Consider the following 225,769-nt stretch of genomic DNA (forward strand, 5'->3'; position numbering starts at 1 on the left):
TGGCAGCCCGTAGGGGAATCGAACCCCTCTTTCCAGGTTGAAAACCTGGCGTCCTAACCGATAGACGAACGGGCCACTTGGTCCAGTCAAGCACAAATGGCAGCCCGTAGGGGAATCGAACCCCTCTTTCCAGGTTGAAAACCTGGCGTCCTAACCGATAGACGAACGGGCCACGCTGGCTTGTGGAGGGCCTTTTACGGTTTACCTCCCACCCCCGCAAGCCGAAAAACGCAGGGATGTGAAACTTTTTTGGCGGTGCTTTAAGGGTCAGGAAACAGCCTTCAATTTACCTCGGCAGCATCCTCAAGCCGAAGCTGAACGTTTTGACGTCCGCCCCATGTGTTGACCTCAAGTCGGCCCGCGAAATGAAAGCGGGCTCCTCCGTGATTCAACAGCTTCTCGCCCATGGGGCCGTCGAACGCACCAAATGCAATGGCGTCCAGACCGCCGTTCAGCCCATCGGACAATGAAAGCTTGAGGTGCGTCTCTCCAACGCGTTTGGCAAACCGCACCTGAAGCTCAGGCAGGGCATAACGCGGGGCAGGGGCGCTGGCGCCGAACGGACCGGCCTTTTCAATCTGTTCGATCAGTTCGACCGAGGCCGCTCCGGGCATCAACGCACCGTCCAGCTTCAGATCCGCCGGGCCGCCCTGACCGGCCCCCTGTTTGGCCAGCAATTCACTCAACCGTTCCATCGCCGCGTCCAGTTTATCGCGCATGACCGTCAGACCCGCCGCCATCTTGTGGCCACCGCCCTTGACCAGCAGACCCTCGGCGGCAAGCTTCTGGATCGAAGCACCCAGATCGATGCCCGATATGGATCGACCAGAACCCTTGCCCTCATCCCCGTCAAAGCCGATGACAATGGCCGGGCGGTTCGCCATTTCCTTAAGGCGAGAGGCGACGATACCTACGACGCCGGGGTGCCAGCCTTCACCCGCTGCCCAGACCAGCGGCGCATCCAGTCCGCGTTCTTCCGCCTGATCAAGCGCAGCGGCACGCACCGCGTTTTCAATATCACGCCGTTCGGTGTTCAACTCATCCAACCGCTGCGACAAGGCCTCGGCCTCTGCTGTCGATTCCGTGCTCAGCAGGCGGGCACCCAGATCGGCCTGACCAATGCGACCACCGGCGTTGACCCGAGGCCCAAGCAGAAAACCAAGATGATAGGAATTGGGTGCCGCGTCCATGCGGGACACATCCGACAATGCAACAAGCCCGGGGCGTTGACGTCTGGCCATGACCTTGAGTCCCTGACGAACAAGGGCCCGGTTGGCACCGATCAAAGGTGCTACATCCGCAACCGTCGCCAGGGCGACCAGATCCAGCATCGACATCAGGTCCGGACCTTTGATACCGGCGTCGCGCAATTGCCGCCCGGCCTCGACCAGCATCAGGAAAACGACACCCGCCGCGCAAAGATACCCCAGATCGCCACTTTCATCCTGCCGGTTCGGGTTCACGATCGCGGCGCAGTCGGGCAGGGTCTCTCCGCCAAGGTGGTGGTCCAGAACGATCACATCCGCGCCGTTGGCTGCCGCGATGGGCTCATGGCTCAGCGTTCCGCAATCGACACAAATGATCAGGTCGTGTTCAGCAGCCAGCGTCTGCATGGCAGGAACATTTGGCCCGTAGCCTTCGTCGATGCGGTCCGGGACATAAAGCGTGGCGCTGATCCCCATCTGTCGCAGCCAGACCAGCAACAATGCGGCCGAGCTTCCGCCGTCCACATCGTAATCCGCGAACACGGCGATCCGTTGCCGCGCCCTGACGGCCTGTAGGAACCGCGTTGCTGCCTTCTCCATATCCAGCATCGAACGCGGGTCCGGCAGCAGTTCTTTCAGCTTGGGCTCAAGAAATCCTGCTGCTTCCATCGCTGGCACGCCGCGCCGTGCCAGCACCTGACAGACAGCGCGGGGCAACCCGGCCTGCTGCACCAGCATTTCTGTTGCCCGCTCGATGTCCGGCGTAGGTCCGATCCAGCGGCGTCCGGTCAATGACTGCTCGACCCCAAGAAAGCTCATACCATGCCCCTTATGCGCCAAGGCCGGACCCTCGCGGACCCGGCCTCTTCATCTTTTTACAAATACTCCCGCCGGAGGCAGCGGCGCAAGCCGCTATGCGTCGCTATGTGGCCACATCGGTGTACGATAGGACATACGCCGCACCGAACCGGTTTTCGACCGCATCAGCAAAGTGGTCGTTTCAACCCAGCCCGGCTCGCGTTTGATACGCGGTAGCAGTGAGCCGCCGGTTACGCCGGTCGCAGCAAAAATCACGTCCGCTGTCACCATTTCGTCTCGCGCATAGACGCGATCCAAATCGGTAATACCTGCCTTGGCGGCGCGGCCACGCTCGTCATCGTTGCGGAACAGCAGGCGGCCAAAGATCTGCCCGCCCATGCATTTCAGCGCAGCTGCAGCCAGAACGCCCTCGGGTGCGCCGCCCTGGCCCATATACATATCGATGCCGGTTTCTTCGCTTTCTGCGCAGTGCATGACACCGGCCACATCACCGTCAGTGATCAGCCGGATCGAGGCTCCGGTGTCACGAACTTCGGCAATCATGGCCTCATGACGCGGGCGCTCCAGAATACAGACGGTGATGTCCGCCGGATCACAGCCTTTGGCCTTTGCCAGCGCTTCGACGCGTTCCCGCGGGCTCATGTCCAGATTGACGACGCCTTCCGGGAACCCTGGGCCAATGGCCAGCTTATCCATGTATACGTCCGGGGCATGCAGCATCGACCCGCGCGGGCCCATTGCGATCACGGTCAGCGCGTTCGGCATGTCCTTGGCGGTCAGGGTCGTGCCCTCAAGCGGGTCCAGCGCAATGTCGACGCCGGGGCCGTTTCCAGTGCCGACTTCTTCGCCGATAAAAAGCATCGGCGCTTCGTCACGCTCACCTTCGCCGATCACGACGACACCTGCGATGTCCAACAGATTCAACTGCTCACGCATTGCGTTGACGGCGGCCTGATCGGCAGCCTTCTCATCGCCTCGTCCGACAAGCGAGGCGGATGCAAGCGCGGCCTGTTCAGCCACACGGGCAAGGCCCAAAGAAAGCATTCGGTCGTTGAAATCGGTCTTGGCAGCGTTCATGTGTCGGTATCCTTGGGTCAATAAAGGCGTTCTGTCCGGCATAGCCTGCGTCTGGCACAGGCCGCAAGGGTCAAACCTCTTCGATGCGCAGCGCGACAGGTTCCCCCGAAACCACGTCAGTGGACCTGAACCCCTCCAGCGCCACATCAAGTGTCGCGCGCGTGGTCTTGTGAGTTACAATCAGGACGGGTGCCGTGTTTTCAGAATGGGCATACTGGCGCATCCGGTCGATGGAAACTCCGGCATCACCCAGAATGGCCGCAACTTTCGCCAGCGCACCGGGTTTGTCCAACAGGGCAAGGCGAAGGTAATAGGGCGCGGGCAATCCGGTTCGCGCAGGCGTAGCCTCTTGCAGCGTCGAGGCCGGTCGGCCGAATGTCGGAATATGCAATCCGCGTGCCAGATCACAAACGTCACCCATGACAGCGCTGGCGGTTGGGCCTTCACCGGCACCGGGTCCGCGCAGAACAACTTGCTCGATCGAGTCACCCTCGATCACCACCATGTTGGTGCCGCCTTCCAGTTGCCCCAGAGGTGAGCCGCTTGGCACCAGGCAGGGCTGCATGCGCTGTTCCAGTCCGCGCCGGGTACGCTGTGCCACGCCCAGCAGCTTGATCCGGTATCCCATGTCGTCCGCCTGATGAATGTCATCCAGGCTGATATGCTGAATACCCTCGATTTCGATCCCGTCGAAATTCGGCTTGGTTCCAAAGGCAATCGAGGACAGAAGCGCCAGTTTATGGGCCGCGTCAATGCCACCCACATCCAGATTAGGGTCAGCTTCCAGATACCCCAGTTGGGCGCATTCTTCGAACAGCGCGTTGTATCCAAGTTCCTGGGACTGCATCCGGGTCAGAATGTAATTGCAGGTTCCGTTCATCACGCCCATGACACGGGTGATGTCGTTCCCGGCAAGCCCTTCGGTCAGGGACTTGATCACAGGAATGCCACCCGCGACGGCCGCCTCGAACCGGATGACACGGCCTGCGGCTTCGGCCTGCTCCGCCAGTTTCTGACCATGGACGGCCAGCAGCGCCTTGTTGGCGGTTACCACGTCTTTACCGGTCTCCAGCGCCGCCTCGACCGAGGCCAGAGCCGGGCCGTTCTCGCCCCCCATAAGCTCGACATAAACGTCAATGTCGTCTCGGCGGGCCAGCGCGTCAGGATCACTTTCCCAAGCGTAGTCGGACAGGTTGACACCGCGATCCTTGCCGGAGTCCCGGGCGGAAACGGCCACGATTTCAATTGGTCTGCCGGTCCGGGCCTGCAACAGATCCGCATGTTTGCGGACGATCCGGATCACACCCACGCCGACGGTCCCCAAGCCAGCAATTCCCAGCCGCAGCGCCTGTGTCATTCGGTGGATTCCTTTCCGCTCGTATTCGCCAGTCTGGATTTTTCATCCGTCAGGCGCTGCCTTAGCGGGTTCATGGGGTCGGTGCAATGCGTCAGAGGACAGCGCGGCCAATGAAATCCGGCAATCAGTCGATTTCTGCGTTCTGAAGTGCCTGCGCTTTATTCGCCAGCGCTTCGGCACGCGCATTCAGGTCCTCTTCGACCTCGGCCGCTTCGCTTACGGGATCAACCGGTGGGCCCAACGCTTCGCTCAGTGGGATCAAGCGGGGAAACGTGGACTTGCGCACGGTTGGCGACTCGCTGCCTTCCAGCTCAGGAATGTCCGCGCAGGCGGCGAAGACAAGCATCAAAAACAGCAGGGGCAGGGGTTTCATGACAAGCCGGTTGTTGTTGCAGTCGCCATTGTGATGCACCTTTTGCCCGTTCGGTTCAAGCGGGGTTCTATTTGAACAAACGTTCAGATACTGTCGGCCTATGGCTCGTACCCAAGGTTCACACTCTGACATAACCGGCCCGCGGATCCGCAAGGCAGCGTTGGCTTTGTTCGCCCGACATGGGTATGCGGCGGTTTCAATGCGCCAGATCGCGTCCGAGGTCGGTGTGCAGGCCGGTGCTTTGTATAACTACACCCCAGATAAGCAAAGTCTGCTTTTCCGTCTGATGCGCGACCATATGCAGGAGCTTCTGTCGGCGTATGAGGCACAGGACAAATCCGAAGATCCACGCGATGCCTTGCGCCGCTTTGTCGGATTTCACATTCGCTTTCACCTGGAACGCCCGGACGAGGTGTTCATAGCGTATATGGAGTTGCGAAACCTGACGCCCGAGAATTTCACGGAAATCGAAGATCTGCGCCGCAGGTACGAGGATTCACTGGAAGGTATTCTGCGTGACGGTCATGTCGCCGGCCTGTTCAAAGTACCCGACACCAGGATCGCAAGCTTTGCTGTGATCGCAATGCTGAATGGTGTGATGACCTGGTATCGGGCAGGCGGGAGGTTGTCACTGGATCAGGTCGAGCAGATCTACTGGGACATGGTCTGTCGCGCCGTTGCGACGTGATCTGCCCGCCCGTCCTTAGTGTGCTGGCCGGATGAAGGTTCCGTTTCGAAGCTCTTCAAAGGCTTGTTTCAGCTCGGCCCGGGTGTTCATGACGATTGGCCCGTGCCAGGCGACCGGTTCGTTGATCGGCGCACCGGAGATCAGCAGGAACCGAACTCCTTGCGGCCCCGCCTGAACCGTAATTTCGTCGCCAGACCCAAAGCGGACCAGCGTCCGGTTGCCTGACATGTCGCGAATGTTGACCTCTTGCCCCGCCACCTCTTTTTCCAGCAGAACGCCGGTGGGTTGTGACGCGTCGGCAAACGCGGCCTGACCATCGAAAACATAAGCGAAGGCCCGGCGATAAGTGTCTATGGGAAAAGTTTTTTTGACGCCTGCCGGGATGCGGATATCCAGGTATTGCGGATCAGCCGCAATGCCGTCGACAGGGCCGGTTTTCCCCCAGAACGTACCCACGATCACACGAACCGTGGTGCCGTCATCATCCGTGATCTCGGGGATTTCCCGGCTTTGAACGTCCTGATACCGGGGTGCAGTCATCTTCTGGTCAGAGGGCAGGTTTCCCCACAACTGGAACCCATGCATCTGACCACTGGCGTTTCCATGTGGCATTTCCTGATGCAATATCCCCGAACCTGCCGTCATCCACTGCACGTCACCGGCGCCAAGCGTTCCGGTGTTGCCCAGTGAATCCGAGTGTTCGACGGTCCCGGACAGAACATAAGTAATGGTCTCAATTCCGCGATGCGGATGCCACGGAAATCCTGCTTGGTAGTCCTGCGGGTTCTCATTCCTGAAATCGTCGAAAAGAAGAAATGGGTCGAGTTCGGACGGGTCCTGAAACCCGAAGGCACGATGCAAATGCACACCGGCGCCTTCCCGTGTTGGAACGGATTGTCTGGTTTCCAAAGTAGGCCTGAGGGACATTTTTGCCTCCTGATTTACATGACAACCATGTAATTTGTGCGCCTGCGCGGTCAATTGACAAAAACGCGCGCGCAATGTGCGACGCCGCGCAGGTCGGGACCCCCTGTCCATTATTTCGCAAAGCAGGTAAGGGAAGTCGAGGCAAAGAAAGAGGGCCCCATGCAGGACGAAGTGCTGGCAACAGTTCAGGCATCATCACCCAGACGATGGGCAGGTGTAGGAATGCTGGGCACAGTTGGAGCGTTGGTACTTTACGTCGCCTTGGCGGCACCACCTGCCTTGGGATGGCAGGTTTTCCTTTTCGTGATCGCGGGCGGGGCGTTCTGGCTGGCACATCGCATGTGGCACGCCACAACAGACCGTATCGAACTGACTCGAGCTGAGTTGCGCACCGGAGCGGGGCAGGTCATTGCCAATGTCGAAGATATTGAAACTGTTGATCGCGGCGTGTTTGCCTTCAAACCATCAAACGGGTTTCTTGTTCGCACGACCGGCAAGGGAAAAAACACCTGGGCGCCAGGCCTTTGGTGGCGATTGGGTCATCGTGTGGGGGTCGGCGGCATGACTGCCGCCGCCGAGACCAAGTTCATGTCCGAAATGTTGTCCGCACTTCTGGCTGAAATGGATTGACCTAGACCGAGGCCGCAATTTCGTTGGTAAAACGCGGGCGAGTAAAGACAAAGTTTTCGAAAGTAACTCCGGTTGCGAATTTAAATCCCGTGTAAAAAATCGGAACGTATTCATTTGACGTTTCAACCAGAATCAAAGTGTCTTGGTTGGGCATCGGCGGAAGCTGGGACCGAATTTCGTGAATGCTGTCATCTGTCCACTTGACGTCATAGCCGCGAGTCGACGACCACCGCACATAGTGGCGATCATCTTCTTCATCGAAAACAATCAGCGAAACACGCAAATTCATTTGCGAATTATTGTTGACCATCTTCTCCATCAATTCGTGCAGAGAATCTATGTAAACATCTGTAATAGTTTGAGTTTCACGAGAGATAAGATCGCTTACGGTAAATGCGGCCTTCAGATTTGACGCGCTTTGACGGAAGCCTTCGAACGCGACGAAGGTCATCGATACCGTCCAGAACAGTAGTGGAAAGACCATGATGGCCTCTACGGTAATAATACCACGTTCATCCCGCCGAAACGATTTCAGACACTTTGCCATTTTTGTCATGATCGACGTCATCTTACAAAGGTTCCTGTACGAAGGCTGTCGTAGCCGTTAGCGCATATTGACCGGTTTCATCCACGAGGGTTTTGCCGATTGTCGAGGTCGGAAACACCGGATCAATCCGCGCGCATGCCCGCAGGATCATCAATTCATTGGATTGACCATTGGTGAAGTTCAGAACAGGATCTACCTGTTCGGAGTTGTCCGTGCAGTCAGGTGTATCGGACAGCACGACCCCGGTGAAGGCACTCTGACGGATCATCTCTAGCCGAAGGTTGGAGGAGCAGTTTTTGATGAACTGAGCCCGTGAACAAATGGTGTCTTTTAGTTCGTCGTGCTGCGGATTATTCCCTGTTCCAAGTCGAATGTCGCGAACGGTCTGGTCAACAGCACGTTCCAACATACCCTGCTGTGTCGTCAATAATGTCAGTTCTGCGCCTGCTAGGATGAAAAACATGAACGCCGGAAAGATAATAGCGAATTCAATCGTGGCGTTTCCATCTTCAGACCCAAATAACCGGTGCATCAGCGGCAAAATACTCTGAGTCATTGTGTCAACCTCAGTTTGCGGATCGATGATGCGATCGAAGAAAAGGCGTCTTCAAGCGACAGTCCGCTCACGTCGTAGACATGGCTGTGCGAGCTAGCGCAGTCCCGAAGAACCCCATAGCCACTTCTTGGTGCTTCGAAGGCGATACCATATACGATAATGCCCTCGTCTTTTGCTGCGTCACAGATGTGTTTGGTGTGCTGGTTCTTGGCAGCGGTTTCTACTTTGGAGAACGCTGCAGAGTACCACTCAGCCCAGGCACTGGACTGCCAGTAGTAGTTGTAATTGGCGTTCCAAGCCAAAGACACACGGTTGAACAGTTGCGGGTATGTCAGGCGGAAAGCCGTACCCACCTCTTCGTTGTCGGCAGTTTCGGGCTCAGGGTTGCCGAACGGATGGTCTGCCCACTGGTCTTGCTGAGGCCAGAAAAAGTTCGGCTGTCCCTGCGAGTGATAAACGGTGTATTCTTCTGCTTCGGGGTTGTACCATACGTCCGACATACCTTCCCTCAGTGACGGATTCAGCATGTACTGATCGGTGTTCTTTCCATCGGTCATAACGATCACAATTTTCAGAACGTCCGAGTCATAGTTTGTCGGACGATTCGCAAACTTGGAAGGGACTATTGTCTTCGGCGCATATGCCGCATCCGTTTCAAGGGACAGATCGGAGACAATACCGCTCATGCCGGGATCAAGAAGCGCAACGCCCCATTTCATTCCAACATCAATCGACGTGTTTCCGCCGGGTGAAAGAAGTGCGATCTGGTCAAGCAATTTGCCCAGGTCATCCGTGACAGGTGTGATCGCGCTGCCGGCGCGGACAGGGCAAACAGGCAGAGTGATCGAACCCTCAGAATAAGTGAACGGGTCAAAATGCGCTGTCCGTTCCAGCCTGTCACCCCGCAGGAGATCGGAATCACTGTATTGCTCAGGGATAAAATTCACGCAGTGCGAATAGCTATGCTCCTGCGTGACATTCGTGAATTGGTCCAGCAGGGGAGCGCCCGCATTAACCTGCGTCGCATAGGGTATAAGCGAGATCGATATCTGGCTTTCACCTGGTTTGTCGAGCATCAGTTTAACGAAATCAGATGCTGCTTCTTTCAGAACATCGATTTTGCTGATCCCCGGGGTGGCCGAATTTTCGGACATTGAACCCGAAATATCGAGAACCAGCGAAATTTCAACGGCTCCGATTGATTCTTCAGCGGCGCTGGCTGCGGTCGCGGTCAAAGTTTTGATACCTGACAGGGCCATGAAATTTGTCGGTATCACTGCTTCGGCCGTCGCATAAACTCTTCGCGTACCAAAACTGTCTTGTACGTCGACGGTCTTGAGATTTTCCAAAAGCCCTGCCTTGTCGAGATAGGACTCAACAACGGTCTTCGGGCTTTCTTTCTGATCCAAATCGGCTGCGGCGAGAACGGCGCGGTCCAGAGTGGCCTGTAGTTTGGCTCTGTCGCGTTCATGGTTCATTAAATCGACGCCGACACCCGCTGCGGCCAACATTCCCAAAAAAACAAACAGCACAAAATATGAAAATGTGCCGTCTTCATTTTCGACGAACTGCCGCAACGTGGAAGATTTGCGTTTCTGCAAAATGCTACCGGCAATAGGCGAGAACTTTTTCATTTTGATGCCTCCGCTTCGCACATAACGTGTGCGACATAGGAAAATAAAATTGGGTTAAAGCTAGCTTTGAAACATGGCGTCAATTGGGCAAAAAAGGCCTGGTTTTGACCTTTTCGCCACTCAAGTGAGGATAATATAGGTATGCTAAAGGGTCTGTTTGTGTTTTGGCGACAATCTCCTGCAACTCGGCCAAACCAAACGACTCAGTAACAGTTGCGCATACGCCTTGAGGGCATTCTTATTAAAAAAGTGCAGTTGGGCGTTGCGGCTTTCCATGAAGGGTGCGACAAAAAGTCGTGACATATGTCAGTTTCCGGTACGGAGGAATTTATGACCGGCATTATTGAACCCAGCTTTCGTAAAAGTGTTGACCTGATGTTCAACAGGGCCGCGTCCCTGATGGATCTGCCGCCGGGACTTGAAGAGAAGATCCGGGTGTGCAACGCCACATATACCGTCCGTTTCGGTGTGCGCCTGCGCGGTGATATCCATACATTTACCGGATACAGGTCGGTCCATTCCGAACACATGGAGCCGGTCAAAGGCGGTATTCGCTATGCCATGGAAGTCAATCAGGACGAGGTCGAGGCGCTGGCTGCCTTGATGACGTACAAGTGCGCGCTGGTAGAGACGCCGTTCGGGGGCTCCAAAGGCGGCTTGTGTATTGACCCGCGTCAGTATGAGGAACACGAACTGGAACAGATCACCCGACGGTTTGCCTATGAACTGGCAAAACGCGACCTGATCAACCCATCGCAGAACGTGCCCGCCCCGGACATGGGAACTGGCGAGCGTGAGATGGCCTGGATGGCCGACCAATACGCGCGCATGAATACGACGGATATCAATGCGCGTGCTTGTGTGACGGGCAAGCCTCTCAACGCGGGTGGTATCGCGGGGCGCGTCGAGGCAACCGGTCGCGGAATTCAGTATGCGCTGCGTGAATTCTTCCGGCACCCGGACGACATTGAGAAGGCCGGCTTGTCCGGAAGTCTGGATGGCAAGCGCGTGATTGTTCAGGGGCTTGGAAACGTGGGCTATCACGCCGCAAAGTTCCTGAGCGAGGAAGATGGCGCGCGCGTTATCGGGATCATTGAGCGGGACGGTGCCCTGCACAATCCGGATGGCATCGACGTTGAATCGGTGCGGAACTGGATTGTGAAGCATGGCGGCGTCAGCGGCTATCCGGATGCGGCGCATACCGCAGAGGGCGCTGCCGTCCTTGAGGCCGAATGTGACATTCTGATCCCGGCGGCACTGGAAGGTGTCATCAACCTTTCCAACGCAGAAAGGATCAAGGCGCCGTTGATTATCGAGGCCGCGAATGGTCCGGTGACGGCCGGTGCGGACGATATCCTTCGGAAAAAGGGCGTCGTTATCATTCCGGACATGTACGCCAACGCGGGCGGTGTGACCGTTTCGTATTTCGAATGGGTCAAGAACCTGAGCCATATCCGGTTTGGACGGATGCAGCGCCGTCAGGAGGAAGCCCGCCACGAACTGATTGTCAGCGAACTTGAGCGGCTGGACAGATATCTGGGCGACGCTTGGTCAATGTCCCCGAACTTCAAGTCCAAGTACCTCAGAGGCGCGGACGAACTGGAACTGGTGCGCTCGGGGTTGGATGACACGATGCGTATCGCCTATCAGTCGATGCGCGAGGTCTGGCACAGCCGCGATGATGTCGAAGACCTGCGGACTGCGGCGTATATCGTTGCCATCGACAGAGTCGCCAAAAGCTATCGGGCCAAGGGCCTTTGATGCATTGGGGCGATCCGGGTGCAATGTATCCCGGGTCGCCTCCGATCAATTCAACGAATTCGGGAAATCGGTTGTGGCAGGCGCTTTGGCGCACAGGTAAGTTGTCGCGAGTGAAACGAATCCCGGGGGACTATCAATGTTGCGCATCGCCATCGCCGCCATTCTTTTGGCAACGCCTCTGGCCGCGGCTGAGACCAAAGAACAAAGCTGCAAGTATCAGGCCGACGTGGTGGCCGCTATTCAGAACGCCCGCCTGGACCGCGTCAAGGAACGCGATGTTGCGAAGGCGGTCGCTGACAGCGGCCCGGCCTGGCCAGAAAACTACAATGCCGCGATTCCGTTGATCACCCCTTGGGTGTATGAGCAAAAGATGCGCGACGTTCGCAAAAAGGATCTGGGCGCGGCCTGGCTGGAGCTATGTCTTCAGCAATAATCCACAGCTGGCTATTTTCCTTGTGGATAAGCGCGCCATCCTCTTGGCGCGCGTTTTCATTTCTGGCAGGTTCGACACATGTCATTGCCCCCCGGTTTCCTGGATGATTTGCGCACCCGGCTAAGCCTGTCTCAGGTCGTCGGCCGCAAGGTCATGTGGGATCAGCGCAAGTCCAATCAGGGCAAGGGGGACATGTGGGCGCCGTGCCCGTTCCATCATGAAAAGACGGCGTCGTTCCATGTCGATGACCAGAAGGGGTTCTATTACTGCTTCGGATGCCATGCCAAAGGCGACGCGATCAGCTTTGTGAAAGAGACCGAGAATGTCTCGTTCATCGAAGCAGTCGAGATTCTGGCGCGCGAGGCGGGTATGCCCATGCCGCAACGCGACCCGAAAGCACAGGAAAAACAGGACCGCCGGGCGCAACTTGCTGATGTGATGGAGAAGGCCGCCCAGTTCTTTCGCCTGCAACTCAAGACCGGGGCAGGTGGGGCCGCGCGGGATTATCTGACGCGTCGCGGGCTTGACGAACAGGCTTTGGACCGGTGGGAAATCGGCTTTGCCCCGGATGGCTGGCAAGCGCTGTCGGATCATCTGCGGGGCAAGAACGTGGCCGAGGATCTGATCCTCGGGGCCGGGCTGGCCAAACCCTCGAACAAGGGCAAGAAGCCCTATGACACATTCCGCAACCGGATCATGTACCCGATCCGTGATCCGCGCGGGCGCTGCATTGCGTTTGGTGGCCGCGCGATGGACCCCAATGACAACGCCAAGTACCTGAACTCGCCCGAGACGGAGTTGTTCGACAAAGGGCGTAGCCTTTACAATCAAGGCCCCGCGCGGCAGGCGGCCGGGAAGGGGCAGCCGCTGATCGTGGCCGAAGGCTACATGGATGTGATCGCGCTGGCCGAGGCTGGTTTTGAGGCGGCAGTTGCGCCGCTGGGAACCGCGATTACCGAACACCAGCTGCAACTGCTGTGGCGTATTTCGGATGAACCGATTATTGCATTGGATGGCGACACGGCAGGCCTGCGGGCGGCGATGCGGGCCGTCGATCTGGCTTTGCCGCTTCTGGAAGCCGGAAAATCCCTGCGCTTTGCACTGATGCCCCAAGGCAAAGACCCCGACGATCTTTTGCGCGCCGAAGGGCCTGCGGCTGTGCAGGCCGTGTTGGAAGGTGCCATGCCCATGGTCAAGCTGCTGTGGCAGCGTGAGACCGAGGGAATAGTTTTCGACAGCCCGGAGCGTAGAGCGGCTTTGGAGCGTGCTCTGAAGGACAAGACGGCGTTGATCCGAGATGCATCAATACGCTCTCATTATGAACGGGAAGTCAAAGACCTGTGTTGGCAGCTTTTCCGTCCGCAACGCCAACCGCAAAACCGCCAATGGCAGTCGGGCGGCAAATGGAAGCCACAAAAACAGCCTGCTTCGCCGGGCGCGCGCGCCTCGTTTCTGGCCTCGTCCGAGAATGCAGATATCCAGATGCGCGAAGCGGTCATTCTGGCCATCGCCATTCTGAACCCCAAGGTTGTCGTGCAGTTCGAACACCAGTTGGAGGAGATGGACTGCCACGATCCAGACCACTCGGCGCTGCGCGAGGTCATCCTGCGCCACGCAATTGATGACCCGGACAATCTGAAAGATCTCATAGTGGGAACTTTGGGGGCCGAACCCCTTGAAAACCTTCTGGCCCTTCGCCATGTCGCAGTCATTCCCTGCGTGCACAAACCGGGCGACGTTGAAAAGGCCGAAATGACGCTGGCCGAGGAACTCGCAAAAATCAAAGCGCTCCGGGGGTTGGATGCTGAGATTGCCGAAGCTGCGGAGGAACTGTCCGAACTGGCAGATGAGGCGCTGACCTATCGGCTGGCGCAAGCCGCCGAAGAGCGCAACCGTACAAGCCGCAGCCAGAATGAGGACAGGGCCGTTTTTGACATCGCCGACAACGGCGCGCGGATCAACCGCGACGAGAAAGACGCGTTCGAGGCCATCATGTCCGGCATCAAATTCGAACGGAAACGCCGCTAAAGTGATGTTTTCGTAAGGCACTGGAAAAGAAAAACGGGTAAACGGGTGGCCGAATCACTTCTACGCGCTAATGATTCGGTTCAAACGAATCACCCATCCCTGCAGGAGCATTGAATGGCCGCCAAAGACACGTCCGAAGATCGCAAATCAGACGAGCAGGAACAGGAAATCTCGCTGGACATGAGCCAGGCCCAGGTCAAGAAGATGATCGCCGAGGCCCGCGAGAAGGGCTACATCACCTACGACCAGCTCAATCAGGTTCTGCCGCCTGATCAGGTCAGTTCGGAACAGATCGAAGACGTTATGTCGATGCTGTCCGAGATGGGCATCAACATCATCGAAGATGAAGAGGCCGAAGAAGAAGAGAACAAAGGCTCGACCGAACTGACCACAACGGAAAGCAACCGTGAGGTTGCGTTGTCGGGTGCCGCCACCGAGAAACTGGATCGCACCGACGACCCCGTGCGCATGTATCTGCGCGAGATGGGCAGCGTCGAGCTGCTAAGCCGGGAAGGTGAGATTGCAATCGCCAAGCGGATCGAAGCCGGCCGCAACACGATGATCGCCGGTCTGTGTGAAAGCCCGTTGACCTTCCAGGCCATCACGATCTGGCATGACGAACTTTTGTCCGAAGACATTCTGCTGCGCGACGTTATCGATCTGGAAACCACGTTCGGCAACCAGATGGACGAGGACGGCGATGTCGAGGAGCCGGTGGTGGACACTTCAGCGGTTCAGGCTGCCAAACCCGCCAAAGACACCGGGCCCGAGCTGGACGCGGATGGCAACCCAATCGCCACCGACGACGACGACGATGAAGACGAACAGGCCAACATGTCGCTGGCCGCGATGGAGACAGCGCTTAAAGAGCAGGTTCTGACCACGCTCGAGCGGATTTCGTCTGATTTCGCGATGCTATCCGAAATGCAGGACAGCCGTATTTCGGCAACGTTGAATGAAGATGGATCTTTCACCGCCAAGGATGAGGAGACCTATCAGAAACTGCGGGCCGAGATCGTAGAGCTTGTGAATGGCCTGCACCTGCACAATAACCGGATCGATGCGCTGATCGACCAGCTTTACGGCATCAACCGCCGCGTCATGTCGCTGGACAGTTCGATGGTGAAGCTGGCGGATCAGGCGCGTATCAACCGCCGTGAGTTTATTGATGAGTATCGTGGTCGCGAACTGGATCCGAACTGGCTGGCCGAGATGGCCGAAAAACCGGGCCGCGGCTGGCAGATGTTCATCGAACGCTCGACCGACAAGGTCGAGGAACTGCGCAACGATATGGCTCAGGTCGGGCAATATGTCGGTCTGGACATCAGCGAATTCCGCCGCATTGTTCAGCAGGTTCAAAAGGGCGAGAAAGAGGCACGTCAGGCCAAGAAAGAAATGGTCGAGGCCAACCTGCGCTTGGTGATCTCGATTGCCAAGAAGTACACGAACCGTGGCCTGCAATTCCTTGATCTTATTCAGGAAGGGAATATCGGCCTGATGAAGGCGGTCGACAAGTTCGAATACCGTCGCGGCTACAAGTTCTCGACCTATGCGACCTGGTGGATCCGTCAGGCGATCACGCGCTCGATCGCGGATCAGGCCCGCACCATCCGTATTCCGGTCCACATGATCGAAACGATCAACAAACTGGTTCGGACCGGTCGTCAGATGCTGCACGAAATCGGACGCGAGCCGACGCCGGAAGAATTGGCCGAAAAGCTGCAGATGCCGCTGGAAAAGGTTCGCAAGGTGATGAAGATCGCCAAGGAACCGATCAGCCTCGAGACGCCGATCGGCGACGAGGAAGACAGCCAGTTGGGCGATTTCATCGAGGACAAGAATGCCGTGTTGCCGCTGGACAGCGCCATTCAGGAAAACCTCAAGGAAACAACTACCCGGGTTCTGGCTTCGCTTACCCCGCGTGAGGAACGCGTTCTGCGGATGCGCTTTGGCATCGGTATGAACACAGACCACACGCTGGAGGAGGTTGGCCAGCAGTTCAGCGTGACGCGCGAACGGATCCGACAGATCGAGGCGAAAGCGCTGCGCAAACTGAAGCATCCCAGCCGGTCAAGAAAACTGCGGTCCTTCCTAGATCAGTAAATACAAAGGCGCCCCGATCGAGGCGCCTTTTTCTTTTCCCGGGGCGTTCACATCTTGTTGTCCTGTCTGAAAGTCAAATTGGCGAGAACTCACAAGAAGAGGGACTGCGGGATTTCTATATCCGTCTGGTCCACTCATGGGACGGGCCGGGGCGAGATGGTCTCATCGATGACCCCCGGCTACGCTCAAACGCGGTTCAGCGGGCGATCGACGCGGCCGCGAAATGTGGTCGGAGGCTGGCCGGTCCAACGTTTGAACGCCGTCGAAAACGCGGCCTGATCGGCATACCCCAGAGAATAAGAAATCTCGGACAGGTTCATCCCGTTTCGCAGAAAGGTCTGCGCAAGATCACATCGCAGGTCTTCAACGATGTTGCGATAGCTGGTCCCTTCATCGGCCAGCCTGCGGGCCAGTGTGCGAGGGCTAAGACCCAAATCGGCAGCTGCCTGATCTGCCTGGATAATGTTTCCGGGCAGGGACCGGGTGATCAGCCCTTCGACCCTTGCGCGTGTTTTTTGCCTTGGTGATTGCCGGTCGGCCAGCAGACGCTCGGCATAATCAAGCAGATGGGCGCGCAGTGTAGGGTCGTAAGTTGGAATTGGAAGATCAAGCGAGGACAGAGACAGGACGATGCACATCCGTTCGGCGCCGAAAACTACTGGAAACCCTCCTATTTTCTCATATTCCGGCGCGCGTTGACCGATTTCGTGCTGAAAGCGCATCTCGACGGGGTGAAAATCTGACTGGGTCAGGGAGCGCAGTCGGGCTATGGCCGCAAATAGCAGGAACTCGGTGCGTCTGTGGTAGCGGGAATAACTGGCGTCCTTCCAGTCGATTTCAAACACTGCCGAGTCGTCTGAAAGGCGCAGATTGAAAATCAGCGCAGGATCAATCATCCAGTGAAAGTAACACGTGTTCTCAATGGCTTGGCGCAAGTTCCTGGAGTATTTACTGATATAGGCCGTAAGAGTAGATGACTCATCAAATCGGATGCCTGCCCGGGCGGCGAAAGTGATGTCATTGACCGCATCGCAGGCATACCGGACAAACTGGGCTTCTTTTTTGGCATGGTAAGTGGTTGCCGGCGGGGCAATTCCAGCCCGACTGAGTCCGCTTTGCCGCAGGACGTGATCCGTGAGCGCAGTTTGTCCAGTTTCTTCGTCCAGCGTCTTTGCCAATCGCTGAATGCGGTAAATATCAACTTCCATGGCTCGGCGTAATCCATTCTCAAATCTGAAGCTGATCTTAATACCAAAGATCCGGCGCGCACCAACTTTTGTGGCGGAAGCCGAGTGCTGAGGGGCGGCTTTCGGTGCGATTGGCAAATTCACACAAGGATTTGACTGGTGTGCACATGACCGAGTTTTGACAATTCTTATGTACATATTGCTGTCGGGTCCGCGCCTTTTGGGGAAGAGGCCAGAGCCCAGAGAGCCGGACTACCACCCCGGTTCAAAGGGTTCCCCGACACGCTGCTCCCACAAGATCGTTTTCTTTTTATTGAGTTTTCTGGCTTGGCCGGAATATGCTTGGGCAGGTCCGGGGGCACCGGTTCACAGATTTTGGCTGAGCGTCTGAATAGATCGTGAGGACCACTGTTCCGCCGATTCTGGCATACTAGTCTATGCGGCAGTCAGAAACAGGAAAGGTCGAAAATGATGAAACGGGTCATGACTTCAATGGTTCTTGCCACTGTGGCGATCTCCGCTCCGATGACAGCCGGGGCCGCGCCCAACGGGTTTCAGACGGTTGCCGTCAACAATTCGGTTTTTGAGGTGATCCCAAGAGCACGCCAGGATGTAGACGGTTATTGGTGCGCCGCGGCCGATTTCGCGCGCCGGACGCTTGGCGCCGGTTGGCAGCAACGGGTGTATGTTGTCCGGGGTTATGGCCCAAGCGAGGCGACAGGTCGCCGAACGGCTGTTCAGTTTTCCCTGACACCACCGAAAAACGCACCTCAGCAAAGCAGTGTGTCGCTTGGCTTTCAGGTTGGTGAAAGCATGTCGGTACAGGGCGCAAATGGACGGTGTAACCGCCGGCAGTTCATAAACTAGGTAATGGTAAGCAGAGCTTTGCAGATCGAATTCACCATCTCAACACGCGGCGCCGGTCTCTATGAATTTACAGGCGACGTTTGTCGATGGATGAGTTCGGTTGCAGGCGACGGTTTGCTTACGCTGTTCGTCAGGCATACATCCTGCTCTCTGCTTATTCAGGAAAACGCGGATCCCGAGGTTCAGAGTGATCTGCATGCGTTCTTTGAACGGCTCGTGCCTCCGTCAGATCATCCTTCGATGGCGTATTTGAGGCACACTTACGAAGGCCCTGACGATATGCCGGCACATATCAAAGCGGCCCTTATGCCAGTTTCACTTTCCATACCTGTTGCGGCGGGGCGGCCTGTGCTTGGGACGTGGCAGGGGATCTATCTGTTCGAACACCGCACCGCACCGCATGTACGTCGAGTCGCTGCACATTTTGCATGACCCCTTTATATTGCGGTGAAAAATTCCGACTACCCAAATCCTAGCGGCTGCCCTATAGTTGTGGATAAGTAAGCCGCAGCGCTTACAAAAAGAGGCGGAACAAGGGACGAGGAGACGGCGGATGCGCTGCCCGTTTTGCGGAAATATCGATACTCAGGTCAAGGATTCACGCCCGGCAGAGGATCACGTCGCGATCCGCAGGCGGCGGTTCTGTCCGGCCTGTGGCGGACGCTTTACCACCTATGAACGGGTGCAGTTGCGCGATCTTGTGGTGATCAAGACCAACGGCAAGCGCGAGGATTTTGACCGGGATAAACTGGAGCGTTCGATCCGGATCTCGATGCAGAAACGCCCCATCGATCCGGACAGGATCGATCAGATGATCTCGGGTATCGTGCGGCGCCTGGAAAGCATGGGCGACACGGATATCCCGTCCAACAAAATCGGTGAAATCGTCATGGAAGCGCTGGCCCGGATTGATACGGTGGCGTATGTTCGCTTTGCGAGCGTTTACAAGAATTTCCAGGCGGCCGATGATTTCGAGGAGTTTGTCCACGAACTGCGCCCGCCGCAGCCTTCGACGGACGAGTGAGCGAAACAGATAAGCGATATATGGCGCTGGCTTTATCCTTGGGTCAGCGCGGGCAAGGCACGTGTTGGCCCAACCCTTCCGTAGGGTGTGTCATCGTGCGTGATGGCCGGATCGTCGGTCGCGGGTGGACGCAGCCGGGCGGGCGCCCTCATGCCGAGACCGAAGCTCTGAAACAGGCCGGAGATGCCGCGCATGGCGCAACCGCCTATGTTTCGCTAGAACCTTGTGCCCATCATGGCAAAACGCCTCCTTGCGCGCAGGCCCTGATTGACGCCGGCGTGGGGCGGGTCGTTTCAGCCATCGAAGACAGCGACCCGCGTGTGGCCGGGCAGGGCCTGGCCATGCTGCGTGAGGCCGGTATCAAAGTGACAACCGGCGTGCTGGATGAACATGCGGCCAAGGCCCATGCGGGTTTTTTTCTGAAGACCGAACAGGGCCGCCCATTTGTAACTTTGAAACTGGCCAGCAGTTTTGACGGGCGGATTGCAACGTCCAGCGGTCATAGCCAGTGGATTACTGGACCCGAAGCGCGGCGTCTGGTCCACGCCATGCGGGCGCATCACGACGCGGTACTGATCGGCGCGGGCACCGCGCGTGCGGATGACCCATCCCTGACAGTGCGTGATCTGGGCATTGCGTCACAGCCGGTTCGGGTCGTTGTATCGCGCCATCTGGACCTGCCGCTGATGGGGCAGCTTGCGCGCACAGCCTCTGACGTTCCTGTCTGGATATGTCACGGCCCGCATCCGGATCCGGATCGTGCCAATGCCTGGCAGGGCATGGGTGCGCGCCTGATCCCGTGTGCATTGCAGGAACACCACATTGATCCGGCGGACCTGTTGCAGCAGCTTGGACATGCCGGCCTGACACGTATCTTTTGCGAAGGCGGTTCCGCTCTGGCCGCATCGTTACTGGCGGCGGATCTGGTCGATGAACTGGTCGGGTTCAGTGCCGGGCTGACCATCGGTGCGGAAGGCCTGTCTGCGATTGGGGCGTTGGGTCTTGATAAACTGAACGAAGCGCCCCGGTTCGACCTGATCGAAACACGCGCTGTTAGCGGTGATATTTTGCATCGCTGGTCGCGGGCCTTGCGCTAGCGCCCGCGCCACAGGTGAGCATGGGTTGCGAATGCACCCTGAAGCTTTGACAGCAGACGATTCAAAGGCCCGTGTGGAGCATCATACCCCTCGGCCAGTCGTTGCAGTACGACCTCAACCGGGCAGGGCAGGCCTGTTTTCGGATCCAGATAGCGGGGGTAGTCGATAAGGACGGCATGAACCAGACCCGACAGGCTGGGTCGCGCGCCTCGCCGGGCGGGAACTGTACCCAGATCCTGCGTCAAACCCCATCCAGCATAGAATGGCGCGCCAAGCGTTGTCACCGGGACACCACGCAAAAGGGCCTCGAACCCCATGAGTGACGTCATGGTCCAGACCTCATGTACCTGTGGCAACAGAATGCCCGGGTTTGTGTGCGGAACAATGATATCTGCCAGACCTTCGGCTTCGATTGCGCCTTCCCGAAGACCCGCCTCGACATCTGGATGAGGTTTGTAGATCAGGATCGCGTCCGGGTTTGCTTCACGCGCAGCCCTTAGCAGGTCCAAATTCGAGCGCACGGTTCCACAGCCCAGCAGGATGGAGGCGTCGTCCTTGACCTGACCCGGGATCAGGATGCGGTGCCCGACCGGCAATTCGGGCGGGTGGGTGCCGGTATTGTATTTGCTCAGACTGTTCGAGATGATTTGGGTAACCAGCCGCTCGGCCCGGAGCGCCTGATCGGGTCGCAGGTTTTCCCGGGCCGTGATCAGGTTTTCCAGTTGGCTGGGGCGCGTCGGGTCATAGTAAATTCCCAGATCGTCCGTCACCAGCGACAGCGGAGGCACAAGATTGGCGCCCAGCCCCCGTGATCGTAAAAACCCGTCTTCAACCCTGGTAACGCCGTCCAGATCCCGCGCCTGATTGGCCCACACCATATGAGGCCGTTGCGAAGCGCCAGGAGGATCGGCAGTGAAACGAATTTTGCGCTGTCGGCCGAACATCCGCTGCAGGTGCGGTCGTTTCCACAGTCGCATGCCCGATGCGGTCCAGCCGCCATGATCCTGCCGCCAGGCGCGTGACTGTGCCTCGAGCGTGTTTAACAGGGTCTCAAGCTCGCACAACTGGTCGCGGTACGGATCGTACCATGTTGGATAAAGCAGCATCGCAGCGGCGAACAATTGCGCGCGGGTCAGGTTTCTCTGGCGTCTTGCAAGAGGTGTTTCATCCTGAGTGAGCCCCCATCCGGCGTAGAAGGGCTGCCCGAACACCCGGGGCTTGTGGCCGGCGAGAATGGCTTCGAACCCCAGTTGTGAAGACAGTGTGTAGACACCAATCGCGCCTTCCAGCAGGGTCCAGGGGCTGACCGGATCATTGAAAAACCGCACCCTGCCAGACAGGTCCTGATCGGTAAAGTGGCCGGGCCGGTGCCCTGACTGCGTTTCCGGATGTGTCTTTATCAGGATTTCGGCACCCGGGTTTTCCTCTTGCGCGATGACCAGCATCTCGCGGAAGCGGGCCGTGTCCCCCTTGCTGGCAGTTACGGCGGCGTCGCCCATGGTCTGGTCGACAACCAGAACATAGCCGGGGTCCGGGGCTTGGACGTCTGGATCAAAGGCTGAATACTTGCTCAGGTGCAGTTCCTGCATTCGCGCCATCGCGCCGCGCGCACGGTCCAGCAGGGCCGTGTCGTCCAGCGGATGTCTGGCCAGCAGGGTTTCCAGATCCGACGGTTGATCAGGGTCGAAGTGCAGACCTGAACGGTCCAGCAGCAAACCCAGCGGCGGTTCGCCTGAGCGCCCCGGGTGCAAGGACCGAAGAAAGGCATCCTCGACCCGCAATGCCGGTGTCTGGTGCTTCGACGCGATCTTCAGCCCGCGATGCGCGGTTGGGCTGTTGCCCCAGACACCAACCAGATCACCGGGCTTCGGCAGGCCCAGACGAATATCAAACCCGGCCAGAGACAGTATCCGCCAGATGCGCCGTGATGTGAGAAACCCGCCGTTGTAGGCAAACAGCCGGGTGCGTTCAGCCCCGGCTGCGGTGTCCTCTTGCGGCAACATACATCAGTAGCCGGTCAGTGTTGCGACATTGGCGATCGGGGTCAGGCCACCCGCAATCAACGAAATAGACTTACTCCATTGCGCATAGGGCGCTTCGGTCACGTAAATCGTGTCATCGTCGCGGATCACGAAGTCCCGCGCAATGAACAGGCCGTTCGGAGCCGTCAGATTAAGCAGATAGATCAACCTTTGATCCCCTTGCAGATCTGCCCGGCCCATCACATTGCGCGCCACATCCTGACGTTCTTTGCGAAGAACGAAGATGCCGGTAGGGTCCGACGACAGCGACTGAAGACCGCCAACCTGCGCCAGGGCTTCCAGCGCGGACAGGTCCTGACTGTCAAATGCAACGCGGGATTGCCCTCCGGTTGCACCCAGCGCGATATAGGAGCGGCTGTCTTCTTCAACCAGAATGCGGTCGCCACCGCGCAGGGCGACGTCCAGCTTGGGGTTGCGGAACAGATCATCGTACCAGATGGTCCCGCGCTGATCGCCACGGATCAACGTGACCAGCGCAATGTCGGACGAGACGGTGACGCCTCCGGCCTGCGCCAGCATCCCGGATAATGAGCGGGTCGGGCGCTGGATCGCGTAGATCCCCGGTGCACCAATGGTTCCGGTCAGGGACACGGTCGAGCCGTCACCGGCAGCACGACGAACTTCGACCTGCGGATCCGGGGTCTGGTCCTGCAGTTTGCTGGTGATCAGGGTGCGCAACTCTTCCGGTGTGTTGCCGGCAGCCCGCAAACGACCGGCGTAGGGAACAAAGATGAAGCCTTCGCTGTCGACCTGAACTTCGTCGAGTGTCGTGGCCGGTCCCGTCTCGCTGGCCAACAAGCCGTCATCCACGTTTTCCCAGATTGTCAGCCCCAGAACATCGCCGGGGCGAACGGTGTCTGCGGTCAGGTTCGGGGCAGTGCTGAAGGCGGCCGAGAAGCCGTATTGGGGCACGGCAGATGTTGCCTTGGCGACGCGGTCATCTACTTCCACGACAAATGCATTCCCGCCATTCTGCACAGAACCTGCAAGGATTTCAGATTTGTTCGGGCCGGATTTGGGAAGCTGGCACGCAGCCAGAAAGCCGCAAGCCGCCACGAGAGTTACCCCCCGTATCCACCGGATTGGAAAGCGCTTCACTGCCGATATACCTCAATTGTCTTTCTTTCTGCGCAGGCTACCCGCAATGTGGTGTGACTTCCAGAAACAACCGTCCAGATTCACTGAACGATTCTCAACTGTGGCGTCAGCGCCGCTTTGCCTGACAGAACTGTCTGATATGGATCTTGCGGCCGCAACATCATGTCGACAGCCCGTCGCAACAATTGCCGCCGCCCCCGGCGTGAATAGAACCCACCGGGCACCTGGCTGGTTTCCAGAAGAAACCGGCGATAGATCCGATAGGCGCCGCTGTCAGGGGCGACCGGGTTCGCGAAGAAAGCAGTCAGGGCCTGCCCGGACACGAATTCGGGTTTGTCATAGACGGACTTGCCGAAAATTCGCAGGGGAATGCCGCGCCATAACACTTGCTGGCCGGCGGTCGAATTGATCGTGACCGCAGAATTCGCATCATCCAGAAGTCCGGCAAGCTTGCCACCAGGAACATAGTAGACGCGATCGTCAATCCCGTACCGGGCCGACAGTTCACGTACGCGTCGCCGCAATGGTTCGCGATGATTTTCCAGCGGATGTTCCTTGATCACCAGCCGATGATGTCTTGGCGCGCCCTTTGCGAAACCTTCGAGAATTTGATCCAGAAAATCGCTCATGCAGGAATACCCGGAATGCGCCTGAACCGAGCTGTCATGACCCAGTTGCAGCAGGACCATGTGATAGGGGTGACCGCCCAGCCGAACGCGGGTCGTTGCCCAGATCCGCTGTAGCCGGTGAAATGGCATAAGGGACAAACGCTTGAAGTACAGTCGAAACTCCTTCGATACCGGCAGGTCCCGATGAGGTCTGAAATTGCGATAGCGGCGGTTCAGGAAGAGTACAAACCAGTGATACAGGGCACCGTAAAAGATATGTTGCCTCATATCGCCCCAATGGGACGGTGGTGGTGATTGCGTATCTGACTGGGCCAGGGCCTGCTGCATCTGGTCAACGTTCAGGTCCATCAGCCGGGAATTTCCGTTCGAGCCCGTGCGTTCATATGTGACCCACCAGGGGCGCAGATAGCCTTCTTCGAACACGTGGACGGTGATGCCCCTTTCCCTTGCGATTTCGACTGCCTGAGCATGGATCGGACGCGTGTCGCCATAGAGTACGATGTCTGTGATATCGAGGTCGTTGATCAACCCGGTCAGGGTTTCCGGCCAATGCTCTGGTTTGTCCAGGAACGGAATGTAGGTTGTGCGATCAAACCAGAACGCGTGGTCGCCGGCATTGAAGCCGACGCGCCAGACCTGGGCGCCGGATGCGCGCAACATGCGCCCAAGGGCGTTGAAAAACGGGCCATGAGGTCCCTGCAGAAACAGGAACACACGGCGATCCGGGGCATGGGGCAGGTGGGTCATCGGGACTGCTGTATTCGTATTAATTGTCAAAACTATGCCCGTTTGGCGATTTCCCGGCAAGCCGGGGCTTGCCCGGGAAGCCGCTTGGGCTTACCTCGGCTGTGGAAGCGAGACACAGGTTAGGAACTGAGGGTTAACAGAATGTTCACAGGGATCGTCACCGATGTTGGCACTGTCACCGAATTGGAACAGCAAGGCGATCTGCGGGCCCGGATCAGCACCGGCTATGATACTGCGAGCATCGATCTTGGCGCCTCGATTGCCAGCGACGGGGTCTGCCTGACCGTTATCGCGCTGGGCGACGACTGGTACGATGTCCAGATCAGTGCTGAAACCGTGTCAAAAACCAACCTCGACGCCTGGCAGGTTGGCAAGCGTGTCAACCTTGAACGCGCCTTGAAGGTCGGAGACGAACTGGGCGGGCATATCGTCTCGGGCCACGTGGACGGGGTCGCTGAGGTGGTTGGCATTGAAGACGAGGGCGACAGCACCCGTGTCACACTGCGCGCACCCGAGCATTTGGCCAAGTTCATTGCGCCCAAGGGATCGGTTGCTCTGAACGGCACCTCGCTGACTGTCAACGCGGTGGAAGGTTGCGACTTTGGGATCAACTTCATCCCGCACACCAAGGAGGTCACGACCTGGTGTGATGTTCGAATGGGCGACCGCGTCAATCTCGAGATCGACACGTTGGCCCGATATGTTGCGCGGCTGGCGGAAATGTCCTGAACTTTAAGGCCCAACAACGCCGCGTTCTAGTCCGCTGACGCCGCATGTGGTCTGGCCTTTGGGCGAATGGTGGTCTATCCAGCCGCTCATACGTGCTCTTGCGAAAGGCTGCCCCATGAGCTTTGAAACCCCCGGCCCGGTCGAGGCCCAGTTGCGTGACGCGATAAGTCCGATCGAAGAAATCATCGATGAGGCGCGCAAAGGCCGGATGTATATTCTGGTCGATCACGAAGATCGCGAGAACGAAGGCGATCTGGTCATCGCCGCCGAATTCGCGGATGCCGAGGCAATCAATTTCATGGCCACCCACGGGCGCGGCCTGATCTGCCTGCCGATGACCGCCGAACGGGTCGACGCGCTGGGCCTGCCGATGATGGCGGTGAACAACTCGTCCCGGCATGAAACCGCCTTCACCGTGTCGATCGAGGCGCGTGAAGGTGTATCAACCGGTATTTCCGCAGCTGACCGCGCACTAACTGTGTCGACCGCAATCAATGAGCAGAACACGATGGCGCAAATCGCCACTCCCGGTCACATCTTCCCGCTGCGGGCCAAGCGGGGCGGGGTGCTGGTGCGTGCCGGTCATACCGAGGCTGCCGTGGACATTTCGCGTCTGGCGGGGCTGAACCCCTCGGGCGTGATCTGCGAGATCATGAAACCGGACGGCACCATGGCACGCCTGCCTGATCTAGTCGCCTTTGCTAAAGAGCACAACATGAAGATCGGTACGATCAGCGATCTGATCGCGTACCGGTCACGCAATGACAACCTGGTGGTCGAAACCTCACGCGAAATGGTGATGTCGGAATATGGCGGCGAGTGGGAGATGCGCCTGTTCACGGACCAGACCCACGGTATTGAACATGTGGTCATGACCAAGGGCGACATTACCACGCCCGAGCCTGTCCTGACCCGAACCCACGCCCTGCACGAAGCGCCGGACATCCTGGGCCTAGGTCCGAAATCGTCGCGGGAACTGCCCCGCGCGATGGAAAAAATCGCCGAGGAAGGGCGTGGGGTCGTGTGCCTGTTCCGCCAGCCGCGCAACTCGCTGTATGCGGCCGAGGACGAAGGCCCGCGCACCATCAAGCAAACCGGTCTGGGCGCTCAGATTCTGTCCAAAATGGGCGTTCAGCAACTGGTGTTGCTGACGGACTCGCCGGAAACCGTTTATCTGGGGCTCGATGCGTTTGGCCTGTCCATCGTCGGCACCCGCTCCATACTCAAGGATGACTGATCGTGGCTGAACAAGACAAACATGGCGTTCTGCCGACGCCGACATTCGATGAACCGGTGAAACTGCTGATCGTGGCCGCGCCTTTCTATCGCGCGATTGCCGACAACCTGATCGCCGGAGCCAAGGCCGAGATCAAAGCGGCAGGTGGCACTTGCGAGGTTGTCGAGGTGCCCGGTGCGCTGGAAATCCCAACCGCCATCGCCATGGCCGATCGTCAGTGCAATTATGACGGCTATGTCGCGCTGGGCTGTGTTATCCGCGGTGAGACCACGCATTACGAAACGGTATGCAACGATTCCAGCCGGGCCATTCAGCTCATGGGCTTGCAGGGCCTGTGCATCGGTAACGGTATCCTGACTGTCGAGAATGACGATCAGGCAGAAGTCCGCGCAAACCCTGAAAAGATGAATAAAGGTGGCGGAGCGGCCGCTGCGGCCTTGCATCTGATCGCGCTCAGCCGTAAGTGGGGCTCTTCCAAAAAGGGCGTCGGCTTCAAGCCTCCGTCCGAGTCCATCCTTGTGGCGGGCGACAGCAACGGACCCACGACAGCATGACCCAGACAGACGCGCCGAAACCGGCCAACCAGAAACGCCTGATGAAATCCGCAGCCCGGCTTTATGCCGTGCAGGCGTTGTTCCAGATGGAGCAGTCGGGACAAACGACCGAACAGGTTGTTAATGAGTTTCTGGATCACCGGTTTGGCGCAGTTTACGAGGGCGAAGAAATGCTGGATGGCGACATCAGCGTTTTTCGAAAGCTCGTGGATGATGCCGTGAACTATCAGGCGCCGATCGACCAGATGACCGATCGCGCATTGGTCGCGAAATGGCCCATCGCGCGCATCGACCCAACTTTGCGTGCAACCTTCCGCGCCGCAGGGGCCGAACTGACCCAAAGCGATACGCCGCCCAAAGTGGTCATCACCGAATTCGTCGATGTCGCTCGGGCTTTTTTCCCGGAAGGCAAGGAGCCGAAATTCGTCAACGCCGTTTTGGATCACATGGCGCGCGAGGCCAAGCCCGAGGCGTTCTGACGCCTTTACCGGCGACCGACAAGCGCTAGACTGAATTTCAGAGCGCAAGGAGGCCCGCCATGCCCAAATTGATACGGTTGTACATCACTCAGGTTGCCTGGGGATTTGTCATCTCGGCGGCTTTCGTTGCGGTGCTTTTGGTTTTCAACGTCGCCAATCTGCGCAGTCTGATCACCGGGTCGGAACTTGGCCTGATTGCGCTGCTGATGATCTGGTTCATGAATGGAATCGTTTTTGCCGGGGTGCAATTTGCCTATGCCGTTATGAGCATGGCGGAAAAGCCGCAGGGGCCACGCCGGGGAACCCCGGTTGTCCACAAGTTTGAACCCGCTTTGGTGAAGCAGGAAGCTGGCGCAGAGCGCTGATTTTTTAGCGGAAAATGTGGCGGGACCACCAGTCAACCGTGCGGTGTGATTCCCGAGGACCTGTATGTACAGGTGGGCGCCGGGTAATCAGGCCAGGACCTGAACAGAGCCAGCCCCCTCGGAATTGCTTAAGGCCACCAGAATGCTACCAGTCACAAGAAGGGCAGAACCCGCCACGCGCCTAAGTAGGGGTTGCAGCGGGTTTGCACAAGGGGTCAGGCATCAACTGTTTCGTGCAATGCGGTGCGCATCTTGCCGAAATGTTCATCCCAACCGTTATCCAGCGCCAGGATCAGGCCGTAGGCCTCGGCGCCCTGTGGCAGGCCTTCGTGCAGCAGGCCAAGCTTCGTGCCCCCGGCAACGGGTTCCAGGGTCCATTTTACTATACTGACGGCGTCTCCCATCGGCTTCACGGTGAACGTGTATTCAAGGTATTCGAAAGGGCGTGCCTTTTTGACTTCACCCCAGATCAGCAGATCGCCGCTGGTGGTTCCAAACATCTCCAGCTTGCCGCCCTCGGTCAGGGGGTGTTTGGGTTTGTGAAACCACTCTGCCAAGCGGTCAGGATCTGTCAGATAGGCCCAAACCGTTTCAGGTTCGGCACGCAGGAAGATTGTCTTTTGCAAAACAGCATTGGTCATTTCTTTTTCCCTTCAATAGCTTCCTTCAGATTGTTCAGACGGTCATCCCAGAACTGATCAAAATAGCTGAACCAGTCCAGAACGGGTGCCATGCCTTGGGGTTCCAGGCGGTTGATGCGCTCTCGCCCGCGCGCCTCGACCGTAATCAGACCGCCATCGGACAGAACGGTCAGGTGTTTCTTGACGGCAGCTCGGGTCATGTCGAACCGGTCCGTCAACTGGCCTATCGTCAGATCCTCCGATGCCAGCATTCTTACAATGTCTCTGCGGGTAGGGTCGGCCAGCGCCCGGAATGCAAATTGTGTTTGTGTGTTCATTGGTCACCTCAAAGAGATACCGATTGGTATCACGTTTTTATGATACTTAATGGTATCATGTCAACATGTTTGAGGGGCTTGATATTTGTTCATGAATTGTTCACATATTTTGAATGACACTGGAAATGCAGCCCGGCCAGAAACTGGCCCGCGGGGTTTCACGCCACCTTCTGACCCACGGGTATGTTTCAATTGAAGAATTTGTTCCCGCGCGTGGATTGCGGGTGGACGTGATGGGGCTTGGCCCCAAGGGCGAGCTTTGGGTTGTGGAATGCAAATCCAGTTGGGTGGACTATCAGTCAGATTCCAAGTGGCACGGCTACCTGGAGTGGTGCGACCGGTTCTTTTGGGCCGTCGATACCGAATTCCCGACCGAAATGCTGCCGCCGGAAACCGGCCTGATCATTGCCGATGCCTATGATGCAGAAATCGTCCGAATGGCGCCAGAAGACAAAGTTGCCCCGGCGCGGAGAAAGAAGATGATCCAGAAATTTGCCATGGACAGCGCCCGCAGGCTGCACGCTTTTCGCGACCCCAGGCTGTAAAGGCTCAGCCCTGAACCGCGCGGGCAGCCTGTGCTGCGGCGAGAATTTCTTCCGCGATTTCTTCAGCTTCTTCCGGGTCAAAATCCATCGGAATCTCGACGCCATCGGCTTCGATGAACAGGCGGACCATGCCGTGATCGGTCGGACCGATCTGCAGGTTAGCCTGAATGTCGCGTTCGGTATTGATGCCCATAAGTGCCTCCGGGACTGAACATTTGTGCTAGCGCGCAAAGGGTTGAGAATCAAGTCGCCTTTGCGGTCAGATGGCATATGGAAAATGCGCTTCTCAGACCGTTTCGTTGCGACGATGCATCGTGGCTGGTTGACCAGCACGACCGTCTCTACACGCGCGACGAAGGCTTTGACCACACATTTGCGCCGCTTGTTGCCAGTATTCTGGACGCATTTACCGCATCGCATGATCCGGCCAGGGAACGCGGCTGGATTGTTGAACAGGCGGGCGAAAGGCTGGGAAGTATTTTCTGCGTGTCGCTGGACCGTGACACGGCAAAGCTGCGGCTGTTTCTGCTTGTGCCGCAGGCAAGAGGGCAGGGGCTGGGCAAACGGCTACTGGACACCTGCATGAGCTTTGCGCGCACTGCCGGTTACAAGGAAATGGTCTTATGGACGCATGAAAGCCACAAGGCCGCGTGCGCGCTTTACAAGGCGCACGGTTGGCAACTGACGGGCAGCAAACCGGTGCATTCATTCGGCGTCGATCTGGTTGAACAAAGCTGGAGAATTCAGCTTTAATCCTCTTGCAATCCCGCTGCGCGTTCGGTACATCGCCCCTCACGAGTGCCGCCTTAGCTCAGTTGGTTAGAGCGCTGGATTGTGGATCCAGAGGTCCCCTGTTCAAGCCAGGGAGGCGGTACCACTTCTCCCTATTTTCTCAGGTACGGATTTTCGCAACCTAACCCGCATCGGGCTAGGGCAAATAGACGTTCGGGCCTAGTTGTCCAGACCCGGTCATTGATTCAAAAGCGTTTGTTAACGCGCCAGATTCAGGCGAAGCCGCATTTTGGACCGTTTGGCCTGCGGCAGGTGCCGGTTCAGGTGCTTGTTCACCCTGCCGAAACCCCAGACGATCACCAGTGTCAGCAGGATGAAATAAAAGGCCAGAATCGGATAGGGGACAAATGGGTTGAACGTTTTGTCAGCAAAATAGCTGGCGTAGTACAACGCGTCTCCGCGTTGTTGCCAGGCCGGAAAGGCCGAGAAGAACACGAGCGTGGTTGCGTGGAACAAAAAGATCGCTTCGTTTGTATAGGCCGGCCATGCAAGGCGTAGCATTGTCGGCCAGACAACGCGGCGGAAACGGGACCACCCGGTCAGACCGTAAGCGTCGGCCGCCTCGATATCGCCCTTTGGGATCGAGCGCAGGGCGCCATAGAAGATTTCGCCCGTATAGGCGGCTGTGTTCAGGAACAGAACGATCAGCGCCCCAAGCCATGCCGAGGTCAAGGCATCAAACATAGGGTAGGATTTCTTCAGGGACAGGAAGAAGAAATAGGCAAAGAAGAACTGGATGAACAGCGGCGATCCCCGGAAGATGAAGATGAACCACTCAGACGGTTTGCGCAGCCATTTGTTGGTGGACGACTTGCCGACGGCCAGTGCGGTGGCCAGAAAGAACCCGGTCGCCAGCGCCATCAGGCCGAAATAGACGTTCCAGATCATCCCCGATCCGATCAGGGTGAACTGTTCGCACAAGGTAAAATCGTTGCGCGGCAGCAGGCGCTCGCCGAGGCCGATGGAACGCAGGGCATAGTCCTGGATGGTTTGCAGGCAGCTCATGCGGTGGTCTCCTTGCGCAGCAATTCTCCGCCGGATGTTGCCTGACCGTGCGACAGTCGCCGCATCAGTCGTTCAAGCCCGATTTCGGATACTCGGGTCATGCCCAGATAGAAAAGCAGGAGGAACAGGAAATACCACATGCGCCAGTCACCATGCGGGTATTGCGTGAATTTCGACGTCTTGGTGCCGCCCAGTTCGCGCGCCCAGTAGACGATATCCTCAATCCCCAGCAGGAACAGCAGGGGCGTAGCCTTGATCAGCACCATCCACAGGTTCGACAAGCCAGGCAGGGCATAGACCCACATTTGCGGAACAAGGACGCGCCAGAAGGTCTGGCGGCGGGTCATGCCATAGGCCTCGGCGGTCTCAAGCTGGGCGTGCGGCACGGCGCGCATCCCCCCAAACAGAACGTTGGCGGCAAATGCACCGAATACGATCGAGAATGTGATGATGGCCAGAAAAAACCCATAGGTTTCATGCACCCATTCCGGCGAAGTGCCCAACGGCAGCTTGGCAGCCTGACAGACGATGAAATCGTTGCCCTGTCGAATCGGATCGGTCCAGTCGGGGCAGAAGACCTTGTGGCGGGTCCATTCGAATGCCTGATCCAGTGCAATCACGAAGAACAGGAAAAACGCGATGTCGGGTACGCCCCGAACGATGGCGATATACCCCTTGCCCAGCCAGCTGAGCGGTGGGAAATGTGACCGGGCGGCCATGGCTCCAGCGAAACCAAAGCTCAGCGCGACAGGGGCGGTTACGGCCAAAAGGGCCAGTACCTTGACGAACGAAAGATAAAACGACCAATGCACGCCATTGGTCAGATAGCAGGAAAACCAGCGGAAAGTGCCGAGCGTGTCGGGATCGGTACAGTAGGAGAACATAAGGCGTCTTTCGAACGTCGGATCCGGCGCGGGGCCAAGACAGGTTCGGCGCCAAGAGGCGCCGAACCATCAGACAGAGTTTTTAGTTGGTAACGACCGAGCCGTCCGCGTTGTACGTCGGAACGCCTTCGCCGAACCACTTGATGATCAGCTCGTTCAGGCTGCCATCCGCCTTCATCGAAGTAATGGCTTCGTCGAACTTGCCGCGCAGCTCGCCGTCGGATTCACGGATACCGAGACCGATGCCGCCGCCAAGGGGAACATCGTCGCCGACAAATACCAGTTCACCGCTGGATTCTTCGACGATCGGCACCAGGAAGTCCTTGTCTGCAAATACCGCGTCAGCCTCGCCGTTGCGAACCGCAGCGATGGTTTCTTCAGGGGTTGCAAACTCGACGAGGGTTGCGCCGGACTCGGCCACGTGGCCGGCCTGGATCGTTGCGGTTTGTGCCGCAACGATGCCGCTGCTTACGTCAACACCTTCGGATGCCCCGACATAAGCCGATGCCGCCGGAGGGAAGTAGTTCTGGGTGAAGTCGATAACCTCATCACGCTCATCGGTGATCGACATGCCCGCGATGATGGTGTCGTAGTTGCCCGAAACCAGGTTCGGAATGATCGAATCCCAGTCGTTCTTGACCCATTCGCATTCCAGACCGGCGCGCTTACACAGTTCATCGCCGACTTCGCGCTCGAACCCGTCGATCTCGCCGGAGTCATTGATGAAGTTATACGGAGGGTAGGCGCCCTCGGTCCCCATGCGGACGGTGTCGGCCATTGCCATGCCTGCGGTCAGCGCCAGTGCTGCAGTGGTCAGAATCAGGTTTTTCATTGGTTACTCCCCATTAGTGATTCTATCGATCAGTTAAGCCGCCTTGGTGGCGGAGAGAAAGCCCCGAAGCCGTTCGGATTCCGGGGTGGTAAAGATATCTTCGGGCAGGCCTTCTTCTTCGATAAGGCCCTGATGAAGAAAGACAACGTGGCTGGAGATGTCAGCAGCCATCTTCATGTCGTGGGTTACGATGATCATGGTGCGGCCCTCGGCGGCCAGATCCTTGATCACCTTGATGACTTCCTGCTCCAATTCGGGGTCCAATGCCGAAGTGGGTTCGTCAAACAGCAGCGCCTCGGGTTCCATGCACAGTCCGCGCGCGATAGCTGCGCGCTGTTGCTGACCGCCCGACAGTTGCGCCGGATAGACGTCACATTTGTCGCCGATACCCACTTTTTCCAGGTATTTGCGCGCGCTGTCTTCAACCTCGGCCTTGTCGCGGCCCAGAACGGTTACGGGTGCTTCCATCACGTTTTGCAGAATGGTCATGTGGGACCAAAGGTTGAATTGCTGGAATACCATCGACAGGTTGGTCCGGATGCGCAGGACCTGTTTGGGGTCTGCAGGCCGGCGATGATGGCTGTCGCCACTCCAGCGAACCGGCTCACCCTTGAACAGGATTTCGCCCTCCTGACTGTCTTCCAGGAGGTTGCAGCACCGCAGCAGGGTCGACTTTCCGGAACCGGAGGATCCGATGAGCGAAACAACATCCCCGCGCCTGGCTGTAATATCCACCCCCTTCAGCACCTCCAGATGCCCGAAGCTTTTGTGAAGGTTCTTGATCTCGATAACGGGAGTGGAATCTGTCACGGGTCGTCCAGTTGTTGTGAGTGTTAGTGCGGTAATAGGGCGCAAAATGTTGAGCAATGCAATGCGCAAATAACATGTTCCCATCGGGAAACGACCAAATTGAACAATTCAGCTGTTCAATTTGTTCAGTCGTGCGACCCGAACGCTTGCGGGGCCGGGGGCGTGGAAACCGCCAGGTAGCGCTCGGCCGGGATGTCGACCAAACCGTTGATGTGTAGTGCCTGGCGGTCGGCATCCGACAAACGGTTAATGGCCGTTCTGACAGCCCCGGCGATGCGGCCGGCGTCTTGCCCAAGGGCAGTTATGTAGGGCAGCGTCGGTGTCGGTTCCGTTCTTGCAACCTCGCGCAGTTGCGATCCCAGTTCTGTGTGTTCCCTGACCAGCGTCCAGGTCAGCAGGTCGAGAGAAGCATAGTCGGCCCGTCCGTCCGCGACCGCGTTTGCGGAGCGCGCGTGGCCGCCGGTTTCAAGCAACTTACCCGGGCGCAGGCCCAAAGCGGATAGATGAGTAACAGGTGCGGACCACCCAGATTGGGACAACGCCTCGTTATAGGCGAAGATGCCGGTCGCCAATTCGGACAAGGGGCGTGTGTCATCGGTGCGGGCCACAAACACGGAGCAGTAATAGCCGGTTGGGCAGTCGGGCAAGCCATAATCGGGCGTGCCGACCAGTTGCACTTTTCCGTGCAGGCTTGTGCGGTAGGGCATTCCGCAGGTTTGCGACAAAACCAGATCGGGGTCTTGCCAGACCTCCCAGAAATCCTGGTCTCGGGTCAGGTGCGTCGGGCCGAACCCAAGTTCCGCACGAATCAAGCTCCAGAACCGGTCATTGGCCGCGTGAAGCGCGGGCATGTCGTACATGCCCAACATCGCCGTCACGATTTGGCAGCCTTTTGTCTGGCTAGCGCGGAGTCCACGTCGCTGACACCCAGAAGACTGACCACTAATCGCAGAAGCGAATCCTCTTCTCCCGAGCGCTGCCCATCGGCAAGAGCCACGGACCACATTGCCTGAACGACGGCCAGTCGGTCGTCATAGGCGACGGCTTCCTTGATGGCGCGGGTAAAGCGCACGGTGTCGGGTGCCTCGCTTTCAAGGTCTTCCGCGCGGGCACGAAGACCGGCGGCCTCGAAAGGGGACAGGCCGTAGCGTTCCGCCGAAATCCGGTCGATCCGGGCCATTTCAGAGTCTGCATAGTCGTTGTCGGACCGCGCGATACGAACCAGCAAGGCGGTCAGCGCCAATCGGGCATCGTCTTCGGCAAGCGGGTCGGGCTGAGGCTGGGAAAGCCGTGACAGAAAATCCTTGAACATGAGAGAGATATAGATCCGGTTTATTCAGCTTCCAAGCGTGACAGCACCCGTTCGCGGGCAATCTGGCTGTCCTTGAAGCTAAGGCCCATGGCAATCCGGGCCTCTTCCACGATTTTCATTTCACCTTCGTCAGAGTTGCCATCGGCCAGCACGATCTCCCACAAGGCATCCAAAGCCGCCAACCGTTCTTTCAGGTCTGTTGTTTCGCGGATCAGCTTGCCGAATGTGTCGGTGTCGGGGGCTGCGGCATGCAGCTTTTCGCAAGTTGCCCGCACTTTTGCAGCCTCGATCGCGTTGTGCTGGTAGAGGCGGGCCAAAATCCTGTCGATCAGGCTGATTTCTTCAAGCTTATAATCCCGATCCGCCTGTGCCACCCGCACCATCAGGGCCCCAAGAGCCAGTTCGGCATCCGGGTCGGGCAGGGTCGTCTGCTGGGGTGGGCGAAAGGCCTGAAAAAGCTTTTTTAGCATGAGCGCAGCTTATCCCATATTTTGTAGGTCGCCAAGCGTGGACTACCCGTCATAGCCCTGAACAATCACCAGATCGCTGGTCGCGACCGGGTCACGCAAAGCCTTGGCACGTTGATAGGCGTCGCTATCATAACAGGCCAGCGCGTCCTCATAACTTGGAAATTCAATCACGACCGTACGCGACCGCGAGGTGCCTTCCTTGATTTCGTATTCACCACCGCGGACCATGAACTTTGCCCCATAGGCGTGAAAAGGTTCGGCGATTGCCGCAATGTAGTTTTTGTAGGTTTCAATGTCGTCCACATCGACGTGAGCAATCCAGTATCCTTTGGTCATAACTTGCCCTCTGATTCACGCTAAACGTGGCCTGATTGTGTGGCACATGGCAATCCCGCAAATGACGAAAACCACCCTTCGGAGTTTATTTGCCGGATTTGCCCGATTTGCGGAAATCGTGTATGCATAATGATGCATTAGACAAAGCAATTTTCGCCTCACGTATTCAGCGGAGCGTTGCTACGATTAAGTCTCTTTTTGAGAAACTGGCGCGGGCCGGACACGCTTTGATGTTGTGAGATGCGGTATTTCAGGAGGTCAGAAATGGTTAAGCCCAAGAAAGTTGTCGACATACCGAAAAAGATCAACAAAGGGCTAAGCTCTGCCAAGCGGTCCACAATGTTGGCTATCCTTGGCATGCCGCGGCCTGTGCTGGACAACAAGTGCCGAGGGATTGCAGGAAACGACAAGCTCAAATCGCTGATGGTCACAGACGACGTGGGGCCGTTCAAAGCGACCGGCCTGAAACCCGCTATTGCTTCGCTGCGCGGCGTTATGGCGGATGTGAAAGATGCTCATCCAGAAGTGTTCAAAACCCTCGGGAGTTCGGGGATGCTGTGTGTCCGAAAAATCAAGAACAGCAACAATCCGTCCAATCATTCATGGGGTTGCGCAATCGACATCAATATCGAAGGTGCATTGGATGGTATCGGTGTCAAAGGGGGAACCGCTGGTAAGGACGGCAAGACACTGGCGGGCCTTGCCGCGATGGCACCGTTTTTCAACGCGGCTGGCTGGTTCTGGGGCGTGGGTTTCAGCAGTTTCGAAGATGGAATGCACTTCGAGATTGCGGACGAGACCATACGCAAGTGGCACAAGGACGGAGTTTTGGGAGAGGCGATTTCAAACCGGACCGTCCCCAACGCAAACCTTTCCATTGGCGATATCGGGGCCGAAGTTCAGGAACTGCAAAAGCGGCTGGCTGAGTTGGGTTACGACATTATTGCGGATGGTGAATTCGGCCAGATCACGCATGCAATTGTGATTGATTTCCAGGCAGAAAACGGTCTGGAACCGGACGGGATCGTCGGGCCCAAGACTCGCAAAGCACTGAAGCTCTGAATGGTGCAGTAGCCGGGCGCTGTTCAGCGCCCGGTCAGTCTGTTGTGTCAGACCAGGCGCGACGTTTCCTTGGCCGCGCGCACGAAATCGCGGAACAGCGGATGCGGGTCAAACGGCTTAGATTTGAGTTCTGGGTGGTATTGCACCCCGATGAACCACGGGTGATCCGACCATTCGACAATTTCCGGAAGACGGCCGTCAGGTGACATGCCCGAGAAGTTCAGGCCCGCCTTTTCAAGCTTGTCCCGGTACTTGATGTCCACTTCATAGCGGTGACGGTGGCGTTCCTCGATATTGGTGTTGCCGTAGACCTCGGCCACTTTCGATCCTTCGGCCAGCACTGCGTTGTATGCGCCCAGACGCATGGTGCCGCCTTTGTCGTCACCGACTTTGCGTTCGATCTTGTGGTTGCCCTGCACCCACTCTTTCAGATGGTAAACCACGGGTTCAAAACGTTTCTTCCCGGCCTCGTGGTCGAACTCCTCAGAGCCCGCCTCGGTGATGCCGGCGGCGTTCCGCGCCGCTTCGATGACGGCCATCTGCATGCCCAGACAAATACCCAGATAGGGCACCTTGTGCTCGCGGGCATATTGCGCGGCCTTGATCTTGCCTTCTGTCCCGCGCTCTCCAAATCCGCCGGGGACAAGGATGGCATGGTAGCCTTCCAGATAGGGCGCGGCATCCTCGGTGTCGAAGATTTCCGCATCAACCCATTCAATCTTCACCTTCACCCGGTTCGCCATTCCGCCATGGGTTAATGCTTCGGCGATGGACTTATAGGCATCTTCCAACTGAGTGTACTTGCCGACGATGGCAACCTTCACTTCGCCTTCGGCGTTGTGGATGCGATCGCTGACATCTTCCCATTTCGCGAGATCCGGTTTGGGGGCCGGGCTGATCTGGAACGCATCCAAAACGGCCTGATCCAGCCCTTCATGGTGATAGGCCAATGGCGCGTCGTAGATCGTGGACAGGTCTTGCGCCGCGATCACGCTGTCCGGGCGCACGTTGCAGAACAGGGCGAGCTTCTCTCGCTCTTTCTGCGGAATCGGACCTTCGGAGCGGCAGACCAGAATGTCGGGGGCCAGCCCAATGGAACGCAGTTCTTTCACCGAGTGCTGGGTTGGCTTTGTTTTCAGCTCACCGGAGGCCTTTATATAGGGCAGCAGCGTCAGGTGCATGAAGATGCACTGGCCGCGTGGTTTGTCCTGGCTGAACTGGCGGATGGCTTCGAAAAAGGGCAGGCCTTCGATGTCACCAACAGTGCCGCCGATCTCGCACAGCATGAAATCGACCTCATCCTCGCCGATGGCGATGAAATCCTTGATTTCGTTGGTAACGTGCGGGATCACCTGAATGGTCTTGCCAAGGTAGTCGCCACGGCGCTCTCTCTCGAGCACATTGGAATAAATTCGCCCCGAACTGACCGAGTCGGTTTTTCGGGCGGCAACACCGGTGAAACGCTCATAGTGACCAAGATCCAGATCGGTTTCGGCCCCGTCATCGGTGACGAAAACTTCGCCATGTTCAAACGGCGACATCGTGCCGGGATCGACGTTCAGATAGGGATCCAGCTTGCGCAGACGCACCGAATATCCCCGGGCCTGCAACAGCGCGCCCAAGGCCGCCGACGCCAGTCCTTTGCCCAAGGACGAAACCACACCACCAGTGATGAAAATAAATCGCGCCATGTTTTTTCGGCTGCTCCCGTGAGACGTCAAAATCAGCTGCCCGGCGGTTCCGAAAAACCGCTGCATCACGGGACTTCACGTATAAAGGATTCGCGCCAATAGCGCAAGAGAACCGCAAGATGCTGTTGCAGTTCTCTTTCAGGTTTCTAGGTCTAGTGAATCAGTCGGCTTGCGGAATCAGCGGCGCGTTGTCGCCCTGCGCCGGCGGCAGAAGATCATCCGCCGACGGAACCGCTGGTGTGCTGTCTTCTGTTGCGGCCGGTGCCGGAACGCCCAGACGATCGATCACCGAACTGCCCGAGGATTTCTGAGCCGCCAGAATGGTCAGCGTGATCGAGGTTACGATAAAGCATGCCGCCAGGATCCATGTCAGCTTGCCCAGTGCGGTTGCAGCCGCACGACCGGTCATGGCGCCACCACCACCCCCGCCCATGCCAAGGCCGCCGCCTTCGGACCGCTGCATCAGGACGACGGCGATCAGGCCCAGAGCCAAAAGAAGATGGATGATGAGAACGACGTTTTCCATGGTGGTCCTGTACAGCGTGGCGTGTATCGCGTGGTATCTATGCAAGTTTGATGCTGGGGGCAAGGGAGGAGTTGGCATCAAGAACCCTGATGCTTCAGATCACGTCAAAGGGACTGGACAGCAGGGCTTTTCCTCGCGCAGGCTGCGGCCATGCCACATGATGATCACGATCACCCGCACGCCCTTTTGCCGCCTGAACCCGCGCTTCGCGTTAAGGCACTTGAGACGATTCTGACACGCAAGGGTCTGATCGACCCGGCCGCGCTGGATGAGATAATAGATACGTATCAGAACAGGATCGGCCCTCAGAATGGTGCCCGCGTTGTCGCCAAGGCGTGGAGCGATCCGGCTTTCAAGGCCGCGTTGCTGGAAGATGCCACGCCGGTTGTGGCCGAACTGGGATACTACGGACGGCAGGGTGAACATATGGTGGTGGTGGAAAACTCGCACGATCAGCACAATATGGTCGTCTGTACATTGTGCAGCTGTTACCCTTGGCCGCTGCTTGGAATACCGCCGGGCTGGTACAAGTCGGATGCCTACCGGGCGCGTGCAGTGCGAGAACCTCGCAAGGTACTGGCAGATTTTGGCGTGACGCTGCCCGATAACACATCGGTCCGGGTTTGGGATTCCACGGCCGAGGTTCGATACCTTGTACTGCCGATGCGTCCGCAGGGAACGGAGGGGTTAGGCGAAGACGAACTCGCCACGCTTGTCACGCGGGACAGTATGATCGGGACCGGATTGCCGAAGGTGCCGGCATGACTCGCGTGCACGACATGGGTGGACGTTTCGGCGACGGACCGGTTCGCCCCGAGCCCGAGGACGGCCCTGTATTTCCCGAAGACTGGCACGCCCGGGCGCTGGCGCTGACCCTGGCAGCCGGATCACTGGGACAGTGGAACATCGACATTTCCCGCCACGCACGGGAACGCCTGTCGCCCAAGGATTACACCCGGTTCTCGTACTATGAAAAGTGGATCTCCGCCCTTGCCGATTTGTTGGTGGAGCGCGGCATCCTGACGCCTGATGACCTGCAGGGGAACCCGTCTGAAAGCCCACATCCGTTGGCAGGCAAGGCCATGAAGGCCGAAGCAGTGGCCCGTGTACTATCCAGTGGTGGTCCCGCCGATCGTCCGTCGGATATTCCGGCCAGGTTCGTGGCAGGCCAGGACGTCGTTACCTCGCATCTGGCGGCCAATCGTCTTGTGGACGGCGGTCACACGCGTCTGCCCATCTATGCCGCCGGTGCAAAGGGGCGCATTCTGAGACTGCACGGAACGCATGTTTTTCCCGATTCAAACGCACACGGTCTGGGAGAAGCCCCTGAACCGCTTTACGCAGTGGTCTTCCCCGCATCTGAACTCTGGGCCAACCCGGAACACCCGAGGGATGAGGTGGTTTTGGACGTCTGGCAGAGCCATCTGGAACCCGCATGAGCACCTGTCTGACACATTCGGCACCTCAGCCCGTTTTTGACCAGCCATGGCACGCACAGGTCTTTGCGATAACCATGGCCCTGAACGAAACCGGTCGGTTCGGTTGGTCAGATTGGGTCGCCAGGTTTTCGGCGACCTTAAGAAAACATGGGCTGAGCAAAGAGTTGGATGGCGGAGATGATTATTTTCACGCCTGGCTCGAAACGCTGGAGGCGCTGTTGGCAGAGCATGGTGATGCTGCCCCGGATGAACTCCTGTTGCTGCGACACGCTTGGGAAGACGCCTATCTGACGACGCCTCATGGTGAGCCCGTTTGCCTCAGGTAAGGGTGAGGGGGCGCTGCCCCCGCCGCCCACCGGGCGACTCCCCCGGGATATTTCGGGCCAGAAGAACAAGGGATCCGGACTTCATCTGGCCCAAAAAAAATCCCCGCCGGAGGCATCGCGCGCAGCGCGATTTGCGGATGCGTCGAATTACCTGTTTCCCTGCTGCTGTCACCTCGCTATACGAGCCGGGTTTGATAAATCAGCACAAAAGGACCTGGTATGGCCAATGTGGTTGTTGTCGGAGCCCAGTGGGGCGACGAGGGAAAAGGCAAGATCGTCGACTGGCTCAGCGAACGGGCGGACGTGATCGCGCGTTTTCAGGGCGGGCATAACGCCGGTCATACTTTGGTTATCGATGGCGAAGTCTACAAGCTTCATGCGCTGCCATCCGGTGTTGTGCGCGGCGGCAAGCTGAGTGTCATCGGCAATGGCGTGGTTCTGGATCCGTGGCATCTGGTCAAAGAGATCGAAACGGTCCGGGCACAGGGTGTCGATATCACGCCCGATACACTGATGATCGCAGAAAACACACCGCTGATCCTGCCGATCCATGGTGAGCTGGACCGTGCGCGCGAAGAGGCTGCAAGCAAGGGTACCAAGATCGGCACAACCGGGCGCGGTATCGGGCCGGCATATGAAGACAAGGTCGGTCGCCGTTCGGTCCGTGTTGCGGACCTGGCGGATGAGGCAACACTTGAAGCCCGAGTTGACCGGGCGTTGCAGCATCACGACCCGCTGCGCAAAGGCTTAGGGATCGAACCGGTCGATCGCGACGGTCTGATCGCGCAGCTCAAGGAGATTGCGTCGCAGATTCTGCCGTTTGCCGCCCCGGTCTGGAAGGTGCTGAATGAAAAGCGCAAGGCGGGCAAACGTATTCTGTTCGAAGGGGCGCAGGGCGCCTTGCTGGACATTGATTTCGGAACCTATCCCTTTGTGACCTCGTCCAACGTGATCGCAGGGCAGGCTGCAACCGGGGTCGGCATCGGCCCGGGGTCCATCGATTTTGTGCTGGGTATCGTCAAAGCTTATACGACGCGCGTGGGCGAGGGGCCGTTCCCGACGGAACTGGAGGATGATGACGGTCAGCGCCTTGGTGAGCGTGGCCACGAATTCGGCACGACCACCGGCCGTAAGCGCCGGTGCGGTTGGTTTGACGCTTGCCTGGTGCGCCAGACCTGCGCGACCAGCGGTGTGAACGGTATTTCGCTGACCAAGCTGGATGTTCTGGATGGTTTCGAGACGCTCAAGATTTGCGTGGGTTACGAACTGGATGGCGAGCGCCTGGATTATCTGCCCACGGCGGCAGATCAGCAGGCGCGCTGCAAGCCGATTTATGAGGAAATGCAGGGCTGGAGTGAATCGACCGAAGGAGCGCGCAGTTGGGCGGACTTGCCAGCCAATGCGATCAAATACGTTCGCCGTGTCGAAGAACTGATCGAATGCCCTGTCGCCCTGTTGTCCACCAGCCCGGAGCGGGAAGACACCATTCTGGTGACAGACCCGTTTGCCGACTGATGAGCGACGAACACAAAACCGGCCTGAGCTACAAAGCGCGCCGCCGCTGGTCTCTGATTATTCTGCTGGTTGGCTTGCCTGTTTATGTTGTTGCCGTGGTGACGGTTGTGAACTGGCTAGATCGTCCGCCAATCTGGCTGGAACTGCTGGTTTACATCGTGCTTGGCATCTTGTGGGCATTGCCGTTCAAGTTCGTTTTCCGTGGTGTTGGCAAAGAAGACCCTGACCAGGGATCACGTTAGCCACGCTGGCTAAAGCGGGCGTGTTGGAACGACGCAAGCGTACGCGTCTTCCGGTTCATTCCCAGATACGCAAACAGAAAAAGGCCGGAGGTGTCCTCCGGCCTTTTTCTGACTAAACCTTTTGCGGATCAGCCCGCTGCGCGCTCGTCGCTGGGGCGAAAACCGATCTGGTTCGAGGCGGCAAAGCGGCCTCCGCCAGCCTTTTCGATTTTTCCATCCCGCAACAATTGACCGAACGAACGCAGGCTTTCTTCGCGGTTGAATTCGTCCTGCTTGAGGGACCGGACCTTGTTCATCAATTGCGGGCGCGAGAACTGTTCCTGACCCTCGATAAAGGACAGGTATGCAGCGGCGGCTTCCAGCAAATCAGGTAATGACTGAGCGCCCTGTTCCTGGGCGAACGTTGCGAAACCACCTTCGTCAGCAGACTTTTCTTCTTGCGGGGTGGTGACGCGGCGGGGCGTGACAGGGCCAGATTCGTTTTGCTGATTGTCGATGCGCTGTTCCGCCACCAGTTTGAGCGGTGCAGCGGCATCGGATTCCGGACGCATGCTGGTGACCTGAATTTCCGGGCGGCGCGGGCTGACGACCGACGCCAGATCACCCCGGTATTCCTGATCCGGAGCTTTCTCGGCCGAGTCGCCCTTTTCTTTACGCTCGGCTTCGGTGGCCGCAACTGCGGTGCGCAGGTGCGAATATGTCTCGCGCTGATCATTTGCAGCCGGGTCATCAAGTTGTTCGTCGGCTTTGTCCATCAGGCGGGACACGTCCAGATCGAGGCTCAAATGATCATTCGGTTTTTGGTCTTCGGCCCGCTGCGCCAGTTCTGCCTCGACGGCCGAGATCTCGTCCAGCAGTGCAACTTCATCTTCGGCAGTCAGGAGAAGCTTGTTGTCTTCCGCTGTTTCCTCTTGCGCCTCGGCTGCTTCGGATTCCTCTTCCTGCTCTGCCACGTCTTCTTCGCTGAGGATGTTTACGATCTCGTCTTCTTCGGCTTCTGCTTCCGGCTGTTCGTCTTCCGTCAGATCATCAAGGTCCGAAAACAGTGCGTCCGCTGCCGGAGCTTCAGCCTCGTCTTCAAACTCTTCGGATACAATAGGCTCCGGTGCGGGAACAGGTTCTGGAGCGGCGGGTGGGGTTGCCGCTTCGGGTGCAGGCATCGAGACGGGGGTCACGGGCTCGATGTCTGCCGGGTTCAGCGCACCCGCCTCAAAGGCTGCGGCCACGGCGTCAACCGGGGCGGCACCACCTTTCAGCAAGGTGCTGTCTTCGTCTTCCGAGTATTCGACAGGATTGTCAGTCGAGTGCGAAACCACCGCGCGGATCCGCTGAAGTTTGGCGGCGATGCTGTCAGCAGGGGGGGCTGGCGCAGCATCGAAGGGTTCGGCAGTGGCAACGGGTTGCGCTGGTTGCGGTGTATTGACGACGTTGAGATCGGGGGCACTGATGGTTGGTTCCTGTGCTGGCGGCGTTGCGGGCGTGGCGATCGTGGCTGAACTTTCGGTTGCGCGCAGCAGCAGGCCAGTGTCGCTCTGTCTGGCTTCCACACGTTTCGAGGCGTCCCGCTGTGCGATCCGGGTCAGCATTTCGGCGTCAGGCTGTGGCGGTTCCGAGCCGAAGTATCGATCATCTGCTGCAAGGTCGCGAAAGTACTCGGCAATCGCTTTCATCGTTTCAAACGAATCGTCAAAGCCTTCTAATGTGCAGGAGAAGGTTCCATAAGAAACGGTCAATACCTTGTTATTCTGTACCATCAGACGCACGTCCTTTACAAACTACCTGAACCAATTCGCCCGGAATCAGGCACACGTATTGGTTCGAAACTCTCTATATGAACCTATCATTTTGTGGTCTGAATGTGTCCAAATCCGGGAAAAATGATCAATCTTAGAAAAAATGCGCCGATTGTGCGGTCGTCCGAGCCAATCTTACTGGTTGGTGGAGGGCAAATCGGGCCCGATGATCTGAATCTGGCGCTGAATCGCGCCAATTTGGCCGTTGCAGCGGATGGTGGTGCGACGGTTCTCAGGGAATCGGGGCGTATTCCGGATGCCGTCATCGGTGATTTCGATTCGCTTTCCGCATCAGACCTTGAAGAGATACCGGCGGACCGCCTGTTTCCCATACCTGAACAGAACAGCACGGATTTCGACAAGGCGCTGCGCAATATCGAAGCCCCGGTGGTCTTGGGCGTTGGCTTTCTGGGCGGGCGTCTGGATCACCAATTGGCGGTCCTCAGCGTACTGATCAAGCGTCAGGACCAATCTTGCATCCTGCTGGGAGAGCACGAGGTCGTGTTTCACGCGCCGCCCAAGGTTTCCCTGAACTTGCCGAAGGGGAGCGTGGTATCCCTGTTTCCCTTGCAAAGAGTGACAGGACGCTCGCAAGGGCTGGAGTGGCCGATCGATGATCTGGTTCTGGAGCCGGACGGTCAGATCGGCACGTCCAACCGGGCGGTATCCGAAGTCACGTTGCAGATGAATGGCCCGGGTCTGGTTGCAATGGTTCCCCGCGGCGCGCTGGATCAGGTCATGCAGGCGTTTCTGTCGGAGCAGACCGGGCGCTGGCCCGCTCGCGCAGAATGACGTAAAGACCTGCCGCCATCGTGATGCCGATCCCCAATGCGGCGATGCCGTTGGGCAGGTCGTGAAAGATCAGCCAGCCGAACACGGTCGCAACCGGGATTTCCAGATACTGCATTGGCGCCAGTGTTGCTGATGGGGCATAGCGTAACGACCAGGTCATCAACAGGTGGGCGACGGTGCCCAGAACACCGATACCCAAAAGCAGCCAAACCGCGTCTTTGTCAGGCAGGCTGAACTTCAGTTCCGGAACGTCAATGGCGCTTCCTAGGGTCAGCACAGGCAGCAGGATCAGCGTTGCCATCGCGCCCGAGACAGCCTGGAGCGAAACCGGATCGGTTTCCTTGGCGATCTGCCGCGTGACAAGCATGAACAGCGCAAACACCACGGCCACGATCAGCGGCAGCAGGGCAGGTGCTCCGACCTGAGCGAAGCTGGGCTGAATGACGAGAAGCGTACCGGCAAACCCAACGACACAGGCCAACAATCGCCTTATGCCAACCTCTTCATCCAGAACGAACCTGCCCAGAAGCAGCATGATGAAGGGCATAACGAAGGCGATAGCGATGGCATCGGCCAGCGGCAGGAATTGCAAGGCACTGAACATCGCTGTGATGCCAAGGATGTGCAGACCGGTCCGGATCACGGTCAGTTTCAGAATACGCCCCCGCAGACGCCAAGGACGACCTGTGAGGGCGACCAGAGGGATCAGGATCAGTGCCTGCACGGCAAACCGGGTGAAGACCAGTATGCCGATCGGAGTTGTCTCACCCAACAGTTTGGCCATGGCATCACCCAGCGGGGCGAGCATGCAAAAGCCAAGCATCAGAATGATGCCGAGTACGGGTCGGTCCTGAGTCATGTTCGCGACGCTAACGATTTGCTGCGGACGGGGAAAGGTCAGCTTTCCGGAAGCGGTTGGTATTTGGTGTAATCGGGTCCGATGCAGCAGGGCAGGCCGTCATTCAGCTTGAGCCAGCTGAGTTTCTCTTCATGGGCGACGTGCAGGGTAGGCCGCAAAGCCTCGGGATCCTCAAGTGCGGCGACGTACATATGCATCACGTCGGACATAGACTGCGAGCGAAAGGACATTGGTGTGCCGCAATGCGGGCAAAAGCTGCGTTCCACGCCCGGAGAGGAATGAAACGTCTTTGGTGTTTCACCTGTCCAGCGCCATTGGCTGTCCCGGATGCCGAAATAGGCGGTCATCGGGGCCGAGCATTGCCTGCGGCAGCTTTCGCAGTGGCAGGTGACACAGGACAAAACAGGTGGACTGACTTCAAAGCCGACCTTTCCGCAAAGACAACGTCCACGCATGAAACACCTTCCTTTCAGGAACAGATTTGCACCGCTTTTGGTGCAAATCCATCCAGAAAACGCGGAAATACGGACGCGTTGCGACGTCGCCCGTTTGCCTCAGCAGTTTGGAACATTGACGGCCAGGCCGCCCAGAGACGTTTCCTTGTAGCGTTCGTGCATGTCGTGCCCGGTCTGGCGCATGGTTTCAATGACCGAATCCAGGGGGACGAAATGTTTACCATCGCCGCGCAGCGCCAGCGAGGCCGCTGAAACCGCCTTAATCGCACCCAGACCGTTCCGTTCGATACAAGGCACCTGAACAAGTCCGGCAACCGGGTCGCATGTCATTCCCAGGTGATGCTCCAGCGCGATCTCAGCAGCGTTTTCGACCTGTTCGGGCGTGCCGCCCATCACTGCGCACAAACCGGCGGCCGCCATCGCCGAGGCGCTGCCAACCTCGGCCTGGCATCCGGCTTCCGCGCCCGAGATCGAAGCATTGAATTTGACTAGCCCGCCAATCGCGGCCGCCGTCAAAAGGAAATCTTCCACATGGCTTTCGGACGCGCCGGGTACGTGATCCAGATAGTACCGCAAAACGGCAGGCAGAACGCCTGCGGCCCCATTGGTGGGTGCCGTGACCACCTGGCCCCCGGCAGCGTTCTCTTCGTTGACGGCCATGGCGTAAACGCTCATCCAGTCGTTGATCGTGTGCGGAGCGTTCAGATTCATGCCACGCTCGGCCACCAGTGCGTCATGGATGCCTTTGGCACGGCGGCGAACCTTGAGGCCACCGGGCAGAATGCCATCTGTGACCAGTCCACGTTCGATACAGTCATTCATCACCTGCCACAGGCGCGCGGTGCCCTTGGCAAAACTGTCCGCGCATCCACGCGCGATTTCATTCGCGCGTTTCATGTCCGCGATGCTTTTGCCGCTGGAACTGGCCATCTCGAGCATCTCGACCGCAGTTTTGAAAGGAAACGGCACCGGATCACCTTCATCCGTTGCCTTGCCCTCGGCCAGTTCTTCTTCGGTCAGGACAAACCCGCCGCCGATCGAGTAGTAGACCTGCCTGAGGATCACATCGCCCTGCGCGTCTGTGGCCATCAGGATCATACCATTGGCGTGGCCTGGCAGGTTGTTTTCATAGTCGAACACCAGATCCGATTTGGGATCGAACTTCAGCGTCGGAAGCCCTTCCGGCGTGACAGTATTCGAGTCGGATATGGCGGCCAGCGCTTCTTCGGCCTTGTTGTTGTCATAGGTGTCCGGAACAAACCCGGCCAGCCCGAGGATCGTAGCGCGGTCGGTCGCGTGGCCTACACCTGTGAATGCCAGTGAGCCATGCAATGACCCCCGAAGCCCCGAGAATTCGAACGGCGAGGCGCGCATCAGGTCCAGAAAGCGGGCCGCGGCAACCATTGGTCCCATGGTGTGGGACGAGGACGGGCCGATGCCCACTTTGAACATATCGAAGACAGATAGAAACATATCAGGTAGCAGAGCCTTCTGGTGGTGTAGCGTATGATGGTGCAGTAAACGGTGCAACTCCCAGCCCTTCCGCTGCGATTGCTGCGCGCGTTGCGGGGCGGGCTTCCAGTTGCAGCAAAAGCTGCCTCAGATGAGGAGTGTTAGTCAGTTGAAACCAGCTGCGATCGGCCTCGGCCGGATACAACGCCATCCATCGCATCATGCAGGCGATGTAGTATGACAGGGCTGACGGTTGGTCTGATCCAAACCAGCCCGGCGTGTCCTTCGCCTGCTTTTCGAGGATTGAAAGATGTCGTTTCAGGCGGGTCCGGATACCAGCCCGCAGCGCTTCTGTCTGCGCCGCCTCGATGTACTTCTCGGCATAGAACAAAATGCGCAGGTCGGCGTGCAGCGTGTTCGACGCAAAAAAAAGCCATTTCAGATACGCCGCGCGGTCCGGATGTTGCGGAGCTGGCGCGAGTTGCCCGTGTGTATCGGTCAGCCACAGCAAAATGGCTGCAGTTTCAAAGATCGGTCCCTGCGGCGTCTCCAAAACAGGGATAAGGCCGTTGGGGTTCAGTTGCTTATAGGCAGCACTGTTTTGTGCATCACGGGTCCGATCGACCAATGCGGTCTCATAAGGCAAACCCATCTCCTCCAACGCCAGTCGGATCACCAGCGAGGCGTTGTCGGGGGCGTAATGCAGGCGGTAGCGCGGTTCCATAATGCATATCTATTACGCACCTTTCCCGCAGGACGCGCCGATTGCGACGTTTCCAATAGGAAACGCGTATTTTCGCGACAAGGCGCCCTGGTGAATTGGCGTTTTGGGTCTCGAAGTTGAGTGTGGCATTTCGTATAAGGCCCGCAGCAACTTGGGGGAAAGCTGCCATGACAGGGGATCTGTCGCCCATCGACAAGGCGAAATATGTAGCCGCGCACCGTGCCGCGGAAATGGTTCAGGACGGCATGCGTGTCGGATTGGGAACCGGATCAACGGCCGCCTGGCTTGTGCGTCGGCTCGGCGAACGGGTGCAAGAGGAAGGGTTGCGGATCAAGGGCGTGCCCACTTCAACCCGCACGGCACAGCTGGCACGTGAAGTCGGGATCGAAGTCGTCTCTCTGGATCAGGCGGGGTGGCTGGACCTGACCATAGACGGCGCAGATGAATTTGACGGCGAATTGAACCTGATCAAGGGCGGCGGCGGTGCGCATCTTCAGGAAAAGATCGTGGCAACGGCCAGCGATCAGATGGTGGTCATCGCCGATGCAGGCAAAGAGGTTGAAACCCTGGGGGCATTTCCATTGCCGGTCGAGGTGATCCCATTTGGCTGGCAAACCACGCGAACCCTGATCGAGGAAGCGCTGGATACGATGGATGTGCTTGGTACCTCGGCTGCGCTGCGAATGAACGGCCAGGCCCCTTTTGTCACTGATGAGGGCAACCACATTCTGGATCTGCATCTGCAACGCATCGGAAATGCCCGTCAGTTGGCGCTGGTGCTGAACCAGGTTCCCGGAGTGGTCGAGAACGGGTTGTTCATCGATATTTGCGACAAGGTCGTAATTGGCCACGGTGACGGGCGGGTTGAACTGCGCGACATCAACGAAGGAACCCTGGAACTGGACCAGTTGGCCGATGGCGACAGGGACAATCTGTTTTCGGACCTCTCTGATTGAAAATTGCGGCTGGATTTTTTTGCAAATGGCGAGAGAGAAACCCGAATTCCTGATCCTTAGGGGTTGGCAGACGATTTTCCGCGCCCAGATATCCAGAACCCTTCAGGCAAACTGAACAAAGGAACCCGGTATGAGCTTTGACTATGATCTTTTCGTTATCGGTGGCGGCTCGGGCGGGGTCCGTGCAGCACGCGTGGCCGCTGGTGAGACCGGCGCCAAGGTGGCGCTGGCGGAAGAGGATCGGTATGGCGGAACCTGTGTGATCCGGGGCTGTGTTCCAAAAAAGCTGATGGTTTTCGCCAGCGAGTTTTCCGGCATGGTAGACGATGCGCAGGCCTATGGATGGGATGTTCAGCCGGGTGCGCTAGACTGGAATACATTCCATGGCAAACTGGTGGCGGAACTGGACCGGCTGGAAGGTATCTATCGCAACATTCTGAAAAACAACGGTGTCGAAAGCTTTGACCAGCGCGCCACTGTGGTCGATTCCCACACGGTTGAGCTGGCGGATGGGACACGCAAGACGGCCAAGCACATCCTGATCGCCACCGGCGGACGCCCTGTGGTGCCCGAATTTCCGGGCTCTGACCTAGCGATCACATCAAACGAAATTTTCCACCTCGACAAGCTGCCCGAATCCATCCTGATCGTTGGTGGCGGCTATATCGCCAGCGAGTTTGCCGGGATCATGAACGGGATGGGGGTCAAGACCACCCAGTTCTATCGCGGTGCGCAAATCCTGCGTGGCTTCGATGAAGAAGCGCGTGGTTTGATCTGCGAAGAGATGCGCCAGAACGGCATCGATGTGCGCCTTGGCACCAACGTGCTGGAGATGACCAAGGAAGATGACAAGATCCGGGTAAAGGCCACTGACGGCACTGAAGATCGGTTCGATGTTGTCATGTACGCGACTGGCCGGGCTCCGAATGCGGATAATCTGGGGCTTGAGGCACTGGGCGTCGAACGGGGTCGCAAGGGCGAGATTGTGGTGGATGAGTACAGTCAGACCGGCGTGCCCTCGATCTATGCCATCGGTGATGTAACTGATCGCGTGAACCTTACGCCGGTCGCCATTCGCGAGGGCATGGCCTTTGTGGAAACTGTGTTCAAAGGCAACCCGACCCCGGTTGATCATGAACTGATCCCGACGGCGATCTTCACGCAACCGGAATTCGGAACCGTCGGACTAAGCGAGGAAGAGGCTGCGGCACAGGAGCCGGTCGAAGTTTACGCGACATCCTTCAAGCCGATGCAGAAAGCCTTCGCCGGCGGCACGCAGCGGGTATTGATGAAACTGATCGTCAGCCAGGCGACCCGCAAGGTGCTGGGCTGTCACATCGTAGCACCAGGTGCGGGCGAGATGATTCAACTGGCCGGGATCGCCGTCAAAATGGGCGCGACCAAAGAAGATTTCGACCGTACGGTTGCGGTTCATCCGGTAATGGCGGAAGAACTTGTTACAATGCGGCAACCTGTGCGCACTGCTTGATTTGCAACCGCGCGCACACAAGTTACAAGGGACCCCGTGATCACACGGGCCTAAACGAAGGAATAGACACATATGGCGGGCAACAGCGGCGGCCCCTGGGGGGGCGGAGGCTCCTCGGGCGGCGGAGGAAATCGGGGTAACAACGGTGATGGGCGCAAGCCCCCCGAAGGAGATGGCCCGCAGATCCCCGAGATCGACGAGCTGATGAAGAAAGGCCAGGAGCAGCTGCGCGTGCTGATGGGTGGTCGTGGCGGCGGTGGCCGTGGCGGCAACGGTCAGGGCGCAGGTGGCGGTGGCCCGGTCTTCACCAAAGGCACGGTGGTTATTGGCGCTCTGGTCGCAGTAGGCCTTTGGGCGGCTGCCAGCTTCTATACCGTAAAACCGGAAGAACAGTCGGTTGAGTTGTTCCTGGGTGAATTCTCGGCCGTTGGGAATCCGGGTCTGAACTTTGCACCCTGGCCGGTTGTGACCGCCGAGGTTATTCCGGTTACCCGCGAACAGACCGAGGATATGGGCGGCACGCGCGGCAGTGATGATGGTCTGATGCTGACCGGCGACGAAAACGTGGTGGATATCGACTATCAGGTCGTTTGGAACATCAACGATCCCGCCAAATTCCTGTTCAACCTGCGCGATCCACGCCAGACAATTCGCGCGGTGTCGGAATCGGCGATGCGGGAAATCATCGCGCAAAGCGAACTGGCCCCGATCCTGAACCGCGACCGGGGTATCATCGCTGATCGTTTGCAAGAATTGATCCAGGCGACGATGGACAGCTACGACTCGGGCGTGAACATCATTCGTGTGAACTTCGACAAGGCCGACCCGCCGCAGGACGTGATTGCTTCGTTCCGCGACGTTCAGGCGGCCGCGCAAGAGCGTGACCGCCTTCAGAACGTCGCCGACGCCTATGCGAACCGCGTACTCGCCGAGGCGCGCGGTGAAGCCGCACAGGTTCTGGAAGAAGCCGAAGCCTACCGAGCCCAGCAGATCAACAGTGCGATGGGTGAAGCCAGCCGCTTCAGCGCGGTTCTGGAAGAGTATTCCAAAGCCCCGGATGTAACCCGCAAACGTCTGTACCTTGAACGGATGGAACAGGTTCTGGGTGACGTGGACAAGATCATTCTGGACGAGAACTCGACCGGGCAGGGGCAGGGCGTTGTGCCGTATCTGCCGCTGAACGAGCTGCGCCGTAATCAGGCCGAGGGGAGCAACTGATGCGTAAGTCACCCATTATTCTGATCGTTCTCGTCATCCTGGTCGTTGCCGGACTGTCGTCGATCTTTATCGTCGACGAACGTGAACGCGCCCTTGTTCTACGTTTTGGACGGGTCGTAAACGTCAAGGAAGAGCCAGGCCTTGCGTTCAAGCTGCCGGTTTTCGACGAAGTGGTGCGTTATGACGACCGCATCCTTTCGATCGACGTGCAGCCGCTTGAGGTGACACCATTGGACGATCGCCGCCTTGTGGTCGATGCTTTCGCCCGTTATCGGATTGCCGATCTGAACCAGTTCCGTCAGGCCGTTGGTGTCGGTGGCGTTCCAGTGGCCGAGGATCGTCTGGACCGTATCCTGCGCGCTGAAACACGCGAAGTTCTGGGTTCGGTTTCGTCGCGCGACATCCTGAGTTCGGACCGTGCTGCCCTGATGCTGCGCATCCGCAACAGCGCGATTGCCGAAGCGCAGGCGCTGGGCGTTAACGTGATCGACGTGCGCCTAAAGGCCACCGATCTGCCGCAGGCGAACCTTGAGGCTACGTTCGACCGGATGAAAGCCGAGCGGGAGCGTGAAGCCACTGACGAACGCGCCCGTGGTAACGAAGCGGCCCAGCGTGTACGCGCGCAGGCTGACCGGACCGTGGTCGAACTGGTCTCGGACGCCAACCGTGAAGCCGAGATCATTCGTGGTGAAGCTGACGCTGAACGCAACGCGATTTTCGCCGAAGCCTTTGGCAAGGATCCGGAGTTTTTCGAGTTCTATCGCTCGCTTTCCGCATATGAGCGCGCGCTGGGCGGCGGCAACAGTTCAATGGTGCTGAGCCCGGACTCGGATTTCTTTAATTACCTGAAATCGCCTACAGGTCAGGGCGGCCGGTAATGGGTATGATCCTTCTGGCCTTCGGGCTGGTGCTGATTGTCGAGGGGCTGGCCTATGCGCTGGCCCCTTCGCTTATCGAACGGATGCTGGAAACCCTGCGGACCCTGCCCGAGCAGGCACGGCGAATTACGGGTCTTTTGTGCGTGATCAGCGGGCTGATCCTTCTGTGGGGTGCCTATCAGCTGGGCTTTTGAGCAGGACATCTCACTTGCCGGTGATTTCCACGCGATCCTGAGTTGCGGGACAGGTCAAACTGACTACATTAGTCCGTAAGAAGGGCCGCGCGAGAGTGGCCACCTGAATAATTCGACAAGGAGACCCCAGGTGCAGGCAAAAGCACGCAGTATTTCCCTCGGGCGTGAAGACGCGGTTTTTATGGTGCGGTGGATGTGGTTGGCCTTTGCCGCAATGGTGTTGGTTCTGGCCCAGACCGTTGCCGTTCAGGCCCGGGGCGAAAGCCTTGCGCCGCTGGCAGAAAAGATCAGCCCCGCGGTTGTCAACATCACGACCAGCACGCTGATCGAGGGACAGACCGGTCCGCGCGGGATCGTGCCCGAAGGGTCACCGTTCGAAGACTTCTTTCGCGAGTTTCAGGACCGTAACGGTGACGGCGATGAGAACCTCCCACGCCGCAGCAATGCGCTGGGTTCCGGGTTTGTGATTTCCGAAGACGGGTTCATTGTAACCAACAACCACGTCATCGCCGAAGCGGACGAAATCCTTGTCGAATTCTTTCCCGGTGACGGGCAACCCGTAAAGGAGTTGCCGGCCAAGGTGATCGGCACGGACGAAAAGACCGACATCGCACTGCTTAAGGTCGAAGCGACCGGTCCGCTCAAATATGTAAAGTTTGGTGACAGCGACACGGCGCGCGTTGGTGACTGGGTGATTGCCATGGGCAATCCGCTGGGGCAGGGATTCTCGGTCTCGGCCGGTATCGTATCGGCGCGCAACCGCGCGCTCAGCGGCTCTTACGACGACTACATTCAGACTGATGCAGCTATTAACCGGGGCAACTCGGGTGGGCCGCTGTTCAATATGGATGGTCAGGTCATTGGTGTGAACACCGCGATCCTGTCACCCAATGGCGGGTCCATCGGTATTGGCTTTTCCATGGCCTCGAATGTGGTGGTCAAGGTTGTCGATCAACTGCGCGAATTCGGCGAGACACGTCGCGGTTGGCTGGGTGTGCGCATTCAGGACGTGACCGAAGACATGGCCGAAGCCATGGGGCTGGAGAAGCCCGGTGGCGCCCTGATCAGCGACGTGCCCGAGGGGCCGGCAAAAGAAGCCGGGCTGAAGGCGGGTGACGTGATCCTGAGTTTTGATGGCGTCGAAGTGGAAGACACGCGCGGGTTGGTGCGTCAGGTGGGGGAAACAACGGTCGGCAAGTCCGTTCGCGTCGTTGTCCATCGCGACGGCGGTACACAGACCGTACTGGTCACTCTGGGTCGTCGCGAGGATGCTGAACGGGTGGAAAACGGAGATGAGCCCGCGCAAACGGACGATGAGGACGAAAACTCCGAGATCCTGGGGCTGACTATTTCCCCGCTGACCGACAAGCTGCGGGAAGACCTTGGTCTGGACGCCGAAGCCGACGGGTTGGTCGTCAGCGAAGTTGATGAGGCGTCTGAAGCCTATGCCAAGGGATTGCGGGCCGGTGATCTGATTACCGAGGCCGGTCAGCAAAAAGTGACATCCGTCAGTGACCTCGAAACACGGATGGAAGAAGCACGAGAGGCCGGGCGCAAGTCCCTGCTGCTGTTGGTGCGCCGCGGAGGTGAACCCCGGTTCGTCGCACTCAGCCTTGGTGAGTGACCCAAGGCGCAAAAAGGTAATCGGGCCGGAGTGTAAACTCCGGCCCTTTTTTATCTGAAATTGCTGATGGAAAAGGTGAGCCATACGCCTGAGAAGGACGTATGGCTCTGGTACAGGGAGAGGTCAGTGGACAGATATCGGGGATGATTCTCTGACCTCCTACGGTAACAGTTATTAATTTAGTGTTAACGTCGCCGCATGTATGTGAAGCAGGTCACAGGCGTCAGATCAGGTCGGATTCGGCCAGTTCCTGCAATGCATCGAAGTCCTGGATCAGCAACCCACCCCGTGACGCCTGAACGATATTGTCACGTTTCCAGGTGGATATGGTCTTGGACACCGCTTCGCGCGTGGCGCCCACGAATTCGGCAAGTTCGCTTTGCGACAGGGTTATCCTGTCTGCCGGATTGTCCTGAAGCTCCGAAAGGTGAAGCAGTTTGCGGGCCAGCCGGATCGGCATCGGCAGAAAGACCTGCTCGTTCAGCTGCGAGCCCATCCAGCGCATGCGCAGACCTGCCAGACGGATCATGTCCTCGGCCAGATCGGGGTGCTGTCGTATTTGACGCAGCACATCGTTGCGCAGCACGCGCAGGACACGCGAGGGTTCGGCAGCGGAAATGGTGGCGGTACGCGGGCCGTTATCAAACAGGGCGATTTCGCCGAAGATCTCACCCGGACGCATCAGCGTCAGCGTGAGCTTTCGGCCGCTCATCGCCAAAAAGGACACTTCGAGTGTGCCTTCCAGAATGGCATAGAGCGCGTTGCCCTCGTCACCCTGTTCGAAAAGGGTATCTCCGTCGTTCAGTGAAATTTCGGTAGCCTGCGCGGTAAGCATGGCTTTCAGGCGGTCAGATGCTTCGGCAAGAAAGCCGCTGTTTGGGAAGGCCGTCATAAGTGTACGGGGCTCCGGATGGGGGTGGTGAGTGGTTACCCCATTCTTCACAGCTTTGGCGCTTAGCCAAGCTGTTTGTGGGTAATTGCCGGATTTCAGACAGAATACTTGGCGCCAATGCGGGCATGTTCACGGTTTTGTGATGTCCGCTGTCGGAACCTATTGATGATCCGGGTCGTCCATATAGCTTTGCAGCAGGTTGAATTGCAGCATCAGAAAGACCATCAGGGCAATCGGAAACCCGAAGGTTTCGATTTTGACCCAGAGATCGGTCGACAAGGTTCGCCAGACAACTTCGTTGGCGATTGCCAAAAGGGCGAAGCAGCCACAGAGGCGACGTGTCAAAATCATCCAGCCCTGATGGCGCATGGGCAGCATCTCGTCCAGCACATAGGCGAGATAGGATTTCCCCTGCAAAAGACCGATGCCCAGGATGACCGAGAAGAAGCCGTAGACCAGCGTGGTTTTCATCTTGAAAAACCGCTCATCATTGAACCAGGCCGTCAGACCGCCGAAAAAGATCACCATGAAGGCCGTGAAGATCTGCATCCGGCTGAGTTTTCCGGTCAGAAACCACAATATGCCCATGGCACCCAGCATCAGCGGTACAAAGATGATCGTCGCTATGATGAAGCCGGAATATTCGATGCCGCCGATCAGGAAACTGTCGTCACGCAGGCGCAGATAGATGAAGAAGAAGGCCAGAGGCGGGCCCAGTTCCAGCACCTGTTTCAGAAACGGGTTGATTTCTTTGTTACCTGTCATGATTCTGTCCTGCTGCTTACCCGCCCATTTCAACTATTACTGCACCCAATGCAATCAAGGCCATCAGGGCAATACGCCGGGGGCCGACGGTCTCTTTCAGCACCAGCCATCCGATCAGGGCCGCGAACACGGTCGAGGTTTCGCGAAGCACCGCGGCCTCGCCCACTTTGTCCAGCCGTGTGGCGAGCATGATGGCCCCGAAGGACAATGGGGCGATGATACCGCCCGCGAGCCCGCGCAGCATCAGTGGGCCAATCGCAGGGCGATGGATCATGGCCCGCCATCTGAGGAAGGCATAAATCGGCATTGCCGCCCCGTCGATCATGAAAAACCAGGCCAGGAATGTGAACGGATCGGCGGTCGCACGAATGCCATAGGCGTCATAGGTTGTATAAAGCGCTACGAACAGCCCGGTTACGACGGCCAGAAACAAGGCGATACCCAGCGTTTCGCGGTTCGTCTCGAGATAGCGCAGGTTGTATCCGGCCAATCCGAAGATACCGGCCAGTAACACCGCGACGCCGAACCACTGCGTGGTCGAAAATGTCTCGCCGAACAGCAGGTAGGCACCAATAACGGTGAACAGGGGGCCGGTGCCGCGCACCACCGGGTAGACCACGGTGTAGGAGCCTTTGGTGTAGGCCAGCGCCTGCAAGGTCTTGTAGGCGATGTGGATCAGCCAGACGACTGCGAAGATGGGCCACATATAAGGTTCGGGCCAGGGCACGACGAAAAAGGCAAAGGGCGCGGCCATCAGGCAGTAGCAGATGTCAATCGCGCCACGTGACAGCCAGGGGTCGTGACGCCCTTTCTGCAATGCTCCGAAGACCGCGTGCAGGAATGCCGCCATAAGCGCCAGTCCCAGCGCAAGTTGGTGGCCCGCTTCGGTGCCTTCGAGGGAAATCAGCCAGTCGCTCAACTTTCGGCCTTTTGCTGGGTGGAAAGGGTTGGGGGGCTGTCTGCCCCCCACACCCCCCGAGGATATTTTCAGCCAGATGAAGGGGCGGATCAGCCCTTGTCGAGGCCAGTGAGGGCGGCGGCGAATTCTTCCGGGTCGAATGGGGCCAGGTCGTCGATCTGTTCGCCGACACCAATGGCGTGGATGGGCAGACCGAACTTGTCAGCGAGCGCCACAAGAACACCACCCTTGGCCGTGCCGTCCAGCTTGGTCATCACAAGGCCGGAGACATCGGCCAGTTTACGGAAGGTTTCAACCTGGCTTAGCGCGTTCTGGCCGGTGGTGGCGTCGAGGACCAGAAGGGTGTTGTGCGGGGCGGTGTCATCGACCTTGCGGATGACGCGGACGATCTTGGCCAGTTCCTCCATCAGGTCGGCACGGTTTTGCAGGCGGCCTGCTGTATCGATCATCAGAAGGTCCGCCCCTTCATTCTGCGCACGGGTCAGGGCGTCGAAAGCCAGCGAAGCCGGGTCCGAGCCTTCGGGCGCGGTCAGGACGGGCACGCCAGCGCGGTCGCCCCAGACCTGAAGCTGTTCGACCGCGGCGGCGCGGAAGGTGTCGCCTGCGGCGATGACCACTTTCTTACCTGCGGACTTGAACTGGCTTGCCAGCTTGCCGATGGTTGTGGTTTTGCCGGATCCGTTGACGCCAACAACCAGAACCACCTGTGGGCGCTTGGGGTAGATGGGCAGCGGCTTTGCAACAGGTTCCATCACACGGGTGACTTCCTGCGCCAGAAGTTGCTTGATCTCCTGGGTCGACAATTTGCGGCCAAAACGACCTTCGGCCATGTTGGCGGTGACACGCAGTGCGGTATCCACCCCCATGTCCGAGGCGATCAGCAACTCTTCAAGCTGTTCAAGCATGTCATCGTCAAGCGTGCGTCGTACCACGACCTGAGTGTCGCCCCGATTGAACAGCCGTCCCAGAACACCCTTGCGCTGCGCCGGGGTTGCTTCGGGCGGCGGCGGAGCCGGCGTAGGGTCCGCCGGAGAAGGTGTTTCGACCGGTTGCGGGGCGGGGGCCGGTTCAGGGGCGGGGACCGGTTCGGGGGTCGGGGCCGGTTCGGGAACCTCGGGGACGGGCTGAGGCTCAGGCTCTGGTTCGGGGATGACCGGATCGGGGGCGGTCGTTTCTTCGCCGCCATCTTCGACAATCGCATCAAGCCCCTGTTCCAGCCGGGACGAGGATTTGAACAGCCGATCCTTGAGCTTTGAGAAAAACGCCATCTTTGGTCTCCGCAGGTGTTCTCTTCACCTAATGCGGATTTGCGGCAGTTGCAAAGGGTCAGAGAAACGCAAGCAGCAATGCAGCTTGTGCGCCCCAGTAAAGCGGCCAGACCAGATATGGGGTCAGGGCCATTGCGGGATGCCGGGGCGGAAGCAGGAACTTTTCTGTGGCCAGGATCAGGTCGGATGCGATGAAGGCCAGCGCTCCGGGAAGGGCCCAGCGTAATGCTCCGGTCTCGGGCAGGCTCAGAACCGTGATCCCCATGCCCAGAATGATCGGGATATAGCAAAGCACCGGGATTTTCAGATCACCAGTTCGTGGTGCCAGAAGTGTCGCCGCGACAATGCCCGGCAGAACCAGCGACCAGACCAATCCCGGCCGGTCCAGGATCAGCGCCGGATCGCTGCTGGCGTGGGTCAGAAACAGGGCAATATAAGCCAGATGCCCGGCGGCAAAAGCACCGACCCCGGCGATGAAAGTCGCCTCGGTCTCTTGCGACAGCAAAGCATCCCCGACGGCACACAACACCAGGGCCAGGATCAGCAGGGAAGGGGCGCCGGCAACCGCTGCGATCAGCGCCAGGATGGCAACCGATCCGGTCTTGAATGCCGTTCGCACTAGGCTGGCCGGTTTTGGAGACATCGGAAGGTAGGCGACTGCAAACAATGCGGCGATCCAGAACAGCGTTGTTGTCATCCCTTACTCTCCTGCCAGTGTCGGCTGTTGGTTCTGATGCAGTGTCAGCCTGATGTGCCGGGCAACTCAACCGGTAACGTCAAGGAAACCGGTCGCAGAATGCTGGTTGGCGTCGGATTGCGGCATCTGACAATATGAAACCATGTTGAGGCATTTGGTGATTCTTCTGATTGCGTCCGCGCAGGCCGCAACCGCGCAGACTGCGCTATCGGCTGCAGAGTTCGACGAATACACACGCGGCAAGACCCTGTTTTATGGGTTCCAGGGGCAGGTATATGGGGTGGAACGCTATCTGCCCGGGCGCAGGGTCATCTGGTCGTTTCTGGATGGCGATTGCAAGGAAGGTGTCTGGTACGAGCAAAATCAACAGATATGTTTCGTCTATGAAGACCGACCGGATCCTCAATGCTGGTTGTTCACCAGATCGGGTGGAAGGCTGATTGCGCAGTTCGAGGGCGACCCTCAGGAGACTGAACTGTACGAGGCTGATGACCGTGGCGAAGAAATGGTGTGCTATGGCCCGGAAATCGGAGTTTGAGACTTTGATTAACGCGCACGCAGGCTTTCGTAGTTAATCATGACGTGATCGCGATAGGCCGGTCTGGCCGACAGGGTTTCATAGTATCGCCGTAGGTGCCTGAACGGTGCGCGCGGGATGTCGATGTCAAAATACCTGTACAAAATGTGGCCCAACTGGATGTCGGCCAGCGTGAAACTGGTCCCTGCGATATAAGCGCTATGCGACAATTGTTGGTTGGCAATGGCCAGCTTGTCTTCCAGCACATGCAGGGCAGCGGTGATCGCTGTTTCATCCCGGACGGAGGGCGCCGTTCTAACGACTCGCCAGAAGACCGGCACGGTAAAATTCATGGCGACGTTCAGCTTGGCCCATTCCGCCCATCTATCGACCGTTGCACGTCGCACCGGGTCGTCGGGCCAGAAACTGTCATCAGCATAGCGTGCAGCGAGGTATCGAAGGATCGCGCCCGTTTTCCAAATTGTTGTGTCGTCGTTGTCCTGTACCACCGGAATTGTCCGGTTTGGGTTGAGGGCCGCGAAGGCATCGCTGTCCAGCCCGCCAAATTCATGTCCGACGTCATGGCGGCGAAACGGCAGGCCCAGTTCGCCGACACACCACATCAGCGCCTGAACGTTGGATGATGTTTTGCGACCCCAGATTGTCAGCATGAGTCAGAAAAGCGATCCCTGATCCGGGGCGTCGGGTTTGGTTTTTTTGGAGGCAGGTTTGGCCGATCCGCCGGTTGTCAGACGACCATCAGAAAATTCGATCTCAAGAACAGGATGCCCGGCTGCCTGCGACTTGGTGGTGACAACCGCACCTTCTGCGCGAACCACAGCGTACCCTCGTTCCAGCGTCGCTTTGTAACTGAGCGTTTCGCGCAGCCGGTCGGTCGCGTCCAATTGTTGACGCAGCCTGTCCAGCCGGGATTTGTGCGCTGTATTCAGACGCTCTGACAATCGGTTCAGGTTTTCGGTGCGGTTTTTCAGTTCCTGTCTGATCGGACGCAGAGACAGGCGTGAAGTCAGGTTGCGCCATCGGTCGCGGCGGGTTTCGACAATCCCGCGAAGGGTTGACGGGCGCAAATGTGCGGATGTGTCCAGCAATTTGACGCGCCGGTTCTGAACACCGCGGATCAGGGCGTTGGGCAGGCGGTCCGAGACCTGATCCAGGCGTTGCCTTGGCGTGTCGAGCAGGCTGTCAGCCCTTGGCAGCGCGCGTGACAAATCCCTTAAGCGCTGCGAACGGCGTTGCACGGCATCCGTTGCCGCCCGCGACAAACGCGCGCCTTGTTCGCCGGTCCAGGCCAACAATTCCAGCCGCACAGGTACCGCCAATTCGGCGGCGGCGGTGGGCGTAGGGGCCCGACGATCCGAGACGAAGTCGATCAGGGTCGTGTCCGTTTCATGCCCCACGGCTGAAATCAGTGGAATCGCGGATGCAGCGGCAGCCCGCGCGACGATTTCTTCGTTAAATCCCCAAAGGTCTTCGATCGAGCCGCCACCGCGCGCAACAATGATCAGATCAGGGCGTGGCAAAGCGCCGCCGGGCGTCAGCCGATTGAACCCTTCGATTGCCCGCGCGACCTCGGGCGCGCAGTTGGCGCCCTGAACTGCAACCGGCCAGATCAGTACCTTTCGCGGGAACCGGTCGCGCAGCCGGTGCAGGATGTCGCGGATCACCGCGCCGGAAGGAGAGGTCACAACGCCGATGATCTGGGGCAGGTAAGGCAGGTGAGTCTTGCGTTCGGGCGCAAACAGGCCTTCCGACTCAAGCTGTTTCTTGCGTTTTTCCAGCAACGCCATCAGCGCGCCTTGTCCGGCAACCGCAACTTCGTCGACGTTCAGATTGTATTTTGATTGCGCGCCAAAGGCGGTCAGCCGTCCGGTGACGACAACTTCAAGACCTTCTTCGGGCACAACGGAGAGGCCGGAAACCTGACCTTTCCAGGTTGTGCAAGCCAGGACGTTCCGGTCATCCTTTATGTCATAGTACAAATGCCCCGAACGTGCTTTGAAGACGCGACCGACCTCGCCGCGCACACGGATTCGGCCAAACGCTCCTTCGAGGGTCCGTTTCACTTCGCCCGAGATGTCCGAAACGGTGTATTCAGGGGTATTCTGGCCGGGAATTGGGTCGTCTAGCAGGTCGGACATTTCAGCGCCTTGTTTCAAATGCTCACCCAGCTTAGAACGCCGCGCAGGCAAGGCCAAGCAGATCGGAGAGCATTCATGAACATCCTTATTCTCGGCAGCGGCGGGCGTGAGCACAGTCTGGCCTGGGCGGTGCTGCAGAACCCCAAATGCGACCGTCTGATCGTGGCACCCGGAAATGCCGGGATCGAGCAGATCGCCGATTGCGCGGCGCTGGATATCGAAAACGGTGGCGCGGTTGTCAGCTTTGCCGAAGAAAACGCGATAGATTTCGTGATCGTTGGGCCCGAAGCCCCTTTGGCGGCAGGTGTTGCCGACCGGTTGCGGGAAGCGGGGGTTCTGGTATTTGGACCGTCGGCCGGTGCCGCACAACTTGAGGCGTCAAAGAGCTTTACCAAGGAAATTTGCGATGCCGCGGGTGCCCCGACAGCGGCTTATGCCCGGTTCGCCGAGGCCGGTCCAGCCAAGGACTACATCCGGACCCAGGGTGCGCCCATTGTCGTCAAGGCGGATGGTCTGGCTGCGGGCAAGGGCGTGATCGTGGCAATGGACGAGGACACCGCGCTGGCGGCCATCGACGACATGTTCGGCGGCGCTTTTGGCGGTGCCGGAGCCGAGGTCGTGATTGAAGAGTTCATGGAGGGCGAAGAGGCCTCGCTTTTCGTGCTTTGTGACGGTGAAGATATCCTGTCCATTGGCACTGCGCAGGACCACAAAAGGGTTGGAGAGGGCGATACTGGGCTGAACACCGGCGGCATGGGCGCATACTCTCCCGCACCGGTTTTGAACGCCGAAGTCGAAGCGCGTGCGATGGAAGAGATTGTGCGCCCGACCATGGCCGAGATGAAGCGTCGCGGGATGCCGTTTCAGGGCGTGCTTTATGCCGGGTTGATGATCCGGGATGGGCAGCCGAGGTTGGTCGAATACAATGTTCGTTTCGGCGATCCGGAATGCCAGGTTCTGATGATGCGACTTGGCGCGCAGGCGATGGACCTGATGCACGCAGCCGCCGAGGGGCGTTTGCGCGATACACAAGTGAATTGGGCAGATGATCATGCGATAACGGTTGTCCTGGCTGCAGAGGGATATCCGGGGACCTATGAAAAAGGTTCGGTGATCCGGGGGTTGGATGACCTGCCGGAAGACAGCAAGAACATGGTGTTCCATGCCGGAACCAAGTCTTTTGAAGGGCGGATTGCGGCGTCGGGCGGGCGGGTTCTGAATGTCACGACACGTGGCGGGTCGTTGCAGGACGCGCGTGACAGGGCTTATGCGATGATTGATGCGATAGACTGGCCGGAGGGTTTCTGTCGGCGGGATATCGGCTGGCGGGCACTGTAAGCTCTGGCAGAGGTCTCGTGGCGGGCTGCGCCCGTCACGGGTTCTTGATCAGGGGGCTTTGCCCCCTCGGCCTGCGGCCTCACCCCCAGGATATTTTTGGCCAGATGAAGGGGCGGATCAGCAGTTAAGGGCTTGGGAAATGCTGTCGCGGCCCCGGAACGGTCCCAGATCTGTTGATTGCCAGCCCTTGTCATACGTGACGCTGACAATACGAGACCAGTTGCCGTCGGCCAGTATCAGCGAGGGAGTGTCCCCGCAGAAGCGCAGGCCGCCAGAGATGAAATCTTCGCCGATGCGATGGTTCGTCAGATTGGGAATTGTTGCGATCTCGGTCAGTTGGTTGTTCTCGAAACGCCAGATCCGTAGCGTTTTCGCAAGATGAGGGCGATCGACATAGGCGATTTCGACATGGCCGTCGTTGTCCAGGTCCGCAGCGCCGACCGGTGCGAGCCAGCGGAAACGGGTGCCGATGTAGGGCGTGGCCGCGATCAGGCCGCCGCCGTTGTAGATTGCAAGCCGGGCACCCTTGTCGCGATGGCTTTCGACGACAAGGGCTTCGCGACGGCCGTCGTTGTCAACGTCGACCAGGCGCGGCCGGATGTCTTCGAAAACACGTTCTTCTGGCAGCCGTATAGTATACTGCGTCGATCCGGGTGCGTATTGCAGGACCAGCGCGCCGTATTCAATCTGATCACCCAGAACACCATGGGGGTATCGCGCCGTGGGTTCGGAGTATTCGGCCGAGCCCAGTGGTTCATATTGCCACGGTTGCTGCGATTGTGCCGTGACCGGACATACACCGAGTGCGATTGCGACGGCGACGACCGGTCTGGCTGGCATCAGATCTGTTTTTCCGGCATCTGCACGACCAGACCGTCCAGAGCATCCGTGACCTTGATCTGGCAGGTCAGTCGCGAGCGGGCCGGATCGGGTTCATAGGCAAAGTCCAGCATGTCTTCTTCCATGTCGTCCTTGGCCGGGATTTTCTCGACCCAGTCGGGGTGAATGTAGACATGGCAGGTCGAGCAGGCGCAGGCGCCGCCGCAATCGGCCTCGATGCCGGGAATGTTGTTGTCACGGGCCCCTTCCATGACGGTCAGTCCGTTGGCGACCTCGACAGTGTGTTCGGTACCGCCATGCTCGACATAGGTGATCTTTGCCATTGCGTGCGTCTTCCTTTTGCGATGTTCGAAACCTTCCTTAGTCAAGGCATTTAGCTCTTTCCAGCCTCATTTGCGACTCGGCGTGCCGCGACTGGACTTTCTTGTCATTTGTTCTATTTTTGTTCTCATGCTTGTTGTCCCTGTTCGCCCCACAGATCAAAACAGCGATTGGCCGCGCCCGCCCGCGTGCCTGCCCGCCTGCCAACTGAACGCCCCGCCCGAAGGTGCACGCGTGACGGTGGCGGGGCTGGTGATCTTGCGGCAGAGACCGGGGACGGCCAAGGGGGTGATATTCGTCACGCTTGAGGATGAGACCGGCATCGTCAACGTGGTGGTCTGGCGCAAGATCTACGAACAATTCCGCCGCGCGGTGATCTCGGGGCGGTTGTTGAGGGTAACGGGCCGGATGCAGCGGGCGCATTCGGTGACCCATGTGATCGCGGAAGAGATCGAGGATATCTCGGGGATGCTGGATGTGCTGGTGCGGGGGGAGGGATAGGTCTGCCATACGGACAAAGTGGACGCTTGCCGGTTGCAAGACTTGCGGTCCGGCGCTGATGGATACGTGCATTATGATCCATATGTGAGTATGAGGCGCTTTTCCGCCGCTTTGACGCCGGTTGGTCGACTCTCCGATGCCGGAAGGGTACTTGCAAGCATCTTTGCGCGTCGGCCTTTGTCAGAGCCTGGGCTTGACCGCGCACCACTCAACGTCTTCTCGAAGTCAGTCCGGATGCCCAACGTAACAAAAAATGGATCGCTCAAAAAAAATGTCCGACCGGATGAGAGCCAGATCCACGATCGTCTTGTCGAACTTTCAGAGTTCACGCGATCAAAAGGATATGTACACACCGCCAGAATGATCGAGGAGGCACTGAATGCATATTCCTTCGAACGCAGGCACCTTGGGATTGCAACAACGTACCTCTCAGAATTGCAGCAGCAGAAGGGCGTTGAGTTGTCACGGTCGGAGGAAGAAACAGATCGGAAACAGCATTCGGTTCCAAACTTCCGCTCTGCGCGGTCGAAAAAACCGATTGGCGTGCATCTCAAAAAGACAGAGCGTTCCGTCGGCCCAGCTCAAACAACAGAGACAGGGCATGCGGCTTTTGTCCTGACCGCCCGGATGCGTACGGACGGCAGCAATGCTGCGCAAATGCACAAGGGTCTCCGGAAAAACAAGCTGATGCCTTTGCCGGCGGAGCCTGAATTCCTGTTTCGCTAGCGGTCTTTGGTATGGCCAAGGCAAAAACAGAAGATGATCATTGAGAACCCAAAACGACTTCCGAAAACCATCACCGCTTGAATAGCACCCCTTGCGACTGCTTGTCCCGGTGATCCCCGCGCAAATCGGCATGCAGCGCGCGCCCGGCCTGCACGCCGGGGCGGGCGCTGACGGTTTCCAGCCAGCGCGCAAAATGGGGCTTGTCCTCAAGCACTTGCTGCTGACCTTCCCACAGGCTGGCCCAGCCCCAGATCGACATGTCGGCGATGGAATAGAAGTCGCCCGCGACGTACTCGTTTTCGGCTAGCCGTCGATCCAGCACGCCATACAGACGTCCAACCTCTGCCCGGTAGCGGTCCTTGGGATAGGGGTGGTCCTGCGGCGGATCCATGTTCGGGGCGTATTTCAGGAAGTGGTGCGCCTGACCGGCCATGGGGCCGACGCCGCCCATTTGCCACATCAGCCATTCTTCGACGGCAATGCGATCACGCTCGGTTTCGCCATAGAACCGGCCCGTCTTGCGGGCCAGATACATCAGGATCGCGCCGCTTTCGAAGACCGAAACCGGGGCGCCGCCCGGGCCGTCGGGGTCGACAATTGCGGGCATGCGGTTGTTCGGCGAAATCTTCAGAAATTCGGGGTCGAACTGATCACCCTTGCCGATATTGATCAGATGGGTTGTGTAGGGCAGGCCCATCTCTTCCAGGGCAATGGAAACCTTCCAGCCATTCGGCGTTGGCCAGAAATACAGATCGATTGGGTTGGTCATGGCTCCTCCGTGTATCGGCGATCATGCGGCTTTCTGCCGGTTCGGCAAGAGGCGGTTACGAAAGCGTGACAGAACCAAGCGCAGCCTTGACGAATAGCGGCACGAGGCGTATGGCAGCAAAGAGCTACGTGGCGATTTGTTACCGGATTGCGGGCCACGCTAAACAACACCGCTAAAAGGTCAGGATGAAAGACCCCTTTCGCTTGGCCGCGTCTGGGGTTTTTTGTTTGCCTCCCGCGCCGGGGGCGGAAAGGAAAAAGATGAGCGAGACCTGGAACAAACGCACTCAAGCCGTTCATAGCGGTATTCGCCGCAGCCAGTATAACGAGGTCAGCGAAGCGATCTTTCTGACGCAGGGTTTCGTCTATGACACTGCCGAGCAGGCCGAGGCACGATTCATCGAATCCGGCCCGGATGAGTTCATCTATGCCCGCTATGGCAACCCAACTGTGGCGATGTTTGAACAGCGCATCGCCGCTTTGGAAGGCGGTGAAGATGCGTTTGCCACCGCTTCCGGCATGGCGGCCGTGAACGGCGCGCTGACGTCGATGCTGCAGGCCGGTGACCATGTTGTTTCGGCCAAGGCGTTGTTTGGCTCCTGTCTGTATATTCTTGAAAACATCCTGACGCGGTATGGCGTTGAGGTGACGTTTGTGGACGGAACCGATCTGGCCGCATGGGAGGCTGCGATCCGGCCGGACACCAAGGCTGTTTTCTTTGAATCCATGTCGAACCCCACGCTTGAGGTCATTGATATTGCCGCAGTGTCCCGGCTTGCTCATGCGGTCGGTGCCGTGGTTGTCGTCGACAATGTGTTCTCGACCCCGGTCTTCTCGCGCGCGATCGAGCAAGGTGCCGACGTGGTTGTGTATTCAGCCACCAAACACATAGACGGGCAGGGGCGTGCTCTGGGTGGTGTGATCATCGGCACTAAGGAATTTATCCGTGGCACGGTCGAGCCGTATCTCAAGCATACAGGCGGCGCGCTGAGCCCGTTCAACGCCTGGATCATGCTGAAAGGGCTGGAAACGATGTCCTTGCGCGTAAACGCGCAGGCCGAGACGGCGCAGACAGTTGCGGAAGCGCTTGAAGGGCATCCTGCTCTGGTTCGCACGTTGTATCCGGGGCTGAAAACCCATGCGCAAAACGCGCTTGTTCAGGATCAGTTGGGCGGCAAGGGCGGAACGGTTCTGTCTTTGGATATCAAAGGCGGAAAAGAAGCAGCCTTTGCATTCCTGAATGCCATGACCATTCCGGTGATCTCGAACAATCTGGGTGATGCGAAGTCGATCGCGACACACCCCGCCACAACCACGCACCAGCGCCTGAGTGAGAAGCAGCGGGATGAGTTGGGCATCACGCCGGGCCTGATCCGCCTTTCAATCGGGCTGGAAGACCCGACAGATCTTCTGGCGGACATTCAACAGGCACTTGCGGCATCGCAAAAGTAGACAGATGCACCCTGTGGCTTGCAGTCGCCGCAGGGTGCACGTGCCTCAGGCCCGTCCGTAGAAACCCATCCGCTCGGTATCCGAAAACGTGACACCGGGATTTTCGTAATAGGAAAACACGGCAATTATTCGTGGCTTGCTTCCTGCTACGGGTGTCACCCGATGGGCGGTGTTCTTGCCCTTGAACACGTTCAGGGTTCCGGGGCTCAGGGAAATAACCCGACTGTTTTCATCGTTGCCGCTCAGCAGTTTTGCAACGCCGTCATAGTTCGGGTCGGTTTCACTGCGCAGGTCTTTCCGGTACTCAAAAGCGCCACCCTGATCCGGTGCCTGCAACAGCATCGTTGTGGTGAACTCTGACCGGTCAAAATGCCAGTTCAGGGCCTGACCCTCACGATAGGACATGACGTTCACCCGGGCCAGAGGGTCGTCCATCACGTGCAGTACCGACTTGTTCATCGTTGCGGCCAGAAAATGCGCGAATTCTGGCCATTCGTACAGCCTTAGCAGGGCGGTACCCTGAATCTGATCGGCGCAAAGCGTCCGGTTGGACGTATCGAATTCCTGCAGCGCGGGGTGATCTTCGGGCAATTCCTCAATCTTCTTGAAATAGATATTGTGGCGGCGCTGATGCAGGAAGGCGTCGGTATCAAAGCGTGGTATCATTTCTGACACTGTGAACTCGGCGACCTCCGGGCGCAGCAATCCTTCGAGATTGAACAACCCTTGCTGTGCAAGCTCCTGACTACAGGTCTCGACAAGGCTTTGCCACGCTTCGCTGCCGGGCTGGTCCAGCGGGAATCGCTCCAGATCGAGTATGTCGCGCATAACGGCCTCGTTCATCAGTGGTCTTGGACGTTTTTACGGACAACCTGTGACTTCGCCACTCGCAATGCTATCCTGTTTGCGACAGGCCCCTGCGGCCGAGCAAGGGGCAAGTTGTCCAAAACGAGGCATCAAATCCTCGCCGCGTTTCGCTGAATATAGACGGTTTCACGCAGATTTATTCAATCCGGTCTGGTATCCGGTGAGTATTAGAGGGGACTGGAAATGAACAGAAACCTGCTATATTCCTGCGTCGACACAAGGAAACCCTGCGTATGAACGTATATCCCCGTGACCTGGACAATACTCCCGACCGTGACGAAGCCGAGGCGGCCTTTAACGTCTTGCGGCGATGGGCGTCATCCGCGACCGAAGCGGAAATCAGCCAGCTTGACCCGTCGATTGCACGTCTGATCCCGGGGCTTGTGCCGGTCAATTATCCGTCTCTTTCGCGGGAATACCCCGAGGATTTCAAGGTTTGTGAGGCGTACAAAGCCTCTCTGCCCGATCTGCAGAACGGTCCGTCCAGCCTGATCCGGGGTGCCAAACAGCGGATTCAGCATGTGGGAATCTCGAATTTCCGCCTGCCGATTCGCTTTCATCGCAAGAAGGGTCAGGACCTGACGCTAGAGACATCGGTGACAGGTTCGGTAAGCCTTGAGGCCGAGAAAAAGGGCATCAACATGTCCCGGATCATGCGGTCATTCTACAAATACGCCGAGAGCACGTTCAGCTTTGAGGTGATGGAAGCCGCGCTCAACGACTATATGACCGATTTGGACAGTCTGGATGCGCGCATCCAGATGCGGTTTTCATATCCGGTTATTGTGGAAAGCCTGCGTTCGGGCCTGTCCGGCTACCAGTATTATGACATCGCGCTGGAACTGGTTGATCGGGGCGGGGAACGCCTAAAGATCATGCATCTTGACTACGTCTATTCCTCGACCTGCCCATGTTCGCTGGAATTGAGCGAGCACGCCCGGTCCACGCGCGGACAACTGGCGACACCGCATTCGCAGCGGTCTGTCGCTCGCATTTCAGTTGTCGTCGATTGTGACGCGGATTGCCTGTGGTTCGAGGATCTGATCACCCTGTGCCGCCGCGCGGTTCCGACCGAGACGCAGGTCATGGTCAAGCGCGAAGATGAGCAGGCGTTTGCCGAACTGAACGCCGCCAACCCGATTTTTGTCGAGGACGCCGCTCGGTTGTTCTGTGCCGAACTGCTTGCGGACCATCACATCGGTGATTTCCGGGTAGTTGCCAGCCATCAGGAAAGCCTGCACAGCCACGACGCGGTGTCCATTCTGACAGAAGGGCCGACCTTTGCGGCGGCCAGTCTGGATCCCCGGCTGTTCACCACATTGTTCCACGTCGGTTGATCTGCCTGATTTAAGGGCAGTTTTCCGAAAATAGGGTGCGTCTTGGCGATTTATTGCCGCACCGCAGCAAAAATTCTGCACAAGCACAAATATTTGGGTAGTCTGCAAGACAATGCAGATGCAGCATGATCGCACCAGGTGGTGCGACACCTTAAAGGATGCCGGGACGTGCAACGCCTTGGATTGCAAATTCGGTCTGCCGCCCAAAGGGCCCGAACCGGGGAACCCCCTTTGCTTTGTCTCTGCCTGCATCGCTTTCAGAGGAGAATTAGTAGATGAACCCGATTTCCGGACCATTGGAACTTCAGGCTGCGGCCGTGCGTGTGGCTGGCTATGCCATGGTCAATCAGATGAAGATCATGCAAATCATGACCCGCTCTGCGATCGAGTTGCCTTTAGTACCCTTGCAGGCACTACGTGCGGCAGCGTCTGAGTCCTCTGCGGTGGAACCTGCTAAGGAAGCAGTCCGCGCAAAGCCAGCGGTAAAACCCAAGATCCGGGCAAAACGTAAAGCGCAGGTAACGCCAAAGGCACCTGTTGTCAGAGCGTCGTCTGTCACGCCCAAACCGGTGGCAAAGAAAGTGGAACCTAAAACAGCGCCGGTCGCCAACGCTGCCACGCCGAAACCGGCCAGTGCAAAACCGTCCGCTACTGTGGCCAAGGCGCCGACGCCCAAAAAGCCAGCGGTCAAGCCGGAAGCGGCAGCAAAGCCTGAAACCGTCAAAGTGGCGGCACCCAAGTCTCAGGCAGGCAAGACGGCCGAAATAGTGACAACCAAACTGCCGGACGACAAGCCAAAGCCTGTCGCGCGTCAAGCAAGCAAGGCATCCGAGGCACCAGCGGCGGCAAAACCTAAAACCGCCGCCGAACAGCCGGTGCGGCGCACCCGGGCACCTTCCAAACCGCCCGCGATGCCAGTTCAGGCACCAAAATCGGACAGTTGATCCCGACATCCGCTTGACACAGTCGTGCAGGCGCGCCAACGCTGCGCCTCATGACGGATATGCGCCCGGTTGGATATGTGATTGGCCTGTTGGTCGCCATTCTAGGGGCGACCATGCTGCTGCCGTTGCTTGCTGACCTGATCGAAGGGCGGGGCGAATGGAATGTGTTTCTGGAAAGCGCCGTCATTACCGTTATGACCGGCGTGGTCCTGGCCATGAGCTGTTCGAACGGTGTGGGCGAGGGGCTGACAATCCGCCAGACCTTTCTGCTGACAACCGGCGTGTGGGTTGCCCTGCCGGTGTTTGGCGCCATTCCGTTCATGTTCGGCGAAACCGAACTGCGTTTCGTTGACGCCTATTTCGAGGCCATGTCCGGCCTGACAACGACAGGGTCCACGGTTCTATCGGGTCTGGACGGCATGCCCACTGGATTGCTGCTGTGGCGCGGAATCCTGCAATGGTTGGGCGGGATCGGAATCATCGTGGTTGCGATGGTGTTCCTGCCCGAACTGCGCGTCGGGGGGATGCAGATCTTCCGCTCGGAAGGCTTTGAGACCATGGGAAAGATTCTGCCGCGCGCGCAAGAGATCGCCGGGCAGATTTCCATGATCTATGTTGTACTGACTCTGATTTGTGCCCTGGTCTATGCAGCCTTCGGGATGAGTTTTTTCGACGCCGCCGTGCATTCGATGACGACCATCGCGACCGGAGGATTTGCCAACTATGACAGCTCATTCGCCGTATTCTCGGGTCCGACGGAGTATGCCGCTGCCGTTTTCATGATCCTGGCTGCACTGCCATTCGTGCGGTATGTGCAACTGGCCAATGGCAACACCGGTTCGCTTTGGCAAGACAGCCAGATTCGCGCCTTTCTGGCGACCATTGCGGTGTTGGTTGTTGTCATGACCGTCTTTCTGACGACTGTGTTCCCGCACCATTGGGAAAGAGCCTTGCGGGAATCGCTGTTCAACATAACCTCGATCATTTCCGGCACGGGTTATGCCAGCGTAGACTACATGGGTTGGGGCAACTTTCCGATTATGCTGTTCTTTCTGATCGGTCTGATCGGTGGCTGCGCGGGCTCTACGGCCTGTTCGATCAAGGTATTCCGGTATCAGCTTTTGTTCGCGTCGATCAAAACCCAGATCAGCCGCATTCGTTCGCCACACGGCGTGTTCACACCGCAATATGACGGCCGCCCCATCAGCCGAGATGTTTTGACCTCGGTCATGAGCTTCTTCATGTTCTTCGTGCTGACGATGGGTGTGCTGTCCTGGGCGCTGGCTCTGACCGGGTTGGATTTCATTACATCCGTGTCCGGTGCTGCAACCGCACTTGCCAATGTCGGACCCGGCCTCGGCAATCAGATCGGACCGGCCGGCAATTTCGCGGGGTTGAGCGATACGGCGAAATGGCTGCTGATCACGGGTATGCTGGTCGGTCGGCTTGAACTGCTGGCGGTTTACGCGATCTTCACCGTTCAATTCTGGAGAAGTTGATGAAAAGAACCCTTGGTGCGCAGATCTCGCATATGCTCAGGGACCATGGCGTAGATGTGATCTTTGGCATTCCGGGCGTACATAACCAGGAAATGTATCGCGGTATCGAAGAGGCGGGCATCAAGCACGTGCTGGCGCGGCACGAGCAGGGGGCGGGCTTTATGGCCGACGGCTATGCTCGTGCTACCGGGAAACCGGGCGTGGCTTATGTGATTTCCGGACCAGGGTTGTGCAATATCATGACACCGATGGGGCAGGCTTATTCCGATTCCGTCCCGATGCTGGTCCTGTCCTCCTGTCTGGATGAGGTAAATGCCCAGCGGGGCCAGCTGCATCAAATGAAGGATCAGCGGGCCGCCGCAGAAACCGTGGCGGATTGGTCCTGCCTGGCCAACACCGCCGACGCGGCCTTTGGCCTGGTCGAACGCGCGTTCGAAGAGTTTGAGCTGAAGCGCCCCCGCCCCAAACACATTCAGGTGCCGATCGCACAGCTTGAGGCTGAGGCTGACCCGGCGCCGTTCCCGAATCAGCCCGGGCTCAGAACAAAAGTGCTGCCACCTGATATCGCGCCGGTCCTGTCGATGCTGTATATCTCGCGCCGCCCCCTGTTCATTCTGGGCGGAGGGGCGCATTCAAATCTGTGGCGGCAGATATTGACGCAACTGGGGGCGGCATGCTTCACAACTTTTGCGGGGCGGGGCATGGCTGGCACCGGTTACGCTCTGGATTTCGGGGCGATGCTGACACGACCGGGCAGCGCCGATGTGATTGCGTCAGCGGATCTGGTTGTCGCCGTTGGGGCGGAACTGGGGGAAGTAGATCTCTGGCGCGACAAACTTGGGCACACATCGCAACTGATCCGCGTCGATCTGGACCCCGAGGTTCTGTCAGACCGGCATCGTGCAGCGATCAAGCTGCAGGCGGATGGTGAAAGCTTTGCGAAAACGCTTTGGGCGGTGTTGGATAAGGTGAAACCGGCAACTGGTTGGACTGCCGAGGAGGTGGCCAGTGCCCGTACCAAGTGGCGGGCCGAAATCGACGCCGAACGCCCCGGGATCGCCGTAGCGATTGATGTGATGCGCGCGGCTTTGCCTGCAGACACGATGATTTACTCGGATATGACGCAGTTTGCCTATGTCGCAAAGGAACTCTGGGACATGGCCTATCCGTATCACTGGCATCACCCGACCGGGTTCGGCACGTTGGGATATGCGTTGCCTGCGGGCATTGGCGGCGCGATTGCCCGACGCGGCAAGCCCACGGCCGTGATCGCCGGGGACTATGGGGTCCAGTACACGATGCAGGAATTGGGCGTGGCGGTCGAACTGGGTTTGTCCCTGCCAATCATTCTGTGGGACAATGGCAAGCTGAAGGAAATTGAAGACAGCATGGTGCGCAGCCAGATTGCGCCGAATGCCGTTGAGGCTCGCAATCCAGATTTCTGCAAGCTGGCCGAAGCATTTGGCGCGTTGTCGTCCCAACCCAACTCGGGGGTCGGCCTGCAATCCGCCATCCGTGCGGCGTTTGATGTGCCGGTACCCACGCTGATCCGCGTCACACCGGACATATTCTGAAGCTTCGGAAAACAGATATGGCGCCGCCTGGTCTGGCGACGCCATTAGTGGAACCTAACGGTTTCTTAGTCCCAGCAGTGAACCAGAACAGTCATTCCGGTTGCGCGGCGGTTCAACTCGTTTGGTGAAATTTCACCGACTGCCTGCCCAGGCTGACCTGCAACACCGGCTTTATCCAGGACTGTACGCAGTCGATCAACCGAGGCGGCAAGACTGACCGAGTCGGGCAGGGTGCGACCGTCAGAGGCCTTAGGCAGAAGCATCCCGACCACGTTTCCGCTGTCGTCGAACACCGGACCGCCTGCATCGCCGGGCTGTGCGACCAGTGTAAGACGTTTTATTCCATCTTCGCCATTCAGGCCCCGCACATCGGCGACTTGACCGAAAGTCAGTGTTGGTGCACCCAATGCGCCCAGATAGGAAAAGCCAGATACGGCCACTTCGGATCGGATACGAGGCTCATCTGCGCTGAATTCGGCCACGCTCATGGGGGCAAGTGCCCGGCTTGGGCGCAACACGGCCACGCCTAGATCGGCATCGTCCCACGCCACCTGAACCTCCTGATCGTCGTCCAGGGTCATACGGGTGCAGTTGTTTGCCACTTCCGAAACCGTCAGAACCGTACCGTTGGCAGCGGCGAAGAAGCCCGAGCGGGACAAGCGCGGTTTACGCACCTGCAAGCCTGAAACCAGGTCGATCCGCTGTTCCGCATCCGCGCCGGCACCGGCGTCAAGGACCGCATCCCTTGTGGTAAAGCTGGCGTTGATGGAGGCCAGTACGCGTGCACGGCGCGCCTCGTCCCCTTCCGGCCAGACCAGGGTGAAGCCCTTGATCTTGCCATCCTTCAATGCGGCCTGCGTGTAGGATACAATCCCTTTCCCGCGGCCTTCCAGCGTGAAGCGATCGCCCCGCAGGGTGCGCGGGCCGTTCAGCGGAACAATTTCCAACGACTGCATCACCTCGTACAAAGCGCGCAACGTCGCTTTGTCACCTTCCTGGCTGATCAACAGCACCTGTGCATTTAGATCTGAGGTCGCATTGAAATGCGCAAACGGTGCTTCGTAGCGGTCAAAGGCCACAACACCCAGCGGCAAGTCCAGTTCAATACCGGCCTGCGGGTCTGCATAACGCTTCATGCCAACGCTGATCAGCGGTGCATTGTAGTCATCCATCAAGGCCTTGCGCTGCAGCGTCGTCAGAACGCCGGTGGTTTCAAACCCATTGAAGCGCTGCCATTCGGCCATGGAACGGCGTGTACCCTGACCAAATGCCCCGTCGATCGTCGAGTTATAGAAACCCTCCGACTGCAATGCTGACTGCAGGTCTTTGCGTTCCTGCGCAGTCAGCAGACGTTCGCCCTGCAGAGCTTGCGATCGGGTTTCATCGGCATCTTGCGGAACCGCTGCAGCTTGCGGCTGTTCTGTTTGCGCCTGGGTTTGAACCGGCGGCGTTACCGCGCCCCGATCCAGAACGTTCGCACCAACTGGCCAGAATTGCGGCCCCAGTGCGTTCGAAAAGGCAATGAAACTGTCCGACGGGATTTGACCCTCAGCCCGGTAAACCTGCAGAACCTGATCCGCATCTGATCGTAAATAGGGTCCTATTACAATGGCATACCAGCCGCTGTTAAGGCGAAACCCATTCACGTCGGGCAGGGTGTTTGCATAGATCTGCGCCCGATCCTGCGCCTCCTGCAAGGTCGGTTGTGCCTCGATCTGGACCCAGACACCCGTATCCTGTTGCGCAAAAACGGCGCGCACGCCAAGTAGAAAAAGAAATGCAATAGAATTGAATATGCGTGCCATTGTCCGCCTGTGTTTCGCAGAGTTTTTTCAGCCCAGAGAATACGCCAAATCGGCCTCGGAACGCCATGGCCAGATTACGGGGAATTTCCAGTGTGGCCGCACAGAGACATGACGAGCCCACTGGCCCGTTGACGCCCCCGGACCCCTTGCATAGGAAGGGCAAAACCGACCGGAAACGGACGCCGCGGCGTCCAGGGGAAATGTCATGACCGAACCGTCCAGCGCTCCACGTTCATTTCAGGAGATCATCCTGAGGCTTCAGACCTACTGGGCCACCAAAGGATGCGCCATTCTGCAGCCCTATGACATGGAAGTCGGAGCTGGCACGTTTCATCCTGCCACGACGCTCCGCTCGCTGGGGTCCAAACCCTGGGCTTCGGCCTATGTGCAGCCCTCGCGCCGTCCCACTGATGGTCGCTATGGCGAAAACCCGAACCGATTGCAGCACTATTATCAGTATCAAGTGCTGATCAAACCCAGCCCGCCCGATCTGCAGGAGTTGTATCTGGGCAGCCTCGAGGCGATCGGCATCGACATGGATTTGCACGACATCCGCTTTGTCGAAGATGACTGGGAAAGCCCAACTCTGGGCGCATGGGGTCTTGGCTGGGAAGTCTGGTGCGACGGGATGGAAGTCAGCCAGTTCACCTATTTCCAGCAGGTCGGCGGGCATGATTGCGTGCCGGTCTCGGGTGAACTGACCTATGGGCTCGAGCGTCTGGCGATGTATGTCCTGGGCATTGATCACGTGATGGACATGCCGTTCAATGACCCGCAATCGCCCAGCCCTTTGACCTATGGCGATATCTTCAAACAGACCGAAGAGGAATACGCCCGCTGGAACTTCGATGTGGCCAATACCGAGGTATTACTGCGTCACTTCGAAGAGGCCGAGGCAGAATGCGCCGCCATTCTGGCGCAGGAGCATGACGATCCCAAGACCGGGAAGCGTATCATCATGGCGCACCCTGCCTATGACCAGTGCATCAAGGCCTCGCACATCTTCAACCTGCTTGATGCCCGTGGCGTGATCTCGGTGACGGAGCGTCAGGCGTATATCGGGCGTGTGCGGGCGCTGGCCAAACAATGTGCGGATGCGTTTGTTCTGACCGGGGCCGCCGGTCACGCGGGCTGATGGGCCGGTCAGGCCAAACCGGGAAGCAATGCCTTCAGGCCATCCGCGATCATGCCGATTGCGATGGCCGACAGGATCATGCCCATGAACCGGCTCATGATCACGCGCGCGTTGTCAGACAGCCGCTTTGCCAGGGCCGTGGCGTTCCAGAACGTGATCAGAAGCAACAGCACGACCGCAAGAAAAACACATGTGTACACAATGGCTTCGGTCGGGCTTTTGATGCGATGAGCATACAGGATCAGGGTTGTAATCGTTCCGGGACCAACGAGAATGGGAAATGCAAGCGGGTAAAAAGCGACCGCTTCAAGCGTCGCATAGGATTGCTTTTCATCCTGCGTGCCGTGGTGCGAACTGCTTTCGTTACCGTTCAGCATGTTCAGCCCGAACATCAGAACAACAAGGCCCCCGGCAACGCGCAGGTCGTCGACGCTGATTCCAAAAAGACCCAAAACCTGACTGCCGATGACGGCAAACCCTCCACCCAGGATCAGGCAATAGACAGCAGTCTTGATCGCAACTTTTCGCTGGTCGGCGACGGACAGGCTCTGTGTGACGCTCAGGAACACCGGCAGGTTGGTGACCGGGTTCATGATCGCGAAAAGCGCGCCAAAAAAGCCGATGGCAAGGGTCGTTTCCATTCAGGGTGCCTCGATCAGTTCTGCAATCTGCGCGAGGTTGTCCTATTTTCAACGATGAATGAAGGGGCAGCATGAGCGAAAAAAGAAAAAGTTCGACCGGAAAGGTCCTTGTTGTCATTCTGTTGATGTGCGCGGCCATCGCGGGCATCAGCATGTATTATTTGCAGATTTACGGGTTCTACTATGATGTCGAAGCGAAACCGGGCAAGGATGTCGTTCTGACGGAAGTCAAAACGAACCAGCCGGTTGCTATCAAATACAGCGCATTTGAGGCGATTGACGCGGATAGTTCACCGATCCGATATCGCGCTTGTTTCGAAACAGAGCTGACATTGGAAGATTTGTCCGCAGCCTTCATGCCTGCCGACGATCCCGAACCGCTAACCGCGCCCGGTTGGTTTGACTGCTATGATGCCGTGGCCGTCGCCGATGCGCTGAAAACCGGACATGCGCGGGCGTATGTCGCCATTAAAAACGTCCATTTCGGGGTCGATCGCATTGTGGCCGTGACCGATGGCGGGCAGGGCTATGTCTGGCACAGGCTGAACAATTGCGGCGAGAAGGCTTATGACGGGACAGTTGTGGGCGAAGAATGTCCGCAGCGGCCACAGGAGTAAGAGGTTCATTTTGGTTGATACGGTCCAGATCCCCGATTTCCTGACAGCGACGCTGGGATTTGCGGTTTACCTGATCGGTGCCGAGATCAACGCCCGGGTCGCAACTCTGCGTCAGTTCAACATCCCCGAACCGGTAACAGGGGGGCTGCTGGCATCGCTCGTTGTGTTGCTGCTGTATTTGGTGGCGGGTCTTGAACTGTCCTTTGGTTTGGCGGCGCGGGACTTCCTTCTGGTGCTGTTCTTTGCCGGGATCGGATTGAATGCCCGATTGTCGGATCTGATTGCAGGCGGCAAGCCTTTGTTTTTGCTTCTTGTCCTAACTCTGATCACAATTGTCGCGCAAAACGCCATTGGCGCGGCTGGGGCTGTCGTGTTCGGCTACCCTATGCAATCCGGAGTATTGTTTGGCTCTGCGGCGCTGATCGGCGGTCACGGTACTGCAATCGCATGGGCCCCGGAAGTGGGCCGGGCCACCGGTCTGGAAGGCGCGACTGAACTTGGTGTGGCCGTGGCCACGCTGGGTCTTGTTTTAGCTGCGCTTGTTGGCGGCCCCGTCGCTCGGTTTCTGATCGAAGGGCGCAAGCTTAGCCCGGATCGGCCGGAAGAAGAGCATACCGTCGGTCTGCCGGACAATCCGGATGAAGCGAGCGCCGGAATAGATCACCTGACCGTAATGCGCGTTTTGCTTCATCTGAATCTGGCCATTATTCTTGGTTATGCACTCAGCGAAGTCATCACGGCAGCCGGGCTTAAACTGCCATTGTTCGTGCCCTGCCTGATCATGGGCATCGTGATCGCCAACGTCCGTTCAGCCATCGCGCCCTCAGCCCCCCCGGTTGCGCGAACGCCGTCGCTGGCGCTGATCTCCGAGTTCGCGTTGGGTGCCTTTTTGGCCATGTCACTGATGAGCCTGCAATTGTGGACCATTGCGGAACTTGGAATTGCCATCGCCGTAATAATGACCGCGCAAACCCTGTTTGCGGTGGTATTCGTTATCTGGGTGCTGTTTCCGATTATGGGTTCGAATTACCGCGCTGCGGTGCTGGCTGCCGGGTTCGGAGGTTTTGCGCTGGGTGCCACTCCGACCGCCATCGCAAATATGACCGCCGTGACCAAGCGATATGGGCCGTCGCCTATTGCCTTTATCGTGCTGCCCCTTGTATCCGCATTCTTTGTGGATGTCGCCAACGCCATCGTCATCCAGACGATCGTGAATTTCTAAGGACCGAAAATGCCCGACCTGCTGATCGAACTGTTTTCCGAGGAAATCCCCGCACGCATGCAGCGCCGTGCGGGTGAGGATCTGAAAAAGAAGGTGACAGATGGTCTGGTCGAGGCCGGTCTGACGTATGCCGGGGCCGCAGCAATGACAACTCCGCGCCGTCTGACACTGGCGGTCGAGGGGCTGCTGGCCGAAAGCCCCACTATCCGGGAAGAGCGTAAAGGCCCCAAGGTCGGCGCACCGGACAAAGCCATCGAAGGGTTTTTGCGCGGCGCTGGCCTGACCCGCGATCAGTTGGAAGAACGGGAAACGCCCAAAGGGGCGGTTTATTTCGCAACCATCAAAAAGTCGGGTCGCCCGGCTGCCGATATCGTGTCCGAGGTGCTTGAGGCCACCATCCGCAATTTCCCTTGGCCCAAATCGATGCGCTGGGGCAGTGGCCCGATGCGCTGGGTACGCCCTTTGCACTCGATCCTGTGTATCCTGACCGACGAGGCCGGAGCGCAGGTGGTTCCGCTTGAGGTCGAGGGGATCACCGCCGGGGACAGAACCGCCGGTCATCGCTTCATGGCGCCGGATCGTTTCTCGGTTTCGTCTTTCGAGGACTATTCGGCCAAGTTGAAGCGAGCCTTTGTTGTATTGTCTCCCGAGGAGCGCGCCGAACATATCTGGAATGACGCCCAGAACCTTGCCTTCGCTGCCGGTCTTGAAGTGGTCGAGGATAACGGGCTACTGGCCGAGGTCGCCGGTCTGGTCGAATGGCCGGTCGTTCTGATGGGCAAGATTGACAGTGAATTCCTGGATTTGCCACCCGAGGTTCTGCAAACCTCGATGAAGGAACACCAGAAGTTCTTTTCGGTCCGCAATCCCAAAACGGGTCGGATCGAACAGTTCATTACCGTTGCAAACCGTGAAACCGCTGACAACGGGGCAACCATTCTGGCCGGGAACCAGAAGGTTCTGTCGGCGCGTCTGGCAGACGCCAAGTTTTTCTGGGAGAACGACCTGCGCGTTGCCAAGTCGGACATCGCCCAGTGGACCCGTGCGCTGGAGAATGTGACCTTCCACAACAAACTGGGCACGCAGGCCGAACGGATCGACCGCATCGCAGCGCTGGCCCGCGAACTGGCCCCGGTGGCGGGGGCGGATGCGGATCAGGCCGAGAAAGCCGCGCGTCTGGCCAAGGCCGATCTGAATTCCGAGATGGTCTATGAATTCCCCGAACTTCAGGGGCTTATGGGCCGCTACTACGTCGCGGCCGCAGGCGAAGACGCGACCGTGGCCGCCGTGGCACAGGAGCACTACTCGCCGCTGGGTCCGTCGGATGACGTGCCGACCGCGCCGCTGTCGGTGACCGTAGCGCTTGCCGACAAGCTGGACACACTGACCGGGTTCTGGGCGATTGATGAAAAGCCGACCGGATCGAAAGACCCATTTGCCCTTCGCCGCGCGGCGTTGGGCGTTATTCGGCTGGTGCTGGATAACAATCTGCGTGTTCGGATGGACCGTTTCTTCGACAGCCAATTGGTTCGAGCGGAAAGTGCTATCAACGACGCGCTGCCGGAAGCGAATACACGCGTTCTATTGGAAAAAATCGCCGAGCACGGCGTATTTGGTGCGGCCTTTCAGACAGTCAAAGAAGGGCTTGAAGGATCACCAGCGGCGGCGTTTCTTGAGCTGGAGAAAAAGGTTCCAGACGCATCTGACGACCTCCTCTCCTTCTTCCATGACCGCCTCAAAGTCTTCCTGCGTGACGAGGGTATCCGCCACGACATCATCGACGCCTGTATCGCGATGGACGGCAATGACGACCTCAACCTGCTGGTCAAACGCGCCCGCGCGCTGAATGCGGTGATTGCGACCGAGGATGGAGAGAACCTCGTGCAGGGGTTCAAACGCGCCAACAACATCCTGACACAGGCCGAGGAGAAGGATGGCGTCGAATACTCCTATGGCGCCGACATAAAATTTGCGGAGACCGACAGCGAAAGGGCGCTGTTTGCTGCGCTGGATCAGGCGCAGGCCGAAATCGAACCTGCGCTGAAGGCCGAGGACTTTCCAAAGGCGATGGCTACCATGGCCGCGTTGCGCGGCCCGGTCGATGCGTTCTTTGACGAGGTTCAGGTGAATACCGACAATGATATTCTCCGCCGCAACCGTCTGAACCTGCTCAGCCAGATCCGCCGGGTTTGTCTGGGCGTCGCCGACCTCAGCAAGATCGAAGGCTGACCCAGAACTCACTTGCGCCAACAGTGTTTGCGCTTATGCTGCGGTGAAATCAAAAGGTGCCGCAGTGCAGAATAACCCGCATACAACGCTGATCACATCCGACGCGCCCGTCGCCGCCCATACCCATGGCGGCCGGGCGAAATGCCTGCAACGTCTGGTCCGGCTTGACCTGCCGGTCCCGCGCACGGTCGCCTTGTCATTCGATGCGGTCCACCGGATCGCCGAAGGTCATATCCCCGACATCGCCGCCATTCTGGAACAGTTCGAACCGACTGCATTGCTGTGTGTGCGTCCCAGCTCCGAGGACCCCGACTGGGGCGGGCCGGGCGCGGTTCTGAACATCGGCATGAACGACGCCCGCTTTGTTGACCTGTCCGACAAGATGGGAGCTGAAGCAGCGGCCGCACTGTATCTGCGTTTTGTCCAGAGTTATGCCATCCATGTCGCCCGGCTGGACCCTGACCTGTTTGATGATATCGATCTCACCGGTCGCGAGGGGTTGCGCCAGTCCTTGCGCGCTTACGAAGATGAAGCCGAAGAGGCCTTTCCGCAGGATCGGGGCGAGCAACTAATCGGTGTTCTGCGTTCGATGGCCCGAGCCTGGGATGGCACTTCCGCGCGTTTGCTGCGTCAGGCCAAGGGCGCGCCGGCCGATGCCGGCCTTGGCCTTGTCATTCAGGAAATGATACCGGGCGTCGGGCAGGGGGAATGCGGTTCCGGAGTTCTGCAGCTTGTGGATTCCACGACCGGGCTGCCGCAGATCACGGGCCGTTACCTGAGTCAAAGCCAGGGTCGGGACGCTTTGGGCGAAGACGTGGCGGCGCTGTATCTCGAAAAAGATCCGCGCGGACTGTCACTGGAGGAGCTGGCCCCCGATGCATTTAACGACCTGAAATCTCATGCCGCGCTGATGCGCGAAAAGCTGCGTGAGGAAATGCAGGTCGAATTCGTTATCGAAAACGGACACGTGCATATTCTGGACGGGGTACGCGTTCAGCGCAGTGCCCGCGCCGCGATGCGGATAGCCGTGCGTCTGGCCGAAGACGGTATTGTGCCGCCGCAGGACGCGGTGATGCGCGTTGATCCGCACTCATTGAACGAGCTGCTGCACCGGCAGGTACACCCCAAGGCAGAGCGGGACATCCTGACCACCGGGATCGCCGCCAGCCCGGGTGCGGCAACAGGCAAGATTGTTTTTACCTCCGCCGAGGCACAGGCCAGCGCCGCGCGGGGCGAGCCTTGCATTCTGGTACGGCGCGAAACTGCGCCCGAGGATGTGCGCGGCATGCATGCCGCAGTGGCCGTGCTGACGGAAAAGGGCGGCATGACCAGCCACGCAGCGGTGATCGGGCGTGGTCTGGGCCTGCCGTGTATCGTTGGCGCTTCGGAGATGCGGTTCCAGACAAAAAAGAAGCTGCTGACCGCTCCGGACGGGCGTGTTTTCCAAACCGGTGACGAACTGACAATTGATGGCAGTTCGGGTCAAGTTCTGGCCGGTCGGCCCGCAATGCTTGAGGCCGCGCTGGACGATTGTTTCCAGACACTGATGGGTTGGGCCGACGCCGAGCGCGATATTGCAATCCGCGCCAACGCAGACACGCCGGCGGACGCACAGACCGCGCGGAATTTCCAGGCGCAGGGCATCGGTTTGTGTCGGACCGAGCATATGTTCTTCGATCCCGGCCGGCTTATTGTCATGCGCGAGATGATATTTGCGCAGACCTCGTCGGGTCGTGCGGCTGTGCTGGAACGTTTGCTGCCGATGCAACGCGAAGATTTCGTACAGCTTTTCCGGATCATGGAAGGGCAACCTGTCTGCATCCGCCTGTTCGACCCGCCATTGCACGAGTTCCTTCCAACCACTCGTACAGGGCAACGTGAACTGGCCGAAGCACTTGATCTGCCGGTGTCGGATGTCGAGCGGCAGGTCAATGCGATGACTGAATACAACCCGATGCTGGGCTTGCGTGGCGTGCGTCTGGGGGTTACGGTGCCTGAAATCTATGACATGCAGGCGCGGGCCATCTTCGAGGCCACGATCGAAGCCAGTATGGATGGTGCGGCCGTCGTGCCCGAAGTCATGATTCCGCTGGTTTCCGCCCGGCGCGAGGTCGAGCTGGTGAAGTCCCGTATCGACTCCGTGGCTGCGGCTGTCGCCTCGGAAAAGGGGCAGGAATTCGAATACAGACTGGGCGTCATGGTGGAAACACCGCGTGCGTGCCTGCGTGCGGATGAGATCGCGCCACAGACCTCGTTCCTCAGCTTCGGAACAAACGACCTGACCCAGATGACCTATGGGCTGTCACGCGACGACGCGGGAAGGTTCATGTCCGCCTATGTGCGCCAGGGCGTGTTTGTCGAAGATCCGTTTCATGTACTGGACCGCGACGGCGTCGGCGAGCTGCTGAAACTCGGGGCTGAACGCGGGCGTGCCGCGCAGCCGGATGTCACGCTTTCGGTCTGCGGCGAACATGGCGGAAACCCCGAATCAATCTCGATTTGCCGCGATCTGGGTTTTGACTATGTGTCCTGTTCGCCCTTCCGGGTGCCTGTCGCTCGGCTGGCTGCCGCTCAACTGGCGATTTCGTCCAGACTTGGGGGTTGACAAGGGTCGCAAGCCCTAGGAATAGTGGTTTTGGAAGGACCTGTGGTCGAAAAAACTCGACCCCGCAGGCAATTTTCCTCTTGCATTTTTTTCAGATGTAGACCTTTCGCCCTCAGTGCGTTATGAGCCTCATCGCGCCCGCCGGGGGAGGGTATGGCGCGAGAAGTGCCTGTGCGAGGTTATCTGATGCTACGTTACATAATGGCTGTTGCCACTGTGGCAGCAACCGTGCTGCCGACTGTATCCTTCGCCGAGAAGGAAGAGACTCATTCCGCCAAGGCTGAGCTGGTGACTCGGAGTGAACTGCCGGGTCAGGTTTTTCGTGATTACCTGAAGCTATTTACGCCCCGAAAAGAAGCCAAACCGCTGGACGTATCCTATTCCAAGGAATGGTTGGACCAGCAGCCCAAGGCAACCGGCGATGAGCATTGGAAGTGTCTGGCCGAAGCGCTGTACTTCGAGGCACGCGGCGAAAGCGTCCGTGGTCAGTTTGCGGTGGCCGAGGTTATCTTGAACCGGGTTGAAAGCAGCCGCTTTCCGGATGATCTGTGCGGTGTCATCCAGCAGGGAACGGGCAAGAAGTACCAGTGTCAGTTCACCTACACCTGCGATGGCCGCAAAGAGGTCATTCACGAAAAGAAAGCCTATGAGCGTGTCGCTAAAGTTGCCCGCACGTCCATTGATGGGATTGCAGATCAACTGACCGAAGGGGCAACGCATTATCACACCAAAGCCGTACGCCCGTCTTGGTCGCGGGTGTACAAGGAAACCGCCCGGATCGGTGTGCACATCTTCTATCGTCACAATTACCGTACCGCGAGCAACTGACCTGCTTCCGATTGGTGACTAAGCACCGCGAATGCTGAACCGGCATTCGCACGCTCGGGTTTCGCAAGTTCTCGCCGGTGCAAATGGCCCAAGTGGCGCTTTAGGCGGTTGGAATGGCGTTTGTATGAATGTTATAGGCCTGCGCACCGCCTATGATAGGCAACCTGCACTGCCCGAGCCCGAAAAGGCCATACCCATGAGTTCTGAAATCCGCCTTGCCTTTGCGCACCCGTCCGAACGCTCGGAAGCGACAGCGTCCCGGGGTCCTCTGGACCGTATTTCACTGCGCGATCACATCGTCGAAGTGGAAATCGGCGCATTTCAGGCCGAGCGGGGAACAACGCAGCGCATCTGTTTCAACATCGTGGTCGAAGTGCGCCCGATCAGCGATCCGATTGATGATGATGTCGACCGGATTCTGTCCTACGACCGCGTCACAGAAGCCATTGCATTTGAACTGGCTGCTGAGCGGTTGAACCTTCTGGAAACTTTGGCGGACCGGATCGCCGAGCGTATCTTGCTTGAACCTCAGGCTGTAAGGGCTTTTGTCAGAATAGAAAAGCTGGACCGGGGTCCAGGTGCTTTGGGCGTCGAGATCGTTCGCGGCAAGGACACGGTCCATCATGACCTGATTGAAGAAGAGCGGCCGCATCCACGTCTGGTTTATTTGTCGAACGAGGCGATGCAGTCGAAAAATCTGACCGGTTGGATCGATCAGCTTGAAAGCCGTCAGCGCCCTCTGATCCTGTGTGTCGGGGCATCGGACCTGACAGTTCCGAAAACCGGTCATGCAATGACACAACGTCGGATCGACCTGTTGGCCATTGAACAAAATGCATGGGTATTGGCAGCGCGCGATCACCGGTGCGTGGTGGTTTCAACGCGGACAGAGCTGGATTGGGCCATGAAGAACGGCCAGATTTGTGTCTGGGCGCCGTCCAAGATCGTTCTGGATGCGGTGGATGGCCCGTCAGCGGCGCCGTCCGATTCGGTTGCGTTGGCAGCGTGGTTCGCGGCAACATTCGAAGCCAGCGAGATGTTGGTCATAGGCGGCGATCTTCCTGAGGCTCCCAAAACTCCCCTACGGGCGGTGCCGGTGGATCAGGCCAAACTGTGACTGCGTATTTTCGCCCTCTTGTACAGCACGGACCGACGCGCCCGGCCCATGCGGTGTCTCTGGCGGGGCAGGACCTGTGGTTTACCCATGCGGAAAAATTGACACGCGACGGCGACCCGATCTTGGTCGCCGTGAACGACATCCCGGAAGAAGTGATCAGCCACCTGACCCGCAAAAGGGCGGCAGTTGCAGGTCTGGACATGTCGGTCCCGCAGATAATGGGCATTTTGAACGCAACGCCCGACAGCTTCTCGGATGGAGGTCTGCTCAATTCGGTCGAAGCCGCTGTGACCGCAGCTAAATCCATGGTCACGCATGGCGCCAGCATTCTGGACATCGGTGGGGAATCCACCCGCCCGGGTGCCGCATATGTTCCGGAAGCTGAAGAGATCGAGCGGACGCGCCCGCTGATTTCCGCAATTTGCGCGGAAACGGATGCTTTGGTTTCAATCGATACGCGCAAAGCCAGCGTCGCCGAAGCCGCCTGGGCAGCCGGGGCAGGGCTGATCAACGACGTGTCAGGGTTTACCTTTGATCCGGATCTGGCCCCGTTTTGTGCTGGCGTCGCTGCCCCGGTTTGCGTCATGCACATGCAGGGTGATCCCGCGACGATGCAGGATGACCCGCAATATGATGACGTCCTGCTGGACGTATACGATTTCCTCAATGGACAGATCGAACATCTTGAGGGCCTTGGCCTGAACCGGAACCAGATCATTGCCGATCCGGGCATTGGGTTCGGTAAAACCGAAGCTCAGAACTTGACCCTGTTGCGGAACCTCAGCCTGTTTCACGGGTTGGGCTGCCCGATCCTGTTAGGCGTGTCGCGCAAGGGATTCATCGGTCAGATCGGCAAGGAACCGCGCAAGGATGCGCGTGCGCCAGGATCAATTGCTGTTGCGTTGGCCGGATTGTCGCAAGGTGTGCAGATCATTCGGGTCCATGATGTGGCCGAGACGGCTCAGGCCTTGCGCTTGTGGACTGCCGTCCGGTAATCCGGTCCCAAAGCTGGAATTTTGGAGAAAACGCCGATGCGCAAATTGTTCGGAACCGACGGGGTGCGGGGCACTGCCAACACGCATCCGATGACGGCGGAAATGGCTTTGCGCATTGGTGCGGCAGTCGGGCGATATTTCCGGCGCGACGCCTCCGGCGTGCACCGCGTGGTCATCGGCAAGGATACGCGCCTTTCGGGCTATATGCTGGAAAACGCGCTGACGGCAGGTTTGACTTCGACCGGTATGAACGTGTTGCTGCTGGGCCCGGTGCCAACGCCTGCGGTGGGTCTGATGACCCGGTCAATGCGCGCTGATCTGGGCGTGATGATTTCTGCCAGCCACAACCCGGCTGAAGACAATGGGATCAAGTTTTTTGGCCCCGACGGCTTCAAGCTGTCGGATCAGGCCGAAATGGATATCGAAGACCTGATTGAACAAGGCGTCCACCCCGCAAAGGCCCAGAATATTGGCAGGGCGCGTCGCGTGGATGATGCGCGGTTCCGCTATGGAGAGCGTGTGAAATCCTCGTTGCCACGTGAATTGCGGCTCGATGGTCTGAAAGTTGTGATCGACTGCGCCAATGGCGCTGCGCACCGCACCGCCCCGGAGGTTCTGTGGGAGTTAGGTGCCGAGGTCATTCCGATTGGCATCGCGCCCAACGGCAAGAACATCAACCTGAACTGCGGGTCGACCAAACCGCAAATGGCGGCGGAAACCGTAGTGGCCCACGGTGCCGATGTAGGGATTTGCCTGGACGGTGACGCAGACCGGGTCGTGATTGTCGATGAACAGGGGCAGGTCGCCGATGGCGATCAGTTGATGGCGCTGCTGGCCAGCAGCTGGGCCCGTGCTGATCGGCTGACCGGCGGGGCGTTGGTGGCAACGGTCATGTCCAACCTCGGGCTCGAGCGTCACCTGGCTGCGCGGGGGCTGCGACTAGAACGCACAGCGGTAGGCGACCGCTATGTTGTCGAACGCATGCGCGAAGGCGGATTCAATCTGGGCGGCGAGCAGTCGGGTCATATCGTGATGACAGACTACGCAACCACCGGGGACGGGCTGATGGCAGGGCTGCATTTCCTGGCGGAAATGGTTCGGGCTGGCCGCAGCGCCTCCGAGATCTCGCAGCAGTTTGAGAAAGTTCCGCAATTGCTGAAAAACGTCCGTTACAAAGTTGGCCAGCATCCCCTGGAAGCTCAGAACGTCAAGACGGCGATTGCCGATGCCGAAGCGCGATTGAACGGACAGGGGCGTTTGTTGATTCGCATGTCCGGGACTGAGCCGCTGATCCGTGTCATGGCCGAATGCGAAGATGATACCCTGTTGAATCAAGTCGTTGACGGCATCGTCTCCGAGGTCGAGGCGGCGGCAGGCTAGCGGCTGAAAAGCAGTTTCTGCAGGCTGAACCATTGGCTGATGGCCAGCCCCGTCAGGATCATTGCCAGCGCCAGATAGAACCGGAAAGGCAGCGCCTCGGACAGGATCCAGGCGCCAAACACCATTGACCAGATTGGAACCTGATAGTTCACCAGGGTCAGAAAAACGGATCCGGCGCTGCGTATGATGGAAACCCGCAGGAGCGTTGCAAAGGCAGTGGGGAACAGGCCCAGCACGATGATGGCAAGGCCGGGTCGGGTGCCTTCCCAGCGGGGTACACCTTCGTAAACCAACATGATCGGCAGCAACAGCACAGCACCGACCACAAGCGTCAGGGCGGCCAGGACAACCGGATCAACGGGCGGGCAGCGGCGGGTGAAGATCGAGGCCAGGGCGTAGGACAATGCCGCACCGACGCAGGCCAGTTGAGCCATGGGTTCAGCCCCCGACCCCAATTGTGCAAGACCTGGGCCGATCAGTATCAGTGCGCCGGTGAACCCAAGGGTTACACCGAAGAGTCCGCGCGCGTTCATCGGTTCATCGGAAAAGAAATGGGCAAGCGGCAATACCATCAACGGGATTGCGGCCATGGAAAGCCCGGCAAAGGCTGACGGAACAAATTGCTGTCCCCAGCTTAGCAGGACAAAGGGCAGGGCCGTCGACAGGATGCCGATGATTATGATCGACCACCAGAGTGCCGGGTTGCTAGTGGGAATTTTTCGGCCCGTCGCTGCCATCATCAACAGCAAAGTCAGTGCACCCAGTGTGGTTCGGGCGGTTGCCACGGTGATCGGGCCGTAACCTTCCAGGGCCATGGCAACGACCATGAAAGTGCCGCCCCAGATCAGGCCAAGCGTTACAACACCGCTCCAGTCGCGTGAATTGGGGCTCTCTATCATGGCTTCCCCTTATCTTGCGCATCAGGGGATGTCACGCCGCCATATTTGACAATCAGTAAGTTTTCACTTACGGTAAGTGATGGCTAACCAATATGTATTCTCTGCTTTAAGTGATCCCACCCGGCGACAATTGTTCGAAGCGATTGCAATCAAGCCGCAGGCAGTTGGGGAATTGGCTGAAAACATGTCTGTCAGTCGTCCTGCCGTGTCCCAGCATCTTCGGGTTCTAACCGATGCGGGCCTCGTGGTGTGCCGTGCCGAAGGGACCCGGCGGATATATGCTGCCCGCCCCGAGGGGCTTGCCGAGTTGCGGGATTGGCTGGATCGGTATTGGTCCGAAGTGCTGGAAGGTTATGCGGCCGAATTTAATGAGAAGGGACAGAACCATGACTGATCCCATCGTCAAAACGGTGATTGTAAATGCGACGCGTGAACAGGCATTTGATGTTTTTGTGAACCGGATTGCAAAATGGTGGCCGCTGCATGGCCATGCCGTGTCCGCCGCACACGGTAAACTGGCACTTGCTGTCTAGATCGAGCCGTTTGTAGGTGGCGCGATTTACGAAACCATGTTTGACGGCACACGTTCGGACTGGGGAGAGGTTCTGTCGTTTGCGCCCGGGCAAAAGGTGGAGTTTACCTGGCATCCCGGAACAGACGAAAAGCGTTCCACCCTGGTGACAGTCGAATTTGAAGGCCACGGGCCGGGGCAAACAAAGGTAGTCCTTACCCATTCCGGCTGGCAGGACTGGGCAACCGAAGCACCGGACAAACGCGGCAGTTACGACGGTGGCTGGGATTACGTTCTGGGCGAGTGCTATCGAAATGCGGTTGCAAACTGAAAAGGGCGGCCACCGGGCCGCCCTTGTGCTGACAGAAGCTAGGCTCAGTTCTTTTCCTGATCGACCAGTTTGCCGGCCGAGATCCAGGGCATCATGTCGCGCAGTTTCTTACCGACCTGCTCGATCTGATGTTCATCGTTGTGACGGCGGGCCGCTTTGATGGTCGGTTGGCCAACAGCGTTTTCCAGCATGAAATCACGCACGAACTTACCGGTCTGGATATCCGACAGGGTCTCTTTCATCGCCTTCTTGGTCTGCTCATAGGGCAGGATCCGCGGGCCGGTGACATATTGGCCATACTCGGCGGTGTTCGAGATCGAGTAATCCATGTTCGCGATGCCGCCTTCATAGATCAGGTCAACGATCAGCTTGGTTTCGTGCAGACACTCGAAATAGGCCATTTCCGGTGCATAACCTGCCTCGACCAGCGTCTCGAAGCCGCAGCGGATCAGTTCGACGATGCCGCCGCACAGAACGGCCTGCTCGCCGAACAGGTCGGTTTCGCACTCTTCGCGGAAGTTGGTCTCGATGATGCCCGAGCGGCCGCCACCGATGGCCGAGCAATAGGACAGTCCAATTTCCAGCGCCTTGCCGGTGGCGTCGTTGTTCACGGCGACCAGACAGGGCACGCCGCCGCCTTTGACATATTCGCCACGCACGGTGTGTCCGGGGCCTTTGGGGGCCATCATGATGACGTCGACGCCTTCTTTCGGCTCGATCAGGCCAAAGTGGACGTTCAGACCATGGGCAAAGGCAATGGCCGCGCCGGGCTTGATGTTGTCATGCACATATTTCTTGTAGGTTTCGGCCTGCAGCTCGTCGGGCATGGTGAACATGATGACGTCGCACCATGCGGCGGCTTCGGCAATGCCCATCACCTGCAGACCTTCGGCTTCGGCTTTCTTAGCCGAGGGCGAGCCTTCGCGCAGGGCGATGACCAGGTTCTTGGCACCCGAGTCGCGCAGGTTCAGCGCGTGTGCGTGTCCCTGGCTGCCATAGCCCAGGATGGCCACTTTCTTGTCTTTGATCAGGTTGATGTCGCAATCGCGATCGTAATAGACACGCATTTTGCCGGTCCTTTCAGTTTCGATTGCGGTGGTTCTATCTGCCCGTCGGCGCAATGGCGATAGTAATGGGGTTGAGTATTTGAAAAAAAGATGAAGAATAATTCGCAAAACATCTATATTGTGAAAAAATCATGCTTGACGATACTGACCGTCGCATCCTGCGTCATTTCCAGGCCGATCCGAGCCTGACCACAGCCGAACTCGCCGAGCGGTGCAGGATCAGTGCAGGGGTGTGCTGGCGGCGGATTGAAAAGATGCAGGCCGCAGGAATCATTCAGGGGCAGGAGGCCGTGATCGACTGGGTCGCGCTTGGGTATGCGGTTGAGGTTTCGCTGCGGATTACGCTGGACAAGACACAGCCACGTGCCTTTGACGAGTTCACCGCAGCTGCGCGCAAAGTGGCCGAAGTGATCGAGATTCAGACCTTCCTTGGGCGGGTCGACGTGCGCTTGTCCGTTTTGGCGCGGGATATGTCCCACTACCAGCAAGTATATCGTGACCGCATTCTGACGTTGCCGCACATCGCTGACATCGAAGCGCTGATGCATATTGCCCGGGTGAAACGGGACGAGGTGCTGCCGGTATGACGGAACTGGACGAAACCGACCGCAAGATATTGCGTGCGTTGGCGCAAGACGCGGCGCAAAGCGCGGGCGCGCTGGGGCGACGGTTTGGCCTTTCGCAACCGGCAACCTGGCGGCGTATCCGCAGGCTTGAGGAGGAAGGTATCATCAAGGGGCGCCGGTTACGGTTGAACGCCGAGGCGTTGGGGTTTGGGGTGACGGTGTTTCTGGGTGTGAAACTGGCGCGCAAAGGGCAGGTCAGCCTTGAGGATTTCGAACGTGCCGTAAGCGCCATTCCCGAGGTTCAGACGGTCGAGCATGTGCTGGGTCTTTATGACTACCGACTTCGGGTCGTTGCGCGGGATCTGTCGGACTTTGAACGCGTCCTGCGGCGGCGCATCATGACATTGCCTGGGGCCGGTGACGTCGAGGCCAATGTGCTGCTGAGTGAAGAGCGTCTTCCGGGCCCGATCGGATAAGTCAGTACTTTGAGCGGATGCAGAAACCCGGGTGATGCGTCATGCGGGCAAACGCCATCGGCTCTCCGTCTTTCCAGGTCGTGCGCTCAAGCTGAATCATTGAGGTGCCGGTCGTAGTCCCCATGAATTCGGCCAGTCGCCCGTCAGCGGAAACGGCACAGAACGCGATTTCGGCTTCGGTAAAGGGTGCAGTCTTCAGCAACCATTCATGCGGCCCGTTTTGGTTCAGATCGGCGTGTTCGACATCCGGAACGGCCTCGATATTGATCCAGCGTTCTTCTAGCTGAAAGGGGCGGTTGTCCGCGTAGTGCATGCAGATGATATGAAGGACGCGCGCGTCCGGTGAAACGCTCAGTTGCGATGCCAGCCAGCCAGGGCTGGGTACGACGTTTCGTTCGACCAAAGCGTAGCGATAGGTGGCATTCTGGTTTTCCACTGTCTGGCGCGCGAGCGAGATTTCCAGCTTGGCATGTTTGCTGGGTTCTTTTTTGACCCGTGTCCCGCTTTTCCGCTTTCTTTCGACATAGCCTTGTTCGGCCAGTTCCCGAAGGGCCCGGTTTACGGTCGCGCGGGCGCAATTGAACTCTTCGGCCAGCTGTGTCTCGGTCGGCAGCAAAGATCCCTGCGGCCAGATACGGGCTTCGATCCTTCTTTTGACTTCGTCGCGAACTACCTGAAAACTTATCCGTTTTTGCCCTGTCACCTGCAAAATTACCTTTCTTGTACAAAGTGTATGTATCTGGTCAGAAACACGTCAAAGTGTAAAGTAGGGGTGACCCTAATTGGCGTCATTTGTGCCTTGATCGGGCCGTGCGAGACGCAAAAAACAATCTGAAGAGAAAGGTTCCGTTGCGTCAACATGTGACGTGCGTAAGGTGCTTTACGAAATTCGCCAAAAGGTTCAGAACTTCATGAACCTCTCAGGAAAGGAACAATCATGCCCGCGTTGCTGGACAGTGTTGACCCAAACGGTCTCGAAGAATTCTCGGTGGTTTTTACGGACCGGTCCCTAAATCACATGTCGGCATCCTTTCAGCAGGTGATGCGCGATATCTCGGATATGTTGAAACAGGTCTACAACGCTGACGGTGTTGCGGTGATCCCTGGGGGCGGAACCTATGCGATGGAGGCCGTTGCCCGCCAGTTTGCACAGAACGCCAATGTTCTGGTGGTTCGCAATGGTTGGTTTTCGTACCGCTGGAGCCAGATCATCGAAACCGGTGGATTGACGGCTTCGGCCACTGTGATGAAGGCACGCCAGACCGGAAACACCAGCCCGTCGCCCTTTGCACCGGCCCCGATTGACGAGGTCGTATTGGCCATTCGTGAACAACGTCCGGATGTCGTGTTCGCGCCGCATGTGGAAACCGCTGCAGGTGTGATTCTGCCTGACGACTATGTGGCGGCCATGGCTGCAGCCGCGCACGAAGTCGGCGCGCTGATGGTGTTGGACTGCATCGCTTCGGGGTGCGCTTGGGTCGACATGAAGGCAACCGGTGTTGATGTCCTGATTTCCGCGCCACAGAAGGGATGGAGCGCGTCGCCCTGCGCCGGTTTGGTCATGTTGTCCGAACAGGCCGAAGCGCGACTTGAGCAAACGACGTCGGACAGTTTTGCTATCGATCTGAAAAAGTGGCGCCAGATCATGCAGGCTTACGAAAATGGCGGTCACGCCTATCACGCCACGATGCCAACGGATGCGCTTCGTGCGTTTCGTGAAACAATGATTGAAACCCGAGATTATGGTTTCGAAAAGCTGCGCGACGCGCAATGGGCGCTGGGGAATGGTGTGCGGGCGATTCTGAAGGACAAAGGAATTGTCTCAGTGGCCGCCGACGGATTTGGCGCGCCCGGTGTTGTCGTCAGTTATACATCGGATCCCGATGTTCAGAACGGCAAGAAATTCGCAGCGCTGGGTATGCAGATCGCGGCTGGCGTGCCGCTGCAATGCGACGAACCTGAAGGCTTCAGCACGTTCCGCCTTGGTCTGTTTGGGCTGGACAAGCTGTATGACGTGGACGGCACCATCCAACGTCTGAAACGGGTTCTGGATCAGGTGATTTGAGCCGGCAATCGGGCCTCAGCGCATGCCGAGGCCCATTTGCATAAGCGTTTTGCGCACCGGCGCCAGTGAATAAAGGGCATTCAGGCTCATGGCGCGGGCGTCACGCAATGGGCGCGCTTCGATCATTGAGGCGCGGTTCAGCAGGTCGATTCCTTTGACACGCAATTCGATCTCGGTGTGGCGCGCTTTGTGGTAGGCCGCCAGCATCTGGGAATCACCCAGCCCGTCCGGTCGCGCCTGCGCCAGATCCAGCAGGCACCGCAGATCCCCCAGCGACATGTTCAGACCTTGCGCCCCGATCGGCGGAACCACATGTGCGGCCTCGGCCATCAGGGCGAGTCTTTCACCGGACAGATGCTCGGTCGATTGACTGATGATCGGCCAGATCGTGCGGCGCGACGCTAGCTTGAGCGGTCCGAAGAGTTCGCAGGATCGACGGGTCATGGCTGCCTCGAAATCCGGGGCGTCGAGGTTCATGAGCTCGACCGCACGAGGACCACGTTCCATCCAGACAATCGCAGAGGACGGCTGACCCTGCCAGTCGGGCAACGGAACCAAAGTGAATGGCCCGCCGGAGCGGTGGATTTCGGTTGATACGTTTTCGTGCGGGATTGGGTGCGTGACCGCAAAAGCCAGCGCTTTCTGACCATAGCGTGTTGTCCGGACGCCGATACCAGCAGCTTCGCGCATGGGTGAATTGCGCCCGTCTGCTGCGATCACAAGACGGCAGCGAACTCGGGCGCCGTCACTAAGCCCGACGCGGGCTTCGGCGGTGCGGGTAAACAGACTGGTGGTGCCGGTTCCGGGCCTGAAATCCACATTGGGCAACTCGGCCAGCCGCGCCACCATTTCCCGGCGCAGCAGCCAGTTGGGAAGGTTCCAGCCGAAAGGCTGGTCGGAAATGTCCGAGGCATCAAAGTCGCGAACGACACGCGGTTCAGGAACGTCACCGCCGGCATCCACGATGCGCATGATCTGCAAAGGGGCGGCGTGCGCATCCAGGCGTTGCCACAGCCCGCATTGTTCCAGCAAAACCCGAGCGGGTTGCAGAAACGCCGTTGTTCGAAGATCTGACCCTTCAACGTCGCGCTCGGTCACGGGCGGGGCAGGGTCGACGCAGATTACGTCAAATCCGGCTGCCCCAAAGGCAGCGGCGGCGGTCAGACCGGCGATACCGCCACCTGATATCAGGATGTCACAACTGTCAGTCATCGCGAAATTCTCCGTTGTCCGCAGACCCTAGTGGTGTTGCGGCCCGGGCGCCAAGTGACATCCTGTCCCGGTTCCTAACCCCGCGAAATCAGCAACAGGATCAGGAACATCACCGGCACCATCGCAAGTGCGGGCAGATAAAGGCCGGGAAGACCGAACAGAAGGATGGAACATCCCCACATGCTGACGATGGCGGCGGCGGTATAGCCCAGATCCTCGGGCGCGCCGTCTTTCACATCGCGGGCCATCCATCCAAACAAGGGAATGGCAAACAACAGGCGCTGCCACACAGGCAGGCGCGGGGACATTTCGATCGCGCTCATTGGAGATCTCCGTTCTGTTCGTCGCTAAGGCGGATATAGGAACGATGATGCAGGTGCAGAATGAGCAGATCGTCGCAGGTTGCCCTGTCAGACCAGGCGTCCGAGAAACTGGGTCAGATCGTCTGTATGGTGGTGGATATGCTCCGCAGTGTGCGGTTCAGGTGCCACATGGACCGTGCGCATTCCCATCTCGTGCGGGGCTGCCAGATTGCGCGGGTCGTCCTCGAACATCGCGGCCTGTTCGGCGCGAATGCCGTCTCGCGCGAAAATCGCCTCGAACGCGGCTTTTTCCGGTTTTGGGCGGTATCCGGCGTGTTCGACGCCATAGACCGCATCAAACAACCCGCTCAGACCGCGTGCCGCCAGAACGCGTTCCGCATAGGGCGCACTGCCATTGGTATAGACGATGCGGCGACCGGGTAGAGAGCGGATATGGGCGGCCAGTTCCGCGTCCGGATCCATATGACTCATGTCCACCTGATGGACCGCATGCAGATATGGATCAGGGTCCAGGTCGTGCTCGGCCATCAACCCGGCCAGCGTAGTGCCGTACCGGCGCCAGTATTCTGACCGCAAACGATCCGCCTCGGCCTGGTCCACACCCAGAGTGCGCACGACATAATCCGTCATCAGCACCTCGATCTGATCGAACAGGCGCATATGGGGCGGATACAGCGTATTGTCGAGATCGAACACCCACTGGGTGACATGAGCAAATGCAGGTTTGACCATGGTTATGGTTTAGGGTCCGGTGCTGCGGATTTCAATGCTTCACTTGATTGGAAGGCCAAGTGGCGGATAGACATGACCGAACGAGGAGACGAAAGACAAAATGAGCCAGACCCGCCTACCCAACAAAGATGCCTACAGCCTGATTCTCGAAGCCATTGATGTTGGCGTGTACAAGCCCGGCGATCGGCTTGTCGAAAGCGAACTGGCGGAACGTTTTGGCGTATCGCGCACCCCGATTCGCGAAGCGTTGCAGCGACTGGAAACACAATCCCTGCTGGAAAGGGACGGGCGATCACTTATCGTGGCATCGTTGGATCACAACCAGATGGCTGAATTGTACGTCGTGCGCCGCGAACTCGAGGCGTTGGCAGCCCGTCTAGCCGCCAAACACGCAACGGAAGAGGAAATCAAAGTTCTTCAGGACATGGTTCTGGCAGATGACGAACTGGTCGATGATCCGACGGCCCTGTCGCGTGCCAACCGGCGGTTTCACGAACAGATTCATTTGGCGTCGCACAACCGATATCTGGTTCAGCAACTGGATCTGGTGCATCGCACGATGGCCCTGATGGCCACGACATCGCTTGCCGTGCAGGGCCGGGGTGAAATCGCCCAGAATGAACACAAAGGAATTGTCGAAGCGATCGCGGCACGTGATGAAGATGCTGCAAGTCAGGCGTTGCGGGAACACATCTCGATCGCGTTCATGACCCGCCTCAAACAGGATGCGGTCCGGCGCGAGTCCTGAACTCAGGAGGGCAGCTGTTCCTCGGCCGCTTGTCCGTGTTGGGTCTTGTCCCAAAAAAATGGGTTCCAGATCAGCTCCCATAGCGCTTTGTAGGCTGCCAGAACGCCCAACGAGTAATACAGGATCATCGTCGGCACCCAAGGCAGCAGGAAACGCCTTTCCCTTGCTGCGACGGCGACAAGTCCGACCATGACGTTGGTCAGTTCGGCTGCAAGAAACAGGCTGAAAAGGGCTGTGACACCTTCTTGCGTCAGCCCCTGCGGCAGCGGTACGGATATACCCATCGCCAACAGCCAGAACACCCAAAGGACAGGGGCAAGAAGGAATTGCCCCAAAGTTCCCAGAAAAAACGCCTGAACGCCCAAAAAGCGAAGCAATCCCAGATCCCGCAACAAACCAACCGGTGTGCGCATGTGGACCAGATAGGTCACCATGAAACCCTTGAGCCAGCGAGAGCGTTGTTTGACCCAGGGCCAGGTCCGAAAGTTCGCCTCTTCAAAGGTTGTTGTGTCCACCATCTCGGTCCGATACCCGGCGCGGTACAACCGGACACCCAGATCGGCGTCTTCGGTGACATTGTGCGCGTCCCAGGCGCCCAACTCCTCCAATTTGTCCCGGCGAAAAAAGAAGGTGGTGCCGCCCAGCGGGACCACAAGGCCCAATCGGGCAATACCGGGCAGGATTACCCTGAACCAGCTGTTGTATTCGATTGTAAAGCACCGTGATCTCCAACTGGTGCGCGGGTTGTAGTAATCCAGCACGCCCTGCAGACACACGACATCGGGCGGCGCATGTTCAAAGTGATCGACTACTCGTTCGATCTGATCCGGTTGCGGCGCATCCTCGGCATCCCAAACCCCGATCAAATCGCCGCGGCAGAAATCTAGGGCGTAGTTCATCGCGCGGGGTTTGGTGGTTAAACCGTTCAGTTTCGGGACTTCCACTGTGCGCATCCAACTGGGCAGATCAACGTGTGACAGTGTTTCGCGGGTAACGGCGTCGTCTTCTTCGAGCACCAGAATAACGTCCAACAGTGCCTTGGGGTATGTCAGCCGCCGCAGTCGTTGGATCAGCGCGTCGGCAATCTCGGTTTCTTTGTATAAAGGCACCATGATCGACACATAGGGCTGGCGAGTTCGTGAGACCCTGGGTCCTTCCTGTTCCGATGTCCGAGCTGTCTTTGACGTCAAGAAGGCCAGCAACCCGGACAATCTCAGGACCCAGAACAGGAACAACGTGCAGACCGCCGCAAACACCAGAACGGACCAACCGATCGTCGGGATTGCGATCATTGTCGCCAACAGGGCGATTGCGCCTGCGACTGGTCCGGTGCGTGCCCGGGCTGTCCAGGTGCGGCAACTGTGCAGCGGGTCCACACGGGTTTCGGCCGCCCGGGCCAGATCTCGTGAGAATAGTCGGGATATCGCCGTGCCAATCTGATCTGGTGCCGCCAGAACGGGAATCACTGTATATCGGCTTGCCTCAAATTCTGCTGCAATGGCATCGAAATGGTCTGGCCGGGCAGTGGCAACCAGAAGGATCGGACCCAGTCTGACCCACGGTATGACATGGTTCTTAAGCCAGAAGGACGCAGGTTTCAGATCGACCAGATCAGGGGATGGCGGCGTTTCTTCCAGATCCGCGATTTGCAGGCCTGTTTGTTTGGACAAGGCCAGCAAGACATCCTGCCGGCTGACGCAGCCCTCGCTCACCAATATCTCGCCCAAGGGGGCCTGCTGTCGTGATTGGAGCAGCAATGCGTGATCCAGTTGCGCGCGGGTGATCAGGCCGCGTTCCATCAAATAGAGGCCGAGAGGTTTGCGCAGCCCCAGTGCCGGTACCGGTTCTGCCGGGGCAAGTTGCTGTAAGTTCAGTTCGACCATTAATAAACCCTGACGCGATTACGCACGTCAGGGTTGCTTCAACATAGTTAATGGCCGGTTAATCCGGCAAAGGCAGGCGGCTAAGCCTTTTCTTTTCGCGCGGTCATTGCATCCGCAAAGCGTTCGAACAGGTAGAAACTGTCCTGCGGCCCCGGCGATGCTTCGGGGTGATGCTGCACTGAATAGACCGGGCGGTCCGTCATGCGAATACCGCAGTTCGATCCGTCAAACAGCGACCGGTGGGTTTCAATGACGCCATCTGGCAGGGATTGAGCGTCAACGGCGAAACCGTGGTTCATCGAGGTGATTTCGACCTTGCCGGTTTCCATGTCCTTGACCGGGTGGTTTGCGCCATGATGACCGTGGTTCATCTTGACGGTTTGGCCGCCAAGCGCCAGCGCCAGCATCTGATGGCCCAGACAAATGCCAAAGATGGGCAGGTCCGTGGTCTCGAGTACCTCTTTGATCATGGGAACAGCATATTCGCCGGTGGCGGCGGGATCGCCCGGACCGTTGGACAAGAATACGCCGTCCGGATCGTGTGCAAGAACCTCGGCAGCGGTTGCCGTCGCGGGCAGAACGGTCACGTCACATCCGGCCGAAGCCAGACAGCGCAGGATGTTTCGCTTGGCGCCATAGTCCAGCGCCACGACTTTGTGCAAAGGGGCCGTCTGCCGGGTGTAGCCGTCAGGCCAGGCCCAACGCATTTCGTCCCAGCGATAGCTTTGCGCGCAGGTCACGTCCTTGGCCAGGTCCATGCCCTCCAGACCGGCAAATCCACGGGCTGCGGCGACCAGAGCCTCGATATCGAAATTACCGTCCGGATCGTGGGCCAGCGCCACATGAGGCGCACCTTGCTGCCGAATGGCACGGGTCAGTCGCCGGGTGTCAATGCCGCCAATCGCAATTCGCCCGCGTTGCGTCAGCCAGGTTTTCAGTTCGTCCGCGGCACGCCAGTTCGAAGGCTCGGTCGGGTCCCATTTGACCACCATTCCCGCCGCAACCGGATCGCCGGTCTCGTCATCCTCGGGGTTCACACCTACATTCCCAATATGAGGGAATGTGAAGGTCACGATCTGTCCCGCGTATGAGGGGTCGGTCATGATTTCCTGATAACCGGTCATGGCGGTGTTAAAACACAGCTCGGCTTCGGTCTGGCCGGTGGCGCCAAAGCCTGTGCCGTAGAACAGTGTTCCGTCGGCCAATGCCAGACATGCGGTGGGCTTGGACGGGGCGTTCTGGGCCATGGCGCGACTCTCCTGCAGGGTAAATCGGCGCATTCCTAAGGGGGTTGGGCCGCTGGGTCAAGCCTGTTCAATTTTTGGGCAATCATTTAATATCAATGGCTTAGATATATTCGCCCCCGGTTGTGTCGCGCTTTTTGTTTCGATATGGTCGGGGTTCCTTCATCTTGGGGATGGATTGAGCAGATGGATATGCGATCAAGGGTGAATGCAGCCCTGAAGCAAGCAATGAAAGACAAGGAGGCCGAGCGTCTATCGACGCTGCGGCTGATCAACGCGGCGATCAAGGACCGCGACATCGCAACTCGGGGATCGGACAACGAAGAAGCAAAAGGTTGCGGTGATGCCGAGGTACTTGAAATCCTTGGTAAAATGACCAAGCAGCGCAAGGAAAGCGCACGCGCCTATGAAGAGGGCGGGCGCTTGGATCTGGCAGAACGCGAGCTGCGCGAAGTTGATGTGATCGAGGAATTTCTTCCAAAGCAGCTGGATGATGACGAGGTGAACCAGGCCATTCTGACCGCAATCACCGCGACAGGCGCCGGTTCGATCCGTGATATGGGCAAGGTGATGGGCGAACTCAAAACCCGCTATACCGGCCAGATGGATTTCGGCAAGGTCGGACCGATGGTCAAGGATCAGCTTTGCGCGGCCAGCAACAGCTGACCTGTCACTTCGACGTTTACTGCGCCAATTGCTGCGCGACAGGTTCGCGCAGTTTTTGTATCAGCTCGTCATAAAGCGCGATGCGCTCTTCCTCGGACAGAAATGAGCCGATTTCCACCTGGCGGCCGTCGCCGGTCAGGGTGACGTAATGTGGAACAGGCCCGCCGCGTTGGTGCATTTCAGGCCGGGCCCAATATCGGTTGCACTTCCATTCCTGACGACCGGTTCGGGGGTGGTGGTGCACCAGCCGGGCCTGGCTGCCGCTCAGCGTCAGAACCTCAAAGACGCTGCGGGCGCGGTAGTTTGTCTGAATGGCCAGCCACAGGCCCAGAACGCTGAGTAGCATGAAAGGAAGCAGCCCCCACAGCAGCACCGACCCCAACACCGCCAGCATCGGGATAAGCCCGAAGGCAAACACCAACAGGATGAACCGCATCGCCCATCGGGGCGGCAGCGAATTATGCGGCCAAAGGCGCAATTCCTGCTCTGTGTCTGATGTCTGCGTCCATTGATAAGGCATGGTGAAAAAATAGCGCATCGACACCCGGAGTCGATGGCCAAAAGATCAGATCACGTGACCGACACGCGCCCACGACAATGCATCATCCAGCCGGTCATCGCCCCAGAACACCTCACCGCGCACGACAAGGCTCGGCGCGCCAAATACGCCTAGCTGGGTGGCGTTCTTGGTCTCGGATTCCAGCGCCTCCGAGATTTCCGGGCTGCGCGCACGGGACAGTGCAAGGCGCGGATCCTGCTGACATCTGAACAGGGCCTCGGACAGGGCAGTTTCGCTGCCTGCTTCGACGCCATCTTCAAACCAGATGCGATAGAGGTTCTGGGTAAAGTCCTTGCCCCAGCCCTCGCGCATACCCAGAAGGGCGACCTGATTGGCAAGGGCAAGATCGGAAATCGGATAAGGGGCGGGCAGCTTGGCATGAAGCCGGTACTTTGCCGCGCGCCGTCCGATATCCCGCCACATGTAAGCTGACTTTGTGGGTTTGCCGGCAAAAGGAATGTTTTGTTGTTCGGACATGATGGTTCGCACGTTGAACGGTTTCCAATGCACTGTCGCATCATGTTCTGCACACCATTCATCCAGACGCATCACCGTCAGAAAACTGTATGTGCTACCTATTGAGAACCAGAAATCAATCTCGGGCATTGCGTACCTCCGGATTGCCGGATGACCAACCGCAAACAGAATAGCCGATTTTTGGCCTTCTGGCGATATTCCCGAAATGTCCGAAGGTTTCAAAAGAAAAGCCCCGCCGAAATTGGCGGGGCTTCTAAGTCGTGCTTTCAGGGATTAGTGGGCGTGGCCCTTGTCCCAGACTTCCTGCTTGGGCAGCTGCTCGAACGTGTGCTCGGGCGGCGGCGTCGGCAGGGTCCATTCCAGCGTATCCGCGTATTCGTTCCACGGGTTCGGACGTGTCTCTTTCGCGCCACGTAGCAGGGCGTAGATGACAATGCCGAAGAACAGCAGGAACGAGGCGAACGAGATGAACGCGCCAATCGACGATACGAAGTTCCACTGGGCAAATGCCTCGGGGTAGTCGATGTAGCGGCGCGGCATGCCTTGACGGCCCAGGAAGTGCTGCGGGAAGAAGGTCAGGTTGGCGCCAATGAAGAACATCCAGAAGTGAACCTTACCCCAGAACTCGGAGTACTGACGGCCCGTCATCTTGCTGAAGTAGAAGTAGACACCGGCAAAGATCGCGAACACGGCACCCAGCGACATCACATAGTGGAAGTGCGCCACAACGTAGTAGGTGTCGTGATAGGCACGGTCCACACCCGCCTGTGACAGTACAACGCCGGTCACACCGCCGACGGTGAACAGGAACAGAAAGCCGAAGGCGAACAGCATCGGTGTCTTGAACTCGATGGAACCGCCCCACATCGTCGCAATCCACGAGAAGACCTTAACGCCTGTCGGAACCGCGATGACCATCGTGGCAAGCATGAAGTAGGCCTGCTGACGCAGCGACATGCCAACGGTGTACATGTGGTGCGCCCAAACGACGAAACCCAGAACACCAATCGCGATGATCGCCCAAACCATCGGCAGGTAGCCGAAGATCGGTTTGCGCGAGAAGGTCGCAATGACATGACTGATGATGCCAAAACCAGGCAGGATCACGATGTACACTTCCGGGTGTCCAAAGAACCACAGGATGTGCTGATACAGGATCGGGTCACCGCCACCGGCCGGATCAAAGAAGGTGAAGCCAAAGTTGCGGTCCATCAACAACATGGTGATCGCGCCTGCCAGAACCGGCAGCGACAGCAGAATCAGCCATGCAGTGACGAAAATCGACCAGCTGAACAGCGGCACCTTGAACAGGGTCATGCCCGGGGCGCGCATGTTCAGGAAGGTGGTGATCATGTTGATCGCGCCGAGGATCGAGGAGGCGCCCGATACGTGCACGGCGAAGATCGCAAGGTCCATGGACATGCCGCCCTCGGTCGTCGACAGCGGCGGATACAGAACCCAGCCCACGCCCGAACCGGCCTGATCGTTGCCGCCCGGAGCCAGAAGCGAAGCCACACCGAGCGAGGTACCCGCGACGTACAGCCAGAAGGACAGGTTGTTCATCCGCGGGAAGGCCATGTCCGGTGCACCGATCTGCAACGGCATGAAATAGTTGCCAAATCCGCCAAACAGGGCGGGGATGACCACGAAGAACATCATCAGAACACCGTGATAGGTGATCATCACGTTCCATAGGTGTCCGTTGGGTGTGCACGGGTCGGCCATGAAGCCTTCCAGGCACATGTACTGAACACCGGGGTGCATCAGTTCAAGCCGCATGTAGACGGTCATCAGAACCGAGATCAGACCGGCCAGGGCCGAAACGATCAGGTAGAGAATCCCGATGTCCTTGTGGTTGGTCGACATGAACCAGCGGGTAAAGAAACCGCGATTGTCTTCATGCTCGTGACCATGAATGGCTGCGTCTGCCATTTAGGTGCCTCCTGTTACAACACTACCGCGCAGTCGGACCTCTCCAACGCGCGGGATTCCTGCTGGTTTTAGATTGCGAGGGGACGACCTTCAATGGTCGAGTTTGATCTGGATCAAGATTAATTGTCGCGGGCAGGAGGCTTCCACGACATTTTTGACCCGGTGGTGCCTGCTATTTGGCCATTGCAGTACGGTTTTCAAGAGGTACGCCCAGTTCCCGTTTCCGTGCTTGACCCCCGGCGGGTTGGGTCGCAGAACGGGTAGCAGCACCAAATCGGGAGAAATGCCATGACGGGCTACGACAATGACAACATCTTCGCCAAGATCCTGCGTGGTGAAATCCCAGCGACCCGTGTTTACGAAGACGATGACACGCTTGCCTTCATGGATATTATGCCACGCTCGGACGGTCATCTTCTGGTCATACCCAAAACACCGTGCCGAAACGTTCTGGATGCCTCACCCAAGCAACTGGCTGCTGCAATGGCGACCGTGCAGAAAATGGCGAGGGCGGTAAAGGCGGCCTTTGACGCGGACGGCGTCACCATTCAGCAGTTCAACGAAGCCGCAGGCGGACAGGAGGTTTTCCACCTGCATTTCCATGTCCTGCCTCGGCACGAGGGCGTTTCGATGCGCCCGCCGGGAAATATGGGTGATTTCGGCCTCATCGCCCAACATGCCGAGAAAATTCGCGCATCTCTGACCTGACTCTAATGCGCCCCATCGCAGGTGTCATGATCCCCGAATGCATGCAGAACGGCACAGACATGATCATGATGCCCGTCACATGCTTTGGTGATGCGGGCCAGTTCTTTTTCCAGCCGGGCCAGACGTGCGATCCGGTCGCGGATGTCAGCCAGTTGACGCTCGGCGATGTCATGCGCGCGGTTCAGGTCATCCCTTTGCGCGCCTTCCAGGGTCAGTAGAGCTTCGACTTCGGCAAGGGGCAGCCCAAGATCGCGCGTGTGGCGGATGAACTGCAAGCGCCGCAGCGCAGCCGCATCATACCGCCGCTGGTTCCCGGCTGTGCGCGCAGGTTTGGGCAACAGCCCTTTTTCTTCGTAAAATCGGATGGTGGGAACCTTGACCCCAGTATGGCGGGACAAATCACCGATTGAGTACATTTTATTGGCCTGCCACTTGAACCTCTAGTTACTAGAGGAATTACATTGCTTTAAGAACCGAAACAACAGGCGCTCTTTGCATGGCGCATCAGCACTCGCACTCTGGTCACAGCCACCATCATCACATCGACCCAAAGGCCGGAGATGCCCGTGTCGCCTGGGCAATCGCCGTCAATTTGTTCCTTACACTGGCGCAGATTGTCGGCGGCATTCTGTCTGGCTCGCTCGCGCTGATCGCCGATGCGCTGCACAACCTGTCGGATGCCGCAGCGCTGGTCATCGCCTTTTTCGCCCGCAAGATCGCACGGCGACCCGCCGACCCGCGCATGAGTTTCGGGTATGGCCGGGCCGAGGTCGTGGCAGCGCTGATCAACTACACAACGTTGATCGTGCTGTCCGTCTACCTGATGTATGAAGGTGTCACGCGGTTCATCCAGCCGGAACCGGTCAATGGCTGGATTGTCGTCTGGATTGCCGGGATTGCTTTGGTCGTCGACCTCATCACTGCGGCACTGACCTACTCAATGGCCAAGGAGAGTATGAATATCCGGGCGGCCTTCCTGCACAACGTGGCAGACGCGCTGGGGTCTGTTGCCGTGATTATCGTCGGAACAGCGGTCATTGTGTTTGATTGGACATGGGTCGATCCCGCAGTCACAATCATGATCTCGGTCTACATCCTTTGGCATGTCAAAGGCGAGATCGGTGAAACGATCCGGGTTCTCATGCTGGGGGCGCCCCCCGATCTGGAGCCGGAACAGGTTGCCACCGCCATCGAAGAGGCCGAGGGCGTAACCGGCGTACACCACGTGCATATCTGGAGCATGCAGGAGCGCGAACCAGCGTTGACCGCACATGTCATCATTGACCAGTCGTCCTGGTCCGACGCCGGGGCCATCAGATCAAGGATCAGGCAGAGCCTGAAAGACCGATTTGGAATTGCACACGCAACGCTGGAGTTGGAGCGGACTGACCAATCCTGTCCCGCATCTTCCCGCTTTGGACATCAGTGAATTATGGGTTTCATGAGAATTGCCGTTCCGATTTGGGGTCGGAACGGCAGACTCGTAACCAAACACATATTCGGATTCTCCGGGCAAGCCCGTGATCACCGGTTAACATACCACTCACTTTAGAACGGTGAACTCATACTACTCGTTAACGTCTTCTTTGTATCGGCCAGAATTAAACTTTGCATAAATATCACCGGAAATGTGGGTAATAATAGTTAATGAACCCACTGACCGGGAAACAGATGCCAGCGGAGTCGGTGATTGTTACTGCATGTTGGGCAATAGGCGCCTTGCCACCGGCCGATCGGTCAGGAATCACCCGCAGAAAAAGCGTCGTCAAAGGTTCTCTTGAGGGCAGAATCCACATCCGCCAGTGTCACCGGCAGCCCCAGATCGACAAGGGATGTCACCCCATATTCGGTGATCCCGCACGGTACGATGCCCGTAAAATGATCAAGATCAGGTTCGACATTGATCGAAATTCCATGAAAGCTGACCCATTTCCGCAGGCGTAGCCCAATGGCCGCGATCTTGTCTTCGGCAGGCTGGCCCGTAACGGTAAGCGGCTTGTCATCCCGCCGCACCCAGACGCCGACACGACCGTCGCGGATCTCTCCGCGGACGTTGAATTCGGCCAGTGCTGAAATCACCCAGTTTTCCAGCTGTTTCACAAACCTGCGCACATCCCGGCCACGCTTGTTGAGATCCAGCATGACATAGGCCACACGCTGGCCTGGTCCGTGATAGGTGTATTCGCCGCCGCGTTTGCTTTGGTAAACAGGAAACCGTTCCGGATCGGTCAGATCCTCAATACGCGCGGATGTCCCCGCCGTGTAAAGCGGGGGATGTTCCAGCAGCCAGATACACTCCTGCGCGTCGCCCGAGGCGATCGCGGCCACGCGCGCCTCCATGAAGGCAACGGCGTCTTCGTATTCGGTCAGCCCTTCGGTGATCTTCCATTCCATACCGGCCTCTTATCCTGCGCAGAGGTCAGGGAAAAGGGGTCAGGCGGCTTCGGACAGGCATCGCTGCAACACCTGAGCATACGTGTCCTGACCCTGAGCACCGGTCAGCAGGTACTTGCCCCCAAACACCATAGCCGGAACACCTGAAATACCCCGGCTTGTCCAGAATTGCTGTTTTTCCCGCACGGCAGCCGCGTGGGTGCCGCCAGCCAGTGCGTCCCGTGCCGCGTCAGGGGGCAAACCTGCCTCTCGGACGACCTGCATCAATACATCAATGTCCGAGACATCCTGCTGTCGTGTGAAATAGGCATCAAACAGAGCCAGTTTCAGCGGATGCTGACGCCCCTCATGTTCTGCCCAATCCAGCAATTGGTGTGCGGCAAAGGTATTCACGATCCGGCTGTCATCGTTGAAGTTGAAGGTAAACCCAAGCTCAGCCCCCAGCGCTGTCAGCCGTTCGCGTACCTGCTGGCTTTGTTCACGTGTCGAGCCGTATTTTTCGACAATATGCTCTCCCAGGTTCTGACCTTCCGGCGGCATGGCGGGGTTCAGCTCAAACGGATGCCACCGAAGACGGGCAAGCACACCTGTTTGTTGCAAAGCAAGATCAAGCTGACGAAATCCCACAATACACCATGGGCATACCACATCCGAAATGATGTCGATCTGAACAATGGGACGGGGATCGGATGTTGTCATCGAGAGCTCCTGCGCGGGAATCCTGTAGTCGGTTTGGTTGATTAGATAAGCAGAGGGCGGGGGATTTCAAACAGGTGTCTTTTGCCTCTTCACAACGTCTTCATCAGCGTCTATACGCCCCCTACCAAGTCACTGGCAGTGCGGTCGTGGCGGAATTGGTAGACGCGCAGCGTTGAGGTCGCTGTGGGGTAACTCCCGTGGAAGTTCGAGTCTTCTCGACCGCACCAGAACTAGCTTGATCAGTTAGTTTTTGACCTTATAAACAAGGGCATTCAGCATTTCCCGAGTGTGTCGCATAACGCAAACAGCACACACGGACAGCACACAATGGCCTTTGAATTGACTATCAAATACGTAGGCCAAATCAGTGACACTCAGTGGCGTTTCCGCAGAAGGTGGCCCAAGAGGGTGCGCGAAATTCTTGGTGTGGACGCTTACCAGAAGCACATTAAGGCTCGTGATGGGGCGGCTTTTCAGCGCGAGTACCAGTTTCACCTGAGAAATTTTGACGCCATTGTTGAGGATACCCTTAGGCGGCACCCTGAGGTTGATAACAGGTCCGCAACTCAGAAATTCATAGACGCCCACCTTCTAGGGTCAGGACCCATTGATTTTCAGCGGTCGGCATGATTCACGGCTGAAAAACGAGCGGTGAACATGTCTGATCTTTTCTGGTTGACCGACGCGCAGATGGCGCGTCTTGAGCCCTTCTTTCCCAAGTCTCACGGTAAGCCGCGTGTCGATGACCGGCGTGTGTTGAGCGGGATAATCTTTATCAACCGCAATGGTTTGCGATGGCGCGATGCTCCCGCTGTCTATGGTCCTCACAAGACGCTCTACAATCGCTGGAAGCGATGGAGCGACAAGGGCGTTTTTGCCCGGATGATGGCCGGTCTCGCTGCCGGGCACGGCGAGAAGAAGACCGTGATGATCCCCTCTCATCGAAACTGTGTTTCGACTGCCGGGCAGTGGACGCGACTTATCTCAAAGCCCACCGGGCAGCGACCAGCATGGGCGTCAAAAAGGGGGGCGTGGACGCCTGATTGGTCGGACGAAAGGCGGCATGAATACCAAGCTGCATGCCATCTGCGATAGCCAGGGCCGGCCGCTCAACCTGTTCGTCACCGCCGGTCAGGTCAGCGACTACATCGGCGCACGGGCATTGCTGAGCAGTCTGCCGAATGTCGACTGGCTGCTCGGAGACCGTGGCTATGACGCCGACTGGTTCAGAGAAGCCTTGAAAGACAAAGGGATACGGGCCTGCATCCCTGGCAGGAAACAGCGGAAGAAGCCGGTGAAGTACGACAAGCGCCGCTACAAACGCCGCAACCGCATCGAGATCATGTTCGGCAGGCTCAAGGATTGGAGGCGTGTGGCGACCAGATACGACAGATGCCCGAAGGTCTTCCTCTCCGCCATCGCCCTCGCCGCAACCGTCATTTATTGGTTATGAGTCCTGACCCTAGTGGGCTTCGGCTAAAGTTGCTTGGATTGCACTGCGCAGGTTATTGAGGTGTGCTCGGCTCCGGCGGAACCTACCTCGTGCCCGCTTATCGCGGGAAACATAACAAAGAACTCTGTGCCTTCACCAAGTTTGCTTCTGTAGTCTATTGTTCCGCCAAAATGCTCAACAATTTCCTTTGAAATGTGCATCCCGAGTCCGGTACCGCCTGCGTGACGTTCATCGGAGGAGTCTATCTGGGAAAAGCGATCGAAAACTTTGTCATGGAACCCCTCAGGTATCCCGATGCCATGGTCTTTGACAAAGAGGCGAATATTCCCGCCGACTTTCTCGCATCCGACGGTTATCTCGCCTCCATCAAAGGAGAATTTAGCTGCGTTGGAGATAATGTTGGCCAACACCTGAAGAAGGCGGGAAGCATCACCTTTAACGTACAGATCATTGTTTCCCCTTAAGTCTTCTACAATTTCAACGTTGTGAGCACTGGTGTATCCCATGTTACAGGCAATCGCTTCCTGAATTAGCGCATGTACATCAACAGTTCCTTCACGGTAGTTCATCTCGCCCGCTTCCATTTTTTGAATGTCCAGCACATCATTGATTAGGGATGCGAGCCGTTCGCAGTTTTTACCTGCTAAATGAATGAGGCTTTGCATTGAATCTGGAGCTTCACCCAATGCGCCTGTGTTGATTAGGTCAAGTGATCCCTTGATCGAAGTGAGAGGCGTGCGCAGTTCATGGCTAACTGTCGATATGAACTGAGTTTTCGCAATGTAGGCCGCTTTTGTTCTTTCGTGCTCTGCTTTGAGCTTTTCGAGTTGTTCCAAATTCCTGCGGTAGAGCTTCAGGAACACCATCGAACAGTCAATCAGAAAGTACATTACAAAGATAACGGTGAAGAAGTGCAGCCAGAGTTCAGATGAAAGCTCGGGGCGTTCGGTCCAGATATCCTTGACGACAATCAACATGAACGATACGCCGTACATGGTCAGACGGACAATCATTGCCCACAGAAACTGATGGTTGTTCATTGCTGCAAACAACGCCGCAGCGAACAAGAAGAACATTGGAGTAAAGTGACCACCGGCGGGCTGTGCGAATGCAACTGAAACAGCATACAGGCAGATTGCAGATGAACTGAGGATCGTGTTCAACAGAATCCAAACAACCATCATACCAATTGCTTTGTGCTGATCTGGCTTTAAGCGCGGTACGCGTTTGGCCAGCAATAAATCTTGCGCTTCGCAAATGAGAATTGTCCCATAGAACAGCATGGCGTTAACGGGATCGAAGAAGAACGCAGTCAAAATGGTCGTGGCCAGATAAATAGCCTGCCGCTGCCACAGAAGCGCAAAGCTCATGGCAGTATAATCTATGATGTTTTGCAGAAGCCGGTTTTCCGTTTCACCGGAGTCCCGGTCCGGTAGATTGGCGTCGATGGCTGTCATCTAAATGTCTTCGTTTTTTGCGCTTGGACAGTACCATTAGCGGCACAATGAGGACTTAGTTGGTCTGAATTGGGTTCACAGTTTGGCGCTAATCCTTTGAAGGCCACCGTGATTGTTGGCGTTTCACGCAAGATTCTGGTGTGAGAGGTTGAAAAACTTTTGTTGCGCAAATGCAGTGTGGGGCGCCCAAAATTGACGATCTCGTTGCTAAGTGCGTTTTTTTTTATCTTAATGTGCCAGAAAGAAGGAGAAAATCTTAAAGGGTTGGGGTTTGACTGCTGTTGAATTTACGAAGTTGGGGCAGGGCGCTGCCGCTCCTGTTTCGGCTAGGCTTGCAAAAAAGCCGGTGACACTGCTTCAGTTTGCAAGGTCCGCTGGTCGAAACATGTTTGAAGTCATCCCGGCCGAAACTCTACGTGAAACTTATGTTCGTGGGCCTTTGAACATACACTATATCTGTGATCCTGAAATAATAACCGAGTTACTTGTCGGGCAGGGCCGTTCTTTTCCCAAAGCCAAGTTCACTAAAGACATTATTGGATCGGCTGTAGGCAACGGGTTGATACTCTCTGAAGGGGAAAAATGGCGTCAGCAGCGGCGTAGGTATTCTCCACTATTCGCCGCCAGGAACCTCCCGGTTTTGGCCCGGCATTTTGCAGAGACTGGTGTCGAGATTGCGGATTCATTGGCGGAACACGAAGGCCCTGTAGATATTGCACAAATTGCGCCTGCATCAACGTTGACGAATATTTCTAGGGTAATTTTTTCGGGTAACAAGAAAGTCAGTTCAGAGCAGATACGCATGGGGCTGATCAAGTATTTTGAGTACATTTCTGATTTGTCTCTTTTCGATTTAATGGGTTTGCCAAAGTGGGTGCCGCGCAAGAATTGGCTACGCAGCCTGGCCCCGGTCACCAATATGCGGAACCTCGCCGGACAGGTCATTGATCAGCGTCGCGCCGAAAGCCGCAGCGAGCCACAGGACTTCCTTGATTTTATGATTGAGGCGTTGAAAACAGATTTCGAGGATGAAGCGACAACCGTTGACAACCTTTTAACCTTTGTCGTCGCTGGCCATGAAACTTCCGCCAACGCTCTGGCCTGGGGGTATTATCTGCTGGCGTTGCACCAAGATATGCAAGCTAAGGTTAGACAAGAAATTCGGTCGGTTCGCCCAAAAGGTCCAATGGAGTTTTCTGACCTGGAAGCAATGCCACTCCTGCGCGCCCATGTAAAAGAGACGCTGCGGCTTTACCCTTCTGCCGCGTTCTTTGCTAGAGACGCATCTGCCGACCTTGAAATCAAAGGGGTAAAGATTGCAAATGGTGACGCGCTGTTCTTCCCAGTTTACTCTTTGCACAGAAACGAAAAACTATGGGATGCTCCTGACCACTATCGACCCGAACGGTTCTTGGGATCTACACTACCTCGAGGTCAGTACATTCCATTTGGAGATGGTCCCAGAATCTGCATTGGTGCTCAGTACGCTGAAACTGAAATCATGGTACTTATGGCTTCGGTGCTCCGTCGAATAAATTTTTCGATTACAGAGTCTGAATTGCCGGAACCAGTTTTGACATTCACCATGCGTACCAGTGGCCCACTCATCCTCAACGCCGAACGGGTTCGCGAATAAAGTTGATATCTAAACTCCAGTGCCTGACCTTTGATCGACGTCAGGCCTGGCGATAGAATTCGCTTACTGCCGGCGAGTGAGGTAAGTGTTATCGCCGTACAGCTCACGCAAGACTACATCAAACAGTCTATCGTTGACCATTTCTTTGCGATGCGGTGTGGGCTCAGAAAATGTGGAAGAGGTTGTAACCAGGCCCTTTCTGAGATTGGCCTCACGATGATTTACGTTTTTGATAGCCATGTCCAAAGAGGCGAATGCTCCAACCTTCGTAAAAGAACGAAGCGATACCGGTGTACCTTTCACCACTTTAAGATGGACAGATGCGCAGCGGTTGCTGAGAACAGTCCCTAGTTCTTGGTTTAGGAAAGCTTCGGTCGGAATATTCTGGGTGCATTCCCGCCCATGTGTAACAATGAGAAATGCGCCACTCCCGCGATAGGAATAGATTCCTCCAGCAGCCTGTGTTGTTCTTTCAATGCAGAATCCAATGTCGGAAACAGATCGCCGAAAATCACCAAAATTCTTCAGATCAAAGTGATACTCGGCGTCACGAAATTTGATTGCGGTGACCCAGGTGTCAAATCGACGCCTCCGTGAAAGCTGCTCGACATAGTTGTCGAATTCGACATACCCCAAGCAGTGTTCTTGCTCGTCGATAGACAAAGGATCCTTGAAATTGAATTTCTGGTTGAAATCCAATTCACTGCGAAGATTTTCTATCGACGCCGATGAGGATTGGGTTTTCTTTCTCTCCATCATCAGAAGGTGAGCGGCGTTCATACGGCTGCGCAATTCAAAGAAGTCGAAGGGTTTAGTTACATAATCAAACGCGCCTTCTAAAAATGCCTTCTCGATGTTCTGCCTGTCATCCAGTGCAGTCAGCATTATGACAGGTGTTTCCAGATTTTCCGGCAGGTTTCGGATTTGTGAAAGCAACTCTATCCCCGAGGTTCCAGGCATCTGAATGTCAACAAGCAGACAGTCGAACGGGGATTCTGCTGCTTCTATCATCCCAAGCGCTTCATCAGCTGAACTGGCAGCAGCCACATTGCAGTTTTCGAGTTCAGGAAGTGCTGACTGGAGCAATTTCAAGATGTCAGGATCATCATCAACCGCCAGTACAGTAAGTGCGGTCTTTCTTTGTGCTCGATGCTCTAGATTTCTTTGGAACCGATCGCTGCCAAATGTGGAATGTCTCATAACTGGTGAACCGTCGATATCCTCATAACGGGGTAAACTTATGAGGAGAGTGGGTCGAAACAGCGGCAAAAATGGAGAAAGTCTTCGTAGAAAGGGGCTTTTTCTTGACCTTTATTTGGCGCCAACGGCCTCAACAACGAATTGCCAGTTATTGTTGTGAACTAGCGTCGCTTTCTCGTAACGTTATTATTTCGGCAATCTGTTGGCGCCAAAGGGCAGTATACGATTGCAAAACTACGGAATTGAACAACGGTTAGAAGTCCAAGCATCGACTCTGGAAACCCCACGAAAATGCAATACAGCCGAGTTTTCCCAATAGTCTTAAAATCAACCTTAGTTGCAATGAAATATGCGTCGGGCGTCCAAGAGTAAATAAGACAATCTAGTGGGTGAGGTGTTCCATTTACTTGTGGATGTTGAATAAAACCGACTGACTGATGGTGCCATCGATGGAAAACTTTGCGCCGACAGGCGAGGCATTGATGCCCAGTCGCCGTGACCACCGTGCCCAGACTGAGGGGACGATGCCCAGGATGCTGGTTGCACCACCTTCCATCGCGACAGTAGTCATCTGGTGAAACAACTCCTGTTGAACCGGAAGCCTGCGTGACGATGCAACATCCTTTGCCACGAAGAAACGGGATGCTTCCCAAACAGAGCGCTTTACCGGGGCGTCAATAAATAGAACGTCAGATGGTATTCCTTTAAGGATACCTCTTTGCGCGTCGCGCAGCATATAACTATATATCCCGCACTCTGCAGTCGTGGGCAGAAGTCGCACACCTCCTAAGACCTCACCGAATTCATGCAACACAACCCATCGACAGGCTGGTGTGTCGTATTGGTCAAATTCCATCCCGTCAGCTTCACCAACTTGCCACTTTAACTGGTCAATGAAAATTGATTTTCTGGTTTCAAGGTATTTTGCCAGAAGGGTGCCATGCTCGTAAATATTGCGAAAATTAAGTGTAGTCGCGCGAATATGGCCAATGTTGCCACGTGGCTTTGGCGGCTTGCTATTGACAGCAAAAATTTGTAGGCGCGCCAAAGTATTTGGTGCGCCTGAAGTGCCGTTAGCAGGTGTCAGTTCCGGAAGCCCCTCCGGGACCGGGTATGTCTGCTTATACCTGAGTGGTTGGTCCATATTTTACTCATATTTCCGACACACTTATGGCAAGATTCAACTCAGCAAGTCCACAACCCTATGCGGTAGTTGCCCGAATAGATGGATAGGTGTGTCTAAATCTCCTCCCTTCCTTTGGTTACCTTCGCCGCCTGACCAAAAACTTTAGAAAGTTCTTGGCTTCTATTTTTTCCCGCAGGTTCCAATTATTTCCCCATGTCTGGCAACACACTGAAAAATATATATTCTTTTATGTATTCCTTTCAAGTTTTTGATGGATCAGGCGCGGTTTCGCTATCCGATAGTATTTCGAGGCAGTCGTGACGGTTGATAGAAGCAAAGTTATAATGGCATCAATAATTGGAGGGATTTGCTTTTCAGTATGCGCTCTCGCACGGGAAGAATTGTACAAGGTAAAAATAATGCACAGACATAAGGAAGCCCACCTTATGTCACCGTTTTGCCGCCTTCGTAAGAGAGGATGAGAACACCCTGAGTGTATCATGCGCCAGCCAACCGTTGCCTGAAGTCTGCAATGCCCAACGGTTGGCGAGGCGTAAAAGGTTGGTGAAAAGTTATGCGTATACTTGCTGTAGACGACGATCCTAGCATCCTGGAGTTGCTAGATAGAGTTCTAGACGCGTTCGGTTATAAAGACGTCGTCACCGCCAGAAGTGGGCCAGAGGCCATTGAAATACTGTCACGACCTAACGAAGCGTTCGACTGCTTGTTACTGGATGTGCAGATGCCGCAAATGAACGGCATAACTCTTTGCGAAGAAGTGCGAAAATTACCAGAATACAAGTACACGCCCATTATCATGGTGACCGCCATGGTGCAAAAAGAGTACATCGACGAAGCATTCGGAGTTGGGGCAACGGACTACGTTACAAAGCCTTTTGAGTTCTCTGACCTGAAGCAGAGGTTGTCTGACGCCTATAGAATGGCAGCGGAACGAAGAGCCGCAATCGAAGTGCTGGAAGCTGAAGCGGATTTTGAGTTGTGTTTTGGCAATAGTCCGGACGTTCGCTTAATTGATCCGCAATGTTTCGGAGATTTGCCCGGTTTCATTGGGTTAGCTGAATTTGAGAACTACGTAATTCAGCTTTCAACGATGCACTCCATGGCTGCAAAGCTTGTGGCGGTGAAATGCATAGGCGCCGAACAAATCTATGAGACGAGCACGGTCAGTGAATTCCGTAGTGCCATGACTTTAGCTGGTACAGCGGTTCTGTCAGCTAGTCAGGAAGGGCGTAAAGTGGCGACCTATTGGGGAAATGGCGTGTTCTTGGTGATCTACGACAATCAAATTAATTTGAGCGTGGACCAGTTAGGAGCTCCGCTTCCCGAGGCATTGAAAGAAATTTCCGGTGACACCACTTCAGGTCGGCCAATTGGCTTCCAAGTTAGCGAAGAAGTTATGCTTAAAGCCAAAACCAAGATGGAGGCGTTGTTCTTGATAGACAAGGCCGTCGAAATGGCTGAAATGTCGGAGGGTCGAGCGGCGAATATCGCTTGAAAAACTGCATATATGGATGGTGATTAGGGTCAGGACTCATAGCCAATAGATAACGAGTGCTGCGAGGGCGATTGCTGACAGGAAGACCTTCGGGCACCTGTCATAGCGGGTTGCCACACGCCGTCAATCCTTCAACCTGCCGAACATGATCTCGATCCGGTTGCGCCGTCTGTAACGACGCTTGTCGTACTTAATCGGTTTCTTCCGCTGCTTCCGGCCAGGGATGCAGGCGCGTATCCCCTTGTCTTTCAACGCTTCCCGGAACCAATCGGCGTAATAGCCACGATCCCCGAGCAGCCAATCAACATCCGGCAGGCCGCTCAGCCGTGCCCGCGCACCAATTTAATCGCTGAAGGTCACCGGAGCATATCCGAATTCTGGATGTGGCTAAAGTCACCACGGAATGACCGCTTAGTCGAAGATCTCATTACCACCAGCTTTGCATCACCCAAACATGTTCACCCAGCGGATCAGCATTGGCGCAAGGCAAATCAACAACAAAACGGGCATCATGCACATGGCCATAACGGCGGACATTTGCACTGGAAGGCGGTTTGCCTTTTCCTGAGCACGTAGTTCGCGATCAAGCCTCATGTCAGTCGCAAACCTGCGCAACGATGCGGAAATGCTGGTGCCATACTGGCTGGATTGCAAAAACGCGTTGGCAAATGAACTCAACTCGTCGATTCCGACCCGGTCGGCCATGTCAAGAAAGGCGGCCTGTCGTTCCTTGCCCGCCTGCAATTCCAGCTGAAGAATTGAGAACTCCTGCGAAATCTCGGGCGCCGCACTTGCCATCTCATGTGACACACGGATCATCGCTGCATCAAAACCCAGACCGGCTTCAATTGCCACCTGCAGCAGATCGAGTGCGTTTGGCAGGCTGTGTTCAATTGCCTGGCGGCGTTTCTTTATGCGATAGCGCAACCAGATTGCGGGCCCATAGAAGCCGGATACCATCAACACCGTTACAATCTGCAATGTGTTCATCCATGTAACACCCTGCAATATTCCGGCGATCCCCAATTGAACCTGGGTTTCTATTGGCAGCGCCATGGCTGCGACAAACGTGGCCGGCAGGACAAATCCCAAAATCACTCGACAGCTGTAGTATGTGCGAATGGCGTGCTTTCGTTGAATGCCAGCCTGTCTTAGGAGCTTGCCAATCTTGGAACGTTCGTTCTTCGACGACGGAACGAACGCCTTGAGAAGCCCGTGCGGATCACTGTTGTCGCCTTGAATGAGGTCAAAATCCTGACCGTGCCCACTTGAAACTGACCCTCCACGCATGCGCTGTGCCGCCGTGTTGTCGGCCTCGGTTAACCCGGACAGGCCCATGACAACAAAGAACACGCTAAGGGCAACTCCGACGAGCAAAAAGAACTGCGGCGAGAGGCTTTGCTCACTCAGAAACTCTTGAATAATATCCATATCATCAGCCCTTTTTTTAGAACTTGAACTTAACCAAGCGGTTCAAGATGAGCCCCTGAGCAATTGTCAGGCCTACAATCACGCAGGCGAAATAGGGAAACAGTGGGTCATTGCGAACGTCGCCGTAGAAGGTAGGCGTGGAAATTTCGATCGATAGGTAGATAATTACCGGCAAGATCGTGAGGATCAGGCTGCTCAGACGCCCTTCAGCGGAAATCGCCTTGATTTTCTTCTGCATTGTGTGCCGATCCCTGATGGTCTGAGACAGGATATTAAGAACCCGCGCAAGGTTGCCGCCGGTTCCATGCTGAATGCCAATACTCACGGCAAGGTACTTTGCGTCCTCGGTGCCAACGCGTTGCGCAAAGTCGTGAAAGGCAGTCGCGACATCATCGCCGTAATTGATCTGGTCTTTGATGATGCCAAATTCCGTGCCGATTGGATCCGGCAAGTCCGTTGCGACGTTTCCAACCGTAACAGCAACCGGATGACCAACCTTCAATCCCCGGGCCATCAAATCCAGAGCGTCCGGCAGTTGTTTTGTCAGCTTCTTCGATCGAGCGTTCTTCATGGCGACCAGCACGATGAACGGCCCAACGAGACCGAGAACCGCGCTCAGAAGGGCTGCCAATTCCTGGACGAGAAACCGGGACGCGCCTGCGAATGTCAACAAGGCCAAGAACACGACTGCGAGGGCAGCCCATATCGGACTGATCGTTAACCCCGCTTGAACGAGCAAACGGCGAAAACGAACTATTGGACCGGCTTTTTCTCCGGCGGCGAGCATCGCGGGATCCCGAAGGACTTGCAGTACTTGATCACTTGAGGCTCCGTCCTGAATCATCTTCATGCGCCGGTTCCTGGCTTCGCTTTGGGTTTCCCTGCGAAGCAGAAGCTGGTGCAGACCCTCGTAAACCAGCAGAATGCCCAGAAAAATCGCGATGTAGATCAGAATGTTCAGTGTATTTGGTTGCAGATCAATCATGACGTCATTGCCCCGCGAATAAACATATCGCTATCCACATCAATGCCCGCGGCAACCAGTTGGTCGAAGCATTTTGGGCGAATGCCGGTCGGCAGGAACTCTCCCAATACATCCCCGTTTTCAGACTTTCCGCGACGTTTGAAGACAAAGATGTCCTGCATGGTGATTGTGTCGTCCTCCATGCCGGTGATTTCCGAAATGCTGACGACCCTGCGTGTGCCATCGCTGAGGCGGCTCAGTTGCAACACGATTTGGATGGCCGAAGCGATTTGAGACCGGATGGTCTTGATGGGCAATTCTGCCCCCAACATAGTCACCATCTGTTCCACCCGACTGAGCGCATCACGCGCTGAGTTTGCGTGAACGGTCGTCATCGACCCGTCATGGCCGGTGTTCATGGCCTGAAGCATGTCAAAACATTCAGCCCCACGAACTTCCCCGACAATGATGCGATCCGGCCGCATCCTGAGCGCATTGCGCACCAGATCGCGTTGAGTGATCACGCCCTGGCCCTCCGAGTTTGGGGGGCGGGTTTCCAGACGAACCACATGGCTTTGTTGCAGCTGAAGTTCGGCGGCGTCCTCGATTGTTACGATACGCTGATTGCCGTCGATAAAGGATGAAACGGCGTTCAGCATCGTTGTTTTGCCGGAACCGGTGCCACCGGAAATCAAGATGTTCAACCTTGCTTCGACCAGCGCCTCCAGAAGCTTGGCAGCTTGGCCGTTCATGCTTTCTCGCTGAACGAGCTTGTCGATCGTCAAAGGATTGCGCGAGAATTTGCGGATCGACAGCGCAGGCCCGTCCACGGAACACGGGCGAATGATTGCGTTGACACGGCTGCCGTCTTCCAGGCGCGCATCGACCCATGGCTGGGATTCATCAATGCGACGACCGACTTTGCTGACGATCTTGTCAATTATCCGAAGCAGATGGCGTTCATCGCGAAAGCGTGCCGTCGATTCTTCTAACAAACCAAAGCGTTCCACGTAGACTTGATCATATGAGTTGACCAGAATGTCGTTGACCGTCGGGTCTTCCAGAAGTGGTTCCAGCGGACCCAGCCCCATCACTTCGTGAATCAACTCGTCGACCAGTGATGTGAAAGCCTCGGACCGCAAATGAAGGTTTTCCGCCTCGATCAGGCCTGTCACCAACGATGCGATCTGACGTTTCAGCTCCGACCGCTCAACCTTGTCGATCACGGACAAGTTTAGCCGGTCAAGAAGTTCGCCGTGCAAGCGGCTTTTGAGCTCCAGATGCGCTTGCAGATCAACGTCCACGGGTTCCGGAATCACCTTGGGCCTGGGCACTTCGATTGGCTGCTCAAGGACCAAGACATTCGAATTGGATGCAGCCTTGCGTGATCTATACTCATTGAACACTGTGATCTCCTTTTTTAAGTCGTTTTTGTCGCCACGGGCCGAACGTCTTCAGACATCGCGCCAGCAAGTTTTGTCAGGGCTTTGCCAAGGTCGGATCCTGGCTTCATGTCCACGATGGGACGCCCAAGATCGACTGAGTTGCGGGCGACCTTGTGGTTCTCGGGCAGCCAGTGTTTCAGCTTGGTTTTCAGGACTTTCTCTGCCTCGCGAACGTGCCCCGGCTTGAGCAGAGTCTTAGGTTCGCGGTTCACAATAACCTCGACCGGAAGAGAGACATTGGCTTCGCGGTAGAAATCAATCAAACGTCGCGCTTGGCGCACGCATGGCACGGTTGTGTCAGTAACCAGCGCAAGCTGGGTCGCACGCTTGAAAATGGGTTCGACCCATTCGACAACGGCACAGGGCAGGTCGATGACAATATAGTCGTAACGACGTTGAAGCAGATCGAGCATACCTTCGAGAAGGTTCGTATGTATCGACTGAAGCGGAACCAAAGGGGCAGGCGCGCAAAGCACGTCGATGCCGAGTTTGTGGCTCTGAAGGATCGATGACAGGAAATGGTCATCGGGCTCATCCGAGTTTTCGATGAACTGAAGGCACCCTCCGTTGTCTTCGAGATCCAGAAACACGTTTGCGTTTCCGAATTGCAGATCGAAGTCCAAAAGTGCGACGCGTTTTTTCTCAGTCTTCCGAAACAAGGAGCCCTTGCTGCCCACCAGCGAGCACGCAAGGTTCACCGCAACAGTAGACGCGCCGATACCGCCACGGGATTTTGCAACCGGGATAACCCGACCCAGAGCAGACAGACCGTTCCTGGTCGGAAGCTGCGGAACGGTGCGCGATATGGTTCTTTCACTGACCGCAGCTTTCAATCCCTCGCCATCGATCGACAAGGGAAGCACTTCGTCGATACCAATTTTCCGCAGTTCACGGGCTTTGGTGATCGAAAGATCATTCTGCGTCAGCGCCACGAACAAGGTGTCATCATCGCGATGCGTCAGCAGTTCTTCGACGGCTTGTACCTCGCCCGAGTCATCCGGGTCGATTTCAAATATCACCACGTCATGCTTGAACGCCATTTCGCGGGCGGTTCCGTTCAGTGTTTTGAACGAGCCAGCCAATTCAGAAACTTTGTTTTCTCTTACAGCGGGAAACGCGTTTGCGACCGCCTGCGCGATTGTTTCTCCTGCTGACAGAAGCATGACCGATTGTGACTTGAGATCTGAAACGTGGTTACTCATTACCCTGACTCTCCTAATGCAAGGTCTTCAGCAGGCAGCGAGACGCTGAAATTGGAATAGCCGGCTGTCGAAGAGATTGTGCTGCTTGTCGCACCCGCGGCGTTGGCCAAAGCGGCCAGAGGCGACACGAACTGAAAATCACTCAGGTTCAGTTCAACAGTGACCATGGGTGTGTAAGGGCCGCCCAGGAAACCCAGATTGGAATTGAAATCATAGGAAAATTGCAGTGCGCTGATGGTTGTGCCCGGTGGCAGAAGCGGACTGACGCGATCCCAGATTTCCGACGCAGTGGCGTTGGTGGCGATACCCGAACACGTAGAGGTCATGGGATCGGCGCATATGCCGACCGAGGCACTGCATGAGGTGCCGAAACGGGGTTGGAGTGTGGATGCCCCTCGCGTGTGGGTTTGCGGAACGCCAGAACACGCAGGTGGACGCACCACGGCGATACGAGCGGCCAACTGTGCTGCTTTTTGTGCGTTCACTCCACTGTACGAAAGCCTGCCAAAGTCCAACAGTGCAAGGAACAGGAAAGAAAACAACGACACGACCAGAGCAAATTCGACCAGAACGCCACCATGCTGCTCTTGCAGGAATGAGCGACCGCTCTGTCGCAAACGCGCGTGGATATCCAGCAGGCGTCTCATTGGCCAAAAATCCGCGATGTATCAGCGACGTCCGTGGTCACTGATGTCGCACCGCTGCCGAACAGCGTCAGGATGCCGCCCAGCGGAAACTGAATGGTGATATTGGCACTCACCTGGCCAACAGGGGCGGGGTTCATTCGATAGGTGCCGGACACGCAAGACAGGCTTGGCGTCACGGAATTGACCGTCACGCTGGACGGAAACAGGTTATTACCTTTGATGTCCTGCTCAACAATGTTTTTCAAAGTCGTGGTCAGCCCCGCAACAGAGCCACCGGATGTGCAGATATCTGCAGGTGTAACTCGCGACAAGTAGCGGCTGGCATCACGCACACCGGCAATAACCGACTGGTACGACCACATAAGGCGCGCCGACTCCAGAGTTACGGCCAATAGAAGCAACATGACCGGCATAACAAGGCCGAACTCGACAAGGATTGCGCCGTCGTCGTTCCTGGCGAAACGTCTGAAAGGAAATCTGTGCCTCATACTCATGAACGTGCGCCTTTAACGATACAACTGTACGACGTCGCGGAAGATGCCACCGAAGCCATTACCGCCGCTTCCAACACCGGTGACATCCGGGAAGCCGACGACCTCGCCGTGAATGTCAAAACTGGGTGGCGAGCTGCCATCATCGCCCACCGGTTCCGTCAGGAAGACGGCAACGAATTTTGTTACGGGAACCCCGGTCGTCGAACCGGAAACAGCGTTTTGTGCGCAATCAACGCCGGCCGCTGTTACAACGCGCCGCGCCGGGTCATTCGACATATGGCTTGAACACATTGGGCGGCCGGTTTCGGCAAGCGAAGGATCAAGGATGGCGTTTGCGTTTGGTGCTGCGTAAGGGTTTGTATTCCCGTAGGCAATTTCCCGAAGATACATCCCGTATCGCGTGCCCGCGAATACTGAATTCGACCCTGACAACAGGGGCAGGTGAGCGTCACTGCCAACACCGTCTGCCAGCCCATCGGCCAGATCGTGGTTCCGGTTCAGGTAGCCGGCCCGATCCCAGTTGCCATCGCCGAAACGGTTGTTTCCGCCGCAGGTACCCGCCGCCATGCACAGGTCGCGACCAAGGCCGGTTGTATCGGGTGTCGGTTGTTCGTTGCCTTGAATGCAAGAGCCGCCACCGTTCTTTTCAATGCCCTTGATCACGTTCGGCGCCGGCGCGAAATCTATGTTGTTTTTCTCGCCATTGAGAACAGAGCGGTAGATGTCAAAACGCACGTTGAATGCCGCGTTAGTAATACCGACTTTCTGCCCTGGTTCCGTGTCCAGCCCGTTGGTGAGAATGCACTGAGTAATCTGGCTTTGCGCCGCGATGAGGCACGCCAGTTTGTTGCCACCTTCGTCTGCGCACACACCCGAGGTGTCCTGGAAGTTTGCCAGATCGATGAAGCCAAAATTACCGGGTCCCCAGGCAGTACCGTTGCCGCCACTGCGAAGCAGGATTTGATCGCCGACTGTCAGAGTGGACTCCCAATTCGGCGGAAGGCAGAACATCAGAGGTGAAATATCGCACGCGGCTTTCGAGTATCCGGCCACCGCTTCGGCCGAAACGCTGGCCGCCGAGAAACCGCTCCCTCCAAGCATTTTGTCCAGTGCGGAAGCAAGGCTCATGCTCAGCGATTTCGGTGTTAACACGACGTGCGCGAACTTTGCTTGACGCGGGTCTGTAGTGAGGTCCGCGCCGAGCGGCGTAAGATCTGAAGCAGGAAGCGCGGAGTGGAACGAGAGGGTATAGTCAGATGAACCTGAAAGCGCGGCGCTACCATTCGCAAATGTCTGACTGTCACTAATCAGATTTGCCGCCGCATTTGTGGCCCGCGAAATCGCATTAGGTTGTCCGTCCAGCTCAGCGGCCGCAGCCAGGGCCACGTTGTCCGCAAACGACTGAAGCTCGGCATGGGTAGAGTTCAACCGGCCAACATCCAGAGTGATCGCAAAGAAGCCGAGGAAAGCGACCAAGGCGGTGCCCCACAGGATTGCTACCGTACCACGGTCATCCTTGATGAAATCGGATATGAAAGCAGCTACTCGCATGGCAGGGCTTACTGGCTGGGTGCCTGGCTGATTTTTATCGTTCGAGCGCGAGGTTTGACCTGCGGCGACGCGACCGCCGGTGCAAGCTGAGCATCTTTCTGGGGGGGCGTTTCCAGTTCGGTGACAGGCTCGGCGTCTGTTCTCTCTTCCGCTTCGTTGAGCTGCCTTTGGATGGTTACAACCTCGGTCTCGGTTCCCCGACGTACCGTTACAGTTGGTTGAGCTTCGACTTTCTCCACCGGGCCTTCTTCCTGCAGAAGATCGCGCAGGCGAACCATTTCCATGGGTTCATCTTCAACATTATCCAGTGTTCTGAGCGTCAGACTCAGTGTTCCGGCCTTTTGAGCCAGCGCCAGACGTTGTCCCTGCTGTGGAGTGACCTCAACGGTTATCGTCCGGGCGATCTCAGGTTGATCGCTGAGTTCCTCTGACTGCTGATCCACGCCAATCACGCGGATGTTCTGCAAGATGGTCACCGCGCGAAGTTCCTGCTTCGCACCTTGTGTCAGGACGATGTCTACATGATCGCCCGGCGTGACAAATCCGCCAACCGCAGTCACGGCATCGACCTCGATCGCCATGGCGCGGGTGTTTTCTCCAAGTTTCTGAACCAGCGTGACTTTTTCACCAAAGTTCGAAACCTTTGAAAGCAGCATCACTTCGCCAGGGTAGAACCGCCCTTTGGCGCGGCGCAACTGGCGGCGGTTGTCGGGAACAAGAACGTCGATTTCCGTGAAAACTCCGGCCGGAAGTGCTTCGCGCGGCCAGGGGTGGATCGTAACGTTGTGAGCTTCGATCGTTTGGCCAAATGCGATCTCCGATCGGGCCACATAAATTTCAACCAAATCTGCATCAGGCGACACGCTTGCCGTGTTGGCCTTGAACTGAATATGGTCTTTCGCCAGGTAAACGGAACCGGAAGCTATCGCAATTCCAAACAGCGTAGAAATGATTGGTCTGATACGCATATCTCTCTCCAAAAGTCTCGCACTCAAATACGGAACTTCGGTTTTCCTGTTTTTGCGAAATTCCTGGCGGTAAATTCTGCGCCGCCAAACTTGAGTGAGGGCGCAGAATTCTTTGATGTTCTGACCTGGTTTCGGTCAGCAGGTTGCACTGCCCAAAGCAGCACAGGCACCAGTCACGTTTGTATTGGTGGTAGTGCCCAGATACGAAAATGCACCGACTGCAATCGAGGCGACCACCAAAAGGGCCAGTCCGTACTCAACAATTGCCGCACCGCTTTCGTTCTTAGCAAACTTCTTCACAAATTTGATCATTATTTCCCCCAAAAGGTTAAGTTAGTTTCAACGCTCCACAGTAATGCAGCGCAAGCCAGGCAAAAACTGCTTTAGCTTGGAATCAGAATAGGGGCGAGGGAAGCAGCATCCTTCCCTCAAAGGTAAATATATTACACGCAAAGGATGTAAGTTGTATGTTGCTATCACTTAAAGGATTAAAAGAATTAACCCAGCATTAACAGGGCGTTAAAGCGCGAAAGAATCATCTCGGCTGTCAACAATGGCTCGGCCAAGGCTTCAATTGTAATCAATTTGATAGCCAGTTTTGGGGTGTGGAAATTTTTCTCTGGAAGGAGCTTGGTAGTTGAGAATATGCAGATATTTGAAAAAAATTGATAAATATGAATGAGTTATAGTAATCTGCTTGTGGCCCGTTTGAACGCGGATGTGCGCCCTGCGCGGTGAAATCGGTTGCTCATGGATTACGTGTAGAACAAATTTGTCGTCCAGGTTCGGACGTGTTTGGTTCGAAGATTTTTTTATCTAGTTGGGTTGTGGGGTATGAGTGTCAGTTTTGTTAAGAGCACCCACGCGAAGGACAGTTTTAACTTCGTGATGGAGTGGACGCGGGCCGTAAATAACAATGGCTCTATTCTAAATGCAGCAAATTTTTTAATGCGTCTGCTAAATGCGGATGCGCTTTTAATTGTCAGGGTTTCGAAAGCTGGTTGGAAAGTTAAGCACATTGCACGGTGTTGCGTCCAACAAGGGAAGATATGGCCGTCGCAACCTCAAACCCAAGCGGAATTGGTTTTCGGGGATTGCATCTCAAATGCAAAGCCGGGATCTATCTGGACATTAACGGATATGATGCTATCCGGTGCGGCACCAATGTCTCGCTATCAATATCATAAACCTGAAGGGTTGGTCGAGGTCATTGTGGTTCCGCTTGAGACAACCGCGTCACATATCGACTACATTGAATTGCACTACAGTGTCAGCCCTCTGGGACCCGATCTGGATTTGTTAGCTGTTTTGACTTCAACTCTTTCGTCTGGATGGAAGAATCGTTTGCCCGGTGCGATTTCTGCAAAGTCCGAGCAGCCCCGCAGCCATCGTCTGGCCGAAGACAGCGGCGGCGACTATGTCCCGATCCTTGATCCTCAGAACCCGGCGGCGCTCAGCAGATGCGAGTTCCGGGTTTGTGCGATGATGAGGGAAGGAATGACAGTAAAGCTAATCTCGGAAACTCTTTCGGTTGGCCCCGCAACTGTTCGTTCACACCTCAGTTCAATATTCTCTAAAACCGGAACGTCCAATCAGGTCGAACTATTGCACCTGTTAAATCGGAACGCCCAAGCTGGCGGAAAGCTCAACGGTTATGCTTGTTGACAAGGCAAGCTTGTTACAGGTGTTCGAAGCGTCTTGGCTGACGAAAGAGGGGTCGGCGTGTGAATTGCTCAGACTTTTGCCCGAAGAAACAAACCCTTTTACGTGATAGTGAACTGGATTCGAAACGGGTCATGTGAGTGACGAAGACCCGGCGCTTTCCTTAATTGTCGATGACGTGGAGCGATAGCGTAAGGCTGCCCTGTCGTCGTACAGACGTTCCGGTCTGGCCTAGAGTACCGTCAGGCCCGGTTTTCAAATGCTGCGTCGTTTCTGTTGGCCTCGGCTTCTTCGCGCATCCATTCACGCTCTGATGTGCGATCTATTGCCCATGGCAAGGACGCCGGCCCATTGCATTTTGTTCTTGGGCTTTCGTAAGTGAGACTTTGGGGTGAGGACCCAGCCCGATTTTGATCAGCTACCGTCGAGAGGTTGACCGTGTCCCCGCTTGCTATTGCTCTGGCCCTTCAAGCACAACAGGCCGTCACCGTTCTGTAGTATCGTGCCGTTCTTCGTGTTCTTGATATGTGCTGCTGATTGCTATGCCGTCCAGGCCCCCATCTTGTGGGAGGTTGGTTGCTACATGTTGACCCAATCCGAGACGGTCGGCATCCGCAAAACACACCGCAGCAAAGTGGTAAGGGTTACTTGCAACATTTAGCGGGGGTAACATGGTGCCTCTCGATCGCACCACTTTTTCAACGAAAATAGATAAGTTACAATAACTAACGTTCATTTGCGCTGTTGCGGACCAACCTGTAGCCACCCTACAGTTTCTCCATCTGAAAAATACCCGGTTTAGGCTTTATTTGACAGGCAATCTGGTCAAATAGGAGCCTTCTCTGTGTTCTGGTGCGACGATCAAAGAGACTTCGTCGCACTCGCGAAATGATGTGTATCCGGAAGCCTGAAAGACTGGTGTTGACCGCAACTGTCGGTTATGGGCAACGGGCATCGCGAAACCTACAAACCAAGCAGTACTTACTGAGGCGAAAATGGAGCACTCCGTTCAAAAGAACATTGATATCGAGACCCTTCGAGGGATTTCGATATTTTTGGTCCTGATCGCGCACCTGCCCTTTCTGATGCCTTGGACGCAGCTTACCTATGACTATACCTCTCGACTGCAGTTCGGTGCTGGCGTTGATCTGTTTTTCGTAATCAGCGGGTACGTAATCTCACTTTCCATTTTTAAAGAACTGGAAACCGGAAAATACTCGGCCAAGGAGTTGTTGCTTCGGTTTTGGATCAGAAGGTTTTTCCGCCTAATTCCTGCGGCGGCAATCGTCGTTTTGTTGACATTCGCCTCGGTTGTTCTTTTGTCCGGGTCAGACTTCTACACACAGTATGGCGGCATCGAGCATACAGGATACGCGGCTTTTGCCGCCTTGACCCAATGGCTGAACCTTTGGGGGTTTGTGCAGATTGAAAATGGGCAACCAATCTCTCTGCTTGCGCATTTTTGGAGCTTGTCGCTGGAGGAACAGTTCTACTTTTTTTGGCCCATATTGGTTGTTGTGGTGCTGCGCAAGCAACGTCTGGTTTTTGGGTGTGCGATTTTTCTGGCCATATTTTCCTTTTTGCAGCGGACGGATGTTTGCGATTTGGCATGGTGGTTTCGGCTGGACGGCGTGATCTGGGGATGCTTTCTCTATCTCACAGTCCCTGTGCTAAAGGCACGCTATCAAATCCCGCGCAACAGGGTCGTGGCTGTTTTGACCACGGGACTGGGTTTGCTAATGGCCTTGGGAAGCCCTGCTGTATTCGGACCCGGACCATTTGCCAGCACGCTCACAAGCATCGGGTGCGCGCTGTGCGTGTTCACGGCAATAATTAATGAGCGAGCTTTGCAGCTCGCTGGATGGCCAGTCCGGGCAGTGAACTATATGGGGTCCCGATCCTATACTATTTACTTGTGGCACATCTTGATATTCTCGCTGGTCAAAGTGATGTGGGTTGAACTTTATCCCGGCGTTGAAAGCAGTTTTTCCGTTCCTATCGCGGTTCTGGTCGTGCTTTGCGTTGCTCCGTTTGGATTGATCATTGAATTCAGTTTTGACACCGTTGAAGCGCGAACCCGCGAATTCGGGCGCAACGTGGCGGCTTTGCTGGTGCCGGGTCAGACACACCAATCCCCACGCGGCATTGAGACTTCGGTTCAAGGCGTGCGTTAGCGCAAAGTACACCGAGCAACAATCTGAAGGCTTTCACCTTGTCGATTTGATGAACGTTTGGTGCTGTTTTTGGCTGAGTGCAGATCTTATGGATCTGGTGGCTGCTTGGGATACTTTTGGTATCCAATCCCTTTCAAAGGCGAGTGCGAAGGTGCATCAGTTTGTTCGGGATTGCCGGTTTGCTCGATTCCCGTCTCGCCCCGTTCTGCGTGCTTGTGTAAGACAGTGGGCAATTCAGATTGGGAACGGCTTGAATGTCACAGACCATTACCATCTTTACGACGATGAAAAACGAAGGCCCCTATATGCTTGAATGGGTGGCTTTTCATCGGAGTCTGGGCATCGACCACTTCGTGATATTCACCAACGATTGTGAGGACGGTACTGACGAAATGGCCCGCAGGTTGCAGGATCTGGGGCTTGCGACACATGTGTCGAACGAGGTGAAAGAAGGGGGAAACCCTCAGCACCAGATGTTGCGGCGGGCGCGGCGCCAGCCCAAAGTCAAGGAGTCTGACTGGTTATTGTGTCTGGATGTCGATGAATTCTGGAACATCCGTTGCGGTGACAACAGCTTTGGCGCGCTGATTTCCCAGGTGGAACATCGCGCGGGGCAGCCAGTGGATGCAATCTCGTTTGCGTGGAAGCTGTTTGGCAGCGCCGGAAACATCAGCTTTGAAGACCGGCCCGTGACCGAGGCGTTTGTGATGGCGGATATGGAATTCCCGTATCACTCCAGCCGTGCTTTCGGCTTGAAGACGCTGTTTCGCAATAACGGAAAATTCACCCGGTTCGGTCCACACAGACCAAAAGGCATCGAAGCAGGAAAAGAGGACGACATTGCCTGGTCGGATGCCAGCGGCAATCTGTTCCCTGCGGCGAAGGTCGGCTGGCGAGCCTGGCGAAACTTCGATCACAGCTTTGGTCGGATTCACCACTACTCGGTCCGGTCGATGGACGGTTTTTTGATCAAGCGGGATCGGGGAAGAACCAATCACATCAAGGTGGATCAGGGGCAATCCTACTGGATGGATATGAATGCCAACAAAGAGATGGATCAGTCCATCCTGCCGGCGGCCCGCCGCGCCGCGCCCTTGCTGACCGAGTTGAAGGCGGATGAGGAATTGGCCCGCCTGCACGAACAGGCTTGCAACTGGCACACGGCGAAAGTTCAGGAAATCAAAATGCGCAAGGACTGGGTGGACTTCCGGTCCTGGCTTGCGGACAATCTTGTTTGAGCATCATGACCGACCTGTCCAAAGAGCAACTGAAGCCCGAACACCCTGACCGCAAGACAGGGTACGAACGCATCCTGACCGACCCCGCACCGCCATGGTTTGTGGAACTGTATCCGGGCGGCGAAGGCAGGGGCTTTCTGCAGAAACTTGAACGCCACGCGTTTCTGTTTCACCACCGATCGACCTCTCGCCTGATTGTAAGCTTTGACAACATTGCCAATGCCAACGACCTGTCTTTTGCGCGCGAACCATGGGGCTGGAAGTTTTTCAGGGACGAAGGGTGGTCTCATCTTGGGGTGTTTGCCCGGACCAAGGCCTGGTATCGCGACACGGAAATCATTTCGTATCTGGAAGGAAAGGCCCGCGAAGGTTTTTTTGCCCAGTTCGATCAGGTGGTTTTTGTCGGTGCATCCATGGGGGGCTACGGCGCACTGGCGTTTTCCGCTTTGGTGCCTGGGTCGACGGTGATTGCCTTCAACCCGCAGACAACGTTGGACGAACGGCTGGTGCCGTGGGAAACCCGATATCGGTTCGGTCGGGTTCAGGACTGGGATCTGCCGCTCAGCGATACTGCTGAAACCATTAAAACTGCGAAACGGGTTTATGTGGCCTTTGATCCCTTTTTCGATCTGGACCGGCAGCAGGCGGCGCGCTTGCAGGGGGGAAATGTCATCCCGCTGAAGACCTGGTGTTCGAACCATTTCGCGGCCCCGATGCTGCGAAAGCTCGATTTGCTCAAGCCGGTTATGCTGGGTGCGATGGACGGCTCGCTTGAGGCCGCAGATTTTTTTCGGATGATCCGGGCGCGCAAGCGATTGCCGGTCTACATGAACAGACTGGAAGAGATGAGCCGTGACCGGCATCCGAAACTGGCACACGCAGCACGTCAGAGGTTTCGTGCCCTTCGCAGACAAGCGGCTGCCGACACTGCCCAGGCAACCTCATGACCCCAGGCAGGGGGGTCTTCATCGGTCAACGCAAGGACAGGATGGGCGCGCGCCTGTTGATGTTGTTGACATGTATCCGCCTGGCCGAGGATTTCGATACTGATTATCGGGTGAACTGGTTCCCGCAAGGCGCGGATGCACCTGAGTTGGAACATCCACAAGAACTGTTTTCCCAAGCGTGGATGGCGGACCATTTCCTAGATACCGACGCGTTCGAGGCGCTGTCACAAAAAGCCCAACCGATCTGGAAATTTCAGAACGACAAGACACCGGACCGGCTGATCAAGCATCTGGACGCCGGGCGTGCGGTTCTGGTCGAGGAGGGGTTCCAGATTCTGGCGTTCCCCTGGGAAGACATTGAAACGATCCGCCCCCGCTATCGAGAGTTCATTCACCGGATCGGCTTCACCGACGAAATCCGCGCCATCATGGACCGTGCGGACCAGGCGTTGTCAGGGCAGGGGGTGTCAGCCTACCATATCCGCCGGGGCGACATTCTGAACGGGTTGCCGTGGAAACACTCAACCTGGCCCGCAAAGATTGAGACCGAAGAGCTGTACGAAGCCCATCTGGACAAGTTCGCCGACAATCCGGCGATCATGTTTTCGGATCAGCCAGAACTGATCACCCGGTTTCAGAAGCGCTATCCGCAACTGATGCGGATGTCGGACATTGCAGATCTGTCAGAGATGACCCGGGCCAAGCGTGATTTTCTAGAGCTTTATGCAATGTCCCGGGCGGACCAAGTGGTTGCCCCCCCAGTATCGGCATTTTCGATGGCGGCGGCCAGGCTTTCCGGGCAAGAGAACAAGATGTTTCGCGATGTTTTGTCCCCGCAGGAAATAAGTGAGGCCAACGAAAAGACAGTGGATCGGCTGCGCAAGGGGGCGAACGGATTTATCAACGCGTCAGAGGCTGCACATATCTACGCCAAGGCGACCTTCCACTTGTTCTCGCTCCAGGCTGAAGACCGGGCAGAAGAGTCACGCCAGTTTGCGGAGTCTTTGCTTGAAGCCGGGGCGGACAACGCGTTCCTGCCTTTGTTGAATGCGCTGAACTACTTTTACCTGCGCCGCTGGAAAGAGGCGCTGAAGCTGACAGAGCAGGCTTTGGAAAACCCCCATATCTGGCCCGAGGATCATGCCGTAGCCTGTGCATTGCAGGCCGCAATTCTGGGAAGTCAGAAAAAGCGGTGGCTTGCAGCACAGGCGTTCACTAGGTCCTTCTGGGCAAAACCGTTGAGGCCCGACGTCATCATATTTGGATCGCGACTGGTGTTTCGGGATCAGGTTTCTTATCGGGCGATGCCGCCTGTGGACTGGACCATTCAAAAGGCGGTCCGCAGATCCTGGTTCAACTTCAATGCCCATGTCGCTCAGCGTCGGGTATTGTCACGCCTTCCGTGCAACTTTGACGTGATCTTGCTGGACTGGAGCGATCTCGCACTCGACCAAAAGGCGCGCCGGCTGAATTCGAGCAGGGACAGGTTGGTTTTGTTGCAGGATTGGCTGGGAAACATGCAAAACCTGTCGGAGAAGTTGCAGGTGCCGCTGGATAGCCCGGAGTACCAGAGCTTTTCTACGATCCTTCGGTACCGGCTGGATGATCTACCGTTGGAAAAAGCAATAGATGTTTCCCGGAACGTATCAGGCCTTCGCCCTGAAAACACGCTGTATCTCAAACGTTTGGCCGAGCTGTACGAGGCGGATGGTGATTATTCTCAGGCGCGGCTCAAGATGGCTGAGGCTGTTGGAAATGATCCGGGAAATCCATTTCTGGTGTTTGCCATGGGTGGCTTGCTGGAACGGATCGGCGCGTCCGAGCAGGGGCAAAACCAGATCATCGAGGCGGCGGATCTTGACGACAATACAGCGGCGATTCAGGGGGCGGCCGGTCAGTTGTTGCTGAGGCGGGGGGACAAGAAAAAAGCCGCGGTATATCTGCGCAAGGCAAGGGACCTCTGCCCGCCATACAAGCGGTTCGCCAATCAACTGAAACGAACAGAAACCTGACCGGACGGGAGGATGACAGCGTTTGGGCGGCTTGAAGGAAGGTTCAAATATGTGAAAACTCATGTAGGACTAACAGGTGATGTATCCGCCGAAACCGGGACAATAAAACCAACAAAGGGCAGTCAGTCATGAATGAACAGGACCCACGCTTTGTCAGCGTGACCCCGATGAAGAACGAAGGGCCGTTTGTTCTGGAATGGGTGGCGCATAACCGGGCCATTGGTGTCGATCATCAAGTGGTTATGACCAATGACTGTACCGACGGGACGGACGCTTTGCTGCAAAGGTTGGACGAGCGTGGAATTCTGACCCATGTCGACAACAATTCACGCCGGAAGACCAGCCCGCAGAAACGGGCCTATAACACGTTTCTGAAAATGGAAGTTGCCCGCCCGCAAGACTGGGTTGTCGTGATCGACGCGGATGAACAGATCGTGGTCAAGACCGGAGATCACACACTGCGCGCCCTGACCGAGGCTATTCCGGACGCTCGCACGATTTCGATGACATGGCGGTTGTTCGGAAATGCGGGTGTTGTGCGCTACGAGGATCGGTTCCTGTCGGATCAGTTCAGACAGGCCGCGCGCGAAATGACCATCCGGCCGTTTCAGGCGTGGGGATTCAAGACCATGTTTCAGCGCGAACTCTGGGACGGGTTGGGGGTTCACCGACCCAAGCGCCCTACGGTCGAAACCATGACGGAATGCCACTGGTACAACGGATCGGGTCAGTTGATGCCCGACCGTTATTACGAAAGAAGCTGGCGGTCCGCTCGCGATTCCGTCGGGTACGAGTTCGTTCAGGTCAACCATTACGCGCTGAAGTCCTGCGAAAGCTATCTGGTCAAGAAGATGCGCGGTCGCGCTCATCATCTGGGCGAAAGCCTAGGGATGGAATACTGGAACATGATGAACCAGAATGCGGAGACGGACAGCGCGATCGACGTCGTCGCTGACCGCAAACGCGAATTCTACTACGACATGCTTTCTGACCCTGAAACCGCTCGACTGCATCACCTGACCTGTGATCTTCACCGTCAGCAAATCGCGCAGCTGCGGGAAGTCCCAGAGATGCAGGATCTGATGCAGCAGATGACTGACGGTGCCGTAGCCGGGAAGGTGGGATGACGGTTCTTTTTCAGGTTTGCGGAGACGCCTGATGCTTTGGCTTCATATCGGGATGCCCAAGACCGGCACCACCGCCTTGCAGGGTTTTGTTCGCACGAACGGCGGTATGCTGGACAAGGCCGGGCTGCGATATATGGAAACCGGTCGCCGGCGCCACGAAAACAGCCGGCTGACGATCAGCCACAATATCATCGCCTTCCACATAAACCAGACGCAGCAGCCGACAGACGGGTTCCGCGAAGCCATGGCTTTGGAATACGAGGCGCACAAGGATAAGACCTGCCTGGTCTCGTCCGAGATGCTTTATTCCGTGGATCTGGACCGGCTGGCGCAGATTTTTTCCGATATTCCGGCTCGGCAGATGCGCATTACCTTCTACTGTCGGCGATATTCCGACTTTTGGGAGGCGGACTATAAGCAGCGAGCAAAGAATGGCCGCTTGCCCGCTGGCGGAACGCGATACATCCGCGCTCGTCTGGACGAGATCGCCGAAAACCCCGAGCGGCTGAGTTACAGCGCCATGCTGACCCGAATCCGACGCGCGTTTCCCGGCGTGACGGTCGCGCCTTTCCTGTATGATCGGTCCGTAATGGCCAACGGGAATATCGTGGACGATTTCATGTCACGCATTGGTGTCACGCTTCCCAAGGGTAGCACGGCAAATCTGCCGTCCAATCCTTCACAGTCCCGCGCGGCAAGCGAGGCTTTCGGGATCATGGCCCGGTCCATCGGGCGCCAGCGAACCCGACAACTGCGGCGACGTGTTGTCGACGACCCGGTAATGATCCGGCGAAATGACGTGCTTGAACCGAAAGAGCGTTTGTGGCTGGACGAATACCTGGCCGCACAGGACACTGATTTTCAGCAGGAATTTTTCCCGGACCGCAATCAGTTGTTCCCGCCCGTTCAACTGAGTGATGCCGATTTACAGTTCCGCCGCGACTCGCCTGAAGAATACGAAGCGCTGCGGCTGGCGTCAGAGATTGTTTTCCGAATGGCGCTTGAAGAGTGATTGCGCCTATTCGACAACGATTTCTTGCCTCTGCCGCCCGGTTGTCTTGTCGAATATCAATATCCGGTTGTCATTTGTTACAACCGCGTACCAGTTGTTTCCGATGGTCACGGCCTGCGCTTTGGCGCCGTCCGGCAGTTCGATCTGGTCGGGCAGGGTGGGGGTGCGGTCCGATAGCCGGATGACAATCAGCGCGAATGTCACTAGAACCCCGCCAATCATCACCACGGTCAGCAACATGACCATGCGCCGCAGCAGCTTAAGCTGGGGCGTTTCCTGCGGTTCTTGGGGTTCGGAAGGGACAGTCATGGGCACCCGGCAGATTGAGTTTCAGATCGCGGCCGCTCCGCCGCCACGTCTTGATAAGGCGCTTGCGCGGGATGTGCCAGCGGAAGAAAACCTGTCCCGTACACGCCTGGGGCGTCTGATCGACGAGGGGGCGGTGCAGGTCGATGGTGTCGTGGTGGCCGATCCCAAGGCAAAAGTCACGGAAGGCGCGCAGATTGTTGTAACCGTTGCCCAAGCCGAAGACAGTCATATCGGCCCCGAAGACATCCCGCTGGACATCATCTACGAGGACGCTGATCTGGTCGTGATCAACAAACCCGCGGGCATGGTCGTTCACCCGGCACCGGGTTCGCCCAGTGGTACGTTGGTGAACGCGCTGCTGTTTCATTGCGGCACTGATCTGTCCGGTGTCGGCGGTGTCAGGCGGCCGGGCATTGTGCATCGCATCGATAAGGAAACCAGCGGGTTGCTGGTCGTCGCCAAATCGGATGCGGCGCATCACGGTCTGGCGGCGCAGTTCGAAGCGCACAGTGTCGAGCGCTATTATCGCGCGATCTGTTACGGAGTGCCGGACGCCAACGATCCACGCCTGCGCGGCGTCAAAGGTGTCAGTTTCGAACCGGGCAATGTCATGCGCCTGACCACGCAACTGGCCCGGCACAAGACGGACCGGCAAAAGCAGGCCGTGTACTTTCATGGCGGCCGCCACGCTGTCACGCGCGCCCGGGTCGTCGAAACATTTGGCGCGCCGGCGTCTCTGTCCATGGTCGAGTGTTGGTTGGAAACCGGTCGTACACATCAGATTCGCGTGCATATGGCACATGCGGGCCACGGGTTGGTCGGCGATCCGGTCTATGGCGGTAAGCGCAAACTGGCCGCCCGCGCGTTTGATCCGGCGACGGCCGAGGCTGTCCGCGCTTTTCCGCGTCAGGCACTGCATGCCGCGGTTTTGGGGTTTGAACACCCGGTCAGTGGCGAAAACCTGCGGTTCGAAGCGGCCTTGCCGAATGATATGGAAAGCCTGATAGAACGGCTGCGCGCGCCGCTGACACAATAAGCAAACCCCTGTGAGTAAGAGTTTCTTATCTTTCCTTTATCAAAGTTTAATCTCATACTGTTAGCAGCACCTCTTGAATGGGCAGGGTTCCTTACCCATATCCTATGTTAAATACTTAAACATTTGTCGGAGGGACATGAAACATGGCAAATTACGCAAATCTCCCCGCGCCGACGCCCGAGGGCGGCCTGAACCGCTATATGCAGGAAATTCGCAAGTTTCCCCTGCTTGAGCCGGAAGAAGAATACATGCTGGCCAAGCGCTGGGTGGAAGAACAGGATACCGAGTCGGCGCATAAGATGGTGACATCGCATCTGCGTCTGGCGGCCAAGATCGCCATGGGCTATCGCGGCTATGGCCTACCGCAGGCCGAGGTGATTTCCGAGGCGAATGTGGGCCTTATGCAGGCCGTGAAACGTTTTGATCCGGAAAAAGGATTCCGTCTGGCGACCTATGCGATGTGGTGGATCCGCGCCTCGATCCAGGAATATATCCTGCGGTCTTGGTCGCTGGTGAAACTGGGCACCACCTCGGCGCAGAAAAAGCTGTTTTTCAACCTGCGCAAGGCGAAGGCCCGCATTGGTGCGCTGGAAGAAGGCGACCTGCGTCCTGAAAATGTTGCGCAGATCGCCAACGATCTGGGCGTGACCGAGGAGGAAGTCATCAGCATGAACCGCCGCATGTCCGGTGGGGATGCCTCGCTGAATGCGACCGTTGGGTCCGAAGGCGAAGGTACCATGCAGTGGCAGGACTGGCTTGAGGATGAAGATGCCGACCAGGCCGGTGACTACGAAGCCCGCGACGAGTTGGAAGCGCGCCGCGAGTTGCTGAGCGCTGCGCTGGACGTGCTGAATGATCGTGAGAAGGACATCCTGACCCAGCGACGCCTGATGGATCAGGCCGTGACTCTGGAAGAGTTGAGCACGCAGTACAATGTCAGCCGCGAACGCATTCGCCAGATCGAAGTCCGGGCGTTTGAGAAGCTGCAGAAAAAGATGCGCGAGCTGGCCCGTGAAAAGGGCATGCTTGGAAACAGCTACAGCTGACCGGACAGCCTCAGCAGACCGGCCGGAATTTTCCGGCCGGTTTTTTCGTGCCTGCGCTGCAGGACCCGGTTTCGAATTGCTCAGCTTAGAAAATGGCTGGATTTGCCTGACTTGGGTGTGATTCACTGCTAAAGGTACACCGACGCAGGCTGAACCCAGCCTTGCGACGAGGCTGCAACATTTCAGCAGGACAGTATTCGGAGTTCACGATGCAAAAGCCGGTTCAATGGGGCATTCTGGGTGCCGCCAAATTCGCACGACAGTTTATGGCACCTGCCATTCATGCCGCAGACGGGGCAAGACTGTCAGGGCTGGCTACTTCAGACCCTGCCAAAGCTGAACCGTTTCAGCAGTTCTGCCCGGATCTGGTGGTCTATGACAGCTACGATGCGCTTCTCTCGGATCCTGAGATTGACGCGGTATACATCCCGCTGCCCAATCACCTGCATGTCGAATGGAGCCTGAAAGCCCTTGATGCCGGAAAACATGTGTTGTGCGAAAAGCCGATGACCATGAAGGGCGAAGAATTCGACGCCCTGATCGGAAAACGGAATCAGACCGGTTTGTTAGCAGCCGAAGCTTATATGATCGTGCACCACCCTCAGTGGCAGTTCACGAAAAGGTTGATTGCCGAAGGGGCGATCGGAAAGCTGGCACATGTGACCGGGGCCTTCAGCTTCGACAACCGGGCGGACACGACGAACATCCGTAATCGCGCGGAAACGGGGGGTGGTGGATTGCGGGACATTGGCGTCTACGTTATCGGCGGCGCACGTTTTGCGACGGGGCAAGAGCCTGTCTCGGTACAATCGGCAATTCGCTGGCAGGACGGTATCGACACGTTTACGGAAATCCGGGCGCAATTCCCTGACTTTACATATTCCAGCTATGTTTCGATCCGCATGCACCCGCATCAGGAGATGGTATTTCATGGCGAAGGCGGCGTGATCCGGCTGACAGCGCCATTCAACGCCCGGGTCTTTGGCGAGGCCCGTGTCGAATTGCATCGCCCGGGGCTGGAAGTGCAGGTCACGCGTTTCCCGGCGGATGATCACTACAAACTCCAGGTCGAAGCGTTCTGCCGGTCTGTTCGGGAAGGGGCTGACTACCCATGCCCGCTTGAGTTCTCGCGGGGAACGCAAGAAATGATCGATCAGGTTTTCAGTCTGGCCGTACCACTCTGATCCACCCACTTGCCTACCATGGCGAGCCTCGGTTAGCCTGTCGGGTACCCATTCAGGAGGTGCCCTATGGCTGGTGGTTGGGCGCGCGATGGCGCGGTAAGTGAACAGATTGAGGCGTCAATATCCGATGAGCTTGCACGGATGCAGGCGCAAAAACGCCCTTTGGGTGAAAGCCTGACCCATTGTGCCGAATGCGAAGAGCCAATTCCCGAGAAACGGCGCAATGCGATCCCGGGGGTGAAACTGTGCCTGGACTGTCAGCAGGAACGTGACGGGGCGTTCAAAACCCGCAGCGGCATCAATCGGCGCGGGTCGAAAGACAGTCAGCTGAAGTAGGTTCCAGCGGAGCGGCCCCTTGCAAGACAACTCTGCCAAGCACGTATCCCTCCTGCAAAACGGTCTGGTCCTTGGCTTTTTGGCTGCGTTCTTGTGGGGCACACACAGCGTTATCGTTCGCTATCTGACCAGCGATCTTGGGGGAATGCAGATCGCCACGACGCGGTTGTTCATCGCCGCACTCGCAATCTACTGCATGTTGCGAGCGATGGGGGCGTCAGTTTCGATCCGGTTTGGGGATTGGAATTTCCGTCTGGCTGTATTGTCGACGGTGGTGAACTACATTCTTTTCCACATCGGACTGGAGCATACCGGCGCGGCCAACGCGATGGTGCTGGAAAACACAGCGCCCTTCTTCGTTCTGGTGTTTCTCTACTTTTTCGCGGACACACCGGTTGGCCGGACCGAAGTTCTCGCGACGGTATTGGCGATCTTTGGTGTTTTTCTGACGGTCTACCAGGATTTCGAAGGTGGTGGAGAGCCTCTGCTTGGCGATGTGATGGAAATCGGTGCTGGCCTAAGCTGGGCCGTGTTCCTGATTTCCAGCAGCCGGGCTATGAGAGCCTCTGAATCCACGCCCGAACGTTTGAATTTCCTGTTTGGGATATTCATCTGTTCAGGCGTTATTCTGTTGCCGCTTTCCCTGTTCGGAATTCAGATGCCGACAGCAAACGATGTTGTTTTTCTGGTACTTCTTGGTGTGTTGCCAACGGCGTTGGCTTACTACCTTTGGTACGAAGCGGCAGCGCGGGTTTCGACCCTCACGGCCACTTTGATGTTCGCCGCTTCTGTGGTGTTCACCTTCATCAACTCAGCACTGTTTTTGGGGGCGGCCATCACGCCGCTGGCTGCAATAGGCGCTGCGCTGATCGTCCTGGCCATATTCCTCACGACCAAATCAAATGAGAAAGACTAGGGAAACCTAGCGAGATTTGCGCCTCCATCGCCGATACAGGTTGATGTCCATTGCCGCCACCATGATGCCCAACGGGATCATCCAGAAGCCTAGAATGGGAAGAAACCCAAGAACACCGCCGAGTATCAGCAGGATGCCCACGATGATCCGCCAGCCCCGTGGCACGGTTCGGCGAATTCGGTTCATGGCAGGGCGCAGGCGCGACTTCAATGCGGCCCAACGCCCTGTGGATTGGGTGCTCACCCCTCCATCGCCTCAAGTTCGTCAATGAAGCCAGAGATCATGGACAGGCCCTTGTCCCAGAACTTCGGATCGCTGGCATCAAGGCCAAACGGTGCAAGCAGTTCCTTGTGGTGCTTCGATCCGCCGGCACGCAGCATTTCGAAATACTTGTCCTCGAACCCTTCCGAGCCGCTGGCGTAAACGGAATAAAGAGCGTTCACCAAACCGTCGCCGAACGCATATGCATAGACGTAGAACGGTGAGTGGACAAAGTGTGGGATATAGGCCCAGAAGGTCTCGTACCCCTCCATGAATTCGAACGCAGGTCCAAGGCTTTCGGCCTGAACGCTCATCCAAAGGGCGTTGATGTCGTCCGGTGTCAGTTCGCCCTCGCGGCGGGCGGCATGCAGTTTGCACTCAAAGTCGTAGAAGGCGATCTGGCGGACGACAGTGTTGATCATGTCTTCGACCTTACCGGCCAGCAGCACCTTGCGCTGTTCTGGCGTTTCGGCCTGATCCAGCATCTTGCGGAAGGTCAGCATCTCGCCGAACACCGAAGCGGTCTCGGCCAGGGTCAGAGGCGTTGACGATAGCATTTCGCCCTGACCTGCGGCCAGCACCTGATGTACGCCATGGCCCAGTTCATGCGCCAGTGTCATCACGTCGCGCGGTTTGCCCAGATAGTTGAGCATTACGTAAGGATGCACCTCGGTGACTGTTGGGTGGGCAAAGGCGCCGGGGGCTTTGCCCGGTTTCACGGCGGCATCGATCCAGCCTTTTGAGAAGAACGGTGCTGCAATCTCACCCATGCGTGGGTCAAACGCGTTGTAAGCGTCCATCACCGTTTTTTCGGCTTCGGCCCAGTTAACGATGCGCGTGTCCTCCATCGGCAGGGGTGCGTTGCGGTCCCAAACCTGCATTACGTCCAGACCCAGCCACTTGCGTTTCAGTTCGTAGTAGCGGTGGCTCAGCTTGGGATAGGCGGCGACCACCGCTTCGCGAAGGGCATCGACAACCTCAGGCTCGACATCGTTCGACAAATGACGCCCGGTTTGCGCGGTGGGCATATTGCGCCAGCGGTCGACGATTTCCTTTTCCTTGGCCTGCGTGTTGTGAACCCGGGCGAAGGTTTTGACATTCTCCTGAAACACCGAAGCCAATTCCCGTGCCGCAGCCTCGCGTTTGCTGCGGTCCTGTTCGGTCAGCAGGTTCAGGGTGCCTTCGATATTCAGCTCTTCGCCATCCACGGTGAATGTGAGGCCGGCAATCGTCTCGTCAAACAAGCGCTCCCATGCGTCGCCGACAACGCCCAGATCGTGCAGGAATTTTTCCAGCTCGTCGGACAACTGATAGGGCTTCATCGCGCGAATACGGCGAAAAACCGGCTCGTAACGCGCCAGATCCGGGTTTTCATCAAAATGGGCACGCAACACGGTGTCATCAATGCGGTTGATTTCCAGCGTGAAGAATACCAGCGGTGTCGTGAAGATTGTTATCTTTTCCTGCATGTCCGACAGGAACTTGGCTCGCTCGGCATCCGTGGTCAGCTGATAGTAGCGCAGGCCGGCAAAGGACATGATGCGGCCGGCAATTGCATTGATCTTTTCGTTTCGATGCACGCATTGCAGCAGCTCATCCGCGTCCAGATCAGCCAGTTTGCCTTCGTAGTCCGAGGCAAAGGAGGCGCATTCTTTCTCCAGCCACTCAAGATCACGGCCAATCTCGGGTGCGTCTTCCGCTTTGTACAGATCACTCAGATCCCATTCCGGCAAATTGCCCAGATTGTCAGCCCCGCCGACAGCGTTTGCGTCACGGACGGGAAAGGGAAGGTCGCGCATGGATCACCTCGATGTTTTGCTTTCGGAAACATCTAGGCGCGGTCGGCAGGGATCACAAGCGGCCAGAGTGACGGATCGGCTATTAGCTTTGCAAAGCCGCATTAGGTGCGGCGTTTGGCTGGCTGGCCCTGAAATGCGCGGCAAGTTGATCAAAGACCGGTCCCCGAACCTCGGGTGATTCCATCATGACCTCATGTTCGCCCTCGGGAACTTCAATCAGCTTGCCTTTGGGCCAGTTGGCCATTCGGGCCCGAATGGCATCACGATCCACGATCCGTTCGTTTCCGCCCAGATACGTCAGGCATGGTACATCCGGCGCAGGCTGTTTCATCAGCCAATCACATTCCGTCAGCGCCTCGCGCAGCCAGATTGTCGACGGCGCCCCAAGCGCCATTTCCGGATGCGCAGCCAGTTGATCCTGCATCATCCGGTACATATCCGGATCGCGGGTCAGCATATTGTCTTCGAAGGGCTGAATGGTGACATAGCTGTCCAATGTCGTGGTCGGAGGCGTTTTCTCGCCCAGTCCGAATTTCGGCCCCCAATAGGCCGTCATCCAGCTGATCGGCCGCATGATTGTGGAAAAGTAAATGCCCCACATTGGCCCGGTGAAGGCACAGGCCGCAAAGCAGTTCTGCTCGATAATCGCCCGCAACGCTATGGCACCGCCCATTGAATGGCCGATCACGTACCAGGGCTTTGGCAGGTTCAGTTCTTTTGCCATGTCCAGAACGGCGCGGACGTCCATCTGGTAATCCGGAAATTTCGCGACATGTCCGATCCGGGGGTCGTCCAGAAGGCGATCCGCCAGTCCCTGACCGCGCCAGTCTATCGCCAGGAAGGCAAAGTGCCGTTTTGTGAACTCTCCAGCCGCGTTTCCGTATTTTTCAATGTATTCCGTGCGTCCCGGAAACATCAGCACAGTACCATTTGCACTGTCTTCAGGCACCCAATGCGCGACACGGATGCGTTTGGCATCCGAAGTTTCCAGCCAATGGGCCTTGCCACCGGCAGGAGCGCCGGCCACAGCTTCAAACAAAGGGGCCGGCGAGAAGTCCATCAGGCCAGCACCGAGGCAAGTTTCATGGCAATCCCCATGTCTCCGTCCACGCTCAGCTTGCCGGACATGAACGCGCCGGTCGGGTTCAGGTCACCGCTGAGGATCTGCTCGAATGTATCAGCATCCGCGCTCAGGGTCACGTCGGCGTCTTCGTCGCTGACACGCGCGCCGTCTGCATCCAGAACGATTGAACCCAGATCTGCGATGGCGAATTTGGCCGAAGCATCAAAAGCCCCGCCGGCCAGTTTTTCATTCAGCGCGGCTGCGGCCTTTTCAAGAATCTCGCTCATGATCTTCCTCATTTTGTTTATGCGCCGAGAATGGACATCCCCGGTCGCAACGCTACACTGAACAATGTTATGAGCATTGCAAACCACAATCTCAAAGGTATCGTCGCGGCACTTGCAACACTGATGGTGTTTTCCACCATTGGTGCGGCCCAGCAAGCCGACTCCAAGGACGAATCCGTGCTGTTGGAGCAACTGGCACAGTCCACGCCCCGGCAGGCGATCAGCATTGACCGTCAGTTGCAGTCGCTCTGGTCGCAATCCGGGTCGGCCTCGGCCGATCTGTTGCTGGAACGCGGGCGCGAGGCGCTTGAGGACGGAGACGTCAAGGCGGCGATTGAACACCTGACGGCTTTAACCGACCATGCACCGCAGTTCGCCGAAGGCTGGCACGCCCGGGCATCGGCGTTTTTTGGTATCGAACGTTTTGGTATGGCGGCGGCTGATCTGGAACATGCCCTTTCCTTGAACCCCAACCAATACGAAGCCATCTATGGCTTGGGTCTGATCTTCGAGATGCTGGATCAGCCGGAAAAAGCGTACGAGGCCTATTCCCGCGCTTTGTCTATACATCCCCATCATGAAGAAGTAACCAATGCCGTGAATCGGCTAAAGCCTCAGATCGAAGGCAAGGCGCTGTAAGGTCCGGGGCAGGGGGCAAAGGTGAACGGGTCATCCCGAATCGTGGCCGTTCTTGGCCCGACAAACACAGGTAAAACCCATTACGCGATCGAGCGGATGCTGGGACACAGGACTGGTGTGATCGGCCTGCCGTTGCGTCTGCTGGCGCGCGAGGTCTATGACAAGATCGTAGCCGTCCGTGGACCCTCCGTCGTGGCCCTTGTCACGGGCGAGGAACGGATCGTGCCACCGCGTGCGCAATATTGGGTCTGCACGGTCGAGGCGATGCCCGAAGGCATGGGCGCGGAATTTGTGGCCATTGATGAGATCCAGCTCTGCGCCGATCCCGAGCGTGGCCATGTGTTCACGGACCGCCTGCTGCGCGCACGCGGGACCAGTGAGACGCTGTTTCTAGGGTCAGATACGATGCGCGGTCCGATCGCGGCGCTGGTGCCCGAAGCACAGTTCACCCGCCGCGAGCGGATGTCGCAGCTTGTCTACTCCGGCTCGAAAAAGATCAGCCGAATGTCTCCGCGCAGTGCCATCGTCGGGTTCTCGGTCGACAGCGTCTATGCGATAGCCGAACTTCTGCGCCGTCAAAAGGGTGGTGCGGCGGTTGTTATGGGGGCGCTCAGCCCGCGTACACGCAACGCGCAGGTCGAGCTATACCAGAATGGCGAGGTTGACTATCTGGTCGCCACTGATGCCATCGGAATGGGTTTGAACCTGGATGTGAATCATGTGGCGTTTTCGTCCCTGACCAAGTTCGACGGTCGCAGGATGCGACCTCTGGCGCCCAACGAACTGGCCCAGATCGCTGGCCGGGCAGGGCGCGGCATGTCCGACGGCACGTTCGGCGTAACGGGTGAGGCCCCGCCTTTGGATGATGGCGTGGCGCAGGCGATCATGGACAGCCGTTTCACGCCAATGAAAAAGCTGAACTGGCGGAACGCCGCCTTGCGGTTCGGCTCGATCGAGGCGCTGATCGACTCGCTTGAGGTCAGCCCAGACTACGAACACCTCATCAAGGCGCGGCCAGCCGATGATCTGAACGTGCTGAAATCTCTCTCGCAAGTGACCGAGGTCGCGGCGCGCGCCAGCGACGGTCCGTCGATCCGTTTGCTGTGGGATGTCTGCCGAATTCCAGACTTTCGTGGCATCAGTCATGCCGAGCACGCAAGTCTGTTGGAGGTGATCTACAACTACCTGCACGAGCGTGGAACGATCCCGGATGACTTTCTGGCGCGGCAAATCCGCCGGATCGACCGAACCGACGGAGATATTGATGCGCTGTCCAAAAGGTTGGCATATATTCGCACATGGACATATGTTGCGCAACGAAACGGTTGGGTACGTGACGAATCCCATTGGCGCGAGGAAACGCGCACTGTAGAAGACAGGCTGTCGGACGCTCTTCACGAACGTTTGACTCAAAGATTTGTGGACCGGCGCACATCCGTTTTGTTGCGCCGGCTCAAACAGAAGGAGGCCCTTTTGGCCGAAGTAAATGACAAGGGTGAAGTGACCGTCGAAGGCGAATTCGTCGGTCGTCTGGAAGGGTTCCGGTTTATCCCGGACAAAAGCGCGCAAGGAACCGAGGCGAAAGCTCTGAAATCGGCGTCCCTGCAAGCTCTCGCGCCGCAATTCCATCTGCGTGCCGACCGCTTCTACAACGCGCCCGATACTGAAATTGATTACACAGATCAAGGCGGCCTGATGTGGGGCGAATACGCCGTTGGCAAACTGGTTGCCGGGGCGGAGCCTCTCAAGCCGGTCGTCGAGGTTTTTGTGGATGAGGCTGCGGGACCGGATGTGGAGCAAAAGGTTCAGCGTCGTTTGCAGCACTTCATCGACCGCAAGGTCGCGGCGCTGTTTGAACCGCTGTTGAACCTGTCGCGCGACGAAGAGCTGTCAGGCCTGGCCAAGGGGTTTGCCTTCCGCATGGTCGAAGCCCTGGGTGTGCTGCCCCGTGCCGGCGTCGCGCAAGAGGTTAAGGATCTGGATCAGGACGCCCGTGGCGCGCTGCGCAAGCACGGCATTCGGTTTGGCCAGTTCACAATCTTCATGCCGCTTCTGCTGAAACCCGCACCGACGCGTCTGCGACTGGTTTTGTGGGCCCTGTCCAGTGGATTGCAGGAGTTTCCCGAAGCGCCACCTCCGGGTCTGGTCACCGTGCCTGTTGCCAAGGGCGCGCCCGAGGGATACGACACGATGTGCGGATACAGGGATGCCGGCGAGCGTTCGATCCGTATCGACATGCTGGAGCGTCTGGCCGACATGCTGCGTGCAGAAGACAGCCGCGGCGGGTTCGAAGCCAAACCCGACATGCTCTCGATTACCGGTATGACGCTTGAACAGTTCGCTGATCTGATGCAGGGGCTGGGCTACAAGGCCGAGCGTGGCGAACGTGAGAAGGTCAAACCGGCAGCTGTCGAAACAGAACTGCCTTCGACAGATGCAGCCGAGCAACCTGTCGCCGAAGAAGTGTCCGCACCCCAAAAGGCAACCGAAGAGGTCGGCGCACCCGCCGAGGCGCCAGCCGAGGCCGCGACAAGCACCGAGGCAGCAGCCGAGGCGCCGGCTTCAGATGAGCCGGAGGTCGAAGTATTCTACACCTTCACCTGGGGTCGTCAGCGGCAGCCGAACCGTGGCCCGCGCCGCGAGCAGGGGCAGGGCAAGGGCAAGCCGCGTGGCAAACCGCAGGAAGGCCGTGGAAAACCACACGGCAAGAAAGGCGGCAAGCCGCAAGGCTCCAAGACTTTCTCCTCCCGTCCTCCGAAAAAGGAAAAGGCGATCGATCCTGACAACCCGTTTGCAGCTGCGCTGATGGGTTTGAAGGACGGCAACTGACCCGAGATGGCCGAGGCCCGGCTGCGGATTGACAAATGGCTGTGGCAGGCGCGGTTCTTCAAGACCCGCAGCCTGGCCGCCAAACAGGTCAGCGGCGGACACGTGCGGGTAAACGGAAACCGTGTGGTGAAACCGGCGCATGCGGTCGGCCCCGGCGACGTTCTGACGTTCACTCAGGGGCGTATCGTGCGCGTCGTTCGTGTTGAAAAACTGGGCGAACGGCGGGGACCGGCACCCGAGGCGCAAACGCTGTACTCGGACATGACCGAAAAGCAGAACGCACCACCGCGTAATCCGGGTTTTGAAGGAAAAGGTCGTCCAACCAAGAAAGATCGGCGCGCACTTGATCTTTCTCGACCTCCGGAATGCTGATCCTCACTTGAAGAGCAAGCCATACTGAATTAGCTAGACGCCCAAACCGCAAACGGGAACGCCGCCATGACCTATGTTGTCACCGAGAACTGCATCGCCTGCAAATACACCGACTGTGTCGAAGTGTGCCCGGTGGACTGTTTCTACGAGGGCGAGAACACATTGGTCATCCACCCAGATGAATGCATCGACTGCGGCGTGTGCGAACCGGAATGCCCCGCCGACGCCATTCGCCCCGATACCGAGCCGGGTATGGAAGAATGGGTCGAGTTCAACCGCAAATACTCCGAGCAGTGGCCGGTGATCGTGACCAAGAAAGATCCCCTGCCAGACGCGGAAGAACGTGATGGGGAAGAAGGCAAGATGGAGAAGTACTTCTCCGAAGCGCCGGGTGAGGGCGGTTAAACGATTCGTCCTGGAATCTGGTGGGAAACTGTAAAGATTGAGGGATATCCTTCTGATTCCCAAGCAGCTTTTCGAAATTTCCCCAGCGTAAGCTTTCAGATGCCACTTTTTTGTGGTATACTATCTCCCTACATGATGATCGAGATTGGGGTGCGCTCCGTAAGTATGCTTGCTTTGGAGTTCTGAGTTTTCAACACAACCGCCGCCAGACGGGGCTTAGATGTGCCCTGTGGTGGTGTTTTTGTTGTCTGTACCCCGGTCCGCAACGAAGGAAAAAAGTGAATGTCAAAATCGAAAAAGCTTGAGTTCCGCCCTAACGATTACGTTGTCTACCCTGCGCACGGCGTAGGTCAGATCATCTCGATCGAAGAGCAGGACGTTGCGGGGTTTTCGCTCGAGCTGTTCGTGATCTCATTCGAGAAAGATAAGATGACTCTGCGGGTTCCGACCAACAAGGTCACCGAATCCGGTCTGCGCTCGCTGAGTTCGCCGGACGTGATCAGTCAGGCGATGAAGACGCTTAAGGGTAAAGCCAAGGTCAAACGCGCCATGTGGTCACGCCGGGCGCAGGAATACGAACAAAAGATCAACTCGGGCGATCTGATTTCGATCGCCGAAGTGGTTCGTGACCTGCACCGCACCGATGACCAGCGCGAGCAGAGCTATTCCGAGCGGCAGCTTTACGAAGCCGCGCTCGAGCGTCTGACCCGCGAAGTCGCCGCAGTATCCGGGCATGGAGAGATTTCGGCTGCCAAGCAAGTCGACGAGGTTCTGATGTCGCGTGCCGCCTAATCTCAATCGGCCACCTTGTTTCGGGCCGTCCCTCATCGGGGGCGGCCTTTTTTTTATTCTGCTGCTTGGTCCCCGGTGGGTTTGAGGGTAATTTTGCCCTGAACAAAGGGGGATAGGCAGTGAAGGTAAAGCAAGCGATAAAGTTCCTCTATATCGGAAAAGACCCGATATCGGTGCGGTTCAGATATACCTTGATCCTGTTTGATGCTGCTACGATCATCTTCTTTGTCGCGACCGCACATGGCGGTCATGGGCCCGGCATCACTCTGGTCAGTATGATTGTGGGCCTGATCATCCTTATGGATTTTTCGGCGCGGCTATGGATTTCGAAGGATCGCAAAAGACTGCTGCGCAAGATCTATACGCTGGCCGATATCGTCGTGATCCTGTCATTGATCCTGGATCCGTTCCTCACCGGCAGCCTGGCCTTCCTTCGAATATTGCGCGCGCTACGTCTGATCCATTCCTATCATCTGTTGCGCGACCTGCGACGCGACAGCCCATTTTTTCGAACGCATGAAGACGCAGTGATTGCTGCGATCAACTTGCTGGTTTTTGTGTTTGTGACCTCGACGGCAGTTCTGGTCTACTTCATCCCGGAAACCAGCCAGACGCCATACATTGACGCGCTGTATTTCACGATGGCGACGCTTACGACGACAGGATTTGGTGACATCACGCTGTCGACACCGTGGGGCAAGCTGTTCTCGGTTTTCATCATGGTGGTCGGCGTCGCACTTTTCGTGCGGCTGGCGCAGGCGATATTCATGCCCCAGAAGGTCAGGCATAAATGCCGAAGCTGTGGACTTTATCGGCACGACCCGGATGCCGTGCATTGCAAACACTGCGGAGAAGTGTTGCGGATTGAAACCGGCGGTGTCGCCTAAATCCGTGCGATCAACGCAACAAGGATCGTGACCTCGGCCAATTGCTGCGCCGCGCCCAGAATATCCCCGGTCTGACCGCCGATTTTTGCTTTTGCGACGATGGCCAACAGGCCGACGATCAGCGCCGCGCAAATTGCCGGGAAAAAGGCAGAGCCACCGATCAGCGCCACAGAGACTGCACAAGCAACAATCAGGCCTGCAATTGCACTCATCGGACGGGGGCGACCTACAGAGTGACTTAGTCCGGATGAACGGGCATTTGGCAGGACGGCCATCAAAACGGGCATCATCGCACGAGACATTACGCATGCGGTCAGGATGGCACTGATCCCTCCGGCCGTCAGCAGGGATGCGACAGCAAACACCCGGATCAATTGTGAAAACAAAAGTGCCAGAACACCATAGGTGCCGATATGGCTGTCTTTCATGATCTCAAGCCGCCGGTCCCGGGTGAACCCGCCCCAAAGCCCGTCAGCCGTGTCTGCCAGCCCGTCTTCGTGCATCGCGCCGGTTGCTGCAATCAGAACGCCCACCAACAATGCGGCAGAGACAAGGGCCGGCACGTTCAGGGACATGGCAATCCACCCCACCAGACAGGCAATTATTCCGACGGCCAGCCCTGCAATCGGGAAAGCCCACGCAGCCTGAGCCTGGCGCGCGAATACATGATCCGGCAGCCGGGGAACGGGCAGGCGGGTCAGAAGCACCAAAGCCAGAGGTATATCCCAGCCGGAAATGAGTTTGGTGTCGTTTTTGAGCACTCCCGCGCCTTTCGGGGTCTTGTTGGTCTGGATGCTTCGGTTAAACACACAGGACCACTCTGATGCAACGAGGCTTTCGATGCTGCCCGAACTAACCGACCTGAAAACTTTCCGGAATGCGCTGAGCTCTGCACCCGGCCCGGACGAAACCGCAACAATTGGCGCGTCCGAGCGCAACGGCCAACTGACCAAGCCTCCGGGCGCGCTGGGTCGACTCGAGGATCTGGCGATCTGGTATGCGGGATGGCGTGGGGATGCCCGGCCGCAGATTTCCGCGCCTCAAGTGATCGTTTTTGCCGGAAACCACGGTGTTACGGCGCAAGGCGTATCCGCATTTCCACCTGAAGTGACCGTTCAGATGGTGATGAATTTTCAGCATGGCGGTGCGGCGATCAACCAGCTGGCCAAATCGGCTGGTGCGACGATGAACGTACACGCGCTGGATCTGGACACGCCAACTGCGGATTTCACAAAAGCGCCGGCAATGGATGAGCAAGAGCTTCTGTCAGCGTTGCGTACAGGCTGGCAGGCGGTCGATCCAACGGCGGATCTGTTGGTGGTTGGCGAGATGGGGATCGGCAACACAACTCCGGCGGCCGCAATTGCCTGCGCCCTGTTTGGAGGCGAGGCAGCCGAATGGACCGGGCGTGGCACCGGCGTTGATGATACGGGTCTGGCCAACAAAACCCGGGTGGTCGCTGAAGGTGTCGCCCTGCACGGTCAGGCTGGCGACGGGCTGGATATCCTGCGCTGCCTGGGTGGGCGCGAGATTGCCGCCATGGCCGGCGCCATCGCGGCGGCTCGTGTGTTGCGGATTCCGGTTATTCTGGACGGATTCATTTGCTCTGCGGCTGCTGCGTGTCTGGCGGACGTGACCGAAGGGGTGCTGGACCACACAATTGCAGGCCACCAGAGCGCCGAGGGCGCGCATGGCGCGGTCCTGGCGCGGCTTGGCAAAGAACCCTTGTTGAACCTGGGCTTGCGGCTTGGTGAGGGGTCGGGTGGTGCGCTGGCGATCAACATCCTGAAAAGCGCCGTCGCCTGTCATTCGGGAATGGCAACGTTTGCCGAGGCCGGTGTCTCGGACGGCTAAACGCTGCGCCTGACCCGGGTAGGGGCCTGGGTCAGGCAGACTTCTTGGCGTTTTCTTCAACCATCTCCAAAAGCGCAGTTTCCAGCTCCTTCTGAAGCTCGCGCGACCTTTCGATGTATTTCTTGTTCTCGGCCGTCGGCATGCCCGGTATCCACAATTCGGCCAACTCGCGCACCGACATCCGGTCATGATGATAGAATGTCTGTTCCGCCTGTGCCGCTTCATAGTCGCTGAGGCCGATGTTCTCCAGGACATAGCGGCCAGCGCGAAGTGAGCTGTCGAAGGTTTCTCGGACGATATCGTTCGCACCGGCCTGATACAGCTCATAAACGTGGTTGCGGTCATAGGCACGGGCGATGATGTGCAGATCAGGGCGTTGTCGCCTTGCGTAGCCAACCAGCCGCGTGACCTGCTTGTGATCGTCCATGGCTGCGACAAGAACGGATGCCTTTTCGATCCCTGCCGCGCGCAGCAGTTCGGGGCGGGTCGGGTCGCCCAGAAACCCTTTGACGCCGAACCTGCGCATCAACTGCACCGTGTCGATGTCGTGGTCCAGAACGACCGTCTTGAAACCACTTGCCCGAACCAGCCGGTTTACGATTTGGCCAAAGCGGCCTATGCCCGCGATGATCACCGGGCCCTTTTCGTCAATCTCGTCCGGTTCCGGCTGCGGGCGCACATCGCCGATGCGGCGGGACAGTTGATCGTAGATGATGAATAGCAGCGGTGTGATCAGCATCGTCAGGGCGATGATCATCAGCAGTTTCTGGGAAAGATCGGTGGGGATGACATTCTGCTGCGTTGAAAAGGCCAGCAGGACAAAACCGAATTCACCAGCCTGGGCCAGACCCAGAGTGAACAGCCAGTGATCGCGCCCGCGAAGCTTGAAGGCACGTCCGACGATATAAAGGATGATCCCTTTGACCAGGATCACCAGCAGCGCTAGCCCGATCAGGTCAAATGGATCGTTGAAGAAATAGCCCACGTTGATCCCGGCACCGACTGTGATGAAGAACAGCCCCAGAAACAGACCCTTGAACGGCTCCAGATCGCTCTCCATCTCGTGCCTGAATTCCGAACTGGCCAGAACCACACCGGCCAGAAATGCGCCCAAAGCGGGCGACAGTCCAACCAGTGTCATCAGGAATGAGATTCCCACAACGATCATAAGGGCCAGTGCGGTGTACATTTCTCGCAGGCGGGTGGCGTGAATGAATCTGAACAGGGGACGGGTCAGGTAGACACCCGCCAAAATGACGAAAGCAACGGCGCCGAGCGTGACCAGGGTGACGGCCCAGCCCGGCAAGCCCTCGACCAGGGACAGGCTGTGATGGGCCGCGCCATGCGCATCGACATTGCCTCGGTCGATGGAGCCGTCGCCTTCAAGGTGCGGAACGCGCGGAAGGGCCAGCAACGGCAGCATCGCAAGGATCGGAATGACCGCAATATCCTGTGTCAGCAGAACCGAGAATGTGGCCCGCCCTCCATTGGTCTGCATCAGCCCCTTTTCCGACAAGGTCTGCAATACGATAGCCGTCGACGACAGCGAAAGGGTCAGACCAACCGCCAATGCCACGGTCCACGGGTGGTTTGCGTATATCGAAACACCGGCGATCACCGCCGTCGACATTGCGACCTGAAGACCGCCCAGCCCCAGTAGTTTGTCGCGCATATCCCAAAGGGCGCGCGGTTCAAGCTCGAGCCCGATCAGAAACAGCATCATGACGACGCCGAACTCGGCCACATGCTGTAGGCTTTCGGTTTCAGCACCGACCAGCCCCAGAATGGGCCCGATCACGATACCGGCCGCCAGATACCCCAGTACAGAACCCAACCCCAGACGCGCTGATAACGGCACCGCAATAACTGCCGCCGCCAGATAGATCGTTGCCTGGTAAAGGAAATCGTCCATGTTTGTCCTCGTGTCCGGGTCAGGTCGGAAGGGGCGCGTCGCGCTTGAGTTGATCCATTACAATCTGGCTTTGCACCCTCGCAACGGCAGGATGCGGCAGTATCACCTGATGAAGCAAGCGGTTGAGCGCGGAAAGGTCATCACAGAATATGTGCAATAGGTAATCTGCCTCTCCTGTCATCGTCCAGGCGCTTGTTATCTCGGGCCGCGCATCGATCATGCGGGCAAAGCTGGCAGATTGCTCGGGGCCGTGCGTGCCCAGATGAACCTGCACGAAACCCTGCACGTGCAGTCCCAGTTTCAAAGGGTCCAGGCGAGCGGCGTAGCCGGTAATGTATCCTTCCGCCTCCAACCTTTGTCGGCGGCGCCCTGCCTGACTGGCTGACAGGTTCAGCATTTCACCCAGCTGATGTGCCGTCAGGTGCGCATTCTTTTGCAGCGCAGACAGCAGGCGTGTGTCCATGGCATCCAACATATGCGGATTCGCCCCGTTTTTCTTGTCTTTGGTGCGTAAATCGCGCACATACAGCTAGTTTACACGAAAATTATGCGCAGAAACAGCGTCAATTAAGACGTATTTTAGAATCAGCAAAGAAATTCCTGTTTTTTAGGAGACCCGCCATGGGACCTTTCCCGCACAACGCACCGAAACCCGTAATCAGCAAAGAAAACCCGGCAGGGACCGACGGCTTCGAGTTTGTCGAATTCGCGCATCCAGAACCGCAGGAGTTGCGCGACCTGTTTTCGAAGATGGGATTCGAAAGGGTGGGGCACCACAAAAAGAAGCCCGGCGTCGAACTGTGGCAGCAGGGCGATGTCACGTATATCCTGAACTCCGACCCCGACAGCTTTGCAGCCAAGTTTGTTGCCGAACATGGACCGTGCGCGCCAGCAATGGGGTGGCGCGTGGTTGATGCCCAAAAGGCCTATGAGCACGCCGTTGCAAAAGGTGCCGAGCCTTACGACGCCGACGACAAAACACTAAACGTGCCGGCCATCAAGGGGATTGGCGGCTCGCTGATTTACTTCGTCGATCAGTATTATGACACGTCGCCCTACAACGAGGAATTCGAGTGGACGCGGCAATCCAAACCCCGCGGTGACGGGTTCTATTACCTCGATCACCTGACGCACAATGTCTACAAGGGGAATATGGACAAGTGGTTCCGGTTTTACGAAAGCCTGTTCAATTTCCGCGAAATCCGCTTCTTTGACATCCAGGGAAAATTCACTGGTCTTTACAGCCGCGCGCTGACGTCGCCCTGTGGCCGCATCCGCATTCCGATCAACGAGGACAGAGGCGAGACCGGCCAGATCGTTTCGTACCTGAAGAAATACAAGGGTGAGGGCATTCAACACATCGCAGTGGGAAGCGAGGACATCTACGATTCAACCGACGCGATTGCGAAAAAGGGGCTGAAGTTCATGCCGGGCCCGAACGAGACCTATTACAACATGTCTACTGATCGGGTCGCGGGGCATTCCGAACCCCTGGATCGGATGATGAAGCACGGCATCCTGATTGATGGCGAAGGTGTCGTCGACGGAGGCGAGACACGGATCCTGCTGCAGATATTCTCGAAGACTGTCATCGGACCGATCTTTTTCGAGTTCATCCAGCGCAAGGGTGACGACGGATTCGGCGAAGGAAACTTCCAGGCGCTGTTCGAATCCATCGAACGCGAACAGATAGAAAGTGGCGAGATTTCAGCCGCTTGACGCGACTATATAAAGCGCGCGCTGGCGTGTCAGCGCGCGTGTTTTTTCCCGTTCGATTTTGGCTGTTAACTGCGGGGCATTTTCAAAGTCACGTTGCGTCCCTTCTTTTGGTACTGCAACTGACTGTCCCCGATCGCGATAACCCGGCCACCATCCAGCCGATCCCCGACCTTAAGCTTTTTGTAGCGGCCGCTGGGCAGCCGGATCAGGGCGCGGCGGTTCGCTGGCGAACCGTAGACTCCGATCAGGTTGAGCTTTCGCAGGTTGATGGCATTGTCCAGAGTGGCCTGACGGGCGACAGAAGCCCGGCTCGGAATTTTGGGCGCAACGGATTTTGCCGCAAACGATCCGACATCGTCACTGCTTTGATCGATGGCGGCCGTTGATCCCAGATTGGCTGACGTGGTGGTTGCCTTCGGCGCGGAAGCCGCTGCCAGATCTGCCGGGCGGGATTTGGGGCGCGGAACCCGAACGACCGCCAACGCGGTCGGGGTTTCATCAATCTGAGGTTGCTCCTGCAGGGATTTTGGCCGCAGTTTCGGCCGCAGCCCGGACAACTCGTCCCGAGTCCGACCACCCAGCTGCTGGCGCTCGAACCCTTCGACCAGATCATCTGGCCTGATTTTCGGACGCAGCCCAGCCAGCCTGTCATTGCCCTCTTCGACGATGGGTTCCTGTTCGAAGCGAACCGGGACTGCGGGCGGAACCGAAGACGGTCGTCCGAGGAAAACCATGACCCCATCCGGATTCAGTGTACCGTCGGCCGTGGGGGTAACCAAACCCCGCTCATCAAGTACAAACCGTGTTCCCGCGCCGCTGGGTGCAGCGGGCTGTTCGAATGGCTGATCAGTGTCAAACTTTTCAGCCGCAGGCAGCGCCACAGCGTCATGCGAAAGGTTTGATGGATCAAGCGATGACAGATACAGATCGTCGGATTGCACGACAGGGGGTGGGGTCAGCGCTTCGGGCGCGGTCAGGACAACGCCTGTCTGGGATTGCAGTTCCCGTTGCGCCTGAGGATCGCGGGCCACCTGCTCGACGGGTGTTGGGCTGACGTCCAACGCCTCGAGAATAGCAAGATCCGTCGCGGTCGGCTCGGCTTTTTCCTCAACCACAGGCGGAGAGATGGGGATTTCAGAGCGCTCTGTGTCCGGTTCTGACGTTTCTTTCACCGCGGGCGGAGCGACAGCGACTTCGGCAATATCGCTTTCCGGTTCCGGTGCTTTTTCTGCCAGTACTTGCTCTGGCACACTTGGGGACGCCGTTTCGTCCGGAACGCTCTGCGCCAGAACGGGTTCCGGGCTGATTTCGTCTTCGGACCCGGTCAGGAACCATAGCCCGATGGCGACTGCAAGAACGCCTGCGACCAATGCCAGAGCTTTGTAGAGTTTGGCTTCACCTGGGTGTGCCGCACCAGTGCCAATCTCGGCGCCTGGCGCGGTCTGCGCCCGGAATGCGATTGGGGTATCGGTCGCCGCGATAGCATGGACCGGAGTGTTCGATTCCGCTTCTTCTTCAGGCTCTTGCGCCGTATCGGCCGGTTCGGGTGCACCGGGCAGTTCTGTGGTTTCCCGAGGTAAGAATATGGGCTCGGTCGGAAAGGGGTTTGGGCCGGTGTCTGCACTGAACACGATAGGAATGAACCCGTGTTGGGTTGCGAACTCCCGGGCCTCGTCCAAAGTTTGCGTTGCCACTGCCGCGACGTGAGTTTGCTGTCCGTCCGTCGCTGTATCATATGCCAGTTCGACCAGAGCATACGGGGTGGCCCCGGTCAGTGCATCGCGTACTTTCTGCCCAGTATCGCCCGCGTCCGGTTCTTCGGTTTCGACTGTCAAAAACCGGATTTGGTCTTCCGGAATTACGACCTTGCAGCTCAGGTCGTTTTCCAGCGCAAAACCCGCGTCGCGCAACGCCTGCATGCGATCCGGGAAATCCGGCGCATCCAGCGGAACCGTGCCAATGCAGAACCAGTCGTCATCCGAATGGTGATGCAGGGATATTCCGTCGGCAGAAAATGATAACGCAAAAGCGGGTTTCATAACTCCGAAGAACCATAGTTGTCATCGTCAATGCAAACGACATTGCGTTCGCAGCACGACAGTAAAGCAGGATATCGCCGAGGGAAAGAAAAAGCCAAGTCACCTCTTGTACGAGAGCGCCCGGTCACCCCATCTTAAGACAGCAAGAATTGGAGGGATCACCTTGAAGACATTTGCTTTTCTGGCCGCCATGCTGGCAATGACGGCGGCAAGCGCGGCCCATGCGGAAGAACGTCGCATCACTGTCAGCGCGGCAGGGACCGTTCAGGCCACACCCGACATGGCGACCATTACATTGGGTGTCACAAACCAGGATACGCAGGCTTCGGTGGCGATGCAGGCAACATCCGACGCGGTTTCCAGAATTATGTCGCGACTGGACGAAAAAGGGATCGAGGCACGCGACGTGCAAACCCGCGATCTGTCCCTTTCGCCAGTTTGGTCCAACCGAAACAATGTGCCGGGGCAGAACCCGGAAATCACAGGTTTTGCTGCGTCGAACCGGGTTTTTGTTCGGGTGCGTGACCTGACCAAGCTGGGTGAGATCATGGATGCGGTCATTCAGGACGGTGCCAATGACTTTGGCGGCCTGAGTTTCGATGTTCAGGACCCCAAGCCGCTTGAAGCAAAAGCCCGAGCACAAGCTGTCGCCGAGGCAACCGCCAAGGCCGAGCAACTGGCCCAGGCCGCGAGCGTGACACTTGGCCCGGTTCAGTCAATTGACGAACAGGGCGGGGGTGTGCAGCCCATGCCACATATGCGCCAGATGAGCATGGCCGAAGCAGGCAATGTTCCGGTTGCCGGCGGTGAGGTTTCAATCTCGGTCAATGTCTTGATGGAATTCGAAATTTCCGAATAAAGTCAGACCTCTGCGCGGGCTTGCAGCGGTTGTCGTTGCTTGCCCGCAGCGTCGAAATTCTCGGGCAGCAACCAGGCTTCAAAGGCTTTTCGGATGCGTGGCCATTCGCTGTCGATTATCGAATGCCATGCCGTGTCACGATTACGTCCCTTATAGTGGGTCGCCTGCCGGAACACGCCTTCAAAAGTGAATCCAAGGCGTTCGGCCGCGCGTCGAGACGGTGCATTCAACGCATCGCATTTCCATTCGTAGCGGCGATAGCCAAGCTCATCGAAAACGCGGCGCATCATCAGGTACATCACCTCGGTCGATTGCGGCCTGCGCTGCAAAAGGGGCGAGAAGTGGATGTGACCGACCTCAATCGATCCGGCAGCGGGCGTGATTCTCAGGTACGAGGCCATGCCGACCGGGACGTCATTGGCATCCAGAACCGAGTGAAACATCGGATCAGCATCGGAACAATTGTTCTGGGCCCATTCGACAAAGGCGGCTTCGGACTCAAAGGGTCCGTAGGGCAGGTAGGTCCAGTTGTGGCCGTCCGCGTCGTTTGCAAACGCCCGGTACAAACCGGGCGCGTGCCTGTTGATATCCAGCGGTACAACGGAACAGAACCCTCCTTGCATCGGCGTGTAAGGCGGTGTCGGACGCGGGAAGTCACCCGAAACGGGCCAGCCAATCGGCTGGCCAAGGTCGTTCGTTTCGCTGCCGGTTGCCATGGATCAGGCGCTTGCCTTGCTGAGCGCCTGGTCAAGATCGGCAATCAGGTCGTCGGCATCCTCGATCCCGATCGACAGACGTACCACGTTCGGGCTGGCACCGGCGGCTTCCTGTTGTTCGGGCGTCAGCTGCCGGTGTGTGGTCGAGGCCGAATGAATGATAAGCGAGCGCGCGTCACCCAGATTGGCCACATGGCTGAATATCTCCAGCGCATTGACCAGTTTGATGCACGCGTCATAGCCGCCCTTGACCGCGAAAGTGAACAGGGCACCGGCCCCGCGCGGATAGCACTTCTGGACCCGATCATAATGGGGCGACGACGGCAGGCCGGCATAGGTGACATATTCCACGCGATCGTCTGCTTCGAGCCACGCGGCGATTTTCTGGGCGTTCTCTACGTGGCGCTCCATTCTCAGGCTCAGGGTTTCGATTCCCATCAGCGTGTAATGCGCAGCCTGCGGGTTCATCGTCATGCCCAGATCACGCAGGCCGATGGCAATTCCGTGGAAAGTGTAGGCCAACGGGCCAAAGGTCTCATGAAATTTCAACCCGTGATAGGCGGATTCCGGTTCGCTGAGCGACGGGAACTTGTCATTTTCGGACCAGTCAAACTTGCCTGAATCCACGATGCAGCCGCCAGTGACGGTGCCGTTGCCGGTCAGGTATTTGGTGGTCGAATGTACGACCAGCGTGGCACCCTGTTCAATCGGGCGGCACAGGTAGGGCGTGGCCGACGTGTTGTCGACGATCAGCGGGATGCCTGCGGCGTCCGCAACATCCGCCAGCGCGCGTATATCTGTGACATAGCCGCCCGGATTGGCGATGGATTCGCAGAACACCGCCCGTGTGTTTTCGTCAATGGCATCCTTGACGGCGTCCAGATCGTCGGTGTCGACGAACTTGGCCGACCAACCGAAGCGTTTGATGGTCTGGCTGAACTGCGTGACGGTGCCGCCATAAAGACGGGTTGATGCAACCACATTGCAACCCGGTCCCATCAGCGGAAACAGCGCCATGATCTGCGCGGCGTGACCCGAAGAACAACAAACCGCACCCACACCGCCTTCAAGGGTCGCGACACGCTCTTGCAAAACAGCCACGGTAGGGTTGGTCAGGCGGGAATAGATGTAGCCGACCTCTTGCAGGTTAAACAGCGCGGCAGCGTGGTCCGCGTCGCGGAATACGTAAGCGGTTGTCTGGTAGATTGGCGTCTGGCGCGCTCCGGTCGCCGGGTCGGGCCGGGCACCGGCATGAATTTGCAGCGTGTCGAAACCATAAGTGGGTCCATCAGACATCTGGAACATCTCCTGTTGGTATTTGTGTTGCAGAATCTCTAGGGCATTGGTCGCGTGCGCACAACGATCCAGTCAGCGCATCCACAGTCCTTTGCTCTTGATCTGGTTGCGGATGACCTGCTCGCGCTGGGGCAGGTTCTTGCGGTCGAACATATTGCGGATCTTCTCGCCCTTGCGTTGGATCACCAGCTTTTTCAGCGGGTCGTAGTTCTTCAGAACCTTCTTGATCCGGTTCGGCGCGGTCACTGTTTCCAGAACTTCGATGACATGATCCGACTCGCGTGCATAAAGCAGCGGGAACAGCCGGTAGTGGCAACTTACGGTGCCATCCAGCAATCCGTCCGGCAGGGCGTCGCGCCCGCCGCCAAGCGCGTGGATCACCAGCGGCAACGCGGCCTGATCCAGCCAGGGGTCAAGGTTCTGGCCAACAAGCTCTGGGATATCCTCGTCGCGGATAGCGAGCGCGTATTCCAAAAACCGTTTTCCGAAAGCGTGTGGGCAGGAATAGAAAAAATACCCTGCATTGAAGTACAGATAGCGCCGCCAGTGATCCAGCGGTTGGTCTGTGTCGATCGAGCTTTCGAAGTCCAGCCCGAACCGTTGATAGAGCGCGCGCCAGATGCCGTCGAAACCGGGGCCATACAGCGTGGGTTTTGGCCATGTCCCTTCGACCTTCAATGACGCGCCGGGGCGGTCGAAATCGAACGGAACTGTGTTCAGATCGCCCGTGATTAGGGTGTCGCTGTCAAAAAACACAAATGGCTCACCCTCGGGCATGGCCAGCAATGCTTCGATCTTGTTGCCATAAGGATAGCTTTCGCCGAAGGCATGGTTGTCAAAGGGCAGAATCTCGGCGTCCAGTTGTCGCAGGACTTTGAGAACATCCTCGTTCTGAATGCTGGGGTTTTGTTGCCAGCGCGGGCCGGGTTGGGGAACCGCAACAAACAGTCGGCCTGTGAATCCCGGTGAACAATGTCGAAGCGAGGCGGCAAACAGCACAGCCTCGAATTGCAGGCGGTTGTTCTGTCCGATGATGACAATATTGAACTTGGTGGCCTTGGCCTGCATCGATAAACTCACGGATTTTCGCCGTTCTCCGGCGCTGCTCTGGTTCTGGTGACGCACTGTAAGCGGCAGACGACGCCAAAACCAGATGCGAGATTGGAAAACCGCTGCGGCGCGCCCAATTCTGAACGCGACGCAGGAACTCAAACAGGCCTGGACATGTTTGTCATCAATGGCGGCAGGTAGGAGGCAGACGAGTCATTTGGCGCCTGGGACTGGCTGCGCTGTCCGTCGAATACCCGCTGTCCCACCGCTGCAGGTGATTATTGGACCATGTACGGAGTTTAACTCGAAGATTTTTCTCGAATAGTTAAATTTGACCAAAAGCAAATAAAAACAAAAAACTATACGGTGAAGTTGAGGTCGTTCTCTCAGCTTTTTCGACTTTTTGGTGATTTTATAAATTTTACCAATTGATAAAAAATTAGTTTGTGGCAAGCTGAGGTCACAATAAACATATCTACAGGGAGTAGAGTGATGGCACAGGGCCAGATGGTCCCCGGTATTGTCGCCGGGCGGCTTTCCAGCGATGAGCTGACCTCGAATTTCACGGATCTGCATCCGCCGCTGGCCGCGCATGAGGCGGCTGTGGCGGCGGATCGGTGCTATTTCTGCTATGACGCGCCATGCGTTACCGCTTGTCCCACGGACATCGATATTCCGTTGTTCATGCGCCAGATTCAGGCCGGTCAGCCGGAAGCGGCAGGCCAGACCATTCTGGAACAGAACATTCTGGGTGGCATGTGCGCCCGGGTCTGTCCGACCGAAACATTGTGCGAGGAGGCCTGCGTACGCGAAACCGCAGAAGGGTCGCCGGTTGAGATTGGTCGACTGCAACGTTATGCCACGGACAGCGTCATGGCGACCGGGGTGCATCCTTTCGAAAGGGCGCCATCGACCGGCAAGACAATCGCTGTGGTTGGCGCGGGCCCTGCGGGACTGGCTTGTGCCCATCGTTTGGCCATGCATGGCCACGACGTGGTGATCCACGACGCCAGGCCCAAGCCGGGCGGGCTGAACGAATATGGTATCGCGGCCTACAAATCGACCAACAATTTTGCTCAGGCCGAGGTGGACTGGCTGCTGAAAATCGGCGGTATCGTGATCGAGACCGGTTCCGCACTGGGTGACACCATCTCGCTGGACGGGCTGCGCCAGAATTATGACGCGGTTTTCCTGTCGATCGGTCTGGCCGGGGTGAACGCACTTCGCGCACAAGGGCATGATCTGGACGGGGTGCGCAATGCGGTCGACTTCATCTCGGACGTGCGGCAGGCAGATGACCTTGCGCATCTGCCGGTTGGGCGCAACGTCGTGGTGATCGGCGGCGGCATGACTGCCGTGGATGCGGCAGTGAAATCCCGCCTTCTTGGCGCCGAACATGTGACCATCGCATATCGTCGCGGTCGCGACGCGATGGGAGCCAGCCGGTATGAGCAGGATCTGGCGGCCTCTCATGGTGTTCGAATTCTGTGCAACGTTCAGCCTGTGGCCATTCATGGAAATGGCACTACCGCCGAGATCGAGCTTGAATATACCGAATCCCGCGAAGGCAAGCTGAGCGGAACCGGCGAAACCATTCGTGTTCCGGCGGATCAAGTCCTCAAGGCAATTGGTCAGACATTGGAAGGGGCACCTGAAGGTTTGGATCTGGACGGCAACAAGATCGTCGTTACGGGCGCGGGCCGCACGTCCATGGAAGGTGTCTGGGCCGGGGGCGACTGTGCAACCGGTGGCGAAGACCTGACCGTGACCGCGGTGGCCGAGGGCAGGGATGCCGCGATGGACATCCATGCAACGCTTGTTTCGTGATATAGTGAGGCATTGATCTTTCAATCGCATTGCTGAGGTGTTGCCATGTCCCGGATCGAAGAAGCCGTTGCCCGCCACTATACGACAGGTGAACTGACAGAACGCGTTCGCGATGCGCTACGGCAGAGCGGTATCGACCCGGACGCGGCCACGGTTGCCGACCTGAAAGCGGGCGACGAATTCCACACAGGCGGAGTTGCCGCGACGGATCATCTGTTTGCGCAACTTTCGCCGACCCACGCAACGCGGGTGCTGGATATCGGTTGCGGTATCGGTGGAACGTCGCGCTACATTGCGGACCGCTACACCTCGACCGTTACGGGCATCGATCTGACCCCTGAGTTCGTCGAGACGGCAACCGCCCTCAGTGCGATTGTCGGTCTTGAAAGCAAGGTGCGCTTTCTGACCGGAAGCGCTTTGGACATGTCGGTGCCGAACGCCAGCTTTGACCTTGCCGTCATGCTGCATGTCGGCATGAACATTCAGGACAAACAACGCCTGTTCGCCGAAGTGGCCAGGGTGCTGGCAAAAGGCGGCACCTTTGCGCTGTTTGACGTGATGGGCGGTGCGGTGGATGAACCGATGGTCTTCCCATTGCCCTGGTCGACGACGCCCGACACCTCGTTCGTGGACACGCCTGGTGCGTACAGGGACGCGGCCTCGGCTGTTGGATTTGAACTGATCACGGAAAACGACCGCTCGGAATTCGCGAAAGCGTTCTTTGAAGAGGTCTTTGCCCGCACGGCCGAAAGCGGCCCCGCACCGCTGGGGATCCATCTGATGATGGGTGATACTGCCCCTGAGAAGTTCAAAAACTATGTCGCAAACCTTGACGCCGGGCGCATCCGCCCGACCGAGATGATTTTCAAGAAAACCGGTTAACCCGGTAAGGAGAACCCATGGCCAATCTGACAACTGACTTTCTGGGAATTTCCAGCCCCAACCCTTACTGGCTGGCATCCGCGCCGCCGACGGACAAGGAATATAACGTACGACGCGCATTCGAGGCTGGATGGGGTGGTGTCGTGTGGAAAACGCTTGGTGCCGAAGGGCCGCCGGTCGTGAATGTGAATGGTCCGCGCTACGGGGCCATCTACGGCGCAGATCGTCGCCTGCTGGGCCTGAACAATATCGAACTGATCACCGACCGCCCGCTTGAAGTAAACCTCGAGGAGATGGCGCGGGTCAAAGCAGACTATCCTGACCGGGCGCTGATCGCCTCGATCATGGTACCGTGCGAGGAAGAGGCATGGAAAGCCATCCTGCCGCGCGTCGCAGAAACCGGAGCGGACGGGATCGAGCTGAACTTCGGTTGTCCACACGGGATGAGCGAGCGTGGAATGGGGTCGGCCGTCGGGCAGGTTCCGGAATATATCGAGATGGTTACCCGGTGGTGCAAAAAATACTATGACCGTCCGGTCATCGTGAAGCTGACACCGAATATCACCGATGTCCGCAAACCCGCTGCTGCGGCAAAGAACGGTGGTGCGGATGCCGTATCGCTGATCAACACGATCAACTCGATCACCAGCGTTAACCTGGACACGTTCAGCCCCGAACCCTCGATTGACGGTAAGGGCAGCCACGGTGGTTATTGCGGGCCGGCGGTCAAGCCGATTGCCTTGTCGATGGTGTCCGAGATTGCGCGCGCGGAGGCAACGCATGGCCTGCCGATTTCAGGCATCGGTGGCGTGACCACCTGGCGCGATGCGGCGGAATTCATGGCGCTGGGGTGCGGCACTGTTCAGGTCTGCACGGCGGCGATGACCTATGGGTTCAAGATCATCGATGAACTGACGGCCGGTCTGTCCAAATGGATGGATGAAAAGGGCTATTCCGACGTGTCTGAAATCGTTGGTCTGGCGGTGCCGAATGTCACGGACTGGCAATACCTGAACCTGAACTACGTGGCCAAAGCCAAGATCGATCAGGACCAGTGCATCAAGTGCGGCAGATGCTATGCCGCCTGCGAGGACACCAGCCATCAGGCGATTTCGATGTCCGCCGATCGCGTCTTCGAAGTGATGGATGATGAATGCGTGGCCTGTAACCTGTGCGTCGATGTCTGTCCGGTCGAGGGATGTATCTCGATGGAGCCGATGGCAGCAGGGGAGATCGACCCACGCACACAAAAGGTCGTTGAGCCCGGTTATGCGAACTGGACCACGCATCCGAACAACCCAATGGCGAAAGCGGCTGAGTAGTTCTGTACCTTTTGGACGAAAACCTGATCCGAGAACACGCGTCGAGTTTCTTCGGATCAGAAAATCGGTCGGCCCATTGTGACAGATAAAGGCTCATTGGTTGGCGGTGCGGATAAGATGTTATCCGCGCCGCTTTGTTTCATTTGGAAACCACACGCGGCCAGCTTTACCTTTCATCCAGGGTTTCGGTTTGGGGCTGGTTGCAAGAAGAAGACTCTTCCTTAAGTTTGTTAACTGCTTCTCAAGGGGTTAACAGTTTGCGGTACAAGGTTTCCATGAAGGGCGCTGCGCCTTCGAACGGGTCCTCCTCACCAAGAATTGCCCGGACCTGCACTTCAAAATCGGCGTAGTGCTGGGTAAGGGACCAGATGGAAAATATCAGATGATAGGGGTGAAGACGGGCAATTTTGCCCTGATCCATCCAGGTAGTCAAAACAGCAGTTTTTTGGTCGACCAGAGACTTCAGGTCATTGGACAGATTATCCCGGATACGAGGCGCGCCCTGAACCAGTTCATTGGCAAACAGGCGGCTTTCACGGGGTAACTCCTGGCTCATCTGGAGCTTGCGGTTGATGTAAGACAGGATCTCTTCCAGCGGATCGCCGTTTTCGTCCAGATCGTGAAGCGGAGCCAGCCACACGTCCAGAAGCCCGGACAGAAGGGCGGTGTGAATCGCCTCCTTCGAAGGGAAGTAATACAGAAGGTTCGGTTTGCTCAATCCGGCTTCGGCTGCGATTTGGTCCACCGTCGCACCGCGGAAACCGTGGGCTGAAAAAACGTTCAGCGCCGCCTCGAGAATCGCTGCGCGGTTCTTTTTCTGAATTCGGGTAGGCGCACGGTCTTTTGGCATTGATCCCAGTTACCCCAATTTTTGTCCGACGGGTGCTGATTATGCTTAAATTTCCGTCGACGCGATGCAATTTCTTGACTGATGTCGAACCCGTGATAGCGTGAGTTTGACCAGATGGTCAAATCAAGACACCAAAAGCGAGCCAAATCGCAAGCAACAGGGGAAAACAGATGGCAGCTCCGGCGCAGAATCTCAGAATTAATGGAGACAGGCTGTGGGATAGTCTGATGGAGATGGCAAAGATCGGCCCCGGCGTTGCGGGCGGCAATAACCGCCAGACATTGACGGACGAAGATGCCGAAGGGCGCGCGCTGTTCCAGAAATGGTGTAAGGAAGCCGGTTGCACCATGGGACTGGATCAGATGGGCAACATGTTCGCCCATCGCGAAGGCTCTGACCCTGATGCTCTGCCGGTCTATGTTGGGTCGCACCTGGATACGCAGCCGACCGGCGGGAAATACGACGGTGTGCTGGGTGTGCTGGGCGGGTTGGAGATCATCCGGACACTCAATGACCTGGGGATCAAGACGAAGCACCCGATCGTTGCGACCAACTGGACCAACGAGGAAGGCACCAGATATGCGCCGGCCATGTTGTCCTCGGGCGTGTTTGCGGGAATGCACACGCAGGACTGGGCCTATGACCGGGAAGACGCGGAAGGCAAGAAGTTTGGCGATGAGCTGAAACGCATTGGCTGGCGAGGAGACGAGGAAGTCGGTGCGCGAAAAATGCACGCCTTTTTTGAACTGCATATCGAACAGGGCCCCATCCTGGAGGCCGAGGAAAAGGACATCGGCGTTGTCACGCATGGCCAGGGCCTGAGCTGGACCCAGATCACGGTTACCGGCAAAGACGCCCATACTGGCTCGACCCCGATGCCGATGCGCAAGAATGCGGGTCTGGCCATGGCGCGCATCCTTGAGAAAGTGGACGAAATTGCGTGGTCCCACGCGCCCCACGCGGTTGGGGCGGCAGGGCATATCGACGTCTACCCCAATTCCCGAAATGTGATCCCGGGCAAGGTGGTGTTCACGGTCGATTTCCGGTCGCCCGAACTGGACGTGATCACCGACATGGAAAACCGGCTGCGTGTTGCTGCCGAGGACATCGTGGATGAAATGGGGCTTCAGATCGAATTTGAGAAAGTCGGCGGTTTTGACCCGGTGAAGTTCGACGAGACCTGCGTTGCAGCGGTTCGAAGCGCGGCTGATCGTTTGGGGTATTCCCATACAGATATCATATCCGGCGCCGGGCACGACGCCTGCTGGATTAATCGCGTTGCCCCGACGGCGATGGTGATGTGTCCGTGTGTAGATGGCCTGAGCCACAACGAGGCCGAAGAGATCAGCAAGGAATGGGCTGCTGCCGGGGCGGATGTTCTGTTTCACGCGGTCGTCGAAACTGCGGAGATTGTGGAGTAGGGGGCTCTGCCCCCGTCGCCCGCTGGGCGTCTCCCCCGGGATACTTTTGGCCAGATGAAGCAAGCGGCGCAGACCGCAACAGGGAGTTTAACATGAGCACTGTTATCAGGAACGGAACAATCGTCACCGCCGATTTGACGTACAAGGCAGACGTAAAGATCGAAGCCGGTGTAATCACGGAAATTGGTCCGGATTTGAAAGGCGACAAGGAACTGGATGCAACCGGGTGTTATGTCATGCCCGGTGGAATTGACCCGCATACGCATCTGGAAATGCCGTTTATGGGAACCTATTCCAGTGACGACTTCGAAAGCGGCACGCGGGCGGCGCTGGCCGGCGGGACCACCATGGTCGTCGATTTCGCATTGCCGAATCCGGGGGAAAGCCTGCTGGATGCCCTGAAACGCTGGGACAATAAATCGACGCGTGCAAACTGCGACTATTCCTTCCACATGGCAGTAACATGGTGGGGCGAGCAGGTCTTTGACGATATCAAGACCGTGATCGAGACGCGGGGTATCAACACGTTCAAGCACTTCATGGCCTACAAGGGCGCGCTGATGGTGAATGATGACGAGTTGTTCGCGTCCTTCAGGCGTCTGGCCGAACTGGGCGGGACTGCGTTGGTGCATGCCGAAAACGGTGATGTAGTCGCGGAACTCAGCGCCAAACTGCTGGCTGAAGGAAATACCGGCCCCGAGGCGCACGCCTATTCCCGACCGCCGCAGGTCGAAGGCGAGGCGACCAACCGCGCCATCATGATCGCCGACATGGCGGGCGTGCCGCTTTATGTCGTGCACACCTCGTGTGAAGAGGCGCATGAGGCCATCCGCCGCGCCAGAATGCAGGGCAAGCGCGTGTGGGGCGAGCCGCTGATTCAGCATCTGACGCTGGATGAAAGCGAATATTTCAACCAGGACTGGGATCATGCGGCACGCAGGGTGATGAGCCCGCCGTTCCGCAATAAACAGCATCAGGACAGTCTGTGGGCAGGCCTGCAATCAGGATCGCTAAGCGTGGTGGCAACCGACCATTGCGCCTTTACGACCGAGCAGAAGCGGTACGGTGTCGGCGATTTCACCAAGATCCCCAATGGGACCGGCGGGTTGGAAGACCGGATGCCGATGCTGTGGACCCATGGTGTTGAAACAGGGCGGCTGACGCCGAACGAGTTTGTGGCGGTTACATCAACAAACATCGCCAAGATATTGAATTGCTATCCGAAAAAGGGCGCAGTTCTGGTGGGGGCGGATGCCGATCTGGTCGTCTGGGACCCCCAAAAGACCAAAACCATCAGCGCGGGCACGCAACAATCCTCGATCGACTACAACGTCTTTGAGGGCAAGAAGGTCAAGGGTCTGCCACGTTTCACGCTCAGCCGTGGGCATGTCGCGGTGCATGATGGTGAGATCAGGACGCAGGAGGGGCACGGTCAGTTTGTTGCGCGTGAGGCCAATACCCATGTGAACAAGGCGCTGAGCACCTGGAAAGACCTGACTGCCCCACGACCGGTGGAACGCACGGGTATTCCGGCGACAGGTGTGTGATTTGCGCGGACTACTTTGTTCAATGGCTTCGTTGCTATGTAGCGGAACTGTCGCGTATGCGCAGTCAGGTTTTCCGGTATATGGCAACAACTCGGGATGCGACGTTCACTTTGAACGCAGCACCGCCGAGGCAACAGACATGGCCTTGTTGAAAGAAGGGCGGTTGCTGTTTTACGAAACCGCCTGCGATGTCTTGGTTGTTGGAAATCAAGATGGACAGATATCGACACTGACGGCGAAATGCATCGGCTATGAAGAAACCTATGACTTTACATGGGATTTCTAAAGTGATGGACACGAGGGGTTTGTCCTTGCAAACCCTGACAAGACCTACGCGACGGTTTTGAGCGTTTGTCGGTGAAAGGACAAAAATGACAAGTAATGAACAGCCCGTCATTCAGGCAAAACAGCTGGATCTCACCTTCCAGACCAATGACGGGCCGATCCACGCATTGAAAGATGTAAACCTGTCGATCGACAAGGGCGATTTTGTCAGTTTCATCGGCCCCTCGGGCTGTGGCAAGACCACCTTCCTGCGCTGTATCGCGGCACTTGAAACCCCGACCGGGGGAACCCTGACAGTAAACGGCATGACCCCGGATGAAGCGCGGCGGAACCGGGCCTATGGCTATGTGTTTCAGGCGGCGGGGCTGTATCCCTGGCGGACCATCGCCAAGAACATCAAGCTGCCGCTTGAGATCATGGGGTACTCGGCGGCCGAGCAGGATGAGCGTGTGAAGAACGTTCTGGAACTTGTTGATCTTGAAGGGTTTGGTGGCAAGTTTCCTTGGCAGCTATCCGGTGGGATGCAGCAACGTGCCAGTATTGCCAGGGCGCTGGCTTTTGATGCCGATATCCTGCTGATGGACGAACCTTTCGGCGCTTTGGACGAAATCGTGCGCGACCACCTGAATGAACAGCTTCTTGCGCTGTGGGCGCGGACGGAAAAGACAATCGGGTTTGTGACCCACTCGATCCCCGAGGCGGTGTATCTGAGCACCAAGATCGTAGTGATGAGCCCGCGTCCGGGACGGATCACGGATGTGATCGACAGCCCGCTGCCCAAGGAACGGCCTTTGGACATCCGGGATTCTCCGGAATTCATTGAGGTGGCCCACCGCGTGCGCGAGGGGCTGCGTGCCGGTCACGGGGATGACGTCTGATGCCGGGTGAATCTATCAGACGGGCAGAGCGGGACGATGTCCCGGCCTGCGCACAAGTTATCTCGACTTGGATGAAGGCAACATGCTGGATGCCCGAAGAACTGCCCGTGGAAAAGCTTGCCGGATTGATCAATGAGGCCTTTCCGCAACGCGAAATCTGGGTCGTGGGCGACCCGGTAGACTGCTACATGTCCGTTGATCCCGTGGCGTGCAAGGTCGGCGCATTATACTGCCTGCGAACCGGCAAGGGGATTGGTAAGCGGTTGTTGGACAAGGCCAAGGAAAATCGCGATTTTCTGTGGCTGACAACACATGAGCCGAACAAGGCAGCGCAAAGGTTCTATCGCCGGGAAGGGTTTGTCGAGGCCGGAACGGAGCCGCCCGTGCCGCCCGAAACCCTGCCAGTGATCCGGATGGAGTGGCGTGCATGAAGCAGATTGTTGCCGTGTTGACAGTCGTGGCTGCTATCGTTGCCATTTGGTACGCCGCCTGTGTTCCGATGAACATCAAGGGTGTGCTGTCCGAGCTTGAGCGCGGCGGGGCCGAGGTTCAGCCGCCGACCGCCAGCGCGCGGCGCGACATGGGAGAGGCCAGGCTGGTTTTGAGCAACAGCTTTGCGATCCCCGCCACGTGGGAGCAGAAAAAACCGCGCCTGCCATCCCCGCACCAGGTCGCGATCGAGCTGTGGGAGACCACGATAGGCAAGAATATCACCTCCAAGCGGTCGCTGGTGTATCATGGTTGGGTAACCTTAAGCGCCACGATTCTGGGTTTTGTCATTGGTACCGGGCTTGGCATTTTGCTGGCCGTTGGGATTGTCCATAGCCGGGTCATGGACCTGTCTGTTATGCCCTGGGCCATTGTCAGCCAAACGATCCCGATCATTGCGTTGGCACCGATGATCATCGTCGTTCTGTATTCGGTGGGTGTTCAGGGGATTATTCCCAAGGCGATCATCTCGGCCTACCTGAGCTTTTTCCCGGTTGTTGTCGGCATGGTCAAAGGCTTGCGCAGCCCGGATGCCATGCAACTTGACCTGCTGCGGACCTACAATGCCAACACGTCGCAGGGGTTCTGGAAACTGCGCCTGCCCGCATCGATGCCGTACCTGTTCGCTTCGCTAAAAATCGGCATCGCAGCATCGCTGGTCGGCGCAATTGTCGGAGAACTGCCGACAGGTGCGGTTGCCGGTCTGGGCGCGCGGCTGCTGGCAGGCAGCTACTACGGTCAGACGGTTCAGATCTGGTCAGCCCTGTTCGCGGCGGCCATTCTGGCGGCTTGCCTAGTGGGTCTGTTGGGTCTGATTGAACGGGCGGTACTGAAACGCATGGGGATGGCGCAATGATACTGGTTTTTGGTGCAGTCCTGTTGTGGGTGTTCGGCTGGTGGCTGAACAGCCGGCTGGCCAGTGGTCCCTGGGCCGACACGCGCATGGTCAGGTTTCTGGCCCCTCTGGTTTTCGGGCTGACGGTTGTTGGCATCTGGGAAATGCTGGTGCGTGGGCTGGATGTTCCTCTGGTCATTCTGCCCGCACCGTCGGTTATCGCGCTGCGGTTTGCGGACAGTTTGCCGATCCTCTGGGCCGATTTCGTGCAGACGATCATCAAAGGCGCCTTCAGCGGATATGTGATTGGTTGCGGCGCGGCGTTTCTGATGGCGATTGCCGTGGACCGGTGGGATTTCCTGCGCCTGGGTCTGCTGCCGGTTGGTAACTTCGTTGCTGCGCTGCCGATCGTGGGCACCGCACCCATTCTGGTGATGTGGTACGGGTTCGACTGGCATTCCAAGGCCGCCGTCGTGGTTGTGATGGTGTTCTTTCCCATGCTGGTCAACACCGTGGCTGGCCTGCGCGAAGCGACAACCATGCAGCGCGACCTGATGGAGACCTATGCGGCGACCTATTGGCAGAGCTTTGTGAAACTCCGCCTTCCTGCGGCGATGCCATTCATTTTCAACGGACTAAAGATTTCTACCACCTTGGCCCTGATCGGCGCTATCGTGGCCGAGTTCTTTGGTTCGCCCATAGTCGGGATGGGCTTTCGAATTTCGACCAGCGTCGGACAATTGTCGCTGGATATGGTCTGGGCCGAGATTGTTGTGGCCGCGCTGGCCGGAACGGCTTTTTACGGGCTGGTGGCTATGATCGAAAAGGCGGTGACATTCTGGCATCCGTCACAACGAGGATAACGCAGGAAAGAATTCAACAGACCCCGAAAACGGGGCACCAATAGCAACTAGGAGAAATGAAGATGAATAAGCTACTCAGCGGGGCGGTTACAGCCTTCAGCCTGGCAGCCACTACGGCGCTGGCGGCGGACGAGGTAACGCTACAGTTGAAATGGGTCGGTCAGGCGCAGTTCGCGGGCTATTTCGTGGCCGAAGCAAAAGGCTATTATGACGAAGAAGGGCTGGATGTCACGATTAAGCCCGGCGGCCCTGATATCGCGCCGGAACAGGTCATCGCAGGGGGCGGGGCTGACGTCATCACCACATGGATGGCAGCCGGACTTGCGGCGCGTGAGCGGGGCGTACCCTTGGTCAACATCGCGCAGCCCTTCAAGACCGGCGGATTGCAGGTCAACTGTTTGAAGTCCACCGGCGTTGAATCTCCGGAAGATTTCCCGGGGCGGACGATGGGTGTCTGGTTCTTCGGGAACGAATACCCGTTCTATGCATGGATGGCATCTCTGGGAATCGAGACGGATGGTGCGGATGAAAACGGTGTTACGGTTCTGAAGCAGGCGTTTTCGGCAGATCCTCTGATTCAGGGGCAGGCTGATTGCATTTCGACCATGACTTACAACGAGTACCGCCAGATCCTGCAGGCCGGTATCACCCCGGAAGAACTGGTGACCTTCAACTACCTGCAGATGGGCTTTGGTATGCTCGAAGATGGTCTGTACGTCATGGAAGAAAACCTGGATGACCCGGCCTTTGTCGACAAGATGGAGCGCTTTGTTCGGGCTTCGATGAAAGGGTGGAAATACGCTGCCGAGAACCAGGAAGAAGCAGCCGAGATCGTGCTGGAGTTTGACGAAACCGGCGCACAGGAACTGGATCATCAGGTCTATATGATGGGTGAAATCGCAAAGCTGATCGAAGGATCGGATGGCGCGCTTGACCCCAGCGACTATGAGCAGACCGTGAAGACGCTTCTGTCGGCCGTGTCCGCGGAAAACCCTGCCATCACGAAGGAACCGGAAGGGGCATGGACTCATAAGATCACGGATGCAGCATTGAACTGACAACCGGATTACTTGAAACAACGAAACGCGGCTTGGAAACGGGCCGCGTTTTTGGTTTGAGGTGCCGCAAAAGTGTCTGTACTTACAATCATTTCCGATTAGTATTTCGTTGTGAATTGATGCAATTCTTACGAGTTGGCGTTCAAGTGGGGTGAAATGCAGGATTTTGCATCAGAATTCAGCAAGGCGATGGCTCTGATCCTGAACGGGGATACAGAGCTTTGGGCGATCGTCCTGCTATCCCTGCGCGTTTCGATCTTTGCCGTGTTGATTTCAGCCGCCATCGGCATGCCCTTGGGTGCTGCTCTTGCCGTGGCTCGGTTTCCGGGACGCCGAGTGCTGATTGTTCTGATGAACGCCCTGATGGGTTTGCCGCCCGTGGTGGTCGGGTTGCTTGTCTATCTGATGTTGTCACGGTCAGGGCCATTGGGCGTCTTGCAGCTGCTTTACACACCAACCGCTATGATCATCGCGCAGGTGGTTCTGGTCACGCCCATCGTCGCAGCATTGACACGACAGGTGGTCGAGATGCTGGCCGAAGAGTATTCGGAGCAGTTGCGCTCGCTTGGCGTGTCGCGACTGGCCTCGGTTCCGGTCTTGTTGTGGGATGCCCGGCTGGCACTTGTCACGGCGTTGCTTGCGGGCTTCGGGCGGGCCATTGCCGAGGTTGGCGCAGTGATCATCGTCGGCGGCAATATCAATCACGTGACGCGGGTCATGACGACCACCATCGCGCTTGAGACATCCAAGGGCAATCTGGCGCTTGCGCTGGCCCTTGGGGCGATCCTGATCGGAATTGCGGTAGCGGTAAATGCCATGGTCAGCGCGCTGAGCCTCAGGGCCGAGCGGGAAGGATTACGCCATGCGTGATCTGGCCGGTGAAATGTATAGAAAACTGCAGGTGAAGGATCTCAGGATCGCGCGCGATGGCAAAGATCTGCTGAACGTGCGGGAACTAACTTTGGACGGGCCTGGCCCGACGTTGATCCTCGGGCCAAACGGGGCGGGTAAAAGCCTTCTTCTCAGGTGCCTGCATGGGTTGATCGCGCCGGACGGTGGTCGAGTGTTTCAGGACAGCGTGCCGTTGAATGCCGAACACAAGGCGCGTCAGGCGATGGTCTTTCAACGGCCGGTTCTGTTGCGCCGCTCAGTTGCGGGCAATTTGGGCTTTGTGCTGAAACGACAGGGGCTGAACCACGCTCAGCGCAGGGACCGAATTGCAGAGCTGCTGACCGAGGGCGGGCTGGAATCCAAGGCGCGTCAAGCGGCACGATCCCTTTCCGGAGGTGAGGCGCAGCGATTGGCCATCCTTCGTGCACTGGCGACATTGCCCGATACATTGTTTCTGGACGAACCGACCAGCGCACTTGACCCAGGCGCGACGCAGAAAATCGAACAGATGATCTTGCGGGCTTCCATGCGGGGCGTCCGCATCGTGATGGTGACGCACGACATCGGTCAGGCCCGGCGATTGGCGGCAGATGTGGTCATGATGCAGGCTGGTCATGTGGTTGAACATGGCGCCGCCAATCAGGTACTTGAGGCGCCGACAAGCGAAGCCTCGCGACGCTACCTTGATGGCGGACTGGTCACTTGAAAACTCGACGGAGAACTGAATGATCCGAAACTTCATTCGGGCAGCGGTTGTAGCGTTTGGCCTGCAGCTTGCCCCCGCGCAGGCGGAAGCGCCGTTTATCATCGTTCAATCGACCACATCGACGCAGAACTCGGGCCTGTTGGATTACATCCTGCCGGGTTTTGAAGCGGAAACCGGAATTGATGTTCGGGTCGTCGCGGTCGGCACAGGGCAGGCGATCAGGAATGCGATCAATGGGGACGGTGATGTCCTTCTGGTGCACTCAAAGCCCGCCGAAGAGCAATTCGTTGCTGACGGCTGGGGCGTCGAACGCTTTGACGTCATGTACAATGACTTTGTGCTTGTAGGGCCCAAGTCGGATCCGGCCGATATTCGCGGCGGCTCCGATGTTCTGGCCGCCCTGTCTGCGGTGGCCGAGGCCGAGGCCCCTTTCGCCTCACGCGGGGATGACAGCGGAACCCACAAGGCCGAAATGCGTCATTGGGCCAGTGCAGGGATTGATCCGACCAAAGCGTCGGGGAGGTGGTACAGTGAAACCGGATCGGGAATGGGCGCCACGCTTAATGTGGCAAGCGGGTTGCAGGCCTATGCGCTGACGGATCGGGCCACCTGGCAGTCATTCGGAAACAAGGGCGATCTTGAAATTCTTGTCGAAGGTGATCCGCGCCTTTTCAACCAATACGGCATTATTCTGGTTAACCCGGAAAAGTACCCGGGTGTCAGGGCCGCTGCCGGACAACGTTTTATCGATTGGCTGACAGGGCCTGACGGACAGGCCGCCATCGGGTCCTACCAGTTGGACGGACAACAGCTGTTCTTCCCAAACGCCAGATGAAAGCAGGCAATCAGCCACTGGCCCCGTTATGATGGACTGTTCCTATGCGGGACAGATCGTATCCGCCGAATTCGGCTGCTCTGGTGGCAAATCGTTCTGATCGCAGGAATCCCAGCAGCTTTTGCAAGGGAGCGTCAAAATAAGCGCGGCGCCAGATTGCAAGGTCCAGCCTCTCGGTATGCGTCGGGACAAAACCAAGATTATACAGTCCGGCCAAGGCCCCCAATCCGAATCCGACCTCGGCTTTGGCATCGTGCAGGGCCACAGCCAGTTCTTCCTCGGTTCGGGCGCAGGATGGCAGCGCGTCCAGATCATCCCGAGTGAGGCCGCAGGCGGACAGTTGACCGTCGAACAGATGTTGGCTTGCCGCACTATCCTGACGGAGTATGACCCGCCGCGCTTTCAGGTCCCCAAATTCCCTGATGCCCGACACGCCTGGGGCCAGCAACAGACCGCGCTGTCTTTGCGCGATCTCGATAAGGACAACCGGTGCTTCGCCGAAGGCGTTGCGCATCGCCTGGGTGTTGAACCCGTTTTCTTCGTGGATATGCAACACGGCAGCCTGCGCGCTGCGATCTTTCAGGCGGTTCAGGCCGTCGAAAGACCCATCGTAATATGTTGCCAGACCCGATCCGCTTTCCCGCAAGGCCCAGTCCAGTAGGGGATCGTGACTGCCTGCGACAATCGGGGGAAGGGGCGGTTCCGCGACCTGCGGCCCGGATCTTGACGCGTTCAGCCAGGCGATGACCTCGGCTTGGGGGAACAGCAGCTTGCCCATCGCGCGCACGCAAGGCACTTCGCCCGAGGAGGCCAGATCATAGGCCTTCCGCTCACCAATGCGCAGCAGGTCGGCCAGTTCTTTTGTGGTCAGGTAGTGGGACATTCAGTCGAGGCGCACCGCGGAACCGGCCCCTGCATCCGCAGCACTGAACCCGGCCTGTTTCAGAGCATAAGGCGCGCTGACGGTGATAACGACCATCGCCGCAACGGCGGCAAGAAAGGCTTTCATGGTTCCCTCCAGCTCAGTTTTCCGGTGCGGTGGCGTGGCGCAGAAAGTCGATCAAATCCACTCTGTCCTGTGACCCGGCGATCCGCTGCATCGGCATCTTCGATCCCGGAATGTAATGGTCCGGACCCTGATCGAACAAGGCATTAATTGTGTCCTCATTCCAAACGATATCAGAGTCTTGCAGCGTGTCCGAGTAGAAATATCCGGGCAGGGTGCCTGCCTGCCGGCCAAAAACGCCGTGCAAAGTCGGTCCGGCCCGTCGTTCACTGTCGGGGGTCAAGCTGTGGCAGATCGAGCATTTTCGGGCAAACTGGCGTTCGCCATTGCTCATCTCATCAGGGTTTTTAAGGAAGCTGGGTTCGGCTGCCGCCATTTGTTCCTGATCCCCAAGGGCGGCGACGGGCCAGCTGTACATCGCCTCGTCAATGCCGCCGGCATGGATGTTCTGACCGTCCGACGAGAAGGCCAATGCCCAAACCGGCCCGCGCAAGGTCGCCCGGAAATCCTGCGCGATGCGCCATTCGACCGTGTCGATCACCATGATGTAGCCTTCGCCGTCGCCCACCGCCAAAAGTTTGCGATCGGGGCTAAGCGCCAGCGCAAGGATTGGACGGCGGTCGAGTGTAAAGTCGCGTTCTTCGTCGGTTGTCAGGTCCAGGATGCGTGTCACACCATCCACGGCACCATAGGCGATCCAATTGTCAGTGGAGTTCAGAACCAGTTCGTTAATACCGAACCCGTGTTCGACCATCCGGTCAGTTTCCTGTCCACTGGCAACGTCCCAAACGCGCAACGTACCGTCCATGCCCGCCGAGTATAACGTGGCCCCATCCGGCGAAAAGGTAACGGCATTCACGCCGCTTCCCGCCTGAAGTGTCAGCGAGGCCGAACCATCTTCTGGCCAAATCCCGATGGTTCCGTCCCAACTGGCCGTGGCCACATGCGTCTTCGAGGCGGCGACCCCAACGACCTTGCCTTTGTGTTGGCCGACGATCTCTCCGTCCGGCCAGCGACGCAGCGTGAAATCGTCTCCGGCGGAATAGACAGCACGGCCGTTGAAGGCGACGGAATTGACGGCGGCCTCGTGCCCTTCAAGCCATTGCGGCTTGCGGTCCGACCACAGCCCGACCGAGTTGTCGAAACTGGCAGTCGCAATCCGTCCGTCCGGCGCAGCGGCGATCCCCATGATCGGCCCGCCGTGACCCTTGAGCGTGAAAAACTCGGCCAAAGCCGGGAAGGGGATCAGGGCCAGTGCTATGACCAGCTTGCGCATCTATTCCGCGGGCGAGGCCGCTGCCTTGCCAGCCTCTTTTTCCTGGACGTCTTCCAGCCACAGCGAATGATGCTCGCGCGCCCATTGTTCCTCGACCTCTCCCGTGCCCATGGCGTCAAATGCGCCCTCCATGCCGACCGAGCCCAGATAGATATGGGCGATGATGATGGCGATGAACACATACGCGACCATCACGTGCCAGACTTGGGCATACTGCATCTCTTCCTGCGGGGACATCTGCTCGGGCAGGGTCAGGCCCAGCATTTGCGGAAGCCCGGTCGCGTTGGCGACCGAGAAGGTCTTTGCGAACATCGGCAGTTCAAAGGGGAACAGAAGCGACAGACCGGACAAGCTAATTGAGACGCCAAGCAGGATACAGGCCCAGAAAATGATTTTTTGGCCCGCGTTGAACTTCCAGGCGGGCGGGTGACTGCCTTTGGAAAACAGACCTCCTCCGGCAGCTAGCCATTTCAGGTCGGTCCGGTTGGGGATATTGTGGGCGATCCAGTTCACCGTGACGATGATCAGGCCCAGCATGAAAGCCCAAGCGAGGTTGTTGTGCAGCCATTTGCACCCCTGAGCAATCGTTGCAAACCCTTCCTTGCCGACAAGCGGGATCAGGAAGTCGCGGCCGTATAGCGTAAGCAGACCCGTAACGCCAAGGATCAGGAACGACCCGGCAAACAGCCAATGGCCAAACCTTTCAAATCCATTGAAGCGGGTCACCGTGCGGCCGGTCCTTTCGCCATCGATGCGGATTTTCCCGCGGATCAGGAAAAACAATACGATGACCGCCAGCATTCCGCCCACGATATAGGTTCCGTATTCGCGCAGCGGTCCGGTTCGAAAGTTCAGCCACCACATACCGCCGTCCTGGATCAGTACTCCGGCTGCTGGCCCTTTGGACGACACCGTCACGTCTGCCGAGCCATAGCGAAGGGCGCGATAGACATCGCTGTCCGAGGCAACACCGCGCGTTCCCAACTGGCCAAGCAAGCCTTCGGCGTTGCCTTGGCCGGTATTGTCCGAGCGATAGCTGTTATCCACCCTTTCGCCGCGCTGACGCGCCAGGATGTCTTCAAGCGTTGTCGCGCCGCCAGTCGCTGACCTGTCGGCAGGGGCGGGGGCTTGGGTTTCACTTGATTGGGCGACGGCGATCTGGGCCATCGAGAATGTCAGCAGCAATACGGTGAGCAAGCGGAACATCTGAACCTCGGTCAAAATCCCTAGTCAGACGACCCGGCGCAGCGGGTCGTCTGTTTGGTTCAAGAATACGGTTTTATCCGTCTTTCTGGTCGTAGGCCGTGCCCCAACCCCAGGCACCCGAGCCAAATCCACGGGCGACGACGCGCTCGCGGTAGATGGCCGAGACCACATCGCCGTCACCGGCGAGCAGGGCCTTGGTGGAACACATTTCGGCGCAGATGGGCAGTTTGCCCTCGGCGATCCGATTGCGACCGTACTTGGCGAACTCTGCGGTCGAGTGCGTTTCCTCGGGGCCGCCGGCGCAGAAGGTACATTTGTCCATCTTGCCGCGCGATCCGAAGTTGCCAGCCTGCGGGTATTGCGGCGCGCCGAACGGGCACGCGTAGAAGCAATAGCCGCAGCCGATGCACAGGTCCTTGGAGTGCAGGACGACGCCTTCCTCGTTCTGATAGAAGCAGTCGACCGGGCACACCGCCATACACGGTGCATCCGAACAATGCATGCAGGCAACCGAGATCGAGCGTTCGCCCGGATTACCGTCATTGATCGTCACCACTCTGCGGCGGTTTATGCCCCACGGCACCTCGTGTTCGTTCTTGCACGCGGTCACGCAGGCGTTGCACTCGATGCAGCGTTCAGCGTCGCAGAGAAACTTTGCTCTAGCCATTATCGTCCTCCTTACGCTGCCCAGATTTTGCAGAGAGTACACTTGGTCTCCTGCATCTGGGTCACTGAATCATAGCCATAGGTCTGGGCGGTGTTGGAACTTTCACCCAAGACATAGGGATCGGCACCAGCAGGGTATTTCGCCCTGAGGTCTTCGCCCTGGAAATGGCCGCCGAAGTGGAAAGGCATGAAGGCCACGCCGGCACCGACCCTGTTGGTCAGCATCGCCATAACCTTGACCTTGCCACCTTCAGGACCTTCGACCCAGACCTGTGATCCGTCACGAATACCAAGGTTGTTGGCATCGCGCGGATTGATCTCGACGAACATGTCCTGCTGCAGCTCGGCCAGCCACGGGTTCGACCGCGTCTCATCACCGCCGCCTTCATATTCGACAAGACGACCTGACGTCAGGATTATCGGGTAATCCTTTGAAAAGTCGTTCTTCTGGATCGAAGCATAAAGGGTGGGCAGGCGATAGGCATGCCGGTCCTCGTAGGTCGGATAGTCCTCCACCAGATCGCGCCGGTTCGTATAGAGCGGTTCGCGATGCAGCGGGATCGGATCCGGGAAGGTCCAGACAACCGCGCGGGCCTTGGCGTTCCCGAAGGGCGCACAGCCATGAGCGATCGCGACCCGCTGGATACCGCCGGACAGGTCGGTCTTCCAGTTGGTTTCCGGCCCCGCAACGGCGTCGATGGCCGCGCGTTCCTCGGCCGTCAGATCGCCATCCCAGCCAAGGTCCATCAGCATCTGCATCGTGAATTCGGGATAACCGTCCTGAATTTCCGATCCAACGCTATAGACCCCTTCAGCCAGCAGGTTGTCGCCGTCCCGCTCCACGCCAAAGCGGGCGCGGAAGGTCAGGCCGCCTTCGGCCACCGGTTTGGACATATCATACAGGTTCGGTGTCCCCGTATGACCCATTTCCGGCGTTCCCCAGCAGGGCCAGGGCAGACCGTAATACTCACCGTCGTTCGGGCCACCAATGGCTTGCAGCGTTGTTCTGTCGAACGTGTGCTGGTTGGCCATATGGCTTTTCAGACGTTCCGGCGACTGACCGGTGTAGCCGATGGTCCAGAGGCCCGAGTTGAACTCACGCGTGATGCTTTCAACATTCGGGGTTTCCGGGTCTTCCATCTCGATATTGCGGAAGAACCGATCCGCCCAGCCGAACTTGTTGGCGAACTTGGCCATGATGACCTCGTCCGGCAGGCTTTCGAACAGCGGATCAACCACCTTGTCGCGCCACTGCAGCGAACGGTTCGACGCCGTGACCGAGCCACGGGTTTCGAACTGCGTGCAGGCGGGCAACAGGTAGACCCCATCGGTGCGGTCATGCAGAACGGCCGAGACGGTGGGATACGGGTCGATCACGACCAGCATGTCCAACTTCTCCATCGCCGTTTTCATCTCCGGGCCTCGCGTTTGCGAGTTCGGAGCGTGACCCCACAGAACCATGGCACGGACGTTGTTGTCCTGATCCATGTTCGCCGGGTCTTCCAGGACACCGTCGATCCAGCGGGAGACCGGGATGCCACGTTCGTTCTGAAGTGGTTTGTCCTTGCCTTCCTTGTCCTTGATCGTGGCGAACTGGCCAGCCAGCCATTCCGGTTCTTCACCCCAGACGCGGGCCCAATGGCCCCAGGCGCCGGCTGACAGGCCATAGTAGCCGGGCAGGGTGTGTGACAGAACACCCAGGTCCGTCGCGCCCTGCACGTTGTCATGGCCGCGGAAGATGTTGGTCCCACCACCCGAGGTGCCCATGTTACCCAAGGCAAGCTGCAACACGCAGTATGCGCGTGTGTTGTTGTTGCCGTTGGTGTGCTGCGTACCGCCCATGCACCAGATCACGGTGCCGGGACGGTTGTTGGCCATGGTCCGCGCAACGCGCTTCAACTGCGAGCCCGGAGTACCGGTGACGCGCTCGACCTCATCCGGGTTCCACTTGGCAACCTCTTCACGGATCTGGTCCATGCCCCAGACACGGGTGCGGATGAACTCTTTGTCTTCCCAGCCGTTGTCGAATATGTGCCACAGGATACCCCAGATCAGCGCAACGTCTGTGCCGGGGCGGAAGCGGACATATTCATCTGCATGCGCCGCGGTACGCGTAAAGCGCGGGTCGCAGACGATCAGCGGCGCGTTGTTCTGCTCTTTCGCGCGCAGAACGTGCAGCAGCGAGACGGGGTGCGCCTCGGCCGGGTTGCCGCCGATGATGAAGATGGCCCGGGAATTATGGATGTCGTTATACGAATTGGTCATGGCGCCGTAGCCCCATGTATTCGCAACACCCGCAACAGTGGTAGAGTGGCAGATACGGGCCTGATGGTCCACGTTGTTCGTGCCCCAGTAGGCGGCGAACTTGCGGAACAGATAGGCCTGTTCGTTGTTATGCTTCGCGGACCCCAGCCAGTACACGCTGTCCGGCCCGGATTCCTCGCGGATGCTCATCATGCCGTCGCCGATCTCGTTGATCGCCTCTTCCCAGCTGATGCGCTTCCACTCGCCGCCTTCCTTTTTCATTGGATACTTGAGGCGACGCTCGCCGTGGGCATGCTCGCGGACCGAGGCCCCCTTGGCGCAGTGCGCACCCAGGTTGAACGGGCTGTCCCAACCGGGTTCTTGCCCGATCCAGACACCGTTCTGCACTTCGGCGACGACTGTACAGCCGACCGAACAGTGGGTGCATACGGATTTGATATTCTCAACGGCCTGGTTTGCCGCTGTCTGGGCGCTGGCTGGCGTCACGGTTCCACCCGTGGCGCTGATCGCGGCAAGGCCGCCGATCGTCAGGCCCGAGCCACGCAGGAATGCGCGGCGATCGACGGTTTTTTCGCCGACCTGGGACAGGATACTTGTCCGCTGGGGGCGTCTCGCAACCCCGTTGGTCTTTTTCCTAAGCATTGTTTTCCTCCCTTGCTGGCCATGTGAGCCATGGCTGGCTTGGTACTGCTGAAGCCGACGTCAGGGCCAATCGCAACCGTCAGTCGGGTGTGACGTCGTCCGGATCAGACCCGGGCGCTGTCGTCGCGGCTCAGAAGCGCGCGCTTTTCAAGTATGCGCGCGTATGCGCTGTGTCCTGAATCCGGGTCTCGTCCGTCGGCAGCTCGGCTGCCTCGGCTTTCCCGGTCAGGCTGGCGGCGGCAACGGCAGCGGGTGCTGCGGTACCGGCCAGTTTCAGGAAATCGCGGCGTGTGGCGCCGTCTTCCTTGGTCTTGCTCATGGGCTCCTCCTTCCCAATTGCGATTTAGCGCCGTTTAGGGCGCTGGCGAATGGCAGCAAGTTACGCTGCCGTCATCCGGAAAGCCTCCCGCTCGATCTCCATGAAAACCCGGCCTGCTGTTCCGACCGAGGCATAGAGAACCGAAGCTTCGGCGGCTTCGAGATCCGAATAGAAATGCATGGCCCATGGGCCGATGTGCTTGTTCCAGAACACCTTCTGGTCCTCCAGCGTGGCAGGCGCGCCAAAGCGCCCGACGATCATGCCCGCCATCATCTCCATCAGCGACGCGATGTTGTCTTCGGGTTCAAACACGTTTTGCGCCCGCGTAATCCCACGCGCTGCCATGTCGTTGCGTAGATGGGCCAGTGGTTTCTCGTTCAGGAAACCCGTCAGGTAGAAGCTGGCATAAGGCAGCAACTCGCCCCGACCCAACCCGATGAACAGCGCATTGAATTCCCGTTCCGCCGCTGCGGGTTTGGTGACTTTGGCAACCCTTGCCATGGCCTGAATGGCCTTGCCCAGTTCAGTGTCGTCGCCACCCAATCCGGCCATCTGATCCAGCAGCAACTGATCCGGCGGGCCCGCCAACAGCAAACCAAGAAAGTTGTAGAAATCCGCGCGCAGTCGGTCTTCGGCCGAGACATCCAGGTTTTGCGCGTTGCTTGCGGTCATTGGGTTATCCTTCGAATTCAAACGTCATACGGCGCGGGGCAGGGTTTAGTTCGGTATCGTCAGGCGTATCGCTTTCTGCGACCTGTACAGGTTCCGGTCGCGTGTCGTCATCGAATGCGGGTTCGTCCCGGACCTCGGTGATCACCTCGTTCTCGCCTTCGGGTGGACGTTCTTCTTCATCACATTCGGCGGCCAGCGCCTCGACATGGGCCAGCATACCTTTGCCGACCTGATAGGCCGTCTGAATGTTCTCGATGACGCATGCGGCGTCCGTATAGTCCTCACCGTAGTCGACCAGCCCGTCCACATTGGCCAGAACCGGGTTCAATCGCCACAGGCGTCGCAATGCACGTCGGCGGAGGCGGTCGGGGACGGCCTGGGCCATGAACCCTGAAATGTCGTCACCGGGTTTCAGATCATCCGGGTCCGGCAGATCGAATGCGGCAAGAATCTCCGCATCTGACTTCTCTTCCAGCTCTGCCTGCTGTTCTGCCACTTTCTGCGCTTCGGAGGAGGTGCGTTCAGCCTCGGCTTCAGCCTGAACGGCAGCCTTGCGGCGGGACCAGAAATCGCGCACTTCCGTCATTGCACGATCCTCCGCGGCGCGCGATACACGTCCGAGGCCTGCCGAATGCGCGCATCCCCTTTTCCATCTTCCACCAGATCGGTCCGTTTCTTGTCGCGGCGGCGTTTGATGAACACCTCATCCCGGTGATGTTGCAGGGTAAAGTCGCGCACCCACGCAATCAGACCCTCGCTCATGGGGATTTTTTCGACGATCTCTTCTCCGGTATCTGCATAGTCCTGACCTTCAAAAGGAGAAGCCGTGATCAGAACCGCATTCAACGGATGATCTCCGTCAAGCTCGTCCCGCAAGACCAGATAGACGGACGGCTGAATGTCAGCGAGGTTCACCATGTAGGCTTCGGTTTCGTCTGCCCAGAGCGTCAGCGGCAGGGTGGCTGCGTGGTACTCCACTGCTTCCCCCTCGCGGCGCAATTCCTTCCAATCTGCAGGTCCTGCTCCGGGCAAAGCCGCCACAGCACGCCAACTCCACCGCGCCCAACGGGTCACACCCGGTGTTTTGCGCACAACAACGCCAACCGGCATTTCGATCTGATTTGCGGCCCTGGCCACCTAATCCTCCCCGAAAGGCTCTCCCCTGCCTTCCTTGGTGTCCACTATGGTACACAATACGGCTTTTCGCCAAGCATCTTATTAGAGCGAAACATGACAATTGATCACCACAAGTTTATTTTTTAACCAATCGGTAATGAATTTTGGTGCCCGGGCGAGGGTTATGCGGGGTCGATCCGGCGAATAAACCCTTCTTTGGTGGCGTGGACATTGCCTCACTGCGCATACGGCTTAATGTGCTGAGGGTGGGGAAAGCGATGGGGATGGATATGGCCATAAAGATGCTGCTTTGCGATTGCGCAGGAACCCAATCGCTGGATGCGGACAAGGTGGCCTCGGCCTGCGACGTGGCGTGTTCCAAAATTCACAGCGCGCTGTGCACGCGGGAACTGGAAGCCGCCGCCGCTGCGCTGAAAGGCGAGGATACGACAATCATAGCCTGCGGGCAGGAGCAGGACGTGTTTCGTGACCTTGCCGACGATCTGGGTGTTGAAACGCCCGGCTTTGTCGATCTGCGCGACCGCGCAGGTTGGTCCGAACAGGGGCAGGATGCGGCACCCAAGATGGCTGCGCTGGCCGCCGAAGCACTGCTGCCGCAACCGATCACTCCCAGCGTCGATGTCGTTAGCGAAGGGACCTGCTTTATCATTGGGCCGGGCGAGGCCGCTTTTGCGCTGGCCGGGCGCTTGTCAGATACTTTGGCGATCACGGTTTTGGCCACGGATGACGCTGTACCGGTCTCCAGATCGTTTGACGTCGTGCATGGGGAACTGCGCACGCTGAATGGGGCGCTTGGTGCGTTCTCGCTGAAGCTGGACAGGTTGAGGCAGTTGAAACCCGGCGGGCGGGGCGCGTTCGGTTGGACCGACGCAAAGGATGGCGCGCGATCGGTCTGCGACATTGTGATCGACCTGACCGGCGGCACCCCATTTGTTCAGGCCCCGGCCAAGCGCGAAGGCTACCTGCGCACCGATCCGCGCGATGCGCTGGCCGTCGAAAGGGTGGCGTTTGATGCGGCGCAATTGGTTGGAACGTTCGAAAAGCCGCTCTATGTTCGTCTCGATGAAACCCTTTGCGCCCATTCCCGGGCGGAACAGGTGGCTTGCACGAATTGTCTGGACATTTGTCCGACGGGTGCAATTACTCCGGCCGGAGAACACGTCGCAATAGATCCGATGATCTGCGCCGGATGCGGCGAATGTTCATCGGTTTGCCCGTCGACGGCGATCACCTACGAGGATCCGCCCCTGGCCGCTTCACTGTCCCGGATGCATGTCCTGGCGCGCACCTACCGAAGGGCCGGAGGCATCGCTCCGCGTTTGCTGGTTCACGATGCCCATGGGGCCGAGATGATCCGGCTTGCTGCCCGGTTCGGTCGGGGCTTGCCTGCGGATGTGATCCCGCTGGAACTGAGCGTGATCTCGGGCTTTGGTCATGCGGAAATGCTGGCCGGTCTGGCCCACGGATTTGCACGAGTCGATGTCCTGCTTTCGCCAACGACCGAAAAGGACGCGCTGGACAAGGAACTGATGCTGGCGCAGGCCATTGCCGATCCCGAGTGTCTTGGTGTGATTGATGAAACTGACCCGGATGCACTGTCTGACCGTCTTTACGATCAGCATGTCCCGCAGGCTTTGACCGATCCGGTCCTCCCCTTGGGAAATCGTCGGCAGGTCGCGCGACTGGCAGCGCAGGCGCTGAACCCTGGCGCCCATGAGCCGATCACTTTGCCACAGGGCGCGCCATATGGGGCCATTGCTGTTGATACGGATGCCTGCACGCTGTGTTTGAGCTGCGTGTCGCTGTGCCCGTCCGGCGCATTGGTCGACAACCCGGATATGCCGCAACTGAATTTCCAGCAGGACGCGTGTTTGCAATGTGGCCTGTGTCGGACGATCTGCCCCGAAAAAGCGATTGCTCTGGTCCCGCAGCTGGACCTGAGTGACAAAGCCCTGTCTCAGCAGGTGTTGAACGAGGAAGAACCCTTTGCCTGCGTCGAGTGTGGAGCGTTGTTCGGTGTGAAGTCCACGGTCGAGCGCATTATGGACAAACTGTCGGGAAGCCATCCGATGTTTGCCTCATCCGAACAGGCGCGGATGATCCAGATGTGCGACAATTGCCGTGTAAATGCGCAGTTTCAGCACCAGGACAATCCTTTTCAATCCAGCCCAAGGCCGCGTGTTGTCACCACCGAGGACTACTTCTCGAAGCGAAAGGATCACTGATGCTGCAGTGGCGCGCCCAGATCGGCCGCGCGGATGTTCGATACGAAGGCGAGGATGGCCTCCAAGTCCTCCAGCGTGATTTCGACCGGGTGAATAGGCGAGGGCCGGGTCGGATCGAACGGCGGTGTCAGCCCCGCGATTTGCGTGAACGAAGGGTGCGGGTTCAGCGCAAAGAAGGCTTCGAACCGCTCCGACCAGTCGGGCATGGCGCGCAGAACCGCAAAGGAAGGGGTCGAGCCCAGACCGTTCATGCGGTTGCGCGGACCAATAACATGACACCTTCCGCAATGGGTAAACGACAGCTCGCGCCCGATCTCAGTGTTCGCGTTCGTTGCCGTTTCTTCTGCAGTTTCAACGGTGTCAAACTGCGTATCGAAAGGAGGGCCCTGATCCGGCACAAAGCTTTCGATCGTGCGCTTTCCAATGTCCGACAGCATCCAGTCCTCAAACCGGACCTGGCGGGGGTCATCCTGAATACGAAGATGGTAGGTGACGCCATCCCGGGCAAAGACGGGCTTACCCGGCGGGGAGGCCGCCACAGACATTATCCCGTTTTCATCGGCGATAACCCGGATTCCGGTCTTGAGGGAAAAGCGCGGAAGAATATGTTGCAGTAGACCCGAGTCCCTCACCTGATCCGGAGCCGCAAGCCCAAGCGCCTCTTGCGATAACGAAGGGGTGGCAGACAGCGACAGGCTTAGGCACAAAAGGATGGCACGCATCCCCCAAGCCTAGCGGCGACTGGCGGATAGCGTCAAATAAACTGAAAAAGACGGAGACACATGCAATGACAGGCGATACCCACACCATGGGGCGGAACAAGGAAACAGATGCATGAGTGTTCGTGACGCGGTTCTGGCGAACCTGAAAAAGATCACCGACCCGGTTTCGGGTCAGGACATCGTCAGTGCAGGTGTGGTGCGCGCCCTGAATGTCGAAGGTGAAACCGTTCGTTTCGTGCTGGAGATCGACCCGAAACAGGCCGAGCGGATGGAGCCGGTGCGTGCCGCCGCAGAACAGGCCGCAAAGATGGTCGAGGGTGTTGAAAAAGTATCCGCGATGATGACCGCGCATTCCGAAAAGGCGCCGCCGGATCTGAAGCCGAAACCCAAGCCTTCCCAAACTGGGCCACAGCCGGTTGCGGGTGTTGACCGGATCATCGCAGTGGCATCGGGCAAGGGCGGGGTCGGTAAATCGACGGTTTCCGCCAACCTGGCCTGCGCGCTGGCCGCCGAAGGTCGCCGTGTTGGACTGTTGGATGCGGATGTTTACGGGCCATCGCAGCCGCGTATGCTGGGGGTTTCCGGACGACCGGCAAGCCCTGACGGAAAAACGATCCTGCCGTTGCGCAATCACGGTGTCACCATGATGTCGATGGGCCTGATGACCAACGAAGGGCAGGCGGTCGTGTGGCGTGGTCCAATGCTGATGGGCGCGCTGCAGCAGATGATGAACCAGGTGCAATGGGGTGCACTGGATGTGCTGATCGTCGATCTGCCGCCCGGCACCGGCGACGTGCAACTGACGCTGAGCCAGAAATTCCGGGTGGATGGCGCCATCGTCGTGTCAACTCCGCAGGATGTGGCGCTGATCGACGCCCGCAAAGGCATCGACATGTTCAATCAGCTCAAAACGCCCATCGTGGGGATGATCGAGAACATGTCGACCCATATCTGTTCGAATTGCGGACATGAGGAGCATGTATTCGGACACGGCGGAGTGGCCTCCGAAGCCGCGGCGCTGGGCGTTCCGCTGCTGGGGGAAATTCCGCTGCATTTGGACATTCGCGTTGCAGCCGATGGCGGTGCGCCGATCGTGGTCAGCAAGCCAGACAGTCCGCAGGCCGAGGCGTTCCGCAAGATCGCCCGCGACATGATCGCCAAGGGCCAGGCATGACCGAGCCGGTCTTCCCCCCATTGCTGACCGGACATCCGGTTCAGGGCGGGGAAGACCCGTTTGAGCGCGCGCAGGCAATGGCTGCGCTGGGCTGTGACGCAGGCGCGGTCGTTTACAATATTCAGGCAGACCGTCTGCGGGTTGCGATTGTCTTCGCGCCCGAGGTGCCGCTGCTGGACGCAATGGCAATGCTTCCGTTGTGCGCGGTGGGTTTTCAGAACGCTTTGGGCGCGCTGGCCCCGCCCGAGGTTGCCGTACATCTGGGCTGGGACGGTTTGGTCTGCGTGAACGGGGCCCGGTGTGGACAGTTCCGGGCCGCTGCTTCCGCCAATAGTTCGGAAGAAGTCCCTGACTGGTTGGTGATAGGGTGGGAACTAGCCTTGTTGCAGACAAGCGATGCACCCGGGGAAAATCCTGATGTCACCGCGCTGTATGACGAAGGCTGTGCCGAAGTCGGCCCGGTGCAGTTGGTCGAAAGCTGGTCGCGTCACATGCTGACATGGCTCAATCGCTGGCAAGAGGACGGCAACGGCTCGTTGCACGCAGAATGGATGGGACTTCTGCGCGGCGTGGGTGAGCCGATTGAAGAACAGGGCGTGTTCCTTGGCACGGATGAAAGGTTTGGTATGCTGATCCGCAAGGGTTCGGACACTCAACTGCGCCCACTGACTGAGTTGCTGGAGGCATCCTGATGAAATTGGCCCGTGCCATTCACTTTGACGAAAGTGACATGAATGTCTTTCAGTCGCCTGCGCGCACCGGTGAATGGTGCATTTCGGGCGGGTTCGAGTTTTCGAACTGGGGGTCGGCTGATCTGGCAGGCAAGGCGCGGCAGGCCTTTGCCAACGGCTGGCTGGGGCTTGAGACATTCGGACGGGTGACATTCGTCGCCGTTACCAACGTCGAACCATCCGAACTTGAACAGATCGCACAGAATCTTGCGGATCATTTCGTCCGTTTTTACGGGGCCCCATCAATCGATGCAGCCCTGGGCGTTGCACGGGCCGAAATTGACCATATGTCCGGCCTGTGTGAAGAACACGCGCCGAACACGCTGCTAACCGTTGCACGCGAGTTGACCGATTCAGGTGTTCATGAAGCGTTTCGCGTCATCGTTCCCCAAGATGCTAAACTTGAGGCGCTTGCCGTTCATGGGTCTCTGGACGAATAGCGTTCAGATCGTATCGACAAAACCACCGAACTGACCGCGTTTGAAAATCAGACCCTGACCTGTCCGGTACATCGCGGTTTCGACGCGACCCACCAAGATCAGGTGATCGCCCGCTTCGTGCCGGTCGTGCAGATGGCAATCGAACCGCGCCAGGCAGCCGTCCAGTTGAGGGCGACCGGCAGGATCCGCGCGCCAGTCTGCGTGCGAGAAATCAAAGCCGTTTCGGGCAAACTTCAAAGCCTGATCCTGCTGCTCCTGCGCCATGACGTGGATCGAATAGTCCGTGCATGCGCTGAAGGCGTCAAAGCGGTTGGAATCCTTGGCAAGGCACCACAGAACCAGCGGGGGATCCAGCGACACCGAGGAAAAGGAATTCACGGTAATCGCGCGCGGCCCTTCGGCCGTGTTGGTCGTGATGACCGTCACACCTGTGCCGAAACAGCCCAACGCCTGGCGAAAGGCGTTGCTGTGATCAGGGCCCGGGGTGAAGGTTCTATCCGTCATTGCGCGCTCGTGTTTTAGACGCGCATCAGGTGCCATGAGCGGTCGGGTTTGTCCATGGAAAGGTGAAAATGGCGTGAATATTTACGCGTCAGTTCAGATCTTCCAGCAATCGCCCATGTTTGCGTGTTTCGACCAGAACATCGCCAAATGTCACCATCCCGCGTGCCCGAAGCATGGGCAGCATCTTGACCAGAGCCTCGGCCGTCGCGACGGCGTCACCCAATGCCGTATGGCGCAGCGCCTCCGGGATTGTGATGTCCAGTCGCTCGCATAGTGCATCCAGGGTGTGTGTGTCGCTGGCACCGAACAGCACAGCCGACAGCAGGACCGTGTCCAAAATCAGGTGGTTCCATTCCACACCCATGCGTTTCTCATGCCGGCGCATAAACGCCATATCGAACGGAGCGTTGTGGGCCACAATGACCGCATCATGAGCGAACTGATGAAAAACGCGCCCAGCCTGGGCAATGTCCGGAGCCCCCAGGACCATGTGGTCGCTGACCTTGTGCACCTTGGTCGAAGCCGGAGGGATCGGAATTCCGGGGTTGACCAGCAAATCCAGATGCTCACCTTCGACGATCCGGCCCTTGACCACCCGGACTGCGCCGATCTGCACAACTTCATCCTTGTGCGGCAGCAGGCCCGTGGTCTCGGTATCGAACACCACGAAACACAGGTCGGTCAGGGCGCGATGTTCGAATTCTACATCGGTGGCTCCGTCCAACAGATCGAAATTGTAAACCAGCGGGCGGGCGGCCTCGGGCGGGATATTGGCGGCGCTGTCGTCGAAGATCAGCATGTAGCCGGGCGCATGGCCCAGGGGTTTCATACGCGCGGCATAGCTTTGGTTGCCATCAATGCTGGTCAGCGTACATGCGACCTCGAGCCCGGTCTTGCACATCTTCTCATACGCCGCTGTCAGCGGGTTCGGCTGCAGATACTCGAAAAGAGAGGCGTTCAGCCTAGGATGGGAAATCTGGGCCAAAACCTCGGCGGCCTGCGCGTCGTAGAGAACGATTTTATGGGTCGGACCAGCCAGCAGCATTGCCACCGGAATTTCCGTCAACAGCGCCGTAAGCTTCCGCTTTTCAGCCGCGAGATGAGCAGTTTCCGCAGCGACGGCTTCGGCGATATCAAGGGTCTTGTCAGTGAGCCGATCCGCAAGCCCTGCCGCTGCCGGGGCCAGATCCCCCAAATACCGAGCGGCCTGAAGGTCAAGGTCGCTGCTGACACCAGCATGCGCACGGGCGCGCAGTTCAGCCGACAAGCGCTCGATCGGTTTCGCGACATTGTCGTCAAACAACAGCCAGACTCCGACACTTAGCGCCAAAAGGCCAAAGGCGATAAGAATACCGGCAAAAACAAACGCATTGGCCAGGTCCGGGTTGCCCGTTCGTGCGTATCCGACCCACAGGGCTGCAATGCAGACGGTCAATCCGCCAAGTGCCAGCAGACAGAAGAACAGGAATACTCTCAGGCGCAGGCTCAGCCGGGTCAGCATGATCAGACCTCGCAGGTGGCTTCTATGACCGGGTCTCCGGAACCCGCCGCGATCCAGGTGGCATTCAGCAGCCGTCCGTCATCGGCGAATTCTGCACCATCTGCCAGGTTGGCGCGGCTGTTTTCGGCGCAATTGACTGCAACGGGCAGTTTCGAAACCGGGGCCCAGCGACCGAAGAAGTATAAATCCACCAGGCGTTGCTCGGGAACCTGCGCGTTGGTGCGTATCGATACGGTATCGATCGCGGCAAAACGATCCACGAAGGGCACGGCATAGGTCCAAGGTCGATAGAAGGCGCGGCTTTCGACCTCCTGCACGATTTCCATTCCTTCAGGCAAGGTTTCAAGCTGGCGCCCATACCACGAATATTCGCTGGCGATGGTCACTCCGATCATCCCGGCACCGGCGGCAACCGGCGCGGTCCAGCGGGGCAGACGGCCACCGGAAAGCTTGTTCAACAGCATTGCGATGCCTGCAAAAGCAAAACCTGCAAAAACCGTACCGATCAATTCAAGAAACATGGCTAACCTTTCTGACTCAGGCGCGTCTCGCCTCTTCTTCTTGTTCCAAATACGGTCGCCGAAAGCGATCCCATCGTATTCGTCAAACTACACTTAACCCAACATGCCCTTGCCGTGGCCTACCGCCGACTGCATCGTTTTTACCACGACAAAGGCATCGCGCAGATGACTTCGCTCAAAGTCGGACAAATCCGACGGGGGCAGGTAATTGTCGGGATCTTTCGCAGCCTTGATCTGCCGAACCTGATGTTCAAGCCGGGTTTCGGCAATCAGATCGTAGGCGTCCAGTAGATCCCGCGCGCCAGCGGGGCTCAGCACGCCGCCGGCCTCGGCGGCTTTCAGGCGTGCACGTGTGTTGGCTTCGGTGAATTGCCCCTGCAGACTGTAAATCCGGGCCAGATCCACCACAGGCACGACGCCGTTATGTTTCAGATCCAGCGTGTTTCGATGCTCGCCCGAACGGATCGTCGCAAAGCCGCGGAGCAGGCCCAATGGCGGCGTGTGCTTGAGCGAGTTGGAAATCATGTGGGCGACAAAGATTGAATTTGCGCTGGCCGCGCCGAGCGTATCTGCCTGAAGATCCGAGAACAGCTCGAACGCGCCGCCGATGGGGCGCAGGTCGAACATAACCGAGGCCAACATCTGTGCCTCGGGGTTGGGTTTGGCGATCCAGCCCTTGAAATAGTCGCGCCAGACGCGGACCGGCTGACACCAGCGCGGATTGGTGGCCATCATGTCGCCGGGGCAATAGAAATACCCGCAGGTGTCCAGCCCGTCCGAAACAAATTTGGCCAGATCAGCAAAATAGGGCATCTGGGCGTCTGTCACCTGATCATCCAGCATCAAGCAGTTGTCCTGATCTGAAACACCTGTCTGTTCCTGCCGCCCTTGCGAACCGCACGCCAGCCACAGATAGGGAACTGGCGGTGGTCCAAATTTGTCTTCTGCCAATACCAGCAAACGCCGGGTGGCAGTATCGGCAATGTCGGTGATCAGACGGGTCACGATCTCGTGCCGGTTCCCTCCGGCCACCAACTGCACCAGAAGTTGAGGGATTTCGGCCGTCACCAGCGCCATCTCCTCGGCGGATTGGGCGCGGGCGATCCGACGCACGAGTTCGGCGGAATTGACGGCCTGATAGTGGGTCAGGTCCGTTTGCGTGACGATGCCGACAAGACGTCCGCCTTCGGAAATGGGAATGTGGCCGATGCCGCGCTCCATCATCACATGCAGAACGTCCGAGCCGATATCCGAGGGCGAAAGTGTGACCGGATTTACCGTCATGATCGACGAAACCGGCGTTGCTGCGGGCATTCCGTCTGCCACGAACTTGCTTGCGATGTCCCTCAGCGTGGCAATGCCCAGAAGGGTCTCGCCTTCGGTTACGCAAAGCGACGAGATATGCCTTTCCCGCATCAACTGCGCTGCCTTTTGAACCGGGGTGGAAGGTGGGCAAGTCGCAGGATCGCGTGCCATCAAAACGTCAATGGCGGTGGTTGCCAGACTTTGCGGAGTGGAGCGGTTGCCCCGGGTTCGGTTGAAGAATCTCGAGACCACATCATGATCGTCGATCAGTTGGCGCACCAGGGCGGGCGGCAGCAGAATCAGAACAGACGGCGTGTCCGCGCGCGCATGCGTTGCTGCCTTGCCGTCTTTCAGCAGCCCCCGCTCGCCAAAGGAGTTGCGTAGACCAAGGTGGGATACGACCGCGCCGTTTTCATCCGTGATTTCGACCTGTCCTTCGTAGATTACGAAAACACCGGGCAGGGGGCCGCCCAACTCGTAAACCGGGCTATTCGCTTCGACCTCGTGAACCTCGATCTGCCGGGCAACGGCGTCCAGCGCATCCGTGGGCAGGGCGTCATAGGGGTGAACGGATTTCAGAAACCGGGTGATCTCATCATGGGACAGGGGCATAGGGTCGTCCTTGGCTTCTGAATGAAAAGCCCCGCCCGGTGGGATGCCGGGCGGGTACAGTGGATCGAAAGATGTGGTCAGCCATGGAGGGTACCGACCACATCAGGCTCACTTGTTCTGAGCTGCGCCCGCACCACGGGGAATGCGCACGCTTTCGACCAATTCGACGATCTCCGGCGGAGTCTCCTTGGTCATACCGGCGACGACGTAGGCAACGCCGAAGTTGATCATTGCACCAATGGCACCGAACGAAGTCGACTTGATCGGACCCAACAGCGGGTCAGCATCGGTGAACGAGTTGGTGTCCGGAATGAACAGCCAGCCCTTGTGCAGGAAGATGTAGACCAAGGTCACGGTCAGACCTGCCAGCATACCAGCAACTGCGCCAGTGTTGTTGATGCGGGTCGAGAAGATCCCCATCATCAGTGCCGGGAAGATCGAGGCCGCCGCCAGACCGAAGGCAAGCGCCACGGTTTGCGCCGCAAAGCCCGGCGGGTTCAGACCCAGGTAGGTTGCAACGACGATGGCCACGGCCATGGCGATACGAGCCGCCAGCAGCTCTCCTTTTTCAGAGATCTGCGGGTTGATCGCACCTTTGACAAGGTCGTGGGACACCGCCGACGAGATCGCCAGCAACAGACCCGCAGCGGTTGACAGGGCAGCCGCAAGACCACCGGCCGCGACCAGACCGATCACCCAACCCGGCAGGTTGGCGATTTCGGGGTTGGCCAGAACCAGGATGTCGCGGTTGAACTTGGTCAGTTCGTTACCAACCCAGCCTTTTTCTTCCGCAATGGCCTGCATGTCGGCATTCGCGTCATTGTAGTACTGGATCTTGCCGTCGCCGTTCTTGTCTTCCCAGTCCAGCAGACCGGTTTTCTGCCATGTCTGCATCCAGTCGTAACGTGGATCGGTGTCGATGTCTTCAACCGAAACAGCGCCACCTTCGATGCCACCGTTGGGCCACATCATGTCGGTGATGTTCAGTCGCGCCATTGCGCCAACCGCAGGGGCAGTCAGGTACAGCAGAGCGATGAAGACCAGCGTCCAGCCAGCCGACCAGCGAGCGTCAGACACTTTCGGTACGGTGAAGAAGCGCATGATCACGTGCGGCAGACCGGCGGTACCGATCATCAGCGACAGTGTGAACAGTACCATGTTCAGCGTGTTCGAGTGGTGGGCGGTATATTCGTTGAAGCCCAACTCGGTCACGATCGCGTCCAGCTTGCTCAGCAGAGGCTCTCCGCCTGCGGTGTCGCCAAACAGACCCAGCGCCGGGATCGGAGTACCGGTCAGCTGCAGCGAGATGAAGATCGCCGGGATCGTGTAGGCGGTGATCAGCACGCAGTACTGAGCGACCTGAGTGTAAGTTACACCTTTCATCCCACCGAAAACCGCGTAGGCAAACACGACACAGGCACCGATCAGAAGACCGGATGTGTTCGACACTTCAAGGAAGCGGCCGAAGGCCACGCCAACGCCGGTCATCTGGCCGATAACATAGGTCACCGAAGCCACGATCAGACAGATCACCGCAACGATACGGGCGGTCTGGCTGTAGAAGCGGTCGCCGATGAATTCCGATACGGTGAACTTGCCGAACTTGCGCAGGTAAGGTGCAAGCAGCAGTGCCAACAGCACGTAGCCACCGGTCCAACCCATCAGGAAGGTCGAGTTGTCATAGCCGGTAAAGGCAATCAGACCCGCCATCGAGATGAACGAGGCCGCGGACATCCAGTCCGCCGCTGTCGCCATACCGTTGGTGACCGGGTGAACGCCGCGACCGGCGGCGTAGAATTCGGATGTGGAACCCGCACGGGCCCAGATCGCGATGCCGATGTACAGCGCGAACGACGCGCCGACAAACAGCAGGTTGATGGTAAACTGGTCCATGGGGGTTACTCCTCATCCACGCCGTATTCGGCGTCCAGCTTGTTCATGCGCCAGGCGTAGTTGAAGATCAGCACCAGAAAGACCAGAATCGATCCCTGCTGAGCGAACCAAAAGCCCAGGTCGGTGCCGCCAACAGCGATACCCGACAGCAGCGGACGCAGCAGAATGCCGAATCCGAAAGACACCAGCGCCCAGATCACGAGGCTGATGTAGATGAGGCGCAGGTTGGCCTGCCAATAGCCCTTATCGGCCTCGGCAGCCTGCGCGGAGTTTGTAGATTGATCCGCCATCGCGGGTTCCTCCTTCGCTTCGTCGTTGAGCGGCCCCTTGCCCAACTCCTCCAGTGCGTTGGGCCGCCTCTCGAATGCGCCGAACGCCGGGTGGCGTTTGGCAAAACTCCTCCGGTCCGCCAAGGCGGGTCCGTTGAAGTATTCTTTTGTTGGATCAGAGCCCCAAATTGGGCTTCACTTATCCCCTTAACTCATCGCGTCGCCGACGATCTGTTCCAGATCACTGGCGATGTCTTCGATCCGGCCCATGGCGTTGGTCCGTTTCAAAACCTCATGACTTTCGTAGTAGTCGATCAGCGGAGCGGTCTGCGCATGGTAGGCTTCCAGCCGGGACGCAACGGTTACCGCATTATCATCGGCGCGGCGCTTGAACTCCGTGTGACCACATTTGTCACACTTTCCTTCGACCGCCGGTTTCTTGAACTGATCGTGGTACCCCTCACCGCAGCCAGCACAGGTATAGCGGCCCGAGATGCGGGTGATCATCTCGGCATCCTCCACCTCAAGGCTGATCGCGGCGCTGATCTTCTGACCGTTTTCGGCCAACAGTCCATCCAACGCTTCGGCCTGAACAGTAGTCCGCGGGAATCCGTCCAGAATGACACCTTTGGCGCAATCCGGTTCCGCCATCCGGTCGCGCAGGATGTCTATGACGATCTCGTCACTGACAAGATCGCCGGCTTCCATCACGGCCTTCGCGGCCTTGCCTGCCTCGGTTCCGGCAGCAACGGCGGCCCGAAGCAGATCGCCGGTGCTCAGTTGAACCAGCCCGAACTTTTCTTCAAGCATGCGGGCCTGTGTGCCCTTCCCGGCGCCCGGAGGGCCGAGAAGGATCAGAACGGCGGGTGTGGTGATCGTGGCAGCGTCCATCACATCCTCACTTGTTCGCACGGTTTTCGATCAGGTCTTCGACGACCGACGGATCAGCCAGTGTCGAAGTATCACCCAAGCTGCCAAAGTCGTTTTCGGCAATCTTGCGCAGGATACGGCGCATGATCTTGCCCGAGCGTGTCTTGGGCAGGCCAGGTGCCCACTGGATCACATCCGGGCTGGCGATCGGGCCGATTTCGGTCCGCACCCAGGTGCGCAGTTCTTTCAGCAGTTCGTCGCTGGGCTCACGATCATTCATCAGGGTGACGTAGCAATAGATGCCTTGCCCCTTGATTTCATGGGGGTAGCCTACGACAGCGGCTTCGGCGACGGCGGCATGCGCAACCAGTGCGCTTTCCACCTCGGCCGTGCCCATACGGTGCCCGGATACGTTGATCACATCGTCAACGCGACCAGTGATCCAGTAATCGCCATCTTCATCACGGCGGCAGCCGTCACCAGTGAAGTAATAGCCCTTGTAGTCCGAGAAATAGGTCTTTTCGAACCGCTCGTGATCGCCCCAGACGGTGCGCATCTGGCCCGGCCAGCTGTCCTTGATGCACAGAACGCCTTCGACCCCATTGCCCTCAATCTCAACACCGGATTGCGGGTCCAGAACCACCGGCACAATGCCGAAGAACGGTTTCATGGCCGAGCCGGGTTTCATCGCGTGTGCTCCGGGCAGGGGGGTCATCAAGTGACCGCCGGTTTCGGTCTGCCACCAGGTATCAACGATGGGGCATTTCCCTTTGCCGACAACTTCGTTGTACCAGTTCCAGGCTTCGGGGTTGATGGGCTCGCCCACTGTGCCCAGAACGCGCAGGTCGCTCAGGTCGCATTTGTCGACGAATTCATTGCCTTGTCCCATCAGGGCACGGATTGCGGTCGGCGCGGTGTAGAACTGGTTCACCTTGTGCTTTTCGCAGACCTGCCAGAACCGCGAGGCGTCCGGAAATGTCGGCACACCCTCGAACATCAGCGTGGTCGCGCCGTTGGCCAGTGGGCCGTAGACGATATAGCTGTGGCCCGTGACCCATCCCACATCTGCGGTGCACCAGTACACGTCACCATCGTGGTAATCGAAAGTGATCTCATGGGTCATGGCTGCATAGACCAGATAGCCGCCGGTCGTATGCACCACGCCTTTGGGCTGACCGGTTGAGCCCGAGGTATAGAGGATGAACAGCGGGTCTTCTGCGCTCATCTCGGCGGGCGCGCAGTAGTCATCCGCTTCAAGCGCCATTTCGTTGTAGTCGTGGTCACGCCCATCCACCCATGTAGTTTGGCCACCGGTCCGCTTGACCACCAGACATTTCACGGTGTCCTTGCAGTGCAGCAAAGCCGCATCGGCATTCGATTTCAGTGGCGTCTTGCGGCCACCGCGCGGGGCTTCGTCGGCAGTGATCAGGACCTTGGCGTCGCAGCCATTGACCCGCGCTGCCAGGGCGTCCGGGGAAAAGCCTGCGAAAACAATCGAATGGATCGCCCCAATCCGCGCGCAGGCCAGCATGGCATAGGCGGCTTCGGGGATCATCGGCAGATAGATCACGACCCGGTCGCCCTTGCGCACGCCCATTGATTCCAGAATGTTGGCCATCCGGCAGGTGCGGCGGTGCAACTCGGCATAGGTGATGTGCTGCGCTGCGTCGTTTGGATCATCCGGCTCCCAAATGATCGCGGTTTGATCGCCGCGTGTCGCCAGGTGACGGTCAAGACAGTTTGCCGAAACATTCAGCGTGCCATCGGCATACCAGTTGATCTTCACCGAGCCAAAGCTGTAGTCCACATCCTTGACCTGAGTATAAGGCTTGATCCAGTCGACGCGCTTGCCCTGTTCATCCCAGAAGACATCAGGATCACTGACAGAGGCTGCATACATTGCCGCGTATTTGTCAGCATCGATATGCGCACGGGACACGATTTCTGCGGATGGCGGATATGTTTTGGCACCTGCCTGGGCAGCGGTTGTCATACTGAGGCTCCTCCCTCTAGGACTGGATATTGATGAACCGATTTTGCCCGTCAAACAGGCAATGTCGACCCGTTTCCTCCCGATTGCGAATATACGGGGTTCTGAAAACAAATAAATAAATTGCCGTAGTTCCACGATTTGTTTGTAAACAAATTTCGCTATCAGGTTAAAAAATGTAAAGAAATATGAAAAAGATAAAAAAAATGTAAAAATAACAATGCCTACCGTGTAACTGTTTTCGAACTGCAGTTTTCCGGAATTTCCCGGATGCCTTTTGGATTCCCAATTCTTCTTTCGATTGTACCGGCAGGTCGCGCCCTGAAGGCGGCAACTCATCAGCGTCTGCGGGGTTGGCACATCCGGATGTTGGCGCTAGCTTTATGTCCAAGCGCTCTGACCAAGGGGCGCATCACAGGGAGAGATCACAATGAACAGGATGTTAAGCGCCGCCGCCGTCGCGGCCATTGGCGTGGCCTTTGCAGGCGAAGCCGTTGCGACCGAATGGAACGCCTCGGTCTGGGGCAAGCGCCGCGCATTTACAGAGCATGTTGAAAAGCTGTCCGAACTGGTTGCCGAAAAGACCGGCGGCGAGTTCACAATCAACGTCAGCTATGGCGGTTTGTCAAAACCCAGGGAAAACCTGGACGGGATCGAGATCGGCGCATTTGAAATGGCGCAGTTCTGTGCGGGCTACCATCGGGACAAGAACCGGGCGATCACCGTTCTCGAACTTCCGTTTCTGGGCGTGAACAATCTGGACGAGGAAGTAGCGGTCAGCCACGCGGTTTATGACCACCCGGCCGTCAAAGAAGAAATGGCGCAGTGGAACGCCCGGATCATCATGACGTCGCCCATGCCGCAGTATAACCTTGTCGGCACGGGCGAACCGCGCGACACTCTTGCCGCTTTTGATGGTATGCGCGTGCGCGCGACCGGTGGGTTGGGCAAAGCGTTTGAAGCCGTAGGGGGCGTGCCAACATCAGTGCCCGCCACCGAAGCGTTCAACGCGATGGAATCCGGCGTTGTCGATACTGTGGCATTTGCCCAGCACGCCCACCTGTCCTTCGGCACCATCAACGAAGCCGACTGGTGGACGGCCAACCTGAACCCTGGCACCGTAAACTGCCCGGTCGTGGTGAACATCGACGCCTATGAAGCGCTTCCGGCAGAACATCGCGAAGCACTGGACAGTTCGATTGACGAGGCGATCGATCATTATCTGGCCAATTACGGGGCCCTGCTAGAAAAGTGGGACGGTGTTCTTGAGGAAAAAGGCGTTCAGAAAGTTATGATTGACGATGCCGTCCTTCAGGAGTTCCGCGCCAAGGCGGCCGATCCGATCCGCGAACAGTGGATTGCCGACATGACCGACCAGGGTCTGCCTGCGCAGGACCTGTACGATCTTGTTCAGTCGACACTGCAGCAGCAACGCGGCGGAAACTGATGTTATGAACCGGATGCCACCGGGCGTCCGGTTCTCTTCAATGACAAGGAAAAAGCAGGATGGCGGGACAGGCCACCGTGCTGGAGGATGGCAGCCGTCTCAGCCGTCTGGACCAGCATCTTCTTCGGGCAGAAAGACTGCTGGCCCTGATCAGCGGTCTGGCGGTTTTCTCACTGATGGTTCTTGCCGTTGTGTCGGTGAGCGGCCGGAATGCGCTTAACGCGCCATTGCCGGGCTATGTCGACTGGATTGAACAGGCGATGCCACTGATCGCATTCCTGGGCGTTTCCTACGTGCAGCGAGATGGCGGGCATATTCGCATGGACATCGTCATCGCGCGTCTTCGCGGCCGGGCGCTTTGGTTCTTCGAGATGATTTCCGTCGTCTTGATCCTCGTCCTGATGATGGCCCTTGTCTGGGGCAGCTGGTCCCATTTCGAGCGGTCGTTCGATTTTGCCGCGCCAATGTGGAGCAGGGACAGTTCCATCGACATTGGTATCCCTCTGTGGCCGGCCAAACTGTTGGCTCCGGTGGCGTTCTCCGTTCTGTGCCTGCGTCTAGTTTTGCAAATCTGGGGATATGGGCGCGCGTTTGTTCTGGGGCTGGATCACCCGGTCGCTGTGCCTCTTATCCAGGACGCGGCAGCGCAGGCCGCCGCCGAGGCCGATCAGTTCGAAGGACAAGGCTGACTCATGGACACGATTGATATCGGATTGTGGGTCACAGGCGGCCTTCTGTTTTTGGTGGTCACAGGAATGCGCGTCGCCTTTGCGGCGGGGCTGGCAGGGCTTGTTGGGCTGGTATGGATTTTCTGGGCCAAGTTCGGATATGACCCCGACCGCTTTGGCAAGGCGCTGACGGTGGCAGTGAAAACGGCCGGACAGGTGCCGCATTCCAAGGTGGCCTCGCACACGCTCAGCCTGATCCCGACATTCATACTCATCGGCTATCTGGCCTACTATGCCGGGCTGACCCGCGCCTTGTTCGAGGCGGCAAAACGCTGGATTGCCTGGGTTCCGGGTGGTTTGGCGGTGTCGACCATATTCGCCACCGCAGGCTTTGCCGCCGTTTCGGGCGCGTCTGTCGCCACGTCTGCCGTATTCGCCCGGGTCGCAATCCCCGAGATGCTGGAGGTCGGGTACAACAAGCGATTTGCAGCAGGCGTTGTCGCCGCCGGCGGGACATTGGCTTCCTTGATCCCACCGTCCGCCATCCTTGTGATCTATGCGATCATCGTTGAACAGGACGTTGGCAAGCTTTTGCTGGCCGGGTTTATTCCCGGCGCGTTCTCAGCGGTCATCTATGGGGGCCTGATTGTCGGTATCGCCGTTGTGTTCAAATCAGTCGGCCCGCCGGTAACAGGCTTTACCTGGAAGCAGCGTTTCGCATCGCTGCCCGGGGCAATGCCAATCGTCGCGGTGATCCTGATCATTATCTGTTTTGTCTACAACCCATTTGGCGAAAAAGCCTGGGGCACGCCGACCGAGGGCGGGGCAATCGGAGCCTTTATCGTGTTCTGCTTTGCCCTTTATCACGGCATGCGCTGGGGTGAATTGAAGTCGGCGCTGCTGGAAACCGCCAAGCTGACGGCGATGATTTTTTCGATCATCTGGGGCGTTCTGATCTACGTCCGTTTTCTGGGTTTCGCCGATCTACCCGGAGCGTTCTCCGACTGGATCACGTCGCTTGAAATGTCGCCCATGCTGATCCTGATCTGCATCCTGTTGGCCTATGCCGTGCTTGGCATGTTCATGGACGCGATCGGCATGCTGTTGTTGACATTGCCTGTTGTATACCCTGCGGTAATGGCACTGAACGGCGGCGAAGCTGTCAGCGCTGCCGAGAGTGCTTTTGGAATGTCCGGCCCGATGTGTGCGATCTGGTTTGGAATTCTGGTGGTCAAAATGGCCGAGTTCTGCCTGATCACACCGCCAATCGGGCTGAATTGCTTTGTTGTGGCGGGGGTGCGTCCTGATCTCAGTGTTCAGGATGTCTTCAAAGGCGTGACACCGTTTTTTGTGGCCGACGCCGTTACCATCGCCCTGCTCGTGGCCTTTCCGGGTATCGTACTCTATCTGCCGTCCCTGGCTGGTTGACCTGGGTTTTTGCGAGGCTCTGCCTCGCGCTCCGGGATATTTTTGGCCAGATGAAGTAACGGATCTTTAATCAAATTGTCGGATACGGGATTGGCGGTACAGGCAGGGATGCCGATGACCGCGCCAGGTGAAGCTCTCCGGACCAATGGTCGGAGAGCGGATCCCTTGTTCATCTGGCCAACAATATCCCGGGGGAGTCGCTCGAAGGGCGGCGGGGGCAGCGCCCCCTTGACCATTGAAACCCCCAGCTGGTTTCAGGTTTCGGCGCGCATCAACATGCCATAGAGGTCACGTGGATCGTCGGGGTCCGCCAGCATGTCCAACGGCTCGAAGAAGTCTGTCTCTTCGATGGCGCGTTTGATGTAACGAAGGGCAGAAAAATCCTCGATCGCAAAACCGACACTGTCGAATAGTGTAATCGCCCGTTCATCCGTGCGCCCCTTGGCCTGGCCTGTCATCACCTGCCAGATTTCAGTCACGGGGTGGTCTGAGTCCAGGGCCTGAATTTCGCCTTCGATCCGCGTTTGCTCGGGGTATTCAACAAATATTTCCGAACGCAGCAGGATATCCTTGTGCAACTCGGTCTTGCCCGGGCAATCACCGCCGATTGCGTTTATGTGAACGCCGGGACCGACCATGTTGTCCGTCAGAATGGTGGCGTATTTCTTGTCAGCTGTACAAGTGGTGATGATCTGGGCGCCTTCGATGGCGTCTTCTGCCGTTTTGCAGGAAACAACAGTCAGACCCTTGCCTTGCAGGTTTGCCGCGCATTTGGCCGTTGCATTCGTGTCGGTGTCATACAGCCGTACAGTGTCGATGCCGCACATTGCCTTAAACGCCAGGCACTGGAACTCGGATTGAGCGCCATTGCCGATCATGGCCATCGTCGTTGCGGATTTCGGTGCCAGATAGCTGCCGACCAAGGCAGAGGTTGCTGCTGTTCTCAGGGCCGTCAGCATGGTCATTTCAGTCAAGAGGGTGGGATAGCCCGTGTAAACATCCGCCAGCAACCCGAACGCGGTCACGGTCTGCAGACCCTCGGACGTGTTTTTTGGATGCCCGTTCACATATTTGAAACCGTATGCCTCACCATCCGAAGTTGGCATCAATTCAATCACGCCATGGGGGGAATGGGCGGGGATTCGGGGCGTTTTGTCGAAGCTTTCCCATCGCTTGAAGTCAGATTCGATCTGCGCGGCAATCTGCGTGATCATCTTTTCAAGGCCGATATGATGGACGAGGCGCATCATGTTGTCGACAGAAACAAAGGGCACAAGCGCCTTGTCAGAAGGTTGCATCAGGATCTCCTATCGGCGGGACAGGTGAATGCCTGCGATCATGCAGCGCACGGATCCACCCGCTGTTTCAATTGTGGGAACCGAAAGCGGCAGTGGTTTTGCACTGGCTTCGATTATGGAAATCTGTTCGGGCGTCAGCGCTTCCAGCGCCCGGCTGGACAAAGCCAGGACCAGACCGTCTTGGCCAGCCAGCTCAATGGCGTTGCCCGCGAATTCCGCGATCTGATCGTGGGTCAGGTCGATGACTGCACGACCGGTTTCCTCCAGCCTGGCTTTGACTGTCGCGCGTCGCTCGGGGTCGGTGATCATGTCCAGGCAGATCAGTGCGTATTCGGTGCCGATACCCATCAGAACGTTGGTGTGATAGACATCGCGCCCTTGGGCATCTTTCGCTTCGAAAACGATAGGCTCATAGTTGAAGTGAGTGCAGAACCGTTCGAGCAGAACGGGGTCTGCGCGGTTTGATTTTACCGTGTAAGCAACCCGACCAATGTGATCCAGGACCATCGCGCCGGTGCCTTCCAGCGCCAGCTTGTCCTGTTCCAGTCCGGAATAGTCGATCACGTCCTGAACCCGGTATTCCTGTTTCAGCATCTCGATGACGTCGGAACGGCGTTCGCGCCGCCTTGAGGGAACGTACATCGGATAGATCGCGACATGCCCACCGGGATGGGTCGAAAACCAGTTGTTCGGGAACACACTGTCGGGTGTGTCCAGTTCTCCGTGATCGTCAAAGACGTGAACCCTGACACCTGCGGCCCGCAGTTGCGCGACTGCCTGATCATGTTCATCGCGCGCCGCAGATGAGGTTGCGGTCGCCGAACGGCTGGCAAGTGTCTGGAACGCATTGTCCCCGTGCGTTTCCGGGTTCGAGGCAAATGCATGCGGCCGGATCATCACGACGGCCGAAGGGGCTTGAAGCGACTGCATCAGAAACTCCGGGTTGGGCGATCGAAGATGCGGCGACCGAGTAACGAGGCGGCCAGATCGACCATAAGTTTTGCGGTTCGGCCGCGTTCATCCAGAAACGGGTTCAACTCCACCAGATCCAGTGAGCGGACGAGGCCGCTTTCATGCAGTAGTTCCATCACCAGATGCGCTTCCCGTTCGGTCGCGCCGCCGGGAACGGTGGTGCCCACGGCAGGTGCGATGGCGGGGTCCAGAAAGTCGACGTCCAGCGAGACGTGCAGGATACCGTTTTCTGCGCGGACGCGGTCCAGAAAGGCCATCAGCGGTGCTTTGATGCCATTTTCGTCAATGCTGCGCATATCTGCCAACATGGCGCGGTCCTGTTCCAGCGCGGCCCGTTCCGCGGGATCGACCGAGCGCAGGCCGATCATGCCGACGCGGTTGGTGGGCACAGGTGCCGTGAGCGGCGGAAAGGCGTCAAACCCGTGTCGACCGGTGAAATAGGCGACCGGGGTGCCGTGCAAATTGCCGCTGCCGGTGCTGTCGGGCGTGTGAAAGTCGCTATGCGCATCCAGCCACAGAACAAAGAGGGGCCGTCCGATGCTGTGCGCGTGGGCTGCCATTCCTGCGACCGTACCCATCGAAAGCGCGTGATCACCCCCCATGAAGATGGGCAAACCTTGGCGGGCGCTTTCTTGCGCCGCACGGCTCAGCGCCTGGGTCCAACCGACACATTCGGGCAAGGCGAACAGGTGAGGATGCTCGGCGGTTTCGACGTCGTCAGGGCGGACATCACCGAGGTCCGACACGCTGTGGCCCAGATCCATCAGGGCCTTCTGCAAACCCGCGACGCGATAGGCATCAGGACCCATGCGGCATCCCTGCCGACGTTTTCCGGCGTCCATTGGGGCGCCGACAAGTATTATGTTTTCATTAGCCATGTGTTTGTCTAACCTTTCAACACGGCATCCCGGAAGATAGCAAAGTGCTCAAAAAGAAACCCGGATAAACGAACTGGTAAGCGACGATGGACGATTTGGATAGCAGGCTGCTGAACGCATTGCACCGGGATGCGCGCGCCTCGCTGTCGGAGCTGGCGCAGATTCTGGGCGTGACGCGAACAACCGTCCGCAGTCGACTGCATCGTTTGAAACAGTCCGGAGAGATCGTCGGCTTTACCGTTCTGACGCGGCGCGATGTTGCGCAAAGCCCGGTTCGAGGACTAATGATGTTGGAAATCGAAGGCCGGGGAACCGAGCGGACCATGGCAAGGATCGCCGCCATGCGGCAGGTAAGAGCGGTTCATACGACCAATGGCAGCTGGGACCTGATTGCCGAGATCGGGGCCGAAACGCTGGCGGAACTGGACGAGGTTCTGTTTCAGATCCGGCGGATGGAAGGGATCACGCGGTCCGAAACCAACCTGCTGCTTTCAACGCGGAAGGGGCGCGTCTGACAGGGTGGAGGACTTGCTGCCTGTAGCGCTTTGAATGGTAAGGAAATTGTGCCAAACTCCGCCTGGGCGGTCGGGCAGGCTTTAGCGGCTTTAGTTCCGTATACGCGATTGGTTTGAAGCAGGGAATGTCGTGATGACCGTACAGGAAACAAGTGACGATTCCCGGGTTTTGCGGATGGCCGAGAAGGCTGCGGCCATGCTGGAAAGACCCTGGGTTCGTATCGCGGTTCCGATCCTTATCACGATCATTGCGTTGACCGTCCTGCACGAGTTGTCTTCGCATGTGAAATGGTCCGACGTTCAGACTGATATTGCGGGTACGTCCTGGAAGCTCATGTTTTTCGCGCTGTGCTGGACCGCATTCAGTTTTCTGTCGCTGTCCTTTTACGATGTGTTTGCGGTCAAAAGCTTGGCGGAAGACAAGGTTCCGCTGCCGGTCGCCGGAATGGCCGGGGCCAGTGGCTATGCTGTGTCAAACTGTCTGGGGTTTTCCTACATCACGGGAACCGCGATCCGGTATCGGATCTATGCGTCGCTTGGGCTGGATCTGGCCCGTGTGGCCGGGGTTATCGCGACCTCGTGGGTGGCCTTCTGGATGGGCATGGTCCTGATCCTTGGCATCTTGCTGACGTTGCATCCGGACGGGATATCTCAGGTTCTTCCGATCAGTGAAACGACCGAAACCGTAATCGGCCTGTGCCTGCTGGCCGGGTTGGCGGCCCTGTTTGTCTGGCTTGCCAGCGGCGGGCGCCGTCTGGCTTTTGGTGGGTTTGGCTTCAACCTGCCCGGAGGAAAGCTGGCCAGCCTTTTGACGCTGGCGGCAGTAGGGGATCTGTTTGGCGCATCAATGACTCTGTATGTTTTGATGCCGAACGATCTGGGCGTCGGGTTTCCGTATTTCTTTGCCATCTATGTGGCGGCAATTGCCGTCGGTATCCTCAGCCACGCACCCGGCGGGATCGGTGTGTTCGAGGCTACACTGATCGCGGGTCTCGGCGCCTCTGGCCGATCGGATGTGATCGCAGCCTTGTTGCTGTATCGCGTGGTTTACACGTTTCTGCCCTTCGTCATCGCCAGCCTGTCCATTGCAGTGGCCTATGCGCTGACACAGCGCGATAGGATTGGCGGAGCAGCCAGCTGGGTCTATCGCGCTTTTCGCCCGATTGTTCCAATGGTTGCAGCTGGCGTTTCAGCAGTGGCGGGCGTTGTATTACTGGTGTCCGGCGCGCTGCCGTCCAATTCCCAAAGCCTTGGCGCGTTACGCGAGGTATTGCCGCTTTCGTTCGTCGAAGCCTCGCATCTGGCGGGCAGTGTGGTTGGGGTTCTGCTGATCCTCGTATCACGCGGCTTGTTCCGTAAGCTCTATCGCGCCTGGGTCGTCGCGATGGTTCTGATGGTGGCCGGGTTCATCGCTTCGCTCACCCGCGGCCTGGATATCCATGAAGCGCTGAGTATGGTGGTGACCATTGCCGTTCTTGCCGTGTTTCGCGGCGCGTTTTACCGGGTCAGCGGCGCGTCGGTTTTCCGTCTGAATATTCCATGGCTGGTCAGTGTGCTGGCACTGATGGCGGTGATTTTTTGGATCGGTTTGTTCGCGTATTCGCACGTTGAATATCAAAACGCCCTGTGGTGGGAGTTCGCCTGGAACGGCGATGCCTCGCGTTTTCTCAGGTCCAGTCTGGTGGTCGCGGTTATCCTTGGGGTGGTGGCTGTCAATTCCCTGTTCGGGCGCGAAATCCCGGTTCCTGTGCGAACCGAAATACCGGAGGCGGTGGAACGGCTTGCGTTGCAAAGCGAAGACACCGAAGCCCAGATTTCATTGACTGGCGACAAGCAGTTCCTGATTTCGCCGGATGAAACCGCGTTTCTTGCTTATGCCGACACCGGAAACGCGCTGATCACCAAGGGAGAGCCTGTGGGCGATGAGACCGCGGGTCAGCAGCTGATCTGGCAACTGCGCGAACGGGCGGACCGCGAGGGCAAGCTGTGTGCTTTCTACAGTGTTTCGACCAAATACCTGCCAACCTTTCTGGATCTGGGCCTTTCGATCCTGAAAATCGGCGAAGTCGCGCGGGTTCCGCTGCAAGGGTTTTCGCTGGACGGCAAGTCACGCAAACGGTTTCGGCAGGCCAAGAACAGGGCCGTACGTGATGGCTATGTGTTCGAGATCATTCCGAAGGAGGACCTGAAACCGGTCTTGCCGGAATTGCGTGAAATCTCGGATCACTGGCTTGCCGGTAAGGCAGGCGAAGAGAAGGGCTTTGCCTTGGGAGGTTTCGACGACGATTACCTTTCGTATTTCGATCACGCCGTTCTGCGCAATGCCGAGACGGGCAGGATCGTGGCCTTCGCCAATCTGTTTCAGGGCGGGAACAAGTCTGAACTATCGTTGGACCTGATGCGTTACGAACTTGACAGCGCCAGTTTTGTCATGGATGCGCTGTTTGCCGAGATGATGGTGTGGGGGTCCGAGCAGGGGTTCCACTGGTTTTCGCTCGGGGCTGCGCCGTTTTCAGGGATCGAAAACCGGCAACTGGCTTCGCTCTGGAACCGGATCGGGGGGTTTGTTTACGAACACGGCGAGCAGTTCTATCACTTCGAAGGCCTGCGTGCGTTCAAACAGAAATTCGACCCGGAGTGGAGCCCGAACTATCTGGCAAGCCCCGGCGGTCTGGCGGCGCCACGCATCCTCTACGAGGTGAATATTCTGATCTCTGGCGGGTTGCGGGGGCTGACAAAATAGAACCTAGTTCAGGCTGACACCGGTCGGGGTCTTTTCCAGCAGATCACCCCAGTCGGTGCGGTATGCCATTTCGGCCAGAACGGTACCGGGCAAGAACTCCTGATTCTGCCGGATCTGCCATCCACCGCCCAAACCTTTGTAAACGGCGACCAGATTGCTGGACACTTGTTGACGTGCGCTGATCAGGTTGGCTTGCGACCGCAACAGGGCGGTTTGTGTGTTTAAAATCCGCGAATAGCTGGCGATGCCATCACGGTATTGGCTGATTGCAATCTCGGCGGCCCGGCGCGAGGCCGTAACGCTGTTCTGATAGAATTCGACCTGTTTGCGGGCCTGCGCATAGGCGACCATGGCGCTCTCAACCTCGGAATAGGCGGTCAGGACCGTGTTCTGATAGTTGGCGATCAGGGCCTGATAGGCGGCGTCCTGCGCCCGCACGTTGTTCTTGATCCGACCATAGTTGAGTACGTTCCAGACAACACCCGCGCTGGCCAGCCCGGTGGTGCTGTTGGCGTTGAACAGGTCGCGCCCGCCCGATGCCTGCAGGCCGATTGAACCCGAAAGGATGAACTGCGGATAAAGGTCGGCCATCGCAATCCCGACCTGCGCGGATTGCGTTGCCGCAGCCAGTTCAGCGGCCCGAACATCTGGGCGACGGCGCAACAATTCGGCAGGGACACCGACCGCGACATTGGACCGTGCCAAGGGGATGCGGCCAGAATTTCCAAGCAGGCTGGTCAAGCGCGATGGCGGCTGCCCCAGCAAGACGGCCAACGCATTCTTGGCTTGCTGCAAGTCGCTTTGCAGTTCAGGAACCAGCGCTTTTGTATTGTTCAGCAAGGCGGTGGATTCCTGCACATCCAACTCGGTCGTGACGCCGTTGTTGAACCGCAGCTGCGTCAGATCCGCAGATTCCTGCTGAAGTCGGATATTCTCCTGTGCAACGATCAGGGATTCCTGCAATGCGCGGATATTGACGTAAAGGGCGGCAACATCACCCGTCAGCGTCACAAGGGCATCGTCATAGTTGGCAACCTGCAACGCCAGATTGGACCGTGCAGCCTGAACGCCGCGCCGCTGCGCGCCCCAGACATCCAGTTCCCATTGCGCGTCGAACCCGACCTGCGAAGTCGAGAACTCCGTGTCCAGCGGGATGATGCGGTTGATATCGGACACTGGATTGAGGTTGTCGCTGATCTGCCGCCTTTCAAGCGAGGCACCGACTGCCTGCGATTGCGGATAAAGCTCTCCAAACGCGATGCCCAACTGCGCCCGCGCCTGCAGCACACGCGCCCCGGCCACCTGCAAGGTCAGGTTTTGCGCGTAGGCCTCGGCGATCAGTCTGTTCAGGGTGGGGTCGTTGAACGTTTCCCACCATTTTACCACGGGCGCGCTGCGCGAGGTCAGTCCGCTTTGCCCCGTGTTGGGATTGTTCACTTCGATCCATTGTTTGACGACCGGAGAGTTCGGGCGCACAAAGTCCGGGCCAACCGGAGTGCAGGCTGCAAAGGTCACGACACAAAGCGCGCTGCCCATCAATCTGCGGAAGGTTCTGGCCCGTATCATGATGCGCGTCCTCAAATATCCAGCGGTCGGATGAAGTTGGCGAAGGAATAAAGGCGGATGTTGATGCGCCTGAGAAACTCAAAACTCTTGCCCTGACCGGTATAAATCGCCACTGCCGCGTGACCGCCCGCAGGGAAGGTGTGCCCGTCGGGGATTTCGACCGAAATCTGTACGGCGATCCGTCCGGGCAATTTGGGCAGTTCAAAGCCCGGCAGGCGGCCTGAAGGCAGGTATTGACCTTGCCGGGTGGCCCACCAGATCGCCTCGACCTTGCCGGTCAGGATTTCGCCGGGATACAGGTCCAGCGCCACCTCAACCGGCTGACCGGGTTCGACGAATTTCAGGTTCTGCTGACGGTAGGTGGCCAGGACATAGGGATTGTCCTTGGTTACAAAACTGGCGATGGCGCCCAGGCGGATATCCCCGACAACCAGGCCGGGCCGGGCCTGCTGAGAAACGATCATGCCGTCTTCGGGCGCATAGATCGTCGTGTTATCGAGGAAGTACTTGGCTTCGTCCAACTGCGATTGGGCCTGCAGGATACCGGTATTAACGCCATCGATCTGCGAGGCTTGCGCCAGCTTTGCCTTTTCAAGATTGGCTTCGGCTTCGTGCACCTGCGCCTGATCCTCAGTGACCTGTTCGTTCCATCGGTCAAGCTCATCCTGACGGGCGCCGCCCGCAGGAACAAGATTCTCGTATCGGGCCTGTTGCGTCTTCGCATAGGCCAACTGCGCATTTGCACGCTCAATTGCCTCGGACGCGGCTATGACATCCTGTTCAAGAATTTTCGCATTCTGCTCAGCGGCAACAAGCTGGGCTGTCGCGTTGTCCACCGCAAGCGAGAACACCGTATCGTCAAAACGATAAAGCGGGTCGCCCTTTTTGACCTCGGTGTTGGGTTCAACCAGAACCTCGGTCAAAACCGTTGGTTGCGTCAAACGGGGAACAATCTGGATAGTTGACCTGACAACATGACTGTCGACCGAGAATGGCTGAAAAAACCGCAAGGCGACCAGAAAGATCAGCAGCAAATGGGCGCCAACCCAGAACGAGACGATGCCCCAGACGATATTGAATTTCAGCCATTGCGCCTTGAAGAAAATGAACCAGACGAAAATGATGTAAAACAGCGTGATGCCAAGGGCGACGAACATGTGTTTTGACTTCCTCTGGCCTTAGCTTTTCTGCGCGTCGTCTGTATCAAGCGCGTCGCGGTATTCCGGTTTCACGACGCCGCCCAACCGTTTGATTTCATTCCGGATAGCATCTTTTTCTTCATCTGGTCCGCGGCGAAAATCAACGGTTACACCGTCGTGGAAAGCCCAGATAAAGGCGTGAACCCAAGGCACGATGGCCAAAAAACCCATCCAGCCCATGATCTTGACGGCCTCGGCATGCGGGTGATTGCGCTTGATCGCGATGCGACCGGGCAACCCCATGATGAACAGGAACAAGCCCATGACCGCCGCAAGCAGCAATATCAGCGCGACAAATGTCAGGTAGTCATAAAATTCCAGCGGCTGACCCAGTAACCCCATGCTCGTGCCTCCATTTTGGGAAGGTACCCCATCCTCAGGCGTAGGTGCCCGGTACGTCAATCGAATTGTCTCTGCCCGGCGGGATCAGGCCCAAATCAAGTGACCCCAAAGGCAAGAACAACCGTAAATTGTCCCGATACTGGCAGGCGATTGGATATGTGGCAAGGAATGGGGCAATGAAACCGGCAGAAATGTAATCCGCACCGCAGGTTAAAGGCAGAGCTTCACCTGAGTCTCCCATTCCTCACATTTAGCGTCCAGATCATGTGGCAAAGCGTGGTCCGTGAAGAACATCCCGATATCGGCCAGCGATGCGATTCGCGCCGGGGCGGTGCGTTGAAACTTGGACTGATCCGCCACAAGAAACGTCTGCCGTGCCTGTGCGATGATCGTCTGGCTGACCTGAACCTCCTGAAAGTCGAAATCCAGAAGATCGCCATCGGCATCCAGTGCCGAACATCCGATGATCGCGTAATCGACCTTGAATTGCCGGATGGTCGAGGCCGTCAAATCTCCGATCAGGCCGCCGTCAGAGCGGCGCAGGACCCCACCCGCCACCACGACCCGGCATTCGGGGTTTTCAACCAGAATGTTGGCAACATTCATATTGTTGGTAACGACCATCAGGTTCTTGTGGTCCAGCAGATGCCGGGCGACGGCTTCGGTCGAGGTTCCGATGTTCATGAATACCGATGCCCCGTCGGGAATGCTGGCTGCGCATATTTCGCCAATACGGGACTTGGCCTCTTCATTCAGGCCCCGGCGGTCTTCGTAGCCGATATTTGAAACGCCCGAGTGCAAAACGGCGCCGCCGTGGACCCGGTCGAGTTTCCCCATTTCAGCCAGTTCAGCCAAATCCCTGCGAATGGTCTGCACCGTCACGCTGAACTGTTCCGCCAGCCCTTCGACAGTCACTCGCCCTTGTTGGCGAGCGATTTCCAGTATGTCGGACTGACGAAAGGAAAGAGACATGCAAACTCCTGTGTTCTAAGGTGTATTCGTTTTTGTTCTTTTTTCCGGTCTTTTCAAGAGGAATGGATTGCTAAGCCAATTCGCGACGTAAATTTCGTAAAAACGAAAGAAAACGAAAATTATAATTGACGAAGCGAAGGCGGTTACGGTTAATGCGCATAGTTTTTCCAGACAGAGAATCGACCAGCTATGGAAGCGCAGGAAAACCCGATCACCGACCTTTTCATCATCGGTGGGGGGATCAACGGATGTGGAATCGCCCGGGACGCCGCGGGGCGGGGTCTTTCGGTTAGCCTGGCTGAAATGAACGATCTGGCTTCGGCCACGTCGTCGGCATCGACAAAGCTGTTTCACGGAGGGTTGCGGTATCTCGAATACTTCGAGTTTCGCCTAGTCCGAGAGGCCTTGATCGAACGCGAAACCCTGCTGCGGGCCATGCCGCATATCAGTTGGCCAATGCGCTTTGTGCTGCCCTATCACAAGGACATGCGATTTGACGCGGAAACGCCGACTTCGCGGCTGCTCAGCACAGTGATGCCATGGATGCGGGGCAGGCGTCCGGCCTGGCTGATCCGGTTGGGTCTATTTCTCTATGACCATCTCGGCGGGCGCAAAATCCTGCCGGGCACATCGTCGCTGAACCTGCGATCGGTGCCGGAAGGCAGGCCTTTGCAGGGTAAATTCGAAACCGCCTATGAGTATTCCGACTGCTGGATCGAGGATTCGCGCCTAGTCGTCCTGAACGCCCGCGATGCGCAGGCACGCGGGGCCGAGATCATGGTTCGCACCGAAGTCATGTCTGCAGATCGCGTTGACGGGCTGTGGCGTGTGACGGTTCGAGACCGGGACAGCGGAACCCAACGTGTCATTTGTGCAAAGATGCTGATCAATGCCGGCGGCCCCTGGGTCGGCGACATTATTCAGACCAGGATCCGCATGAATTCGCGCGATGGCGTGCGGTTGGTTCGCGGCAGTCATATCGTGACGCGCAGGCTGTACGATCACGACAAATGCTATTTCTTTCAGGGCGAAGACGGCCGGATCATTTTTGCAATTCCTTATGAGCAGGATTTCACCTTGATCGGAACCACCGATCAGGATCATCCTGATCCGTCCCAGCTGCCGGTCTGCACCGAGGACGAGCAGGACTATCTGTGTGCGTTCGCCTCGAAGTACTTTGATCAACCCGTATCGCGCGAGGATGTCGTATGGACCTATTCCGGCGTACGCCCGCTTTATGATGACGGGGCCAGCAGTGCTACGGCCGCGACGCGGGATTATACGCTCAAGGTCGATGCACAGGGCGGTGCGCCTGTTCTGAATGTCTTCGGCGGAAAAATCACGACCTATCGTCGGCTGGCCGAGAGCGCGATGGAAAAGGTTGCGGAACATTTCCCGGCTCTGTACGGGCCGTGGACCGCTGGTGTCGCGTTGCCGGGGGGTGATTTTCCGGTCGACGGAGTAGAGGATCTGGTTCAAGGCTTACGATCGGATTACGGTTTTCTGGACGAAAAATGGGCGCGCCGTCTGATCCGGGCCTATGGAACCGAAGCGCGCCTGATGCTGGGCGAGGCCCAAAACGCAGAAGATCTGGGGGAGGGGTTTGGAGCTTCGTTGACGGCTCGTGAACTGGCGTGGCTGATGGACCGGGAATTCGCGCGTAATGCCGAGGATGCAATTTGGCGGCGGAACAAATTGGGTCTGCGCCTGAGCAGTGAACAGATCGCGCGCATTCAGCAGTGGATGGATGAGCGGAAAAGATCAGGCGTAGCCGTATCCGCCTGATGGACAGAAAAAAGCCCCGCGGAAAACGCAGGGCTTCTTTGTTCTGTTTTATGCAGTCTCTTTCGGTGGAGCCGGATCATTCCGGGTGCCCTTGACCCATTCCCGCAGGCTTTGCATCAGAGCGTACAGGACAGGCACAAGAATGACGCCGACCAGCGTTGCCGCCAGCATTCCGCCAAATACAGCCACTCCGATGGCCCTCTGGCTGGCCGCGCCCGCGCCATTGGCTGCAAGCAATGGCACAACGCCCAGCAGGAACGAAAGTGCGGTCATCATCACGGCGCGGAAACGCTGGAATGCGGCCTCGGCCGCCGCGTCTCGGATCGACAGGCCATTGGCGCGTTGTTCCATCGCGAATTCGACAATCAGAATGCCGTTCTTCGAGGCAAGCCCCACAAGCATGATCATCCCGATCTGCGTGTAAAGATTGATGTCACTTCCCACGATGGCCACTGCAGCGACGGCGCCGAACAGGGCGACGATAACAGACAGCAGGATCGAGACAGGCAAAGTCCAGCTTTCATATTGTCCGACAAGGAACAGGTAGCCGAACAGAATCGCCAGTCCCAGGATCACTATAACCAGACTGCCCGATGCCAATTGCTGCTGCGCGGTCCCTGTCCATTCGAATGCGTAGCCGGGGGGCAGGGCATTTGCCGATTCCTCGGTCATCACAGTGATCGCGTCGCCGCTGGACAGCCCCGGTGCGGGGACTGCTGTCACGGTCGCGGATCGGAACAGGTTGTGACGTTTCAGCAGGACCGGCCCCAGCACGTTCTCGACGTCGATCAAAGTGCCGAGTGGCACCATCTCACCCTTGGTGGACCGCACATACAGGTTGGAGATGTCTTCGACATTGTCGCGATAGGTGCCGTCCGCCTGTATCATCACGCGATAGACCCGGCCAAACAGGTTGAAGTCGTTGACATAGTACGACCCCAACTGCGCCTGCATGGTCTGAAAGATCTCGGCCACGGACACTTGCAGCGTCTTTGCCTTCTCGCGGTCCAGATCGACAAACAGCTGCGGGACATTCGCGCGGAAAGTGGTATAGGCCTGACCGATTTCCGGGCGCTGATTGGCTGCGTACACGAACGATCCTACCGCCGAGGCCAGATCCTGGGGCGTACCCCCACCGGTCTGCTGAACCTCCATCTCGACACCGGCGGACATGCCAAGACCCTGAATGGGCGGTGGGTTGAACGCCACGATCGATGCAGCGGATTCGCCGTTTGCGATTGCCAGAACTTTGGCAAGGATGGCGTTTGCGCTCAGCTCGTCCTCTTGCCGATCATCCCAATTGTCGAGGTTTACGAAGATCGCAGCGCCGTTGGTGATCGTTCCGTTCAGAAGAGAAAACCCGTTGACCAGAACCGTGCTTGCGACACCGGGGATTTCCTGAATCTGCGCATCCACACGGCGCGTGACGGCTTCGGTCCGTTCCAATGTGGCGGCGTCCGGCAATTGAACGTCGACAAACAGATAGCCGTTGTCCTCGAGCGGGATAAAGCCGCTGGACGTGTTCGACATGATCGTGCCGGTACCCATGGCAAGGGCAACGATGACACCCAGCGCGATAACCGGCAGGATCAGAAGTTTGCGCACAATGGCGACATACCCGCCGCGTACCGTGCCAATGAACTTCTCAAACACGGCAAGCAGGCCTTTGGGCGGACCTGAGCGTTTTTTCAGCACAAGGCCGCACAAAGCAGGCGAAAGCGTCAGCGCGTTGATCGACGAAATCACCACCGCGGTCGAGATCGTGACAGCAAACTGGGAATACAATCGTCCCGAGATACCAGGCATGAAGGTCACGGGCACAAAGACGGCCAGCAGAACCAGAGTGGTCGCGATGACCGGCCCGGTGATCTGACCCATCGCCTTGCGGGTTGCCTCGGCCGGGGGCAGGCCCTCGTCCGCGATGATCCGTTCGACGTTTTCAACGACAACGATGGCGTCGTCCACAACGATCCCGATGGCCAACACCAATGCAAACAGAGAGATCGTGTTCAGCGACATCCCGAAAAGCAGCAGAAAGGCGAATGTCCCGATCAGTGACACAGGAATCGCCACAGCCGGAATAATCGTTGCGCGCCAACTGCCCAGGAAGACGAACACGACCGAGATCACGAGAATGAAGGTCAGGATCAGGGTCGAGACCACATCGTTCAGCGACTGCTGGACAAAATCGGTGGTGTTGAACGGCACCTGATATTCGACATCTGTCGGGAAGGCGCGAGACAAACGTTCGAGTTCCGCCTGCACACGCTCGGACACGGCCAGCGCGTTTGCTCCGGGTGCCTGATAAATGCCAAGCACGGTGGCCGGTACAGATTGGAAATACCCCGAAGCCGAGTAGAACTGGGCGCCAAGTTCAACCCGCGCGATATCCCGGACCCGAACGATCGAGCCCGCATCACCGGTCCGAATGACAATTTCACCGAATTCGGCAGCCGATGTCAGGCGTCCCTTAGTCTTGATCGTGTACTGGAATGTTTGTCCTTCCGGCACGGGCGGCGACCCGATTGAACCTGCCGAAACTTCGATATTCTGTTCGCGGATGGCGTTGATCACATCGCCGGGCGTAATGGACAGCGCGGCCATCTTGTCGGGATCCATCCAGATCCGCATGGCGTATTCCAGATTGGTCAGAACATCCGCCTTACCTACACCCTGCACACGCGCCAGCGCGTCCTTCAGGTTAATTGAGGCATAGTTCGACAGGAAGACGCTGTCATAAGTGCCATTGGGCGATGTCAGCGTTACAAGCAGCAACATGTTTGTCGATGCTTTCTGTGTAACCACGCCGGATGCAGTCACTTCGGTCGGCAATGACGACATGGCCTGCGCCACGCGGTTTTGCACGTTGACCGAAGCGATGTCAGGGTCGGTGCCCACTTCAAACGTAATGTTCAGCGAATACGATCCGTTATCGGATGAGGTTGACGTCATGTAGATCATGTCGTCCACACCGTTGACCTGCGCCTCGATCGGGGCGGCCACGGTGTTTTCCACGGTTTCAGCGTTCGCGCCTGTATAGGTCGTCGTGACGCTGACGACAGGTGGCGTGATGTCAGGGAACTGGGCGACCGGCAGGACAAGGTAGCCGATGCCGCCCATGATCGTCAGAACAAGCGAGATGACAAGCGCCAGCTTGGGCCGGCTGATGAACAGGGCTGAGAACATCCGTTATTCTCCCGGCTGCTCGGATGCGACAACCGCATCCACCGCGACACCCGGGCGAACCCTTTGCAGCCCTTCGACGATGACGCTTTCTCCCTCGCGCAGCCCGTCAAGCACGATGATCGCGGTGCCGAATGTATCGCCGGTGGTGATATAGCGTTGTTCGACCATCTGTTTGTCGTTGACGACCAGAACGAATTCGCCGCGCTGATCGCGTTGCAGTGCAGCCTGCGGGACCAGAACCCGCAAGGTCGGCTCCAATGCCTCGATATGGACATTCAGGAATGCACCGTCGAGGATCAGGCGGCTTTCGTTGTCGAACTGGGCGCGGACGGTGATGGCACCGGTCAGCGGGTCAATGCGGTTGTCGACAAATACGATCTCGCCGGTTTCGTCCAGCTCTGTGCCATTGGGCAGCGTCACCCTGACCACCGGGCTTTTGTTGCTTTCGGCCAGGGATGAGGCGTTTTCATCGACGGCCTGCAGAACCGTGGTGAACTGTTTTTCGTTCAGCGAGAAATTGACATAGATCGGCGCTTCGCTGACCAGATTGACAAGCGGCGGATTGGTCGGGCCGACGACGTCGCCGACACTGGTGGATACCCGTCCGATCCGGCCCGTGAAAGGCGCGTGAATTTCAGTGTAGCTCAGGTCCAGTTCTGCCTGTTGAATGGCGGCATTGGCCGCTTTCACCTCGGCCTCGGCGACCAGTTCGTTGGCGCGGGCAATATCGCGTTCCGATTCCGGCGTCGCGTCGCGCTTGTACAATTCTTCCTTACGGGCCAGATCGACCTTGGCCAGTTCCAGATTGGCCTCGGCGCGATCCAGATCGGCTTTGCGAGCCTCCAGAGTGGCCTGATACAGGTCGGGTTCAATAGTGAACAGCAGGTCGCCCTGGGTCACGGAGGCTCCGTCCTCGACATTCTGGCTATCTAGGAACCCGCTGACCCGGGCGACAATATCGACCTTGTCGATGGCTTCGGCGCGCCCGATGAACACGGCCTCGTCAGTGATTTCCTCGGAATAGGCGGCCGCGATGGAAACCTTGGGCGGCGGCGCGTCGCTTTGTTCCTGTGCCAGTGCAGGTTGGACCATGCCCAGACAGGCCAGAACGGCAAAATACTTGCCAAGTGTCCTGACTGCTCCGCTGCTACGGAAAATCGGGTGCTTTGCTGCAAGGGACATGGAAAGAGCCTCGTTCAATCTATGGATTAGGCGCCGCGATGGCATGTGTGCCTTTTTGAGTCGGCGGAATTACGTGGCAGGATGGCCGCTTTAAGACAATATCTCAAGTGTCTTGAATGTGTTCCCTTCCACTATGCATGCAGAGATTTCTCCGCCGATTGGTACATTTAGGTCGGTGCCCAAACAAAAACGGGGGCTCAAGCGGCCCCCGTTTTGGTATTTCAAATGAATGTTCGGTCAGGTGCGCGTTCCGGCAAACCGCGTTTGCCAGTCTTCGCGTTGTTCGTCGGTGATCTTGGCGAACAAAACCTCGGGCACTGTGAACGCGTGACCGGCGGGCAGGGCGTTGAGCGCGTCGGCGATATCGTCGGGCCAGCCGGTGTCCAGCGTATTCATCGCGCTCAGCATCCGGGCTGAGGTGTCGGGGATGAACGGCGCGCTTAGAACTGCATAAAGCCGGATCAGGTTCAGGCCCAGCCGAACCTGTGCGGCAGCCTGTTCAGGGTCTTCCTTGAAGGTCGACCAAGGGGCGGCGGCTTGCAGATATTCATTGCCCGCAACCCAGATGGCCCGCAGTTCTTGCGCGGATTTGCGGACATCCATCGCCTCCATGTGACCTTCATAAGCGCGAACACGTTTGGTGAACTCCTCAATCAGCGCTTGTTCCCGGTCGCCGAAGGCACTGCCTTCTGGCACGGCCTCGCCGAATTTCGAGCGGCAGAACTTGGTAATACGGCTGACGAAGTTGCCCAGCACGTCGGCCAGGTCCTTGTTCACTGATTGCTGGAAGTTTTCCCAGGTGAACTCACTGTCGCTGCTTTCGGGCGCATGGCTCAGCAACCACCAGCGCCAGTAATCGGCAGGCAGGATCTCCAGCGCCTGATCCATGAACACACCACGACCTTGGCTGGTTGAGAACTGGCCACCATCGTAGTTCAGGTAGTTGAAGGATTTCAGATGGTCCACCATCTTCCAAGGCTCGCCCGATCCCAGAATGGTCGCCGGGAAGGACAGTGTGTGGAAGGGCACGTTGTCCTTGCCCATGAACTGAACGTAACGCACGTCATCGGCACCCTTGTCGGTACGCCACCAGCGTTCCCAATCGGCGTCGGTCCTGCCGTTCGCATCCGCCCATTCCTTGGCGCAGGCGATGTATTCAATCGGCGCGTCGAACCAGACATAGAAGACCTTGCCTTCCATCCCCGGCCAGTCCTGTTCGCCTTTCTTGACCGGAACGCCCCATTCCAGATCGCGGGTGATACCCCGATCTTGCAGGCCGTCGCCGTCATGCAGCCACTTTTTGGCAATTGATGTGGTCAGGATCGGCCAGTCTGTCTTGCTGTCGATCCATGCATCCAACTGGTCTTTCATCGCTGATTGACGCAGATACAGGTGTTTGGTTTCGCGCACTTCCAGATCGGTCGAGCCGGAAATGGCCGAGCGTGGCTCGATCAGGTCGGTCGGGTCCAACTGCTTGGTGCAGTTCTCGCACTGGTCACCGCGCGCGCGCTCGTAGCCACAGTTGGGGCAGGTGCCCTCGATGTAGCGGTCGGGCAGGAACCGTTTGTCGGCGTTGGAATAGACCTGTTTCTCGCTGACTTCGCGGATCAGCCCGGCGTCATCCAGTTTGCCTGCAAAATGCTGCGTCAATTTCTTGTTCTGCTCGCTGGAGGAGCGTCCGAAGTGATCGAAGCTCAGGCCAAACCGCTTGGCGATATCGGCCTGAATGCCGTACATCTCGGCGCAATATTCCGCGACCGGTTTTCCTGCCTTGGCGGCAGCCAGTTCGGCCGGTGTCCCGTGTTCATCGGTGGCGCAAAGGAACATGACCTCATTCCCCCGGCCACGCTGGTAGCGTGCGTAAAGATCAGCAGGCAATTGCGAGCCGATCAAATTGCCGAGGTGTTTGATCCCGTTGATGTAAGGGATCGCCGAGGTGATGAGAATCCGAGCCATTTTCCGTTTCCGCGTATCTGTCTGCGCGCCCGTCTACAGTATGAATCTCGCCAGCAAAAGACCGGTTACACCGATAGACGCCCGAAAAGACGCGTAAGTGCAGAAGCAATGTGGCCTTCGCGCGGTGGTCTCGGACCATGTATGATGGTCGCGCAAATTGTTAACGGGGGTTTGAAATGAAGCTATTCGGGGTTCATCGCCTGATACAGGTGTCCGCCATTCTGTGTCTGACAGCATTCGCCACGCCGAGCGTTCAGGCTGACCAAAGCAAAGCCATGGATGCGATTGAAAGCTTTGACAAGGCTATGCTGTCGGTTTTTCGCCGTGGCCAGGATGCACTAACGTCTCAGACCCGACCGGTCATGGTGATCGCGCGGGATGTTACGATCCTGTCCGAGAATGGTCAGGTGTCCTTTCCCAGGGGCGCGCCAAACTATCTAATATTCAAGTCCACATCCCACGTTCTTTTAGGGATCATCGGTGCCGTCACCCCCTGGCCCGAGGAAAATGACGCTGATGCAAGGTGGAAAAAGGACTTTGCAGCCATTGCGCAAGAAATCGACACGTTGTTGCCGTCGTTGGAGGGCCTTGACCTGCCTGAAAACGAGATTGCCCGACAACGACAGATGCTTGAGGCCGCGCGCACCTTCACCAGCGGGGCGGTGAAGCGCGGTACCCTCACGCGGCAGGACGTAGCAAACGCTATCAACGAGATGCGTCCGGTTTGGGCGGCCAACATGCGCCAAGCGGCTCGGGCCGAGCTGTCCACGTTGCACAAGGCCGTGTCAGATGCGCGTGCCGCTATCAGTAAAGAAGACTGGGACAAAATGTATGTCGTTCATCACGGCGGGTCCAATGTTACGGGGACCAATGTCGTGGAACTGTATCTGGAGCGCGTGATGCCGCAGAAAGTTGCGGCGGGCCAGGTCATGTTTGCGGAAAACGCGCATGGCAACGAGGCGATGGCTGATTTCGTCGGCTATGAGAGAATGCAACGTCACGTGGGGGCCTGGGCTTTCGGAGATCCGGGGCGAATGGAAGTTGATCTGCTGGGATATGAGGCAGGTTCAATTCTGGATGAAATGATCCCGTCTTCTCCGCCTTCGGACTAGCGTCCGGGGCTTAGTTTCTTACACGACTGCTTGAACAACCAACTATGCCGCGGCACGTCGTGAAAAGGCGCAGGCCGAACACTGTCGAACCCGGGCCGGGGCTTTCCCGGCCCTTGTTTTATCGACCTTCACGCGACCGTTTCAGCAGACGGCCGACCGTGAACGAGGTGCGGGGGGCATAGACATAGTTGGTCCGTTCTTCCGGCGTTGGCCGCGATCTCATCCGAGCCAGGCCAAACCCGATCAGGAACACATGGCCCAGCGCGACAAAGGCAAACAACGCTCCGGGACCGAATTCCTGGATCAGTGTAGACGAGACATAGGGCGAGGCGATTGCGCCAAGGGCGTACCAGAACATCAGAGCCGCAGATAGTTCGACCCGCTGTTCGGTTGTGGCAAAATCGTTGGCGTGTGCGGATGACACCGAAAAGATCGGGAATGTCGTGAAGCCGAACAGTCCTGCAGCCAGCATGACACCTACTGTGCCTGTGTCACTTGCCGCCATCGTCACCCCACAGCTGAGCACCGCCGCGAAGGACAACCAGATCAGCACCCATCGTCTGTCATATTTGTCTGCAAGCCATCCCATCGGGTATTGCGCCAACGCCCCGCCCAGCACGAACGAAGCCAGAAAGAACGCGATCTGATCCACGCCCAGACCCACTTCTTGCCCGTATACCGGGCCGACCATCCTGAACGATGCAGAACTCAGCGCGGCGACGATCACGCCCGCCACCGCCAACGGAGAGCTGCTCCAGGCGAGTTTTGGTCGTAGTCGCGGCGCGTCGGGTGTTTGGGGCTGGCTGGCCCGGGTCAACGTCAGCGGCAGCAACGCGGCGCAGCACAGGATGGCCAGCAAATTGTACGAGACATAAGAGGCAGGCGGCAGGACCGCGATGATCAGCTGAGCGCTTAGGGACGCCCCCATATCCACGATACGATAAGTGCCCATGGCGCGCCCGCGTGTCTCGTTCGTGACCTTGGCGTTCAACCATGCCTCGATCACCGTATAGCTTCCCGCAACGCATGTTCCCGAGGCTACGCGCAACGCGGCCCAGATATATGGATTTTCAGTCAGCGTGTGTCCGATCAGCCCCATGGCCCCCAGCGCGGTGCACACGGCAAAAGCGCGGGAATGGCCGACGTTGCCCATCAGACGCGGAGCCCACCAGCATCCTACGAAAAAGCCCAGGAAATGGGCCGAACCCAGCATACCGATCTGCTCGGTGGTAAAGTTGAGCGTCAGACCGGAAATTGCGTCCAGTGGACCCACGCCGCCTGTCGACAGTTGTAGTAAAATGACGGAAAGAAACAGGGCCGCAAAGGAAATGAGTGTACGCATGATGTTCTCAACTTGACTGTCCAGGCCGGGATTTCACGCACGTTATCGACCTTGCGGAGTCGTTTTTGTCAAATCCCTTCAGTCTTTACCTTTGATTTCGGCACGAATGTCCAGCCCCACTGTGTCCTGCACCAGATCGGCATAGCCCGACGCGCCAAAATCGTGCCGGTTCAGGGCGCCGCGCAGGCGGATCGACAATTCGTTCAGGTCTTGGGTCGCAGTGCCGCGCTGACGGTACAGCGCGGCCTGCAGTGTGATCGGACGTGTGATGCCGCGCAAGGTCAGATCGCCGGTAATTTGCGCGCCGTCAGAGATGCGGCCACTTTGGCCAAGTTGAATGCGGGTCGATCTGAAACGGATGGTCGGATAGGTGCTGGCGTCCAGCACACTCGCGCTCAGCATCGGTCCTTTTGCAATGGGCATTCGGGTTCGCGCCTTGGCAACATCCATGAGGACATCGACCTTGCTGTTGGCAAGGTCTGACAGGTCAAGGGCAATGCTGGCCGACCGGATCGGCATGGTGCCGGATTGCAGGATTCCGGCCAGGTCGAATGTAAAGCTGACTGTGGTTCCGTCTGGAACAAGTTCGTAAGGGCGCAGGGCCGCCTGTGCCGGGTGCGGCAGGGCTGCTGCGGCCAGACCGGCCAAGACGTCGCGTCGGGTCAGGCGCGTCATGCGGTGCCGTATTTGCATTGGAAATTGACTTGTCTGGTTAACATCGGGGCCCTGAGGTGGATTGGTTAGCTCTGACCCTCAGCTAGAGCCCGGCTTTGTGTTTGGCCAATCACATCCTTCGTGAATGGCCCGATCAGGCCGGAACATCCTGCGCTTCGGTCCGGTGCAGGTGCAGGCC

Annotated in this window: 220 protein-coding genes, 4 tRNA genes, 2 pseudogenes and 1 riboswitch (1 of these 227 cut by a window edge); of the genes and pseudogenes, 109 read left to right on the forward strand and 117 right to left on the reverse strand. The window is 57.7% G+C overall.

The window, feature by feature from the left end:
• The 6 genes from AC2FIR_RS04055 to AC2FIR_RS04080 form a co-directional block, all read right to left on the reverse strand.
• Window positions 1-75 (reverse strand) — tRNA-Glu (locus tag AC2FIR_RS04055).
• Between the two features lie 22 nt (window positions 76-97).
• Window positions 98-172, reverse strand: a tRNA-Glu gene (locus tag AC2FIR_RS04060).
• Between the two features lie 109 nt (window positions 173-281).
• Window positions 282-2,024 (reverse strand): single-stranded-DNA-specific exonuclease RecJ, encoded by a 1,743-nt coding sequence (gene recJ, locus AC2FIR_RS04065; RefSeq protein ID WP_496744476.1) that lies wholly within the window; start codon window positions 2,022-2,024, stop codon window positions 282-284.
• A gap of 93 nt (window positions 2,025-2,117) precedes the next feature.
• Complete coding sequence (gene glpX, locus AC2FIR_RS04070) at window positions 2,118-3,101, reverse strand: class II fructose-bisphosphatase (protein WP_170616638.1); 984 nt, start codon at window positions 3,099-3,101, stop codon at window positions 2,118-2,120.
• A 70-nt stretch (window positions 3,102-3,171) separates the two neighbouring features.
• Window positions 3,172-4,458 (reverse strand): homoserine dehydrogenase, encoded by a 1,287-nt coding sequence (locus AC2FIR_RS04075; protein WP_496761949.1) that lies wholly within the window; start codon window positions 4,456-4,458, stop codon window positions 3,172-3,174.
• Window positions 4,459-4,582: 124 nt separating this feature from the next.
• Window positions 4,583-4,831 (reverse strand): hypothetical protein, encoded by a 249-nt coding sequence (locus tag AC2FIR_RS04080; RefSeq protein WP_170616634.1) that lies wholly within the window; start codon window positions 4,829-4,831, stop codon window positions 4,583-4,585.
• A 100-nt stretch (window positions 4,832-4,931) separates the two neighbouring features.
• Here AC2FIR_RS04080 and AC2FIR_RS04085 point away from each other — a divergent pair, with 100 nt between their 5' ends.
• Window positions 4,932-5,519, forward strand: a complete 588-nt coding sequence (locus AC2FIR_RS04085; protein ID WP_170616632.1) for a TetR/AcrR family transcriptional regulator — start codon at window positions 4,932-4,934, stop codon at window positions 5,517-5,519.
• A gap of 15 nt (window positions 5,520-5,534) precedes the next feature.
• Here AC2FIR_RS04085 and AC2FIR_RS04090 read toward each other — a convergent pair whose 3' ends face one another.
• A complete protein-coding gene (locus AC2FIR_RS04090) occupies window positions 5,535-6,446 on the reverse strand; it encodes a pirin family protein (RefSeq protein WP_170616630.1) in 912 nt (303 codons plus the stop codon).
• A 159-nt stretch (window positions 6,447-6,605) separates the two neighbouring features.
• Between AC2FIR_RS04090 and AC2FIR_RS04095 the strand changes: the two genes are divergently transcribed.
• A complete protein-coding gene (locus AC2FIR_RS04095) occupies window positions 6,606-7,076 on the forward strand; it encodes a hypothetical protein (protein WP_170616628.1) in 471 nt (156 codons plus the stop codon).
• 1 nt (window position 7,077) lies between these two features.
• Here AC2FIR_RS04095 and AC2FIR_RS04100 read toward each other — a convergent pair whose 3' ends face one another.
• From AC2FIR_RS04100 to AC2FIR_RS04110, 3 genes are read right to left on the reverse strand one after another with little or no spacing between them, the layout of a single operon-like run.
• Window positions 7,078-7,632 carry a TadE/TadG family type IV pilus assembly protein gene (locus tag AC2FIR_RS04100; RefSeq protein WP_170616626.1) on the reverse strand — a complete coding sequence of 185 codons (555 nt, stop codon included), beginning with the start codon at window positions 7,630-7,632 and terminating at the stop codon, window positions 7,078-7,080.
• Window positions 7,633-7,645: 13 nt separating this feature from the next.
• Entirely contained in the window at window positions 7,646-8,179 is a 534-nt protein-coding gene (locus AC2FIR_RS04105; protein ID WP_170616624.1) for a TadE/TadG family type IV pilus assembly protein, read from the reverse strand.
• Complete coding sequence (locus tag AC2FIR_RS04110) at window positions 8,176-9,813, reverse strand: Tad domain-containing protein (protein WP_496761951.1); 1,638 nt, start codon at window positions 9,811-9,813, stop codon at window positions 8,176-8,178. Before AC2FIR_RS04110 ends, AC2FIR_RS04105 begins: the two co-directional genes overlap by 4 nt.
• 330 nt (window positions 9,814-10,143) lie before the next feature.
• On the opposite strand from AC2FIR_RS04110, the gene AC2FIR_RS04115 reads away from it, so the two are divergent.
• From AC2FIR_RS04115 to rpoD, 4 genes are all read left to right on the forward strand, one after another.
• Complete coding sequence (locus tag AC2FIR_RS04115) at window positions 10,144-11,574, forward strand: Glu/Leu/Phe/Val family dehydrogenase (RefSeq protein WP_170806083.1); 1,431 nt, start codon at window positions 10,144-10,146, stop codon at window positions 11,572-11,574.
• 136 nt (window positions 11,575-11,710) lie between these two features.
• Window positions 11,711-12,007, forward strand: coding sequence for a hypothetical protein (locus tag AC2FIR_RS04120; protein WP_496761953.1), 297 nt, complete (start codon window positions 11,711-11,713; stop codon window positions 12,005-12,007).
• Window positions 12,008-12,085: 78 nt separating this feature from the next.
• Window positions 12,086-14,035, forward strand: a complete 1,950-nt coding sequence (gene dnaG, locus AC2FIR_RS04125; protein ID WP_496744481.1) for a DNA primase — start codon at window positions 12,086-12,088, stop codon at window positions 14,033-14,035.
• 114 nt (window positions 14,036-14,149) lie between these two features.
• Window positions 14,150-16,138 carry an RNA polymerase sigma factor RpoD gene (gene rpoD, locus AC2FIR_RS04130; protein ID WP_170677613.1) on the forward strand — a complete coding sequence of 663 codons (1,989 nt, stop codon included), beginning with the start codon at window positions 14,150-14,152 and terminating at the stop codon, window positions 16,136-16,138.
• A gap of 185 nt (window positions 16,139-16,323) precedes the next feature.
• Here the strand turns inward: rpoD and AC2FIR_RS04135 are convergent, their stop codons facing one another.
• Window positions 16,324-17,346: a helix-turn-helix domain-containing protein gene (locus AC2FIR_RS04135; protein ID WP_496761955.1), complete on the reverse strand. Its 1,023-nt coding sequence runs from the start codon at window positions 17,344-17,346 to the stop codon at window positions 16,324-16,326.
• A 447-nt stretch (window positions 17,347-17,793) separates the two neighbouring features.
• On the opposite strand from AC2FIR_RS04135, the gene AC2FIR_RS04140 reads away from it, so the two are divergent.
• From AC2FIR_RS04140 to ribD, 4 genes are all read left to right on the forward strand, one after another.
• On the forward strand, window positions 17,794-18,192 hold the full coding sequence (locus AC2FIR_RS04140; RefSeq protein ID WP_480441964.1) for a hypothetical protein: 399 nt from the start codon (window positions 17,794-17,796) through the stop codon (window positions 18,190-18,192).
• A gap of 18 nt (window positions 18,193-18,210) precedes the next feature.
• Entirely contained in the window at window positions 18,211-18,624 is a 414-nt protein-coding gene (locus tag AC2FIR_RS04145; protein WP_480914867.1) for a secondary thiamine-phosphate synthase enzyme YjbQ, read from the forward strand.
• 121 nt (window positions 18,625-18,745) lie between these two features.
• The gene (nrdR, locus tag AC2FIR_RS04150) at window positions 18,746-19,216 is read left to right on the forward strand and encodes a transcriptional regulator NrdR (RefSeq protein WP_039525240.1); all 471 of its coding nucleotides are present in this window, start codon (window positions 18,746-18,748) and stop codon (window positions 19,214-19,216) included.
• Window positions 19,213-20,313 carry a bifunctional diaminohydroxyphosphoribosylaminopyrimidine deaminase/5-amino-6-(5-phosphoribosylamino)uracil reductase RibD gene (gene ribD / locus AC2FIR_RS04155; protein ID WP_496744486.1) on the forward strand — a complete coding sequence of 367 codons (1,101 nt, stop codon included), beginning with the start codon at window positions 19,213-19,215 and terminating at the stop codon, window positions 20,311-20,313. Before nrdR ends, ribD begins: the two co-directional genes overlap by 4 nt.
• Here the strand turns inward: ribD and AC2FIR_RS04160 are convergent.
• From AC2FIR_RS04160 to AC2FIR_RS04170, 3 genes are all read right to left on the reverse strand, one after another.
• Entirely contained in the window at window positions 20,310-22,316 is a 2,007-nt protein-coding gene (locus AC2FIR_RS04160) for a capsule polysaccharide biogenesis protein (protein ID WP_496744488.1), read from the reverse strand. The genes ribD and AC2FIR_RS04160 overlap by 4 nt on opposite strands.
• A 3-nt stretch (window positions 22,317-22,319) precedes the next feature.
• Window positions 22,320-23,453, reverse strand: a complete 1,134-nt coding sequence (locus AC2FIR_RS04165) for a polysaccharide biosynthesis/export family protein (RefSeq protein ID WP_170616605.1) — start codon at window positions 23,451-23,453, stop codon at window positions 22,320-22,322.
• Window positions 23,454-23,533: 80 nt separating this feature from the next.
• Window positions 23,534-24,829 carry a capsule polysaccharide biogenesis protein gene (locus AC2FIR_RS04170; RefSeq protein WP_496744489.1) on the reverse strand — a complete coding sequence of 432 codons (1,296 nt, stop codon included), beginning with the start codon at window positions 24,827-24,829 and terminating at the stop codon, window positions 23,534-23,536.
• 141 nt (window positions 24,830-24,970) lie between these two features.
• Here AC2FIR_RS04170 and AC2FIR_RS04175 point away from each other — a divergent pair, with 141 nt between their 5' ends.
• The 5 genes from AC2FIR_RS04175 (at window position 24,971) to AC2FIR_RS04195 (ending at window position 28,193) form a co-directional block, all read left to right on the forward strand.
• Window positions 24,971-25,558, forward strand: coding sequence for a riboflavin synthase (locus tag AC2FIR_RS04175; RefSeq protein ID WP_496761957.1), 588 nt, complete (start codon window positions 24,971-24,973; stop codon window positions 25,556-25,558).
• A gap of 115 nt (window positions 25,559-25,673) precedes the next feature.
• A complete protein-coding gene (gene ribB, locus AC2FIR_RS04180; protein WP_480489659.1) occupies window positions 25,674-26,795 on the forward strand; it encodes a 3,4-dihydroxy-2-butanone-4-phosphate synthase in 1,122 nt (373 codons plus the stop codon).
• Window positions 26,796-26,797: 2 nt separating this feature from the next.
• Window positions 26,798-27,349 (forward strand): 6,7-dimethyl-8-ribityllumazine synthase, encoded by a 552-nt coding sequence (locus tag AC2FIR_RS04185; RefSeq protein WP_480811343.1) that lies wholly within the window; start codon window positions 26,798-26,800, stop codon window positions 27,347-27,349.
• Window positions 27,346-27,828: a transcription antitermination factor NusB gene (gene nusB, locus AC2FIR_RS04190; RefSeq protein WP_170616592.1), complete on the forward strand. Its 483-nt coding sequence runs from the start codon at window positions 27,346-27,348 to the stop codon at window positions 27,826-27,828. The genes AC2FIR_RS04185 and nusB overlap by 4 nt, the downstream gene beginning before the upstream one ends.
• A 59-nt stretch (window positions 27,829-27,887) precedes the next feature.
• Entirely contained in the window at window positions 27,888-28,193 is a 306-nt protein-coding gene (locus AC2FIR_RS04195) for a hypothetical protein (protein ID WP_496744493.1), read from the forward strand.
• 215 nt (window positions 28,194-28,408) lie between these two features.
• Here the strand turns inward: AC2FIR_RS04195 and AC2FIR_RS04200 are convergent, their stop codons facing one another.
• The gene (locus AC2FIR_RS04200) at window positions 28,409-28,834 is read right to left on the reverse strand and encodes an SRPBCC family protein (RefSeq protein ID WP_170616588.1); all 426 of its coding nucleotides are present in this window, start codon (window positions 28,832-28,834) and stop codon (window positions 28,409-28,411) included.
• Complete coding sequence (locus AC2FIR_RS04205; RefSeq protein WP_170616585.1) at window positions 28,831-29,151, reverse strand: ArsR/SmtB family transcription factor; 321 nt, start codon at window positions 29,149-29,151, stop codon at window positions 28,831-28,833. The genes AC2FIR_RS04200 and AC2FIR_RS04205 overlap by 4 nt, the downstream gene beginning before the upstream one ends.
• A 113-nt stretch (window positions 29,152-29,264) precedes the next feature.
• On the opposite strand from AC2FIR_RS04205, the gene AC2FIR_RS04210 reads away from it, so the two are divergent.
• Window positions 29,265-29,696: an MmcB family DNA repair protein gene (locus tag AC2FIR_RS04210; RefSeq protein WP_170619748.1), complete on the forward strand. Its 432-nt coding sequence runs from the start codon at window positions 29,265-29,267 to the stop codon at window positions 29,694-29,696.
• Between the two features lie 4 nt (window positions 29,697-29,700).
• Here AC2FIR_RS04210 and AC2FIR_RS04215 read toward each other — a convergent pair whose 3' ends face one another.
• Window positions 29,701-29,889 carry a DUF6324 family protein gene (locus AC2FIR_RS04215; RefSeq protein WP_170616580.1) on the reverse strand — a complete coding sequence of 63 codons (189 nt, stop codon included), beginning with the start codon at window positions 29,887-29,889 and terminating at the stop codon, window positions 29,701-29,703.
• A 77-nt stretch (window positions 29,890-29,966) separates the two neighbouring features.
• On the opposite strand from AC2FIR_RS04215, the gene AC2FIR_RS04220 reads away from it, so the two are divergent.
• Together AC2FIR_RS04220 and AC2FIR_RS04225 are read left to right on the forward strand one after the other, a co-directional pair.
• Window positions 29,967-30,449 (forward strand): GNAT family N-acetyltransferase, encoded by a 483-nt coding sequence (locus tag AC2FIR_RS04220; protein ID WP_496744495.1) that lies wholly within the window; start codon window positions 29,967-29,969, stop codon window positions 30,447-30,449.
• Between the two features lie 47 nt (window positions 30,450-30,496).
• Window positions 30,497-30,573 (forward strand) — tRNA-His (locus AC2FIR_RS04225).
• A 113-nt stretch (window positions 30,574-30,686) separates the two neighbouring features.
• On the opposite strand, the gene AC2FIR_RS04230 is transcribed toward AC2FIR_RS04225, so the two are convergent.
• The 8 genes from AC2FIR_RS04230 to AC2FIR_RS04265 all read right to left on the reverse strand — a co-directional run bounded on the left by AC2FIR_RS04230 (window position 30,687) and on the right by AC2FIR_RS04265 (window position 36,137).
• Window positions 30,687-31,493: an ABC transporter permease gene (locus AC2FIR_RS04230; protein WP_496744497.1), complete on the reverse strand. Its 807-nt coding sequence runs from the start codon at window positions 31,491-31,493 to the stop codon at window positions 30,687-30,689.
• Window positions 31,490-32,377: an ABC transporter permease gene (locus AC2FIR_RS04235; RefSeq protein ID WP_170616573.1), complete on the reverse strand. Its 888-nt coding sequence runs from the start codon at window positions 32,375-32,377 to the stop codon at window positions 31,490-31,492. Before AC2FIR_RS04235 ends, AC2FIR_RS04230 begins: the two co-directional genes overlap by 4 nt.
• 82 nt (window positions 32,378-32,459) lie before the next feature.
• Entirely contained in the window at window positions 32,460-33,209 is a 750-nt protein-coding gene (locus AC2FIR_RS04240; RefSeq protein WP_170616571.1) for a transporter substrate-binding domain-containing protein, read from the reverse strand.
• A gap of 33 nt (window positions 33,210-33,242) precedes the next feature.
• Window positions 33,243-34,019 carry an ABC transporter ATP-binding protein gene (locus AC2FIR_RS04245; RefSeq protein ID WP_170677584.1) on the reverse strand — a complete coding sequence of 259 codons (777 nt, stop codon included), beginning with the start codon at window positions 34,017-34,019 and terminating at the stop codon, window positions 33,243-33,245.
• 125 nt (window positions 34,020-34,144) lie between these two features.
• Window positions 34,145-34,897 (reverse strand): phosphate/phosphite/phosphonate ABC transporter substrate-binding protein, encoded by a 753-nt coding sequence (locus tag AC2FIR_RS04250; protein WP_496744500.1) that lies wholly within the window; start codon window positions 34,895-34,897, stop codon window positions 34,145-34,147.
• On the reverse strand, window positions 34,894-35,331 hold the full coding sequence (locus tag AC2FIR_RS04255; RefSeq protein ID WP_170616564.1) for a tellurite resistance TerB family protein: 438 nt from the start codon (window positions 35,329-35,331) through the stop codon (window positions 34,894-34,896). The genes AC2FIR_RS04250 and AC2FIR_RS04255 overlap by 4 nt, the downstream gene beginning before the upstream one ends.
• Window positions 35,332-35,351: 20 nt before the next feature.
• A complete protein-coding gene (locus AC2FIR_RS04260) occupies window positions 35,352-35,801 on the reverse strand; it encodes a tellurite resistance TerB family protein (protein ID WP_170616560.1) in 450 nt (149 codons plus the stop codon).
• A gap of 42 nt (window positions 35,802-35,843) precedes the next feature.
• Window positions 35,844-36,137 (reverse strand): DUF1330 domain-containing protein, encoded by a 294-nt coding sequence (locus AC2FIR_RS04265; RefSeq protein WP_496761960.1) that lies wholly within the window; start codon window positions 36,135-36,137, stop codon window positions 35,844-35,846.
• A 264-nt stretch (window positions 36,138-36,401) separates the two neighbouring features.
• Here AC2FIR_RS04265 and AC2FIR_RS04270 point away from each other — a divergent pair, with 264 nt between their 5' ends.
• Window positions 36,402-37,199, forward strand: a complete 798-nt coding sequence (locus AC2FIR_RS04270; RefSeq protein ID WP_170616555.1) for a peptidoglycan-binding protein — start codon at window positions 36,402-36,404, stop codon at window positions 37,197-37,199.
• Window positions 37,200-37,246: 47 nt separating this feature from the next.
• Here AC2FIR_RS04270 and pyrG read toward each other — a convergent pair whose 3' ends face one another.
• Window positions 37,247-38,890, reverse strand: coding sequence for a CTP synthase (pyrG, locus tag AC2FIR_RS04275; RefSeq protein WP_170616552.1), 1,644 nt, complete (start codon window positions 38,888-38,890; stop codon window positions 37,247-37,249).
• A 160-nt stretch (window positions 38,891-39,050) separates the two neighbouring features.
• Window positions 39,051-39,416, reverse strand: a complete 366-nt coding sequence (gene secG / locus AC2FIR_RS04280; RefSeq protein WP_170616550.1) for a preprotein translocase subunit SecG — start codon at window positions 39,414-39,416, stop codon at window positions 39,051-39,053.
• A 150-nt stretch (window positions 39,417-39,566) separates the two neighbouring features.
• On the opposite strand from secG, the gene nthA reads away from it, so the two are divergent.
• From nthA to AC2FIR_RS04305, 5 genes are all read left to right on the forward strand, one after another.
• Entirely contained in the window at window positions 39,567-40,181 is a 615-nt protein-coding gene (gene nthA / locus AC2FIR_RS04285) for a nitrile hydratase subunit alpha (RefSeq protein WP_480441957.1), read from the forward strand.
• Complete coding sequence (nthB, locus tag AC2FIR_RS04290; protein WP_170616546.1) at window positions 40,178-40,855, forward strand: nitrile hydratase subunit beta; 678 nt, start codon at window positions 40,178-40,180, stop codon at window positions 40,853-40,855. Before nthA ends, nthB begins: the two co-directional genes overlap by 4 nt.
• Window positions 40,852-41,181 carry a nitrile hydratase accessory protein gene (locus AC2FIR_RS04295; protein ID WP_170616543.1) on the forward strand — a complete coding sequence of 110 codons (330 nt, stop codon included), beginning with the start codon at window positions 40,852-40,854 and terminating at the stop codon, window positions 41,179-41,181. Before nthB ends, AC2FIR_RS04295 begins: the two co-directional genes overlap by 4 nt.
• Before the next feature lie 219 nt (window positions 41,182-41,400).
• Window positions 41,401-42,696: an adenylosuccinate synthase gene (locus AC2FIR_RS04300; RefSeq protein WP_170616541.1), complete on the forward strand. Its 1,296-nt coding sequence runs from the start codon at window positions 41,401-41,403 to the stop codon at window positions 42,694-42,696.
• A complete protein-coding gene (locus tag AC2FIR_RS04305; protein WP_496761962.1) occupies window positions 42,696-42,938 on the forward strand; it encodes a DUF2842 domain-containing protein in 243 nt (80 codons plus the stop codon). The genes AC2FIR_RS04300 and AC2FIR_RS04305 overlap by 1 nt, the downstream gene beginning before the upstream one ends.
• A 128-nt stretch (window positions 42,939-43,066) precedes the next feature.
• On the opposite strand, the gene AC2FIR_RS04310 is transcribed toward AC2FIR_RS04305, so the two are convergent.
• Window positions 43,067-44,692 (reverse strand): hypothetical protein, encoded by a 1,626-nt coding sequence (locus tag AC2FIR_RS04310; protein WP_496761964.1) that lies wholly within the window; start codon window positions 44,690-44,692, stop codon window positions 43,067-43,069.
• A gap of 123 nt (window positions 44,693-44,815) precedes the next feature.
• Between AC2FIR_RS04310 and AC2FIR_RS04315 the strand changes: the two genes are divergently transcribed.
• Complete coding sequence (locus tag AC2FIR_RS04315) at window positions 44,816-45,523, forward strand: thiamine diphosphokinase (protein ID WP_496744507.1); 708 nt, start codon at window positions 44,816-44,818, stop codon at window positions 45,521-45,523.
• On the opposite strand, the gene AC2FIR_RS04320 is transcribed toward AC2FIR_RS04315, so the two are convergent.
• The 4 genes from AC2FIR_RS04320 to AC2FIR_RS04335 all read right to left on the reverse strand — a co-directional run bounded on the left by AC2FIR_RS04320 (window position 45,468) and on the right by AC2FIR_RS04335 (window position 49,013).
• Window positions 45,468-46,382: a DMT family transporter gene (locus tag AC2FIR_RS04320; RefSeq protein ID WP_170616522.1), complete on the reverse strand. Its 915-nt coding sequence runs from the start codon at window positions 46,380-46,382 to the stop codon at window positions 45,468-45,470. The genes AC2FIR_RS04315 and AC2FIR_RS04320 overlap by 56 nt on opposite strands.
• Window positions 46,383-46,420: 38 nt before the next feature.
• Window positions 46,421-46,837 (reverse strand): GFA family protein, encoded by a 417-nt coding sequence (locus tag AC2FIR_RS04325; RefSeq protein WP_170616520.1) that lies wholly within the window; start codon window positions 46,835-46,837, stop codon window positions 46,421-46,423.
• Between the two features lie 99 nt (window positions 46,838-46,936).
• A complete protein-coding gene (locus AC2FIR_RS04330) occupies window positions 46,937-48,310 on the reverse strand; it encodes an L-serine ammonia-lyase (RefSeq protein ID WP_496744509.1) in 1,374 nt (457 codons plus the stop codon).
• A gap of 1 nt (window position 48,311) precedes the next feature.
• The gene (locus AC2FIR_RS04335) at window positions 48,312-49,013 is read right to left on the reverse strand and encodes a glutathione S-transferase family protein (protein ID WP_480907191.1); all 702 of its coding nucleotides are present in this window, start codon (window positions 49,011-49,013) and stop codon (window positions 48,312-48,314) included.
• Between the two features lie 167 nt (window positions 49,014-49,180).
• Between AC2FIR_RS04335 and rpiA the strand changes: the two genes are divergently transcribed.
• The 6 genes from rpiA (at window position 49,181) to AC2FIR_RS04365 (ending at window position 55,372) form a co-directional block, all read left to right on the forward strand.
• Window positions 49,181-49,969, forward strand: a complete 789-nt coding sequence (rpiA, locus tag AC2FIR_RS04340) for a ribose-5-phosphate isomerase RpiA (protein WP_170806104.1) — start codon at window positions 49,181-49,183, stop codon at window positions 49,967-49,969.
• Window positions 49,970-50,099: 130 nt separating this feature from the next.
• A complete protein-coding gene (gene gor, locus AC2FIR_RS04345) occupies window positions 50,100-51,458 on the forward strand; it encodes a glutathione-disulfide reductase (RefSeq protein WP_496761966.1) in 1,359 nt (452 codons plus the stop codon).
• A 72-nt stretch (window positions 51,459-51,530) separates the two neighbouring features.
• Window positions 51,531-52,676: an FtsH protease activity modulator HflK gene (gene hflK / locus AC2FIR_RS04350; RefSeq protein ID WP_170616510.1), complete on the forward strand. Its 1,146-nt coding sequence runs from the start codon at window positions 51,531-51,533 to the stop codon at window positions 52,674-52,676.
• A complete protein-coding gene (gene hflC, locus AC2FIR_RS04355; RefSeq protein ID WP_170806106.1) occupies window positions 52,676-53,554 on the forward strand; it encodes a protease modulator HflC in 879 nt (292 codons plus the stop codon). The genes hflK and hflC overlap by 1 nt, the downstream gene beginning before the upstream one ends.
• Window positions 53,554-53,748, forward strand: coding sequence for a DUF2065 domain-containing protein (locus tag AC2FIR_RS04360; protein WP_170616506.1), 195 nt, complete (start codon window positions 53,554-53,556; stop codon window positions 53,746-53,748). The genes hflC and AC2FIR_RS04360 overlap by 1 nt, the downstream gene beginning before the upstream one ends.
• A 181-nt stretch (window positions 53,749-53,929) precedes the next feature.
• Window positions 53,930-55,372, forward strand: coding sequence for a Do family serine endopeptidase (locus AC2FIR_RS04365; protein ID WP_170677677.1), 1,443 nt, complete (start codon window positions 53,930-53,932; stop codon window positions 55,370-55,372).
• Between the two features lie 223 nt (window positions 55,373-55,595).
• On the opposite strand, the gene AC2FIR_RS04370 is transcribed toward AC2FIR_RS04365, so the two are convergent.
• From AC2FIR_RS04370 to AC2FIR_RS04390, 5 genes are all read right to left on the reverse strand, one after another.
• Window positions 55,596-56,264 carry a Crp/Fnr family transcriptional regulator gene (locus AC2FIR_RS04370; RefSeq protein ID WP_480907185.1) on the reverse strand — a complete coding sequence of 223 codons (669 nt, stop codon included), beginning with the start codon at window positions 56,262-56,264 and terminating at the stop codon, window positions 55,596-55,598.
• Between the two features lie 159 nt (window positions 56,265-56,423).
• The gene (locus tag AC2FIR_RS04375) at window positions 56,424-57,029 is read right to left on the reverse strand and encodes an inner membrane-spanning protein YciB (RefSeq protein ID WP_496744512.1); all 606 of its coding nucleotides are present in this window, start codon (window positions 57,027-57,029) and stop codon (window positions 56,424-56,426) included.
• A gap of 16 nt (window positions 57,030-57,045) precedes the next feature.
• Window positions 57,046-57,948 carry an EamA family transporter gene (locus AC2FIR_RS04380; RefSeq protein ID WP_170616500.1) on the reverse strand — a complete coding sequence of 301 codons (903 nt, stop codon included), beginning with the start codon at window positions 57,946-57,948 and terminating at the stop codon, window positions 57,046-57,048.
• A gap of 89 nt (window positions 57,949-58,037) precedes the next feature.
• Window positions 58,038-59,216 (reverse strand): signal recognition particle-docking protein FtsY, encoded by a 1,179-nt coding sequence (ftsY, locus tag AC2FIR_RS04385; RefSeq protein WP_170806109.1) that lies wholly within the window; start codon window positions 59,214-59,216, stop codon window positions 58,038-58,040.
• A gap of 58 nt (window positions 59,217-59,274) precedes the next feature.
• Window positions 59,275-59,913 (reverse strand): lysoplasmalogenase family protein, encoded by a 639-nt coding sequence (locus AC2FIR_RS04390; protein WP_496744515.1) that lies wholly within the window; start codon window positions 59,911-59,913, stop codon window positions 59,275-59,277.
• A gap of 142 nt (window positions 59,914-60,055) precedes the next feature.
• Here AC2FIR_RS04390 and AC2FIR_RS04395 point away from each other — a divergent pair, with 142 nt between their 5' ends.
• Window positions 60,056-60,451 carry a hypothetical protein gene (locus tag AC2FIR_RS04395; RefSeq protein WP_480489670.1) on the forward strand — a complete coding sequence of 132 codons (396 nt, stop codon included), beginning with the start codon at window positions 60,056-60,058 and terminating at the stop codon, window positions 60,449-60,451.
• Window positions 60,452-60,459: 8 nt separating this feature from the next.
• Here the strand turns inward: AC2FIR_RS04395 and AC2FIR_RS04400 are convergent, their stop codons facing one another.
• Both AC2FIR_RS04400 and xseA read right to left on the reverse strand, forming a co-directional pair.
• The gene (locus tag AC2FIR_RS04400; protein ID WP_496744517.1) at window positions 60,460-61,101 is read right to left on the reverse strand and encodes a glutathione S-transferase family protein; all 642 of its coding nucleotides are present in this window, start codon (window positions 61,099-61,101) and stop codon (window positions 60,460-60,462) included.
• A gap of 3 nt (window positions 61,102-61,104) precedes the next feature.
• Window positions 61,105-62,589, reverse strand: a complete 1,485-nt coding sequence (gene xseA / locus AC2FIR_RS04405; RefSeq protein WP_496744519.1) for an exodeoxyribonuclease VII large subunit — start codon at window positions 62,587-62,589, stop codon at window positions 61,105-61,107.
• A 75-nt stretch (window positions 62,590-62,664) separates the two neighbouring features.
• Between xseA and purD the strand changes: the two genes are divergently transcribed.
• Window positions 62,665-63,927 carry a phosphoribosylamine--glycine ligase gene (gene purD, locus AC2FIR_RS04410; RefSeq protein WP_496744521.1) on the forward strand — a complete coding sequence of 421 codons (1,263 nt, stop codon included), beginning with the start codon at window positions 62,665-62,667 and terminating at the stop codon, window positions 63,925-63,927.
• A gap of 117 nt (window positions 63,928-64,044) precedes the next feature.
• On the opposite strand, the gene AC2FIR_RS04415 is transcribed toward purD, so the two are convergent.
• Both AC2FIR_RS04415 and AC2FIR_RS04420 read right to left on the reverse strand, forming a co-directional pair.
• The gene (locus tag AC2FIR_RS04415) at window positions 64,045-64,767 is read right to left on the reverse strand and encodes an FG-GAP repeat domain-containing protein (protein WP_496744523.1); all 723 of its coding nucleotides are present in this window, start codon (window positions 64,765-64,767) and stop codon (window positions 64,045-64,047) included.
• A complete protein-coding gene (locus AC2FIR_RS04420) occupies window positions 64,767-65,090 on the reverse strand; it encodes a 2Fe-2S iron-sulfur cluster-binding protein (protein WP_039534845.1) in 324 nt (107 codons plus the stop codon). Before AC2FIR_RS04420 ends, AC2FIR_RS04415 begins: the two co-directional genes overlap by 1 nt.
• A 127-nt stretch (window positions 65,091-65,217) precedes the next feature.
• Here AC2FIR_RS04420 and AC2FIR_RS04425 point away from each other — a divergent pair, with 127 nt between their 5' ends.
• Both AC2FIR_RS04425 and AC2FIR_RS04430 read left to right on the forward strand, forming a co-directional pair.
• Complete coding sequence (locus AC2FIR_RS04425) at window positions 65,218-65,589, forward strand: OB-fold nucleic acid binding domain-containing protein (RefSeq protein ID WP_170806116.1); 372 nt, start codon at window positions 65,218-65,220, stop codon at window positions 65,587-65,589.
• Between the two features lie 234 nt (window positions 65,590-65,823).
• On the forward strand, window positions 65,824-66,315 hold the full coding sequence (locus tag AC2FIR_RS04430) for a hypothetical protein (protein WP_496744525.1): 492 nt from the start codon (window positions 65,824-65,826) through the stop codon (window positions 66,313-66,315).
• A 70-nt stretch (window positions 66,316-66,385) separates the two neighbouring features.
• Here AC2FIR_RS04430 and AC2FIR_RS04435 read toward each other — a convergent pair whose 3' ends face one another.
• The gene (locus tag AC2FIR_RS04435) at window positions 66,386-67,084 is read right to left on the reverse strand and encodes a glutathione S-transferase N-terminal domain-containing protein (protein WP_496744527.1); all 699 of its coding nucleotides are present in this window, start codon (window positions 67,082-67,084) and stop codon (window positions 66,386-66,388) included.
• A 118-nt stretch (window positions 67,085-67,202) separates the two neighbouring features.
• A riboswitch (SAM riboswitch) is annotated at window positions 67,203-67,280 on the forward strand.
• Window positions 67,281-67,344: 64 nt separating this feature from the next.
• On the opposite strand from AC2FIR_RS04435, the gene metZ reads away from it, so the two are divergent.
• Window positions 67,345-68,535, forward strand: a complete 1,191-nt coding sequence (metZ, locus tag AC2FIR_RS04440; protein ID WP_496744528.1) for an O-succinylhomoserine sulfhydrylase — start codon at window positions 67,345-67,347, stop codon at window positions 68,533-68,535.
• A 45-nt stretch (window positions 68,536-68,580) separates the two neighbouring features.
• On the opposite strand, the gene AC2FIR_RS04445 is transcribed toward metZ, so the two are convergent.
• Window positions 68,581-69,378: a HalD/BesD family halogenase gene (locus tag AC2FIR_RS04445; RefSeq protein WP_496744530.1), complete on the reverse strand. Its 798-nt coding sequence runs from the start codon at window positions 69,376-69,378 to the stop codon at window positions 68,581-68,583.
• A 257-nt stretch (window positions 69,379-69,635) separates the two neighbouring features.
• Here AC2FIR_RS04445 and folE2 point away from each other — a divergent pair, with 257 nt between their 5' ends.
• From folE2 to AC2FIR_RS04465, 4 genes are all read left to right on the forward strand, one after another.
• Entirely contained in the window at window positions 69,636-70,739 is a 1,104-nt protein-coding gene (gene folE2, locus AC2FIR_RS04450) for a GTP cyclohydrolase FolE2 (protein ID WP_480914782.1), read from the forward strand.
• 275 nt (window positions 70,740-71,014) lie between these two features.
• Entirely contained in the window at window positions 71,015-71,683 is a 669-nt protein-coding gene (locus AC2FIR_RS04455) for a hypothetical protein (protein WP_480914780.1), read from the forward strand.
• Between the two features lie 50 nt (window positions 71,684-71,733).
• Window positions 71,734-73,182 carry a TrkH family potassium uptake protein gene (locus tag AC2FIR_RS04460; protein WP_170616471.1) on the forward strand — a complete coding sequence of 483 codons (1,449 nt, stop codon included), beginning with the start codon at window positions 71,734-71,736 and terminating at the stop codon, window positions 73,180-73,182.
• Window positions 73,182-74,756, forward strand: a complete 1,575-nt coding sequence (locus tag AC2FIR_RS04465) for a thiamine pyrophosphate-binding protein (protein WP_496744533.1) — start codon at window positions 73,182-73,184, stop codon at window positions 74,754-74,756. The genes AC2FIR_RS04460 and AC2FIR_RS04465 overlap by 1 nt, the downstream gene beginning before the upstream one ends.
• 65 nt (window positions 74,757-74,821) lie before the next feature.
• Here the strand turns inward: AC2FIR_RS04465 and AC2FIR_RS04470 are convergent, their stop codons facing one another.
• A complete protein-coding gene (locus AC2FIR_RS04470; RefSeq protein WP_496744535.1) occupies window positions 74,822-76,561 on the reverse strand; it encodes a serine protease in 1,740 nt (579 codons plus the stop codon).
• A 205-nt stretch (window positions 76,562-76,766) separates the two neighbouring features.
• Here AC2FIR_RS04470 and AC2FIR_RS04475 point away from each other — a divergent pair, with 205 nt between their 5' ends.
• Window positions 76,767-77,696 (forward strand): glycine--tRNA ligase subunit alpha, encoded by a 930-nt coding sequence (locus AC2FIR_RS04475; protein WP_496744536.1) that lies wholly within the window; start codon window positions 76,767-76,769, stop codon window positions 77,694-77,696.
• A gap of 8 nt (window positions 77,697-77,704) precedes the next feature.
• On the opposite strand, the gene AC2FIR_RS04480 is transcribed toward AC2FIR_RS04475, so the two are convergent.
• On the reverse strand, window positions 77,705-78,337 hold the full coding sequence (locus AC2FIR_RS04480; protein ID WP_170616463.1) for a MarC family protein: 633 nt from the start codon (window positions 78,335-78,337) through the stop codon (window positions 77,705-77,707).
• Between the two features lie 71 nt (window positions 78,338-78,408).
• On the opposite strand from AC2FIR_RS04480, the gene AC2FIR_RS04485 reads away from it, so the two are divergent.
• The 8 genes from AC2FIR_RS04485 (at window position 78,409) to glmM (ending at window position 89,330) form a co-directional block, all read left to right on the forward strand.
• Entirely contained in the window at window positions 78,409-78,954 is a 546-nt protein-coding gene (locus AC2FIR_RS04485; protein ID WP_496744538.1) for a DUF6446 family protein, read from the forward strand.
• Window positions 78,955-78,964: 10 nt separating this feature from the next.
• Window positions 78,965-80,176 (forward strand): sodium/glutamate symporter, encoded by a 1,212-nt coding sequence (gene gltS / locus AC2FIR_RS04490; RefSeq protein WP_496744540.1) that lies wholly within the window; start codon window positions 78,965-78,967, stop codon window positions 80,174-80,176.
• Window positions 80,177-80,185: 9 nt separating this feature from the next.
• A complete protein-coding gene (gene glyS / locus AC2FIR_RS04495; RefSeq protein ID WP_321253625.1) occupies window positions 80,186-82,405 on the forward strand; it encodes a glycine--tRNA ligase subunit beta in 2,220 nt (739 codons plus the stop codon).
• Between the two features lie 43 nt (window positions 82,406-82,448).
• Window positions 82,449-85,010, forward strand: a complete 2,562-nt coding sequence (locus AC2FIR_RS04500) for a putative PEP-binding protein (protein WP_321253623.1) — start codon at window positions 82,449-82,451, stop codon at window positions 85,008-85,010.
• A 186-nt stretch (window positions 85,011-85,196) separates the two neighbouring features.
• The gene (locus AC2FIR_RS04505) at window positions 85,197-85,838 is read left to right on the forward strand and encodes a cell wall hydrolase (protein WP_170619755.1); all 642 of its coding nucleotides are present in this window, start codon (window positions 85,197-85,199) and stop codon (window positions 85,836-85,838) included.
• 196 nt (window positions 85,839-86,034) lie between these two features.
• Complete coding sequence (locus AC2FIR_RS04510; protein WP_480891302.1) at window positions 86,035-86,955, forward strand: dihydroneopterin aldolase; 921 nt, start codon at window positions 86,035-86,037, stop codon at window positions 86,953-86,955.
• Window positions 86,952-87,950: a dihydropteroate synthase gene (folP, locus tag AC2FIR_RS04515; RefSeq protein WP_496744543.1), complete on the forward strand. Its 999-nt coding sequence runs from the start codon at window positions 86,952-86,954 to the stop codon at window positions 87,948-87,950. Before AC2FIR_RS04510 ends, folP begins: the two co-directional genes overlap by 4 nt.
• A gap of 36 nt (window positions 87,951-87,986) precedes the next feature.
• Window positions 87,987-89,330 carry a phosphoglucosamine mutase gene (glmM, locus tag AC2FIR_RS04520; RefSeq protein WP_496744545.1) on the forward strand — a complete coding sequence of 448 codons (1,344 nt, stop codon included), beginning with the start codon at window positions 87,987-87,989 and terminating at the stop codon, window positions 89,328-89,330.
• Here glmM and AC2FIR_RS04525 read toward each other — a convergent pair.
• On the reverse strand, window positions 89,327-90,229 hold the full coding sequence (locus AC2FIR_RS04525; protein WP_496761968.1) for a DMT family transporter: 903 nt from the start codon (window positions 90,227-90,229) through the stop codon (window positions 89,327-89,329). The two genes, glmM and AC2FIR_RS04525, sit on opposite strands and share 4 nt — an antisense overlap.
• 79 nt (window positions 90,230-90,308) lie before the next feature.
• On the opposite strand from AC2FIR_RS04525, the gene AC2FIR_RS04530 reads away from it, so the two are divergent.
• From AC2FIR_RS04530 to AC2FIR_RS04540, 3 genes are read left to right on the forward strand one after another with little or no spacing between them, the layout of a single operon-like run.
• Complete coding sequence (locus AC2FIR_RS04530) at window positions 90,309-90,623, forward strand: ArsR/SmtB family transcription factor (protein WP_496744549.1); 315 nt, start codon at window positions 90,309-90,311, stop codon at window positions 90,621-90,623.
• On the forward strand, window positions 90,616-90,762 hold the full coding sequence (locus AC2FIR_RS04535; protein ID WP_496744551.1) for a hypothetical protein: 147 nt from the start codon (window positions 90,616-90,618) through the stop codon (window positions 90,760-90,762). Before AC2FIR_RS04530 ends, AC2FIR_RS04535 begins: the two co-directional genes overlap by 8 nt.
• Entirely contained in the window at window positions 90,763-91,071 is a 309-nt protein-coding gene (locus tag AC2FIR_RS04540) for an SRPBCC domain-containing protein (protein ID WP_496744724.1), read from the forward strand. It abuts the gene before it with no gap.
• A gap of 44 nt (window positions 91,072-91,115) precedes the next feature.
• Here AC2FIR_RS04540 and ilvC read toward each other — a convergent pair whose 3' ends face one another.
• Window positions 91,116-92,138, reverse strand: a complete 1,023-nt coding sequence (gene ilvC / locus AC2FIR_RS04545; RefSeq protein ID WP_170616439.1) for a ketol-acid reductoisomerase — start codon at window positions 92,136-92,138, stop codon at window positions 91,116-91,118.
• Between the two features lie 131 nt (window positions 92,139-92,269).
• On the opposite strand from ilvC, the gene AC2FIR_RS04550 reads away from it, so the two are divergent.
• Both AC2FIR_RS04550 and AC2FIR_RS04555 read left to right on the forward strand, forming a co-directional pair.
• Entirely contained in the window at window positions 92,270-92,725 is a 456-nt protein-coding gene (locus tag AC2FIR_RS04550) for an Lrp/AsnC family transcriptional regulator (RefSeq protein ID WP_170616437.1), read from the forward strand.
• The gene (locus AC2FIR_RS04555; RefSeq protein ID WP_170616435.1) at window positions 92,722-93,180 is read left to right on the forward strand and encodes an Lrp/AsnC family transcriptional regulator; all 459 of its coding nucleotides are present in this window, start codon (window positions 92,722-92,724) and stop codon (window positions 93,178-93,180) included. The genes AC2FIR_RS04550 and AC2FIR_RS04555 overlap by 4 nt, the downstream gene beginning before the upstream one ends.
• Before the next feature lies 1 nt (window position 93,181).
• Here the strand turns inward: AC2FIR_RS04555 and hutC are convergent, their stop codons facing one another.
• Entirely contained in the window at window positions 93,182-93,883 is a 702-nt protein-coding gene (gene hutC, locus AC2FIR_RS04560; protein WP_170806135.1) for a histidine utilization transcriptional repressor HutC, read from the reverse strand.
• Between the two features lie 234 nt (window positions 93,884-94,117).
• Here hutC and AC2FIR_RS04565 point away from each other — a divergent pair, with 234 nt between their 5' ends.
• A complete protein-coding gene (locus AC2FIR_RS04565; protein ID WP_496744553.1) occupies window positions 94,118-95,245 on the forward strand; it encodes an aminotransferase class V-fold PLP-dependent enzyme in 1,128 nt (375 codons plus the stop codon).
• Window positions 95,246-95,260: 15 nt separating this feature from the next.
• Here AC2FIR_RS04565 and AC2FIR_RS04570 read toward each other — a convergent pair whose 3' ends face one another.
• The 3 genes from AC2FIR_RS04570 to AC2FIR_RS04580 all read right to left on the reverse strand — a co-directional run bounded on the left by AC2FIR_RS04570 (window position 95,261) and on the right by AC2FIR_RS04580 (window position 97,512).
• Complete coding sequence (locus AC2FIR_RS04570) at window positions 95,261-96,457, reverse strand: UbiH/UbiF family hydroxylase (RefSeq protein ID WP_496761971.1); 1,197 nt, start codon at window positions 96,455-96,457, stop codon at window positions 95,261-95,263.
• A gap of 74 nt (window positions 96,458-96,531) precedes the next feature.
• Window positions 96,532-96,780: a hypothetical protein gene (locus AC2FIR_RS04575; protein ID WP_170616427.1), complete on the reverse strand. Its 249-nt coding sequence runs from the start codon at window positions 96,778-96,780 to the stop codon at window positions 96,532-96,534.
• A gap of 87 nt (window positions 96,781-96,867) precedes the next feature.
• The gene (locus tag AC2FIR_RS04580; RefSeq protein WP_170616425.1) at window positions 96,868-97,512 is read right to left on the reverse strand and encodes a pyrimidine 5'-nucleotidase; all 645 of its coding nucleotides are present in this window, start codon (window positions 97,510-97,512) and stop codon (window positions 96,868-96,870) included.
• A gap of 100 nt (window positions 97,513-97,612) precedes the next feature.
• On the opposite strand from AC2FIR_RS04580, the gene AC2FIR_RS04585 reads away from it, so the two are divergent.
• Window positions 97,613-98,260 carry a GntR family transcriptional regulator gene (locus AC2FIR_RS04585; protein ID WP_496744557.1) on the forward strand — a complete coding sequence of 216 codons (648 nt, stop codon included), beginning with the start codon at window positions 97,613-97,615 and terminating at the stop codon, window positions 98,258-98,260.
• A gap of 2 nt (window positions 98,261-98,262) precedes the next feature.
• Here the strand turns inward: AC2FIR_RS04585 and AC2FIR_RS04590 are convergent, their stop codons facing one another.
• Window positions 98,263-100,143, reverse strand: coding sequence for a glycosyltransferase (locus AC2FIR_RS04590; RefSeq protein WP_496744559.1), 1,881 nt, complete (start codon window positions 100,141-100,143; stop codon window positions 98,263-98,265).
• Window positions 100,144-100,223: 80 nt separating this feature from the next.
• Window positions 100,224-101,390, reverse strand: coding sequence for a glutamine-hydrolyzing carbamoyl-phosphate synthase small subunit (gene carA, locus AC2FIR_RS04595; protein ID WP_480489677.1), 1,167 nt, complete (start codon window positions 101,388-101,390; stop codon window positions 100,224-100,226).
• 183 nt (window positions 101,391-101,573) lie between these two features.
• Here carA and AC2FIR_RS04600 point away from each other — a divergent pair, with 183 nt between their 5' ends.
• Window positions 101,574-102,053, forward strand: a complete 480-nt coding sequence (locus AC2FIR_RS04600) for a GatB/YqeY domain-containing protein (RefSeq protein ID WP_170616417.1) — start codon at window positions 101,574-101,576, stop codon at window positions 102,051-102,053.
• A 16-nt stretch (window positions 102,054-102,069) separates the two neighbouring features.
• Here AC2FIR_RS04600 and AC2FIR_RS04605 read toward each other — a convergent pair whose 3' ends face one another.
• The 3 genes from AC2FIR_RS04605 to ctaD form a co-directional block, all read right to left on the reverse strand.
• Window positions 102,070-102,573, reverse strand: coding sequence for a DUF2244 domain-containing protein (locus AC2FIR_RS04605; protein WP_480491733.1), 504 nt, complete (start codon window positions 102,571-102,573; stop codon window positions 102,070-102,072).
• 45 nt (window positions 102,574-102,618) lie between these two features.
• Window positions 102,619-103,218, reverse strand: a complete 600-nt coding sequence (locus AC2FIR_RS04610; RefSeq protein WP_170676584.1) for a 2-hydroxychromene-2-carboxylate isomerase — start codon at window positions 103,216-103,218, stop codon at window positions 102,619-102,621.
• 144 nt (window positions 103,219-103,362) lie between these two features.
• The gene (gene ctaD, locus AC2FIR_RS04615) at window positions 103,363-105,021 is read right to left on the reverse strand and encodes a cytochrome c oxidase subunit I (RefSeq protein ID WP_170616413.1); all 1,659 of its coding nucleotides are present in this window, start codon (window positions 105,019-105,021) and stop codon (window positions 103,363-103,365) included.
• A gap of 288 nt (window positions 105,022-105,309) precedes the next feature.
• Between ctaD and AC2FIR_RS04620 the strand changes: the two genes are divergently transcribed.
• Window positions 105,310-105,729 carry an HIT family protein gene (locus AC2FIR_RS04620; RefSeq protein WP_496744561.1) on the forward strand — a complete coding sequence of 140 codons (420 nt, stop codon included), beginning with the start codon at window positions 105,310-105,312 and terminating at the stop codon, window positions 105,727-105,729.
• Window positions 105,730-105,731: 2 nt separating this feature from the next.
• Here AC2FIR_RS04620 and AC2FIR_RS04625 read toward each other — a convergent pair whose 3' ends face one another.
• Complete coding sequence (locus tag AC2FIR_RS04625; RefSeq protein WP_480914754.1) at window positions 105,732-106,145, reverse strand: MerR family transcriptional regulator; 414 nt, start codon at window positions 106,143-106,145, stop codon at window positions 105,732-105,734.
• Window positions 106,146-106,225: 80 nt separating this feature from the next.
• Here AC2FIR_RS04625 and AC2FIR_RS04630 point away from each other — a divergent pair, with 80 nt between their 5' ends.
• Window positions 106,226-107,158 (forward strand): cation diffusion facilitator family transporter, encoded by a 933-nt coding sequence (locus AC2FIR_RS04630; RefSeq protein ID WP_496744563.1) that lies wholly within the window; start codon window positions 106,226-106,228, stop codon window positions 107,156-107,158.
• Window positions 107,159-107,466: 308 nt separating this feature from the next.
• Here the strand turns inward: AC2FIR_RS04630 and lipB are convergent, their stop codons facing one another.
• Window positions 107,467-108,123 carry a lipoyl(octanoyl) transferase LipB gene (gene lipB / locus AC2FIR_RS04635; RefSeq protein ID WP_496744564.1) on the reverse strand — a complete coding sequence of 219 codons (657 nt, stop codon included), beginning with the start codon at window positions 108,121-108,123 and terminating at the stop codon, window positions 107,467-107,469.
• Window positions 108,124-108,162: 39 nt separating this feature from the next.
• Window positions 108,163-108,822, reverse strand: coding sequence for a DsbA family oxidoreductase (locus tag AC2FIR_RS04640; protein WP_496744566.1), 660 nt, complete (start codon window positions 108,820-108,822; stop codon window positions 108,163-108,165).
• A gap of 140 nt (window positions 108,823-108,962) precedes the next feature.
• Here AC2FIR_RS04640 and AC2FIR_RS04645 point away from each other — a divergent pair.
• Window positions 108,963-109,049 (forward strand) — tRNA-Leu (locus tag AC2FIR_RS04645).
• A 430-nt stretch (window positions 109,050-109,479) separates the two neighbouring features.
• A pseudogene (locus AC2FIR_RS04650) lies at window positions 109,480-110,275 on the forward strand (IS5 family transposase).
• 23 nt (window positions 110,276-110,298) lie between these two features.
• On the opposite strand, the gene AC2FIR_RS04655 reads toward AC2FIR_RS04650, so the two are convergent.
• A complete protein-coding gene (locus AC2FIR_RS04655) occupies window positions 110,299-111,732 on the reverse strand; it encodes a sensor histidine kinase (RefSeq protein WP_496744568.1) in 1,434 nt (477 codons plus the stop codon).
• A gap of 271 nt (window positions 111,733-112,003) precedes the next feature.
• Between AC2FIR_RS04655 and AC2FIR_RS04660 the strand changes: the two genes are divergently transcribed.
• Window positions 112,004-113,368 (forward strand): cytochrome P450, encoded by a 1,365-nt coding sequence (locus AC2FIR_RS04660; RefSeq protein WP_170616393.1) that lies wholly within the window; start codon window positions 112,004-112,006, stop codon window positions 113,366-113,368.
• A 63-nt stretch (window positions 113,369-113,431) separates the two neighbouring features.
• Here AC2FIR_RS04660 and AC2FIR_RS04665 read toward each other — a convergent pair whose 3' ends face one another.
• Together AC2FIR_RS04665 and AC2FIR_RS04670 are read right to left on the reverse strand one after the other, a co-directional pair.
• Entirely contained in the window at window positions 113,432-114,568 is a 1,137-nt protein-coding gene (locus AC2FIR_RS04665) for a response regulator (protein ID WP_480489682.1), read from the reverse strand.
• Window positions 114,569-114,971: 403 nt separating this feature from the next.
• Window positions 114,972-115,712: an acyl-homoserine-lactone synthase gene (locus AC2FIR_RS04670; RefSeq protein WP_170616389.1), complete on the reverse strand. Its 741-nt coding sequence runs from the start codon at window positions 115,710-115,712 to the stop codon at window positions 114,972-114,974.
• A 556-nt stretch (window positions 115,713-116,268) separates the two neighbouring features.
• Between AC2FIR_RS04670 and AC2FIR_RS04675 the strand changes: the two genes are divergently transcribed.
• Window positions 116,269-117,210: a response regulator gene (locus AC2FIR_RS04675; protein ID WP_170616387.1), complete on the forward strand. Its 942-nt coding sequence runs from the start codon at window positions 116,269-116,271 to the stop codon at window positions 117,208-117,210.
• Between the two features lie 36 nt (window positions 117,211-117,246).
• On the opposite strand, the pseudogene AC2FIR_RS04680 reads toward AC2FIR_RS04675, so the two are convergent.
• From AC2FIR_RS04680 to AC2FIR_RS04725, 10 genes and pseudogenes are all read right to left on the reverse strand, one after another.
• Window positions 117,247-117,549 (reverse strand): annotated as a pseudogene (locus tag AC2FIR_RS04680) (transposase); the annotation flags it as partial.
• A 105-nt stretch (window positions 117,550-117,654) separates the two neighbouring features.
• The gene (locus tag AC2FIR_RS04685) at window positions 117,655-118,641 is read right to left on the reverse strand and encodes a type II secretion system F family protein (RefSeq protein WP_496761973.1); all 987 of its coding nucleotides are present in this window, start codon (window positions 118,639-118,641) and stop codon (window positions 117,655-117,657) included.
• A gap of 16 nt (window positions 118,642-118,657) precedes the next feature.
• Window positions 118,658-119,626, reverse strand: coding sequence for a type II secretion system F family protein (locus AC2FIR_RS04690; protein ID WP_480910111.1), 969 nt, complete (start codon window positions 119,624-119,626; stop codon window positions 118,658-118,660).
• Window positions 119,623-121,011: a TadA family conjugal transfer-associated ATPase gene (locus AC2FIR_RS04695; RefSeq protein WP_480440180.1), complete on the reverse strand. Its 1,389-nt coding sequence runs from the start codon at window positions 121,009-121,011 to the stop codon at window positions 119,623-119,625. Before AC2FIR_RS04695 ends, AC2FIR_RS04690 begins: the two co-directional genes overlap by 4 nt.
• Before the next feature lie 14 nt (window positions 121,012-121,025).
• Window positions 121,026-122,252, reverse strand: coding sequence for a CpaE/TadZ family protein (locus AC2FIR_RS04700; RefSeq protein WP_496761975.1), 1,227 nt, complete (start codon window positions 122,250-122,252; stop codon window positions 121,026-121,028).
• Window positions 122,252-122,899: a TadE/TadG family type IV pilus assembly protein gene (locus AC2FIR_RS04705; RefSeq protein ID WP_496744578.1), complete on the reverse strand. Its 648-nt coding sequence runs from the start codon at window positions 122,897-122,899 to the stop codon at window positions 122,252-122,254. Before AC2FIR_RS04705 ends, AC2FIR_RS04700 begins: the two co-directional genes overlap by 1 nt.
• A complete protein-coding gene (locus AC2FIR_RS04710) occupies window positions 122,896-123,393 on the reverse strand; it encodes a TadE/TadG family type IV pilus assembly protein (RefSeq protein WP_496744580.1) in 498 nt (165 codons plus the stop codon). The genes AC2FIR_RS04705 and AC2FIR_RS04710 overlap by 4 nt, the downstream gene beginning before the upstream one ends.
• Before the next feature lie 12 nt (window positions 123,394-123,405).
• Complete coding sequence (locus tag AC2FIR_RS04715; RefSeq protein WP_496744582.1) at window positions 123,406-124,944, reverse strand: TadE/TadG family type IV pilus assembly protein; 1,539 nt, start codon at window positions 124,942-124,944, stop codon at window positions 123,406-123,408.
• A gap of 8 nt (window positions 124,945-124,952) precedes the next feature.
• Complete coding sequence (cpaB, locus tag AC2FIR_RS04720; protein ID WP_496744583.1) at window positions 124,953-125,912, reverse strand: Flp pilus assembly protein CpaB; 960 nt, start codon at window positions 125,910-125,912, stop codon at window positions 124,953-124,955.
• A gap of 135 nt (window positions 125,913-126,047) precedes the next feature.
• Window positions 126,048-126,224: a Flp family type IVb pilin gene (locus AC2FIR_RS04725; protein ID WP_170616089.1), complete on the reverse strand. Its 177-nt coding sequence runs from the start codon at window positions 126,222-126,224 to the stop codon at window positions 126,048-126,050.
• Between the two features lie 522 nt (window positions 126,225-126,746).
• Here AC2FIR_RS04725 and AC2FIR_RS04730 point away from each other — a divergent pair.
• From AC2FIR_RS04730 to AC2FIR_RS04760, 7 genes are all read left to right on the forward strand, one after another.
• The gene (locus AC2FIR_RS04730) at window positions 126,747-127,577 is read left to right on the forward strand and encodes a helix-turn-helix transcriptional regulator (RefSeq protein WP_496744585.1); all 831 of its coding nucleotides are present in this window, start codon (window positions 126,747-126,749) and stop codon (window positions 127,575-127,577) included.
• Between the two features lie 992 nt (window positions 127,578-128,569).
• Window positions 128,570-129,748, forward strand: a complete 1,179-nt coding sequence (locus tag AC2FIR_RS04735; RefSeq protein ID WP_496761977.1) for an acyltransferase family protein — start codon at window positions 128,570-128,572, stop codon at window positions 129,746-129,748.
• Between the two features lie 254 nt (window positions 129,749-130,002).
• Window positions 130,003-130,986 (forward strand): glycosyltransferase family 2 protein, encoded by a 984-nt coding sequence (locus AC2FIR_RS04740; protein ID WP_170806154.1) that lies wholly within the window; start codon window positions 130,003-130,005, stop codon window positions 130,984-130,986.
• The gene (locus AC2FIR_RS04745) at window positions 130,983-131,933 is read left to right on the forward strand and encodes a hypothetical protein (protein ID WP_496761979.1); all 951 of its coding nucleotides are present in this window, start codon (window positions 130,983-130,985) and stop codon (window positions 131,931-131,933) included. Before AC2FIR_RS04740 ends, AC2FIR_RS04745 begins: the two co-directional genes overlap by 4 nt.
• On the forward strand, window positions 131,930-133,945 hold the full coding sequence (locus AC2FIR_RS04750) for a hypothetical protein (protein ID WP_496744590.1): 2,016 nt from the start codon (window positions 131,930-131,932) through the stop codon (window positions 133,943-133,945). Before AC2FIR_RS04745 ends, AC2FIR_RS04750 begins: the two co-directional genes overlap by 4 nt.
• Before the next feature lie 128 nt (window positions 133,946-134,073).
• The gene (locus tag AC2FIR_RS04755) at window positions 134,074-135,072 is read left to right on the forward strand and encodes a glycosyltransferase family 2 protein (RefSeq protein ID WP_496744592.1); all 999 of its coding nucleotides are present in this window, start codon (window positions 134,074-134,076) and stop codon (window positions 135,070-135,072) included.
• A 31-nt stretch (window positions 135,073-135,103) separates the two neighbouring features.
• A complete protein-coding gene (locus AC2FIR_RS04760) occupies window positions 135,104-136,084 on the forward strand; it encodes a hypothetical protein (RefSeq protein WP_496744593.1) in 981 nt (326 codons plus the stop codon).
• Between the two features lie 6 nt (window positions 136,085-136,090).
• On the opposite strand, the gene AC2FIR_RS04765 is transcribed toward AC2FIR_RS04760, so the two are convergent.
• A complete protein-coding gene (locus AC2FIR_RS04765) occupies window positions 136,091-136,393 on the reverse strand; it encodes a DUF6476 family protein (RefSeq protein ID WP_496744595.1) in 303 nt (100 codons plus the stop codon).
• Between AC2FIR_RS04765 and AC2FIR_RS04770 the strand changes: the two genes are divergently transcribed.
• From AC2FIR_RS04770 to AC2FIR_RS04790, 5 genes are all read left to right on the forward strand, one after another.
• A complete protein-coding gene (locus AC2FIR_RS04770) occupies window positions 136,392-137,429 on the forward strand; it encodes an RluA family pseudouridine synthase (protein ID WP_496744597.1) in 1,038 nt (345 codons plus the stop codon). The two genes, AC2FIR_RS04765 and AC2FIR_RS04770, sit on opposite strands and share 2 nt — an antisense overlap.
• Before the next feature lie 143 nt (window positions 137,430-137,572).
• Window positions 137,573-138,475, forward strand: coding sequence for an RNA polymerase sigma factor RpoH (rpoH, locus tag AC2FIR_RS04775; RefSeq protein ID WP_170616109.1), 903 nt, complete (start codon window positions 137,573-137,575; stop codon window positions 138,473-138,475).
• 209 nt (window positions 138,476-138,684) lie between these two features.
• Window positions 138,685-139,659, forward strand: a complete 975-nt coding sequence (locus tag AC2FIR_RS04780) for a Gfo/Idh/MocA family protein (RefSeq protein ID WP_496744599.1) — start codon at window positions 138,685-138,687, stop codon at window positions 139,657-139,659.
• A gap of 66 nt (window positions 139,660-139,725) precedes the next feature.
• Window positions 139,726-139,995, forward strand: a complete 270-nt coding sequence (locus AC2FIR_RS04785; RefSeq protein ID WP_170616113.1) for a DksA/TraR family C4-type zinc finger protein — start codon at window positions 139,726-139,728, stop codon at window positions 139,993-139,995.
• A 19-nt stretch (window positions 139,996-140,014) separates the two neighbouring features.
• On the forward strand, window positions 140,015-140,911 hold the full coding sequence (locus AC2FIR_RS04790; protein WP_496761981.1) for a DMT family transporter: 897 nt from the start codon (window positions 140,015-140,017) through the stop codon (window positions 140,909-140,911).
• A 6-nt stretch (window positions 140,912-140,917) separates the two neighbouring features.
• Here the strand turns inward: AC2FIR_RS04790 and AC2FIR_RS04795 are convergent, their stop codons facing one another.
• From AC2FIR_RS04795 to AC2FIR_RS04810, 4 genes are all read right to left on the reverse strand, one after another.
• Window positions 140,918-141,154, reverse strand: a complete 237-nt coding sequence (locus AC2FIR_RS04795) for a hypothetical protein (RefSeq protein ID WP_480440186.1) — start codon at window positions 141,152-141,154, stop codon at window positions 140,918-140,920.
• Window positions 141,151-142,971, reverse strand: a complete 1,821-nt coding sequence (locus AC2FIR_RS04800) for a M3 family oligoendopeptidase (protein WP_496744602.1) — start codon at window positions 142,969-142,971, stop codon at window positions 141,151-141,153. The genes AC2FIR_RS04795 and AC2FIR_RS04800 overlap by 4 nt, the downstream gene beginning before the upstream one ends.
• 82 nt (window positions 142,972-143,053) lie before the next feature.
• Window positions 143,054-144,031, reverse strand: coding sequence for an alpha/beta fold hydrolase (locus AC2FIR_RS04805; protein ID WP_496744604.1), 978 nt, complete (start codon window positions 144,029-144,031; stop codon window positions 143,054-143,056).
• Window positions 144,031-144,321, reverse strand: coding sequence for an SCP2 sterol-binding domain-containing protein (locus AC2FIR_RS04810; RefSeq protein WP_170616121.1), 291 nt, complete (start codon window positions 144,319-144,321; stop codon window positions 144,031-144,033). Before AC2FIR_RS04810 ends, AC2FIR_RS04805 begins: the two co-directional genes overlap by 1 nt.
• Window positions 144,322-144,390: 69 nt before the next feature.
• On the opposite strand from AC2FIR_RS04810, the gene AC2FIR_RS04815 reads away from it, so the two are divergent.
• From AC2FIR_RS04815 to AC2FIR_RS04840, 6 genes are all read left to right on the forward strand, one after another.
• Window positions 144,391-144,960: a tetratricopeptide repeat protein gene (locus tag AC2FIR_RS04815; RefSeq protein ID WP_480440189.1), complete on the forward strand. Its 570-nt coding sequence runs from the start codon at window positions 144,391-144,393 to the stop codon at window positions 144,958-144,960.
• A 21-nt stretch (window positions 144,961-144,981) separates the two neighbouring features.
• Entirely contained in the window at window positions 144,982-147,789 is a 2,808-nt protein-coding gene (locus AC2FIR_RS04820) for a helicase-related protein (RefSeq protein WP_496761983.1), read from the forward strand.
• A 6-nt stretch (window positions 147,790-147,795) separates the two neighbouring features.
• A complete protein-coding gene (locus AC2FIR_RS04825) occupies window positions 147,796-148,161 on the forward strand; it encodes an RNA-binding S4 domain-containing protein (RefSeq protein ID WP_170616127.1) in 366 nt (121 codons plus the stop codon).
• A 66-nt stretch (window positions 148,162-148,227) separates the two neighbouring features.
• Window positions 148,228-148,566, forward strand: a complete 339-nt coding sequence (fdxA, locus tag AC2FIR_RS04830) for a ferredoxin FdxA (protein WP_170616129.1) — start codon at window positions 148,228-148,230, stop codon at window positions 148,564-148,566.
• Between the two features lie 282 nt (window positions 148,567-148,848).
• Window positions 148,849-149,358, forward strand: a complete 510-nt coding sequence (locus AC2FIR_RS04835) for a CarD family transcriptional regulator (protein WP_170616131.1) — start codon at window positions 148,849-148,851, stop codon at window positions 149,356-149,358.
• A 119-nt stretch (window positions 149,359-149,477) separates the two neighbouring features.
• Window positions 149,478-150,245: a potassium channel family protein gene (locus tag AC2FIR_RS04840; protein ID WP_170619040.1), complete on the forward strand. Its 768-nt coding sequence runs from the start codon at window positions 149,478-149,480 to the stop codon at window positions 150,243-150,245.
• On the opposite strand, the gene cobS is transcribed toward AC2FIR_RS04840, so the two are convergent.
• Window positions 150,242-151,006 (reverse strand): adenosylcobinamide-GDP ribazoletransferase, encoded by a 765-nt coding sequence (gene cobS, locus AC2FIR_RS04845; protein WP_496761985.1) that lies wholly within the window; start codon window positions 151,004-151,006, stop codon window positions 150,242-150,244. The two genes, AC2FIR_RS04840 and cobS, sit on opposite strands and share 4 nt — an antisense overlap.
• A gap of 79 nt (window positions 151,007-151,085) precedes the next feature.
• Here cobS and cobT point away from each other — a divergent pair, with 79 nt between their 5' ends.
• On the forward strand, window positions 151,086-152,099 hold the full coding sequence (gene cobT / locus AC2FIR_RS04850; RefSeq protein WP_496744609.1) for a nicotinate-nucleotide--dimethylbenzimidazole phosphoribosyltransferase: 1,014 nt from the start codon (window positions 151,086-151,088) through the stop codon (window positions 152,097-152,099).
• A gap of 31 nt (window positions 152,100-152,130) precedes the next feature.
• On the opposite strand, the gene AC2FIR_RS04855 is transcribed toward cobT, so the two are convergent.
• Window positions 152,131-154,011 carry a monovalent cation:proton antiporter-2 (CPA2) family protein gene (locus AC2FIR_RS04855; protein WP_496744611.1) on the reverse strand — a complete coding sequence of 627 codons (1,881 nt, stop codon included), beginning with the start codon at window positions 154,009-154,011 and terminating at the stop codon, window positions 152,131-152,133.
• A gap of 19 nt (window positions 154,012-154,030) precedes the next feature.
• Window positions 154,031-154,486, reverse strand: coding sequence for an Lrp/AsnC family transcriptional regulator (locus tag AC2FIR_RS04860; RefSeq protein ID WP_170616139.1), 456 nt, complete (start codon window positions 154,484-154,486; stop codon window positions 154,031-154,033).
• Between the two features lie 146 nt (window positions 154,487-154,632).
• Here AC2FIR_RS04860 and hppD point away from each other — a divergent pair, with 146 nt between their 5' ends.
• On the forward strand, window positions 154,633-155,730 hold the full coding sequence (gene hppD, locus AC2FIR_RS04865) for a 4-hydroxyphenylpyruvate dioxygenase (RefSeq protein ID WP_496744612.1): 1,098 nt from the start codon (window positions 154,633-154,635) through the stop codon (window positions 155,728-155,730).
• Window positions 155,731-155,795: 65 nt separating this feature from the next.
• Here the strand turns inward: hppD and AC2FIR_RS04870 are convergent, their stop codons facing one another.
• Window positions 155,796-157,769, reverse strand: a complete 1,974-nt coding sequence (locus tag AC2FIR_RS04870; protein ID WP_496761987.1) for a hypothetical protein — start codon at window positions 157,767-157,769, stop codon at window positions 155,796-155,798.
• A gap of 163 nt (window positions 157,770-157,932) precedes the next feature.
• Here AC2FIR_RS04870 and AC2FIR_RS04875 point away from each other — a divergent pair, with 163 nt between their 5' ends.
• Window positions 157,933-158,628, forward strand: a complete 696-nt coding sequence (locus AC2FIR_RS04875; RefSeq protein ID WP_496744616.1) for an SIMPL domain-containing protein — start codon at window positions 157,933-157,935, stop codon at window positions 158,626-158,628.
• Window positions 158,629-158,630: 2 nt separating this feature from the next.
• Here AC2FIR_RS04875 and AC2FIR_RS04880 read toward each other — a convergent pair whose 3' ends face one another.
• The 3 genes from AC2FIR_RS04880 to AC2FIR_RS04890 form a co-directional block, all read right to left on the reverse strand.
• Entirely contained in the window at window positions 158,631-159,344 is a 714-nt protein-coding gene (locus tag AC2FIR_RS04880; protein WP_496761989.1) for a GNAT family N-acetyltransferase, read from the reverse strand.
• A 3-nt stretch (window positions 159,345-159,347) separates the two neighbouring features.
• Window positions 159,348-160,640, reverse strand: a complete 1,293-nt coding sequence (locus AC2FIR_RS04885; protein ID WP_496744620.1) for an O-acetylhomoserine aminocarboxypropyltransferase/cysteine synthase family protein — start codon at window positions 160,638-160,640, stop codon at window positions 159,348-159,350.
• Window positions 160,641-160,712: 72 nt separating this feature from the next.
• On the reverse strand, window positions 160,713-161,708 hold the full coding sequence (locus AC2FIR_RS04890) for a GT-B fold glycosyltransferase domain-containing protein (protein WP_496744726.1): 996 nt from the start codon (window positions 161,706-161,708) through the stop codon (window positions 160,713-160,715).
• A gap of 474 nt (window positions 161,709-162,182) precedes the next feature.
• Between AC2FIR_RS04890 and AC2FIR_RS04895 the strand changes: the two genes are divergently transcribed.
• From AC2FIR_RS04895 to preA, 3 genes are read left to right on the forward strand one after another with little or no spacing between them, the layout of a single operon-like run.
• On the forward strand, window positions 162,183-163,517 hold the full coding sequence (locus tag AC2FIR_RS04895) for an NAD(P)-dependent oxidoreductase (protein WP_496761991.1): 1,335 nt from the start codon (window positions 162,183-162,185) through the stop codon (window positions 163,515-163,517).
• A gap of 45 nt (window positions 163,518-163,562) precedes the next feature.
• Window positions 163,563-164,399, forward strand: coding sequence for a class I SAM-dependent methyltransferase (locus AC2FIR_RS04900; RefSeq protein ID WP_496744624.1), 837 nt, complete (start codon window positions 163,563-163,565; stop codon window positions 164,397-164,399).
• Window positions 164,400-164,416: 17 nt separating this feature from the next.
• The gene (preA, locus tag AC2FIR_RS04905) at window positions 164,417-165,721 is read left to right on the forward strand and encodes an NAD-dependent dihydropyrimidine dehydrogenase subunit PreA (RefSeq protein ID WP_170616156.1); all 1,305 of its coding nucleotides are present in this window, start codon (window positions 164,417-164,419) and stop codon (window positions 165,719-165,721) included.
• Between the two features lie 241 nt (window positions 165,722-165,962).
• Here the strand turns inward: preA and AC2FIR_RS04910 are convergent, their stop codons facing one another.
• On the reverse strand, window positions 165,963-166,571 hold the full coding sequence (locus AC2FIR_RS04910) for a TetR family transcriptional regulator C-terminal domain-containing protein (protein ID WP_170616158.1): 609 nt from the start codon (window positions 166,569-166,571) through the stop codon (window positions 165,963-165,965).
• A 170-nt stretch (window positions 166,572-166,741) separates the two neighbouring features.
• On the opposite strand from AC2FIR_RS04910, the gene AC2FIR_RS04915 reads away from it, so the two are divergent.
• From AC2FIR_RS04915 to AC2FIR_RS04965, 11 genes are all read left to right on the forward strand, one after another.
• Window positions 166,742-167,992: a Zn-dependent hydrolase gene (locus AC2FIR_RS04915; RefSeq protein ID WP_170616160.1), complete on the forward strand. Its 1,251-nt coding sequence runs from the start codon at window positions 166,742-166,744 to the stop codon at window positions 167,990-167,992.
• 92 nt (window positions 167,993-168,084) lie between these two features.
• Complete coding sequence (gene hydA, locus AC2FIR_RS04920; RefSeq protein WP_496716239.1) at window positions 168,085-169,539, forward strand: dihydropyrimidinase; 1,455 nt, start codon at window positions 168,085-168,087, stop codon at window positions 169,537-169,539.
• A 139-nt stretch (window positions 169,540-169,678) separates the two neighbouring features.
• The gene (locus AC2FIR_RS04925; RefSeq protein ID WP_496744627.1) at window positions 169,679-169,825 is read left to right on the forward strand and encodes a hypothetical protein; all 147 of its coding nucleotides are present in this window, start codon (window positions 169,679-169,681) and stop codon (window positions 169,823-169,825) included.
• An 85-nt stretch (window positions 169,826-169,910) separates the two neighbouring features.
• Window positions 169,911-170,702, forward strand: coding sequence for an ABC transporter ATP-binding protein (locus AC2FIR_RS04930; protein WP_170616166.1), 792 nt, complete (start codon window positions 169,911-169,913; stop codon window positions 170,700-170,702).
• Complete coding sequence (locus tag AC2FIR_RS04935) at window positions 170,702-171,133, forward strand: GNAT family N-acetyltransferase (RefSeq protein WP_170616168.1); 432 nt, start codon at window positions 170,702-170,704, stop codon at window positions 171,131-171,133. The genes AC2FIR_RS04930 and AC2FIR_RS04935 overlap by 1 nt, the downstream gene beginning before the upstream one ends.
• The gene (locus tag AC2FIR_RS04940; protein WP_480489694.1) at window positions 171,130-172,047 is read left to right on the forward strand and encodes an ABC transporter permease; all 918 of its coding nucleotides are present in this window, start codon (window positions 171,130-171,132) and stop codon (window positions 172,045-172,047) included. Before AC2FIR_RS04935 ends, AC2FIR_RS04940 begins: the two co-directional genes overlap by 4 nt.
• Window positions 172,044-172,889: an ABC transporter permease gene (locus AC2FIR_RS04945; protein WP_170616172.1), complete on the forward strand. Its 846-nt coding sequence runs from the start codon at window positions 172,044-172,046 to the stop codon at window positions 172,887-172,889. Before AC2FIR_RS04940 ends, AC2FIR_RS04945 begins: the two co-directional genes overlap by 4 nt.
• Window positions 172,890-172,951: 62 nt before the next feature.
• Complete coding sequence (locus AC2FIR_RS04950) at window positions 172,952-173,947, forward strand: ABC transporter substrate-binding protein (RefSeq protein WP_170616174.1); 996 nt, start codon at window positions 172,952-172,954, stop codon at window positions 173,945-173,947.
• 156 nt (window positions 173,948-174,103) lie between these two features.
• A complete protein-coding gene (locus tag AC2FIR_RS04955) occupies window positions 174,104-174,817 on the forward strand; it encodes an ABC transporter permease (RefSeq protein ID WP_170676683.1) in 714 nt (237 codons plus the stop codon).
• Window positions 174,810-175,544, forward strand: a complete 735-nt coding sequence (locus AC2FIR_RS04960) for an ATP-binding cassette domain-containing protein (protein ID WP_496744630.1) — start codon at window positions 174,810-174,812, stop codon at window positions 175,542-175,544. The genes AC2FIR_RS04955 and AC2FIR_RS04960 overlap by 8 nt, the downstream gene beginning before the upstream one ends.
• Before the next feature lie 19 nt (window positions 175,545-175,563).
• A complete protein-coding gene (locus tag AC2FIR_RS04965; RefSeq protein WP_496744632.1) occupies window positions 175,564-176,379 on the forward strand; it encodes an ABC transporter substrate-binding protein in 816 nt (271 codons plus the stop codon).
• A 10-nt stretch (window positions 176,380-176,389) separates the two neighbouring features.
• On the opposite strand, the gene AC2FIR_RS04970 is transcribed toward AC2FIR_RS04965, so the two are convergent.
• The 10 genes from AC2FIR_RS04970 to AC2FIR_RS05015 form a co-directional block, all read right to left on the reverse strand.
• A complete protein-coding gene (locus AC2FIR_RS04970) occupies window positions 176,390-177,262 on the reverse strand; it encodes a substrate-binding domain-containing protein (RefSeq protein WP_496744633.1) in 873 nt (290 codons plus the stop codon).
• Window positions 177,263-177,388, reverse strand: coding sequence for a hypothetical protein (locus AC2FIR_RS04975; protein ID WP_496744635.1), 126 nt, complete (start codon window positions 177,386-177,388; stop codon window positions 177,263-177,265). It abuts the gene before it with no gap.
• A 13-nt stretch (window positions 177,389-177,401) separates the two neighbouring features.
• A complete protein-coding gene (locus AC2FIR_RS04980; protein WP_496744637.1) occupies window positions 177,402-178,661 on the reverse strand; it encodes a c-type cytochrome in 1,260 nt (419 codons plus the stop codon).
• Window positions 178,662-179,867 (reverse strand): formate dehydrogenase subunit gamma, encoded by a 1,206-nt coding sequence (locus tag AC2FIR_RS04985; RefSeq protein WP_496744639.1) that lies wholly within the window; start codon window positions 179,865-179,867, stop codon window positions 178,662-178,664. It abuts the gene before it with no gap.
• Between the two features lie 73 nt (window positions 179,868-179,940).
• Window positions 179,941-180,534 carry a formate dehydrogenase FDH3 subunit beta gene (gene fdh3B / locus AC2FIR_RS04990; protein WP_037307340.1) on the reverse strand — a complete coding sequence of 198 codons (594 nt, stop codon included), beginning with the start codon at window positions 180,532-180,534 and terminating at the stop codon, window positions 179,941-179,943.
• Between the two features lie 11 nt (window positions 180,535-180,545).
• A complete protein-coding gene (locus AC2FIR_RS04995) occupies window positions 180,546-183,440 on the reverse strand; it encodes a formate dehydrogenase subunit alpha (RefSeq protein WP_170806187.1) in 2,895 nt (964 codons plus the stop codon).
• A gap of 130 nt (window positions 183,441-183,570) precedes the next feature.
• Window positions 183,571-183,759 (reverse strand): ubiquinol-cytochrome c reductase iron-sulfur subunit N-terminal domain-containing protein, encoded by a 189-nt coding sequence (locus AC2FIR_RS05000; RefSeq protein ID WP_170676697.1) that lies wholly within the window; start codon window positions 183,757-183,759, stop codon window positions 183,571-183,573.
• A gap of 60 nt (window positions 183,760-183,819) precedes the next feature.
• On the reverse strand, window positions 183,820-184,431 hold the full coding sequence (locus tag AC2FIR_RS05005) for a TorD/DmsD family molecular chaperone (protein ID WP_170676699.1): 612 nt from the start codon (window positions 184,429-184,431) through the stop codon (window positions 183,820-183,822).
• A 4-nt stretch (window positions 184,432-184,435) separates the two neighbouring features.
• Window positions 184,436-185,017, reverse strand: coding sequence for a DUF3306 domain-containing protein (locus AC2FIR_RS05010; protein WP_496744642.1), 582 nt, complete (start codon window positions 185,015-185,017; stop codon window positions 184,436-184,438).
• The gene (locus AC2FIR_RS05015; RefSeq protein WP_496744644.1) at window positions 185,014-185,568 is read right to left on the reverse strand and encodes a DUF3305 domain-containing protein; all 555 of its coding nucleotides are present in this window, start codon (window positions 185,566-185,568) and stop codon (window positions 185,014-185,016) included. Before AC2FIR_RS05015 ends, AC2FIR_RS05010 begins: the two co-directional genes overlap by 4 nt.
• A 269-nt stretch (window positions 185,569-185,837) precedes the next feature.
• Between AC2FIR_RS05015 and AC2FIR_RS05020 the strand changes: the two genes are divergently transcribed.
• A complete protein-coding gene (locus AC2FIR_RS05020) occupies window positions 185,838-187,793 on the forward strand; it encodes a 4Fe-4S binding protein (RefSeq protein ID WP_496744646.1) in 1,956 nt (651 codons plus the stop codon).
• On the opposite strand, the gene AC2FIR_RS05025 is transcribed toward AC2FIR_RS05020, so the two are convergent.
• Window positions 187,787-188,515: a cytochrome c family protein gene (locus tag AC2FIR_RS05025; RefSeq protein WP_170616200.1), complete on the reverse strand. Its 729-nt coding sequence runs from the start codon at window positions 188,513-188,515 to the stop codon at window positions 187,787-187,789. The genes AC2FIR_RS05020 and AC2FIR_RS05025 overlap by 7 nt on opposite strands.
• Before the next feature lie 112 nt (window positions 188,516-188,627).
• Here AC2FIR_RS05025 and AC2FIR_RS05030 point away from each other — a divergent pair, with 112 nt between their 5' ends.
• From AC2FIR_RS05030 to AC2FIR_RS05040, 3 genes are read left to right on the forward strand one after another with little or no spacing between them, the layout of a single operon-like run.
• Complete coding sequence (locus tag AC2FIR_RS05030) at window positions 188,628-189,689, forward strand: Mrp/NBP35 family ATP-binding protein (protein ID WP_321253432.1); 1,062 nt, start codon at window positions 188,628-188,630, stop codon at window positions 189,687-189,689.
• Window positions 189,686-190,381: a biotin/lipoate--protein ligase family protein gene (locus AC2FIR_RS05035; RefSeq protein WP_496744650.1), complete on the forward strand. Its 696-nt coding sequence runs from the start codon at window positions 189,686-189,688 to the stop codon at window positions 190,379-190,381. Before AC2FIR_RS05030 ends, AC2FIR_RS05035 begins: the two co-directional genes overlap by 4 nt.
• The gene (locus AC2FIR_RS05040; RefSeq protein WP_496744652.1) at window positions 190,381-190,860 is read left to right on the forward strand and encodes a DUF6505 family protein; all 480 of its coding nucleotides are present in this window, start codon (window positions 190,381-190,383) and stop codon (window positions 190,858-190,860) included. Before AC2FIR_RS05035 ends, AC2FIR_RS05040 begins: the two co-directional genes overlap by 1 nt.
• Window positions 190,861-190,863: 3 nt before the next feature.
• On the opposite strand, the gene AC2FIR_RS05045 is transcribed toward AC2FIR_RS05040, so the two are convergent.
• From AC2FIR_RS05045 to acs, 8 genes are all read right to left on the reverse strand, one after another.
• Window positions 190,864-191,364, reverse strand: a complete 501-nt coding sequence (locus tag AC2FIR_RS05045; RefSeq protein WP_480910189.1) for a flavin reductase family protein — start codon at window positions 191,362-191,364, stop codon at window positions 190,864-190,866.
• Window positions 191,365-191,452: 88 nt separating this feature from the next.
• A complete protein-coding gene (locus tag AC2FIR_RS05050; RefSeq protein WP_496744653.1) occupies window positions 191,453-192,865 on the reverse strand; it encodes a 3'-5' exonuclease in 1,413 nt (470 codons plus the stop codon).
• Window positions 192,866-192,867: 2 nt separating this feature from the next.
• Window positions 192,868-193,386 carry a hypothetical protein gene (locus AC2FIR_RS05055; protein WP_496744655.1) on the reverse strand — a complete coding sequence of 173 codons (519 nt, stop codon included), beginning with the start codon at window positions 193,384-193,386 and terminating at the stop codon, window positions 192,868-192,870.
• 93 nt (window positions 193,387-193,479) lie between these two features.
• The gene (locus AC2FIR_RS05060) at window positions 193,480-195,303 is read right to left on the reverse strand and encodes a DUF294 nucleotidyltransferase-like domain-containing protein (protein ID WP_496744657.1); all 1,824 of its coding nucleotides are present in this window, start codon (window positions 195,301-195,303) and stop codon (window positions 193,480-193,482) included.
• A gap of 108 nt (window positions 195,304-195,411) precedes the next feature.
• On the reverse strand, window positions 195,412-197,196 hold the full coding sequence (locus AC2FIR_RS05065; protein ID WP_170616216.1) for a sodium:solute symporter family protein: 1,785 nt from the start codon (window positions 197,194-197,196) through the stop codon (window positions 195,412-195,414).
• Between the two features lie 5 nt (window positions 197,197-197,201).
• A complete protein-coding gene (locus AC2FIR_RS05070; RefSeq protein WP_170348424.1) occupies window positions 197,202-197,486 on the reverse strand; it encodes a DUF4212 domain-containing protein in 285 nt (94 codons plus the stop codon).
• Between the two features lie 186 nt (window positions 197,487-197,672).
• Window positions 197,673-198,356 carry an adenylate kinase gene (locus AC2FIR_RS05075; RefSeq protein ID WP_496744659.1) on the reverse strand — a complete coding sequence of 228 codons (684 nt, stop codon included), beginning with the start codon at window positions 198,354-198,356 and terminating at the stop codon, window positions 197,673-197,675.
• 7 nt (window positions 198,357-198,363) lie between these two features.
• Window positions 198,364-200,328: an acetate--CoA ligase gene (acs, locus tag AC2FIR_RS05080; RefSeq protein WP_496744661.1), complete on the reverse strand. Its 1,965-nt coding sequence runs from the start codon at window positions 200,326-200,328 to the stop codon at window positions 198,364-198,366.
• A 427-nt stretch (window positions 200,329-200,755) separates the two neighbouring features.
• On the opposite strand from acs, the gene AC2FIR_RS05085 reads away from it, so the two are divergent.
• Genes AC2FIR_RS05085 through AC2FIR_RS05095 form a run of 3 tightly spaced genes read left to right on the forward strand, consistent with a single transcriptional unit; the run spans window position 200,756 to window position 203,868 of the window.
• Window positions 200,756-201,772, forward strand: coding sequence for a C4-dicarboxylate TRAP transporter substrate-binding protein (locus AC2FIR_RS05085; RefSeq protein WP_170616225.1), 1,017 nt, complete (start codon window positions 200,756-200,758; stop codon window positions 201,770-201,772).
• A 59-nt stretch (window positions 201,773-201,831) separates the two neighbouring features.
• Window positions 201,832-202,461 (forward strand): TRAP transporter small permease subunit, encoded by a 630-nt coding sequence (locus AC2FIR_RS05090; protein ID WP_170806196.1) that lies wholly within the window; start codon window positions 201,832-201,834, stop codon window positions 202,459-202,461.
• 3 nt (window positions 202,462-202,464) lie between these two features.
• Window positions 202,465-203,868: a TRAP transporter large permease gene (locus tag AC2FIR_RS05095; RefSeq protein ID WP_496744663.1), complete on the forward strand. Its 1,404-nt coding sequence runs from the start codon at window positions 202,465-202,467 to the stop codon at window positions 203,866-203,868.
• A gap of 254 nt (window positions 203,869-204,122) precedes the next feature.
• Here AC2FIR_RS05095 and ocd read toward each other — a convergent pair whose 3' ends face one another.
• The 3 genes from ocd to rocF are packed head-to-tail and all read right to left on the reverse strand — an operon-like array spanning window position 204,123 to window position 207,016.
• Window positions 204,123-205,169, reverse strand: a complete 1,047-nt coding sequence (ocd, locus tag AC2FIR_RS05100; protein WP_496744728.1) for an ornithine cyclodeaminase — start codon at window positions 205,167-205,169, stop codon at window positions 204,123-204,125.
• A 6-nt stretch (window positions 205,170-205,175) separates the two neighbouring features.
• The gene (gene ctlX / locus AC2FIR_RS05105) at window positions 205,176-206,096 is read right to left on the reverse strand and encodes a citrulline utilization hydrolase CtlX (RefSeq protein WP_170806199.1); all 921 of its coding nucleotides are present in this window, start codon (window positions 206,094-206,096) and stop codon (window positions 205,176-205,178) included.
• The gene (gene rocF / locus AC2FIR_RS05110; protein WP_170815663.1) at window positions 206,096-207,016 is read right to left on the reverse strand and encodes an arginase; all 921 of its coding nucleotides are present in this window, start codon (window positions 207,014-207,016) and stop codon (window positions 206,096-206,098) included. The genes ctlX and rocF overlap by 1 nt, the downstream gene beginning before the upstream one ends.
• Window positions 207,017-207,102: 86 nt before the next feature.
• Between rocF and AC2FIR_RS05115 the strand changes: the two genes are divergently transcribed.
• Both AC2FIR_RS05115 and mprF read left to right on the forward strand, forming a co-directional pair.
• The gene (locus AC2FIR_RS05115; RefSeq protein ID WP_170616238.1) at window positions 207,103-207,531 is read left to right on the forward strand and encodes an Lrp/AsnC family transcriptional regulator; all 429 of its coding nucleotides are present in this window, start codon (window positions 207,103-207,105) and stop codon (window positions 207,529-207,531) included.
• Between the two features lie 133 nt (window positions 207,532-207,664).
• A complete protein-coding gene (mprF, locus tag AC2FIR_RS05120) occupies window positions 207,665-210,274 on the forward strand; it encodes a bifunctional lysylphosphatidylglycerol flippase/synthetase MprF (RefSeq protein ID WP_496744666.1) in 2,610 nt (869 codons plus the stop codon).
• 3 nt (window positions 210,275-210,277) lie between these two features.
• Here mprF and AC2FIR_RS05125 read toward each other — a convergent pair whose 3' ends face one another.
• The 4 genes from AC2FIR_RS05125 to AC2FIR_RS05140 form a co-directional block, all read right to left on the reverse strand.
• Entirely contained in the window at window positions 210,278-211,840 is a 1,563-nt protein-coding gene (locus tag AC2FIR_RS05125) for an efflux transporter outer membrane subunit (protein WP_496744668.1), read from the reverse strand.
• A gap of 11 nt (window positions 211,841-211,851) precedes the next feature.
• Window positions 211,852-212,997 (reverse strand): HlyD family secretion protein, encoded by a 1,146-nt coding sequence (locus AC2FIR_RS05130; RefSeq protein ID WP_496744670.1) that lies wholly within the window; start codon window positions 212,995-212,997, stop codon window positions 211,852-211,854.
• 21 nt (window positions 212,998-213,018) lie between these two features.
• Complete coding sequence (locus AC2FIR_RS05135) at window positions 213,019-213,381, reverse strand: DUF3302 domain-containing protein (RefSeq protein WP_170616246.1); 363 nt, start codon at window positions 213,379-213,381, stop codon at window positions 213,019-213,021.
• 210 nt (window positions 213,382-213,591) lie between these two features.
• A complete protein-coding gene (locus AC2FIR_RS05140) occupies window positions 213,592-214,353 on the reverse strand; it encodes a DeoR/GlpR family DNA-binding transcription regulator (RefSeq protein ID WP_496744672.1) in 762 nt (253 codons plus the stop codon).
• Window positions 214,354-214,542: 189 nt separating this feature from the next.
• Between AC2FIR_RS05140 and glpD the strand changes: the two genes are divergently transcribed.
• Window positions 214,543-216,138, forward strand: a complete 1,596-nt coding sequence (gene glpD / locus AC2FIR_RS05145; RefSeq protein ID WP_496744674.1) for a glycerol-3-phosphate dehydrogenase — start codon at window positions 214,543-214,545, stop codon at window positions 216,136-216,138.
• A gap of 48 nt (window positions 216,139-216,186) precedes the next feature.
• Here the strand turns inward: glpD and AC2FIR_RS05150 are convergent, their stop codons facing one another.
• From AC2FIR_RS05150 to metG, 3 genes are all read right to left on the reverse strand, one after another.
• On the reverse strand, window positions 216,187-219,324 hold the full coding sequence (locus AC2FIR_RS05150) for an efflux RND transporter permease subunit (protein ID WP_496744676.1): 3,138 nt from the start codon (window positions 219,322-219,324) through the stop codon (window positions 216,187-216,189).
• Between the two features lie 3 nt (window positions 219,325-219,327).
• Window positions 219,328-220,506: an efflux RND transporter periplasmic adaptor subunit gene (locus AC2FIR_RS05155; protein ID WP_170616254.1), complete on the reverse strand. Its 1,179-nt coding sequence runs from the start codon at window positions 220,504-220,506 to the stop codon at window positions 219,328-219,330.
• Between the two features lie 237 nt (window positions 220,507-220,743).
• Window positions 220,744-222,462, reverse strand: coding sequence for a methionine--tRNA ligase (metG, locus tag AC2FIR_RS05160; RefSeq protein WP_496744678.1), 1,719 nt, complete (start codon window positions 222,460-222,462; stop codon window positions 220,744-220,746).
• Between the two features lie 176 nt (window positions 222,463-222,638).
• Between metG and AC2FIR_RS05165 the strand changes: the two genes are divergently transcribed.
• A complete protein-coding gene (locus AC2FIR_RS05165; protein ID WP_496744680.1) occupies window positions 222,639-223,574 on the forward strand; it encodes a hypothetical protein in 936 nt (311 codons plus the stop codon).
• Between the two features lie 118 nt (window positions 223,575-223,692).
• On the opposite strand, the gene AC2FIR_RS05170 is transcribed toward AC2FIR_RS05165, so the two are convergent.
• The 3 genes from AC2FIR_RS05170 to AC2FIR_RS05180 all read right to left on the reverse strand — a co-directional run.
• Window positions 223,693-224,916, reverse strand: a complete 1,224-nt coding sequence (locus AC2FIR_RS05170; protein ID WP_480910216.1) for an MFS transporter — start codon at window positions 224,914-224,916, stop codon at window positions 223,693-223,695.
• Window positions 224,917-224,994: 78 nt separating this feature from the next.
• The gene (locus tag AC2FIR_RS05175) at window positions 224,995-225,591 is read right to left on the reverse strand and encodes a YceI family protein (protein ID WP_170616262.1); all 597 of its coding nucleotides are present in this window, start codon (window positions 225,589-225,591) and stop codon (window positions 224,995-224,997) included.
• 133 nt (window positions 225,592-225,724) lie between these two features.
• On the reverse strand, window positions 225,725-225,769 hold the final stretch of the coding sequence (locus AC2FIR_RS05180; protein WP_170676757.1) for an ImuA family protein. 576 nt of this gene lie beyond the right edge of the window; 45 of the gene's 621 nt are visible here — the last part of the coding sequence; the start codon falls outside the window, past its right edge — the gene reads right to left on this strand; the stop codon is at window positions 225,725-225,727.

It is taken from the genome of Ruegeria sp. CDSB136 (assembly GCF_059610965.1).

Bases quoted from the DNA above. Each gene is read 5' to 3' on its own strand.
- recJ (WP_496744476.1), bottom strand. From the start codon at position 2,024: ATGAGCTTTCTTGGGGTCGAGCAGTCATTGACCGGACGCCGCTGGATC.
- glpX (WP_170616638.1), bottom strand. From the start codon at position 3,101: ATGAACGCTGCCAAGACCGATTTCAACGACCGAATGCTTTCTTTGGGC.
- AC2FIR_RS04075 (WP_496761949.1), bottom strand. From the start codon at position 4,458: ATGACACAGGCGCTGCGGCTGGGAATTGCTGGCTTGGGGACCGTCGGC.
- AC2FIR_RS04080 (WP_170616634.1), bottom strand. From the start codon at position 4,831: ATGAAACCCCTGCCCCTGCTGTTTTTGATGCTTGTCTTCGCCGCCTGC.
- AC2FIR_RS04085 (WP_170616632.1), top strand. From the start codon at position 4,932: ATGGCTCGTACCCAAGGTTCACACTCTGACATAACCGGCCCGCGGATC.
- AC2FIR_RS04090 (WP_170616630.1), bottom strand. From the start codon at position 6,446: ATGTCCCTCAGGCCTACTTTGGAAACCAGACAATCCGTTCCAACACGG.
- AC2FIR_RS04095 (WP_170616628.1), top strand. From the start codon at position 6,606: ATGCAGGACGAAGTGCTGGCAACAGTTCAGGCATCATCACCCAGACGA.
- AC2FIR_RS04100 (WP_170616626.1), bottom strand. From the start codon at position 7,632: ATGACAAAAATGGCAAAGTGTCTGAAATCGTTTCGGCGGGATGAACGT.
- AC2FIR_RS04105 (WP_170616624.1), bottom strand. From the start codon at position 8,179: ATGACTCAGAGTATTTTGCCGCTGATGCACCGGTTATTTGGGTCTGAA.
- AC2FIR_RS04110 (WP_496761951.1), bottom strand. From the start codon at position 9,813: ATGAAAAAGTTCTCGCCTATTGCCGGTAGCATTTTGCAGAAACGCAAA.
- AC2FIR_RS04115 (WP_170806083.1), top strand. From the start codon at position 10,144: ATGACCGGCATTATTGAACCCAGCTTTCGTAAAAGTGTTGACCTGATG.
- AC2FIR_RS04120 (WP_496761953.1), top strand. From the start codon at position 11,711: ATGTTGCGCATCGCCATCGCCGCCATTCTTTTGGCAACGCCTCTGGCC.
- dnaG (WP_496744481.1), top strand. From the start codon at position 12,086: ATGTCATTGCCCCCCGGTTTCCTGGATGATTTGCGCACCCGGCTAAGC.
- rpoD (WP_170677613.1), top strand. From the start codon at position 14,150: ATGGCCGCCAAAGACACGTCCGAAGATCGCAAATCAGACGAGCAGGAA.
- AC2FIR_RS04135 (WP_496761955.1), bottom strand. From the start codon at position 17,346: ATGGAAGTTGATATTTACCGCATTCAGCGATTGGCAAAGACGCTGGAC.
- AC2FIR_RS04140 (WP_480441964.1), top strand. From the start codon at position 17,794: ATGATGAAACGGGTCATGACTTCAATGGTTCTTGCCACTGTGGCGATC.
- nrdR (WP_039525240.1), top strand. From the start codon at position 18,746: ATGCGCTGCCCGTTTTGCGGAAATATCGATACTCAGGTCAAGGATTCA.
- AC2FIR_RS04160 (WP_496744488.1), bottom strand. From the start codon at position 22,316: ATGTTGCCGCAAGAGGACACCGCAGCCGGGGCTGAACGCACCCGGCTG.
- AC2FIR_RS04170 (WP_496744489.1), bottom strand. From the start codon at position 24,829: ATGACCCACCTGCCCCATGCCCCGGATCGCCGTGTGTTCCTGTTTCTG.
- AC2FIR_RS04175 (WP_496761957.1), top strand. From the start codon at position 24,971: ATGTTCACAGGGATCGTCACCGATGTTGGCACTGTCACCGAATTGGAA.
- ribB (WP_480489659.1), top strand. From the start codon at position 25,674: ATGAGCTTTGAAACCCCCGGCCCGGTCGAGGCCCAGTTGCGTGACGCG.
- nusB (WP_170616592.1), top strand. From the start codon at position 27,346: ATGACCCAGACAGACGCGCCGAAACCGGCCAACCAGAAACGCCTGATG.
- AC2FIR_RS04195 (WP_496744493.1), top strand. From the start codon at position 27,888: ATGCCCAAATTGATACGGTTGTACATCACTCAGGTTGCCTGGGGATTT.
- AC2FIR_RS04200 (WP_170616588.1), bottom strand. From the start codon at position 28,834: ATGACCAATGCTGTTTTGCAAAAGACAATCTTCCTGCGTGCCGAACCT.
- AC2FIR_RS04205 (WP_170616585.1), bottom strand. From the start codon at position 29,151: ATGAACACACAAACACAATTTGCATTCCGGGCGCTGGCCGACCCTACC.
- AC2FIR_RS04210 (WP_170619748.1), top strand. From the start codon at position 29,265: ATGACACTGGAAATGCAGCCCGGCCAGAAACTGGCCCGCGGGGTTTCA.
- AC2FIR_RS04215 (WP_170616580.1), bottom strand. From the start codon at position 29,889: ATGGGCATCAATACCGAACGCGACATTCAGGCTAACCTGCAGATCGGT.
- AC2FIR_RS04220 (WP_496744495.1), top strand. From the start codon at position 29,967: ATGGAAAATGCGCTTCTCAGACCGTTTCGTTGCGACGATGCATCGTGG.
- AC2FIR_RS04230 (WP_496744497.1), bottom strand. From the start codon at position 31,493: ATGAGCTGCCTGCAAACCATCCAGGACTATGCCCTGCGTTCCATCGGC.
- AC2FIR_RS04235 (WP_170616573.1), bottom strand. From the start codon at position 32,377: ATGTTCTCCTACTGTACCGATCCCGACACGCTCGGCACTTTCCGCTGG.
- AC2FIR_RS04240 (WP_170616571.1), bottom strand. From the start codon at position 33,209: ATGAAAAACCTGATTCTGACCACTGCAGCACTGGCGCTGACCGCAGGC.
- AC2FIR_RS04255 (WP_170616564.1), bottom strand. From the start codon at position 35,331: ATGTTCAAGGATTTTCTGTCACGGCTTTCCCAGCCTCAGCCCGACCCG.
- AC2FIR_RS04260 (WP_170616560.1), bottom strand. From the start codon at position 35,801: ATGCTAAAAAAGCTTTTTCAGGCCTTTCGCCCACCCCAGCAGACGACC.
- AC2FIR_RS04265 (WP_496761960.1), bottom strand. From the start codon at position 36,137: ATGACCAAAGGATACTGGATTGCTCACGTCGATGTGGACGACATTGAA.
- AC2FIR_RS04270 (WP_170616555.1), top strand. From the start codon at position 36,402: ATGGTTAAGCCCAAGAAAGTTGTCGACATACCGAAAAAGATCAACAAA.
- pyrG (WP_170616552.1), bottom strand. From the start codon at position 38,890: ATGGCGCGATTTATTTTCATCACTGGTGGTGTGGTTTCGTCCTTGGGC.
- secG (WP_170616550.1), bottom strand. From the start codon at position 39,416: ATGGAAAACGTCGTTCTCATCATCCATCTTCTTTTGGCTCTGGGCCTG.
- nthA (WP_480441957.1), top strand. From the start codon at position 39,567: ATGCCACATGATGATCACGATCACCCGCACGCCCTTTTGCCGCCTGAA.
- nthB (WP_170616546.1), top strand. From the start codon at position 40,178: ATGACTCGCGTGCACGACATGGGTGGACGTTTCGGCGACGGACCGGTT.
- AC2FIR_RS04295 (WP_170616543.1), top strand. From the start codon at position 40,852: ATGAGCACCTGTCTGACACATTCGGCACCTCAGCCCGTTTTTGACCAG.
- AC2FIR_RS04300 (WP_170616541.1), top strand. From the start codon at position 41,401: ATGGCCAATGTGGTTGTTGTCGGAGCCCAGTGGGGCGACGAGGGAAAA.
- AC2FIR_RS04305 (WP_496761962.1), top strand. From the start codon at position 42,696: ATGAGCGACGAACACAAAACCGGCCTGAGCTACAAAGCGCGCCGCCGC.
- AC2FIR_RS04310 (WP_496761964.1), bottom strand. From the start codon at position 44,692: ATGGTACAGAATAACAAGGTATTGACCGTTTCTTATGGAACCTTCTCC.
- AC2FIR_RS04315 (WP_496744507.1), top strand. From the start codon at position 44,816: ATGATCAATCTTAGAAAAAATGCGCCGATTGTGCGGTCGTCCGAGCCA.
- AC2FIR_RS04320 (WP_170616522.1), bottom strand. From the start codon at position 46,382: ATGACTCAGGACCGACCCGTACTCGGCATCATTCTGATGCTTGGCTTT.
- AC2FIR_RS04325 (WP_170616520.1), bottom strand. From the start codon at position 46,837: ATGCGTGGACGTTGTCTTTGCGGAAAGGTCGGCTTTGAAGTCAGTCCA.
- AC2FIR_RS04330 (WP_496744509.1), bottom strand. From the start codon at position 48,310: ATGTTTCTATCTGTCTTCGATATGTTCAAAGTGGGCATCGGCCCGTCC.
- AC2FIR_RS04335 (WP_480907191.1), bottom strand. From the start codon at position 49,013: ATGGAACCGCGCTACCGCCTGCATTACGCCCCCGACAACGCCTCGCTG.
- rpiA (WP_170806104.1), top strand. From the start codon at position 49,181: ATGACAGGGGATCTGTCGCCCATCGACAAGGCGAAATATGTAGCCGCG.
- gor (WP_496761966.1), top strand. From the start codon at position 50,100: ATGAGCTTTGACTATGATCTTTTCGTTATCGGTGGCGGCTCGGGCGGG.
- hflK (WP_170616510.1), top strand. From the start codon at position 51,531: ATGGCGGGCAACAGCGGCGGCCCCTGGGGGGGCGGAGGCTCCTCGGGC.
- hflC (WP_170806106.1), top strand. From the start codon at position 52,676: ATGCGTAAGTCACCCATTATTCTGATCGTTCTCGTCATCCTGGTCGTT.
- AC2FIR_RS04360 (WP_170616506.1), top strand. From the start codon at position 53,554: ATGGGTATGATCCTTCTGGCCTTCGGGCTGGTGCTGATTGTCGAGGGG.
- AC2FIR_RS04365 (WP_170677677.1), top strand. From the start codon at position 53,930: ATGGTGCGGTGGATGTGGTTGGCCTTTGCCGCAATGGTGTTGGTTCTG.
- AC2FIR_RS04370 (WP_480907185.1), bottom strand. From the start codon at position 56,264: ATGACGGCCTTCCCAAACAGCGGCTTTCTTGCCGAAGCATCTGACCGC.
- AC2FIR_RS04375 (WP_496744512.1), bottom strand. From the start codon at position 57,029: ATGACAGGTAACAAAGAAATCAACCCGTTTCTGAAACAGGTGCTGGAA.
- ftsY (WP_170806109.1), bottom strand. From the start codon at position 59,216: ATGGCGTTTTTCTCAAAGCTCAAGGATCGGCTGTTCAAATCCTCGTCC.
- AC2FIR_RS04390 (WP_496744515.1), bottom strand. From the start codon at position 59,913: ATGACAACAACGCTGTTCTGGATCGCCGCATTGTTTGCAGTCGCCTAC.
- AC2FIR_RS04395 (WP_480489670.1), top strand. From the start codon at position 60,056: ATGTTGAGGCATTTGGTGATTCTTCTGATTGCGTCCGCGCAGGCCGCA.
- AC2FIR_RS04400 (WP_496744517.1), bottom strand. From the start codon at position 61,101: ATGCTGACAATCTGGGGTCGCAAAACATCATCCAACGTTCAGGCGCTG.
- xseA (WP_496744519.1), bottom strand. From the start codon at position 62,589: ATGTCCGACCTGCTAGACGACCCAATTCCCGGCCAGAATACCCCTGAA.
- purD (WP_496744521.1), top strand. From the start codon at position 62,665: ATGAACATCCTTATTCTCGGCAGCGGCGGGCGTGAGCACAGTCTGGCC.
- AC2FIR_RS04415 (WP_496744523.1), bottom strand. From the start codon at position 64,767: ATGCCAGCCAGACCGGTCGTCGCCGTCGCAATCGCACTCGGTGTATGT.
- AC2FIR_RS04420 (WP_039534845.1), bottom strand. From the start codon at position 65,090: ATGGCAAAGATCACCTATGTCGAGCATGGCGGTACCGAACACACTGTC.
- AC2FIR_RS04425 (WP_170806116.1), top strand. From the start codon at position 65,218: ATGCTTGTTGTCCCTGTTCGCCCCACAGATCAAAACAGCGATTGGCCG.
- AC2FIR_RS04430 (WP_496744525.1), top strand. From the start codon at position 65,824: ATGCCCAACGTAACAAAAAATGGATCGCTCAAAAAAAATGTCCGACCG.
- AC2FIR_RS04435 (WP_496744527.1), bottom strand. From the start codon at position 67,084: ATGACCAACCCAATCGATCTGTATTTCTGGCCAACGCCGAATGGCTGG.
- metZ (WP_496744528.1), top strand. From the start codon at position 67,345: ATGAGCGAGACCTGGAACAAACGCACTCAAGCCGTTCATAGCGGTATT.
- AC2FIR_RS04445 (WP_496744530.1), bottom strand. From the start codon at position 69,378: ATGAACGAGGCCGTTATGCGCGACATACTCGATCTGGAGCGATTCCCG.
- folE2 (WP_480914782.1), top strand. From the start codon at position 69,636: ATGAACGTATATCCCCGTGACCTGGACAATACTCCCGACCGTGACGAA.
- AC2FIR_RS04455 (WP_480914780.1), top strand. From the start codon at position 71,015: ATGAACCCGATTTCCGGACCATTGGAACTTCAGGCTGCGGCCGTGCGT.
- AC2FIR_RS04460 (WP_170616471.1), top strand. From the start codon at position 71,734: ATGACGGATATGCGCCCGGTTGGATATGTGATTGGCCTGTTGGTCGCC.
- AC2FIR_RS04465 (WP_496744533.1), top strand. From the start codon at position 73,182: ATGAAAAGAACCCTTGGTGCGCAGATCTCGCATATGCTCAGGGACCAT.
- AC2FIR_RS04470 (WP_496744535.1), bottom strand. From the start codon at position 76,561: ATGGCACGCATATTCAATTCTATTGCATTTCTTTTTCTACTTGGCGTG.
- AC2FIR_RS04475 (WP_496744536.1), top strand. From the start codon at position 76,767: ATGACCGAACCGTCCAGCGCTCCACGTTCATTTCAGGAGATCATCCTG.
- AC2FIR_RS04480 (WP_170616463.1), bottom strand. From the start codon at position 78,337: ATGGAAACGACCCTTGCCATCGGCTTTTTTGGCGCGCTTTTCGCGATC.
- AC2FIR_RS04485 (WP_496744538.1), top strand. From the start codon at position 78,409: ATGAGCGAAAAAAGAAAAAGTTCGACCGGAAAGGTCCTTGTTGTCATT.
- glyS (WP_321253625.1), top strand. From the start codon at position 80,186: ATGCCCGACCTGCTGATCGAACTGTTTTCCGAGGAAATCCCCGCACGC.
- AC2FIR_RS04505 (WP_170619755.1), top strand. From the start codon at position 85,197: ATGCTACGTTACATAATGGCTGTTGCCACTGTGGCAGCAACCGTGCTG.
- AC2FIR_RS04510 (WP_480891302.1), top strand. From the start codon at position 86,035: ATGAGTTCTGAAATCCGCCTTGCCTTTGCGCACCCGTCCGAACGCTCG.
- glmM (WP_496744545.1), top strand. From the start codon at position 87,987: ATGCGCAAATTGTTCGGAACCGACGGGGTGCGGGGCACTGCCAACACG.
- AC2FIR_RS04525 (WP_496761968.1), bottom strand. From the start codon at position 90,229: ATGATAGAGAGCCCCAATTCACGCGACTGGAGCGGTGTTGTAACGCTT.
- AC2FIR_RS04530 (WP_496744549.1), top strand. From the start codon at position 90,309: ATGGCTAACCAATATGTATTCTCTGCTTTAAGTGATCCCACCCGGCGA.
- AC2FIR_RS04535 (WP_496744551.1), top strand. From the start codon at position 90,616: ATGACTGATCCCATCGTCAAAACGGTGATTGTAAATGCGACGCGTGAA.
- ilvC (WP_170616439.1), bottom strand. From the start codon at position 92,138: ATGCGTGTCTATTACGATCGCGATTGCGACATCAACCTGATCAAAGAC.
- AC2FIR_RS04550 (WP_170616437.1), top strand. From the start codon at position 92,270: ATGCTTGACGATACTGACCGTCGCATCCTGCGTCATTTCCAGGCCGAT.
- AC2FIR_RS04555 (WP_170616435.1), top strand. From the start codon at position 92,722: ATGACGGAACTGGACGAAACCGACCGCAAGATATTGCGTGCGTTGGCG.
- AC2FIR_RS04565 (WP_496744553.1), top strand. From the start codon at position 94,118: ATGCCCGCGTTGCTGGACAGTGTTGACCCAAACGGTCTCGAAGAATTC.
- AC2FIR_RS04570 (WP_496761971.1), bottom strand. From the start codon at position 96,457: ATGACTGACAGTTGTGACATCCTGATATCAGGTGGCGGTATCGCCGGT.
- AC2FIR_RS04575 (WP_170616427.1), bottom strand. From the start codon at position 96,780: ATGAGCGCGATCGAAATGTCCCCGCGCCTGCCTGTGTGGCAGCGCCTG.
- AC2FIR_RS04580 (WP_170616425.1), bottom strand. From the start codon at position 97,512: ATGGTCAAACCTGCATTTGCTCATGTCACCCAGTGGGTGTTCGATCTC.
- AC2FIR_RS04585 (WP_496744557.1), top strand. From the start codon at position 97,613: ATGAGCCAGACCCGCCTACCCAACAAAGATGCCTACAGCCTGATTCTC.
- AC2FIR_RS04590 (WP_496744559.1), bottom strand. From the start codon at position 100,143: ATGGTCGAACTGAACTTACAGCAACTTGCCCCGGCAGAACCGGTACCG.
- carA (WP_480489677.1), bottom strand. From the start codon at position 101,390: ATGGCCCAGAACGCCCCGTCCAAGCCCACCGCATGTCTGGCATTGGCC.
- AC2FIR_RS04600 (WP_170616417.1), top strand. From the start codon at position 101,574: ATGGATATGCGATCAAGGGTGAATGCAGCCCTGAAGCAAGCAATGAAA.
- AC2FIR_RS04605 (WP_480491733.1), bottom strand. From the start codon at position 102,573: ATGCCTTATCAATGGACGCAGACATCAGACACAGAGCAGGAATTGCGC.
- AC2FIR_RS04610 (WP_170676584.1), bottom strand. From the start codon at position 103,218: ATGCCCGAGATTGATTTCTGGTTCTCAATAGGTAGCACATACAGTTTT.
- ctaD (WP_170616413.1), bottom strand. From the start codon at position 105,021: ATGGCAGACGCAGCCATTCATGGTCACGAGCATGAAGACAATCGCGGT.
- AC2FIR_RS04620 (WP_496744561.1), top strand. From the start codon at position 105,310: ATGACGGGCTACGACAATGACAACATCTTCGCCAAGATCCTGCGTGGT.
- AC2FIR_RS04625 (WP_480914754.1), bottom strand. From the start codon at position 106,145: ATGTACTCAATCGGTGATTTGTCCCGCCATACTGGGGTCAAGGTTCCC.
- AC2FIR_RS04630 (WP_496744563.1), top strand. From the start codon at position 106,226: ATGGCGCATCAGCACTCGCACTCTGGTCACAGCCACCATCATCACATC.
- lipB (WP_496744564.1), bottom strand. From the start codon at position 108,123: ATGGAATGGAAGATCACCGAAGGGCTGACCGAATACGAAGACGCCGTT.
- AC2FIR_RS04640 (WP_496744566.1), bottom strand. From the start codon at position 108,822: ATGACAACATCCGATCCCCGTCCCATTGTTCAGATCGACATCATTTCG.
- AC2FIR_RS04655 (WP_496744568.1), bottom strand. From the start codon at position 111,732: ATGACAGCCATCGACGCCAATCTACCGGACCGGGACTCCGGTGAAACG.
- AC2FIR_RS04665 (WP_480489682.1), bottom strand. From the start codon at position 114,568: ATGAGACATTCCACATTTGGCAGCGATCGGTTCCAAAGAAATCTAGAG.
- AC2FIR_RS04670 (WP_170616389.1), bottom strand. From the start codon at position 115,712: ATGGACCAACCACTCAGGTATAAGCAGACATACCCGGTCCCGGAGGGG.
- AC2FIR_RS04675 (WP_170616387.1), top strand. From the start codon at position 116,269: ATGCGTATACTTGCTGTAGACGACGATCCTAGCATCCTGGAGTTGCTA.
- AC2FIR_RS04685 (WP_496761973.1), bottom strand. From the start codon at position 118,641: ATGGATATTATTCAAGAGTTTCTGAGTGAGCAAAGCCTCTCGCCGCAG.
- AC2FIR_RS04690 (WP_480910111.1), bottom strand. From the start codon at position 119,626: ATGATTGATCTGCAACCAAATACACTGAACATTCTGATCTACATCGCG.
- AC2FIR_RS04700 (WP_496761975.1), bottom strand. From the start codon at position 122,252: ATGAGTAACCACGTTTCAGATCTCAAGTCACAATCGGTCATGCTTCTG.
- AC2FIR_RS04705 (WP_496744578.1), bottom strand. From the start codon at position 122,899: ATGAGACGCCTGCTGGATATCCACGCGCGTTTGCGACAGAGCGGTCGC.
- AC2FIR_RS04710 (WP_496744580.1), bottom strand. From the start codon at position 123,393: ATGAGTATGAGGCACAGATTTCCTTTCAGACGTTTCGCCAGGAACGAC.
- AC2FIR_RS04715 (WP_496744582.1), bottom strand. From the start codon at position 124,944: ATGCGAGTAGCTGCTTTCATATCCGATTTCATCAAGGATGACCGTGGT.
- cpaB (WP_496744583.1), bottom strand. From the start codon at position 125,912: ATGCGTATCAGACCAATCATTTCTACGCTGTTTGGAATTGCGATAGCT.
- AC2FIR_RS04725 (WP_170616089.1), bottom strand. From the start codon at position 126,224: ATGATCAAATTTGTGAAGAAGTTTGCTAAGAACGAAAGCGGTGCGGCA.
- AC2FIR_RS04730 (WP_496744585.1), top strand. From the start codon at position 126,747: ATGAGTGTCAGTTTTGTTAAGAGCACCCACGCGAAGGACAGTTTTAAC.
- AC2FIR_RS04735 (WP_496761977.1), top strand. From the start codon at position 128,570: ATGGAGCACTCCGTTCAAAAGAACATTGATATCGAGACCCTTCGAGGG.
- AC2FIR_RS04740 (WP_170806154.1), top strand. From the start codon at position 130,003: ATGTCACAGACCATTACCATCTTTACGACGATGAAAAACGAAGGCCCC.
- AC2FIR_RS04750 (WP_496744590.1), top strand. From the start codon at position 131,930: ATGACCCCAGGCAGGGGGGTCTTCATCGGTCAACGCAAGGACAGGATG.
- AC2FIR_RS04755 (WP_496744592.1), top strand. From the start codon at position 134,074: ATGAATGAACAGGACCCACGCTTTGTCAGCGTGACCCCGATGAAGAAC.
- AC2FIR_RS04760 (WP_496744593.1), top strand. From the start codon at position 135,104: ATGCTTTGGCTTCATATCGGGATGCCCAAGACCGGCACCACCGCCTTG.
- AC2FIR_RS04770 (WP_496744597.1), top strand. From the start codon at position 136,392: ATGGGCACCCGGCAGATTGAGTTTCAGATCGCGGCCGCTCCGCCGCCA.
- AC2FIR_RS04765 (WP_496744595.1), bottom strand. From the start codon at position 136,393: ATGACTGTCCCTTCCGAACCCCAAGAACCGCAGGAAACGCCCCAGCTT.
- rpoH (WP_170616109.1), top strand. From the start codon at position 137,573: ATGGCAAATTACGCAAATCTCCCCGCGCCGACGCCCGAGGGCGGCCTG.
- AC2FIR_RS04780 (WP_496744599.1), top strand. From the start codon at position 138,685: ATGCAAAAGCCGGTTCAATGGGGCATTCTGGGTGCCGCCAAATTCGCA.
- AC2FIR_RS04785 (WP_170616113.1), top strand. From the start codon at position 139,726: ATGGCTGGTGGTTGGGCGCGCGATGGCGCGGTAAGTGAACAGATTGAG.
- AC2FIR_RS04800 (WP_496744602.1), bottom strand. From the start codon at position 142,971: ATGCGCGACCTTCCCTTTCCCGTCCGTGACGCAAACGCTGTCGGCGGG.
- AC2FIR_RS04805 (WP_496744604.1), bottom strand. From the start codon at position 144,031: ATGGACTTCTCGCCGGCCCCTTTGTTTGAAGCTGTGGCCGGCGCTCCT.
- AC2FIR_RS04810 (WP_170616121.1), bottom strand. From the start codon at position 144,321: ATGAGCGAGATTCTTGAAAAGGCCGCAGCCGCGCTGAATGAAAAACTG.
- AC2FIR_RS04815 (WP_480440189.1), top strand. From the start codon at position 144,391: ATGAGCATTGCAAACCACAATCTCAAAGGTATCGTCGCGGCACTTGCA.
- AC2FIR_RS04825 (WP_170616127.1), top strand. From the start codon at position 147,796: ATGGCCGAGGCCCGGCTGCGGATTGACAAATGGCTGTGGCAGGCGCGG.
- fdxA (WP_170616129.1), top strand. From the start codon at position 148,228: ATGACCTATGTTGTCACCGAGAACTGCATCGCCTGCAAATACACCGAC.
- AC2FIR_RS04835 (WP_170616131.1), top strand. From the start codon at position 148,849: ATGTCAAAATCGAAAAAGCTTGAGTTCCGCCCTAACGATTACGTTGTC.
- cobT (WP_496744609.1), top strand. From the start codon at position 151,086: ATGCTGCCCGAACTAACCGACCTGAAAACTTTCCGGAATGCGCTGAGC.
- AC2FIR_RS04855 (WP_496744611.1), bottom strand. From the start codon at position 154,011: ATGGACGATTTCCTTTACCAGGCAACGATCTATCTGGCGGCGGCAGTT.
- AC2FIR_RS04860 (WP_170616139.1), bottom strand. From the start codon at position 154,486: ATGTTGGATGCCATGGACACACGCCTGCTGTCTGCGCTGCAAAAGAAT.
- hppD (WP_496744612.1), top strand. From the start codon at position 154,633: ATGGGACCTTTCCCGCACAACGCACCGAAACCCGTAATCAGCAAAGAA.
- AC2FIR_RS04870 (WP_496761987.1), bottom strand. From the start codon at position 157,769: ATGAAACCCGCTTTTGCGTTATCATTTTCTGCCGACGGAATATCCCTG.
- AC2FIR_RS04880 (WP_496761989.1), bottom strand. From the start codon at position 159,344: ATGGCAACCGGCAGCGAAACGAACGACCTTGGCCAGCCGATTGGCTGG.
- AC2FIR_RS04885 (WP_496744620.1), bottom strand. From the start codon at position 160,640: ATGTCTGATGGACCCACTTATGGTTTCGACACGCTGCAAATTCATGCC.
- AC2FIR_RS04890 (WP_496744726.1), bottom strand. From the start codon at position 161,708: ATGCAGGCCAAGGCCACCAAGTTCAATATTGTCATCATCGGACAGAAC.
- AC2FIR_RS04895 (WP_496761991.1), top strand. From the start codon at position 162,183: ATGGCACAGGGCCAGATGGTCCCCGGTATTGTCGCCGGGCGGCTTTCC.
- AC2FIR_RS04900 (WP_496744624.1), top strand. From the start codon at position 163,563: ATGTCCCGGATCGAAGAAGCCGTTGCCCGCCACTATACGACAGGTGAA.
- preA (WP_170616156.1), top strand. From the start codon at position 164,417: ATGGCCAATCTGACAACTGACTTTCTGGGAATTTCCAGCCCCAACCCT.
- AC2FIR_RS04910 (WP_170616158.1), bottom strand. From the start codon at position 166,571: ATGCCAAAAGACCGTGCGCCTACCCGAATTCAGAAAAAGAACCGCGCA.
- AC2FIR_RS04915 (WP_170616160.1), top strand. From the start codon at position 166,742: ATGGCAGCTCCGGCGCAGAATCTCAGAATTAATGGAGACAGGCTGTGG.
- hydA (WP_496716239.1), top strand. From the start codon at position 168,085: ATGAGCACTGTTATCAGGAACGGAACAATCGTCACCGCCGATTTGACG.
- AC2FIR_RS04925 (WP_496744627.1), top strand. From the start codon at position 169,679: ATGGCCTTGTTGAAAGAAGGGCGGTTGCTGTTTTACGAAACCGCCTGC.
- AC2FIR_RS04930 (WP_170616166.1), top strand. From the start codon at position 169,911: ATGACAAGTAATGAACAGCCCGTCATTCAGGCAAAACAGCTGGATCTC.
- AC2FIR_RS04935 (WP_170616168.1), top strand. From the start codon at position 170,702: ATGCCGGGTGAATCTATCAGACGGGCAGAGCGGGACGATGTCCCGGCC.
- AC2FIR_RS04940 (WP_480489694.1), top strand. From the start codon at position 171,130: ATGAAGCAGATTGTTGCCGTGTTGACAGTCGTGGCTGCTATCGTTGCC.
- AC2FIR_RS04945 (WP_170616172.1), top strand. From the start codon at position 172,044: ATGATACTGGTTTTTGGTGCAGTCCTGTTGTGGGTGTTCGGCTGGTGG.
- AC2FIR_RS04950 (WP_170616174.1), top strand. From the start codon at position 172,952: ATGAATAAGCTACTCAGCGGGGCGGTTACAGCCTTCAGCCTGGCAGCC.
- AC2FIR_RS04955 (WP_170676683.1), top strand. From the start codon at position 174,104: ATGCAGGATTTTGCATCAGAATTCAGCAAGGCGATGGCTCTGATCCTG.
- AC2FIR_RS04960 (WP_496744630.1), top strand. From the start codon at position 174,810: ATGCGTGATCTGGCCGGTGAAATGTATAGAAAACTGCAGGTGAAGGAT.
- AC2FIR_RS04965 (WP_496744632.1), top strand. From the start codon at position 175,564: ATGATCCGAAACTTCATTCGGGCAGCGGTTGTAGCGTTTGGCCTGCAG.
- AC2FIR_RS04970 (WP_496744633.1), bottom strand. From the start codon at position 177,262: ATGTCCCACTACCTGACCACAAAAGAACTGGCCGACCTGCTGCGCATT.
- AC2FIR_RS04975 (WP_496744635.1), bottom strand. From the start codon at position 177,388: ATGAAAGCCTTTCTTGCCGCCGTTGCGGCGATGGTCGTTATCACCGTC.
- AC2FIR_RS04980 (WP_496744637.1), bottom strand. From the start codon at position 178,661: ATGCGCAAGCTGGTCATAGCACTGGCCCTGATCCCCTTCCCGGCTTTG.
- AC2FIR_RS04985 (WP_496744639.1), bottom strand. From the start codon at position 179,867: ATGTTCCGCTTGCTCACCGTATTGCTGCTGACATTCTCGATGGCCCAG.
- fdh3B (WP_037307340.1), bottom strand. From the start codon at position 180,534: ATGGCTAGAGCAAAGTTTCTCTGCGACGCTGAACGCTGCATCGAGTGC.
- AC2FIR_RS04995 (WP_170806187.1), bottom strand. From the start codon at position 183,440: ATGCTTAGGAAAAAGACCAACGGGGTTGCGAGACGCCCCCAGCGGACA.
- AC2FIR_RS05000 (WP_170676697.1), bottom strand. From the start codon at position 183,759: ATGAGCAAGACCAAGGAAGACGGCGCCACACGCCGCGATTTCCTGAAA.
- AC2FIR_RS05005 (WP_170676699.1), bottom strand. From the start codon at position 184,431: ATGACCGCAAGCAACGCGCAAAACCTGGATGTCTCGGCCGAAGACCGA.
- AC2FIR_RS05010 (WP_496744642.1), bottom strand. From the start codon at position 185,017: ATGACGGAAGTGCGCGATTTCTGGTCCCGCCGCAAGGCTGCCGTTCAG.
- AC2FIR_RS05020 (WP_496744646.1), top strand. From the start codon at position 185,838: ATGGCCATAAAGATGCTGCTTTGCGATTGCGCAGGAACCCAATCGCTG.
- AC2FIR_RS05025 (WP_170616200.1), bottom strand. From the start codon at position 188,515: ATGCGTGCCATCCTTTTGTGCCTAAGCCTGTCGCTGTCTGCCACCCCT.
- AC2FIR_RS05030 (WP_321253432.1), top strand. From the start codon at position 188,628: ATGAGTGTTCGTGACGCGGTTCTGGCGAACCTGAAAAAGATCACCGAC.
- AC2FIR_RS05035 (WP_496744650.1), top strand. From the start codon at position 189,686: ATGACCGAGCCGGTCTTCCCCCCATTGCTGACCGGACATCCGGTTCAG.
- AC2FIR_RS05040 (WP_496744652.1), top strand. From the start codon at position 190,381: ATGAAATTGGCCCGTGCCATTCACTTTGACGAAAGTGACATGAATGTC.
- AC2FIR_RS05045 (WP_480910189.1), bottom strand. From the start codon at position 191,364: ATGACGGATAGAACCTTCACCCCGGGCCCTGATCACAGCAACGCCTTT.
- AC2FIR_RS05050 (WP_496744653.1), bottom strand. From the start codon at position 192,865: ATGCTGACCCGGCTGAGCCTGCGCCTGAGAGTATTCCTGTTCTTCTGT.
- AC2FIR_RS05055 (WP_496744655.1), bottom strand. From the start codon at position 193,386: ATGTTTCTTGAATTGATCGGTACGGTTTTTGCAGGTTTTGCTTTTGCA.
- AC2FIR_RS05060 (WP_496744657.1), bottom strand. From the start codon at position 195,303: ATGCCCCTGTCCCATGATGAGATCACCCGGTTTCTGAAATCCGTTCAC.
- AC2FIR_RS05065 (WP_170616216.1), bottom strand. From the start codon at position 197,196: ATGGACCAGTTTACCATCAACCTGCTGTTTGTCGGCGCGTCGTTCGCG.
- AC2FIR_RS05070 (WP_170348424.1), bottom strand. From the start codon at position 197,486: ATGGCGGATCAATCTACAAACTCCGCGCAGGCTGCCGAGGCCGATAAG.
- AC2FIR_RS05075 (WP_496744659.1), bottom strand. From the start codon at position 198,356: ATGGACGCTGCCACGATCACCACACCCGCCGTTCTGATCCTTCTCGGC.
- acs (WP_496744661.1), bottom strand. From the start codon at position 200,328: ATGACAACCGCTGCCCAGGCAGGTGCCAAAACATATCCGCCATCCGCA.
- AC2FIR_RS05085 (WP_170616225.1), top strand. From the start codon at position 200,756: ATGAACAGGATGTTAAGCGCCGCCGCCGTCGCGGCCATTGGCGTGGCC.
- AC2FIR_RS05090 (WP_170806196.1), top strand. From the start codon at position 201,832: ATGGCGGGACAGGCCACCGTGCTGGAGGATGGCAGCCGTCTCAGCCGT.
- AC2FIR_RS05095 (WP_496744663.1), top strand. From the start codon at position 202,465: ATGGACACGATTGATATCGGATTGTGGGTCACAGGCGGCCTTCTGTTT.
- ctlX (WP_170806199.1), bottom strand. From the start codon at position 206,096: ATGCAGTCGCTTCAAGCCCCTTCGGCCGTCGTGATGATCCGGCCGCAT.
- rocF (WP_170815663.1), bottom strand. From the start codon at position 207,016: ATGGCTAATGAAAACATAATACTTGTCGGCGCCCCAATGGACGCCGGA.
- AC2FIR_RS05115 (WP_170616238.1), top strand. From the start codon at position 207,103: ATGGACGATTTGGATAGCAGGCTGCTGAACGCATTGCACCGGGATGCG.
- mprF (WP_496744666.1), top strand. From the start codon at position 207,665: ATGACCGTACAGGAAACAAGTGACGATTCCCGGGTTTTGCGGATGGCC.
- AC2FIR_RS05125 (WP_496744668.1), bottom strand. From the start codon at position 211,840: ATGATACGGGCCAGAACCTTCCGCAGATTGATGGGCAGCGCGCTTTGT.
- AC2FIR_RS05130 (WP_496744670.1), bottom strand. From the start codon at position 212,997: ATGTTCGTCGCCCTTGGCATCACGCTGTTTTACATCATTTTCGTCTGG.
- AC2FIR_RS05135 (WP_170616246.1), bottom strand. From the start codon at position 213,381: ATGGGGTTACTGGGTCAGCCGCTGGAATTTTATGACTACCTGACATTT.
- AC2FIR_RS05140 (WP_496744672.1), bottom strand. From the start codon at position 214,353: ATGTCTCTTTCCTTTCGTCAGTCCGACATACTGGAAATCGCTCGCCAA.
- glpD (WP_496744674.1), top strand. From the start codon at position 214,543: ATGGAAGCGCAGGAAAACCCGATCACCGACCTTTTCATCATCGGTGGG.
- AC2FIR_RS05150 (WP_496744676.1), bottom strand. From the start codon at position 219,324: ATGTTCTCAGCCCTGTTCATCAGCCGGCCCAAGCTGGCGCTTGTCATC.
- AC2FIR_RS05155 (WP_170616254.1), bottom strand. From the start codon at position 220,506: ATGTCCCTTGCAGCAAAGCACCCGATTTTCCGTAGCAGCGGAGCAGTC.
- metG (WP_496744678.1), bottom strand. From the start codon at position 222,462: ATGGCTCGGATTCTCATCACCTCGGCGATCCCTTACATCAACGGGATC.
- AC2FIR_RS05165 (WP_496744680.1), top strand. From the start codon at position 222,639: ATGAAGCTATTCGGGGTTCATCGCCTGATACAGGTGTCCGCCATTCTG.
- AC2FIR_RS05170 (WP_480910216.1), bottom strand. From the start codon at position 224,916: ATGCGTACACTCATTTCCTTTGCGGCCCTGTTTCTTTCCGTCATTTTA.
- AC2FIR_RS05175 (WP_170616262.1), bottom strand. From the start codon at position 225,591: ATGACGCGCCTGACCCGACGCGACGTCTTGGCCGGTCTGGCCGCAGCA.